Origin of the sequence: Paenibacillus puldeungensis, assembly GCF_042678945.1 — a bacterium.
Lineage (GTDB): Bacteria > Bacillota > Bacilli > Paenibacillales > Paenibacillaceae > Fontibacillus > Fontibacillus puldeungensis.
This window is the reverse complement of record NZ_JBHTLM010000002.1, coordinates 114,971-345,656: the sequence shown is the minus strand read 5'-3', so window position 1 is coordinate 345,656 and position 230,686 is coordinate 114,971. Positions and strand designations below refer to the sequence as shown.

Annotated in this window: 173 protein-coding genes, 3 pseudogenes and 3 riboswitches (2 of these 179 cut by a window edge); of the genes and pseudogenes, 75 read left to right on the top strand and 101 right to left on the bottom strand. The window is 47.0% G+C overall.

Annotated features, from left to right (window positions below):
- The 7 genes from ACFQ3W_RS04190 to ACFQ3W_RS04160 all read right to left on the bottom strand — a co-directional run.
- Nucleotides 1–2,675: the 5' portion of a GAP1-N2 domain-containing protein gene (locus ACFQ3W_RS04190; protein ID WP_379316921.1), read on the bottom strand. 397 nt of this gene lie to the left of the window's left edge; 2,675 of the gene's 3,072 nt are visible here — the first part of the coding sequence; the start codon lies at nt 2,673–2,675; the stop codon falls past the left edge of the window.
- 2 nt (nt 2,676–2,677) lie between these two features.
- Nucleotides 2,678–3,934: a hypothetical protein gene (locus ACFQ3W_RS04185; protein ID WP_379316919.1), complete on the bottom strand. Its 1,257-nt coding sequence runs from the start codon at nt 3,932–3,934 to the stop codon at nt 2,678–2,680.
- A gap of 307 nt (nt 3,935–4,241) precedes the next feature.
- Nucleotides 4,242–4,889: a beta-mannanase gene (locus tag ACFQ3W_RS04180; RefSeq protein WP_379316917.1), complete on the bottom strand. Its 648-nt coding sequence runs from the start codon at nt 4,887–4,889 to the stop codon at nt 4,242–4,244.
- A gap of 20 nt (nt 4,890–4,909) precedes the next feature.
- Nucleotides 4,910–6,199 (bottom strand): vWA domain-containing protein, encoded by a 1,290-nt coding sequence (locus ACFQ3W_RS04175; protein WP_379316915.1) that lies wholly within the window; start codon nt 6,197–6,199, stop codon nt 4,910–4,912.
- 225 nt (nt 6,200–6,424) lie between these two features.
- Nucleotides 6,425–8,794, bottom strand: coding sequence for a transcription initiation factor TFIID (locus ACFQ3W_RS04170; protein ID WP_379316913.1), 2,370 nt, complete (start codon nt 8,792–8,794; stop codon nt 6,425–6,427).
- Nucleotides 8,794–12,183: a tubulin-like doman-containing protein gene (locus tag ACFQ3W_RS04165; RefSeq protein WP_379316911.1), complete on the bottom strand. Its 3,390-nt coding sequence runs from the start codon at nt 12,181–12,183 to the stop codon at nt 8,794–8,796. Before ACFQ3W_RS04165 ends, ACFQ3W_RS04170 begins: the two co-directional genes overlap by 1 nt.
- 83 nt (nt 12,184–12,266) lie before the next feature.
- Nucleotides 12,267–14,084 carry a vWA domain-containing protein gene (locus ACFQ3W_RS04160; protein WP_379316909.1) on the bottom strand — a complete coding sequence of 606 codons (1,818 nt, stop codon included), beginning with the start codon at nt 14,082–14,084 and terminating at the stop codon, nt 12,267–12,269.
- A 345-nt stretch (nt 14,085–14,429) separates the two neighbouring features.
- Between ACFQ3W_RS04160 and ACFQ3W_RS04155 the strand changes: the two genes are divergently transcribed.
- Nucleotides 14,430–15,383 carry a hypothetical protein gene (locus ACFQ3W_RS04155; RefSeq protein WP_379316907.1) on the top strand — a complete coding sequence of 318 codons (954 nt, stop codon included), beginning with the start codon at nt 14,430–14,432 and terminating at the stop codon, nt 15,381–15,383.
- Nucleotides 15,373–17,184, top strand: coding sequence for a hypothetical protein (locus ACFQ3W_RS04150; protein ID WP_379316905.1), 1,812 nt, complete (start codon nt 15,373–15,375; stop codon nt 17,182–17,184). The genes ACFQ3W_RS04155 and ACFQ3W_RS04150 overlap by 11 nt, the downstream gene beginning before the upstream one ends.
- Before the next feature lie 29 nt (nt 17,185–17,213).
- On the opposite strand, the gene ACFQ3W_RS04145 is transcribed toward ACFQ3W_RS04150, so the two are convergent.
- The 4 genes from ACFQ3W_RS04145 to ACFQ3W_RS04130 all read right to left on the bottom strand — a co-directional run bounded on the left by ACFQ3W_RS04145 (nt 17,214) and on the right by ACFQ3W_RS04130 (nt 20,620).
- Entirely contained in the window at nt 17,214–17,399 is a 186-nt protein-coding gene (locus ACFQ3W_RS04145) for a Spo0E family sporulation regulatory protein-aspartic acid phosphatase (RefSeq protein ID WP_379316903.1), read from the bottom strand.
- Nucleotides 17,400–17,617: 218 nt separating this feature from the next.
- Complete coding sequence (locus tag ACFQ3W_RS04140) at nt 17,618–19,039, bottom strand: helix-turn-helix domain-containing protein (protein ID WP_379317211.1); 1,422 nt, start codon at nt 19,037–19,039, stop codon at nt 17,618–17,620.
- Between the two features lie 452 nt (nt 19,040–19,491).
- Nucleotides 19,492–19,806, bottom strand: coding sequence for a DUF3139 domain-containing protein (locus tag ACFQ3W_RS04135; protein ID WP_379316901.1), 315 nt, complete (start codon nt 19,804–19,806; stop codon nt 19,492–19,494).
- 118 nt (nt 19,807–19,924) lie between these two features.
- On the bottom strand, nt 19,925–20,620 hold the full coding sequence (locus ACFQ3W_RS04130) for a hypothetical protein (protein WP_379316899.1): 696 nt from the start codon (nt 20,618–20,620) through the stop codon (nt 19,925–19,927).
- A 349-nt stretch (nt 20,621–20,969) separates the two neighbouring features.
- Here ACFQ3W_RS04130 and ACFQ3W_RS04125 point away from each other — a divergent pair, with 349 nt between their 5' ends.
- Nucleotides 20,970–22,541, top strand: coding sequence for a PucR family transcriptional regulator (locus ACFQ3W_RS04125; RefSeq protein WP_379316897.1), 1,572 nt, complete (start codon nt 20,970–20,972; stop codon nt 22,539–22,541).
- Nucleotides 22,542–23,226: 685 nt separating this feature from the next.
- On the opposite strand, the gene ACFQ3W_RS04120 is transcribed toward ACFQ3W_RS04125, so the two are convergent.
- From ACFQ3W_RS04120 to ACFQ3W_RS04105, 4 genes are all read right to left on the bottom strand, one after another.
- Nucleotides 23,227–25,164 (bottom strand): FAD-dependent oxidoreductase, encoded by a 1,938-nt coding sequence (locus ACFQ3W_RS04120; protein WP_379316895.1) that lies wholly within the window; start codon nt 25,162–25,164, stop codon nt 23,227–23,229.
- A 251-nt stretch (nt 25,165–25,415) separates the two neighbouring features.
- The gene (locus ACFQ3W_RS04115) at nt 25,416–26,312 is read right to left on the bottom strand and encodes an aldo/keto reductase (protein ID WP_379316893.1); all 897 of its coding nucleotides are present in this window, start codon (nt 26,310–26,312) and stop codon (nt 25,416–25,418) included.
- 11 nt (nt 26,313–26,323) lie between these two features.
- Nucleotides 26,324–27,703: an aldehyde dehydrogenase gene (locus ACFQ3W_RS04110; protein WP_379317209.1), complete on the bottom strand. Its 1,380-nt coding sequence runs from the start codon at nt 27,701–27,703 to the stop codon at nt 26,324–26,326.
- Between the two features lie 75 nt (nt 27,704–27,778).
- The gene (locus tag ACFQ3W_RS04105; RefSeq protein WP_379316891.1) at nt 27,779–28,861 is read right to left on the bottom strand and encodes an NAD(P)/FAD-dependent oxidoreductase; all 1,083 of its coding nucleotides are present in this window, start codon (nt 28,859–28,861) and stop codon (nt 27,779–27,781) included.
- Nucleotides 28,862–29,071: 210 nt separating this feature from the next.
- Between ACFQ3W_RS04105 and ACFQ3W_RS04100 the strand changes: the two genes are divergently transcribed.
- Both ACFQ3W_RS04100 and ACFQ3W_RS04095 read left to right on the top strand, forming a co-directional pair.
- Complete coding sequence (locus tag ACFQ3W_RS04100) at nt 29,072–30,031, top strand: phosphodiester glycosidase family protein (RefSeq protein WP_379316888.1); 960 nt, start codon at nt 29,072–29,074, stop codon at nt 30,029–30,031.
- 1 nt (nt 30,032) lies between these two features.
- On the top strand, nt 30,033–31,049 hold the full coding sequence (locus ACFQ3W_RS04095; RefSeq protein ID WP_379316887.1) for a glycosyltransferase: 1,017 nt from the start codon (nt 30,033–30,035) through the stop codon (nt 31,047–31,049).
- A 474-nt stretch (nt 31,050–31,523) separates the two neighbouring features.
- Here ACFQ3W_RS04095 and ACFQ3W_RS04090 read toward each other — a convergent pair whose 3' ends face one another.
- A complete protein-coding gene (locus ACFQ3W_RS04090; protein ID WP_379316885.1) occupies nt 31,524–32,339 on the bottom strand; it encodes an alpha/beta fold hydrolase in 816 nt (271 codons plus the stop codon).
- 448 nt (nt 32,340–32,787) lie between these two features.
- On the opposite strand from ACFQ3W_RS04090, the gene ACFQ3W_RS04085 reads away from it, so the two are divergent.
- Both ACFQ3W_RS04085 and ACFQ3W_RS04080 read left to right on the top strand, forming a co-directional pair.
- Nucleotides 32,788–34,068, top strand: a complete 1,281-nt coding sequence (locus tag ACFQ3W_RS04085; RefSeq protein ID WP_379316883.1) for a nitrate/nitrite transporter — start codon at nt 32,788–32,790, stop codon at nt 34,066–34,068.
- Between the two features lie 77 nt (nt 34,069–34,145).
- Complete coding sequence (locus ACFQ3W_RS04080; protein ID WP_379316880.1) at nt 34,146–36,389, top strand: molybdopterin oxidoreductase family protein; 2,244 nt, start codon at nt 34,146–34,148, stop codon at nt 36,387–36,389.
- 94 nt (nt 36,390–36,483) lie between these two features.
- Here the strand turns inward: ACFQ3W_RS04080 and ACFQ3W_RS04075 are convergent, their stop codons facing one another.
- Nucleotides 36,484–36,924: an Hsp20/alpha crystallin family protein gene (locus ACFQ3W_RS04075; protein WP_379317207.1), complete on the bottom strand. Its 441-nt coding sequence runs from the start codon at nt 36,922–36,924 to the stop codon at nt 36,484–36,486.
- A gap of 665 nt (nt 36,925–37,589) precedes the next feature.
- Complete coding sequence (locus ACFQ3W_RS04070) at nt 37,590–38,669, bottom strand: copper amine oxidase N-terminal domain-containing protein (RefSeq protein WP_379316878.1); 1,080 nt, start codon at nt 38,667–38,669, stop codon at nt 37,590–37,592.
- A 265-nt stretch (nt 38,670–38,934) separates the two neighbouring features.
- Between ACFQ3W_RS04070 and ACFQ3W_RS04065 the strand changes: the two genes are divergently transcribed.
- Complete coding sequence (locus ACFQ3W_RS04065) at nt 38,935–40,296, top strand: M14 family metallopeptidase (RefSeq protein ID WP_379316876.1); 1,362 nt, start codon at nt 38,935–38,937, stop codon at nt 40,294–40,296.
- Between the two features lie 76 nt (nt 40,297–40,372).
- On the opposite strand, the gene ACFQ3W_RS04060 is transcribed toward ACFQ3W_RS04065, so the two are convergent.
- Nucleotides 40,373–41,122, bottom strand: coding sequence for a DsbA family protein (locus ACFQ3W_RS04060; RefSeq protein ID WP_379316874.1), 750 nt, complete (start codon nt 41,120–41,122; stop codon nt 40,373–40,375).
- Nucleotides 41,123–41,228: 106 nt separating this feature from the next.
- On the bottom strand, nt 41,229–41,933 hold the full coding sequence (locus ACFQ3W_RS04055; RefSeq protein WP_379316872.1) for an SDR family NAD(P)-dependent oxidoreductase: 705 nt from the start codon (nt 41,931–41,933) through the stop codon (nt 41,229–41,231).
- 255 nt (nt 41,934–42,188) lie between these two features.
- Here ACFQ3W_RS04055 and ACFQ3W_RS04050 point away from each other — a divergent pair, with 255 nt between their 5' ends.
- Nucleotides 42,189–42,674 carry a hypothetical protein gene (locus ACFQ3W_RS04050; RefSeq protein WP_379316870.1) on the top strand — a complete coding sequence of 162 codons (486 nt, stop codon included), beginning with the start codon at nt 42,189–42,191 and terminating at the stop codon, nt 42,672–42,674.
- 269 nt (nt 42,675–42,943) lie between these two features.
- Here ACFQ3W_RS04050 and ACFQ3W_RS04045 read toward each other — a convergent pair whose 3' ends face one another.
- The gene (locus ACFQ3W_RS04045; protein ID WP_379316868.1) at nt 42,944–43,732 is read right to left on the bottom strand and encodes a protein-glutamine gamma-glutamyltransferase; all 789 of its coding nucleotides are present in this window, start codon (nt 43,730–43,732) and stop codon (nt 42,944–42,946) included.
- A 186-nt stretch (nt 43,733–43,918) separates the two neighbouring features.
- Between ACFQ3W_RS04045 and ACFQ3W_RS04040 the strand changes: the two genes are divergently transcribed.
- A complete protein-coding gene (locus ACFQ3W_RS04040; protein ID WP_379316866.1) occupies nt 43,919–45,865 on the top strand; it encodes a BglG family transcription antiterminator in 1,947 nt (648 codons plus the stop codon).
- 111 nt (nt 45,866–45,976) lie between these two features.
- The gene (locus tag ACFQ3W_RS04035; protein WP_379316863.1) at nt 45,977–47,947 is read left to right on the top strand and encodes a fructose-specific PTS transporter subunit EIIC; all 1,971 of its coding nucleotides are present in this window, start codon (nt 45,977–45,979) and stop codon (nt 47,945–47,947) included.
- 116 nt (nt 47,948–48,063) lie between these two features.
- Here ACFQ3W_RS04035 and ACFQ3W_RS04030 read toward each other — a convergent pair whose 3' ends face one another.
- Together ACFQ3W_RS04030 and pyk are read right to left on the bottom strand one after the other, a co-directional pair.
- Nucleotides 48,064–48,855 carry a CPBP family glutamic-type intramembrane protease gene (locus tag ACFQ3W_RS04030; protein ID WP_379316861.1) on the bottom strand — a complete coding sequence of 264 codons (792 nt, stop codon included), beginning with the start codon at nt 48,853–48,855 and terminating at the stop codon, nt 48,064–48,066.
- Between the two features lie 605 nt (nt 48,856–49,460).
- Nucleotides 49,461–50,876, bottom strand: a complete 1,416-nt coding sequence (gene pyk, locus ACFQ3W_RS04025) for a pyruvate kinase (RefSeq protein ID WP_379316859.1) — start codon at nt 50,874–50,876, stop codon at nt 49,461–49,463.
- A 164-nt stretch (nt 50,877–51,040) separates the two neighbouring features.
- Between pyk and ACFQ3W_RS04020 the strand changes: the two genes are divergently transcribed.
- From ACFQ3W_RS04020 to yicI, 6 genes are all read left to right on the top strand, one after another.
- A complete protein-coding gene (locus ACFQ3W_RS04020) occupies nt 51,041–52,792 on the top strand; it encodes a cache domain-containing sensor histidine kinase (protein WP_379316857.1) in 1,752 nt (583 codons plus the stop codon).
- On the top strand, nt 52,789–54,378 hold the full coding sequence (locus ACFQ3W_RS04015) for a response regulator (RefSeq protein WP_379316855.1): 1,590 nt from the start codon (nt 52,789–52,791) through the stop codon (nt 54,376–54,378). Before ACFQ3W_RS04020 ends, ACFQ3W_RS04015 begins: the two co-directional genes overlap by 4 nt.
- Before the next feature lie 164 nt (nt 54,379–54,542).
- Entirely contained in the window at nt 54,543–55,886 is a 1,344-nt protein-coding gene (locus ACFQ3W_RS04010) for an extracellular solute-binding protein (protein ID WP_379316853.1), read from the top strand.
- A gap of 84 nt (nt 55,887–55,970) precedes the next feature.
- On the top strand, nt 55,971–56,855 hold the full coding sequence (locus tag ACFQ3W_RS04005; RefSeq protein ID WP_379316851.1) for a carbohydrate ABC transporter permease: 885 nt from the start codon (nt 55,971–55,973) through the stop codon (nt 56,853–56,855).
- The gene (locus tag ACFQ3W_RS04000; RefSeq protein ID WP_379316849.1) at nt 56,852–57,691 is read left to right on the top strand and encodes a carbohydrate ABC transporter permease; all 840 of its coding nucleotides are present in this window, start codon (nt 56,852–56,854) and stop codon (nt 57,689–57,691) included. Before ACFQ3W_RS04005 ends, ACFQ3W_RS04000 begins: the two co-directional genes overlap by 4 nt.
- A 36-nt stretch (nt 57,692–57,727) precedes the next feature.
- The gene (yicI, locus tag ACFQ3W_RS03995) at nt 57,728–60,046 is read left to right on the top strand and encodes an alpha-xylosidase (protein WP_379316847.1); all 2,319 of its coding nucleotides are present in this window, start codon (nt 57,728–57,730) and stop codon (nt 60,044–60,046) included.
- Nucleotides 60,047–60,155: 109 nt separating this feature from the next.
- Here the strand turns inward: yicI and ACFQ3W_RS03990 are convergent, their stop codons facing one another.
- Entirely contained in the window at nt 60,156–60,494 is a 339-nt protein-coding gene (locus ACFQ3W_RS03990; protein WP_379316845.1) for a DsrE family protein, read from the bottom strand.
- Between the two features lie 23 nt (nt 60,495–60,517).
- Complete coding sequence (locus ACFQ3W_RS03985; protein WP_379316843.1) at nt 60,518–61,633, bottom strand: threonine aldolase family protein; 1,116 nt, start codon at nt 61,631–61,633, stop codon at nt 60,518–60,520.
- Nucleotides 61,634–61,839: 206 nt separating this feature from the next.
- Between ACFQ3W_RS03985 and ACFQ3W_RS03980 the strand changes: the two genes are divergently transcribed.
- The gene (locus ACFQ3W_RS03980) at nt 61,840–63,786 is read left to right on the top strand and encodes a serine hydrolase (RefSeq protein WP_379316841.1); all 1,947 of its coding nucleotides are present in this window, start codon (nt 61,840–61,842) and stop codon (nt 63,784–63,786) included.
- Nucleotides 63,787–64,166: 380 nt separating this feature from the next.
- Here the strand turns inward: ACFQ3W_RS03980 and ACFQ3W_RS03975 are convergent, their stop codons facing one another.
- A complete protein-coding gene (locus ACFQ3W_RS03975; protein WP_379316839.1) occupies nt 64,167–65,885 on the bottom strand; it encodes a methyl-accepting chemotaxis protein in 1,719 nt (572 codons plus the stop codon).
- A gap of 135 nt (nt 65,886–66,020) precedes the next feature.
- Complete coding sequence (locus ACFQ3W_RS03970; protein ID WP_379316837.1) at nt 66,021–67,301, bottom strand: methyl-accepting chemotaxis protein; 1,281 nt, start codon at nt 67,299–67,301, stop codon at nt 66,021–66,023.
- Nucleotides 67,302–67,616: 315 nt separating this feature from the next.
- Between ACFQ3W_RS03970 and ACFQ3W_RS03965 the strand changes: the two genes are divergently transcribed.
- Complete coding sequence (locus tag ACFQ3W_RS03965; RefSeq protein ID WP_379316835.1) at nt 67,617–67,961, top strand: hypothetical protein; 345 nt, start codon at nt 67,617–67,619, stop codon at nt 67,959–67,961.
- A gap of 81 nt (nt 67,962–68,042) precedes the next feature.
- Here the strand turns inward: ACFQ3W_RS03965 and ACFQ3W_RS03960 are convergent, their stop codons facing one another.
- From ACFQ3W_RS03960 to ACFQ3W_RS03925, 8 genes are all read right to left on the bottom strand, one after another.
- Nucleotides 68,043–68,366, bottom strand: coding sequence for a hypothetical protein (locus tag ACFQ3W_RS03960; RefSeq protein WP_379316832.1), 324 nt, complete (start codon nt 68,364–68,366; stop codon nt 68,043–68,045).
- A gap of 30 nt (nt 68,367–68,396) precedes the next feature.
- Complete coding sequence (locus ACFQ3W_RS03955; protein WP_379316830.1) at nt 68,397–68,645, bottom strand: copper amine oxidase N-terminal domain-containing protein; 249 nt, start codon at nt 68,643–68,645, stop codon at nt 68,397–68,399.
- Between the two features lie 14 nt (nt 68,646–68,659).
- Entirely contained in the window at nt 68,660–68,869 is a 210-nt protein-coding gene (locus tag ACFQ3W_RS03950) for a hypothetical protein (RefSeq protein ID WP_379316828.1), read from the bottom strand.
- Nucleotides 68,862–69,239: a hypothetical protein gene (locus ACFQ3W_RS03945; protein ID WP_379316826.1), complete on the bottom strand. Its 378-nt coding sequence runs from the start codon at nt 69,237–69,239 to the stop codon at nt 68,862–68,864. Before ACFQ3W_RS03945 ends, ACFQ3W_RS03950 begins: the two co-directional genes overlap by 8 nt.
- 83 nt (nt 69,240–69,322) lie before the next feature.
- Nucleotides 69,323–71,953, bottom strand: a complete 2,631-nt coding sequence (locus ACFQ3W_RS03940) for a cation-translocating P-type ATPase (protein ID WP_379316824.1) — start codon at nt 71,951–71,953, stop codon at nt 69,323–69,325.
- Nucleotides 71,954–72,045: 92 nt separating this feature from the next.
- On the bottom strand, nt 72,046–72,882 hold the full coding sequence (locus ACFQ3W_RS03935) for an RnfABCDGE type electron transport complex subunit D (RefSeq protein ID WP_379316822.1): 837 nt from the start codon (nt 72,880–72,882) through the stop codon (nt 72,046–72,048).
- Entirely contained in the window at nt 72,883–73,773 is an 891-nt protein-coding gene (locus ACFQ3W_RS03930; RefSeq protein WP_379316820.1) for an FAD:protein FMN transferase, read from the bottom strand.
- Nucleotides 73,774–73,776: 3 nt separating this feature from the next.
- Nucleotides 73,777–74,370, bottom strand: a complete 594-nt coding sequence (locus ACFQ3W_RS03925; RefSeq protein WP_379316818.1) for an FMN-binding protein — start codon at nt 74,368–74,370, stop codon at nt 73,777–73,779.
- Between the two features lie 132 nt (nt 74,371–74,502).
- Here ACFQ3W_RS03925 and ACFQ3W_RS03920 point away from each other — a divergent pair, with 132 nt between their 5' ends.
- The 3 genes from ACFQ3W_RS03920 (at nt 74,503) to udk (ending at nt 77,606) form a co-directional block, all read left to right on the top strand.
- Complete coding sequence (locus ACFQ3W_RS03920; protein WP_379316816.1) at nt 74,503–75,195, top strand: response regulator transcription factor; 693 nt, start codon at nt 74,503–74,505, stop codon at nt 75,193–75,195.
- The gene (locus tag ACFQ3W_RS03915) at nt 75,185–76,444 is read left to right on the top strand and encodes a sensor histidine kinase (RefSeq protein ID WP_379316814.1); all 1,260 of its coding nucleotides are present in this window, start codon (nt 75,185–75,187) and stop codon (nt 76,442–76,444) included. The genes ACFQ3W_RS03920 and ACFQ3W_RS03915 overlap by 11 nt, the downstream gene beginning before the upstream one ends.
- 541 nt (nt 76,445–76,985) lie before the next feature.
- Entirely contained in the window at nt 76,986–77,606 is a 621-nt protein-coding gene (gene udk / locus ACFQ3W_RS03910) for a uridine kinase (protein WP_379316812.1), read from the top strand.
- Nucleotides 77,607–77,662: 56 nt separating this feature from the next.
- On the opposite strand, the gene ACFQ3W_RS03905 is transcribed toward udk, so the two are convergent.
- Both ACFQ3W_RS03905 and ACFQ3W_RS03900 read right to left on the bottom strand, forming a co-directional pair.
- Nucleotides 77,663–78,283 carry a DUF2812 domain-containing protein gene (locus ACFQ3W_RS03905; RefSeq protein WP_379316810.1) on the bottom strand — a complete coding sequence of 207 codons (621 nt, stop codon included), beginning with the start codon at nt 78,281–78,283 and terminating at the stop codon, nt 77,663–77,665.
- Between the two features lie 16 nt (nt 78,284–78,299).
- Entirely contained in the window at nt 78,300–78,617 is a 318-nt protein-coding gene (locus ACFQ3W_RS03900; RefSeq protein ID WP_379316808.1) for a PadR family transcriptional regulator, read from the bottom strand.
- Nucleotides 78,618–78,821: 204 nt separating this feature from the next.
- Here ACFQ3W_RS03900 and ACFQ3W_RS03895 point away from each other — a divergent pair, with 204 nt between their 5' ends.
- Together ACFQ3W_RS03895 and ACFQ3W_RS03890 are read left to right on the top strand one after the other, a co-directional pair.
- Entirely contained in the window at nt 78,822–79,403 is a 582-nt protein-coding gene (locus tag ACFQ3W_RS03895) for a CGNR zinc finger domain-containing protein (protein ID WP_379316806.1), read from the top strand.
- Nucleotides 79,404–79,538: 135 nt separating this feature from the next.
- Nucleotides 79,539–79,627, top strand: a riboswitch (cyclic di-GMP riboswitch).
- Nucleotides 79,628–79,708: 81 nt separating this feature from the next.
- A riboswitch (cyclic di-GMP riboswitch) is annotated at nt 79,709–79,795 on the top strand.
- 85 nt (nt 79,796–79,880) lie between these two features.
- Complete coding sequence (locus tag ACFQ3W_RS03890; protein ID WP_379316804.1) at nt 79,881–80,534, top strand: anthrax toxin lethal factor-related metalloendopeptidase; 654 nt, start codon at nt 79,881–79,883, stop codon at nt 80,532–80,534.
- Nucleotides 80,535–80,595: 61 nt separating this feature from the next.
- Here ACFQ3W_RS03890 and ACFQ3W_RS03885 read toward each other — a convergent pair whose 3' ends face one another.
- Nucleotides 80,596–85,944: a MucBP domain-containing protein gene (locus tag ACFQ3W_RS03885; RefSeq protein WP_379316802.1), complete on the bottom strand. Its 5,349-nt coding sequence runs from the start codon at nt 85,942–85,944 to the stop codon at nt 80,596–80,598.
- A gap of 148 nt (nt 85,945–86,092) precedes the next feature.
- Nucleotides 86,093–86,187, bottom strand: a riboswitch (cyclic di-GMP riboswitch).
- A gap of 411 nt (nt 86,188–86,598) precedes the next feature.
- On the opposite strand from ACFQ3W_RS03885, the gene ACFQ3W_RS03880 reads away from it, so the two are divergent.
- Nucleotides 86,599–87,087 (top strand): HPP family protein, encoded by a 489-nt coding sequence (locus ACFQ3W_RS03880; protein WP_379317205.1) that lies wholly within the window; start codon nt 86,599–86,601, stop codon nt 87,085–87,087.
- Nucleotides 87,088–87,434: 347 nt separating this feature from the next.
- On the opposite strand, the gene ACFQ3W_RS03875 is transcribed toward ACFQ3W_RS03880, so the two are convergent.
- Genes ACFQ3W_RS03875 through ACFQ3W_RS03865 form a run of 3 tightly spaced genes read right to left on the bottom strand, consistent with a single transcriptional unit; the run spans nt 87,435 to nt 92,951 of the window.
- Nucleotides 87,435–90,353, bottom strand: coding sequence for a methyl-accepting chemotaxis protein (locus ACFQ3W_RS03875; RefSeq protein WP_379316800.1), 2,919 nt, complete (start codon nt 90,351–90,353; stop codon nt 87,435–87,437).
- A gap of 31 nt (nt 90,354–90,384) precedes the next feature.
- Nucleotides 90,385–90,876, bottom strand: coding sequence for a chemotaxis protein CheW (locus ACFQ3W_RS03870; RefSeq protein ID WP_379316798.1), 492 nt, complete (start codon nt 90,874–90,876; stop codon nt 90,385–90,387).
- 44 nt (nt 90,877–90,920) lie between these two features.
- Nucleotides 90,921–92,951 (bottom strand): chemotaxis protein CheW, encoded by a 2,031-nt coding sequence (locus tag ACFQ3W_RS03865; RefSeq protein WP_379316796.1) that lies wholly within the window; start codon nt 92,949–92,951, stop codon nt 90,921–90,923.
- A 336-nt stretch (nt 92,952–93,287) separates the two neighbouring features.
- Here ACFQ3W_RS03865 and ACFQ3W_RS03860 point away from each other — a divergent pair, with 336 nt between their 5' ends.
- Nucleotides 93,288–94,196, top strand: coding sequence for an EamA family transporter (locus ACFQ3W_RS03860; RefSeq protein WP_379316794.1), 909 nt, complete (start codon nt 93,288–93,290; stop codon nt 94,194–94,196).
- Nucleotides 94,197–94,279: 83 nt separating this feature from the next.
- On the opposite strand, the gene ACFQ3W_RS03855 is transcribed toward ACFQ3W_RS03860, so the two are convergent.
- Nucleotides 94,280–94,669 (bottom strand): tautomerase family protein, encoded by a 390-nt coding sequence (locus ACFQ3W_RS03855; protein ID WP_379316792.1) that lies wholly within the window; start codon nt 94,667–94,669, stop codon nt 94,280–94,282.
- 29 nt (nt 94,670–94,698) lie between these two features.
- The gene (locus ACFQ3W_RS03850; RefSeq protein WP_379316790.1) at nt 94,699–95,460 is read right to left on the bottom strand and encodes a DeoR/GlpR family DNA-binding transcription regulator; all 762 of its coding nucleotides are present in this window, start codon (nt 95,458–95,460) and stop codon (nt 94,699–94,701) included.
- 251 nt (nt 95,461–95,711) lie between these two features.
- Between ACFQ3W_RS03850 and iolA the strand changes: the two genes are divergently transcribed.
- From iolA to fba, 4 genes are all read left to right on the top strand, one after another.
- Nucleotides 95,712–97,175, top strand: a complete 1,464-nt coding sequence (gene iolA / locus ACFQ3W_RS03845) for a methylmalonate-semialdehyde dehydrogenase (RefSeq protein WP_379316788.1) — start codon at nt 95,712–95,714, stop codon at nt 97,173–97,175.
- Nucleotides 97,176–97,196: 21 nt separating this feature from the next.
- On the top strand, nt 97,197–98,162 hold the full coding sequence (iolC, locus tag ACFQ3W_RS03840; protein WP_379316786.1) for a 5-dehydro-2-deoxygluconokinase: 966 nt from the start codon (nt 97,197–97,199) through the stop codon (nt 98,160–98,162).
- Between the two features lie 118 nt (nt 98,163–98,280).
- Nucleotides 98,281–99,615 carry a gluconate:H+ symporter gene (locus ACFQ3W_RS03835; RefSeq protein ID WP_379316784.1) on the top strand — a complete coding sequence of 445 codons (1,335 nt, stop codon included), beginning with the start codon at nt 98,281–98,283 and terminating at the stop codon, nt 99,613–99,615.
- Between the two features lie 67 nt (nt 99,616–99,682).
- The gene (gene fba, locus ACFQ3W_RS03830; RefSeq protein WP_379316782.1) at nt 99,683–100,543 is read left to right on the top strand and encodes a class II fructose-1,6-bisphosphate aldolase; all 861 of its coding nucleotides are present in this window, start codon (nt 99,683–99,685) and stop codon (nt 100,541–100,543) included.
- Nucleotides 100,544–100,637: 94 nt separating this feature from the next.
- On the opposite strand, the gene ACFQ3W_RS03825 is transcribed toward fba, so the two are convergent.
- The gene (locus ACFQ3W_RS03825) at nt 100,638–100,850 is read right to left on the bottom strand and encodes a DUF378 domain-containing protein (protein ID WP_379316780.1); all 213 of its coding nucleotides are present in this window, start codon (nt 100,848–100,850) and stop codon (nt 100,638–100,640) included.
- A gap of 150 nt (nt 100,851–101,000) precedes the next feature.
- Here ACFQ3W_RS03825 and ACFQ3W_RS03820 point away from each other — a divergent pair, with 150 nt between their 5' ends.
- Nucleotides 101,001–101,903, top strand: a complete 903-nt coding sequence (locus tag ACFQ3W_RS03820; RefSeq protein WP_379316778.1) for an AraC family transcriptional regulator — start codon at nt 101,001–101,003, stop codon at nt 101,901–101,903.
- A 384-nt stretch (nt 101,904–102,287) separates the two neighbouring features.
- On the opposite strand, the gene ACFQ3W_RS03815 is transcribed toward ACFQ3W_RS03820, so the two are convergent.
- The 3 genes from ACFQ3W_RS03815 to ACFQ3W_RS03805 form a co-directional block, all read right to left on the bottom strand.
- A complete protein-coding gene (locus tag ACFQ3W_RS03815; RefSeq protein WP_379316776.1) occupies nt 102,288–103,808 on the bottom strand; it encodes a flavocytochrome c in 1,521 nt (506 codons plus the stop codon).
- Nucleotides 103,809–104,070: 262 nt separating this feature from the next.
- Entirely contained in the window at nt 104,071–105,096 is a 1,026-nt protein-coding gene (gene splB, locus ACFQ3W_RS03810) for a spore photoproduct lyase (RefSeq protein WP_379316774.1), read from the bottom strand.
- A 139-nt stretch (nt 105,097–105,235) separates the two neighbouring features.
- On the bottom strand, nt 105,236–106,102 hold the full coding sequence (locus ACFQ3W_RS03805; protein ID WP_379316772.1) for a helix-turn-helix transcriptional regulator: 867 nt from the start codon (nt 106,100–106,102) through the stop codon (nt 105,236–105,238).
- A gap of 176 nt (nt 106,103–106,278) precedes the next feature.
- On the opposite strand from ACFQ3W_RS03805, the gene ACFQ3W_RS03800 reads away from it, so the two are divergent.
- The 6 genes from ACFQ3W_RS03800 to ACFQ3W_RS03775 all read left to right on the top strand — a co-directional run bounded on the left by ACFQ3W_RS03800 (nt 106,279) and on the right by ACFQ3W_RS03775 (nt 115,124).
- Nucleotides 106,279–108,345 (top strand): beta-galactosidase, encoded by a 2,067-nt coding sequence (locus ACFQ3W_RS03800; protein ID WP_379317203.1) that lies wholly within the window; start codon nt 106,279–106,281, stop codon nt 108,343–108,345.
- A 184-nt stretch (nt 108,346–108,529) separates the two neighbouring features.
- Nucleotides 108,530–110,074 carry a response regulator transcription factor gene (locus ACFQ3W_RS03795; RefSeq protein WP_379316770.1) on the top strand — a complete coding sequence of 515 codons (1,545 nt, stop codon included), beginning with the start codon at nt 108,530–108,532 and terminating at the stop codon, nt 110,072–110,074.
- Nucleotides 110,075–110,076: 2 nt separating this feature from the next.
- Nucleotides 110,077–111,810, top strand: a complete 1,734-nt coding sequence (locus ACFQ3W_RS03790) for a cache domain-containing sensor histidine kinase (RefSeq protein WP_379316768.1) — start codon at nt 110,077–110,079, stop codon at nt 111,808–111,810.
- Nucleotides 111,811–111,954: 144 nt separating this feature from the next.
- Nucleotides 111,955–113,310 (top strand): extracellular solute-binding protein, encoded by a 1,356-nt coding sequence (locus ACFQ3W_RS03785; RefSeq protein WP_379316766.1) that lies wholly within the window; start codon nt 111,955–111,957, stop codon nt 113,308–113,310.
- Between the two features lie 75 nt (nt 113,311–113,385).
- Nucleotides 113,386–114,315 (top strand): carbohydrate ABC transporter permease, encoded by a 930-nt coding sequence (locus tag ACFQ3W_RS03780; protein WP_379316764.1) that lies wholly within the window; start codon nt 113,386–113,388, stop codon nt 114,313–114,315.
- A complete protein-coding gene (locus ACFQ3W_RS03775) occupies nt 114,312–115,124 on the top strand; it encodes a carbohydrate ABC transporter permease (RefSeq protein WP_379316762.1) in 813 nt (270 codons plus the stop codon). The genes ACFQ3W_RS03780 and ACFQ3W_RS03775 overlap by 4 nt, the downstream gene beginning before the upstream one ends.
- A gap of 110 nt (nt 115,125–115,234) precedes the next feature.
- On the opposite strand, the gene metE is transcribed toward ACFQ3W_RS03775, so the two are convergent.
- The 8 genes from metE to argF form a co-directional block, all read right to left on the bottom strand.
- A complete protein-coding gene (gene metE, locus ACFQ3W_RS03770) occupies nt 115,235–117,505 on the bottom strand; it encodes a 5-methyltetrahydropteroyltriglutamate--homocysteine S-methyltransferase (protein ID WP_379316761.1) in 2,271 nt (756 codons plus the stop codon).
- Nucleotides 117,506–117,631: 126 nt separating this feature from the next.
- Nucleotides 117,632–118,555, bottom strand: a complete 924-nt coding sequence (locus tag ACFQ3W_RS03765; RefSeq protein ID WP_379316760.1) for a LysR family transcriptional regulator — start codon at nt 118,553–118,555, stop codon at nt 117,632–117,634.
- 14 nt (nt 118,556–118,569) lie between these two features.
- Nucleotides 118,570–119,964, bottom strand: a complete 1,395-nt coding sequence (locus ACFQ3W_RS03760) for a sodium:solute symporter (RefSeq protein WP_379316758.1) — start codon at nt 119,962–119,964, stop codon at nt 118,570–118,572.
- 144 nt (nt 119,965–120,108) lie between these two features.
- The gene (gene arcC / locus ACFQ3W_RS03755; RefSeq protein WP_379316756.1) at nt 120,109–121,059 is read right to left on the bottom strand and encodes a carbamate kinase; all 951 of its coding nucleotides are present in this window, start codon (nt 121,057–121,059) and stop codon (nt 120,109–120,111) included.
- Nucleotides 121,060–121,088: 29 nt separating this feature from the next.
- Entirely contained in the window at nt 121,089–122,042 is a 954-nt protein-coding gene (locus ACFQ3W_RS03750) for an NAD(P)-dependent oxidoreductase (protein WP_379316754.1), read from the bottom strand.
- A 35-nt stretch (nt 122,043–122,077) separates the two neighbouring features.
- Nucleotides 122,078–122,932 (bottom strand): dimethylarginine dimethylaminohydrolase family protein, encoded by an 855-nt coding sequence (locus ACFQ3W_RS03745; protein WP_379316752.1) that lies wholly within the window; start codon nt 122,930–122,932, stop codon nt 122,078–122,080.
- Nucleotides 122,933–122,998: 66 nt separating this feature from the next.
- Nucleotides 122,999–124,522: a YfcC family protein gene (locus tag ACFQ3W_RS03740; RefSeq protein ID WP_379316750.1), complete on the bottom strand. Its 1,524-nt coding sequence runs from the start codon at nt 124,520–124,522 to the stop codon at nt 122,999–123,001.
- A 39-nt stretch (nt 124,523–124,561) separates the two neighbouring features.
- On the bottom strand, nt 124,562–125,500 hold the full coding sequence (gene argF / locus ACFQ3W_RS03735; RefSeq protein WP_379316749.1) for an ornithine carbamoyltransferase: 939 nt from the start codon (nt 125,498–125,500) through the stop codon (nt 124,562–124,564).
- 274 nt (nt 125,501–125,774) lie between these two features.
- On the opposite strand from argF, the gene ACFQ3W_RS03730 reads away from it, so the two are divergent.
- The 5 genes from ACFQ3W_RS03730 to ACFQ3W_RS03710 all read left to right on the top strand — a co-directional run bounded on the left by ACFQ3W_RS03730 (nt 125,775) and on the right by ACFQ3W_RS03710 (nt 132,362).
- Entirely contained in the window at nt 125,775–127,424 is a 1,650-nt protein-coding gene (locus ACFQ3W_RS03730) for a PucR family transcriptional regulator (RefSeq protein ID WP_379316747.1), read from the top strand.
- Nucleotides 127,425–127,513: 89 nt separating this feature from the next.
- Nucleotides 127,514–128,143 carry a spore coat protein gene (locus ACFQ3W_RS03725; protein WP_379316745.1) on the top strand — a complete coding sequence of 210 codons (630 nt, stop codon included), beginning with the start codon at nt 127,514–127,516 and terminating at the stop codon, nt 128,141–128,143.
- A gap of 298 nt (nt 128,144–128,441) precedes the next feature.
- A complete protein-coding gene (locus tag ACFQ3W_RS03720) occupies nt 128,442–129,314 on the top strand; it encodes a stalk domain-containing protein (RefSeq protein WP_379316743.1) in 873 nt (290 codons plus the stop codon).
- A 147-nt stretch (nt 129,315–129,461) separates the two neighbouring features.
- Nucleotides 129,462–130,511 (top strand): ArsR/SmtB family transcription factor, encoded by a 1,050-nt coding sequence (locus ACFQ3W_RS03715; RefSeq protein WP_379316741.1) that lies wholly within the window; start codon nt 129,462–129,464, stop codon nt 130,509–130,511.
- 153 nt (nt 130,512–130,664) lie between these two features.
- A complete protein-coding gene (locus tag ACFQ3W_RS03710; protein WP_379316739.1) occupies nt 130,665–132,362 on the top strand; it encodes an ABC transporter ATP-binding protein in 1,698 nt (565 codons plus the stop codon).
- On the opposite strand, the gene ACFQ3W_RS03705 is transcribed toward ACFQ3W_RS03710, so the two are convergent.
- The 5 genes from ACFQ3W_RS03705 to ACFQ3W_RS03685 all read right to left on the bottom strand — a co-directional run bounded on the left by ACFQ3W_RS03705 (nt 132,334) and on the right by ACFQ3W_RS03685 (nt 139,925).
- On the bottom strand, nt 132,334–132,564 hold the full coding sequence (locus tag ACFQ3W_RS03705; RefSeq protein WP_379316737.1) for a hypothetical protein: 231 nt from the start codon (nt 132,562–132,564) through the stop codon (nt 132,334–132,336). The genes ACFQ3W_RS03710 and ACFQ3W_RS03705 overlap by 29 nt on opposite strands.
- Nucleotides 132,565–132,898: 334 nt before the next feature.
- Complete coding sequence (locus ACFQ3W_RS03700) at nt 132,899–133,810, bottom strand: helix-turn-helix domain-containing protein (protein ID WP_379316735.1); 912 nt, start codon at nt 133,808–133,810, stop codon at nt 132,899–132,901.
- Between the two features lie 337 nt (nt 133,811–134,147).
- Entirely contained in the window at nt 134,148–136,931 is a 2,784-nt protein-coding gene (locus ACFQ3W_RS03695; RefSeq protein ID WP_379316733.1) for a glycoside hydrolase family 3 C-terminal domain-containing protein, read from the bottom strand.
- Nucleotides 136,932–137,057: 126 nt separating this feature from the next.
- Nucleotides 137,058–139,448, bottom strand: coding sequence for a polyprenyl synthetase family protein (locus tag ACFQ3W_RS03690; RefSeq protein WP_379316731.1), 2,391 nt, complete (start codon nt 139,446–139,448; stop codon nt 137,058–137,060).
- Nucleotides 139,449–139,757: 309 nt separating this feature from the next.
- Nucleotides 139,758–139,925, bottom strand: coding sequence for a hypothetical protein (locus tag ACFQ3W_RS03685; RefSeq protein ID WP_379316729.1), 168 nt, complete (start codon nt 139,923–139,925; stop codon nt 139,758–139,760).
- Nucleotides 139,926–140,131: 206 nt separating this feature from the next.
- Between ACFQ3W_RS03685 and ACFQ3W_RS03680 the strand changes: the two genes are divergently transcribed.
- Nucleotides 140,132–141,433: an arsenic transporter gene (locus ACFQ3W_RS03680; protein WP_379316727.1), complete on the top strand. Its 1,302-nt coding sequence runs from the start codon at nt 140,132–140,134 to the stop codon at nt 141,431–141,433.
- Here ACFQ3W_RS03680 and ACFQ3W_RS03675 read toward each other — a convergent pair.
- The gene (locus ACFQ3W_RS03675; RefSeq protein ID WP_379316725.1) at nt 141,423–143,144 is read right to left on the bottom strand and encodes a methyl-accepting chemotaxis protein; all 1,722 of its coding nucleotides are present in this window, start codon (nt 143,142–143,144) and stop codon (nt 141,423–141,425) included. The two genes, ACFQ3W_RS03680 and ACFQ3W_RS03675, sit on opposite strands and share 11 nt — an antisense overlap.
- Nucleotides 143,145–143,401: 257 nt before the next feature.
- On the opposite strand from ACFQ3W_RS03675, the gene ACFQ3W_RS03670 reads away from it, so the two are divergent.
- Nucleotides 143,402–144,526 (top strand): DUF4261 domain-containing protein, encoded by a 1,125-nt coding sequence (locus ACFQ3W_RS03670; RefSeq protein ID WP_379316723.1) that lies wholly within the window; start codon nt 143,402–143,404, stop codon nt 144,524–144,526.
- Nucleotides 144,527–144,922: 396 nt separating this feature from the next.
- Here the strand turns inward: ACFQ3W_RS03670 and ACFQ3W_RS03665 are convergent, their stop codons facing one another.
- Complete coding sequence (locus ACFQ3W_RS03665; protein ID WP_379316721.1) at nt 144,923–146,158, bottom strand: hypothetical protein; 1,236 nt, start codon at nt 146,156–146,158, stop codon at nt 144,923–144,925.
- Between the two features lie 250 nt (nt 146,159–146,408).
- Here ACFQ3W_RS03665 and ACFQ3W_RS03660 point away from each other — a divergent pair, with 250 nt between their 5' ends.
- The gene (locus ACFQ3W_RS03660; RefSeq protein WP_379316719.1) at nt 146,409–148,604 is read left to right on the top strand and encodes an alkaline phosphatase PhoX; all 2,196 of its coding nucleotides are present in this window, start codon (nt 146,409–146,411) and stop codon (nt 148,602–148,604) included.
- A gap of 132 nt (nt 148,605–148,736) precedes the next feature.
- Nucleotides 148,737–150,221 carry a multicopper oxidase family protein gene (locus ACFQ3W_RS03655; protein ID WP_379316717.1) on the top strand — a complete coding sequence of 495 codons (1,485 nt, stop codon included), beginning with the start codon at nt 148,737–148,739 and terminating at the stop codon, nt 150,219–150,221.
- 684 nt (nt 150,222–150,905) lie between these two features.
- On the opposite strand, the gene ACFQ3W_RS03650 is transcribed toward ACFQ3W_RS03655, so the two are convergent.
- The 3 genes and pseudogenes from ACFQ3W_RS03650 to ACFQ3W_RS03640 all read right to left on the bottom strand — a co-directional run bounded on the left by ACFQ3W_RS03650 (nt 150,906) and on the right by ACFQ3W_RS03640 (nt 153,176).
- Complete coding sequence (locus tag ACFQ3W_RS03650; protein ID WP_379316715.1) at nt 150,906–151,790, bottom strand: ADP-ribosylglycohydrolase family protein; 885 nt, start codon at nt 151,788–151,790, stop codon at nt 150,906–150,908.
- Between the two features lie 19 nt (nt 151,791–151,809).
- Nucleotides 151,810–152,601, bottom strand: a pseudogene (locus tag ACFQ3W_RS03645) (TatD family hydrolase).
- A 20-nt stretch (nt 152,602–152,621) separates the two neighbouring features.
- The gene (locus tag ACFQ3W_RS03640; RefSeq protein ID WP_379316713.1) at nt 152,622–153,176 is read right to left on the bottom strand and encodes an RNA 2'-phosphotransferase; all 555 of its coding nucleotides are present in this window, start codon (nt 153,174–153,176) and stop codon (nt 152,622–152,624) included.
- 473 nt (nt 153,177–153,649) lie between these two features.
- Between ACFQ3W_RS03640 and mscL the strand changes: the two genes are divergently transcribed.
- Nucleotides 153,650–154,027, top strand: coding sequence for a large conductance mechanosensitive channel protein MscL (mscL, locus tag ACFQ3W_RS03635; protein ID WP_379316711.1), 378 nt, complete (start codon nt 153,650–153,652; stop codon nt 154,025–154,027).
- 628 nt (nt 154,028–154,655) lie between these two features.
- Nucleotides 154,656–154,847, top strand: a complete 192-nt coding sequence (locus ACFQ3W_RS03630) for a hypothetical protein (RefSeq protein ID WP_379316709.1) — start codon at nt 154,656–154,658, stop codon at nt 154,845–154,847.
- Here the strand turns inward: ACFQ3W_RS03630 and ACFQ3W_RS03625 are convergent.
- Nucleotides 154,844–155,656 carry a nucleotidyltransferase domain-containing protein gene (locus ACFQ3W_RS03625; RefSeq protein WP_379316707.1) on the bottom strand — a complete coding sequence of 271 codons (813 nt, stop codon included), beginning with the start codon at nt 155,654–155,656 and terminating at the stop codon, nt 154,844–154,846. The genes ACFQ3W_RS03630 and ACFQ3W_RS03625 overlap by 4 nt on opposite strands.
- Before the next feature lie 174 nt (nt 155,657–155,830).
- Between ACFQ3W_RS03625 and ACFQ3W_RS03620 the strand changes: the two genes are divergently transcribed.
- Together ACFQ3W_RS03620 and ACFQ3W_RS03615 are read left to right on the top strand one after the other, a co-directional pair.
- Nucleotides 155,831–157,141, top strand: coding sequence for a helix-turn-helix transcriptional regulator (locus tag ACFQ3W_RS03620; RefSeq protein WP_379316705.1), 1,311 nt, complete (start codon nt 155,831–155,833; stop codon nt 157,139–157,141).
- Nucleotides 157,128–157,952 carry a WYL domain-containing protein gene (locus ACFQ3W_RS03615; RefSeq protein WP_379316703.1) on the top strand — a complete coding sequence of 275 codons (825 nt, stop codon included), beginning with the start codon at nt 157,128–157,130 and terminating at the stop codon, nt 157,950–157,952. The genes ACFQ3W_RS03620 and ACFQ3W_RS03615 overlap by 14 nt, the downstream gene beginning before the upstream one ends.
- Nucleotides 157,953–158,467: 515 nt before the next feature.
- On the opposite strand, the gene pflA is transcribed toward ACFQ3W_RS03615, so the two are convergent.
- Both pflA and pflB read right to left on the bottom strand, forming a co-directional pair.
- Nucleotides 158,468–159,208, bottom strand: coding sequence for a pyruvate formate-lyase-activating protein (pflA, locus tag ACFQ3W_RS03610; protein WP_379317201.1), 741 nt, complete (start codon nt 159,206–159,208; stop codon nt 158,468–158,470).
- Between the two features lie 37 nt (nt 159,209–159,245).
- Nucleotides 159,246–161,474 carry a formate C-acetyltransferase gene (gene pflB, locus ACFQ3W_RS03605; protein ID WP_379316701.1) on the bottom strand — a complete coding sequence of 743 codons (2,229 nt, stop codon included), beginning with the start codon at nt 161,472–161,474 and terminating at the stop codon, nt 159,246–159,248.
- A 243-nt stretch (nt 161,475–161,717) separates the two neighbouring features.
- Here pflB and adhE point away from each other — a divergent pair, with 243 nt between their 5' ends.
- A complete protein-coding gene (gene adhE, locus ACFQ3W_RS03600) occupies nt 161,718–164,345 on the top strand; it encodes a bifunctional acetaldehyde-CoA/alcohol dehydrogenase (RefSeq protein WP_379316699.1) in 2,628 nt (875 codons plus the stop codon).
- A 91-nt stretch (nt 164,346–164,436) separates the two neighbouring features.
- On the opposite strand, the gene ACFQ3W_RS03595 is transcribed toward adhE, so the two are convergent.
- Complete coding sequence (locus ACFQ3W_RS03595) at nt 164,437–165,021, bottom strand: TetR/AcrR family transcriptional regulator (RefSeq protein ID WP_379316697.1); 585 nt, start codon at nt 165,019–165,021, stop codon at nt 164,437–164,439.
- Nucleotides 165,022–165,321: 300 nt separating this feature from the next.
- Between ACFQ3W_RS03595 and ACFQ3W_RS03590 the strand changes: the two genes are divergently transcribed.
- Nucleotides 165,322–165,834: an MMPL family transporter gene (locus ACFQ3W_RS03590; RefSeq protein ID WP_379316695.1), complete on the top strand. Its 513-nt coding sequence runs from the start codon at nt 165,322–165,324 to the stop codon at nt 165,832–165,834.
- Nucleotides 165,819–168,431, top strand: a complete 2,613-nt coding sequence (locus tag ACFQ3W_RS03585; RefSeq protein ID WP_379316693.1) for an MMPL family transporter — start codon at nt 165,819–165,821, stop codon at nt 168,429–168,431. The genes ACFQ3W_RS03590 and ACFQ3W_RS03585 overlap by 16 nt, the downstream gene beginning before the upstream one ends.
- A 126-nt stretch (nt 168,432–168,557) precedes the next feature.
- Here the strand turns inward: ACFQ3W_RS03585 and ACFQ3W_RS03580 are convergent, their stop codons facing one another.
- The 6 genes from ACFQ3W_RS03580 to ACFQ3W_RS03555 all read right to left on the bottom strand — a co-directional run bounded on the left by ACFQ3W_RS03580 (nt 168,558) and on the right by ACFQ3W_RS03555 (nt 173,420).
- Entirely contained in the window at nt 168,558–169,601 is a 1,044-nt protein-coding gene (locus ACFQ3W_RS03580) for an SPFH domain-containing protein (RefSeq protein ID WP_379316691.1), read from the bottom strand.
- 20 nt (nt 169,602–169,621) lie between these two features.
- Nucleotides 169,622–170,422, bottom strand: a complete 801-nt coding sequence (locus ACFQ3W_RS03575; protein WP_379316689.1) for a TPM domain-containing protein — start codon at nt 170,420–170,422, stop codon at nt 169,622–169,624.
- Nucleotides 170,419–171,450, bottom strand: a complete 1,032-nt coding sequence (locus tag ACFQ3W_RS03570) for a TFIIB-type zinc ribbon-containing protein (RefSeq protein WP_379316687.1) — start codon at nt 171,448–171,450, stop codon at nt 170,419–170,421. The genes ACFQ3W_RS03575 and ACFQ3W_RS03570 overlap by 4 nt, the downstream gene beginning before the upstream one ends.
- Before the next feature lie 26 nt (nt 171,451–171,476).
- Nucleotides 171,477–172,199, bottom strand: a complete 723-nt coding sequence (locus tag ACFQ3W_RS03565) for a PspA/IM30 family protein (protein ID WP_379316685.1) — start codon at nt 172,197–172,199, stop codon at nt 171,477–171,479.
- Nucleotides 172,200–172,745: 546 nt separating this feature from the next.
- The gene (locus tag ACFQ3W_RS03560) at nt 172,746–172,895 is read right to left on the bottom strand and encodes a hypothetical protein (protein WP_379316683.1); all 150 of its coding nucleotides are present in this window, start codon (nt 172,893–172,895) and stop codon (nt 172,746–172,748) included.
- 330 nt (nt 172,896–173,225) lie between these two features.
- Nucleotides 173,226–173,420, bottom strand: a complete 195-nt coding sequence (locus ACFQ3W_RS03555) for a hypothetical protein (RefSeq protein WP_379316681.1) — start codon at nt 173,418–173,420, stop codon at nt 173,226–173,228.
- A gap of 715 nt (nt 173,421–174,135) precedes the next feature.
- Here ACFQ3W_RS03555 and ACFQ3W_RS03550 point away from each other — a divergent pair.
- From ACFQ3W_RS03550 to ACFQ3W_RS03520, 7 genes are all read left to right on the top strand, one after another.
- Nucleotides 174,136–175,476, top strand: a complete 1,341-nt coding sequence (locus ACFQ3W_RS03550; RefSeq protein ID WP_379316679.1) for an ABC transporter substrate-binding protein — start codon at nt 174,136–174,138, stop codon at nt 175,474–175,476.
- A 149-nt stretch (nt 175,477–175,625) separates the two neighbouring features.
- Nucleotides 175,626–176,699: an SGNH/GDSL hydrolase family protein gene (locus ACFQ3W_RS03545; RefSeq protein WP_379316677.1), complete on the top strand. Its 1,074-nt coding sequence runs from the start codon at nt 175,626–175,628 to the stop codon at nt 176,697–176,699.
- 137 nt (nt 176,700–176,836) lie between these two features.
- Nucleotides 176,837–178,612: a sensor histidine kinase gene (locus tag ACFQ3W_RS03540; protein ID WP_379316675.1), complete on the top strand. Its 1,776-nt coding sequence runs from the start codon at nt 176,837–176,839 to the stop codon at nt 178,610–178,612.
- Between the two features lie 30 nt (nt 178,613–178,642).
- Complete coding sequence (locus tag ACFQ3W_RS03535; protein ID WP_379316673.1) at nt 178,643–179,539, top strand: response regulator; 897 nt, start codon at nt 178,643–178,645, stop codon at nt 179,537–179,539.
- A gap of 425 nt (nt 179,540–179,964) precedes the next feature.
- Nucleotides 179,965–180,846 carry a carbohydrate ABC transporter permease gene (locus ACFQ3W_RS03530; protein ID WP_379316671.1) on the top strand — a complete coding sequence of 294 codons (882 nt, stop codon included), beginning with the start codon at nt 179,965–179,967 and terminating at the stop codon, nt 180,844–180,846.
- A gap of 15 nt (nt 180,847–180,861) precedes the next feature.
- A complete protein-coding gene (locus tag ACFQ3W_RS03525) occupies nt 180,862–181,689 on the top strand; it encodes a carbohydrate ABC transporter permease (RefSeq protein WP_379316669.1) in 828 nt (275 codons plus the stop codon).
- Nucleotides 181,690–181,781: 92 nt separating this feature from the next.
- Entirely contained in the window at nt 181,782–184,037 is a 2,256-nt protein-coding gene (locus ACFQ3W_RS03520) for an FAD-dependent oxidoreductase (protein ID WP_379316667.1), read from the top strand.
- A gap of 77 nt (nt 184,038–184,114) precedes the next feature.
- Here ACFQ3W_RS03520 and ACFQ3W_RS03515 read toward each other — a convergent pair whose 3' ends face one another.
- A complete protein-coding gene (locus tag ACFQ3W_RS03515) occupies nt 184,115–184,390 on the bottom strand; it encodes a DUF6809 family protein (RefSeq protein ID WP_379316665.1) in 276 nt (91 codons plus the stop codon).
- A 107-nt stretch (nt 184,391–184,497) separates the two neighbouring features.
- On the opposite strand from ACFQ3W_RS03515, the gene ACFQ3W_RS03510 reads away from it, so the two are divergent.
- The 6 genes from ACFQ3W_RS03510 to ACFQ3W_RS03485 all read left to right on the top strand — a co-directional run bounded on the left by ACFQ3W_RS03510 (nt 184,498) and on the right by ACFQ3W_RS03485 (nt 191,258).
- Complete coding sequence (locus ACFQ3W_RS03510; RefSeq protein WP_379316663.1) at nt 184,498–184,716, top strand: helix-turn-helix domain-containing protein; 219 nt, start codon at nt 184,498–184,500, stop codon at nt 184,714–184,716.
- A 404-nt stretch (nt 184,717–185,120) separates the two neighbouring features.
- Nucleotides 185,121–186,215: a DNA sulfur modification protein DndB gene (dndB, locus tag ACFQ3W_RS03505; protein ID WP_379316661.1), complete on the top strand. Its 1,095-nt coding sequence runs from the start codon at nt 185,121–185,123 to the stop codon at nt 186,213–186,215.
- On the top strand, nt 186,205–187,710 hold the full coding sequence (dndC, locus tag ACFQ3W_RS03500; RefSeq protein WP_379316659.1) for a DNA phosphorothioation system sulfurtransferase DndC: 1,506 nt from the start codon (nt 186,205–186,207) through the stop codon (nt 187,708–187,710). The genes dndB and dndC overlap by 11 nt, the downstream gene beginning before the upstream one ends.
- Nucleotides 187,711–187,728: 18 nt before the next feature.
- Nucleotides 187,729–189,732, top strand: coding sequence for a DNA sulfur modification protein DndD (dndD, locus tag ACFQ3W_RS03495; protein WP_379316657.1), 2,004 nt, complete (start codon nt 187,729–187,731; stop codon nt 189,730–189,732).
- Nucleotides 189,729–190,109: a DNA sulfur modification protein DndE gene (gene dndE, locus ACFQ3W_RS03490; RefSeq protein ID WP_379316655.1), complete on the top strand. Its 381-nt coding sequence runs from the start codon at nt 189,729–189,731 to the stop codon at nt 190,107–190,109. The genes dndD (ACFQ3W_RS03495) and dndE overlap by 4 nt, the downstream gene beginning before the upstream one ends.
- Nucleotides 190,110–190,124: 15 nt before the next feature.
- A complete protein-coding gene (locus tag ACFQ3W_RS03485; RefSeq protein ID WP_379316653.1) occupies nt 190,125–191,258 on the top strand; it encodes a cysteine desulfurase family protein in 1,134 nt (377 codons plus the stop codon).
- A gap of 993 nt (nt 191,259–192,251) precedes the next feature.
- Here the strand turns inward: ACFQ3W_RS03485 and ACFQ3W_RS03480 are convergent.
- From ACFQ3W_RS03480 to ACFQ3W_RS03470, 3 genes are all read right to left on the bottom strand, one after another.
- Nucleotides 192,252–192,734, bottom strand: coding sequence for a sigma factor-like helix-turn-helix DNA-binding protein (locus tag ACFQ3W_RS03480; protein ID WP_379316651.1), 483 nt, complete (start codon nt 192,732–192,734; stop codon nt 192,252–192,254).
- Between the two features lie 591 nt (nt 192,735–193,325).
- Nucleotides 193,326–195,026, bottom strand: coding sequence for an ATP-binding protein (locus ACFQ3W_RS03475; protein ID WP_379316649.1), 1,701 nt, complete (start codon nt 195,024–195,026; stop codon nt 193,326–193,328).
- Nucleotides 195,027–195,201: 175 nt separating this feature from the next.
- Nucleotides 195,202–195,450, bottom strand: coding sequence for a hypothetical protein (locus ACFQ3W_RS03470; RefSeq protein WP_379316647.1), 249 nt, complete (start codon nt 195,448–195,450; stop codon nt 195,202–195,204).
- A gap of 247 nt (nt 195,451–195,697) precedes the next feature.
- Between ACFQ3W_RS03470 and ACFQ3W_RS03465 the strand changes: the two genes are divergently transcribed.
- Nucleotides 195,698–195,853 carry a CopG family ribbon-helix-helix protein gene (locus ACFQ3W_RS03465; RefSeq protein ID WP_379316646.1) on the top strand — a complete coding sequence of 52 codons (156 nt, stop codon included), beginning with the start codon at nt 195,698–195,700 and terminating at the stop codon, nt 195,851–195,853.
- Between the two features lie 184 nt (nt 195,854–196,037).
- Here the strand turns inward: ACFQ3W_RS03465 and ACFQ3W_RS03460 are convergent, their stop codons facing one another.
- The 3 genes from ACFQ3W_RS03460 to ACFQ3W_RS03450 are packed head-to-tail and all read right to left on the bottom strand — an operon-like array spanning nt 196,038 to nt 198,636.
- On the bottom strand, nt 196,038–196,421 hold the full coding sequence (locus ACFQ3W_RS03460; protein WP_379316644.1) for a hypothetical protein: 384 nt from the start codon (nt 196,419–196,421) through the stop codon (nt 196,038–196,040).
- 11 nt (nt 196,422–196,432) lie between these two features.
- Entirely contained in the window at nt 196,433–198,466 is a 2,034-nt protein-coding gene (gene dndD, locus ACFQ3W_RS03455) for a DNA sulfur modification protein DndD (protein WP_379316642.1), read from the bottom strand.
- Nucleotides 198,427–198,636, bottom strand: coding sequence for a DNA modification system-associated small protein (locus ACFQ3W_RS03450; RefSeq protein ID WP_379316640.1), 210 nt, complete (start codon nt 198,634–198,636; stop codon nt 198,427–198,429). Before ACFQ3W_RS03450 ends, dndD (ACFQ3W_RS03455) begins: the two co-directional genes overlap by 40 nt.
- A gap of 105 nt (nt 198,637–198,741) precedes the next feature.
- Here ACFQ3W_RS03450 and ACFQ3W_RS03445 point away from each other — a divergent pair, with 105 nt between their 5' ends.
- Nucleotides 198,742–201,657 (top strand): hypothetical protein, encoded by a 2,916-nt coding sequence (locus ACFQ3W_RS03445; protein ID WP_379316638.1) that lies wholly within the window; start codon nt 198,742–198,744, stop codon nt 201,655–201,657.
- Entirely contained in the window at nt 201,654–203,720 is a 2,067-nt protein-coding gene (locus tag ACFQ3W_RS03440) for a UvrD-helicase domain-containing protein (protein WP_379316636.1), read from the top strand. Before ACFQ3W_RS03445 ends, ACFQ3W_RS03440 begins: the two co-directional genes overlap by 4 nt.
- Here the strand turns inward: ACFQ3W_RS03440 and ACFQ3W_RS03435 are convergent.
- From ACFQ3W_RS03435 to ACFQ3W_RS03375, 13 genes and pseudogenes are all read right to left on the bottom strand, one after another.
- Complete coding sequence (locus ACFQ3W_RS03435) at nt 203,717–204,748, bottom strand: nuclease-related domain-containing protein (RefSeq protein ID WP_379316634.1); 1,032 nt, start codon at nt 204,746–204,748, stop codon at nt 203,717–203,719. The genes ACFQ3W_RS03440 and ACFQ3W_RS03435 overlap by 4 nt on opposite strands.
- A 303-nt stretch (nt 204,749–205,051) precedes the next feature.
- Nucleotides 205,052–205,610, bottom strand: a pseudogene (locus ACFQ3W_RS03430) (RtcB family protein); the annotation flags it as partial.
- An 80-nt stretch (nt 205,611–205,690) separates the two neighbouring features.
- Entirely contained in the window at nt 205,691–207,241 is a 1,551-nt protein-coding gene (locus ACFQ3W_RS03425; protein ID WP_379316632.1) for a limonene hydroxylase, read from the bottom strand.
- A gap of 457 nt (nt 207,242–207,698) precedes the next feature.
- Nucleotides 207,699–209,234 (bottom strand): alkyl hydroperoxide reductase subunit F, encoded by a 1,536-nt coding sequence (gene ahpF, locus ACFQ3W_RS03420; protein WP_379316630.1) that lies wholly within the window; start codon nt 209,232–209,234, stop codon nt 207,699–207,701.
- Nucleotides 209,235–209,245: 11 nt separating this feature from the next.
- Nucleotides 209,246–209,809 (bottom strand): alkyl hydroperoxide reductase subunit C, encoded by a 564-nt coding sequence (gene ahpC / locus ACFQ3W_RS03415; RefSeq protein WP_379316628.1) that lies wholly within the window; start codon nt 209,807–209,809, stop codon nt 209,246–209,248.
- A 249-nt stretch (nt 209,810–210,058) separates the two neighbouring features.
- A complete protein-coding gene (locus tag ACFQ3W_RS03410; protein WP_379316626.1) occupies nt 210,059–211,717 on the bottom strand; it encodes a hypothetical protein in 1,659 nt (552 codons plus the stop codon).
- A gap of 21 nt (nt 211,718–211,738) precedes the next feature.
- Nucleotides 211,739–212,005: a hypothetical protein gene (locus tag ACFQ3W_RS03405; RefSeq protein ID WP_379316624.1), complete on the bottom strand. Its 267-nt coding sequence runs from the start codon at nt 212,003–212,005 to the stop codon at nt 211,739–211,741.
- Nucleotides 212,006–212,442: 437 nt separating this feature from the next.
- Entirely contained in the window at nt 212,443–212,631 is a 189-nt protein-coding gene (locus ACFQ3W_RS03400) for a hypothetical protein (protein ID WP_379317199.1), read from the bottom strand.
- A 331-nt stretch (nt 212,632–212,962) separates the two neighbouring features.
- The gene (locus tag ACFQ3W_RS03395) at nt 212,963–213,790 is read right to left on the bottom strand and encodes a carbohydrate ABC transporter permease (RefSeq protein ID WP_379316622.1); all 828 of its coding nucleotides are present in this window, start codon (nt 213,788–213,790) and stop codon (nt 212,963–212,965) included.
- A gap of 12 nt (nt 213,791–213,802) precedes the next feature.
- Nucleotides 213,803–214,672, bottom strand: a complete 870-nt coding sequence (locus ACFQ3W_RS03390) for a carbohydrate ABC transporter permease (RefSeq protein WP_379316620.1) — start codon at nt 214,670–214,672, stop codon at nt 213,803–213,805.
- A gap of 62 nt (nt 214,673–214,734) precedes the next feature.
- Nucleotides 214,735–216,018 (bottom strand): extracellular solute-binding protein, encoded by a 1,284-nt coding sequence (locus tag ACFQ3W_RS03385; RefSeq protein ID WP_379316618.1) that lies wholly within the window; start codon nt 216,016–216,018, stop codon nt 214,735–214,737.
- Between the two features lie 12 nt (nt 216,019–216,030).
- Nucleotides 216,031–217,767 (bottom strand): glycoside hydrolase family 13 protein, encoded by a 1,737-nt coding sequence (locus ACFQ3W_RS03380; RefSeq protein ID WP_379316616.1) that lies wholly within the window; start codon nt 217,765–217,767, stop codon nt 216,031–216,033.
- Nucleotides 217,768–217,799: 32 nt separating this feature from the next.
- Complete coding sequence (locus ACFQ3W_RS03375) at nt 217,800–218,804, bottom strand: LacI family DNA-binding transcriptional regulator (RefSeq protein WP_379316614.1); 1,005 nt, start codon at nt 218,802–218,804, stop codon at nt 217,800–217,802.
- Nucleotides 218,805–218,997: 193 nt separating this feature from the next.
- Between ACFQ3W_RS03375 and ACFQ3W_RS03370 the strand changes: the two genes are divergently transcribed.
- The gene (locus ACFQ3W_RS03370) at nt 218,998–219,393 is read left to right on the top strand and encodes a VOC family protein (protein ID WP_379316612.1); all 396 of its coding nucleotides are present in this window, start codon (nt 218,998–219,000) and stop codon (nt 219,391–219,393) included.
- A 28-nt stretch (nt 219,394–219,421) separates the two neighbouring features.
- On the opposite strand, the gene ACFQ3W_RS03365 is transcribed toward ACFQ3W_RS03370, so the two are convergent.
- The 6 genes and pseudogenes from ACFQ3W_RS03365 to ACFQ3W_RS03340 all read right to left on the bottom strand — a co-directional run bounded on the left by ACFQ3W_RS03365 (nt 219,422) and on the right by ACFQ3W_RS03340 (nt 223,396).
- A complete protein-coding gene (locus ACFQ3W_RS03365) occupies nt 219,422–220,792 on the bottom strand; it encodes an MATE family efflux transporter (RefSeq protein ID WP_379316610.1) in 1,371 nt (456 codons plus the stop codon).
- 139 nt (nt 220,793–220,931) lie between these two features.
- The gene (locus ACFQ3W_RS03360; RefSeq protein WP_379316608.1) at nt 220,932–221,357 is read right to left on the bottom strand and encodes a MarR family winged helix-turn-helix transcriptional regulator; all 426 of its coding nucleotides are present in this window, start codon (nt 221,355–221,357) and stop codon (nt 220,932–220,934) included.
- 160 nt (nt 221,358–221,517) lie between these two features.
- Nucleotides 221,518–221,751, bottom strand: coding sequence for a cold-shock protein (locus ACFQ3W_RS03355; RefSeq protein WP_379316606.1), 234 nt, complete (start codon nt 221,749–221,751; stop codon nt 221,518–221,520).
- Nucleotides 221,752–221,811: 60 nt separating this feature from the next.
- Nucleotides 221,812–222,012, bottom strand: coding sequence for a cold-shock protein (locus ACFQ3W_RS03350; protein WP_379316604.1), 201 nt, complete (start codon nt 222,010–222,012; stop codon nt 221,812–221,814).
- Between the two features lie 242 nt (nt 222,013–222,254).
- Nucleotides 222,255–222,698: pseudogene (locus ACFQ3W_RS03345) on the bottom strand (aminotransferase class I/II-fold pyridoxal phosphate-dependent enzyme); the annotation flags it as partial.
- A gap of 242 nt (nt 222,699–222,940) precedes the next feature.
- Nucleotides 222,941–223,396, bottom strand: coding sequence for an IS1096 element passenger TnpR family protein (locus ACFQ3W_RS03340; protein ID WP_379316602.1), 456 nt, complete (start codon nt 223,394–223,396; stop codon nt 222,941–222,943).
- Nucleotides 223,397–223,725: 329 nt separating this feature from the next.
- Between ACFQ3W_RS03340 and ACFQ3W_RS03335 the strand changes: the two genes are divergently transcribed.
- The 5 genes from ACFQ3W_RS03335 to ACFQ3W_RS03315 form a co-directional block, all read left to right on the top strand.
- Nucleotides 223,726–224,694, top strand: a complete 969-nt coding sequence (locus ACFQ3W_RS03335; RefSeq protein ID WP_379316600.1) for an ABC transporter permease — start codon at nt 223,726–223,728, stop codon at nt 224,692–224,694.
- 17 nt (nt 224,695–224,711) lie between these two features.
- Nucleotides 224,712–225,602: a carbohydrate ABC transporter permease gene (locus ACFQ3W_RS03330; RefSeq protein WP_379316598.1), complete on the top strand. Its 891-nt coding sequence runs from the start codon at nt 224,712–224,714 to the stop codon at nt 225,600–225,602.
- A 115-nt stretch (nt 225,603–225,717) separates the two neighbouring features.
- Nucleotides 225,718–227,397 carry an ABC transporter substrate-binding protein gene (locus ACFQ3W_RS03325; protein ID WP_379316596.1) on the top strand — a complete coding sequence of 560 codons (1,680 nt, stop codon included), beginning with the start codon at nt 225,718–225,720 and terminating at the stop codon, nt 227,395–227,397.
- Between the two features lie 68 nt (nt 227,398–227,465).
- The gene (locus tag ACFQ3W_RS03320) at nt 227,466–229,382 is read left to right on the top strand and encodes a cache domain-containing sensor histidine kinase (RefSeq protein ID WP_379316594.1); all 1,917 of its coding nucleotides are present in this window, start codon (nt 227,466–227,468) and stop codon (nt 229,380–229,382) included.
- Nucleotides 229,357–230,686, top strand: partial view of a response regulator gene (locus ACFQ3W_RS03315; RefSeq protein WP_379316592.1) — the 5' portion only. Its footprint extends 269 nt past the window's final position; the window shows 1,330 of its 1,599 coding nt (coding positions 1–1,330); it begins with the start codon at nt 229,357–229,359; its stop codon lies off the right edge, out of view. The genes ACFQ3W_RS03320 and ACFQ3W_RS03315 overlap by 26 nt, the downstream gene beginning before the upstream one ends.

The following is a 230,686-nucleotide window of genomic DNA, read 5'->3' as shown; positions in this document are numbered from 1 at the left end:
ACCCCTTCGGGCGCCCCCGCATTACCGGTGCCATTACTCTCAACCGCACAGCTCGCCTTGTACTTCAAGTTCATAAACTGCTGTGCGGACTTGCCCGGTGACTCGATTGTCAATGCAGAGGGAACAAAAGCCTTACACTGATCTTCCCCGGAAAACAGAAAAACAAGCGAAGTCGTTTCCTTTCCGTCTCCACCTATGACTTTGTCGGCATAAACAAACACTTCAGGTTCCGGAGATGAAGCTGGAGCCTGCGGCGGAGTTGCTTCAACAGGCGCTTTTGGTTCAAAGACCCCTTGCTGCTGCAAGACAACTAAGACACCCGCAACTACAACAAGGCAAGAGGCTAAAATAAGCAGGGTCATTCTGACCTTTTTCCCATTTTGCGCTAGAAATCGTTTGAGCGGCGAGGATAACTCCATTTGTGCCCCGGCAAATACCTTCGCCAGCTGTGCTCCCGCTTTACCGAAGTAGCGGTTCCGGTAATCCTTACTCTTAAACGCGTCTCGGTCATGTTTTTCAAAATATGTCAAAATCGCCGAGGAGTATGCAGGAGCAATAGCTCGGGATTCCAAAAACCACGGCTGGCCTTGCGACCAAAGCATGAACTCGTAAATTGTCTCCTTTTCATGTGCATACCGCTGGAGATAGTCCAACACTTGATTATAAGTGGCTGGACCATGATCCGCCTCTTGCTGGAACGCCAGCACGATTCTCCCAAACTGCGCCACTTCGATACTGGACTGCAGCCATCTGCGACCAAGCTCCTGAACCCGCTTCTTGTCGCCTGGGGACAATTTCCGAAAAATATCTTCCTTCGGATCACGCTGAGTAAACCATTCGTACAGCACCTGCAGCATGGCAACCAGACTACGCTGACGCCCCTCAAGCTGCAGACCGGCAAACGCATCCGCTTTGCCTAAAAACGCCGCGGATACCACCTGATCCCGGGTTAGCTTGTCCAGCTCCAGTTGATCCAGAAGCAGACCCTTGGCTGTAAGCGAGAGCCGCTCCACCAGTTCCGAATCCGCCAACGTCATCCCACTATCAAGTAAATCCGTTTCCTTCCATTTTCCGATATTCTCCAGCACCATATGTACGGCCGGCAATAAACTCTGCTGCTTACGAAGCTTCTCTGTTAGTCCAGTAGCAGCACATTCCTTAAATGAAGCGTTCCGCATCAATTCGGAATGGGCCACTGCCCAGCCATGCACAATGTTCAGAACCTCTTTAGGCTCATGTGCTTCCGCAAGCTTATTCTGAATATATGGCTCAAACAACCGGGTAGACAGCTCGCCATGCTTCAGGACCGTGTCAAAAAAGGCCCTACTCAATTCAGGCTGGCTCTCGACTAGAGCGTACAACGAATAGGCAAGTTCCGTATTGCCTTCTGTCAACGTGTTGTTAATGGCAAGAATCAAATAGTTGACAAGCTTGGGGCCATAATTTCTGCGATCCAGCCGGTAATAATCCCGGAAGCATTCCACTACCTCAAGTTCAGCTATATTTTGCTGCTTGACCCTGTCAAATTCCCGGTCAAAGGCGGCAAGAAATATATCATTCAGCCGAATTATGGAATCCGCCGAGCCTACGGGCTCCAGATAACTGAGCAAGCCCCGCAGCACCGTTAGCTTATGATTTTCATATAAATCCCAACGATCCGCTTCAATCTGATAAAACACACATAGCTCGTGGTAGACAGATAACAATGCCCGACTCTGCATTTCTCTTCCCGAGAGCATATCATCCGCAAAACGGTGAAACTCCTTCAGGCTTTCAAGCTCGCCGAGCCTACTCCAAACGAAATCGAGATAGGGCTGTCTTCCTTCATCCACCTCGTCCTGTGGCATCCGTCCTGAAGCGAGATCGAATACATATTCCTTTTCAATTTCCCGGTCACCCGGGCGGAGGCTGCCGCGTTCCACAAATTGCAGATGGATAAACTTTCGACTCTGCGGCTCCTTGGCATATGTAATGAATCCTATGCGTCGACGCAGCTCGAACGGCAGGCAGGCGAACAGCACTTTAAGTAGCGCCAGGGCATATTGCGAAATCTGTTCCGGTGGAACATCCAGCGCCACATACACCTTTTTTCTTCCTTCTCCGACAGCCGTCATTACGGCAAACAGCAGCCGTTTAAAACCCTGCTCGCCGAGCTTCAGCTCATCCAGCAGTTTCCCCGCCGGAAGACCGAAGAGAGGGCTCGGCTGATACTGCGGTCTTTCCGACATCTGCGGAAGGTTCTCCAGCTCCGGCAATTCCCGGCCAATTTCCGGGTAGTATTTCTCGGCAAAATCCGCTTCAAGATAACGGCCATAATCGGTCACGATTTCATCCAGCCGGGCGGACGGAATGACGTAATTATGCGTAAGAAACGCGCTGCGCAGGCCAGTAAAGTCCACCGGCTGATATACGCTGCGCCCCAGTACCGTTTCCCCGCCTTCGGCATGAAATAAATGAATTGCAGGCGGGTAACTGGCAGCTTCCTTGATACCCCGAGAGGTCAATTCGGCAGGAGCATCATACCCGCAGAACGGATGAAGCTGTTTCTTAATGAATATGGGGTCAAGACCGTCCGAAGCTGCGACCGTATCAAAGCCTTCCGTTCCACGAAATATACCGCTCCGCTCGCGGGTATAAAGCTGCTGCTGAATCATTACGGGAGAGAATTGCCTCATGATCAATCTCTCCCCTCAATATAGTTCAATTTGTATAGCAGCCAAATAAACGGTTCGTCCACGCGAATCGGCTGCACGACATTTTGCAGTTTTTGGTCAATTGGATTACTACCGAGCGCAGATACCGCGAAATACCCGGTATTTTTGAAATAGACGTCCATCGTGCCTTTGAATGGGCGGTCCACCTTCTCAATAAAGCGGCGAATTTCACCATCGATATTTTCAAATTCGGTGATATTAAAATATTTACGATGCACCACATTATTGAAAATGTTGCTGTTCGATTTAATATACTCTCCTTCTTCATCCTTTAAGGAGTGAAGCATATCGCTCTTCGTCAACACAACCGCGGTCGGTATATCTGTCTTCCCTTTGTCTTCATAAGCGATAAAATCCCCGAACATCGTCAGTACCACATCACGTGGCTCGTCGTATTGCGACACCCATTCCCCCGGCTGATCTCCAACATTGATGCGGATTTTTTCCCGAATCGAACGGATTTGCAGCGGATCGACCATGAACAACAGGCCGGAGGAGTTCTTGATATGCTGCCCGTGCAAACCAAGATAATCTTGATCGACCATTCCTTCACCCGCAACATCGAAGAAAACAAGCGTTAGCGGAGGCTTCGATTCATCCTTGAATACGAACTGAAAAATAAACGGCTCCTGCATTTTCTCTTTCTGTGTTGATGCCAAGAGATCGCCGCGCTCAAACAGTGGCTCTTCATATAATGTGCGGAATTTTCGACTGATTTCGGCGTTTAGCGGCATGCAGGCCGCGTCAAAATGATCTGCCGTCATATTCTGCAGCGTGTGAATCAGTGAAGTCATATAAACGGATTTCCCCACCTGGGAAGCCCCGATAATAGATATAATATTGCTCGGCACCTTGCCAGCAGTTACCGGAAGCTCATTATGGCAATGCGGACATAATCTGCGCCGTGTTACTTCCCCGTATCGGTCATTCAGACCGACCAGAACATGATCCGAATAAATCAAATGCTCCTCAGGAACGTCTTGGGGACGCAAAATAGCCTCCATATCGTAGACGGTATCGAGACCAAATCTCTCCCTGTATTTGTTAAGAACTTCGTCCTCGCCAAGCGCGTAATCTTCATCATCTTCACGATGATGCGTCGCTCTAAATACGACTTCGTCCGGCTCGAATTTACTAAAGCAATAAGGGCAGACAATAGCATAAAATAGCGGCCGCTCTTCGGCGTGGGATTTCTTTTTAAACAAATCAAACAGACCCATCGTGTTACCTCCTCCTTGCTATATATGCTGAACTAAAAAAGGTACGGAATACAGGCAAGAGGGTTCAATATTCTAAACCATACACATTTTAGAATATTGAACCTGGGTGAAATGATTCTGAAGAAGCTAAAAGCTTTCTGTAAGAAAGCTACTTCGGAAGCATATGCCTTGGTCGCCTTTGTTCCCGGATTTCTACCATGATTTATTTAATCATAGAAATTCGGGAACAACAGCGATCGTAAGAAACATTTCACCCGTCTGCCTCTATCCGTCCAATCATTTATGTTCAGCTTATATAGCACTTCATTTATTCCGGAATCAGCTCATACAATTTTCCGTATTTGGGGCCATCGGTGAAGAACAGCCTTACGAAATCGTTCTTTCCCACCTCAATCGGAGGCAATGTACTTCTGCCCGGCGGGAAATCTCTCAGAAAAGGATATACTGTGCCGTCATCTAAACTTACCGGATAATTGCCCTGCTTTTTCACATAACAAAGCGCTTCTTTAGGAATCTCTACTTCTGCAAGCACCGATATTTGCACCGTCTTATATTTTCGCAGCAGGCCGCTCTTATGAGAAATAGAATAGCGGATTTTGGCCCGGCCCGTGCTGAATTCCACGTTGTTCTGTGCGTCAGGCTGATAGACCAGGCGTTTGTCGCCATCATCCATGATGCAGGCATAAACCGTGTAGGCGATCCATCCAATCGTGTCTATCCGGTCATAATAGCCTCCCGCCGCTTTGTATTCTTCACGGGTATACAGCTTCAATCCAGAGGTAGAGGGAGGGTAGCGATAGTCCCCCTGCTGCTCCCGACCTGTAGACCTTTTATCGATATAAACGGCCTGGATTCCTTCAGGCCACTGCCACTGAAGCTTGCAGCGATCCTCATCGATCTTGTAACTAAGCTGAGTTATGAACGGTAAGCCCTCTTCCGCCTCGACGAACCGCATCGCTCACCCTCCCTTCGTCTTTAGAATCCACTATTACGCCTATTTCTGACAGGCTCCTGATTTCCGGACGCGCCGTTCTGAATCGCAGCTCCTCTGCGACGCATGGCGGCCCGAGCACCATTCGTTTCAATCGGCACGACAAAGGTGAACATCGTCATCACAGCCGCAAGAAGTAGGCAGGCTAATAACCGGATCATAGCGTCCCCCACGGGCCAGCCGCCGAGGCTCTGCTCCAGCAGGATACCCGCCAGTAAACCCGATACGGCTCCGCCAATCGTAAAGCTTCTAGCTAAATGCCGGTTATCGAACATCATTCCCAGCGCTAAGCCAATGAGCGCCCCAAGTCCGAGTACAAACACGATTCGGAGTATCATATAGTACGGACTATTCTCCATCGTCCCAGTACGTTCCGTAACTAAAGTACGTTCATCCAGGTTGTCATAAATTTTCTGGAATACAAAAGTTAGATTAGACGCATCCGCTTCATCATAATATTGTCCACCTGTCTGAGAGGCGATTTCTTTGAGTAGTTCTGCCCCCTCCACATTGCCGCCAGGGGCGCTAAGACCAAGACCGATAGTATTTACGGCCACGCCTCGATCCTTGTAGTCCGGCAGCACTTTCGCCAGATTGACGTCGCTGACCCCGTCTGATAGCAGGATCGCCATAGCACCTCTTGAGCCGGACTGCCCTTTGATCTGCTCCATCGAGGCTTGCAGCGCCTCGCCGATATCTGTTCCCGCATCCGTAGGCTTAAGCTCATCAATTGCGGCGTATACCTTATCTTTGGCACCCTGATCGCGCACACGGACAAAAGGCTGGATGAGCTCAGGCTGATCATTGAACACAATGACCGCAACCTGCTTGCTGCTATCCATTTTTCCAATCAGGGATTTTGCCGCTTCATAACGGTGATCATCGGGATCGGTCTCATGCATGCTCCCGGAATTATCGATAATCAGGACAATATCTTTAACCGTTTTCGCCCGGTTTATATTCAGCTCATATAAAAATTCAAAGGCTGCACCCGCTAACAAAAGCATAACCAAAGTGACCGGAACGAGCAGCTTCCATGAAGTACCGACATACCGTTGCCTCCAAGATGCACCGTTCAGCCGCGGGGAGATCGTTTCCGCGATCAGACAGCAAATCCCGATGGATAAGGCTAGGATGCCAAAGTAGAGCCCAATCACAACAAACCCGGGCAGTCTGCCTGAAAGCTCCCCAAGCAGCAGTTCGCCGATCACAGCCCCAATAGCCCCGCCGATAAGGCTGAACAGCACCAGAAGCCAATTTATTTTACGCTGCATTTGTGCACTTCCTTCCAAAAAGAGGTAGTTCAAAAAGTCATCTTTCGATCACGAAGCAGGTCAAGAAGAGGGCTCGACATCGAATCTTGAATTCAGCCGGGCCTTCCGTTGCTCACGTAGATCTATCTACGCTCCGCTACTCAGTCCCTAGCTTCATCCAACCTTCTCGGTGCTCAAAACCTGACTTTTTGCACTTTTATTGAACCGGTAGTTCAAAAAGTCATCTCAAAGCTCAGGCAGCCCGGATTTGTCGATTCCGTGAAACTCATACCCGTTTTTGATATAAGTTTCATAGTATACTTTTCCATTCACGTAATACATCAGATCCTCAGGATGGAAGCCGCCCATCAGATTCAGCTTCTCCACCCCGCTGCTTCGCTTCTCATGCACACATCCAAGCTTGTAAATTCTGGACGACTCATCGGCCTGGAAAATGTACTGTACGAATTCGCTTGAATAGTCGCCGAATACGTACTTTTCCTCATAACGGTGCTCCTGGGTGTAATCGTACAGCCGAAGCTGGATCGCGGCATTGTCCTCCAAAATACGGTACAGCTTCTTAAACAACTCTTCCTTAGTGAGTACGGTCTTGTTGCCGTATTCAATCGTCACGTTAGCCCGCTGCAGCAATTCTTCCTCGAACGTACGCGAGAACATCGGTGACGTTAGAATCGTCATGCGGCACACTTCAATGAGCCGATCCGTCAGCCCCTCGATCCCATGCTCCAGCAAACGGCGGGAATCCCCCATCGCGCTATCAGCAAAAAACGCCTGTCTTCCCCGCTTGCTTTCCCACTGTTCCATAATGTCTGCGGTGACCCGCTCATAGTACTCCATAATGTTCTGTCCGATGTAATCATCTGCGGTCTTAATACTGCCGAGCGCCGTGTCATGCAGCATTTGTTCCATCGTTTCGAGCTGCCGGGTCACGGCTCGGTACCGATCGTGTAATTGCAGAATCGCTTCTTCAAGCTTAACGATCAGCATAAGCTTCGTTTCCAGCATCAGGATTTCCCGCTTTCTGGAATATACCTGGCTGAACAAATAACGAATCAAGGCTCGCAAATTGTGCCGATCCATAAGTGGGAGGCGCGGAATGCCCTGTTCCTCCACCCGGCCCTGCCGAAATTGTTCCAACTCGGCTTTGGCCGATGCCAGCAGCATCTCCACTTCTCTCCGGCTGTTTCTAAGCTGATCGACGATTCCTGTTGAACCATTTGTCGTCTCATCCGCCGTCCATGCAGCCAAGGCGAAAACACCAACATCAGGATAACGGGAAAGGGACTGCTTAATCGCTGCGTCGAGCCATTCAACAGCACGAAACTCTTGTAAGCGCCGTGCTGCTTCCTCCTGAAAATTGCTGCGGAAGAAGGCTTCACCACCGCCACCGAACAAAGCTTCCTCGGCTTCCTTCAGGGACAGCTTGCGAATAGCCCCATAGCTGATGTCATTCGTCATCAAGCCATGCATTTCTTCTAAGCGCTCCTCCAAGGGCATCATTTGCCCGGCAGCACGATCCAAGGCCGCTCCATCCACTCCGAAGAAAGTCAGCTTCTCCGCATTAGATAATGAGGGTTCCTGCTTCACTCTTGCAAGCAAGCCCCTGTAAAAGTGATATAACACGGCATGCGCGATCGACTGATTGGGCCGTTTCACCTTGGATAATCCGGCGGATACAAAGCCCTGCCGCCCGGATTCCGTCATAATGTTGTTTTTAAAAGAAGTGTTATTGTAAGCGGCATTGTTCGCGTGAAACGGTTGGTCCTTATCATGTCTGTTCTTAAGCAGGCTGATATGGGAAATCGCCTCGTAGCAGCTCTGCATTCCATCAGTTGAGGCGATTCCCCGCTCATCGCGATCCGACAAAATATAAACAAGGTCAAATAATGGCGAAGGCGGATGGGTAACCGCGATAGAAAGTCCATCTTCAGTCACATGCAGCGGGGCGGTGAATTGGAAATCCGGCTGCTGCATCAGGTTCAGCTCCCGCAGGAATGCCACCCCAAGGGAGCTGCTGTACCCAAAAGCTTCAGCCCCTTCCCGTTCGTTAATCAAGGCGTACAAATCCATTTGCACCGCCTTGAACGACTGGCGAAATATCGCTTCTGCGAGCAGCGATATTTCCGGAACAAACACATTAAGCGGATCATCGACCCGCGTAATGATCGAAAGACGAACCCGATCAAAAGACGGGTACAGTCTTCCATACTCCGCTAACGATCCGCTGGCCTCCCTCAATATTCGGTTAAGCTCCGGCAAGCCTTGCTTGTCGGCATAAAACTGCCGGTACATTTCAGGACGCAGCTTATGCGAGTCCGCATCCTTTTTGACCATCTCGGGAAAATGATACTCCAACAGACGAGCAGTAGCAGGCTCCCCGGCAGAGCCTGCGTACATATAAATCAATCCCTCGCTGTTTTCCCATCTCTTCTCATTCATCTGCATGATCGGCTGAGTGGCCTCGCGGCTTTTGTCCCCGATAAACAGAAACACGGCGGGATAATGAATGCTGCTCTGGTCATCGCCTCTGCCAGTAAGCCGCTCTTCAGCCCGGTCATATTCGGCAGCAAACTGCTCCAGCTTCTGCCTAACCATTATTTCAGCCTTCTGCGAATGTCGTTCAGCTTCGTAGTAACCTGCTTGTAAAACTGATACATATCTTCACCGTTCGCCAGCTCGACTTTTTCATATTCCAGCGAGTCCCGCCCCTCACGGAATCGTTCGGCCAACTCATCCAGCGTTTGCATGAGCGGCTCGATATTTTCGGAAGCCGTCAGCTCCGCCGCCCGTCTTGACGATTTACGCATGAGAGCGCTGTGGTTCTTCTCTTCAAGACCTCTGAAATGAGCGAACACTTCGTACTCTACATAGTTCTGGCTCTTCATCAGATTGGCAAAAGGCTCCCAGGCCTCTTCTTCCGGATCACGGTCGTATACATATAGCGCGCCTTTTTTCGTTACTGTTCCGGTATACATCGCCTCAATGAACTCTTCGAGCCACTTCTCTTCATCCTGATACTGCTCCAGCACCGCATCCAGCTTCGCCGCCATCGCCGCGATTTCGTCGTATTTGGCAATCTCCTGTCGCACAACAGTAATCAACTGCGGTGAGCGAATCAAATTCTCTTGGGCCAGGTCTTCATTAATGCTTCCGAAAATATCCTTCGCACTCTCCTGCGGAAGTCCCTCTGCAAGCAGCCGCTTCAATTCAACAGCACCCCGCTTCACCTCACCCAAATTCGGTTTAGGCGCTTCCAGACGCATATCGTACGCTGCCAGCTTATCTTGAAGGGAGAACGGCTTCGTGAGCACCACCGAATAGCGACTGCTCGTGTTTTGATCCTCATCCTTTTCAACAACTACTTTTAGCGCGAGAGCTTTTGTAAACTCTTCACGCACGCGTGCATTATAGCTTTGCACCCGTGAGTTGACGTAAGTATCGCCCCAGGACTTCTCGGGAATCGGAGATGGCAGGTAAGTCCAGTTATTCTTTTCAGTCTGTACCAGGTGGCGTCCAATTCCTTCTTTATCCAGGATCGTCCGTTCATAGCTTTCCTCATAAACCTTGAGCGGCGTGTAAACAAACAGCGGCACCCCGTTGCGTGTATTCAGCCAGAAAATACGGTTCTTCACTTCACTTTCCTTCACTGTGAAATGTGACTTGCCGATCGCATTATTCTGATAGTTGCGAATCCCTTTCAGGATGCTCGGCGCTTGCACAGGTACGGATACAAAACCCCAGGAAGGGAAATGCAGATTTCCCGTACTGTTCGACAAATGGAATACCGGCACGGCCTCTTCATCCAGCTTGCTGGCAATATGCCGTTCGACGAATTTCTCAATCGGCTCATCCTGTCCGTATTTGATAATCAGGAAATCTTCCATCGATTTCGTAATGAGGTCGCCAAATTTTTCAGAAAGAAAATCGGATATGGAGCTGACAATATCAATGTCCTGCTCCTTAATCCACTGATTCGAGTGGTCCAGAAGCTCAGACGCAAAATCGCGAATAAGATCATCGGAATCCTTTTGCTCCATAATCCCGCTGACCACCTTGGAAATATCGGGCACGCTGACAATGTTCCAATAGTATGTTTTATTGCCCTTGTGATCCACCTGCTCTTCGCCGCTCGTTAAAATCTCCCCGTTTTTGGAGAAAATCGAGCTGAGCGCGTTCAGGATTTCTGTGAACACACTATAAATGCGGTTATTTTCCCGATTCAGCAGGTCGTACAGATCCTCATAAAATTCAATCATTTGCTCAGTGCGCTCTACATCCGCATGGAGCCAATATTCATTGATTTTCGCTTCAATATAGGCGTTCTTCTTCTTCTCCTTGGATACAAATGCGCTCTTCGCGTCACCCAGCTTCTCTTGTGAAAGATCCTGCGCCGCCTCAATATCGCGGGGAATGCGCACAAGATTCTCACGTAGCGCCTCTACATAGGAGAGCAGCATCTTCATCAGGCAGAAGCCCTTCTCCGTATAAAGCAGCCGGGATACATAAAACGGTCCTTGTTCCGGATGCAAAAACAAACGGCGAATCTGATCGCTGAACTGCTCCAGCATCTCGCCGGGCAGCTGTTTCTTCGCCTTGATATACTCTTCTCTGGCCCGGGCCAGAAAGGTTTGCTCCAGCTCCGTATCCATGTTCACGACCTGGGTCTTCACGACGTTGGCATAGCTGAGCCGCTCGCTATTCTCGAAACCTGGAAGCGGCTCGGGCACGCGCGCTTCAAAGGCCTTGACGATGCTGTCCAAATCGACGCCCAGCTTGCGGGCAAACTTCTCTACTTCCTCCTGAGTCGGAGCTTGGTGGAACATTTTCTCCATCTTATCGAATAGACGATAGGCCAAGTAGGTCGTCATCTCTTCGATCGGCAGCACCGCCGAGGAGGCCCCGATAATGTTGTATTCATAGTTGGCCGGATAGACCTTGTTCATTTGCGCGATATTCGTGCGGATATTGCTGATATAGTCATGGATGGCAAATTCCTCGCCGGACTGCTTCTCTTCATTAGCCATAAAGTTCGTAATGTTCTCCGCGGTAACGTTCATGCAGTAGTCATAGGCATTTTCCAGCAGCTTGCCCTCCGTATTGGTAGCCGATATCAAATGACACAAATTAAACGGAGGCAATGGAGAATTTACGTTCAAAATATTGCCGTACTGCTGCTTGAATCTTTCGCCGCGATGATCCACGTTCATCCAGTAATCAAGCTCTTTGAGCGCAGCGTAACCATTTTTCTTAATGTACTCGCGCGTATGCTCGCTAAGGCTTTTGTTGGACAGGTTAATATCCGGCGTGAACAAATATCCCAGAATGTTCACCCGGTCAATCCCGGCCGAGCCATGGTCGCGCTCGATAATGCCCCGCACGATATAAGCGATGTCGAGGAAGCAGCCGCTGCCCGTACCGCCGGACAAGCCGGTAAGCAAGAACACCATCAGCTTCTTGTTTGTGCCTACGGACAAGGTTTTGATCTTCTTGTCGATCGCCTGCACGACCTGGTTAATCTTCGTAAACAAAAGCAGCCGTCCCGCCTGCCGGACACCTGCCGCGCCGTTCATCCCGTCGGTGATGCTAAGCTCAGGCGACAGCCAATCCGTGATGTACGGCTCCAAAATGCTGCGGTTTTGCAGCAGACCGCCGATTTCCGGATTGGACAGCAGCACGAATTCATTGATCGGATCAAGCCCGATGCCTTTGTACCTTTTACTGCGGTCCTGCTCGTTGGTCTCAAAAGCGAGAAATTCCACATTGTCCGGCTTATCGCGTTTTTTCTTGGACAATGGATCCTCCGGCAGTCTGAATCTGCGGTTGATTTGATATTTCAAACGAAGCAGGGCATCTATCCCTGTCCCGCCAAGACCGATAATGAGGATTGGGTTATCAATCGTATCTACTCGAATTTTATCGCTGACGATGCCTCCGCCAAGCGATACGTCCAATTGCTGAATATGCTCTCTAACGATCGGTTTCATGAATTTGTCCTCCTAAAAGTTTTGGGAGCGTTGCTTTGTCCGTATGTAACTTCGTACAAAACTCGCTTCGGAAGCATTGGCGATCAAACCAGATACTCTATAAAAATCGTCTTGTCGATATGCTGCAGCGACAAGGACACGCGATCACCGCTCTTAAGCTCAAGCCCGGCAGCTGCATCGATCACCCGGCCGGATTTTTCAATAGGCGCGTCCGAGGCGTTGCGCAGTGTAATGCGATCCCCTTTGGCCGGCGTAAACACGATTTTCTCCGTTTCCTTAAGTTCAGGTGCCAGCTGCAGGAGCTGATGGAGATTGAATTTGCCCTTGAACGCGGTTAACTTCTTATACTGCGGGAAGGATTTCTCGTTCGTATTCTCGTCCCGGATTTCGATGACGATTTGGCCCACAAATCCAAGGTTTGCTTTCTTGACCGCACTGGCTATAAAGTAAGCAACTGCGGCAATCACGGCCAAGGCAATCGCCGAACCGGCCACGACCAGCCAAGGAAACGGCTTCTCTTCCCCTGCCTTCGGACCGGTTGTCCCGGCGGCTTTCCCTCCGGCATTTCCTTTGGCGCTCAGCTTGACCGGGGCGGATTCCCGGTAGAAGCTTTTATCCTCCGCACGAACCTTCAATTCATAGTCATGGGCTTTGGAAAAGCTAAACTTCCCTTCGAATCTGTCGCCGGTACTGTTCAGTTTGATTTGTTTCGTATCACCGCTGTCGATATCCTTAACGATAAGCACAGCATTCATAGTCTTATACAGCTCATCGTTTGGCAGCTTCTGCCCGTTGCTTGTCAGATACGCTCCAATTTTCACCTCATCACCAGGGTTGTAGCTTTTCGAGGCAATCTGGTCCATCTCCAGCTTGAGATCGTAGTTAAAGATGAGGTTAATGTCGATTTTGTCCTTGGCCGCCCCCTTCACCCTCAGCTTCCAATCTCCTTCGACGGGAGTTAACAGCTTAATCAGGGAATAGCTCTTCGACTTTGACAAAAGAACAGCTTTCGACGGTATGCCCACTTTGCCACCGGAAGGGTTAACCAGCTCCGCCACAATCGGCTTCGATGACATTATGGAAATGTTGGCTTCAAGCACGCTGGCATTTGGAACGTTAACCGTCACTTCCTGGAAGCTGCCGGTTCCTGTCATGCTCTTAATAGGTACGATTTTAAGCTTCAAATGACTGGCGAAAATCTCGCTAAGAATTTGCGGAAGATCGTCGGCCGAACTGGTTGAGAACGATTTGGCTCCCGTCTGGTTGGCCAGGTCTTCAAGCGGCGCCTTATTCAGCTTGCCATCCGCATTCAGCCCGATCGTATAGATCGGAATGCCGGCTGTTTTGGCCTCTTTTACAGCTTCACCCAACTTCTGGTCCGACTCGCTTTGCGACTGTCCCGCTTTTTTATTAAGATCGTTGTTTCCATCGGCAAGCAGAACGATCATCGGCTCATGCCCCGGCTCTGCCCCGTTTTGCAGCACCTTCACCGCCTCTTCGACACCTACCGCAATATCGGTATAAGGCCCTCTGTCCAGCCCATCGATGAAGTCTTTCAAATCCTGCTTATCCTGCGGAGACTTGATTTCAAGGAGGGCCTTCTCCCGCTGCACCTTATCGGTATAGCCCACAATTCCTACCTTGTCACCCCTCGCGGACAGCATGTCAATAAACATCTTCATCGCTTCGTTTCCGACTTTATCCTTGTCGCTTGTATTCATCGAGTTGCTTATATCCGTAACAAGCACGGCGTCGATCAATGAACTTTGCTGAGTCTGGGCTCCTTTCGCCGCCGCTGCTGCGGTCCCGTAAATGGCGGCACCAGCGCCGGACACCAGTAACCAAAAGACCATCATAACCGTTAATATACGTAAAGATTGTCTATAACAATGCTGCTGCATAATATTGCCCCTTTATTTTGAAATAGAAAATAGCCTCATTCCAGATATATACTATACTAATGATAATAGATAATCCTTAAGAAAAGGTTAAGTAAAAACAAGATATCATTACCACATTTCACCAAAACCCGAGCTATTTTTAGAATATAGCCAAGATTCTATCATCATTCTCAACATTAAATACGAAAGGAAACGGTGTATGGTTACATACGGATGCCTCACCCTGTTATTTCTGTTTGTCATCATCAAATCTTTTATCTACTACTCTCGCCGAAACCAAATCGTTGCTCCTCCAGAGCTCGACAAGAGATTGCTGCAATTAATTAACAGTGAAGAGAGATAGCTATGAACAAGAAAAAGACGATCCTATTGCACCCTCCATTAAAAACGAAACATGCCTACGAAAAGTTAAAATGCTGCAAATATTGCCAGAGCTATACCGCACTGGATGAGGAAAAGTGCAGCGTCTGCGGCAAGCCTGGTCTTCAATCGATTTCGGAAAAGGCGCATCAAATAGCGGTGCGTACCCAGCATGCTGATCTGCTGCTAGGGTTATTTATTACGCTGCTGGCCGTTCTTTTCAGCCAAACCCTTCAGCTTATAGCTATTTCGGCCGCAGCGGGGGTTTTATTGCTCGGGCTGCTCTATTTTGTACACCGTAAAACCTCGGATAGCCGGACTTCGCTCAAGCTGAGCGAACTGTTTCAACGGGATCGCGACAAAATTGTCGCAGGCCTGGTTCGTAATCTCGAGGCCGCCGCTGCCCAAGAAGACGAGGGCCGTTCCTATGAAATGATGCGGGAAGTAGCCGCTCTGATTCGTAACGATCACATCCGAAAGCTGCAGCTTATCCTTTTGCAGTCGTTTGTACTGCGGAAAGATATGGATTTGGAATTGGAACCGCTCCTACTGGTGGATTTCGATCCCGACCTTGCCGCCTATATTGGCGAGCTTGCCAAAATCAAGCGTGAACTCATTAAAGACAGAACTTTTCAATATGTAATTAAGTACGAGCGGCAAATTTTGGATATGGAACGAGGAGAAGATATCCTCGTAGGTGTGGCCGGAGCTGCCACCAGGTTAAAACGCTATGTACTAAACTATTCGGCTTTCATTGCTCGTTATGCACGCAAGCTTCCCAAGGATCGGTTTCTCAGAATATTCCGAATGGTCTCTGAGTCGCCTGATCTGGATTGGGGAGAGCTGATGGCCGAGACCGCCCGAATCCATAAGGAGAAATACGAATGGGATGCCGACTTTCAACAAATAAAGCCGAGGTCTAGTGTATATGACGGTTAAAAGATGGTTTACCCTGCAAAATCTGCTCATTTTATTATGTTTAATGACGGTTCCTCTGCTCGTTTACAAGGGAATTGGGATCGCGCAGAAGCTCGAAGCCGTTAAGACCGCAGAACGTTTATTCCAGCAAAAGCAGCTTGTAGAAGCCGAGGAGTGGTACCGGAAAGCCCAAAACAACCGGACGATTCTGTACAAGGAGAACCTCATTTCCTCTCGGCTTGACGAGCTCGCCCCCATTACCGCCATGAAGAACGATTTGCGGGATGTTGCCGAGCAGGCTTCCAAAGCGGATCACGAGCATGATTTCGAGCTTCTTATGAAGGCATACACCAAGCTTGAGCAGGTACGAAGCCGTTACATGACGCCCGAAGGGCCTTACAGCAAGTATTATCGTCAGGTGTCAGAGAATTATGGCATTTCACCAAGCTTCACCAGCTATTTTAAAAATTTCAAAACGATGTTTCTACAGCAACTGGAACAAAATCTAGCCACTTCGAACTATGAGGATGAATCTTTTAAAAAGAATCTACTGAGCATCCCTGCTCATTTTTTCGGTACAGAGCAGAAATGGATGGATGAGCTAAAAGCAGCCTTCCATCGATATGACGATACTAAACTGACTCGCATCGCTGCCAAAGGGCTTGTCGAATCCATGCTGGACAACGCCACCTCCATGCTTGCTGAGTATCAATCGGATAACCTGGAAGCTCCATGGATTGTTGCCAAAGTAGATAGCTTGGTAGAATCACTCTTGAAACGGGACTGGGACACCGGCGACTATACCGCTTTCGCCACCCATTCCAAGCAGTTCACGACTTTCGCCAGCTCCGCCCATCCAAAATCCGACGTATTGACCCTGGTTAAAAGACGGATGGATGAGTTGATGCGCAAAGCCGGGAAAAATGCAGCAAACGGCCACTATCAGGAAGCGATCGAACTGTACACAGCCATCGGCCATTATCAGGACACGCAGGCGGAAATAAGCGCGACCGAGTTGGCCTGGACGATGGCCGAACCCGTTCGGATGCTTCCTACCCCGCAGGGTGGCAGCAGCTATGCGCATGTGGTGAGCGGACGTCACAAGTTCGGATCGAAGGTATATGTAGTGGCTATGGACCAGAACAATCAGTTATATTTTGGCCGGATGAATGAAGACGATAGTGTTCAGGTTTTAACCAGCCAGGACTTGTCGCCACAGGTGCAGATTCGTTCGGTTGCCATCGAGCCAAAGCTGAGCACGGCAGATCACCCTGCCATTGTCATTGAAGCGGCTTCTGAGACGAGAAATGCCCTTTATACCGCCTTTGAAGTACAAGAGAACAGCATCTCGCCGCTATACTCCATAGAAGCAGACAGCCTGACAATTCAGCCGGATGGAACGCTTCAGGCGGTCAATCCGGTAGGCGAAGGCGCCGGGCAAACGGCGATATTTGTTCGTTCAGGAGATCAATATCAGTTCGCAGGCATTCAAGAGGATATTCAGGATATTTCCGCTGATCAAGTCAGCCAGCATCCCGAATCTCTCGTTCGGTTTACCTGTACTGTCATCCAGTCCGGATCGGGTGAAGCGCTAGTTATGGGCAATAATAGCTTAGTGCTTCTAAGAGGGGATTTCACTCTTCCCGCTGATGCGGCAAATATAACCGTCACAGGACGCTTCAAACAATACGCTGAAATAAATGTTGATGAGCAATTGATGGGAAAAATCGGAGAAGTACTGAAAGGACAGCAAGGTGGGACAACAAGCGAATCAAATCAAATATCGATCCCCATTGTCGAGGTTGAAAAAATCCAGCAATAGATAATTGACCGCCGGACAAAGAAGCCAATCTACGCGATTGGCTTCCTTCTTTGTGCGCCTGTATACATAACCTTATTATACTTATTGATTAGCCCATCGAGAATGACCGACTGATGCATCACCCGCTTATGTCGCAGCCCGTACTTTTGCGCCAACCGATTGAGTTCTTGTCTTTCCAATTCTATACGAAGTCTGATTTGCTCAGAATTATTCATAGTAATCACCCTATGAATATATTAGAAGATGTTGCCAAATATTGCATAATGAAACATACTGCAATGAGATAGAAGATTTCCATTTTTTGAAATTTAGACAAATGAAAAGGATCAGCTAAAATAGCTGACCCCGAGGTTGTATTTGTTTTTACACCTAATTTTATCCCCAACCATGCATAAAAGTTGTAAAGATATTGCCGCTGGCCAAAAACGTGAAACTAAGCATAAGCATAGCCGAAACCGCCCAGGACATTTTCTTTTTCATTTTCCCACACCTCTCTACAAAGTTTAGTATATTTCTGATTTTGCTCTTCTGTAGCAAATTGCCGATAAAGCTCATAGATGGCCATACTAGTATTAGCATGTAAATCTCTGCTGCTCAATTTAAAGGACATTTCCATGCTTTGGAGAATATGGGTTAGCCCCTCTTCATATGAACCCTTCCTGAAATGGTAGATGGCATAATTTTGGAAAAACACAGCATATCGGAAAACGTAAGGAGGTTGATTAGAGTAATCAAGATCTATTTCGTTTACCGCCAGCCAATGGTCCCTCCCAAAATTCTTATAGCACTCAATTTGTTCGGTAAATTTGACAATAACCTCATCAATGTAAAAATTGTGCCTATTGGCCGATTCCATCAAAGTGATTAGACCCTCGACAACCTCTTGCGAATGAGCTTCCAGGAAAGCAACATATTCAGGTATTCGATTAAGGTTACCTGCCTTAATATCCAGACATAAGTAATTGGCTTTCGCGAACATTTTTAACTGTTCGACTTCCGCCTTCGCCTCGTCATCCAATCCCTCGAACCAACTTAAATCTGCATAGCAGGCAATCCATTTCCTGGCTTCTTCATACATACCACGGTATTCGTAGGTGCCGGATTTAAACAAAAAGGCCCTCCCATAATAAAATACTAGGGGATACTTAGGATGAAAATCCGGTTGCTTCCAAGTCTTCTTCTCATATAACGTCCAAGCCAGTTGACCTAGTTCATCCGCATAATTTTCAACTTCAGCCCAATTGAATCTGACCGCATAAACCCGAATAAGCATTGACAAACCGTCAAGAACAAGTGCCTCCGGTAATCGGTAACGATAAGGCAAAAATTGTAAAGCTGCCTTAAACCCCCGTCGCCCATCATTTTGATAAACCTGGAAGATTCGATAATAACTCATCGCCAGACGTTCCGAATGACTCGATCTCTCGCTTTCAATGACGCTTTCATACAGGATTACAGCCGCTTCTTTCAGGTCCTGCTCGTACAACAATTCAGCTGTCTCGAATATGGCTGGAACTTGCTTTAAATCTTCAAGGAGACGATTTAAAATTTCTTTGATGCAATCATGACGCTGCAGCTCGGCAGAGCGCAACAAGAACGGCCGAAGCCTCCGCCAGTGCGGGGCTTTAGAAACAAAACAGTCCTCTACGTACAGGTCATAGAAGTGACCTTCTGAGAAACCCATCGCAACCGTAATTCGATCGAGCTGACCGATGGAAATCGGTCGGTTCCCGTTAATAATGCCGCTTAACGTACCGACATTCACTCCTGATAATTCTGCAAAGTGATGAAGGGTTGTCCCATTCTTCTTGACGTAGTCTTCCAGTTCTGCGCGAATCGTGGTTGTGGATATCATCAAATAACGATCACCCCCCAAGCAAATCCGCTTACTACTGCAAGGAAACCTTTGTTTCGCCTGCAGCGTGGTGAAAAAGCAACATCCAACCGCAGAAGTAACATCCAATATATTGAAATTAATCAATATATATGTAATAGTAGCCCGATTATTGTCAATCTGTCAATCCAAAAATAGGCAAAATAGTACATTTACCCCTTATAAATGATGATCCCTTTTTAAGCTTCTTAAAGATTAAGCATACTGTTACACCAATATTTGGCTTAGTTCCGATTATTTTATTATATTAATATGTTTATACTTAGATAATCGAATATAATTAATGGAGGGGAGAGAAAAAATCTCTAAAATTAACTCTATTTCAACAGGGTGAACTAGCACATCTGAATGTAGCAATTGGTTATTTGGTAGTTATAAGGTGCTTTCTTTTTGATGGACAGTATTTCTCACATTTACTTATGATTCCCCTTATTTATGCGTTGAGGTGTTGAGGGGTCAACTTGGGTCCAATCAGAAATTCCTCTATCAGTAAAGATATAAACTGTATTAGGATCATCAGCAAATGTTACATATACTGGAAACTGTGGCATTTTGCTCAGTTTTGCTTTTATACTTAAGATGTCAGATTCTGAATAACCCTGCTTAGAAATAAGAAAATCTTTTAAGCTTTTTTCAAGCGAATTGTATTTGATTTGTAAACCAGTGTAAGCCCCCCCAAAAACTAGAAGCAAAGTAACTAGTCCAATAATTAGAACTCGTCTCTTCAACTTGCTCCCCCCTCTTATGTTCACCTTTTTATAATAAGCAACTATTTATACCTTAAATATTTGTGACACCTAATAGAATTCCATCAGGCGAATTCTATTAGGTGTAAATAATATAGAATTATGGCGTTACAAAGGTTGTATAGCGAACTACATAAGGAGAATAAGCTATATTTGACGGTGTAACAAACCCGCGAAGATCTGGTGTATTGTTAACACCCATTAAATCAATGCCTTCACCATAATAAAATGCTTGCCAAACAAATTTTGAACAATAATTTGGACTTATGGTTCCCATCTTTGCAAATGGCTCTATGGAATAATCAGTTACAGAAGAATAATTATAATTTGCCCATCTAGCTGCCCCTACCCCCATACCATCTCTAGGTCTATAAACCACAATGGTTTCACCAGACCCATGTCTATTCATGTAAGTAGTAAAATTATCAATAACTCCTCCGTTAACAGCGGGGGTTACATGGACTACTTTATAATTTGAATCAACAATTCCTACATGACCAACGATTTGTGTACTACCACCCAAGGTCTTTGTGGAGTACAAAATATCACCTATCCTCATTTGGACGTTTGTTCCAGGATATGTTGGGCCGATTTCAGCATTTGGCTGAATCAAACTGTCAGTAGAAATAAATCCCTCACTAGTATTGTTACTCAAGTCAACCATGCTGCTAGTTATTAAACCTATTTGGCTATCGATACTACTTGCACTAGCCGATGACTGACCTAGTGGCGAAATAACAAAAAATGCGAACAAAACACTTAAGACTAAAAAACTTTTAGCAAAAATTCTCTTCAATATTATTCCTCATCTGGATTTTATATACTAAAATTACACAAAAAATTAATATATTAACAGTTAAATAATGGTAATTAAAGATAATATTTATATATATACAAATCGCCTGCGATAAATATAGAAAAAGGGGAAAATGAAATATTAAATATGGTGATTAATTGTTAATTGTATTTGTGTATCTACTGACAGTTCCATAAACGTGCGTCAATTTTAATAATAAACAAAACAGCACATGTTTCCTCATAAAAAGAAGGTTCGTAAAATACGACATTCGGGTTAAATTCACACTGTTTAAGAGGGTTACTATGCTACAATACTAGGTATATCGATTCCGTAAGGGGTTATTTATATGCATATCGACCTTGCTGCTATTGCCGTAAAACTTGAGCAATATGATCCACAGGTACATAAGGGTTCTTCCTGGCAAACTCCACTGTATCACTGCAGCTTATGGGGTGAAGGAGACTGCCAAAACTGGGATCGGCATACACTCTATTTAACCGGTTCGCCGCAGGCTTACACCGCGATGCTTGAAGGCGGCTGTCCAAATATCCTGTATACCAGCAATATCGCCGTGAGCACTCCTGCCCCAGATCAAGCCACTAGTATCATACTTATCACGAAAAATGAGATTCAGGCCATTTATGATCAGATTTCCGCTATGCTGCAAATGCGCCAAAAGCTTACTTTTGATTGTGAAAAATTGTACAATTTGCTGTTTGAGGACCGCGGTCTTCAGGAGATCGTCAATGCGGCTTATGATATGCTGCGCAATCCGTTTGCGCTGTGCGACCTGTCCTTTGTGCGGATTGCCACACCGCAGCAGCTCCATCCCGATCCGGTTGTATCCGAATATCTTAACTCTTATACCGCAGGCTATGATTTTGGACGCTTCTATAATGTCTACCGGGACAAGAAATTTTTCGAGAAGGTGGCTCGCAACAACGGGCCTATGATCGTGAAAGAGCCGGATGTGGATGAATTTACGTACCTGATCAGCCACATCAATATTCAACGAATTCCCGTCGCTTTTGTCTCTGTGCTGGAGTACAACCATCCCTTCGAGGATTACGATATAGAGTTGCTGGACGTTCTCAGCAAAGTCATTTCACTCGAAATGCAAAAAAGCAGCTATTCGCAAAACATCCGGTCCCAAAATGAGTATTGGATCTACCATATGCTCGAAGATCATCCTATACCAGATCAATACGAGGAAGGAAAACACTTTATTCACGAGGCCGGGTGCCCTAATCATTTTTATATCTTTGTGATTTCTATTGAGGAATATGCGAAAGACAACACACTGCTGAAATTTGTGAAGAAGACGTTGGAGAAAAAACTTGGGTTTACCAACTCGCTGATTTACCAGGGCAGCATCGTCGTCGTAGCTTCCCGTTACCAAAACACCCCAATTACTAAGGAGGAGCTGCAGCAGCTTGCCCACCTTCTTGGCGACAATTCGCTGCTGTGCGGGGTAAGTCGGCGGTTCGAGCAGCTTAGAGAGATCAAGAGCCATTATCTTCAGGCCCTAAAAACTATTGAATTGGGGAGAAAGCTAAAACCTACCGGAGAGCAGATCATGTTCTACGAGGATTACGCCCTGTATGACCTGCTGGACCACTGCGCCTGTCCCGAGCAGCTACAGACCTTTTGCCATCCCGCTCTTATGAACCTGGTAAAATACGACGAAACCTATCGCACTTTCTTTACAGCTACGCTGCATCAGTATCTGATCTACAACTGCAATCAATCACGAACAGCAAGTGCCTTACATATTCAGCGCAGTACCCTTTTATATAGGCTGAAGAAAATCGAAGAGATCATGAATATCGAGTTGGAGCAGCCTTCTTTTATTTTGCATTTGAACATGTCCTTCAAAATTTTGGAGTTTACCGGGGCCATTCAGAAAATGTATCTATAAGAAAAACATCTATCGACGTACTCTCCAAGGAGACAGACCGCGTATAGCGGAAGTTTTTCTTGCGATATAAAGAAAGCTTCAGCTCCGCCGAAAACTTATACTTTCTTTAATCTATAAGAAAAGCCCAGCCTGCGGCTAGGTCTTTGTCTTAACTCATACGTTTGAGCATGGGGAGGAAATTGGGTATGTGGTTTCAACCGATCCGGTACTTATTACTCATGTCCACGAATCCCCATGTAATGGCTCCAAGTCACATCCATATAGGTTCTTGCCGCTCTCACCATCCACTACTAAATGTATTTAGTACATCTATTTCTGGGCAAAATGTGGTTTCTTGGATTTTAGCTGCAAAATATGCATCTAAATTAGATTAATCTGTACTATAAGGGTTATTTTGTTTATTTTAGATGTACTTTTTACATTTAAATACCCAATACTTCCAAATAAGGCGATGTTTAACTGTACTTAATACATTTAGTAAGTTTACGGAATCAGTAAGTCACATTTTTTTCTTCATTTTCATAAGCGTATGCTTTTATTTTCACACTACAAATTCTGTTAGTAGAGCTACTCCCGGGAATTTTAAAGATGTATATTCAAAAAAGCCAGACCGCAAAAAACCTGATAAACAGGCCCTGCGGTCCGGCTTTTTCATCAATAAATATGAGCTATAACGCTTACGGCTTTACTTGCTTTTAGCGTAAGCAGCAGCATTTACCCCGGCGATCCGTCCGGAAGTATAGGCAAACCCTAAGGTGCCGCCTTCAAACATCACGTAGCTGTTTCCATAAACACCGCCTGCATCGCTTCCGGCTGCCCACAGCCCTGGAATTGCCTTCGCATTAGCGTCGACAGCTTGTACGTTTTCGTTGACCTTCACACCGCCTAAAGTCGTCAAGGTTCTTGTTTGAATTTTCATCGCATAATAAGGACCTTGATTGAGTTTACTTAAGTATTTAGAATTCTTGAAAAATTCCGTGTCCTTGCCTTGTTCCCCCATGGAGGCATAACGTTTGGCTGTCGATTCAAAGGTTTGCTTGTCCATGCCTGATTTTTGCCCGAGCTCCGCAAAGCTGTCGGCTTTTACAACCTCACCCATCTTCACACCTTCCTCCAGGAATGGAGTCAAATCGTACGGAGAATCAGAGAATTTGTTAAGCGCGACCGTATCCACCGGCTCATTAAACTCAACATAGGATTGCGGATTGTTTCTCCACTTACCATAAATATCAGCGATGGAGCTGAAGCCTTTTTGCTTAATTTTATCGACCGTCCCTTGATCGAAAACGACCCAGGCCATCGCATCAGGTTGTTCATACAAAACATTTCCGGCTGCCGCAAACTCGAAAATGGCTTCTTCATTTACGAAGCGTTCTCCGTTTTTATTCACCCAAAGCAGCGGCATGGCGCCGAGATTCCAAACATCCCCGGCCGTCTTCATATTATCGCTTTCCTTACCTCCGCTAAAAAAGAAGAATTGTCCAACATTGGCACCATATTCGGCGGCACCAGCTTTCCAGGCCATTTGCAGTCCATCGCCGGTTGCTGAAGCAATCGCGCCTAATGGCGCTTTTTTGCCGAAATACTTCGCCATCATCTCAGCGTTTCCAGCAAATCCTCCGGTCGCTAAAACGACGGATTTGGCGCTGATCGCAAGCTTCGTGCCGTCGGTTTTTACAGCGTTGACTCCAACGACTTCCCCTTGTTTATTCGTAATTAGCGATTTTCCGGCGGTATCGAACAAGATCTGACCGCCTTTTTTCTTGATGGACTCGTGCAGCGCAGTGATGGCCTTAAAGCCGCCCTCTGCATAGCCAACGAATTCCTTTGGATCATTTTGGTGAACAGGTTGTCCGCCAACGCCAGGATCAGCCAGCTTTAACTTGGCTCCATTCTCCATCAACCAATCGACGGTTGGGCCGGACTCATCGATAACGTGCCGGACTAGCCGCCCGTTTGCCCGATAATTGCTGGCCTCCATATACTGATTGTAGAGCCATTCGGTAGCGTCCGGTATGCCTGCGTCCTTCTGCAATTTGCTGTTTGTGGCGAACATGCCTCCCGCCAGTGTTCCCGCGCCCGCAGGTACAGAGGTTTTTTCCAGCAAAATAACCTTGCTTCCCGCATCCACCGCAGACAGTGCGGCAGCGGTCCCGGAAGCGCCAGCTCCGACGACTACGACATCCGCGCTCATGTTTACGGTTTTCGCTTGAGTCGTCGTTTTAATCATCAGCTTTTGCGGATCTCCGCCCGCCTGCTTCACACAGCTCTTCACGGCTTCAATAATCGCGTTGCTGGCCTCCGTAGCTCCGGAAACAACATCCACCGCCAGGCTTTGCGCCTCAACGATCTTTCCTGGCATGCGTTCAACAGCAGCATCCCCAACTCCCACTGTCTCGGAAGTTTCCAGCACCTTGATCGAAACAATTTTATCCGCACTAAACTTGGTTTCAACTTTCACTGTGCCACCATGCCCTTTGGCCGTCCCGGTGTACGTTCCGGCTTTGAAGCTGGCCTTGCTCGCTTCACTGTATGACCCCGAAGTAAAGCCAACCAAGCCAATCACCATCAGGATGCACATCACTAAAGCCATTGACCTTTGAACTGCTTTCGTCCCTTTCATCTTTCTCCCTCCAAGTTGTGTCAGCACTATAGTTTGTGAAATTACTCACTTGAGCATCTCAACTAAATCCTAGCACATTACATCTGCGGAACGACTCAGACAAAGTGTGCAAAAAACGGAAGCAAAATTTGTACTTATTGCAGGTTGAAGCGGTGTAGGTGTGCCGAACCATACGCATAAAAGACAACCCCAGCACCTAAACGGTGACTGGGGTTGGTTTTACAAATACCGTATAACTTTCTCCAAACAAATTATCCTTCCACCAGCTCTGCCGCAGCTGCGTTCGACTCGACTTGGGCGGGGTTTTTACAGCCGGGAATGACCGCGCTCACCGCCGGATGCTTCAAGCACCAAGCCAGCGCCCACTCCGCCATATTGACACCTTCCGGCACTTCAGTTTGCCGAATATGCTCCACTTCCTCCAGCTTGCGGCGCGTGCTCTCCGGATCATGGCGATGCCGCACATCCGTGGTGTCGAACACCGCACCCGGCTTATATTTGCCGCTCAAATAACCGCTGGCTAGCGGAACGCGGGCAAGCACGCCCAAGTCCTGCCGTTCACAGGAAGGGAACACCCGGTTTTCGGGCACGCGGTCAAGCCGGTTGTACACGACTTGAATGACCTCGGAGTTCACCTTGGAAGCGGCATCCGTTTGGTGCACATTGTCGTTGCTGCCGATCGATGTCCCGAGATGACGAACTTTGCCGGCCTGCACCTGTTTATCCAGCAATGTCCAGAGCGCATCGTTATCGAATACTGCATCCGGTCCCGAATGGAATTGATACAGGTCGATGTAGTCCGTCTTTAATGCTTTCAAAGAAGCATCCAGCTGCTTAAGCACCTCATCGGCACCAAACACATCCGTACGGGTGAACCGCTCATGAAAATGATGGCCGAATTTGGTCGCAATGATCCAATCCTCTCGCTTGCGGCGGTTGATGTAGTCGCCGATAAACGATTCCGACAAATGATCGCCGTAGCATTCCGCTGTGTCGATCAGATTGATGCCGAGTTCCTGACCCTTGTCGAGGATGGCGTCTACTTCATTCTGCGTAAATTGCTGGCCCCATTCCCCTCCGAACTGCCATGTTCCGAGCCCAATTACGGAAACGTTCATTTCTGTTTTGCCCAGTCTTCTATATTTCACGAGTTGTCCCCCTATTTCATAAATTTCTTAATCACATTAAGCTTAGAAGCCGAATATGGCGGATACAAAAAGTCGAGTTTAACGCGTGTAGACTTCTTTAATACGCTTTTCTGATGTGAAAAGGTGTCGAAGCTGTGCCGCCCATGATAAGCTCCCATCCCCGAGGAACCGACGCCCCCAAAAGGTAAATAGGGACTAACCAAATGAAGCACCGTATCGTTTACACAGCCGCCGCCAAACGAGACGGAATCCATTACCTTCTGCTCCGTTCCTTTATTTTTCGTGAACAAATACAAAGCCAGCGGTTTGGGACGTTCGTTAATTTGCTGAAGCGCCGCATCCAAATCGCGGTATTCCATTACGGGAAGGATCGGTCCAAAGATTTCTTCGCCCATCACTTTGTCATTCCAGCTTACGTGGTCCATAATTGTCGGAGCCAGATAAAGATCGCTTCGGTCGCTAGCTCCACCGGCTACGATTTTGGAAGGCTCAAGCAGCCCGAGCAGTCGATCCCACTGCCGCTCGTTCACAATCCGCCCATAATCAAGGCTTTGCTGCGGATCGGAACCGAAGAAAGCGGTGATTTGCTGCTTCATTTTTGCAATCAGCTCCTGTTTGACCGCCTCATGAACGAGAATGTAGTCTGGCGCCACGCAGGTTTGCCCAGTATTCAAAAATTTGCCCCAAACAATCCGCTTCGCCGCAAGGTCCAGATCGACCTCCCGGTCAACGATGCACGGACTTTTTCCACCGAGCTCCAGCACAACCGGAGCCAAGTTTCCCGCCGCAGCCTCCATGACAATTTTGCCAACCTGAGTGCTTCCGGTAAAAAAAATACAGTCAAACGGAGCATGAATCAACGATGAGGTAGCTTCTTTACCGCCTTCGACGACGCGAACATAGGATTCATCATACAGTTCTCCCAGCAGGTCGCTGATCACCTTGGAGACGTGAGGCGTATATTCCGAAGGCTTGACGACGGCGGTGTTTCCGGCGGAAATCGCGCCGATGAGCGGATCGAGTACGAGCATAAATGGGTAATTGAAGGGACCGATGATGAGGACAGACCCATAGGGTTCCGGATGCACATAACTGCTGGAACCAATATGAACGATCGGCGTCCGTACCCGTTTTGGCTTGGCCCAGCTCTTAAGATGCTTCATCACGTAACCAATCGTATCGTAAACATACCCGATTTCCGTGGCATAAGCTTCAAATTCCGATTTGCGCAAATCCTTATAGAGCGCTTCTATAATCAAATGTTCTTTTTGCTTGATGGCTGTTTTAAGCTGCTCAAGCTGGCGGAGCCGGAATTCGACGGATCGCGTAGCACCAGACCGAACAAATTGCTTCTGTATACCCGTGAGACGCAGAGCGGCCTGGACATCCATTTCAACCAAGCTAATCCCTCCCATACATAACCAAATTTGCTGCTATCTCTATTGTAGCGTCTCTTTCACTAAAGTCTATTGCTTCACAAATGGACGCAGTAGCCGGGCAGCGAGATTAAGCACATCAACCTTCGTAGTCAGCAGCCTTTCTCCCAAACGACCGCTCAGGGAGCGTACCATAATGTCCTTAGCGGAATCACCCATGGATTGAAATGCTTTCCTTAATGTCATGGATCTATAGTAGCTCTGACGTAAAGGTTCCGTTGCCTCAATATACGCCATGCCCCCGACAAGATCCTCAGCCGCATAAATCCCCGTTAAAATGGCGGGAAGTTGTCCAAAACCGAACAAAGGCATTACGGATCCAAAACAGTTCCCGGTGAAAAAGGAGTTGCCTATCCGGGGCATGCTGCATTGGCCGATGACGTACCGGTTGATTTCAAACTCGTCGGTTATTTTCAAATTCTGATCCAGGTCAGTGCATACCTGCTCATAAAATCTGCTCCATTTTTCCTTCAAATTGTCCAAGCTACCCTCCTCGTGATCCGGGAAACCGATCGTGATATTCGCTTCTTTTTCTGAAAATGGGATAAGATAACCGTACCCCTTTGGCGCAAAGCGGTCATCAAGCCAGCACATCACTTGGTAGCGCGAGAAATCTCCTTCAACAGTGGCACCCTTCAAAGTTACAGTTAGGTCAGTTTGATAGTTTTGCACAGCCTCTGCGTACCCGGCATCCCCTGTCGCTACGATCACATGAGTAAACTCCTTCACCAGTTGCTCGTAAGTATATTCCGATTGAAACTGAATTTTCGTTTTCACCTGTTTTGCAAGCTGGCTTTCGAATGAATTTTCATGACGGCCCCGGATATTGGAAAATCCGAAGGGCCCGGTTAACGTTGCCTTCTCGTTAACGGAATGAACGATAAACTCACTGATATTGGCGGTCGGATGCAAATAGATTTGATGGCGATCAGCCAAAAACGTAATATCGTCCCGTACCGGACGAGAAAAGATCGAAAGTAAAATTTCTCCGTTGATAAATCGGTCCCCTACCCGGCTTCTTCGCTCCAAAATCATCGGGCTAATACCGTACTTTTCCAATTGAATGGCACAAGCCAAACCTGATAAACCTGCGCCCATAATCGCTATTTCCATCGTAATTCCTCCGTTTCACAAACTGATGCTGTTTATTGTTGCCGACAACGAACAGGGATAGACCCCGTTTCCCCCACCGCCGGAAGTCTTTAACCGAACATTCAACTTGCATTCAGTTCCAATTCAGTTATGGACTTTATCATGGGGGGGTGTCGGGGCTTTTGTTCCTTAGAAGGACAGCCTTAAGTCAGCATTCGGAGTGTGAAAAGTATGGGTATTAGAAAAAAAAGATGGCTAACGCCTCGTAAAAAGTGGCTCATTATCGTTTTAGTCATTTTAGTCGTGATCGGTTCGGTCCTGTATGGACTGGCAAACCGTTACTTGATTCGGCATGTTGAAGCCGTTGTGCCAAGCACTACGAACACTGAGCTGAGCAGCTCTAGCAGCGGAACCGCAGGCACGGTTCAGGCCAAATCTGACGATTGGGATTATGAGAGCGGTAATATAAAAATTCATATTGATCAGGTGCAAAAAGGATCCGGTTCAGATCAAATCACTTACTATGTCGCTGATGTTCAGCTAAAGGATGCCGGAAGCCTGCTGTCCGCTTTTGCCGATAACAGCTTCGGACGAAATATTACGGAGAATACGTCGGAGATCGCTTCCGCAAACAACGCGTTGTTCGCTATCAATGGCGATTACTACGGCTTCCGCAGCGATGGCGTTATTATTCGCAACGGGACTCTCTATCGGAACGAACCAGCCCGAACCGGGCTCGCCTTGTTTAGTGACGGGTCGATGGAATCTTATGATGAAACGAAGGTTTCAGCAGACGCTTTGCTCAAGCGCGGAGTTACCCAAACCTTATCGTTCGGACCGACACTGATCCAAAATGGAAAAGTAAATACTGACTTGGATCATGTAGAAATCGACACCAATTTCGGCAACCGGTCGATTCAAGATGCCAATCCCCGCACAGGACTCGGTCTGATTTCAAAAAATCATTATGTATTTGTCGTTGTGGATGGACGTAAAGAAGGCTACAGCCGAGGCATGACCTTAAATGAGTTTGCTCAGTTATTTCAGGAGTTAGGCGCCACAGAAGCCTACAATCTCGACGGGGGCGGCTCTTCGACGATGTACTTCATGGGCCGAGTCGTCAACAACCCGCAGGGAAGAAACCGCGAGCGCGGCGTCAGCGACATTCTCTACATCAAAGAGGTGAACTGACATGTGCACCATTCTCATCCCCGCCTACGAGCCGGACGAAAGATTGCTGAAGTTGATTGAGCAATTGAAAAAAATGTCGAATTACCGGATTCTCATCGTTGATGACGGTAGTGGAGAAGCGTATCGCCCGATTTTTGATACAGCGGCCGCGGTTGGCTGCACCGTGCTTCGTCATCCGGTCAATCGGGGCAAAGGACGTGCCTTAAAAACGGGCTTCCAGCATTTGATCGAAATCGGGGAGACCCGCGGTGTCGTTTGCGCCGACAGCGACGGACAGCACTTGCCCGTGGATATTCAGCGGATCGCGTCCGCTCTGCAGAAGTCGGGAAGCAGCCTTGTCATCGGGAGTCGCCACTTCACCGGCAAGGTTCCCTTCCGCAGCAAGTTCGGGAATACCGCGACTCGCCTGGTGTATTCATTCACGACCGGGACGAAAATTCATGATACCCAGACCGGGCTGCGTGGCTACTCCTCCGGCTTATTAAAATGGCTGTGCCAGATCCCGGGGGAACGGTTCGAATACGAGATGAACCTGCTGCTCGAAGCTGCACGGCAGGGGTGCCGGATCGAGGAGATTTTTATCGACACGGTATACCTTGACGACAATAAGTCGTCCCATTTCCGGCCGCTCGCCGATTCTGTCCGGGTTTATCTTCCGCTTATCTTGTTCAGCGCTTCGTCAATTCTTTCGGCGTTGCTGGATTTTGTACTGTTGCTGCTGCTCCGGGGTATAGGCGGCAGCCTCGCGGTGTCGGTCATTGGGGCAAGAGCGTGCAGCTCCATTTTCAACTACACAATGAACCGAAAATATGTATTTGGGAGCAGGCAGAACAAGGCGAAGGTGTACAGCTCGCTGCCGAAATATTTTGCCCTGGTCATCGCGGTGCTTGTACTGAACTTGGGGCTGATGTACCTGTATAATGAGTGGATCGGAATTCCGCTGATCGCTGCCAAGCTGCTGACCGAGGCTTCGCTTTTCCTGTTCAGCTATTGGGCCCAGCGCAAGTATGTATATTGAGATTGGAATCGAGGAAATTTACGTCCATCCTCCCCTTGGAACCGTAAATTCCCTCAACCCCAAAGGCGGCTCTCGCCTAAAAAATCCCATGTACCTCGAGTCCAGTGCAACCTCCCGCTAATTGAACGGATCGCCAATTGAAGAGAAATTTAGTGGGAAATTCTCCTGCTAAATGACCACGGATGACCAATTAGAAGAAATTAGAGGGAAATTCTCCCGCTAATATGATGCATTTCCCCCAAAACAGCCGATATTAGTAAAATTAGCGGGAGGTTTTCCTGTTAATTAAGTCCAATCTCCCTTTTTCACCAAAAATAACGAGAGGTTTTCCTGCTAAATTTATGAAGTGGTATTTCAACACCCCGAATACCTGCAGCTAAAATGGGCCAAACCGGCGAGAAGGAGCGATTCCCCTCCGTTTAACTGTATAAAATGCAATTACCACGTGCGAGAAGACTGGGAAAGAGACTCCCTTTAACCCTGCTCAATAAACTTCATCAATTCTTCGTTGAATTTATCCCGTTCCTCGTAAAACAGCGCATGCCCGCTGAATTTAAACCATACGAGCTTGGAGTTTTTGATTCCCTCATGCTGCGCTATGGCCAGCTCCGGAAAACAAACTTTGTCGTGAATGCCGTGCAAAATAAGGGTAGGAACCTTGATCTTCCCAAGGTCGGAAAATAGGCTCTCATCCCGGAACGACATCGCAACCTTCGCTGTGGAGTTCCCCGTAGCGGCAAATTCTAGATACATAATCCAGTCGCTGAACGGCTTTGTTATATGCCGGAAGAAGAACTGGTTCTCCAGGTTCCGCAGCATGTTCGGCCGGTCGCTATACGTTTCTTCAATCAACTGATTCACAGCCTCTTTGGTCTGCCCGTAGGGATAGCCTGGGCGACGGGTAAGACTTGGTGCAGCCGCGGCAAACAGCGCCAGCTTCGATACGCCATGCCCGTGGTGGCGTGCCATATAGCGCACAGCCGTGGCACCTCCGTAGGAATGTCCTGCTAACGTAAAATGGTGCAGCTTCAGCGCCTCCACTACGCCTCTTACGTCATCAGCCATCCGGTCCAGGTTATAAGGCCCCCAAGGTTTGTCGGATTTGCCAAATCCACGCGTATCTATACCGATACAGCGATATCCTTTTGCCGGAAGTACGTTGAACTGATACTCAAACGCCTCATGACTAAGCGGCCAGCCGTGCAAAAATAGGATCGTCTTGGCTCCTTGCGGATTAACATCTTCTACATAAACCTTTACATTCGGCTCTACGCGGACATAATACCCCATTTTTAGTTCCTCCTCATCCATTGCGAAAATCTCGTCAGAACAAAATACTCATGTGAGGCGAAATGGGTGAATACCTAGGAAGAATAAAAATGCAAGGTTCGGCCGATGATATGTCATGTTATATGACATAAAAGTAAAGGGTATTAGTTTGATTTTGCTGTCCGCACCCATAACAACGATGTTTGTAATGTTCTTTTGTGATTTTTGTGAACAATTTTTGTCATTATTATTGACATTGCATTCGCACTGCTCATATAATCAAACTAGTTCACAATGTTGTGACGTCATATATTCCGGCCTTGGCACAACGCGGTGCAGCCGGTGGCAACGGTGCCGTAGGAACAATCGAGAATGATTGTCCCTGCGGCTCTTTCTGTTTTGCGGAGCTTTTAGGTGAGCTTGAGCAAATCTTTGGCGGAATCATGAAATCAAGAGAGGGGAATGGACGATGGAACGGTCGGGATTTTGGAAAAGCGGGCATAAGCCCTCGCTGCTGAGTGCATTTATGTATTTTGACGTCAGCTTTATGATTTGGGTGCTAATCGGCCCCTTGTCGATCATTATGATGCAGGATTACCCCATGACCCCCTCGCAGAAGGCAAATCTGGTCGCGCTGCCGATTCTAGGTGGTTCAATTCTTCGCCTGGTGCTTGGTGTGCTGGCCGACCGGATCGGCCCGAAGCGCACCGGCCAATTTGGCATGATTATTACGATGATCCCGCTCATATGGGGATGGCAATTCGTCGATTCGCTCGGCGAACTCTACGGTGTCGCTTTGCTCCTTGGTGTAGCCGGAGCATCCTTCTCCGCCGCTTTGCCGTTAGCCAGCCGCTGGTACCCGCCGCAGTATCAGGGCCTTGCAATGGGGATCGCCGGAGCTGGCAACAGCGGAACGGTCTTCTCCACGCTGTTTGCGAATCGGCTCGCTCAGCATTTCGGCAGCTGGGAGATGGTTTTTGGCCTGGCATTGATCCCGATATGCCTTGTCTTTGTCGTGTTCACTTTGCTGGCCAAGGACAGCCCAACCCAGCCCGAACCGATGCGTCTCAGCAATTACGCGACTGTATTAAAGCAAAAGGACACCTGGCTGTTCAGCCTGTTTTACATGGTCACCTTCGGCGGATTTGTCGGGATGTCCAACTATTTAACCATATTTTTCAATACAGAATACGGGCTTAGCGCGGTCAAGGCGGCCGACTTCACGACACTTTGCGTCATTGCCGGCAGCTTCTTCCGTCCGGTGGGCGGGTGGTTGGCCGACCGCATCGGCGGCGTACGCATGCTGCTTGCGCTTTATGCCGGGGTTGCCGTCATGATGGCTCTAATTTCTTCTCTACCGCCACTTTATTTAGTCACGATTCTACTGTTTATCGCCATGATGTGTCTCGGGATGGGCAACGGCTCCGTCTTTCAGCTGGTTCCGCAGCGCTTCCAGAACGAAATCGGCGTCATTACAGGAATCGTCGGTGCGGCCGGCGGTCTTGGCGGTTATTTTCTACCGAATATCCTCGGTATCCTGAAGCAGACAACCGGCTCCTACACGCCCGGTTTCCTCATCTTAAGCGGCATTGCACTAGCCTGCATCGCTATGGTAGCCATCGTTCAAGGCCACTGGAAAAAAACGTTCCTTAGCAACGTCATCACGTCGCAGCAAGGCTTGGCCCCATCCAGTTCATCCAGCTCACCCAGCCCTCATGCTCGGCTTGATAACTCGCCCGCTTCGTCATGATTCCCTTAAGCAGAACATGAGCGAGACGACAAGCTGTAGATCTACTCGCTCTCTTGTTTATCCTCTAACGAAAGGAGATGCCTCATATGTCGCTTATACCTGGTGCCGCCCTGTCCGGGCAGGATGGGCGAGTGCGGACTCACTGCTGCTTCTGCAGCATGCAGTGTGGTATTGAACTGCAGGCGAGTCCAGGGGGATCGTCTGGTTACGAGGTAAAGCCGAGCCCAGATTTCCCTGTAGCTACCGGACGTCTATGCCAAAAAGGCTTCAACTCCATGAACCACACGCTGCACCCCGAGCGGGTGTTGACTGCTCGGCGGCGGCATCGCCTGCACCTGCTCAGCTGGGAAGACAATCTAATTCAGGCAGAACAGACTCAGGCCGGCGGCGCATGGGAGAAAAATGCGTGGGAGGAGGCTCCTTTGGAGAAGGCTCTGGACGAGATCGCCGAGCGTATTCAGAGCCTTCAAAAGCAGTATGGCCGAGACTGTATCTCCGTCTACGGTGGCGGATCACTCACCAATGAGTTGTGCTATCTCTTGGGCAAGTTTACTCGTGTTGCGCTGGGCTCTCGTTACGTGGATTACAATGGCCGATATTGCATGTCCTCTGCCGCAGCCGCCCAGCAGCTCGCCTTTGGAATCGACCGGGGGCTGAGCTTTCCTCTCGAAGATATTCCGAAGGCCAAATATATCATTCTGGCCGGGACGAATATCGCCGAATGCCAACCAACGCTTATGCCTTACCTTATGGAGGCCAAGAAGCAGAAGGCCGTGATTGTCACGATCGATCCCCGGCGGACGCTAACCTCAAAGATTGCGGATATTCATATGGAGCTGCAGCCGGGACATGATTCTCTGCTCGTAAGCGGCCTACTGCATGTCATTTTGCTGGAAGAGCTGTATGACAAAGCCTTTGTCGCGAGCCATACCGAAGGGCTAGAGGAGATCCAGAAAGCCGTCCTTCCTTTTTCACCGGAGCGTGTGTCCGAAATAACCGGCGTGTCCCCGGATATCATCCGTACTGTCGCTCGGGGGTTTGCCGGAACGGACGCCGGGATCGTCCTGACCGCCCGCGGATTGGAGCAGCAGGTGAACGGTGTCGAGCATACGCTTCAGTACATCAATCTCTGTCTGCTGACGGGCAACATCGGCAGGCCCGGGAGCGGCTTCGGCTCGGTAACGGGGCAAGCGAACGGGCAAGGCGGGCGCGAGCATGGCCTTAAAGCCGATCAGCTGCCTGGCTACCGTTCCATTGAAGACCCGGAGGCACGGGCTCACGTTTCCCGCGTTTGGGGAATCGATCCAGCCAAGCTGCCGGGAAAAGGGGTGTCCGCCTATGAGCTGTTCGGCAAGATTCTGGACGGGGATATCAAAGCCATGATCATTCTCGGCTCCAATCCCATCGTCTCCAGTCCGAACAGTTCCCGCGTCGCGGAGGCGCTCAGTAAGCTTGAGCTGCTCGTCGTTGTCGACCTGTTCGAGACAGAAACCGCCGCCTATGCGGATTGGCTTCTGCCGGGTTCATCCTTTCTGGAAGTCGAAGGCACGCTCACCAACCTGGAGGGGCGGGTATTCCACCGCCCTCAGGTGTTCCCGCCGCCCCCCGGCATCCTGCCGGATGACAAGCTTATCTGTGCGTTAGCCGAGCGGCTGGGTAAGGGACGCTACTTCAGCTATGCGTCAAGCGAGGACATCTTTGACGAATTGTGCCGCGCCTCTGCCGGCGGCAAGGCCGATTACAGCGGGATGAGCTACTCCCGCATCCGTGAATCGCACGGCCTGTTCTGGCCGTGCCCTTCCGGCGAACATCCCGGCACGCCGCAGATGTTCGAGGGCGGCAGCTTTGCGCGGCCCGGCGGGCGCGCCCGGCTGCATGCAATCATTCCCGAGCCTCCCGCGGAATCGCCTGACAGCGATTATCCATATATCTTAACGACCGGCCGGCTCGGGAACCATTATTTGAGCGGCTCCCAAACCCGCCGCACCCCCGCTCTCACCAAGAAAGCGCCCGTACCGGTGGCGGAAATCCACCCCACCCTGGCCGAGACGCTAGGGCTTGAGCCAGGCGATAAAATCCGGCTCACCTCCCGCCGGGGCTCACTCGCTTTTGACGTGAAACGGTCTCCCGCGATTCACCCCAAAACGATATTCGTCCCTTTTCATTGGGGCGGCGAGCTGTCCATTAACCGATTGACGAGCGATGCGCTGCATCCGATCAGTCGGATGCCCGAGTTTAAGATATGCGCCGTCCGCGCGGAGCGGATCGCACCTGCTATCACAGACGTGCCGGAGAAAGCAGTAAACGACCTACATGCGTAGGAGTAAGTAGCATTAATAAAGTGAATAAAATCTTTTCGCAAGAACAAATGGGCTAGACCGAGGGATTCCCTTGGCTAGCCCATTTGCGATATGCCTATTCCTGAATCTCGATGCGTCTTGTTTGGGTTTGCGGCCGTTTCGGGATTTCGAGTGACAGTACGCCGTCCTTCAAAGACGCGCGGATTCCATCTTCATTGATGTCCTCTACGTAGAATCTCCGCACATATTCGCCATACCGACGTTCTCTCCGTACCATGTGCTGGTCGTTATCCTCTACGCTATTATCCTCCTTGCGAACTGCCTTAATCGTCAGGTAAGGGTTTGCGTAGCCGATATCGATATCTTCTTTTTGAAAACCGGGCAGTTCAGCCTCAACCAGATACAATTGATCGGTTTCGCGAATATCCGTTTTGAACGACATCGTTGAATTTTTTAACGGCATGAAGAAATCGTCGTTAAAGAAATCGTTAAATGACTTCGCCAACTGACTAAACGCATCTTCTTTGTGTCTCCCAAAAGGAATCATATCAAACATCATCCATTACCCCTTTCTTTGACCTTATTTGACCTTACGCCTTTATTATAGGCAGTGAGGGTCGATATTACAAAGCCGATTTAAGGCCAAATCCTCCCATTTGGGGGCATTTTCGCTGGTTTTAGGGTGGTACTGTCGCTCGATCTGTTAGTTTGACCTTTTCTGACTTTTACTCTTATCACTATGATATCCTGACCAGAAATACCGTCAATCCTCTATATTTAAGTACACCTTGGCCATTCCGACCAATTCTTGTTTGTCGCTCTCTGATCCGCGGTAAGGAACAGCGGGCAAACACTCAGAACTCCTAAGTAAATGTAAAAAGCGCAGCTATTTCAGAAGAATCAACCGCATAATCACTAATAATTGCAGAATGTACATTTAATAGCTGGGGACAAGGCGGAGATGTGCTAAAAGGGCTCATTTAAATGTACTTAATGCAGCTAATTCCTCATTCCCTTAGGGTATAGCGAGATTTAGATGTATGAAATACAGCTATCCCCACTCTGGCAACCACTGGGTATGGGCGTAGGACGTGATCCGGCATAAGAAAACGACGTCTATCAATGTACTATCAACATAGCCAGGTCGCACCAAGCAGAGAGGCAATCCAAAAAGCCGACCCTTTCGGGCCGGCTTTCTTGCCTTATTTTACTATGATCTGCTTATTGCTGTGTTGTCGTTGTCGTCGTTGTTTGTGTTGTTGGTGTCGTTGGCTCTGTTGTAGTTTGAGTCGTTTGTTGTGTAGTCGTTGGTGTCGTTGGCTGGTCGTAAATGACTACCGATTGGGAAACCGGCTCCCATTTTACAATAGCATCAAACGCTTCGCTGACGAACCGCACTGGAACAACTGTAGTGCCGTTCACCACGGAGGCCGGAACATCAAGCGTTTGCTGCTGGCCGTTCACAACCGCCGTTTTGCTGTTAATAATAAGCTTCAAAGTAACTCCGTCTTTTGTTACCGTAATCGAGCGCTCCGTAGGATTCCAGGCTACCTCTGCCTGTAAGGCCTCAGAAATCGCACGGAACGGAACGAGTGTGCTTCCATCTTTGACGATCGGCGTTGCATTCGTAGTTGGTTGTTCGCCATTTACATAGAGCTTAACGCCCTTCTTGCCCAATTTGTCGAGCATTTTACCAAGCTGTTTATAGGATTCAAGATTCGTGACGTCCACCAAAACAGCTTCTTCCTGCAAATAAACCGCATCGGTCACACTGCCGCTTTTCTCCATCAATTCAGCAGCTTTTTTCAGCGCTTCGCCTTTTTCTCTAATGCCTTCCAAAACAACCTTCATTTCAGGCGACAGCTTTACTTCATATTTCGTCAATAGCAGATTGGCCAATACGGCACCAGCCGGCTTGTCCTTCACATTTTCGATCGCCTTCAACAAACCTTTATAGCCGTTGTGGCCAGGGCCATAAGTATCGGTCGTAACCGTAGCTTTCTTCTCGGCCTTATCTTTTGCTTTTTCTTGTTCTTTAGCGGTTTTTTCCTGTTCTTTTACAGCTTTTTCCTGTTCCTTGGCTGCCTTCTCCTTGGCTTTTTCCTGTGCTTTGGATGCTTCTACTACCTTCGTTTCAGTTTGAGCTCCGGTAACGGTAGCCTTCACTTCAATTTGGACATTTTCAGCCGCTTCGGCTTTCTTCTCGGCCCCCTGACCATTTCCAGGTTTTGCCAAGGCCGTTCCTGCCGTGAGGCTCATCGCCAATAGACAGGATAATGCAATCATCGAGCTTTTTTTCATTATTAATTCCCTCCTTGATTTGTGCATTTAATATTTAGTTCGCAGCCATGTCGAATTTTGTGAGGGTATGGGGCATTTTTAATTGACGGTCATCGTCTTTCCATTTTATACTGCCCTCTAGCTATTCATAGATTCGCATCTAAGAGGGATGAAAGAGAGATGAAGAACATTGGTGAAGTCAGCGGTCCGGAAGTTTGTTTTGCGAAGTGTTTTGCTATCATTAAGTGTTATGTTACTAGTTTCAGTTTGGGGAATATCTTCACATGTGCTAGCCGCTGAAAGTATCGTAAATCCCCACCAGATCTATTCGTACAAAGTGATGCAGAGGGACATGGAGAAGCTGGCGGAGACCTACCCAGATCTGATCTCCTACGAATCTTTGGGACAAACCAAATATGGTCGGCATCTATGGGCTATTAAAATAGGCCGGGGCCAATCCGTTCTATTCCTGAACGGTTCCCACCATGCGAGGGAATGGCTGACAACGCCACTACTGATGAAAATGCTTGATACCTATGCAGCGGCATATTACAGCAACACGAGCATCTCGAAATACTCGGTTCGCGATCTACTCGATAACGTTAGTATCTGGGTCGTTCCAATGGTTAACCCGGATGGCGTGACCTTGTCGCAGCAAGGGACCGCAGGATTGCCGCAAAGCCTAGCAAAGCTCCTTAAAAAATATAATGGCAACAGCAGCAACTTCAACCGCTGGAAAGCGAATATGGAGGGTATCGATCTTAACCGTCAGTACCCCGCCAGCTGGAATACGATCAGAAACTCGACATCTTACCCTTGGTATCAAAACTATAAGGGAAAGCAGCCAGCACAAGCCAAGGAAGTGCAAATGCTGATGGACTTCACTTACCGGATTGATCCGGAGGTAACCGTATCCTATCATAGTTCGGGGGAAATCTTGTTCTGGCACTTCAATACTTTAAGCAAAAATGTAGCCCGGGATAAGGCTATGGCGATCGATCTCGGGAACCTAACCGGGTATTCTCTGGTGAGGCCGGAAAAGAACCCGTCAGGCGGAGGCTATAAGGATTGGTTTGTTCAACAATTTGGCCGCCCTGGCTTTACGATTGAAATCGGAGATTATGCCGGTGAGGGAAGCCTCCCTCTTTCTCAGTTCAATACCATATGGAACGAAAATCGTGAAGTTGGACTATATACAGCCCAGCGAACCTATAACCTATGGTTAGGCAAACAAAAGGTACAGTCTGCCCAGCAGTCTCTAAGTCTTCTGGCAGGAACAAGCTTGTATTCGTATCCAGGGGCGAAAGGCGCCTTATCCTCCCTATCTCCGCAGGTTCTCGAGATTACTGCACAAAAGGGAGACTGGTATGAAGTAAGCGCAGATATCGGAACCGGCTGGATTCATCCTGCCCCGGGAATGCTGGCATCCGTGGAACAGTTGAATGGAACCGCGCTGCTTCAGGAGACGGTGACATCCTATCAATATCCGGACCCGTTTGCCCCGATAATTTCCACAGTGACACCTCAGAACGTTCAGGTTACCGGACGCTGGGAAAAGTGGCTGCGGATCCATACGGAGAGCGGCGACCAGTGGATTGACGGACACAATATTGAAGTGCAAGAAGGCACAGCACCAGCGACGCAATAATTTATGCTTTTTTCAAAAAAGAACGCTCCCGGCGCAACATACCGGAGAGCGTTCTTTTTAAAAACGAAACTTATTATTATTGGGCAGATCCCAACTTGGCATCGATTGCTGTCGCTAACTCTTCATAGTCGGAGCTTTCCAGCAGCTTACCATCGATCATAAATTGCGGTGTCCCGTTAACACCGTAGTAGGCAGCCGTCTTAAAATCTTCCTTAACGGGAAGCATATAGGCTTGATCCTTTAAGTCCTTAACAAACCGGTTGTAGTCGATTCCGTCGATATTTCTCTTGACGAAATCCATTAGAAATTCCTGAGTGGCCCAAATTTCCGTTTCATCGCCTTGATTCTCGAAAAGCTTGCTTTTAAACTCCCAAAACTTATCGTTGCTTTGAGCAGCAATAGCCTCGCCTGCACTAGCCGCCATGATGGAATCCCGGTCGATGAAGGCAAAGTTGATGAAATAGAGCTCTACTTTGCCGGTGTCGATGTATTCCTTCTTGAAGCGATCCATATTCGCAGCCTCCCAATCCTTGCAGGACGGGCATTTGAAATCAGCGAACTCTATGATCTTGATCTTTGCACTCGGACTGCCCAAATGAGGCTGCTTTTCGTACTTTAAGCCTTTGGCTTCATATTTCCCTCGAATTTCCGTATAGTTCGGAAGCTCGCCTATGTTAGGAGCCTGCTTTGAGTCCCCAAAGAAAATAGCTGCGAGTGTAATGGCTAATAAGCCTATAACAAGAGCCGCTAGAATGTAAATATAGCCTTTCTTCTTGGGACTGTCGTCTTTCGCTTTGCTCTGATTTTTTTTATTGCTATGGGCCATCCGCCATCCATCCTCCCTTGCTTCACAAGACCCCATTCTAACGTAGGTTTCAGGGTAAGGACGTAATCTTGGTCACATAGATAACGGCCTGGACCTTCTTTCTTCCTTAAAAAGGCATAGCCTGTCCCTTATAATCAATCATATAGGCTTCATCCATCGGCAGCTTAGTCTTCCGTTCGAGCAAATCAACAATGCCGCGTGCGGAATCCTCCGGATTTTCCGGAGCCTCCCATCCGCCCATCGACGTCCGAATCCAGCCCGGATGAACGGAGTAAACAGCAAAACCTTGGGGTGATAGCTCCTTACGAAGCTGAGCCGAGAAGAAATTTACCGCATTCTTGGACAGCGCGTAGGAATAATCACCACCATAAGCATGGGCAAAGCAGCCCGACTCCGAGCTTATGTTCAGAATACAAGGGTTGGAGCTTGCGCGAAGCATAGAAAGAAAATGCTTAACCATTTTCATAGGTCCATACAAATTAGTTCGAAAGGTGTTCTCTGCCGCCGCGAACTCCAGCTTCTCGATACTTTGCTCCCTGGCTAAGACGATTCCGGCATTGTTAACTAAAACGTCAAGCCCCTCCCATCTCCCCTGCATGGCTTCTTTGGCTTTCACGACCGACTCTTCGTCATCCACATCCAGCTCCAGAAGCGTAAGCCGTCCTGGCGCTTTCTTTTGCAGCCCTTCCAGTACCTCCAAATTAGTATCGAGCGAGCGAATTCCTGCCACAACTTCATGACCACGATTCAAAGCTTCTGTTACGATTTCGAGCCCGAGTCCCCGGCCGGCCCCAGTTACCAGTATTTTCATAAGAGATAAGTGCCCCCATTTCCAAATATTTGACGCTTACGGTACCTAACGTATCCCTTATCTTGGAAAAAATCAATATATTTCTGAATTCGCTTACATTAGTTAAAATCTTAAATTTTTTATATAAGTTGAACTAATGATTGTACGGATAGAGGAAGACGAGTGAAATGTGAGAGCATTTTGACAAAAGGGACGTTCACAAATGCCCAGATGTCGGAATAAGATGCATCATGAAAAAAAGGAGGAATTGATAAAATGTTACCTACACCAAATATGCATTCACCTTACGGCGGAACCGCCCCTATGAGTCAATCTAGCCCTATGCACCACACTGAAATGATGATGGATCCAACAGCCCACAAAAAACACATGATGGATATGTGTAAGAAGTACCACCATCACCTGATGCACATGGAAGGAACCGACGGCAGAACGTTCGAAGGGATTATCGACGGAATGGATGACGATCACGTGTATATTCTCATGCCTGTTGGCGATACCGATATGGATGACCGTCAATACCCGGTCGCCGGCAGTTATGGATATGGCGACGGCGGTTATCCCTACAGAGGCTTCGGTGGCTTCGGTGGCCCCGGTGGCTTTGGTGGCCCCGGTGGCTTTGGTGGCCCCGGTGGCTTCGGTGGCCCCTTTTTCGGCGCCCCCAGAAGATTTCGCCGGTTTAGACGTTTCCCCCTGCCATTCTTTTTTCTGAGAAGACTGTTTTTCCCGTTCTTCTTTTAATGAGCTGTTATTTGCAAGCAGGTCGTTCCTCTCGCCACAAACTTCCAGTTTCCTTGTTAGTCAGGCTTGCTTGAGTGGCTAGGCACCATCTAGATGTAAAAAGTGTATCTATTTTTTCTGGAATCCCTTTTTCTCCCGCATTAGTTGTAGAAAGTGCATTTAAAGGCAGCGCAAATCGTCTCCATCGGCCTATCTGGTTACGATACTTACAGTCATTTCGCCTAAAGAACCTAGCGGAAAATCCACCGCTAGGTTCTTGTTTGTATACCTCAGACGATTTCCTTAGGACGTTTGTAAACCTGCCCACCGATCCGGGCAAAAACACCTGCTAACCCGCGCAAATGTTCATAATTCGGATGTATCACCTGATTCATCAGATAGGCAGAAACCATACTCCCCGGTCTCCTTCTGGCATTTAAAGCAGCTATGATGCTTGCAGACGACTTAATACCGACTCCATGCCCGTAATAGAGGTCATCCTCCAGTTTAATAACATTTTCCCCCTGCCATTCCGGGGTTTCCGGGTTATGATCGGGATTTTTGAAATACAGGATATCCCCGGGACTGGCCTCCATAGGCCAACTGGTTTGCGTAAATCCTAAGTCGCTATCATAATGCCAGTCATATAGAAGCAAATCGTTAAAGTAAGTGTTGAAAGCTTGAGGCCCGATTTGATCCAGTACGGCTTTATACATCACAATCATGATAGCCATGGAGCATTCAAATCCATAGAGCGGACCGTTCTGATATATATCCTGAATTCCGTCCGATGGCATTACACCGTCTCGCAGCCGGAAGCCACCTTTATCCGTTCGGGACCAGAAGCGTTCGTTGCAATGAGATTTTCGATACGTAGCAAATTTAACACCGCTAAATTGCAGCGCCTTTGCTGATTCCACTGTCCTGCGCCTAAGACTTAGCTCAAACAGCAAATCGTCCAGGGAACTGTATACATAGGGAAGCGGACTTCTTTCCTTTTTCTGTACGATTTCGTTATAAAAAGGCGCTAGAGCAAGCTGGTTCAGTTGCATTTTTTCACCGGGCGGCATTATAATCATACTTTCCCTCCTGACTTCATGGGTTTTAGACCTAGTTTCTAGTTTATTGTACGTTCAGCTATCCGTTTTGGTGTAAGCCGGGGAGAATAGGCTCAAATTATGCATGACATAATAAGTGGGATATTGTTGAAGCAGGATCCGGTGGATGGGACACCAACATTTTGAATCAAGGTGTTGAAGGCTATCATGAATACCCGCCAGAAAGACATTTTGTATACGCTGATCACGGAACCTCGCCCCCATTTTGTGGTGCGGGATATCGCCTTGAAGCTGAATTGCTCGGAAAAAACGATCCGCAGCGATTTTGAAGAAATCGACCGCTATTTGAACGAAAGCTCACATGCTCGGCTTATCAGGAAACCGGGACTTGGCGTCACCCTGGAAATTGAAGAAAGCGAAAAGGCAAAAATACTGGATGAGCTGTACTGGTCTGCGGATCGACGGGAGCAGGACAATGACGATCATCGGATTGCCTTGATTGCGTACCAGCTGCTGATGAGCACCAAGCCTTTAACGATTCAAGAGCTTGCCGCCAAATACTACGTAAATAAAGCGGTCATTAAGAAAGAGTTGGACACCCTGCGCCAGTGGCTGGAAAAACGGGGGCTGGATATCGTATTTAGGCAAAAAGTTGGCATTACGATCGCCGGAAGGGAAAGAGACAGACGAGCGGCTTTATCCAAGCTATCCCAGCTCACCGGCCATTCCGGCACTCACTTCATTAAGGAGCAGTTTGCCTCCCATGAGGTGGAAATAGTTACTCGTGAACTTAGGCAGCTTGAAAAGGATGCTCAGCTCATTTTTACGGATGAGGCTTTTGACAATTTATTGGTGCACACGCTGCTAATGGTCCGTCGTACGAAGCTGAAACAGCTGATCTCTTTCTCCGACCAAGAGAAAACATTTATACGGGAAAGATCCGAGTTCACATGGACATCGGCATTTGTGCGGAAGCTTGAACCGTTATTTTCGGTTCGTTTCTCGGAGGACGAGGTATCGTACTTAACCGCCCATATATTGGGTGGAAAAATAAGGTCCCAAAGCAAATCGGAAACGAACGGAGAAGTTGATCATCCCGCAAGAAATAAAGAGCAGATTCACAATTTGGTGGAATCGCTCGTCAAAAAAATGTCCGCCCTGACTTGGGTCGAATTCGCCGAGGATGCTACGCTCATGGAAGGGCTGCATATTCATTTATATTCCACCATCAATCGGCTCAGCTACGGTCTTGCGGTATACAATCCGATGCTTCAGGACATAAAAAAGATGTATCCTTACATGTTTGACATGGTGATTTACGCCATTAAGGAAATTAGCAGCGATTATCCCTTCACAATCCCTGAAGAGGAAGCAGCCTACCTTACTCTGCATTTTCAAGCTGCGATCGAGCGGCTAAATAAACAAGCCGAACGGGTAAAGCATGTGATCACTGTATGTCATATGGGCGTTGGGATGTCGCAAATTTTACGTTCTAAATTGGAGCGCAAGTTCCAAGGACTTCATGTCGCCGACTCGGTTAGAAAGGTAGATTTGGCCGGCTATTTGAACCGGCATCCGGTTGATTTTATCGTCTCCACGATTCCTTTGGAGAATATCGCTGTTCCTTACATTTTAGTCTCTCCTTTACTGGAAACATCAGAGGTCAAAAAGCTGAATGATTTTATCGAACGGCTGGATGACGACGCGCATCACCCCGAGGCAGTGGAATCTACGCTGCACATGTATGCCCGCCCTTCGCTGGTGTTTCCAAAGCTTGAGATCAGCCACCGCTTTGAGCTCATTGAATTGCTCGCAAACGAGCTATACGAGCAAGGCTTCGCCCTGCAGGATTACGCCCACCAAGCGCTTCTTCGGGAACGTATCTCATCCACCGCTATCGGTGGAGGGATTGCTATACCGCATGGGGAACCTAAGTTGATTAAACAGTCGCAAATCGCGATTGCTACGCTTAAAGAGCCGCTGGATTGGGAGCAAGAAAAGGTATCCGTCGTGTTTATGCTTGCCCTGCAAGCTACGGAACAAGAAAACATGAAGAAGCTGTTTCAACGCCTTTCGCTTCTAAGCGAACAGCCTTCCACGATTGAACGGCTGATTCGGGCAGATCGCCCCGAACAATTACTGGATATACTCTGATTTAAAAAAACAGTTTTACCGGAACTTACGGTAATAATAAAAACTTTTCCGTCGGTTTTTTGCGGGTAATATGTTGTTTGTAAACGATTTCGAAAACAGGGGGACAGGATCATGAAAGGCAGCGATAAGAAATTACTAGCGATTACCTCATGTCCTAACGGTATTGCCCATACGTATATGGCAGCGGAGAATTTGCAAAAAGCCGCCGATAAGTTAGGAATTGGCATGAAGGTTGAGACGCAGGGCTCTATTGGCGTCGAAAATGAACTTACGGATGAGGAAATCCGTCAGGCGGACGGCATCATTATTGCCGCTGACAAAAATGTGGATAAGAGTCGGTTTGTCGGCAAAAAATTGCTCGTCGTAGGAGTTCAAGAAGGGATTCGTACCCCAGAGGCGTTGATTCAGAAGGTGTTAACAGGAGAAGTTCCGGTTTATGCAGGTAAAGGCGATGAGAACATCACCGCGAAAAAAGCGGGTGGGCAAAATCAATTTTATCGCCATTTGATGAGCGGCGTATCTTACATGATTCCGTTCATCGTCGTCGGCGGTTTGTTGATTGCGATTGCGCTCTCCATTGGCGGTGTACCAACTCCAGCCGGATTACAAATTCCAGAGGACTCCTTCTGGAAAACGATCGAAAAACTTGGAGCCGCATCCTTTACGTTCATGGTTCCAATCCTGGCCGGATTCATATCGTACAGCATTGCGGACCGTCCGGGCCTTGCACCGGGGATTATCGGCGGTTACATCGCCGCAAACGGAAGCTTCTACGGCAGCCAGGCCGGGGCCGGATTCCTTGGCGGAATTATCGCCGGTTTCCTGGCGGGTTATATCGCATTGTGGATCAAAAAGTGGAAAGTTCCTAAAGCGATCAGCGCGATTATGCCGATTATCATCATACCGGTGCTGGCTTCACTGGCAGTCGGGTTAATCTTCATCTACCTGCTCGGCGGGCCGATTGCAGCGATCTTCTCATCTCTGACCACTTGGCTTGCAGGAATGCAAGGGGCAAGCTCCATCGTACTCGCTTTAATTCTGGGCGCCATGATCGCCTTCGATATGGGCGGACCGGTCAACAAGGTTGCTTACATGTTCGGTTCGGCTATGATCGCCGAAGGCAACTACCAGATTATGGGTCCCGTTGCTGTAGCGATTGCAATCCCGCCGATTGGTCTGGGTTTGGCTACATTTATGTTTAGAAGAAAATTCCACGACGCGGAAAGAGAATCGGGAAAAGCGGCCTTTACGATGGGATTGTTCGGTATTACCGAAGGTGCCATTCCGTTTGCTTCACAAGATCCGCTGCGCGTCATTCCAAGCATTATGATCGGCTCGATGGCCGGTTCTGTCATTGCGATGTTGGGCGGAGTTGGCGACCGGGTAGCCCACGGTGGAGCCATTGTTGCCATACTCGGTGCGGTCGACAACGTCTTTATGTTCTTTATTGCATTAATCGTTGGATCACTTGTCACGGCGTTTATGATTAAGCTGCTTAAGAAAGACGTCGAGCAGCCGCAATTTGCCGGGGCCGCCGGAGTTGTAAATACGGCTCCACCCGCAGTAGAACGGACTTCGCCTTCGGTAAACAAAGCGACAGCAGTCGCTGCCGAGCACAAGCCTGTTACGAAGCTGACTGACATCATTAATGCCGGACTGATTGAACCGTCTCTGAAAGCTTCAACCCGTGACGGAGTCATCGACGAAATGATTGCGCTACTGGATGCACAAGACGTCGTTACTTCGCGGTCTGCGGTGAAAGAAGCCATTTTGAATCGCGAGCAAGAAAGCTCTACCGGGATTGGCATGAACATTGCGGTACCTCATGCGAAGTCGGATGCTGTTACAAAACCTCGGGTTGTCTTCGGGATAAAGCACGATGGTATCGATTGGAGCAGTGTGGACGGAACCCCTGCCAAGCTGATCTTTATGATCGTCGTTCCCGCCGAAAATAAAGGAAATGAACATCTGAAAATTTTGCAAATGCTGTCCCGTAAGCTGATGGACGATGGCTTCAGAGAGCGTCTGCTCCAAGTCACCTCCAAAGAGGAAGCCTTTAAGCTGTTGGACGAAATTAGATAAATCAATTGAATAAAAAACGTCCCTTTCCGGAATGGTCAGGCCAACAACCTAAAACGTTGCGCCTGCCAGCTTTGAAAGGGGCGTTTTATTTTTTAGATGAGTGGTTAAAAGTAAGCTCAGCCTTCGGGCGTGGTTTGAGCCATTTTTTTTGACAAAAAGATCCCATGAATAATAACCAGCATGCTGCACACCATGGCCATGACCAGAGCCGCTTGATCGCTTGCCGTAAGTAGATCGAAGCCTCCGTGCCAGATCACGACCGGTAGGATGCTCCAGCCGCTTCCCTTACACAACCAAGCTAACAGCACCGAACCGTAAGATAAGCTAATGGCCCAGCCGATGACGCCCCAGCCCATCGCCATGTAATTAGGATTAAAGGCAAACTCCGGAGCATGCCATAACATCCAGATCAGGGCTACAATAAGTGAGCTATACATTAGGGAATATCGCTTGTGAAGTTCAGGTAGCAAGTATCCGCGCCAACCGGATTCCTCGCCAATGCCGAACGTAAGCATCCAGACGACCGCCGTCATCCAGACATTGAGCTTTGGAAGCTTCTCGGTCAGCCCGAACTGGCTCCAATTTGGCCACGCCCCGGTGATCAAAGCGTGGGTGGATACCGCGATAATCCCATAAAGTATCGGCAGTCCGATGGCAATCAGCAGCCATTTTCCGCCAAATCGGAGCGAGAAGGCTCTTTTGACCCAAGCAACGAGCGCCTCCCTGCCTCCGCTTACCGCTGCGGTAACCGCTGCCCCAAACAATGGGCCGAAGGAGCCCAAGTAGAACTGGCCTGGAACAAAGGGGAGATGAAGCTCCCATTGACGGTTCATTAGTAAAGGCAACCACATCAGCCACGTAAATCCAAAGGCAGCGATGGTGAAGATCACTACTTTTTTACCCAACATAGGGTTCTCCCTTCAGGTACTCCTTAATGAAATAATCCATCGAAACAACAGGATAGAGATAACTTCGCTTTCCAATGCTATCTCTCCTATCAAAAGATTGGCTAAGTTTAGAATAATATGTTAATTAAATGCCATCACGGCGAAAAAAAGCGCCTGTTCCGGCGACTTCTTCGCTTTGCACGCTAACGAACTCAGGACACGCTATTCGCCTCATTTTGGCGGTTTTTTCGATCTAACGAACTCAGGACACCTTATTTAGCGCCAACTGCACACTTTTGCCACCTTTTGAGTCAAATAAGACTACTGGAGTTCGTTAGAATCTCAAATGCGGTTTTTTGCCCGTAATAGCGCTTATTCAGTTCGTTACAAATGTTCTCCGGTCGGACCGGCCAAAAGTGGCCAAGCAGAAACGCCAATTATAGCTGCACCAATTCGCGCCCTCCGTTAGAGAAAACCGTCTTGTCGTGTCGATGCAATATCTCAGGCGGCTGGACCGCGTTATTCTGCAGCTTTTCTGCCACTAAAAATTAAAACGCGAGATATAGGGATGCTTTTTGGGCCCTCCTACACTCGCGTTTTTTACAGTATATGATCAACCTCAGCGGTTATACCTGCTGGATTTGGATCAGGTTGGTTGTACCTGCTTGTCCGAGCGGCAAGCCTGCCGAGAGGACAACCGTATCCCCGGATTTTACATAACCGGAATGTACCGCACCCTGAATCGCAGAATAGAACATCTCATCGGTGGTGGTTACAGGATCGCCAAGGAACGGAAATACCCCGGATAACAAGCACAGCTTCGTTAATACATCCTGATGACGCGTTATCGCCAAAATAGGAGCCTCGGGGCGATATTTGGACACCATTCGGGCGGTAAAGCCGCTTTCGGTGGACGTAATGATCGCTTTGGCGTCCAGCTCCAGGGAGGCGCTGACCGCGCTTTGGCTGATGACTTCCGTGATGTTGGTCGCATGCAGCTTTCTTTTCCGGTTAAACTGGGCCCAATAATCGATCATCGACTCGGCTTTCCGGGCTACGGAAGCCATCGTCCTTACCGAGGCAACCGGATACTTCCCTGCGGCCGATTCACCGGACAGCATGACAACATCGGCACCCTGCAGCACAGCATTGTACACATCGCTTACCTCAGCCCGAGTCGGACGTGGATTCACCTGCATTGATTCCAGCATATGCGTGGCAACAATGACCGGCTTTCCTGCGAGATTACACTTATCGATCATTTCCTTCTGCATCATCGGTACATCCTCGACCGGAACCTCGACGCCCAAATCTCCGCGCGCAACCATAATGCCGTCGGAAGCTTCGATAATGTCATCCAGATTGTGCACGCCCTCTTCATTTTCAATCTTGGAAAAGATTTGCACGTGCTCCGCCTGATTTTCCCGCAAAATACGACGGACCTCCCGAATATCATCGCCTTTGCGAACGAACGAAACCGCAATCATCTCAATCCGCTGCTCAAGGCCAAAATGAATATGACGGATATCTCGCTCCGTCACACCGGGCAAGGTCGTTTTAATCCCGGGCAGGTTCACGCCTTTGCTCGGCTTGAGCCGACCGCCGTTCATGATTCGACAGTAGATTTCAGCGCTTTCCACACGGAGCACCCGCAGCTCAATAAGACCGTCATCAATCAGAATGCGATCATCCGGCCGCATTACGCTCGGCATGTCTGGATAGTTTACAGAAATACGCCCGGCGTCCCCCTCGATCGTCTCTGTTGTCAAAATAAGCTCTTCACCGGTTACCAAATCGCAGCTGGCTTCCTTCAACTTGCCAATTCGGACCTCCGGTCCTTTAATGTCCATCATGATCGGAACAAACGTATTCAATTCCTCAGCAGCCTGCCGCAATCGTTCAATCCGCTTTACATGGTCCTCTAGATCTCCGTGGGCCATGTTCAGTCTTCCTACCGTCATACCGGCTTGAATCATCTCTTTCAGAACGGGAATCGAATCACAGGCAGGACCTAATGTACAAATGATTTTTGTCCGTTGCAACACACGTACCCTCCTTATTTACTGTTGGATATAGTATGCTTTGTTTCCGCCTCGCCCATCCGGTATTTCATTCACAGAAGCCTGAGACATGTCTTATAGTTTTTTTATACCCACTTTCAATATGATTAACCTTAATTGATATATCGGAAGGAGTGAGACATAACATGAAGCATCGGCGATTTATTAGTATTCAGTACAAGATGATTATCTTCTCCTTTTCCTTAATCCTAATCGTTCTGCTCATCTTCGGGAGTATCGTTTATGAAAAATCCCGGAGTATCGTGCGCGACAAAGTCAGCTTGTCCAACCTGAATACGGTGAGTCAAATTGGATCAAGCATCGATATTATTATGCAGGATATTCACGATATTTCCTTGTTTCTCATTCAAAGCGAAGATGTTCGTAGATATTTGAAGCTGAAGAAAAGCGGAAATATTGATGAAGCCTACTCTCTTCAGTCCAACATCCAAGACGCCCTCCTCAATTTAACCAGTTCCAAAATGTATATCGACAACATCTATATCCAAGGATTCAATGGGATGAATTTCACCCTGCAAAGGTTCCGCTCTTCCGTTAGCGATGAAAGAGTTGCCCAAATTGTGAAGCTCAAAGGAAAAGATTACTGGTCGTTTAATCAAGTGTCCTCCAACAACGGAACCATTAAAAATTACATATCTATGGAGCGGGCAATCAATGATATCGACAACGTATCACATAGCTTGGGTGTGCTGAAAATTGAGGTGGGTGAAAATATCCTCTCCTCCATATTTCGAGAGCGCCTCAGCAATAGCCAAGGTCAGTATTACCTGCTGGATCGTTCGAACAAGATCATTTCCGCGCTGGACACTTCAAAAATCGGGGTACAGATCGACTCTGAGCTGATTAACAATTATTCGTTTAAAGATCAACGCGGCTCATTTACCGTCAGCGTTGGAGGTACTCGCTATTTGGCAACCTATTACCGGCTTCCACGGGAGGGCTGGCTGTTAATCGGTCTGGAGCCGCTGCATATTATGCTGCGGGAAAACAACGTCATCTTTAATGTCATACTGACTGCTGCTATCGTAAGCGTTGTCATCTGTGTATTTGCAATCAGTATCTTTTCGGTGCGGCTGCTGGGCCCCCTCGGCAAAATGCGCTTAATGATGAAGAAAATTGAGATTGAAGACTTTAATGTGCAGCTGCCCGTAAAGGGCAATGACGAGATCGCCTTGCTAGGCCAAAGCTTCAATAAGATGTCTGCCCGCCTCAGGGAGCTTGTTCATGAGGTCTACACCTTCCAGTTGCGTCAAAAAGAAGCGGAGCTCAAATCACTCCAGGCACAAATCAATCCGCACTTCCTATACAACACCATGGACATGATTTATTGGATGGCCCGCATGGAAAAAGCTTTTGAAACAAGCCGGCTGGTCGAGGCTACCTCCAAGCTGTTTAGACTCAGTCTTAATAGCGGCCAGGAAATCACCTCGGTCCGAAACGAAGTCGAGCATATCCGTAATTACATCGTAATCCAGCAAAAAAGATATGAGGATGCCATCGAGTTTTCTCTGGATGTGGACGACTCGATTCTTCATTTCATGACAATCAAGCTTATTTTACAGCCCTTAGTCGAAAATGCGATTTACCACGGCATTGAGAAGGCCGGAGGCAAGGGAACCGTCCAAATTCGTGTTTATGGAGACGGGGATGACTTGATCTATCAGGTCATAGATAATGGTGCCGGAATGGACCCTGAGGAAATAAACAAATTACTGGTTTCACCGGAGAAGGAGAACCGCGGATTCGGCATCAAAAATGTGAACGACCGAATACAGCTGTATTTTGGCGACGGCTATGGCTTATCTTTCGCATGGAGTCCTGAGTCAGGAACCGTCGTCACCGCGAAACAACCGAAGAAGGAGAATATTTCAAAATGATAAAAATGTTAATCGTCGATGACGAAGCCATGATTCGTAAAGGGATTACCACCTCTATTGATTGGTCTGAGCATCATATCCAAATCGTAGGAGAAGCCATTAACGGGAAGGACGCCCTGGAAAAAATCGCTCAGCTTCAGCCCCAAATTGTCTTAACGGATATTCGTATGCCTATTATCGATGGTCTGGAGCTCGCTGAGACAATCAAGCAGAATCACCCGGATGTTATGGTGGTCATTTTAACCGGGTATGAGGATTTCAATTATGCGCGTCAAGCCTTAAAAGCCGGTGTCACCGACTACTTGCTGAAGCCCGTTGGCGCTGAAGAGCTGATTCAGGTCGTCATCCGGCTGCGGAAGAAGATCGAACAGAATTTGTCCATCCAGCAGAAGGAAAAAGAAAATCTGCTCGTCCTCCAAACGAATTTCATTCACAGTATGGTCCATGGTGAAGCCTTTATCGTTGGCGAATCCGTCATCGACAAGGCCAAGCGTTTGGACATCCCCGTCGACGGACCGGAATACCGCATGCTCATGATTGCGATCGACGATTATGCCTGGGTAACAGAACACTATACCGAATGGGAAAAAAATGCGATCAAATACGCCGTAGCCAATGTGGCCGATGAGATCTTGCATGATTGGTATTCCACAATTGCGGTTACCGGAAATTTTAATCATATCTTGTCACTGATCAATATGCGCCAAGGTCATTCAGAGGATCGGCTTATACAGCAATGTCAGACGGTGATTGACAGCATCCGCAAATACCTGAAGCTCTCCGTCACGATTGGGATTGGAAAGCCGTGCAGTCATCTGAGAGAAATTCCGGATGGTTATCGCCAAGCCCTATCTGCCCTTCGGCAAAAGGTATATCTGGGCAAAGGTCGGGTGATTACATACGAAAGCATAAAAAAATGCGGCGAGCCTCTTCCTGTCGCGATTCCGGCCGGAGAAGAAAAGGACCTGATTCAGGCACTTCAATCTATGGATGAAAACTCTGTAAATGAAATTGTTGATCGCATCTTTCTGGGCGTTTCCAAGACGATGCTGTCCAAATCCGATCTTCAAAATTTCTGCTTTAAGCTGAGCTTGCTTGGAGCGATGCAGCTAGAGGAGAACGGTATTGTAACGGAGCAGCCTGGAGAGCCAAAACCGATCGAGGAGCTGGGAAAGCTTGATACGTTGGATGATTTTGTACGATGGATCAAGAAAGCTTACTGTGCGTACATAGATAAGCTCAAAGCCAGCAAATCCGATAAATACCGGGCCATCGTTCGCGCTGCAATCCAGTATATTCAGGCCCATTACACGGAGGATGTGAGGCTTGAGGAAGCGGCGAATCATATTTACATTACCGCCAATTATTTGGGCCGGGTGTTTAAGGAAGAAACCGGGGAGACATTTACCGAATGGCTGAATCGATATCGCGTGGATAAAGCGAGACCCCTGCTGCGAAACCCTTCGGCCAAAACCTATGAAGTTGCCGAAAGCGTCGGATTCAACAACTATAAGTATTTCACGCAGATTTTCAAAAAGTATACCGGCGTAACTCCAAAGGAATATAAAAACCATCCCGTCGGGTGACCCTTTCCCCCGATCGTTTTCAAATACCCATATATGTGGACATTTTAGCGGATTTGCTACCCTTCTATTAGACGGCATATGCACTATACTGGGATCAGAAACGCAAGGGGCCCTGCGTTAATGCAAACTTAACATGATTAAACAGTAAAGGGGTCAAGGGATGTATGAATAAAACAACCAAACGAATATTGGCGTCAATCCTGGGAATTTCCCTTGTAATGATGGCAGCCGGCTGCGGCGGCTCAAACAACAGCAACAGTGCCTCTTCCGGCAACGGGGATGCAGCCAAAACCAAAAAAGTTACCCTGACGATCACGCACTATTTTGACCCAAGCAATGCGGAACCGATGGAAGTATCCAATATCGAAGCATTTAAATTGTTCAAGCAAAATCACCCTGAAATCGAATTAAAAGAAGAAATGGTTGCCCATGATTCTTATGACACCAAGGTCAAAACATTGGCAGCCGCAAATGAGCTTCCCGACGTCTTCCTAATTTCCAGCTCCATGGTTAGCAACTTCGTCGATAACGGATTGCTCGCTCCGGTCAACGATATGCTCGATGCCGATAAAGAATGGAAAGACGGATACTTGGGCGGTACACTCGACAATTATACTGTGGATGGAAAAATTTACGGTTTACCGAACTCGGCAGGTCCTTCGAGTATTATTTATTACAACAAAGCCCTGTTTACGAAAGCTGGAATCACTGAGTTCCCTAAAGACTGGACCGGCTTCCTGGATGCTATCAATAAATTGAAAAGCGCTGGCATTACGCCAATCGCGCTCGGCAATAAAGGCAAATGGGTAGCGCAATCCTGTATTATCAGTACACTGGCTGACCGGGTTACCGGCACGGACTGGTTCTACAGCCTGAAAAACAAAAAAGGCGCAAAATTCACCGATCCTGAGTTTGTAGAAGCATTAACCAAATTGCAGGATCTGGCTAAGGCCGGCGCATTTAACAGTGACATGAACTCGATCGACAACATGCAGCAAAGAACGCTTTACTACAACGGAAAAGCCGCCATGTTCATCGAAGGTGGTTGGGCGATCAACGGCATTGATGCCGATGCTCCGCAAGAGATTAAAGACAACACAGAGCTCGCCTTGATTCCTGCAGTAGAAGGTGGAAAAGGCGCACCTACCGCAGTTTCCGGTGGTCCTGGCTACGCATATTCCGTAAATGCCAACCTCAGCGAGGATAAGAAGGAAGCGGTTGCTCTTCTGCTAAAAACAATGACCGGTAAAGAAGAAGCTAACATCGCAGCATCACACGGTGACGTTCCTACAACCAAGACGGATAACTATGACAAGTCGAAATTGACACCGCTTCTCTTAAAAGAGTTTGATATGGTCAACACCTCCCAGTATGTGCCGATTTATGATTCACATCTTTCTCCAGCTATTATCGAGTCCATTAACAGCGGGCTGCAAGAACTGTTGATTCAAGCAACAACGCCGCAAAAACTGGCCGAGAAGTTACAGAAAGACTATGATTCCATGTAACCTATCGTAATAAATAGAAATCGTCTGAGATTCTTCGGGACTCTAACACCCCGAAGAATCTCTTTCATCAAGGGGAGGATCGTGGTGAACAACAAACTGATTAGACCTAAAAACATTGTCATCTACGGTTTTTTGATGCCAGGTATCATCATATATGCATTTATTGTCGTCATTCCTATGATTTTAGCGATGCGCTTCAGCTTATTTAATTGGTCTGGCGGTCCGAAAATGCATTTTTCGGGATTTGGCAACTACTTAACATTGGTGCAGGACAAAACGTTCTGGATTTCACTGAAGAACAATCTGGTCATTATCTTTTTTAGCGTCATTGGACAGGTGGGGATCGGCTTTCTGCTCAGCGTATTCCTTTCATCCAAGCTGGTGAAATTTAAGGGGTTCCATCGGACGGTCATTTTTATCCCTGTTATTCTGTCCTCCGTTGTTATCGGTTTCCTTTGGACTATGATCTACAACAAGGATTATGGGCTCCTGAATTGGGCACTAAACTCCCTTCATCTCAGCTCGCTGATTCAGCCATGGCTGGATGATCCAAAGATCGTCATTTACATGGTCACCATTCCAATTGTTTGGCAATATATCGGTCTGTACATGGTTATTTTTATGTCTTCTTTGCAAAGCATTCCTAAAGAGATTCTAGAGGTTGCTGAGCTGGACGGAGCCACCGGCTGGAAGAAAACCCGTTACATTACGTTTCCTCTTCTTTACGACACAGTCAAAGTCGCCATCATGCTCTGTATCGCCGGGAACATGAAAGTGTTTGATCATATCTTCGTAATGACCGGGGGCGGCCCGGGTACGAGTTCAACGGTTATGGCTCAATACGCCTACAATAACTCCTTTGTCATGTTTAAGTTGGGTTATGGCAGCGCCGTTTCCATAGGTATTATGGTAATCAGCCTCTTATTAATACTCGTGAGCCGCAAGCTGATGGGGGGTAATGAAAAATGAACAAGAGTAGAGCACCTCACCTCATCGGCAAATGGGCTTTGAACATTTTGGTTACGTTGTTTTCCATTACATGCGTGTTCCCATTGATCTGGATGCTGTATTCATCGCTTAAAACCCAGAAGGAATTCAGCCTAAACATTATCTCCTTGCCGGCGAAGCCGCAGTTTCACAATTATTCGGACGCGTACCGAATCGGTAAAATGCAGACCTATTTCTGGAATAGCGCTTATGTTAGCATCATTTCCGTCGCTTTAATCATCGTCATTGGTTTTATCGTCGCTTATTTCCTATCCAGATACAAATTCCCGGGCGCAACCGCGATCTACTTGTTGTTTCTGTCAGGCATGCTCATTCCAATCCATGGGCTGCTGATCCCGGTATTCGTTGAATTTAAAGTGCTGCATCTGTTGAATCAACATTACACCTTAATTTTGCCTTATGTCGCGTTCGGCTTGCCAATGGTCATTTTCCTGATGGAGAGCTTTATCCGGTCCATCCCTATGGAAATGGAGGAAGCCGCCGTTGTGGATGGCAGCACCACTGTTCGAACGATGTTTACCATTATTTTGCCGATGTGTCTACCTGTACTGTCCACTGGCCTCATTTTGAGCTTCCTGAGCTCCTGGAACGAGTTCCCGTTTGCTCTCGTGCTTCTTAGCAGAGATAGCTTGAAGACCTTACCGGTCGGTCTCACGAATTTCAACGGCCAATTCAGCGTTAATTACACGCAAATGATGGCCGGTATGATGATTGTCGTGCTGCCTGTTCTCGTCACATATCTTGCGTTCTCCAAACGGATTATTCAAGGGATGACGGCTGGGGCGGTCAAAGGTTAATCAAATACTTCATAACTGAGGAGTGGAATCGCATTTATGAGATTTAGTGATGGAAACTGGCTCAATCGCAAAGGGGTTACTATCCATAGCCCTCATGAGATAAATGATATCCGGATTGAACCGCAGACGATCACCGTATTCGCTCCGGTTCAGCATTTGCGCGACCGTGGCGATACCCTGCAAGGGCCGCTGCTTACCCTGAAATTAACATCACCGATGCCGGACGTGGTTCGCGTACAAAGCTGCCACTTTGCCGGTGAACCTGAGCTTGGACCGAATTTTCAAGTACATGCCGATGCAGATCATCAAGCGCAGATTGTAGATAACGAGGAAGAGCTCGGATTAACGAGCGGAAATCTATCCGTTATGCTCCGTAAAACCGGCGAGTGGTCGATGGATTTTATCGGCGCAGGCAAAAGATTAACAAGCAGCAGCTTCCGCGGTCTCGGATATATCACGACGGACGATGGTGAAGTGTTCATGCGCGACCAGTTGGCGCTTGGCGTTGGCGAGTATGTGTATGGGTTAGGCGAACGGTTCACCCCCTTCGTCAAAAACGGACAGACGGTAGATATCTGGAACGAGGACGGCGGCACCAGCACAGAGCAAGCCTATAAGAACATCCCTTTTTACTTGACCAACAAAGGTTATGGCGTCTTCGTAAACCATCCCGAACGCGTTTCGTTCGAGGTGGGGTCTGAAAGAGTGTCTAAAGTCCAGTTCAGCGTCCCTGGAGAATCGTTGGATTACTACATCATTTACGGACCGACGCCGAAGGAAATCCTGGATAAGTATACTTCATTAACAGGTAAACCTGCCCTGCCTCCGACCTGGACGTTTGGATTGTGGCTGTCCACCTCGTTCCTGACCGATTATGACGAGAAAACTGTCAATTCGATCATTGAAGGAATGGCCCAGAGGGATCTTCCGGTCCACGTGTTCCACTTCGACTGCTTCTGGATGAAGGAGTATGAATGGAGCAATCTGGAGTGGGATAAACGGGTCTTCCCCGATCCGGAAGGCATGCTTGCCCGCCTCAAGGACAAAGGGCTTAAAGTCAGCGTATGGATCAACCCATACATCGCTCAGAAATCGCGTCTTTTTGAGGAAGCGAAAGCCGGCGGCTATTTGCTGAAAAAACCGAATGGCGGCGTTTGGCAGTGGGATATGTGGCAGCCCGGCATGGGGATCATGGATTTCACGAATCCAAAGGCCTGCGAATGGTTTGCAGGGCATCTGCGCAAGCTGCTCGACATGGGTGTAAGCGGCTTTAAAACCGATTTCGGCGAACGGATTCCTACAGATGTCGTTTACTATGACGGCTCCGATCCCGTCAAAATGCACAATTATTACACCTACCTATACAATCAGGTTGTGTTTAACGTCCTTAAGGAGCGGTTCGGAGAAGGCGAAGCCGTCGTCTTTGCCCGCTCGGCTACCGCCGGCAGCCAGCAGTTCCCGGTTCACTGGGGCGGCGACTGCTACGCAACCTACGACTCCATGGCGGAAAGTTTGCGCGGCGGCTTGTCGCTAGGCCTCTCGGGCTTTGGATTCTGGAGCCATGATATCGGCGGCTTTGAAAATACCGCCCCTGCCGACGTCTACAAACGCTGGGTTGCTTTCGGGTTATTGTCCAGCCACAGCCGCCTGCATGGCAGCAAATCGTACCGAGTGCCATGGCTCTTCGACGAGGAAGCCGTTGATGTGCTGCGTCATTTCACCAAGCTGAAAGCTCGGTTAATGCCTTATTTATATGATGCTGCACGCGAAGCCTCCCAGGGCGGCGTTCCTGTGATGCGAGCGATGGTGCTGGAATTCCCTCAAGATCCGGGATGCGCGACATTGGATCGGCAATATATGTTAGGCGATTCCATCCTGGTCGCTCCGATCTTCAACAAAGAAGGAGAAGTGGACTTCTACTTGCCATCAGGTGTATGGACGGATCTGCTGACCGGCATGCAAGTCAAAGGTGGCGGATGGAGACATGAAAAACATGGCTTCATGAGCCTACCGCTCTATGTTCGTCCCAACAGCCTGATCGCAATCGGCCATGAGGAGCAGCGGCCGGATTATGACTACGCCTTGGACGTAGAGCTTCATCTGTTCCATCTTGAGGAAGGACGCTCCGCCACCGCGGTCGTACCCGACCAGAAGGGAAATCAGGCTTTATGCATAAGTGCCCGGCGTGACAAAGGCAGCATTGAGGTACATGCAGAAGGAACAGGCGTATGGACGCTTGTTCTTCGGAGTGTGTGTAGCGTTGCCTCCGTTGAAGGAGGAAGCGTGGAGACGTCGCAAATGGGTGTACGGATTATACCGGACAATGGAGCTTCCAAGCTGACCATTCGGCTGTAAAAAGAACTTAATGAAACTCAACTAACACCCCCTTTAGAACAAAAAGTGCGAGACCGTAAAGGTACATTTCCCTTTGCAGCTCGCACTTTTTTTAGTATTTACGTCTTTATCAGGCGATTGTCATAACTTCATATTTCTCGGCCAGTTCCATAAAGTGCCCCATGCTGGATACCTCGCCGGCCACCAGTTGATCTTGAATGCCATAATAATTGACACAAGTACCACAAGCCAGCACCGGAACGCCGCGGTCTGCAAGTTCCTTCAAATGCAGCGATGAAAACGACTGCTCCGTAAGCGCCAAAACCCCGCGGTTTACGCAAAAAATGGCCGCAGGCAGCTGCTCCCGCTGCTTCAGCAGCGTGAAGAACGTTTCGAGCAGCTGTGTTCCCAGCTCCCGGTTGCTCTCTCCCATACTGTCCGTCGTCAGAAAAATCACTTTATTGTTCATCTATTTTCACCCTTTCTAGGTTGTTATCTAAGCTTGGTGTTCAGCGATGCGAAAGCGAGTTTAAGCTTCTCCGCCGGTACGCTGGCGTATCGGTCGCCGATGCTGACTTCGAAGTAGCTGCCGCCCTCTCCGTACTCCCTTACATAATGCGTGAGGCCGACGCCGGTCTCCTCGTAAACCTCCACCAGAACCGCTTCCAACTGCTCTTTCGGCAGACCGATGTGAACGTGAAACATGTTGGACACCGGTACTTCCGGCAAAGTCGTCACGCCGCGGCATCCATTGTACAATGCGGCCAGCTCTTTCGCCTGCTCGTAGTATAGCCCCATCTTATCCACCCTTTGCCGGAAATAATAATCCGAGCTGAGGATGTAAGGATACAGGCTGATCAGATCGCCGCCGTGGCGTCTTTTCCAGACCTTCGATTTCTGCGTAAAATCAGAGCTTCCCGCCAGGATGGCCCCCGCGATGCCGCCGATCCCTTTATAAAAGGAAATGTACACACTGTCGAAAAGCTGGCACACTTCCGCCGCTGTTTTCCCATAGTACGGGAGAACTTCAAACAGCCGGGCTCCGTCCATGTGTAGCTTGATTCCCTTTTCCCGGCAGTACGCCGAAATCGCTTCAAGCTCGTGGAAATCTGGCAACTGACCTCCGATTTCCCGCTGTGGCAGCTCCAACAGCAAGCAGGCGATATCCTCCTGCAGACCCTTCACATCATCCAAACGGATGAGTCTTTGCTTGTCCGCCAGCAAAACAGGCTCAATATGGTGCAGCTCCTTCAAGCCATCCTCCTCATGGATTTCCAAATGGCATAAAGGATGGTAGGCTACTCTCTTTAGAGCTTTCTGGTCACACCAAATCCGCAGAGCAATCTGCTGCGCCATCGTGCCACTGGGGAAAAATACAGCAGCTTCCTTGCCCAACAGTTCCGCCATCCTCGCCTGGAAATCCTCAATGACGGCCCCTTTGCCGTACATGTCACTCTCCAGCTCTCCGTCTACTTCGGCAAGTGCAGCTTTCAACTTTTCTACGTTTCTTTTCCCGTGACCCCCGACTCGATACTTTGTCCCGTCAAAAGCCTCCAGCAGGGATTTATGTTCCGTGTTATTGTTATGTACCATACCGCTACCGCTCATCTTGAAGCTGCTCCTCTCCGCATAAGCCTCATTTACGGATTTAATTATAGCTCGAATTCGTGAAGTTATCGAATCATTCCACCAGTAGACGGAGAGGGAACCCCGACCTGAGTCCGGTTTACGTCCCGACTATCTGCCGGGGCATACTGAGCGATAGTCCGATACAATTAATCTAATGAAAAAATAATCGAGGAGATTGAAAACTTATGCTGCTGCCTAACGCCATATCCAAACCACGGTCTGCCGGATCGGTTCTTCGAACTATACTCATCCTGTTTATGATTATCGCGATGGTTCCTATATCCATGCCTTACGCAGCTCATGCCGAAAATACTGCAGGGACGGCGGTACCTAAGGCAATAACTGGTTCTTCCACTGCGCCTTCTACTACTACTGCACCTGTTTCTACTACTGCACCTTCTTCTGCTACTGCACCTGCTTCTACAACATTACCTGGTACTACGGTGTCAACACCTGAAGCTCAGACTGCACCCAACAGCATGACCACAACCCCTGATGCTTCGACTATACCCGAAAATGCAGGTAAACCCGATGCAGTTACATCTGATACAACTACCACTCCGGAGGGCGCAACTGAAACTTCAAATCCTGGAGCTATAACAACTGAACCTTCAACACTCGGAACTGCAGCACCCGAAACAATAGCTGCTCCTCCTGCAGCTTCGGTCGACACCGAAAAAATCGATACTTACATCAAAGAATCGATGGAAAACCTGCACATTCCCGGCGTATCTATAGCAATCGTCAAGGGAGACCAGCTTCTTTATCAAAACGGCTACGGCCTTACCGGGATGGGTAAAGAGTCGGTTACAGCGCAAACTCCATTTGTGCTTGGCTCAGTTAGCAAATCCTTTACGGCGCTTGCTGTGATGCAATTGGTCGATCAGGGTAAAATCGATCTTGAAGCCCCGGTTCAGCAGTACCTGCCTTGGTTCCGGGTAGCCGACGAGCAGGCATCCAAACAGATCCTCGTTAAGCATTTGCTAAATCAAACAAGCGGACTGTCCACCTACGATGGCCGAGTCTCCTTGGCCGAGGGGAATCAGTCGCTTGAACAGCATATTCGTAGTCTCAGCCAAATCAAGCTCACCAAGTCGGTCGGAACGACGTATCAATATTCGAATTTGAACTACGACATTTTGGGCGGCATTATTGAAAAGGTATCTGGCGTTTCTTACGAAAAATACATTGAACAGCACATTTACGCTTCATTAGGAATGAATCATAGCTTCACTTCGCCGGATCAAGCCAAAAACAGCGGCCTGGCATCCGGGTACCAGCCGATCTTCGGGCTTATGCTTCCAACCCAACAAGCAAATCATGAAGCTACGATTCCTTCGGGATATTTGGTTTCAAGCGTTGAAGATATGTCCAAATATGTGATGGCTCAAATCAACAAAGGGAAATTCGGGACCAAACCGCTGGTTTCGGAGCAAAGCGCAGAGCTTATGCATGCGCCGTCTGCTCACATGTGGGGAAACAGTTACTATGGCATGGGGTGGACGATTAATAAAGAGAATGGGCGGATTTATCACGACGGATCAACGGAAAACACCTATTCCAAAATGATCATCGATGGTGATTACGGAATCATTTTGCTAGCCAACTCAGTCGATTATATCCATATGGATGCCTACGATCAGATCTCAGACGGAATTATCCGCATCGTACATGGTGAGGATGGCGTAGCACCCGTTCAAGTAGAATACAAAAGGGATTTCCTGATCATCGATGGCATTGCTCTGGCTATAGTCATTTATGTAATATGGTCGCTCGGCATACTCATCCGTTGGTTCGCTAAGTTTAAGCCGACCGTATTCCGGGTTACCTTTAATATATTATCCATTACGGTAATCAACGCGGTTCTTCCATTAGCCGTCCTGTACGTCATACCAAAATTTCTTGTTCCATGGCCGGTGATTTTCCTCTTCCATGTCGGACTAGGCCAATTCGTATATTACGCGTCTTATACGCTGCTCGGCATCGGTGCGATCAAAGCGCTGTTCCTCATCATCAGCATGTTGAAAAGCAAGTTTACGAGGAAAGCCCCGGAACAACCTGCCCCCAAGCCAGCAGACGGCGCAAAAAAAAGCGAAAGATCCGAGCGGATCAAGGAACTGCTGCAGCTATAATGTTGTGCAGCTCGCTCTCGCTTCGTCAGCTTGGGCTGAGACGAAATTAAATGTAAAAAGTACATCTATTTTGTGTGATATTTGCTAAATTTATGGATTAGTTGTAAAAAGTGCATTTAGAAGTGGTCTATATCGTACCTGGCTCCAAACTTGGCTTGTTTAGCTGCACATTTTACATCTATTTACCCCAACATGAGGATAACGTGATAGATTAAATGTACAAAATACATCTAACGCGGCGCACAAAGGGACTAGCACACGCTTCAAAAGAACGAGCAAGGGTATGGGAAGCCAACCCTTGCTCGTTTTTCCATTATGGTCGCTTGATGGTTGTTGGTAGCTACATGTCCGACTTTTCAACTGCATGCCCCTTCTCACTGCTACTCCAGCTTAAACCGGCTCATCGACTGGATCATTTCGCGGGCTAGCTGCTCCAGTTCCTGGATCGACTTGCCGATTTCACGGGTCGAGCCGGCCAGTTCGATCGTGGAGGCCGAAATTTCTTCGGCCGAGGCGGAGTTTTGCTGGGCTACGGCGGAGGCCGAGCTGGCCTTCAGAAGCACACTGTCCTTGTCTTGATTGAATTTGACGAGCAAAGCCGTGATTCTTTCAATTTCCGGAAGTATTCCACGAATCGACTGGATGATATCCCCGACGGCTTGCAGCGTGGTGATGACTACATTCGACTGTTTCGCGAGCACCTCGCCGGTTTTCTCCGAGGTCTCCGAGACGGCGTTCATTTCCCGTTCGATCTCACGCAGCAGATCATCAATGCTGGAGGAGGAATTTTGCGATTGCTCCGCCAACTTGCGAATTTCCCCAGCGACGACGGCGAATCCCCGCCCGGCATCACCGGCACGGGCCGCTTCGATAGAGGCGTTCAGTGACAGCAGATTCGTTTGATTGGATATTTCACCGATGAACTGGGTGATCTCCGTAATTCGACTAATACTGCCCATTAAATGGCCTACTTTACTTTGCGTCTCTCCAAAGGATTCAGCGATTCCATTAACGGAGGTCATCAATTCATTTAGCTCACCACTGCTGTTTTCGGCCTTGTCATTGATAACTTTCGCAGTATTGTCCACCGTTTTGAGCGTACCTGCAATGATCTCAAGCTGCTCGCCCAGCAGGTGAAAAGATTCGGTCATCGACGAAAGCTCCTCCGCCTGACTAACAGAACCGAGCGATACCTCGTGGATGGCCGTAGATACCTCGCTCACGCTCGTATTCATCGTATCGGCTGCTGCCGACAAGGATACGGTTTGGCCGGTCAGCCGCTCCGACTCCCGCCCAATCGTTTGCAGCATCGTTCGAATCGATAGGATCGTCTGATTCAAAGCCCGGTTCATCATACCGAACTCGTTTCTGAGCTGCCCATTGAATTCCACGGTAACATCGCCTTCCGCAACCCGTTCGACTTTGGAGATGAAATCTTTCATCGAGGTACGAATCATCATGATGACAAATAGAGAAGTCACACTAAGAATGACTAAGCTTACTACAAAAATTAGCACAAACACCCTCAGGCTGCTCTCGTAGAGCGACTTGGAGTAAATGCTTTTCTCATCGGCTATTCGCTTCTGGTATTGCACAGCGTTCAAAATATCCTGGGTCAGCGCATTGCCGACTTTCGTCATCTCCTCGTTGATCATTTGCGAGTTGATCGGATGGCCCTGTTTTCTCTGCTCAATGATGGTTGGGAGGTACGAGTAGTACTTGTCATAGCTGTCTGTTACTTTTTTCGCCAAATCCGCTTCTTCCGGAGTCCCTTTGGAGGCCTCAACATTACGCTTCATAATTGTTTGAACTTGATTATGTAGTTGGTTGAGCTGGGTGACCAGTCCTTCATCATAATCACGATCAACGATCTTCGTGACTGTATTCCGGATAAGCCCCATATTCCCATTAACATCCTCCCAATCTACCAATCTAGGGATGATGGTCGAGTTGATTTCCTTCGTCGTACTGTACTGCTTGGAAATATTCGTAAGACCGACAACACCGATCGTGATCGTTGCTAGTAATGATATGATCCAAACAATCACAACTCCTTGTACGATTTTGATGCCTTTTAACCTGCCTGCTAGTGTTTTCATAGCGTCCCCCTATTAATCCTCTAAAAAATTAACTAATATTTTAATCGGAAATATTTTAAGGATTATTTAGAAGAAGGGGACGGCTAAAAAAAAGAACGCCTGTTTCAGGCGCTCCCTCTCTCATTCTTATACCATTTACACTTTGAAAACATTTGTAAGACCGTTCAGGTTTTCCGATAAATCTACCAGCTTTGTCGACGTCTTTTCAATTTTGGCAAAAAGCTGTTCCTGAGTAGTCAGTTTTCCCTGAATCTCATTTGAAACGTGGAGCCCGGATTCAATCGTACTGTTGACATCCTCCATCGTTGCCGTCAATTCCTCAAGCGAAGCAGCTTGCGTAGTAACCCCGCCCGTAATCTCCGACAGCATTTGGAACGTATGCTCCATCCGGCCGATGATATGACTCATGCTTGCCTTAACGTTGCTCGATTGCTGTACCCCAATTTTGACCTTTTCTTCCGTCGCCGAAACGGCTTCCACGACATTGCTGGTTCGGGCACTCATATCCTGCACCAAATCGCTGATATCCTGCAGGGAGCTGCTGGTGTCGTCCGCCAGTTTTCTGATTTGATCGGCGACTACAGAGAAACCTCTGCCTTCTTCACCGGCCCGGGCAGCTTCGATTGCCGCATTCAGCGCAAGCAGGTTCGTTTGTTCGGAGATTTGCTTGATAATCGATACAATATCGGTAATCTTCTGGCTTTGTTCTTCCAGGCCAAGCACTTCTTTACTTACATGCTTCGTATTTGCGGCGAGGTCATTAATGGCACCGGTAATACGTTCCACCGAGCTTGTCCCTTCCTCCGCCGTTGCCTTAACGGCTTTGGTATACTCTGCAATCTGATTGGCCAACACAGCTGTATTTTGCGAAAAATTCGTAATTTCGGTAATCGCGATTGAGGTCTGCTTCATGCTCTCTGCATTCTGTGTGAAGTTAGTAAGCAATCTCTTAATGCCTTCATTTATTTCGTGTACGTGCGAATTCGCTTGCTCAATGATTTCATTCAAATCCTCGGAAGACACGGTCACGTTGTGGGACGATGCTTGCAGCGTTGAGATCAGATGCTTCAAATTGTCTCTGGCCTTCATCAGCGAAGAGATCATTTGTCCGGCTTCCCCTTGCTGAATGGCGTTGATTTCAAGCGACAAGTCGTTTTCAGCTATAGAATTCGCCAGCTTGATGCCCTTTTTCAAAGGCTTAATCAGCAATCCTTCGGAAATCAGAGCAGCTAGGCATTCAAAAATGATAAATATAACAAAGGCTTTCACCGCTAGCGGGACGGAGATCAGCTTGAGCAAATCGTGATTTTGAGAGTACGAAATAGTAGAAACAACGGCTAGATTTGAAGCGAGCATAGCTAAAAATACTAGCATCATAATACGCGTACGAAGAGAAACATTTTTAATTCTGTGCATTGAATATCACCTGTCCTGACTTTTTTGTGTGCAATCTAAGTAATCCATAATAATTCGATTTGATTATCACCTTCTATTAGAATGCAATAGGACTTATTCACTATATATTGTTTGATTATAAAATTACAAAGTCCTCCAGTCAAATCCTGGCTTTACCCTTGTAATAAAAGGGTTGCAGAAACCGAAAGAAATCAGCCCATTATCTCGCATCCATCAATAGTCCCAAACTTTGTTCCAATATATATCACACATTTTGCAAACAAATATTATTAGGTAGAATTGAAGTGGAAAATTAACTTTACTTCGTCTATTTATATGAAACTATATTTAGATGGGTGCGATGGTAAAGTGAGAACGGGGAAAATATCTAAAATGTTGAATGTTCTTTGGACGGTTATTTTGCTATGTGTATGGGGGAGCGTCTTTATCGTACACGGGTTAGCGAGTTCTGTGGCGTGGGCGGTGGCCAAAATGCACTTAGCCCCGGCTGGTGTGATCCTAGTATTGATCTATCTGATAGGGGCTACTGATGCTCGTAAATGTTTTGCCGGTGGCCTTTCCCGCCGATGTAAACAAAACATCCCCTGCTATTACGGTGAAATGGCCGCTCAAGGAAAAAACGCTTGTCGGATGGGGGGGCGACTCGGTTATAGACAATAAGCCTCACGCTGTCTGGGCATAAAAGAAAAAACAACAAATAGCAGATAAAGCCATACAGGGATTATCTGCTATCTTAAGCTGTTAAGAGAGCATAGCCTCAACTTTACGATACTGCTCTCCGGCATATTTTAGCGAGCGGGCTCTTCGCTCCAGTTCCTCCGCAACTTGCTTGCCACACTGACTAACTCGGCTGCAAGTCGTTTGCACCTGATGGATCTGCCTTTGCACATTAGGCTCGCTGTAGGATCGCCCTACACTTGATGTAATCCGCTGCACATCGCTGGTAACCTTTTGCACGGTAGAACCAAAGTCGTCCTCCAGTCTCTTTAGCCTCATCTGCAGATCAGACAAGCGGCTGAAGTCAATCGCCAATGGCTTTGATGATTTTCTTCGTTCCCTCCGCAATGCTGTGGAAGAAGCTCGTCACCGCTTTGGCTATCTTATCTTTAAAGAGCTCCATGGCAAGCCTTCACTGACAAAACGAAGCGGCACAAAGGTTCTGCCCCCTACTCTTTGGGCACTGGTGTCCATTTGTTTGGTTTGACCGTTGATGTCATACGGCTTTTTCCCGAGAATCAAAGTAATCACGTTACTATCTTGGTTAATCGTGACCGTCTTTGTCGGACCATCCCATTTAACCTCTGCCCCTAATGCCTCGCTGACAAAGCGAACAGGTACCTGCACTCTTTGGGCCTTATCTACAAACGGCTGTGCATCTGGAAAATATATACGATTCCCCTGATATTCCACCCGTAGCGGTAGCTTTGAAGAAGCCGCGGTGGCTGCTGTTTAAGAATCCGATTAAATAGTCCTTTTCCAATTTCACCGGTGCCTTTGGATACACTTTGTCGTACCATAACCCATCCGTCATGCCTAAGAAAATTCTCCAGATCACTCCAACTAGGCATGAAGCATTCCTGCAACCGATTCCAGATCATCTTCCAAAAGAATACGCAAGACATACGGGGCATGTTTATGGCGGTTAGGTGTATTGTAATACCGAGCATAGTTATTTTCATAATCGATCGCGTATTCAATTAATTGACGAGCCAATTCCAATCTGAGCTCGTCGAGAGTCTCACCGTCCGCAACAATGTCTTCAATCTGCTCTATAGAGCCCGCATATCTGCCATCTTCATCTTGTTCATATTCGAATGTCAATTCATAAATCGATAACAGTTCCTTCATCTGCGTTTTGGAAAAAGCCAAAATAACATCTCTGTTGCGCTTAATCGCTTGTGGCTTCTCTTGTAGTATATGCCGGCTAACACAGAACATACGTAAATCAAAAATAAGCCGTACTCATGGAAGTACAAAATCCATAAGTACGGCCCTGTTAACGGTGGTCAACTTCTCTTTATCTACGCCGCCTTCGCCCTCGACATCCTCCCGAATACCTTAATAATCTCATTTATCAGCAAAGGAATCAGCGATAAACCAATGACCACTCCCCAATCGGCAAAGCTCAGATTTTGCACCTTAAAGGCAGCCGCCAGAAACGGTACGCTGATGGAGACAAATTGCAGAAGCAGGCCGATAATGACCGCTCCGACCAAGATGCGATTGGAGAACAAGCCGATTTGAAAAATAGATTTCGTATCGCTGCGCTTCGCAAAGGAGTAGAACAGCTGGGAGGCGGCCAGCACGACAAAAGCCATCGTCCGCGCATAGATCATGACGTCTTCAGGGATATCGCTGGCGCGCAAGCCGTATCCGTGCTCACGTAGGCCCCAGTAGAAGGCAACCAGGGTCAGCGCTCCGATCAACAAGCCGCCCAGGATTGCCCCTGTCGCTGCCCCTCCCGAAAAGAAGCTTTCCTTCGGGTCTCGCGGCTTTTTCTTCATGACATCCTTTTCCCCAGGATCAACTCCAAGCGCAATCGCCGGCAGGGTATCCGTCACCAGGTTAATCCACAAAATCTGCGTCGCCAGCAAAGGCAGCGGCCAGAAAAACACAATCGAGGCCAGAATCGCCACGATCTCGCCGAAATTGCACGTCAGCAAAAAAATAACCGTCTTGCGGATATTCGCGTAAATATTACGCCCTTCCCGGATGGCTTGAACGATTGTTGTGAAGTTATCGTCGGTCAGGATCATGTCACTGGCGCCCTTGGATACGTCTGTACCGGTAATCCCCATCGCTACGCCGATGTCGGCAAACTTCAAAGAAGGTGCGTCATTCACCCCGTCTCCGGTCATCGAAACCGTGTTGCCTTGGGCCTTAAAGGCCTTCACGATTTTTACCTTATGCTCGGGAGATACGCGGGCAAACACGCGGATGTTCTTTATTTTTTGCGCAAAAGCCTCATCCGCTAATTCGTCAATTTCCGCCCCCGTCATGCTCTGCTCGATGGAAGCAGCGATTTCCAGCTCTTTAGCAATGGCGACCGCGGTATTTTTGTGGTCCCCGGTAATCATGACAGGCGTGATCCCAGCCATTTTCGCCTCGCGAATGGAATCCTTCACCTCTAGGCGAGGCGGATCGATCATCCCGACGAATCCGAGAATCGTCAGATCCTGCTCCATTTCCTCCGGCGATAACAAGCGATCCGTATCTTTAAACGCGGCACCAAGTACCCTTAGGGCATCATCCGACATTTTCTCGGCCGCGTCCAAATACTGCTGCTCCAGCTCCTCAGTAAGCGGAACAACCTCCCCGTCTACAACGGCTGAAGTACATATCCGCAGCAGCTGATCGATGGCCCCCTTAGTATGAACGCGGTAACCTTCTCGCGTTTGATTCAAGGTAGACATCAGCTTGCGGTCGGAATCGAAGGGCTTTTCAGAAACGCGCTTATATTCGGCTTCCAGCGATCTTTTCAAAATATCGTTTTGATGTCCGTAGGCAACCAAAGCAATTTCTGTAGGGTCGCCGGTTCCCTCCCCGTTCTCGTAGGTCGCGTCCGAACAGAGTACCAAGGTTTTGATTAGCTCCACCGGAAGCTCATCACCAAGAGGGGTCGCCGTATAGTATTTCACAACAGTCATTTTGTTTTGGGTAAGGGTGCCCGTTTTGTCAGAGCAAATGATGTTGACGGAGCCCAGCGTCTCAACCGCCGGCAGCTTCTTCACAATCGCATTGATGCGCGACATCCGGGTCACGCCAAGCGCCAGCACGATGGCCACAATGGCCGGAAGCCCTTCAGGAATGGCGGCGACGGCCAAGCTGATCGCTGTAAGAAACAGCTCGAATAGTTCTCTTTTCTGAATAAGGCCAATGACAAAAATAAGCACGCAAATCCCGATGGCGATATAGCCGAGTATTTTGCCTAGCTCCTCCAGCTTCTTCTGCAAAGGGGTTAGCTCACGGGCGTCCTCATCCAGGATTTTCGCGATTTTGCCCATTTCGGTATCCATCGCCGTCGCAACAGCAATTCCCTCGCCTCTTCCATAGGTGACGAGCGTTGACATAAAGGCCATGTTGACCATGTCGCCAAGCGGTGTTTTGGGATCCTCAAGCCGCGCGTCCGCCTCTTTATCCGAAGGCACGGATTCCCCGGTCAGCGCAGACTCCTCGATTTGCAGGTTCGCACTTTCCAAGAGCCTCAGGTCCGCCGGAATGTACCGCCCCGCATCCAAAATCACGATGTCGCCGGGGACGATTTCCTCGGAATTGATTTCGCGGACCTCACCGTCCCGTCTGACCAGCGTCCTCGGGGTCGTCATCTGCTGGAGCGCCTCGATTGCCTTCCCCGCCTTGTGTTCCTGAAATACACCGATTACTGCGTTCAGCAGCACAACCGCAAGGATGATGACGGCATCCATATACTCTCCGACAAATAAGGTGACCACTGCCGCAGCCAGCAGCACATAGATGAGCATATCCTTCAACTGAGCAAAAAAGAGAGCCGCCATGCTTTTCTTAGGTTTGCCTTTGAGCTTGTTGGCACCGTACTTATCCAGCCTGACCTTCGCTTCCTGCGAGGACAGTCCGGTTGCCTTGTTGACCTGGAGCTCCTGAAGCACCGCTTCCCGAGACTTTGCATGCCACATTAAGCACAACACCTCTTTTTAAAGAGTAATGTACTGTCTTTACTAATATTGTAAACCTAATGTGGGGGAATTAACCCGCCTAGATATTACCCCTAGGACACTTTATTTACTCTGCTCAATCTTGATCCGTTCTGCTTAGGGGCCTTTGAGGATAACCGGGCCTTGGCCCAATGATAGAGGTTCCCGGCCATAAGGCCGACAAACAAATACATCAATCCCCCGAATTGTTCGTATACCGTTGTCCCCACCAAAGCCACAAGTATGCCGAAAACTACCTGATCCTTCGGTTTGGCGGGTGAAGTTGGAGGATCGGTCAACATAAAGAAACCAAAGAACAGCATGGCGTTGATAAAAGGCGATCTCAACCCGTCGAAGGCATTTCCTGCGTTCTCGATGTGAAGCAAGCCCATCAGTAGCAGCAAGCCGAAGGACGTCCCGAAAAAGGCAAACACCTGAGCAAATTTATTGATCCGGCTCGTAATGACGTAACCCCCAATAAACAAAAGAACCACGGTCCATACAGGGAGGTCGCCAAAGGCCCCCCACCAGCTTTGCCGCGTTGCAAAGATGGGAATCGATAACATCAGACCGAAGGCGGCCGGGTTAAACACCGCTTTTTTACGATACGTAAACAAGTGCTTGGACAAGATGGCCATAGTCACTGTTGCAGCAACAACGTACCATGCGGTGGTTGTCCCGAGTATAAGGGCGATAATCAGCCCGGTGATGAGCGTTCCGTCAGGAAAAATCTTCTTTCTCCGCTCCACCAAGCAGCAAACTACGTCCACGATCAGCCCGACGCCCACGGCGAGTAGGCCGTTAATGAGACCGCCCAGATCATGCAGTAAATAGGATGCGGTAAGCCAATACAAAACCATGGCTATGGCGACATAGCCCTTGGGTGATTTAATCCATTGTTTTAACGTCATTCAAATCCCTCCGATCCGTTTTATTTCAAAATTCGATGTGATAATCATGCCTTGCAGCTCCATTTCCTTTAAAAACTCAATCCCTCGAGCAGCCCCCAAAATATAAGCCGTGGTCGAGCAGGCGTCCGCCATCATCGCAAACGGAGCAATGACGCTGCAGCTCAGCCACTCCTTCGGAGAAACGCCCGTTCTTGGGTCAATCAGGTGATGGATACCGGGCGTCCGCTCGCTGGGACGCTCATAGCTTCCCGACGTGCAGATCGCCGCATTGGTCAGTTGCAGAATATCGACTACTTCGTCCGGTTGCCCAGGATGCTGAATGCCGATTTCCCAAGGCTCCCCCGTTTCATTTAATCCGCCTGCATACAAATCCCCGCCCGCATTGATTAAAAAGCCTGAAAAACATTGCAGCTCACGGGCAGCCAGATCGATGGCAAACCCCTTCGCAACCGCGCCCAAGTCAATAACAAGCGGCTTGTTAAGGAGGAGTGTGCGTCCCCGTGCATCGAGTACCACATCGCGGTACGTGGCCGAAGCATCAGCCGATCGGGTGTCCATCTCCCACCCCGTCAAATAATCGCGGCTGAAGCCATGCATTTCCAGCTTTCTCCCCACGGTAGGATCAAACGCCCCGTCCGTGCCCTTGGCGACCTCCCAAGCAAACTTAAGTGGTTCAAACAGCTCCGGGCTAATTGGAACCGGGGTTCCGATCGTTTGAATCGCCTGCATCAGCTCGCTGTCCGGGTTAAATCGGCTGCAGGCCTGCTCCACCTTTTGGAACGCTGCAAAAGCCCGGTTCATCGCAGCTTCCACTTCCTCCAAACTTGCTATGGACCCAGGGATCACCTGGATATCGACTACTGTGTCCATGTATAGCTTTGTTCTTCTCATGGCTTAGGCGTTCCGGGCTTGAGACAGGGCATCCTGTACGGCTTCTTTAAAAGCACGGGTACTGTACGTAGCGCCGGAAACATTTCTGACCTTGGCGCTTTGTTTGCGGAGCGCTTCACCAGGAAGCCCCACAACATCGCTCTCGGGATAGCTCATGCCGAAGCGGCTGATCTCCACACCGGTGATTTTATCCTTTCGAATCGTGACGTTGACCTCAATCGAGCCGCGCCGATTTGAACCATAACCTGAGTAAGTACCATCATTGTATTTACTTGGCTTTTGAGAAACTATCTTCGTCTTCTGCAACGTCCCGCCGACTTCCTTCGGGGATGCAGGCAGCGTTGACGTCGCAGGTTTAGAGGGCCCCTTCACCGTCTTATCAAATGATAGTGCCTTGTCTGCCTTAACTGCTTTACTATCCTTATACCGGCCCGGCCCGTCTTGAATGGGAGCCGCAGCTAACGGTCGTCCCGCCTCCGCCATGCGTGGCGGCAGGTCTAAACTGGCTTGACTCTCCGTCGTGTAAAGTCCGGCCGCATACACCGCTGCTATCGCTGCCGAGCATAACGCCACCCATTTTTTACTCATCTTTGCCATATCTATTTCCTCCTATCGGATTTAAAACTCATAGATCATTTCCACGCCTCATGCAGTGAGTATAAATACCGATTATTTAAATTCTCTTAAAAATGTGTGCTGTGCTAAAATGAAGGCAAGAGAAAGGTAGGGATGGATATGCGGGTGCTTGTAGTAGAGGATGACTCCTCTTTGCTCAAAGTAATCCGGGACATCTTTGAAAGCGAAAACTTCACGACCGATGGTGCGGACCATGGGGAGGAAGGTTATTTTTTGGCCCAGCAGGGTGTGTATGATCTGCTCATCCTGGATGTCATGCTGCCCGGAATGAGCGGCGTAGAAATCATAAAAAGGTTAAGGGCCCAATCCTTGCTGGTTCCCATTATTCTGCTGACAGCGAAGGATGCCCCCCAGGATCTCGTATCCGGCCTGGATGCCGGAGCGGACGATTATATCACTAAACCGTTCGTGGTATCGGAACTGCTCGCCCGAACACGGGCCGTTCTCCGAAGAAGAGGGTCGCTCGGTCACGAGGGGGATTTAGCCTGCGGCTCTATTCGGCTTGTACCTGCTGCCAGGGACGCTTTCCATGAAGATACTCCGCTTCACCTGACCGCAACGGAATATAAGCTGTTGGAATATTTTCTGTGCAATAAAGACCAGATATTAACCCGCGAACAAATTTTTAACCGGGTATGGGGCTTTGATTCGGACTCTGCAATCTCGGCGATCGACGTATACATTCATCTGCTGCGCAAAAAACTGTCGGCTTACATGGATCCTTCGTTTCTGCAAACGGTGCGCGGGATCGGGTATATGTGCAAGGGCGATGCGCATGTTCAATAACACACGTAGAAAGCTCGCGCTGCTGAACACGCTCGTTTTCCTGCTGATTCTCGCGATTCTCGGCACCTTGCTGTATGTTCACATGCGGTACCGTCTGATCCACGAGGTCGACGAAAATTTGACCAGCGCGAAGCACCAGATCGAATCCAGCAGCGATACATCAGACTATCTACCCATGAATCAACAGCAAAGTGACGATCGCGATGAGAAAACTTGCTATCTTTTGTGGGATGCCGAGGGGCATTTGCTGGCTCAATTTCCGCAGAAGGCTTTTTCTCCCGCGCAAATCAAGCAGCTCTATGCCCATCTCGATACGACCGCGATGAGGACCGTGTCCCTGGAAGACCACAGCTTTCGTATGCTGCACTTTACTAGTGGGCCTATCCCGGGTTATGAAAAAACCGCCTCCATGAGCATTATGAGCAGCCTGGAGGATGTTAACCATACGCTGTTCGTACTGCTTAAGGACATTCTCATCGGACTTGCAGCCGGAGCCGTCATCTCCACAGCAGCAGGGCTGTTTCTGGCGGGCCGTGCACTTGTACCTATCCGAAACTCCTGGGACAAGCAGCAGCAATTTGTAGCTGATGCTTCCCATGAGCTCCGCACGCCTGCCGCCATCATCCAAGCGCAAACGGAAATGCTGCTTCGCCAGCCGTCTCATACTATAGAAGAAGAAAGCCCGCATATTGCTGAGATTTTAAAAGAAAGCCAGAGAATGAGCAAGCTGCTGGGCGATCTGCTGACATTGGCACGTTCCGATTCCAACCAGTTGGAAATCAGCCCCTCCTCTATAGCGCTGGACAAGCTGCTGGGCGAGTTAACTGATCATTTCCAGCTGCTGTCTATCACGAAAGAAATAGAAATTACTGCGGACATTCCATCCCCTCTCCAGCTATGGGGCGATGAAGGCCGAATCCGGCAGCTTCTGATCATCCTGTTGGACAATGCGTTGAAATTTACGCCAGAGAGCGGAAAAATTAAAATTGAAGGCCGCTATCAAGCCAACTCCGTCTATATAAAGATTACAGACAACGGGTGCGGCATCGCCAAAGAAGACCTGCCCCGGATTTTTGAGCGGTTCTATCGCGGGAACAAAGCCCGATCCCACTCGGCGGGCAGCTCCGGACTGGGGCTATCCATCGCCAAGTGGATCGTGGATGTGCACAGTGGAACCATTCGCGTAGACTCCGAGCTTGGTCAAGGGACCGAGGTCGCACTGACCTTCCCACAGAAAAAACCTGTTTAAACGCAGAAGAAGACCCGCAAGGATGGACACTTAGCACAGTGTCCGTCTAGCGAGTCTTCCGTTAGTTTTAAGCAAGTGCATTTCAGCTTAAAACGCCTCCAACTCCGGGTAACACCCTGCGGTTCGCAGCACGCCCCCCGGACAAGTTCAACCTAACGAACCGAGCCAACCTTATTTTGCAAAAAATTCAGTCCAACAATATCTAACGAATCCACGCAACGCTATTTAGACCATCCTGCCACAAATTTCGCTGAAACGGCCCAAATAAAGTGTTCTGAGTTCGTTAGCCTCGTAAAAAACGATAAATCGATGAAATAAGGCTTGCTCAGTTCGTTACCGTTCTCCGGGGGGACGCGAAGCGGGCGGTGGACATTATTCTTGCTGATCTGGCGCCTTGTGGAAAAACCACTCGAATTCCGCCATAAACCTGCCATATTTTAATACCCTTTGAAAAGCCCGGAACAAGGTGAAAAAAAACGCACGCTATGCTACAATACTGGAATGTTAATGGGAAACTGCTTAGGAGGGTAAATACATTACCATGCTTATAATGGGTATCGCCGGCGGCACCGGCTCCGGTAAAACGACTGTAGCCCGCTCTGTCATTGACCAGCTGGGAACGGATAAAGTCACTTTCATCTCGCAGGATAATTATTATAAAGATCAATCTAACCTGAGCATGACCGAACGCGAAATGACCAATTACGATCATCCCTTCGCCTTCGACAACGACCTTCTTGTGCAGCATCTGGAGCTTCTCAAGAAAGGACAAGCGGCCTATGCGCCAGTGTATGATTTTACGATTCACACCCGGTCCGAGAAAACGATTGAGCTGCGGCCGAACAATATTGTCATTGTAGAGGGCTTATTCGTACTATATGATGAGAAGCTGCGGAACCTGCTTAATATCAAAGTGTTTGTGGATACGGACTCCGACGTGCGCATCCTGCGCCGCGTGCTAAGAGACATGGAGGAGCGAGGTCGCTCCATTCATTCGATCCACCAGCAGTACCTGGCAACCGTTAAGCCAATGCACGAAGCGTTCATTGAGCCGTCCAAAAAATACGCCGATCTGATCATCCCTGAAGGAGGACATAATGAGGTCGGCATCCAAATGCTGACGACATTGACTGAGAAGTATCTCGTCAGCGGCAACAGATAAGCTATGGTTCCTGGCTTAAAACGGTCCTGGGGGATATCCCGCCAAGACCGTTTTTTTTATTTTATGGCACGACGGTACAGCAATTTCGCCTTGATCGAAAAGCCGATGTAGAGCAAAATCATGATCGGGAGAAGCATCCAAATGAAGCCCCTACCTATAGCAAACGGTGTCTCAAACAGGAACGAGAACCAAAAGGAGAACCCGGTTTTCTCCCATAACCCTGGAGTATAGTAAAGAGCCTTCGGATTAGTAAACGCCGATAAATCAATCGAATGATTCACTGCTAAAGCGACGAAAATCGGAAACATACAGAGTGCCATGGTAAGCCACATGTGAGAATATCTTTGGTATCGCCCCGCTTTGGAGCGGACATCTGAAAAAATATCATCACTTCCGCTAGCATCGATTTGTTTGAAATACTGAGCTCCCGAATTCTTCGTCCCCGCCACGTGTTTCCATCCGCTATCCTCGAACAGAGTACAGTAATCTATAAAATCCCTCTTCGTTTTGAACGTCCGGTAGTCAATCCGGATGATGGCATTTTCCGGCTCGGTCTCGATGAATCCATAACTAGTATCCTTACCTACTAGAGCAAAGCCTTTTTGGGCCATCTCATTCAGCCACTTTTCTTCCTTTTCAAAATTCATAAAACACTTCAGTACTCTCCGTATTTTCATGCCTAATCCCTCCCGTTCAATTTCCATACAAAAATGGTTTGGTTACTTGAAGCATGTGCTGCATCCGTTCATAATCATGGCGAAGTATGGCCCTTCCTTGTTCCGTAATTACGTACACCTTCCGGCGGCTGTCCTCACTTCTAACCGGCTGTATATACTTCAGCTTCATCAAGTTCTCAATCGCTCCATAAAGCGTACCCGCCGCCATTTTGACCTCGCCACCACTTAATTCCTCAACCTTCTGCATGATCAAATATCCATGGGCAGGCTCCATCAGAGCCAACAATATATAAAAGACCGTCTCCGTGAGCGGCAAATTTTTATCTCTGCTCATTTCTTCACTCCTCTTTATTCAGTTTCACTATATATCGTTTGACTGTATAGTTAAACTATATACAGTTTGACTGCATATTGCAATAGTAAACTCAATTTTCTTCTACTCTTTTCACAAGATAAGTTATAATAGTGACTACAAAAGCTAACCTCTTAGGTTCCATTTTACTGGTTAGGCCCAAATCATCTGTTAGGAGCCTTGCGCATGAATGATACGAACAAGTTTCCGCTGATCTCGGGGAATCCTTCCCTCGATTTAGTAAATACCGAGCTGGTAAGACGGGGTCAGCGTCATGATCTGTTGACCTCGCTTGATGATGTCATGGATTGGCTAAATGTCGAGGCGGAGTGCTTAGGCATTGACGATATGCTTTTAGGGGAAGTTGGCCCTAGGGAGAGGCAGCTTATTTCCTGCATTTTGGAGCTGCGCGCGATGTTAAGAAAGCAATTTGAGCAGATTGCAGACGGGCATCCGATATCCAATCATTTTATTGCGTATTTAGAGACTAAAATTGAACGCGCCCCGTTCACCTACAAGCTCAAAAACCAAACGCTGCTTCCAGTACCCGTTGGAAAAGTGGAAGATGCCATCGGCTCCCTGATCGCCTACGATGCATTAACCTTGATACAAAGCCAAAAGCTGGACTATCTCAAGCACTGCTCCAATCCGGATTGCGTGCTTCTCTTTATTGATGAGAGCGGGAGACGCAAATGGTGCTCCATGCAAATCTGCGGAAACCGCAAGAAGGCCGCCCGTTTTCAGCATCGCAAGGCAAGCGAAGAGTGACATTTTCATAGGAAAAGAGCACTATGCCACTTCGACATTTTTTTGCAAAAAAAGGCTTGACTATCTAGTCTATTAGACTTAATCTGAAACTAGATTTATATATTTATTGTTATGTTAAAATTTTATATTTCTTGTGTTGATCAAGGGCAAACCCATTGAAAAGTGGGGACGCAAAGCTATAGGGGTTAAGGCGATAATTCTCGCTAAGCCAGCCAGTTACCGAACAAGAGGCCAGCGTTTTATACGTTGTATGGTGACCTTCTTATTTCGGTAAGAAGGTTTTTTGTGTAAATCTACTTTTTTCATATTGATAAAGGCAAACCCACTCGAAAGATGGGGACGCAAAGCTACAGGGGCTACTACGTTAATCGTAACGCCAGCCAGTTGCCGATATGGAAGCGGAACGTAATCTTGGATTTCGTCTCTTCCTGAATCGGTTAGTATGCATCATTCGATGCCATTCGGGAGGACGCCGAGATGAAACGGATCTATTATTTGGTAATTGCACTTATTCTTTCTATGAATCTAGCAGTTGTTCCGGCATATGCTGAAGACAACCATTCCCTGGTGAACGACATTGTCGTACTGCCGCAGGCTGACTATAACAAGACTGAAGCAGGCAAAATGATTGACCATCTCTCCTTAATTCCCGCTTCCATGCTCAAGGGTCTGAAGGACAGCAGCGTAAAGATCAAACTGGTTAACGGCAAGATCACGGATGAGCCGGAGTTTTCACAGTATAAAGGCGTTACTCCAAGAGGCTGGGAAGGCACCGGACTTACTTGGGATGATGTGCCGGGCGTAAGCTCCAACATCGTTATCGTAAGAATCGGCTACAGTGACAAAGGCAAGGGCCACAACGGACAAAACCTGGAGCTTCATGAAGTTTTTCATGCGATCGACAGATTGGTACTGAACAATATCAGCTCGTCTTCGGCATTTACCGACATCTGGAAGAAAGAATCCGGCGTTGATTATAAAGGCGACGGTTATGTATCGGTATACTCGACTGAATATTTCGCCGAGACCGCAACTCTATATCTATATAGCGACAAAACACGGAGCCATCTAAAGAAGGACATGCCTCTGACCTATGAATTTTTGGACAAGCTGTTCTCAAATGCAAAATGATCGATAAACAACAGGCTCCCTTCCGGTTTTGATGTAACCGAAAGGGAGCCTGCTTCATTTTTTACGGATAGATCCGGTTCGACTTAACCTCTTTCCAAACCTCGATTCCAGATTCTTGTTTGGAATACTCGTGATGGTTGGTTGCCTCAAGCATGTCATAGTAGTACCAGCTACCGTAGACATTGTCTGGCCACATCTTGGCGTTCTTATGAATACCGTCTTTATCGACTTTTCTGTTCAGAACGCTGTTGATGAAGGCTGCGGCTTCCGCCCGAGTGATGTATTGGTTTGGCTTGAACGTTCCGTCCGTGTATCCTTTAATCCAGCCTTTGTTGGCTGCGGAGGCGATATATTTCTCTGCCCAGTGCCCTGTAATATCCGTGAACTTATCGTTCTTCCGCTCGTCAAGCTTATCAAAGCGGGAAGCGATCGCCGCGAACTCGGCTCTGGTAATATATTGTCCCGGTTTAAAGGCGCCGCCCGGATATCCTGTAATCACCTTGGCGTTCTCCATCGTTGAGATATGCTTGTTGGACCAACGCGTAGCTCCGACGTCAGAGAGGGAAGTGCCAGTTTTCAGGTATTGAGTACGGCTGCTGTCATCCAGCAATCGGTAGAAAATCGCTGCAACTTCTTCACGGGTAATGTTATTGAGCGGCTTCACAGAGCCGTCCGGGTACCCGTTAATGTAATCATAGTGGTTCTCTGTTTCAAGCTTCGGCGGAACGGCCGGAAGCGGTGGCAATGCAGGCAATGGAGCTACAGATGGCGTACTCGGTGAGCTGGAACCTCCCGAACCGCCCGGATTTCCTGGATTTGACGAATTTCTAGTGTAGTAGAAAATATACTCAGGGCTTTCCTGCTCTTTAAACGTGTAGGAATCGGTTGTTTTCACCGGAGTGTAGCCGGATACCGATACAGCCGTCAGAGTTTTCGTCTCCCCTGGTTTGCCGGTAACTACCGTTGGACTTGCAAGCTGCAGGTTTGTTCCGCTCTCCAAATATTTCACCGTTAATTTCCGATCAGCAGCCGGTGCATCCTTCTTGTAATAGAAGGTGTAGCTCTGCTCGCGGCCTTCGCCTAAAATGTAGTCTTCGCTGGCAACCTCAGGCGTATATCCCTTAACTGTTGCTGCCGTAAGAGTTAGCTTAGTGCCCGGTTTGCCGGTAATTACTTTTCGTTCAGCTATATCGGTATTGGTATCCCGATCAACATAGGTGACGTAGAGATTTACCAGATCGGCCGGTACTCCCTTGTTGTAGTAGATGGTGACATCCTGTTTCGGTTCGAATGATAATTCAAATCCGTACTCAGGTTGTTCCGGGATATATACCGCACCAGTGACCGTGATCGGCTCAGGGTAAACTACAAATGTTTTATTGGCTTTTCCCATCTTCGTCGTTGAATCAATGATTTCAGTATTCGATTCTCTGTCGACGTGATGGATCGTTACCACAACATCCAAACCTTCATCCTGAGTATACTCAAATACATATTCCTGCTCCGGAGCATCGGTGAACGTGTACGGCACTTTATAGGCATGTGGCTTGTAGACCGCTCCTGTTACTGTATCCGTGTGATCCACCGCTTCGAGTATAGTTTCTTCGCCCACTTTGCCTACGATCTTGGTTGGCTCCATCAGCTCTTTGCCTGTTACTTTATCGACATATTTTACGGTCAAAGTTCTGTTGTTATCCGGCGCGTTCTTGGTGTAGTAGAAGATGTATGGCGCATTGCTTACACCAAGTGTGTAGCTGTCGCTTGGTTTTTGCGGGGTGTAGCCCGCAATGTCCTTCGCTTCCAGCTTAACCTCTTGGCCGGTTAAGCCTGTAACCGTCGTCGGATCAGCTAGTTTCTCGTTAGTATCCAACTCCAAGTACTGTACTTCCAAGCTTTGCTCGTTCGCCGTGTAGTAGAAGGTGTACTCGTTGCCCTCGGCTTTCACTGTGTATTCCACCGAGTCCTTGTTTTCCGGGGTGTAGCCCGGAACGTCGGCAGCTTTCAGAGTTACCGTTTCGCCGGTAGTCCCTTTCACACTTTCCGCTGGGGCAATTTCCTTGCCAGTACTACGTTCAACGAACTTCACATTTACGGTCTGCTCGCTCGCTTTGTAGTAGAAGATGTACGGAACATTTTCTACATCAAACGTGTAGCTGTCACTTGGTTTTACCGGGGTGTAGCCAGCGATGTCCAAGGCCTTCAGCTCAACCGTTTCACCGGTTACACCTGTGACCGTTGTCGGCTTAGCAAGTTCTTTGTCAGTACCTTCCTCCAAATACTGTACTTCCAAGCTTTGCTTGTTCCCCGTGTAGTAGAAGGTGTATTCGTTGTTGCCTTCGGCTTTCACCGTGTAATCGAAGGTCGCGTTTTCCGGGGTGTAGCCCGGAACATCAGCGGCTTTCAGGGTAACGGATTTGCCCGTGATTCCTTTTACACTTTCCGCTTTAGCAATTTCTTTCCCTGAACTACGGTCTACGAACTTGACATTTATGGTCTGTTCGCTCGCTTTGTAGTAGAAGGTGTACGGAACATTTTCTACATCAAAAGTGTAGCTGTCACCTGGTTTTAACGGGGTGTAGCCCGCAATGTCCAAAGCCTTCAGCTGAACTGTTTCACCGGTTACACCAGTAACCGTCGTAGGATCAGCCAGCTTCTCCTTTGTACCTTCCTCCAAGTACTGTACTTCCAAGCTTTGCTTGTTCCCCGTGTAGTAGAAGGTGTATTCGTTGTTGCCTTCGGCTTTCACTGTGTAATCGAAGGTCGCGTTTTCCGGTGTGTAGCCCGGAACATTAGCGGCTTTCAGGATAACGGATTTGCCCGTGACTCCTTTTACCGTTTCCGCTTTGGCAATTTCTTTCCCTGAACTACGGTCTACGAACTTCACATTCACGGTCTGCTCATTTGCTTTGTAGTAGAAGACATACGGAATATTTTCTACGCCAAGCTTGTAGCTGTCGCTTGATTTCAGCGGAGTGTAGCCCGCGATGTCCTTCGCCTTCAGTTCGACCGTCTCACCGGTGACCCCAGTTACCGTGATTGGTTCGGCAAGGACTTCATCCGTCTCCTGCTCCCGATACTCCACTCGAACGCTTTGCTTGTTCGCGGTGTAGTAGAAGGTAAATTCATTGCCTGCGGCTTTAAATGTGTACTCAGCAGTCTTACTTTCCGGGGTGTAGCCCGGAACATCCTCTGCCTTCAGAGGTATCGTTTGACCGGTAACTCCAGGTACATTTTGAGCCGGTGCAATTTCATTTCCTGTCTTCCGATCCACGAACTTCACGTTTACGGTTTGCTTGCTCGCTGTGTAGTAAAAGATATACGGAGCATTCTCGGTGCCAAGCGTGTAGCTGTGTCCTTCTTCAAGCGGGGTGTAGCCCGCGATCTCAAGGGCCTTCAGCTCGACCGTTTCACCGGTTACGCCTTTCACCGTGGTTGGCTTAGCAAGTTCTTTGTCAGTACCTTGCTCCAGGTAGCGCACTTCTACGCTTTGCCCTTGAGCCGTGTAGTAGAAGGTGTACTCGTTGTTACCTTCGTCTTTAACCGTGTAATCGAAGGTCGCGTTTTCCGGTGTGTAGCCCGGAACTTTTGCTGCCTCCAAAGTTATTTTTTGACCGGTGGTCCCTTTTACCGTTTCCGCAGGGGCAATTTCCTTCCCTGACTTCTTATCCACAAACTTCACTTTCACTTCCTGCTCGCTGGCCTTGTACCAGAACGTATGCACTTGGTTCGGTTCAGATGTGAACGTGTACTCCAGCTTTTCAGGAGCTACTACGCTATACCCTGGAAGCTGTGGAGCTTCCAAAGCTACCTTGGAACCTGGCAGACCTTTTTTCTCTACAGGAGCTTGCAGTTCCTTACTTGAGCCTTGCTCGAGATATTTTACGGTTAGTTTCTGTTCAACTGCTTCCGTATAGCCGAACCAGATAACTGGCGTTGGATTCGTTGCAGTGAGTTTCACCGTTGTAGGATTTTGCCCTACTTTAAGCTGGTAGCCGGTTACCTCTTTGGCTGCTACGGAATAATCCTTAGAGCCGATTGGCAAAGCTTCGCTACCGTTTTGATCCTTGTAGTACTCGCTATAAAGCGCGGCTGCAAACTCCGGAGACTCGACTTCAACACCCTCGGCGTTGATCGGCTTGCCGTTCGCATTGACCTTATAGCCCTTCATGAGGATGGAACCATTGCCGATGCTTACCTTCGGCACCTCAAAATCCTTCGAAGTCTTCTGGTTGTTGACATTGGTATATTCCAAAGTCGTCTTGCCGTTCGTCGGATAGAGGACGTTAGAAACCGGGTTTTTGGATGAATCAATAATTACTTTGTAAGTAAATGTGGCAGGCTCTCCCTCAGCAATATTGCCGACGTTCCAAATAAATTTCTCAGTCGAGGCGTCCCAAGTGACCGTCCCTTGCGATACGGTATAATCCTGAGGGCTAATTTGTCCGCCCTTCAGTTTGAGGTTGAACATATCTCCCATCGGATCAATGACTCTGGCATCTTGAGCCGCATAAGCGATTTTTCCAGCCATTTCGCGGAAAATCTTGTTTAGATCGTCGCTGTTCGCCGGGAAATATCCTTCGCTCTGAACGTCTTTGAGCACATTTAGCGCATCACTATTGTCAGAAACGTCTAGACCAACCGAGAAAATTTTGAAGCCTGCGTCTTTAGCGATTTTTGCTTCGGAAATGGTACCAATCCCGTTATCTTGAACGGTAAAGCCGTTGATTTTGTATGATTTGATCCCGAAATCGCCACCGGATCCAAGCATGTTGCCATAATCGAAATCCGTGATAGCAAATCGATATTTACTATTAGGCCAAGTAAAGCCAACAGCCTTCTTTCCCTTGTAGCTGTATGTAGGCTCACCGTCACTTAATACGACGATTATTTTGTTCTCGGCCGAGCTGCTATTGAGCATCTCACGGGCGCTTTTTAAACCCGCCTGGATATTTGTTCCGCCATCCGGATTGATTTGATCGATAGCATTCTTTAGTTCACCCTTCTGTTCAGATCCCTTAAAATCAGAAACCTTTGAGGCTGAATCGCTAAAGGATACTACGGCAATCCGGTTAGATGAGCCGTTTAACAGCAAATTGTCCACGAATTTCTTCGCAGCTGCTTTAGCATTATCCATCTTGTAAGCCGGTTCCCACCATTTGCCGCCCATACTCCCCGACTTATCGATGACCAGCACCACGTCGGAACTAGTCCGAACGTTTTTCCCTTCGGCTTTCAGGGTAATCTCCCACTCGCCCGGGTTACCGGTGGCTTTAGCCGTTTTACTGAGCTGAATCGCGCCGGGATTAGGCCAGACCGGGTCGCTTGAGCTTGCGCCAAAGACGGACATTGGGCTTAAAAATAACGAAAATAAGCATAACCAAGAAATTGCAATTTTTAACCCGCGTTTCATAAGTTCCTCCTCATTTTTTCATAAAAATCCTCCCTTTCAGGCACTAAGTCTCTACCCTCCTTACTTTCAGGTATCTATATCTCTCGGATAAATCCGCTGAGATGCGAGGGAAAATAAAAAAACGGCTGCATAAACAACGTAAACATTGTTATGCAGCCGGACGGTCATTAATCCATAAAAAGTGGATCCTTAGACTCCAAGGCTTTGCGACCTAATCTTTCGATTAGTGTGCCCAATTATTCAATTACTGGCGGGTGGGTTCCTTGGGAGTCATAATATGCCATTAAAATTGTAGACATTTCCAAATATATTTCAAAAAAAAATAATTGTCAACACAGAAAAATGATAAATATTTCATAGGCAAAAAGAATCAGATTACGACAAGAATCACACCGGGAATTCAGCAAAATTCCGTATTATGCTGCAATTTTGGCGAAAATCCGAGAAGAGGGATTCCGGTTCTATTGCTGAGATTTACGCGTTCACAAAACTAACCATTAATTTAATGTTTGACAGGTTAGTTTATTTCGTGTAAATTTAATTGCAGGAAAAAGGAGGGAAATAGATTTGAATCGAACAACTGTAGTCGAGAGAGAGCTTGAGAAGAAAGAGGTAACATTAGGATCTACGCTTAGTTACCGTTATTTCAGTAAAATGAAGGGTCAAGGCAAAAGCCCACTTAAGGTCAATGTAAAGGATGCTGCAACCGGATTGATCGGAGGGTTTCTGACGATTTTCACTCTGTTTTTACTAACCATAGCTACCTCATCAGAGTGGTTAATGGCTCCCTTTGGAGCGAGCTGTGTTCTGGCCTTCGGAATTTGGAATGCCCCGTTCTCGCAGCCGCGGAATATTATCGGCGGTCACTTCGTGTCCTCGCTGATAGGGATATTGTCGTACCAGTGGTTTGGAACGACTTCATGGGCAATCGGCCTTGCCGTCGGGTTAGCCATTGCTGTGATGATGCTAACCAAAACGACCCACCCGCCGGCCGGTGCGGACCCGCTCGTTATCATGCTGGGCCATATGGGCTGGAGCTACCTTATTTCACCCGTACTCATCGGCTCTATTGTTATCGTAGTCTTCGCCTTGTTGATTAACAATTTTCGTCAGGATCGGGCATATCCGACATTTTGGAGATAGACGACACAATATTTAACTGTAAAAAATGCAGCTAATCAGGGCCAAAAATCGAAATCTTTCGAGATAGTTGTAAAAAGTGCATTTAAAACCCGCCCTCATCACTCTCAACAGCCCATATGGGCATTTTAACTGCACTTTTTGCATTTATTTCTCTTCACCCGCATGAAACCGGGAGATTAGCTGCACAAAATACAACTACTCCAAAGCTGAACCGGTACGGCAGCCGCAACCGGGCTGCAATGACCGAGTCGCAATGATATTTCTGATAAAAAAGGAGAGAGCCGCCAAGGCTCCCTCCTCTTTAAACATTCATCCCATTAATAACCCTATATATTCAAGTATTTGGGTTAGTATTTCCCAAAGTCCGGACCGGACAATGAGATCTTCGGTCTAGCAGACGATTCATATCTCATGCTCTCGCCAATTCCACTCCCGGACTTGCGTTCATTCATGCTTTGAAGCAGGCTGATGACTTCAGGCGGTAGTCCTTCCAATGCGCGATTGTACCCAAAGCTGACCTTTTTCAGCTTAAATTTACCCACCATTTCATTGAGCATTTCCGCCTGGCTGGACAGCTCCTCGCTCGCTGCCGCGCTTTCCTCTGAGGTAGCGGAGTTCGTCTGTACTACATTGGAAACCTGCTGAATGCCTTGGTTAATTTGGGCAATCCCCAGAGCCTGCTCGTTGGACGCCACCGCAATTTCACCGACAAGATCGGCCGCTTTCGCGACGACATCGACGATTGTATTGAGCGCACCCGCCGTTTCGCTGGCGATCTTCGTGCCGTCCTCTGCCTTCTTGATCGATCCCTCGATGAGGACCGTCGTCTCCTTGGCTGCATTCGCCGATCTGGCCGCCAGATTCCGGACTTCTTCAGCCACAACGGCAAAGCCTTTGCCGTGCTGACCTGCCCGCGCCGCTTCCACCGCGGCGTTCAAAGCGAGCAAGTTGGTCTGGAAAGCAATTTCGTCGATGACCTTGATAATTTTCGCGATATTGCTGGACGATTCATTGATTTCATTCATCGCTCCCAGCATTTCCTTCATGCGCTCGTTGCCGTTGATCGCATCTGTTTTGGCCGCCAAAGCCATTTCGTTGGCTTGGTTGGCATTATCCGCATTCTGGCGGGTTTGGGCCGAGATCTGCTCCAGCGATGCGGTCAGTTCCTGAACCGCACTAGCTTGCTCCGTCGAACCTTGGGACAAAGCCTGTGCAGAATCCGATACCTGTCTTGCTCCGGCGGACACTTGGGTAGCAGCGTTGTTGATATCGTTCAGAACCTCGTTGAAGGATTGAATAATATGATTCAAAGAGTTTTTGATTTCTTCAAAATCACCCTTGTATTCCGAATTGATCTCTACAACCATATTGCCGCTGGCCATTTCGGTCAAGGTGCTGCTGATTTCGCTTATGTTCGCCGCCAGGCTCGTGATCGTCTCGTTGAGCGCAAGCTTGATTTTAGCATGGTCGCCTTTGTAGTCGCCCTTCACCCGAACCTGAAAGTTGCCTTTGGCCATTTCCTCAAGCACAGCCGCCGATTCCTGAATCGGCTCGATCGCGGAATGAAGTGTTTGGTTAATGCCGTCGATGATTTTTTGAAACTCGCCGTCATGACTGGACCCATCGATTCTCACGTCCAGTTTGCCTTCAACAGCCGCATTGGAAAGCATAAGGATATCTTCGATCATCCGGCTGATGGCATCCTTCGCTTTTTCCAAATTACCGTCGATTGTAGCGAAGTTGTTATGGGTTTCCAGCGTATGCTCGTCCGCTTCTCCAAGACGGAAATCCATGTTGAGGTTACCTTGTGCCAGCAGCTCAAGATTGTGAGCAAGGCGCTGAATTTCGGTCTTCATGTACTGACTGTTCCGCAAAATAGGCGTCAGATCGCTAACGACCTCGACATAGCCGACTACGTCGCCCTTCTTGTTGCGCAGGAACGAGGTATCCTGTTTGCAGCTCATGCCGCACCAGTCGAAATAGCTCTCGCCCTTGCCTTTTTGCAGCTGCTTAATGCCGCAATTCGGCGTGTTGCAGATGTTGGCCCCGGCATGGCTGCACGCCATCCCATAGCCGTCCGCGCGTTCCTTGACGGTGCCCTGGTCGATCATCAGCTTCTCAAACTGCTTGTTCATGTAAGTCCAGTTCATATCTCTGTCCGTCACATGAATCGGGAACGGCACCGCATCAATAATCGCCTCGTACCACAGGTTCCGCTCATGCACCGTATCCAGCGTTTGATTGAAGCCTTCAACAATTTTACCATACTGTCCATCATGCAAAGATGCATCCGCCCGGGTATCCAGCTTGCCTTGAATCGCGGCTTCGGACAGCATGGACACGTCGGAAAGGAGTCCCCCGATGGCTCCCTTTGTTTTTGCTAGATTTTGATTGATTTTTACAAAATGGTCCCGCGCTTCCTCCGTGAAAGAATCTGCTTCGCCCACTTCCATGTGGAAATTCAAATCTCCTCTAGCCAGCAAATCGAGATTCTCCGCCAGACGATCAACTTCCGCCTTAATGTATTCATTCACCCGCAGTATCGAAGTCAGGTCCGTCACAACCTCCACGTAACCAACCACTTCGCCCTTTCTGTTGCGAAGGAAGGACGTATCTTGTTTGCAGCTCATTCCGCACCAGTCAAAATAGCTTTCCATATTGCCCTTTTGCAGCTGCTTAATGCCGCAGTTCGGCGTGCTGCAGATGGTTGCTCCTGCGTGGCTGCACTGTTTACCATAACCGCCCCCGCGGTTTTCCACAACGCCCTGATCGATCATCAGCTTTTCAAACGCTTTATTCATATGCGTCCAGTTCATTTCTTTATCCGTCACATGAATCGGAAATGGCACAGCATCGATAATCGCCTCATACCATGACATTTTGTCAAAAAAAGCGTCCAGAATGCCATTCACATTCTCTAGCGTGGTTTTGAAACCGCCCGTCAGGCGTGAAGACTCCGCTCGAACATCAAAATTGCCCTTTGCTGCCGATTCGGCAAGACGTTTCATATGGGTCAGAAACTCTGTGGTTCCTTCCTCCCGATCTCGTACCACCTTTTCCATTTGACCAAGCCGACCCTGAACGGTTCTAACAATATAGATTCCAGTCCCAATCAAGGCTACCGCCCCAAAGACAACTGCCAGCTTCGCCCCTGCCGTATCGACAGCAAGGTAACCCATTACTGTAAGGAAAACGCCAAACAATACCATTGCCGCCATACCGCTATAGAGCTTGGTACTGATACTTACACTCTGTGTCTCTTTCATTCTCCATCATGCCTCCTGGTACATTCGATTATTAACGTGTGATTTGGTCGATCTCGTCTTCATTCAACAGCTTGTCACAATCCAGAAGCAGCTTGACTTCATTGCCTACCTTGCCGATGCCTTTGATGTAACGGTTCCCCCCTTTTTGAAGTTCAGGAGGTGGGGTAATGTCTCCATCGGCAATATCAAGCACCTCAGAAACACGGTCAACAATCAGACCGACGGACACCTCAAGCAGCTCTACAACGATAATGCAGGTCCGATCATTGTAAGCTCTTGGACTTTTTTTGAAGCGGAGCCGCACGTCCATCACCGGAATAATCTTGCCTCTGAGGTTAATGATCCCTTTGATATAATCAGGAAGCTCCGGCACCTCGGTAATCGCCTGGATTCCAATAATTTCAGTGACATGCTTGATTTCGATTCCGTAGTATTCAGTATCCAAAGAGAAAGTCAGGTATTTCCCCTTCTGGGTATCCTCTTCCTCCTCAAACTGCTTCACATCTTCCGTGGGCTGTGACATAAGGTCTCCTTTCCGGCCGTGGCCTTGGAAGTATCATGGTTGTATTAATTAAGAAGTCCGGCGATATCCAAAATCAGGCTGACTCGTCCATCTCCAAGCAGCGTGCAGCCTGTTATCCCCCGAATTTTGCGCTTGCTTTTAATATAGGCGGGAAGCGATTTAACGACAGCTTGCTGTTCACCGATCAGCTCATCAGCAAATAAACAAACGGTTTTGTTGCCGCCCTCGACCATCAGCATAATTCCTTCTTCAATGCGGGTGATCCCGGCTCGAACTTTATAAAACTCATGGAGCCTAAGTATCGGGTAGCACTGCCCCCTGATCATCAGCATCTCATTGCCGTCAGGGTCGATAATTACCTCTTTGCCGCTGGCCCGGAAGGATTCCTTGACTGAAGTTGTAGGCACCGTATACGTTGCTTCTCCCACCCGAATGTTCATCCCGTTGACGATGGCGAGGGTTAGCGGGATTTTTAAAATAATGGTCGTTCCTTCGCCCGGCTTACTGTCCACATCAATGGTGCCGCCAATCGCCTCAATGTTCCGGGTGACTACGTCCATCCCTACACCGCGGCCGGAAAATTCGCTAACCCCCTCCTTGGTCGAGAAGCCCGGCAGGAAAACGAGGCTGTATATCTCCTTGTCGCTCATTTCCTCCTCTGGCTTATGTAAAAGGCCGTTTTTTCTTGCTTTTTCGACAATTTTTGCTTTATTCAGGCCTCTTCCATCATCTCGGACAAAAATCAACACCTCCCCGCCTTCGTTTCTTGCTTCTAGCGTCACCGTAGCGATCTCGGACTTTCCCTTAGTCTTTCGTTCGTCCGGCGGTTCCACGCCATGATCGAGCGAGTTGCGAATCAGGTGCATTAACGGATCAGAGATGTGCTCGATAATGTTTCGGTCCACCTCCGTCTCCTCGCCGATAATGACCAGCTCGGCTTCCTTGTTTAGCTTCTTCGTCATATCCCGTATGATCCGGTGCATCTTATGAAAGCTCTGGGCCAGGGGCACCATTCGGATCGACATAACCATGTCCTGCAGCTCATCGATGATTTTGCGATGCTGGCGTGCCGCCTTTTGAAAGTTCTCAAGCATATGCCCCTTCAGATCCGGGTTCTGCGTCACCATCGCTTCGGAAATGACCAGCTCGCCGACCATATCCATTAACAAATCCAGCTTGCGAACATTGACGCTGATTATGGTTTGCTGCGTTGCATTCTGGGATGGGGGCGTTGTCTTTTCCCCACCTGGGCCTTTGTCCGCCGGAGTATGCGGCGATTGCTCCAGCGACTCCGTCGGTCTAGCCTCATCTGCCTTCAATTGCGAGAACTCAAGCCTATGCAGGAACAACGTGCTTTCAAAAAACTCCTGGATTTCAGGCGCACTCCGGTCGGTTTGCAGAGTTACGATAAATCCTTTTTTACGAATAATGTCTGCGCTTTCATCTTCGGTTAAGTTTTCTGGCTCGTGCTGAAAATGATCCGTTAATTCTTTTAACTTATGAATGACACCAAAGGCACGGATGTTCTCCATCTCGCAGCCTTCTTCAAAATGGAGTATGGCCTGATACGTGTAAGCAGACGAGGGGATAATGCCTGGTTCGTCTTGAAAAGATGCGGATTGCTTCGTTTCCAGATTGTCAGCGTGTCCGACGACTGGAATTTCCTCTTGTTTGAGAAAGGACAGAAAGGCCGAGATTTGCTCCTTAAGGTCTGAGGCAAGACCATCGGCTTCATCGCGGTTTTTAATCTTTTCGATCTCTACCTTCATAAAATCGACGCAGGCTAGCAATAGATCGGAAAGCGTGGAATAATCGGCGACCTGCGGTTTGTTTTCCCGTAAAAAATAAAATAAATCTTCAATGCTGTGCGCGAGTGTCGAGATTTCATTAAACATCATCACCGCGGAAGAGCCTTTGATCGTGTGCATGATTCGAAATATTTCATTGATCGAGGCTGGTGGATAGTTGCGTTCCCTTTCGCAGTCCAACAAAGAGCTTTCGAGCTGCTCCAACAGTTGGGATGTTTCAAAAATGTACATCTCCATCATCGATTCTCGGTCAAACGGGGTAGACAAAGAAAAACCTCCTTTGCCCCCTTAAACAACGAGGGACTGTTGAATTTTGTCGACACAGGTCGATATAAGTCGAATTTTAATCCTATTGTACTACGTTTTTTTCGTTATGTGATTCTTTCCTCCCATGGTATTTGTGTCCATTCTGTAGCAATAACAGTTGTGGATTATTTTGGTACAGGCATAGTATAGCTCGGTAGATTTTTCAAAGTGAAAATAGGGGTTCAGTTAATTTCTTCCTTGGCAAGAACCACAAAATGGGCTACTGTTAAAAACAGCCTGACTATTTATAGAGGGCGTTTGTCAACTAATCTACAGCAAGGAGAGTAAGTGAACGTTATGTGGTTTTTATTCGCTTTATTAACGGCTTTTGCTTGGGGGGGTGCGGATCTCTTTTACAAAAAAGGCAGCGACAGCAATGACCGGTACAGCCATATCAAAATTATCATTATGGTTGGCCTGGTGATGGGGATCCACGGAACGATTTACATGCTTAGCAAAGGCATTGATTTTGATCCTATGGAAATGGTCCGCTACTTTCCGGTATCTGCTATGTACATCTTATCGATGGCCATCGGTTACATCGGGCTCCGCTACATCGAGCTGTCGATTTCATCTCCGGTACAAAACTCCTCCGGTGCCGTCACGACCATCCTGTTATTCCTGTTTTTCACCCACCATTTAGGTATCATTGAAATATTAGGGGTTGTCCTGGTTACACTGGGCGTCGTAGGACTGGCCATCCTGGAAAAAGTGTCGGAGCGTGAAGCACTGCAGGCGAGCTTGACTCCGGCAGATAAAAAATACCAGATCGGCTTTATGGCAATCATTTTCCCGATCTTGTACTGCATCATCGACGGACTCGGCACCTTTGCCGACGGTATTTACCTGGATGAGCTTAAGCTGATCAGCGAGGACTCGGCTCTGCTGGCCTACGAATATACCTTCTTCATCTGTGCGGTGCTTGCCTTTACATATCTTAGATTTATCAAAAAACAGCCGTTTCACTTCGTCAAAGAACGCGTGAAGGGATACGCCGCTGTGTTCGAAACGGCCGGTCAGTTCTTCTACGTATTCGCCATGTCCAGCAATGCGATTATTGCGGCACCTTTGATCGCCTCTTATAGTATTTTCTCGATTATCCTGTCCCGAATCTTCCTGAAGGAGCGGCTGAACAAGCAGCAGTATGCGGTCATAATAGTAGTTATCGTGGGGATTGCCCTGTTGGGGCTGGCGGATGAGATGTAGTGTGCGGCCGGACTACGGCAGTATAAAAAAGAGACCGACACCGGTCTCTTTTTTCTGCTATTCAAGATGATTGTTCGTTTCCTTTACAATTTGCCGGTGATGAACTGGGCTTCTCCCATGCCGAAGCTCCAATCGGCGTCGCTGTTTTCGGTAATCGACACCACTAAATTTTCCGGCGATAGGCCGCATTCGGATTCAAGCTTTGAGGCAAGCAGAGCGTACAGCTTCTCCTTCTGACTCGTTGTTCTGGCTTTGCTGACGATGCTGATCACGACCACCTCACGGGTGCGTGCAAATCCCAGGCCCGTATCCTCGATCACGAGCTCATTCGCCGGATGCTGATGTACAATCTGGTAACGGTCGCTTGGCGGTACATCAAAAGCTTCAACCACGGCACCGTGCGCCGTATCCAGCAGTTTTCTCAGAGCCTTGTCATCACGGCCCTCGATTAAATCAAATCGCAACAGTGGCATTTCAATCCATTCCCCCATCTTCTCTATAGTTACTCATCTTCCGCCTCATACAGCGTAATATCTTTTTCTTTGCAGTATTTTGCATATTCCTCCGGAACCCCCGGAGAGGTTACAATCGCTTCCACCGCATCAAGCGGCGAATAGGTCAGAAGCGTTGATTTTCCGAATTTGGACGAGTCCGCCAGCAAATAAATATGCTGGGCCTTTTCCGCAATCCTTTTCTTAATCTCATACTCCATTACGTCGGAGTTCGTTAAACCGCTCGCGATCGACACGCCGGTGGCCGCCATAAAGGCCTTGTTAATATTGTATTTGTCCAAAATGTCCAGGCCGTCATTGCCTACAAAAGACCGGGTGTCCCGTTTGTACATATTCCCGATCACCAGTAAAGAAATATGCTCCAGATTCGCTGCGGCATTAATAATGTCAAGATTGTTTGTCAAAATCGTCAGCTTGGGCAGGCGCGGCAAATACTCAAGCATGCTGCGGGTCGTGGTTCCCGAATCGATAAAGATTAACTCATTTCCTTCAACAAACTGCGCGGCTCGTTTTGCAATAGCCTTCTTATCCGTTTTGTGTGTAATATCTCTATTCTCAAAGGGGATAAGGTTCTGAGAAAGCGAGGTGACGCCTCCGTATACTTTCTGGATCGTCCCTTTCTCTAAAAGATTGTTGATGTCGCGGCGTATGGTATTTTTGGATACGTCAAAATAATCGCATAGCTCATCCAAAGATACAGTCCCATGAGCATGAATATAGTCCTCTAAATCCTGCAACCGTCGTTCCCTCATATGCTATACTCCTATCCTATTGATACTAGAAATATAACATATAACCAAAATGTAATCAACAGTTAACAAACATGATTGCATTAAATTAAAAATATTGACACGTCACCATAATCATATTACTATTTACCCAAAAGATGACCAACATAATACCAATCAAATGCCAGTTATTGACAATGAGTTGCCTAACTAATAACACAAACTTAGCATAAAGTTGGACATCTTTTGTACGAAACAGAGAAGGGATGGACGAAATGAGTGAGGTCAAAAAGCTGAAGAACTACATTAACGGGGAATGGGTAGACAGCCATGCAAGCCATTTTGAAAACGTTGTCAACCCGACGACTAAAGAGGTGATTGCCGCCGTTCCCCTATCCCCTAAGGAAGATGTTGCGCTTGCCGCTGCTGCCGCCGAGGCCGCCTTTGCTGCTTGGAAGAACGTTGCTGTGCCGCGCCGGGCAAGAATTTTGTTCAATTACCAGCAGCTTCTCATGAAAAACAAAGAAGAGCTGGCTCGTCTCATCACACTGGAAAACGGTAAAAATCTCAAGGAATCGCTCGGCGAGGTACAGCGCGGCATCGAAAATGTCGAATTTGCTGCTGGGGCTCCAACCCTGATGATGGGCGACTCCCTATCCTCCATCGCCACGGATGTGGAGGCCGTCAATTACCGCTACCCTGTCGGAATCGTCGGCGGGATTGCCCCGTTCAACTTTCCAATGATGGTGCCGTGCTGGATGTTCCCTATGGCGATCGCGCTGGGCAATACGTTTATTTTGAAGCCGTCGGAGAAAACGCCTCTTTTGACGCAAAAGCTTGTTGAGCTGTTTACGGAGGCCGGTTTGCCCAAGGGTGTGCTCAATGTCGTTTATGGTGCACACGATGTCGTCAATGGCATGCTGGAGCATCCTCGGATCAAAGCCATTTCCTTTGTCGGCTCCAAACCCGTCGGCGAATATGTGTACAAAAAGGGAAGTGAAAACCTGAAGCGTGTGCAGGCTTTGACCGGCGCGAAAAACCACACCATCGTGCTTAATGACGCCAACCTCGACGAAACGATCACCAACGTTATCTCCGCCGCCTTCGGCTCTGCCGGCGAAAGATGTATGGCCTGCTCGGTCGTTACCGTGGAGGAAGGCATTGCTGATGAATTCGTTAAACAGCTGAAAGAGCGGTCTATGGGGCTAAAAATCGGGAACGGCCTGGAAGACGGGGTTTTCCTGGGGCCAGTCATCCGGGAAGAAAACCTGAAGCGGACCCATCGATACATTGAGCTGGGCATTGCAGAAGGGGCCGAATTGGTTTGTGATGGCCGAACTAATGCTCCTGAGCAAGGGTACTTTGTCGGGCCTACCATTTTCGACCATGTCACGACTGACATGACCATTTGGAAGGATGAGATTTTTGCGCCAGTACTCTCGATTATTCGCGTGAAAAACCTGGAGGAAGGCGTGAGGGTGGCCAATCAGTCCGAATTTGCCAACGGGGCCTGCCTGTTTACGAATAATGCCTCGGCGATCCGATATTTCCGGGAAAACATCGATGCGGGCATGCTGGGCATCAACTTGGGCGTTCCGGCACCAATGGCCTTTTTCCCATTCTCAGGCTGGAAGTCTTCTTTTTACGGTACGCTGCACGCCAACGGCAAAGACAGCGTTGATTTTTATACAAGAAAGAAAGTCGTCACCGCCAGATATCCAAAACCTTCGTTTGATTAATCCAGAAAAGGAGCGCTTAACATGTCACAAAATGAGAAAAAGTACGACCTGATTGCCCTCGGCCGAGCCTGCATCGATTTAAATGCGGTGGAATATAACCGTCCTATGGAGGAAACGCACACCTTCTCCAAATATGTGGGCGGTTCCCCCGCCAACATTGCTATTGGCAGCGCTAAGCTGGGCCTCAAGGTAGGATTTATCGGCAAAATTCCCGACGACCAGCACGGCCGTTTTATTCAGAAGTTTATGGCGGATGCCGGTGTGGATACGTCGGGTATGGTCGTAGACCGGGAAGGACATATAGCGGGACTTGCGTTTACGGAGATCAAGAGCCCTGAGGAATGCAGCATTTTGATGTACCGTGAAGGCGTCGCCGACTTGTATTTGCAGCCTGAGGAAGTCAACGAAGATTATATCAAGCAGGCAAAGGCGCTGCTCATATCCGGAACGGCCCTGGCGCAAAGCCCGTCCCGGGAAGCCGTCTTCCAGGCAATTAAGTTTGCGAAGAAGCATCAGGTCGATGTCATTTTCGAACTGGATTACCGCTCCTACACCTGGAAATCGGTCTACGAAACCTCAGTATACTATTCCCTCGTTGCCGAGCAAGCCAACATCGTCATCGGAACGAGAGATGAATTCGATATGATGGAGAATCGTAAAGGCGATAACGCCAGTACGGTGGGTTACCTGTTCCGGCACCAAGCCAAGCTCATTGTCATCAAGCACGGCGTTGAAGGCTCATATGCCTATACCAAATCGGGCGAAATATATCATGGCACAGCATATAAGAGTAAGGTTTTGAAAACCTTTGGCGCAGGAGATTCCTACGCTGCGGCATTCCTCCACGCACTGATGTCCGGGAAGGACATTCAAACGGCCCTGCAATACGGCAGCGCCTCGGCCGCTATCGTCGTAAGCAAGCACAGTTGCTCGGAGGCAATGCCGACGATTGCTGAGATTGAGGCGTTGATCAAAGCGAATGCATAACCGATCTGCAGTTCAACGAGGTTAGGGCCCGCTTTTTGGATTAGTTTTCTTCTGTCAATGTAGAAAGCGCTTTAATTGTTCCGCACAATGTGACAACATTTGCTTAGGAGGCGACCACATGCCCATCTTAATCGTAGCTCTCGGCGTTATTATCCTGTTGTTCCTGATTATGAAGCTTAAGCTCAACACCTTTGTATCCCTCGTCATCGTTTCCGTGATCGTTGCGCTATGTCTCGGCATGGATATGACCAAGATCATCTCTACCATTGAAACAGGGATCGGCGGCCAATTAGGCCACTTGGCGCTCGTGTTCGGCTTTGGCGCAATGCTTGGTAAACTGGTTTCTGATGCAGGCGGCGGTTATCGCATCGCCACGACACTCATTGACAAGTTCGGCCGCAAGCATATTCAATTTGCCGTTGTTATTGCCTCGTTCATTATAGGTATCTGCTTGTTCTTTGAGGTCGGCGTTGTTCTGCTCATTCCGATTGTCTATGCGATAGCCAAAGAGTTGAAGATGCCTTTCCTGTACCTCGGCATTCCGATGGCTGCAGCGCTTAATGTCACCCACGCCTTCCTGCCTCCGCATCCGGGTCCGACCGCCATTTCCGTCGCATACGGCGCAAATATTGGACACGTACTGCTGCTTGGTATTCTTGTCGGTATTCCAACTACGATTATCGCCGGTCCTTTGTTTAATAAATTTGCGATGAAGTGTTTCCCGGGCGCTTATGAAAATAGCGGAAATATTAGCGCGCTTGGAGAGCGCAAGGTTTATAAGCTGGAGGAAACCCCTGGATTCGGAATCAGCGTATTAACGTCTCTCTTCCCGGTAATATTCATGGGAGCTTCCACGATTTATGCCCTGTTGTTCCCTGGCGATTCCAAGGTCAAAGAAATCATTGCTTTTATCGGTTCCCCTGGCGCAGCCATGCTGATCTCCCTTTTGCTTGCCGTTTATACGATGGGTATATCCCGTAAAATCCCGATGAAAGAAATCGGGAACACGCTGACGACATCGATTTCCCAAATCGCCATGATGCTGCTGATCATCGGTGGTGGTGGCGCCTTCAAGCAAGTGCTGGTAGACGGCGGCGTCGGCAAATATGTAGCTACCCTGTTCAGCAACTCGAGCCTATCACCGCTTCTGATCGCTTGGATCATCGCGGCTCTCCTGCGGCTGTGTCTAGGATCGGCAACCGTAGCCGCACTGACAACCGCCGGTCTGGTTGCCCCGATGATGGCGGCAGGTACGGTCGACCCGGCACTCATGGTGCTGGCCACCGGTGCAGGCAGCGTTATCGCCTGCCACGTCAACGACGCCGGATTCTGGATGATCAAGGAGTACTTCGGCTTGAGCATGAAGCAAACCTTCCAGACCTGGACACTACTCACTACCGTGCTCTCTGTTACTGGACTTGGTTGCGTCCTGTTGCTCGGTGTTATTATTTAAACAACAATCATCTGTTACCTTGTATATCTTTTTACGTAAACGATTTGGAGTAAAGGGGAGGGCAACCATGACTCTAATATCAATGACTGACATGCTGCAGCGCGCTCAAGCTGGCAAATACGCTGTGGGGCAATTCAACATCAACGGGCTTCTGTGGGTGCAGGCGATTTTGCAGGCGGCGGAGACCTCCAAATCACCGGTTATTTTAGCCGCCTCAGATCGGCTGATCGACTATCTCGGCGGCTTCAAGACGATCGTGGCGATGGTCAACTCCATCATGGAGGAGCAGCGGGTCACCGTTCCCGTTGCCCTCCACTTGGATCATAGCTCCACGGTATCCCACTGCAAGCTTGCCATCGATGCCGGCTTCAGCTCCGTCATGTATGACGGCTCTCATGAGCCTATCGAAGTGAATATCCAAAATACGAAGCAGGTTACCGCCTATGCTCATAAACACGGCGTCACCGTGGAAGCTGAGGTTGGAACCGTGGGGGGCATGGAGGATGGACTTGTCGGTGGAATCCGTTATGCGGATTTGAACGAGTGTGTAAGACTGGTGCATGAAACCGGCATTGATGCCTTGGCCGCCGCACTCGGCTCCGTCCACGGCAAATACCATGGTGAGCCTAAGCTTGGATTCCGAGAAATGAAGGAAATTGCGGAAGCGGTGCAAGTGCCGCTCGTACTTCATGGCGCTTCCGGGATTCCCGCACATCAGTTGCACCACGCGATCGAGCTCGGACATGCAAAAGTAAACTATAACACTGAGCTGCTTACTTCCTGGGCAGCCGCGGTTCAAACCTTTATGCAGTTTAATCCGACGGTTTATGAGCCCAGAGCGATGATGACACCCGGGAAAAATGCTCTAGTTACAAAAGTAACGGAACTGCTCCAGCTATTAGGTTCCACCGGGAAAGCTAAGTCGTAATCGGAAGCTGGTTCATTAAAAAAACTTAAATGGCCGCTCGTCCATGGTGGGTAACTGGACCGAGCGGCCTTACTCTGCTTAGAAGCAGCAATACCTATCTAGCGCGTTCCTCGCTGCTTACATTGTTGAAAAATTTAAACGAATAGATCGCGCAAATACCGACTATCACATAAATAAGCCGGGATAATGCGCTATTCGCCCCTCCAAAAATCGCAGCAACCAGATCATATCTAAAGAGACCTATCAACAGCCAGTTCAGTCCGCCAACAATCAGCAAAGACAGTGCCACCACATTTAACGTCTTCATTTACGCCAGCTCCTCATACATAATTTATTCATTAAGCAAAATTCCCAATATGAGCAAAAATTATGCATCGGCATTTTCATCCCTTGCTATAATGAAAACAGCAACACAGGACAGGTTAAATTCTCCTTCTGGATTTATAGTTGAGGTGTTATGAGAACCAATACAAGGATTGACTGGCATCGTAAAGTAGAGGAAGCCATACTTCGCATCATGGGCGCTTTGGACGAACCTCTGGACTTCCGGCAAATTTCCACTGAAGTATACTCATCTCCGTATCATTTTCATCGTAAGTTTCGCGAGCTTACCGGTGAGAACGTGCATGAGTGCTTAAGAAGATTGCGTATGGAAAGAGCCATGCACTTGCTCCGTACGACGAACAGAGAGATCACAGACATCGCGTTCGACTCAGGCTATGAAACGTTGGAGTCCTTCTCCAAAGCGTTTAAGCGTGTCTACGGGCTGTCCCCGACAGATGCCAGAAAACTTTCCGACTGGAGAGGCCGCATCTATTCCTCTGTCGGGCTCCACTACAGTGAGAGACAGCAGCTCCATTGGTTCTACTTAAACCCTGAAGGAGTGAATTCATTGGAAACGAAAATAACGTCCTTTGCACCAAAGCGCGTCGTAGCCGTGGAGAATGTCGGTGACTATTGGGGACTTCCCCATGCCTGGGAAAAGCTCATGCATACCGTAGAGCAGCATCAGCTTTTTCCCTATATTCGAGGCAGCATGTGCGTGTTTCCTGATCATGACCCGGCCATCCCGATGGAGAAGAAACACTCTTATGCCGCCGTGGTTGTAGATACCGATTTCGACAATACGTATGGCCTGCAAGATATCACCCTACCGGAGGGCCTTTATGCGGTAACCGTCCACTTCGGCTCCTCGGAAGAGATCGGCCCGACCTGGGATCGCTGGATGAACGAATGGCTGCCGGACAGCGGATGGAAGGTGGATACGTCCAGACCGAATTTTGAATGGTACCAGAACCAGTGCGTTCCCCCTGAGCTGCAGCTCACCTTCTTATGTACGGCAGTTGTGAAGATGGATTGAGGTTCCTGCCTTTATTAGGGGAGCCACAAGTGAACCACAAAAATTAAGGGTAAGAAATGGCCTTATTTAAGGGAAAGTGAGGTCTTTACCCTAAATAGGGGAATTTTATGGTCCTATTATTTGCCGTAAGCGTCAAAAAGGCTGTTTTCGTGGAAGCCGCGGTGGAATAGGGCCATTTTTTACCCCTAATATTATTGAAAAGAGGCCATTTGGTAAAAATAAGGCCATAAATTCCCCCTATTTTTCTGTTTGCCTAAGTTCGACCGAAGCCGCCTTTGGCTAGGTATGAAAAAAACTGCACCTCCAATGCTAGACAACATCTAACAATAGAGGTGCAGTTCATTTCAAACGATATTAAATTAGCGTTATGCACTAACGCATATCTTATTTTGCTGCTTTAACGAATTCAGCTGCTTTGTCGCCTGCTTGATATCCGAAGATTACGATATCAGCAACCGAGTTACCGCCGATCCGGTTTTGGCCGTGCAATCCGCCAGTTACTTCACCAGCTGCATACAAGCCTGGGATTGCTTTTCCTTCTTTAGTCAGAACTTCCGTGTTCGTGTTGATTTTCACGCCGCCCATGGTGTAGTGGATCCCTGGAGCGATCTTGGTAGCATAGAATGGGCCTTGGGACAAATCGTGGTCCATACCGGTTGATCTGCCAAATTTCCAGTCATTTTTTTGTTTAACAGCGATATTCCATGCTTTCATGGTGTAGTTAAGCTGCTTAGCAGGAACACCCATTTTCTTAGCCAATTCTTCAATCGTTTTGCCTTCTACAATCAAGCCCATTTTTTGATATTGGGCGATCGCTTTTACGCGGTCTTTCACGCCGGAATCAAATACAATCCAAGCATATTTCTTAGGAAGTGCATTGATGGCTGCAGTAACATTGTCTCGAGTATCCATTTCATTGTGGAAACGTTTAGCATCGCCGTATACAAGAATTCCACCCTCACCGCGAACAGCTTCGCCGATCAGGTACGATTTAGCTTGGTTGACTGTCGGGTGAACTTGGATTTGATCCATATCAACCGTGTAACCGCCAGCTTTTTCGATCATTGTGATGCCGTCGCCAGTGCTGCCTGGTTGGTTAGTAGTAACATAACCTTTCAGGTCTGGTCTATATTTGGTCATCATATCAAAGTTAGCGCCGAAACCGCCAGTTGCTACGATGACAGCATTTGCAGAGATTACTTTTTCATCTTTTTTGTCGAAAACGACTTTAACGCCGGTTACTTTACCGTCTTTTTGCGCAATTTCTTTAACATCCGCATTTACGAACAGCGGAATGTTATTTTTGTGCACATTTTCAACCAAACCTTTAACAAGGTATCCACCTACTGCGGAACCATCTGTAGGACGGTGCGTACGTTTCACACTCATACCGCCGGTAATCGTCAGGTTGTCCAAACGAATGCCGATGGAATCGAGCCAGTCGATGGCTGCTGCGGAATGGTCAACGAAATAACGAAGAAGATCTTTGTCGTTCGTGCCTTTACCGCCTTTAAGTGTTTCATCATAGAAAAGATCATTGCTGTCTTTAATGCCTTGCTCTTTTTGGAATTTCGATTCAGAAGCATTCATACCGGAAGAAGACTTGTTGGTATTCCCGCCGGCCGTTTCCATTTTTTCAAAAATAACTGGGTTCATGCCTTTTGCTTTGGCTTCGATCGCCGCAGTCATCCCTGCGCCGCCTGCACCAACGATGATGACGTCATATTTGTCCTTGAGTTGATCAAGTGGTGTGTACTCAGATTTCGATGCCCCGGAAACGGCTTCCGTTTTCGGTTGTTCTTTCGTCGTACTGCCCTCGCTCAAATATTTCCCGTTGCCGCAGCCCGAGATCACAAGCGCAAAGGACATGATGAGAATTAGTGCTGTTGCTACGTTCTTTTTCATGGTTTACCCCCCACTAATTAATTGATTCCCCTTCTTCTGAACTAAAAAAACCGACAAAAAAGCAGGGCGTAATTCAGGATACCCCCGACTTGTAATGTTTTTCTCTTTAGTTCTCGCATACTATTATATATAGTGCCTCTTTTATTTATTGTGAAGTTTTTCACATCAATAACTACAATTTCCCCTGGCAGATCATAACCTACGGTTTATTCCGTCTGCCAGAGGGAGATCGCTCGGGGTAAATTGTGAGGAGGCCTGTCACTTAAACAAAATACTCAATCCGGGCCTTGGGAAAATGCTCTTGAATCACCTGCTGAAAAAGCTTCTGAAACTCCTCGACCGTTTCCGCTTTGTATACGTATTTAAACCTGCCGTACCTTCCCCACTTCAGCTGCCGGTCCTCCTCTTCCATATCCAGCTTCGTTTTAGGATAGCGTTTTAGAATTGTACTTTTGGCGACTTTGGTGAAACGGTGCTGAATCAGTTCGAAAGTCAAATCCACGATATCGATATCCTTCAATCGGTCATGCAACTTCGTAATAAGCTCCATATATCCGTCCTGCCATCCTTCATATTTCATGATAGGAGCAATAATGAAACCTAACGGATATCCCGCTTCTGCTACCCGCCCTGCTGCCTCGATCCGCTCCTCGAAGCTAGAGGTAGCCGGTTCAAAGTTTCGAATGACATAGTCGGAATTAATCGAAAAACGAATTCGCGTATTCCCTCCGTGGTGAACATCCAACAAGGAGTCGATATTCGCAAATTTGGTCACAAACCGCAGATGTCCAAAATCCTGCTCGGCCATAAACTCGATATATTTCCGTAAAGCTCCGGTCAAATGCTCCAGCGATACCGGGTCTCCTGTACACGCCGCCTCGAAATGGGTGATGTCCGGTTTTCGCTCCTCAATGTACTGTGCAGCTCTGTCTAAAATCTCGTCCAGATTTACGTAAATTCGGATATACGGCTTGGAGCTCATCGTAGTTTGCAGGTAGCAATAATGGCAATGTCCCGCGCAGCCTGTTGCCAGGGGAATAGCAAACTCAGCTGATGGCTTGGACGTGTCGAAGTCAAGCGTTTTCCGTACCCCGACGACCAGCGTCCGTTTGGCGTTGCGATATTTTTCCGTTTCGGTTTCCCCTGGGATGCTGGTGACCCGGTTGTGCGAAGTTGTCATTTTGATTGGGGTCCCCACGCTTTCAAAATGGGTATAAAGGTTCGCTCCCAGCGGATAATTTAAAGCGTCCGGCTCAAAGAATACCAGGTCAGGATCAAATCGTTGCAAAGCATACGCCCCCCATTTTTAAAATAGATGGGCCTTATTATTTGTTGCAGGTTGCAGTTACTATTCCTATTAAAATGGAGGACCCTTGTGAGCAATACAGATGGGCTTGCCAGACGATCGCATAGTGTTTTTCCCTTTATCATTTAGCTGATTTATCCGCATCGGTCTGATGCAGCATGCGAAATCTCGAAGGCGTCATTCCCTCAGAGCGTTTAAAGCAAGTAATAAAGTAGCTGGACTGGGAAAATCCCGATTCCAGGGCAATATGCTTAATGGTCAAGCTCGTGGAGGATAAGAGTTGTTTGGCGTGAAGCAGGCGTGATTCCAACAAAAAATCGGAAAAAGACATGCTAAACATCCGGTTAAATTGGCGACTAAAATAGTGGGTGCTGTAACCCGCAGTTGCAGCAGCTTGTTCAAGGGTAATGGGTTCAAAGCTGTGTGACCGGATGTAATTAGCAACGGACCTGATTCGGTCTGCGCCTTGACCGGCGGAAACGTTTAATTGGGTGGAGGTCGACAGTATTCTGAGCAAAAGTTCGTAGAGGGTTGAAGCTATTGCATATTCGTCCTCGACTTGAAAGTTTCTGCCCAATTGCAGCATCCGATCCAATATAGCTTTGATCGAAGGAAGGTCGGACAAAGCAAACAGCCAGGGATCGCCAATTCCTTTGCCATTCAACAATTCCTCTAAACGAAGTCCATAGAAGTGAACCCAGCGAATGTTCCACGGTTCGTGGAAATCGGAGTAATAACGCTGTCTAAGTCCGGGGCCATAGAGAAAGCCTTGCCCAGCAGTCAGTTCGTAGGTTCTCCCTTCTGTATGGAGGTAACCTTTGCCGTTAAGTACAATGTGTAAATTATAATAAATGTCCAAATGATTTTCTTTGGTTTGGAATTCACGGTTTACGGCGTGCTCCGGAAAATCACTGTATCCACCGATAAAATCGGGAAAACAAAAGTGTCTTGGAAACAGGGGTTTGGGAAGAAAGATATGTTCTCGCATCGCACACCTCTAACGCAATAATTTTGAATTAAATGCTATATAGATTTGTATCTTTAAAGTTTTCACGACCAAGCAATGACAATATTTTAATACATATCGCACGGATTTGAAATTTAAATTCAATTTGGCAGCTAATAGAATGGTAATAAGATCAGGATCTAGGGAGGCAAAAAATGATGACTAAATCGATTCATATGGACAGATTGACTTTAGGGGTCTGTTATTACCCGGAACATTGGCCTGAGGAATTGTGGGAGGAAGATTTCCGCCGCATGCGTGAGATGAATATATCGGTCATTCGAATGGCGGAATTTGCATGGGCGATATTTGAGCCGGAAGAGGGAAAGTATGATTTTAGTTTTTTCCATCGTGTCATGGACTTGGCTCACAACTATGGCATTAAGGTCATCTTGGGAACGCCTACCGCAACACCGCCCGCTTGGCTTACGCATAAATACCCTGAGGTTCTAAACGCGAACGTGGAGGGAGTGCTGTACCGTCACGGCATGCGTCGTCATTACAATTACAGCAGTCCGAAATATAGAGCTTTATCCGAACGAATCGTTCGTAAGATGGTAGAGGCCTATAAGGATCATCCTGCGGTGATCGGCTGGCAAATTGACAACGAGCTGAACTGCGAGACCAACGTCTTCTATTCTGAAGCCGATCACGAAGCTTTTCGCGAATGGCTAAAGAATCGTTACCAAACTTTAGATAACTTGAATAAGGCTTGGGGAACTGTGTTTTGGAGTCAGACCTATACGGACTGGGAACAAGTTCATCTTTCACGTCCTACCATTAGCAATACCCCAAACCCGCATCTGGCTCTGGATGAGAAGAGGTTCTTTTCCGCCAATACAGTTTCATTTGCCAAGCTGCAAGCCGATATCATTCGAGAAATGGCGCCGAATCATTGGATTACGACCAACGGAACCTTCGGTCATTTGGACAGTCATGAGCTGACCGACGAGATTTTAGACTTCATTTCCTATGATTCATATCCGCAGTTTTCCACGATCTTCCCCGGAACCGATGAGAAACCGCTTTTGGATCGCGCCTGGAGCATGAAATTATCCAATGTGCGTTCGATGTCGCCGAACTTCTGCGTTATGGAGCAGCAATCCGGTCCGGGAGGTTGGGTAAACCGTATGGGGATGGGAACGCCCAGACCAGGACAAATTCGATTATGGTCCTATCAATCGGTGCTGCATGGAACGGACTTGCTTGTCTACTTCCGTTGGCGGACTGCCACGATGGGGACCGAAATTTATTGGCACGGCATCAATGATTATCACAACCAGCCGAACCGACGGGTTCGGGAAGTTGCCCAAGTCGGAGAGGAATTTGCAAAGATTGGCGGAGTTATCGCAGGGACAACCTACCGGGCTGAAGTGGCCATTATGCAAGACTACGATAATGAATGGGACGGAGAATTTGACAATTGGCATGGTCCGCTGCAGTGGCAAAGCACAAATGCCTGGTATAAACAGCTTCAATACGGTCATATTCCGGCAGATTTGATTACGCTACGTACGACAACTACACTTGAGGATTTAGCAAAATACAAAGTGATTGTTTATCCGCATCCGGCTATTATGACGGATGAGACGGCTGCACTTCTTACCCAATATGTTGAGCTGGGAGGTCGTCTGTTATTTGGTGCCCGAACTGGATATAAGGATTTAAACGGCCAATGCTATATGCGACCTTTCCCTGGTCCCGTTGCCGACCTGTGCGGCATTACGGTGGAAGACTTTACGTTGATTACGGGGACGGTTCCCCCGGCTGAGCTAGAATGGAAAGATAACAAGTTACCAATGGGAATGAAAGCCATGGGCTTTAACGAGGTCCTGCAAATCAATAATCCTGATGTTGAGGTAATTGCCTGGTATACCAGCGAATATTACGCGGGAAAACCTGCGTTAACCAGACGCCCGGTAGGCAGCGGCAGTGTCTGGTATTACGGCGCGGCTTACAGCGAACCCGTCGTCGATACGCTGATCAAGGAACTAGGATTAGAATCCACAGTTTCAGATTGGCTGGAGGCTCCGGCTGAGGTTGAGCTAGGCATACGTGCCTCTTCTTCCGGTGCACAATATGTTTTTTTGTTGAATTACTCGGATCAGTCCGCTTTGGTTAAGGTCAAGAAGCCGGTGAAAGAACTGCTCACAGATTCGACAGTCGCTAATGAAATTCAACTGCAGCCTTACGGCGTAATGATTCTGGAGACAGAGGAAAAGTAAGGATAGCAAGGAAGATGGGACCGTCTCCAATAATCTGGAAGCGGTCCTTTTTATTTAGGAGATACTGCCTCTTTCAGGGAACTGCGGGGGTTTTCCCCTTCGGGGATTTCCATTGACAGCGCCTTCAAGTTTCGCTATACCTGCATATATATTTGGATTACGACAGGAACGGGGGAATTCTGCAGTGAATTCATTAATTTCGGTCATGCTTGTCGATGATGAACCGCTTGCACTCGATAATGTATACCAGTTGGTTCCGTGGGAGGAGAACGGTTTTCAGGTAGTCGCAAAAGCAACCAGCGGGCGCATGGCGCTGCGAATGTTCGAAGAATTGCAGCCGCAAATCGTCATCACCGACATTTCCATGTCACCTATGGACGGCTTGGAGCTGGGACGGCTTGTGGTTCAGCTTGCTCCCAAAACCCGTTTGATCTTTCTGACTGCTTACCGTGATTTTGATTACGCCCGCGAGGCACTGGAAATGCGTGCGGCCCATTATCTGCTTAAGCACGAAATTAGCCGCAACCGCCTGCTGGAAAAGCTGAAGCTGCTTAAGGAAGACCTGGCAGCGGAAGCAGCCGAGGAAGAGGGGCACGGACACGCGCTGCATATTCTCCTTAAAGATATGCTTGCGGGCAAATACCAGGCACCCCCTGGGAACCAGGAATCCAGTCTGCACCGTCTTGTCACCGAACAGCAGCAGGGAAAACCTGCGCTGCTGTATTTCGAGCTGGATGCTGCGCTCCTGCTGGACGGCAGCCGCCAGAGCAAACGCTGGATGGTACCCGCTGTATGGAAGAGCATCGAAGGGGAAATTCGCCTCCAGACTACGGACATGGAGGATATTTATATTTTAGAGATGGATGAAGGCGGATATGCCGTACTGCTGAAGCTGTCCTCTTCAAGCAGTCTTCTGCTGCAGCAATATAATTTGCGGCAGATCGCCGCCCAACTGCTAGAGAGACTGAAAGCTAGTTGGAAGGGGGTCCTCCCCAGAATTATCATCTCTACAGGCAGCAACGCGGAATTGCCGGAGCACAGATATGCGGCGATGAGACAAGCATATGACTATTCGTTCTTCCTTCCGCCCGGGGCTATTTTCCTTCTGGATCAGGTTCCTTCAGCCGGGGCAGCGTCCGTTATTGCCGAAGAGGTTAGACAATACCTGCTGTCTCCCGAGATAAGCGTACTGGACCGGCTGAAAGACAATTTGGAAAAAGTGGCTGCCCAGGCCCGTCTGGCGGATCTTCGCGCAATCGTTAGCCAGATCAGTTACGAATGCCGCAAGGATGGGAGCTTCAGCTTCGATCACCCGCTGGGCACCGACGCGCGGCAGATCGCAGGCAGCCTGTGCAGGATTCTGGAGGACCGTTTGCAGCGACTACAGCTTAAGAAAAATTATTCCCGCTGGGTCAACAAAGCGATGGAATATGTCGCCAGCAATTATGCCGATCCCGACCTGTCTCTGGAGACGATCGCGAACCATCTGCAGATCAGCAGCATTCATCTGCGCACCACCTTCAAGCGGGAGACCGGCCAATCCCTGCTGGACTACACTACAGAATACCGGATCGCGCTGGCCAAACAGCTCCTACAGACCGGCCAATTTAAGATATACGAGATATCCGAGAAGGTTGGTTACAAAACCAGCCAATATTTCAGTCAGGTGTTCAAAAAGACCACCGGCATACAGCCAAAGGACTTCCTACAGCAGAAGGGCAGCGAGTAACCATGCGCAAAATTAAAAATAAAATTCTCGGCAGTGTCATTCTCATCGTCACTCTGTCAGTAACGGCCATCAGCGCACTGGCGTATGAGAAGTTTTCGACTATTCTCGAAGCCCAGGCGCTGCGCGAGGACACCATACATCTGGAGCAGACAACGAATCAGATGAATCACTTGATTGATGATGTGCAGAAATACGCCGCCAACATGGTCAACGACGAGTTGCTCCAGCAGTTCGCAGCGCGGCTGCAATATCCCTCGACATATGATGAGCTCAGTGCGTACCATGATGTGGTCACCCAACTGACCAAATTCAATGTGCTGCGCGATTACCTCGAAAGCTCGGCCATTGTCCGCTCTGATGGCAAGGTTTTCTGGTCCTCCCTGTATATTGATCCTTATTTTGAACAACTGCTTCAGCAGGATTGGTACCAAAAGATACTAAAAAGCAACGCCAAAAGCGGATTTTCAGCTCCTCACACTATAATGGAACCCCAAAGTAAAAAGGTCGTCAGCTTCTTTATCCGTTTCGATCCCCAGTACGGCGGTGTGCTGCTACTGAATATTGATTATTCGGCTTTTGAAAGTATATTTCAGTATTTGAGTAAGTCCTTTGATCAGGTGGCCTGGATAGGGCCAGACCGCACATTCCTGTATCAACAGGGCATCGAAGCGTACCCTCCCGAAGCTGAAGTACTGGCGGCTGACGGACCGGACATCAAAGTGACCAAACATAACAAAGGCTATTATCTGACCAGCACCTTTGATAAATCACAGTGGTCCGTCTTCACATTTACCTCCAAGGACCGGTTTTACGAATGGGTTGGAGATATTGTGCGCTACTGGGCCATCTTCCTCGCGCTCTGCCTGATGCTCTGCTTCCTGTTGTTCCTTCCGATCATCTCCAACATTATCCGCCCGATTCTGCAGATGACCAAGGCCATGAAGCAGGTATCCATGGGCAACTACAATGTTCAGCTGTCGTTCCACAGCAATGACGAGCTCTCTGTGCTGAAGAACGGCTTTGAAATGATGCTGGGCGATATTGAGCGGCAGATGAGCGAAAAAGTGGAGCAGGAGCGTTGGAAACGCAAAATGTCCGCCGAGCTGCTTTTCGCACAGATCAATCCCCATTTTATCTACAATACACTGAACACCGTTGTTTATCTGGCCCGCAAAAAAAATTACACTGCAATCGAGGAAATGATTGAGTCCTTCATTGGCATTCTGCATGATGCAGTCAATATCGGCGACGCCGGTCTGTATGTCACGATAAAGCAGGAGATGAACATTATCAATCACTTCGTGCGCATCCAGAAATATAGATATCCGGACCGGTTCGAGCTAGTCTGGAACGTGGAAGAACAGGCGATGGGCGACTATATTCCGAAAAGCCTGATTCAGCCACTGGTGGAAAATTCCATATTTCACGGCTTCTCAGAGAAGGAGTCTGTAGGCCATATAGAAATCATTATCCGCAAACGCAGCGGGCGGCTGCGAATCTCGGTCAAGGATGACGGCTGCGGTATGAGCCAGGAGAAGGCCCGGGCCATTATGAACGGCACCCTGCCACCGGCACGCCTTCCTTCGGGGGCCATGAAGCAGATTGGACTGTGGAATATCCGGGAACGAATCGAATATTTGTACGGGCAGGAAGGGCGTCTGATTATCACTTCACGCGAGCAGGAAGGCACAAAGGTATCCGTTCTCCTGCCCTCACGGCAGCATTCCGCCGATTGAAAGCACTATCATTATTTATACAAAACCATCGGATCGTCTCGTTGTTGGACGATGCCGTCAAGCTTATAGTACTACTATACAGACGGACGGAAGGGCATCACAGGAACCGCCGGCTGTCACAACAGATGCAAGGGGGACATTGATTTGCACAATCTATTTAGCAAGAAAACATCGGTCATCGCGCTTGTTCTGACTTTATGCCTCACCTTGGTGCTTGCCGGCTGCGGCAACGGAAACAATAGCGGCAACAGCGCTTCCAAGGGCACAAACAGCACAAACAGTGCGACTAACTCAAGCGATCCCGCAAAAGCTTCCGGTAAATTGACGGTATGGGGCTGGGATAAGGGCTGGTTCGAGAAGACTGCAGCGAAGTTTAACGAGAAGTTCCCGAACATCAAGCTTGATTTCGTCGAAGTATCGGCAGGGGATTACCTGAAAAAAATCCAGACCTCCATCGCCTCCGGCTCCGAACTACCCGATATTATTTGGGCGGAAGCGGCTTTCCGCGGCGCTCTGTATGAGCTGAACGTGCTGCAGAACTTGTCCGGAGAACCGTACAACTTTGATAAGTCCAATCTGCTCGACTTCGAACTGCCGCTGCTGTCGAACAGCAAGGGCGAACTTGTTGGTCTGGAGCAATCCGGCTCTCCTGGCGCACTGGCCTATAAGCGTGACCTGGCTAAAAAGTATTTTGGGACGGATGATCCCGATCAATTAACAGCCATGTTCACTGACTGGGATACCTTTATCGCCAAAGGCAAAGAGGTATATGACAAAAGCGGCGGTAAGACGTTCATGCTGGGCAGTCTAATGGATGCCTACACCATCTTCTCCAACCAGGGTAAAACCGCGATTGTTGACGGAACCAAAGTGAACACCAAAGAGGTACTGCGGATGTTTACTCAACTGCAGTCCATCCGCGATAATAACGGCGAGGGCAAGCTGGCAATGTGGTCGCCAACCTGGAATGCCTCATACTCGAAAGACAATGTTATCTTCTATCCTGCGGCGAACTGGTCGCCACAATTCGTTATTAAACCAAATGACAAGGCCAGCAATGGCCGCTGGGGCCTGATGGTGCCTCCGGAAGGCGGATACCCATATGGCGGTACGACCATCGGCATTTGGAAAGACAGCAAAAACAAGGATGCCGCTTGGACTTATCTCAGCTGGCTGTTAGGCTCTGACGAAGGCGCTGAAGCCAACTTTGCCGCCTCCGACTACATTTTGCCGCTGAAGTCCTTCTTCAAAGACACAGCCAAGCTCTCCTCCGGAGCCGATAAATATTTCGGCGGACAGGACCTCGGAAAGTTCTGGGTAGAGAAGGTATTCCCGAGCATGCAGTCCAAAGCTGTTACCAAGTACGACCAGGATATTTACAGCGCTTCAGAGCTGGTGCTGCAGACCATGGCGCAGGATAAAGGCTTTGACGCCAAGCAGGCACTGGAGAAATGGGAAGAACAGCTGAAGAAAAACCACCCAGAGCTGACCTTTGAATAAAAAAATACTATATAAAAAGCGGCGGCCCGCTCGAAAGAACAGGCTGCCGTTTTTACGGATAGGAAGTGAATGATCATGCAGAAAGCGAAGGGAATCAGCAGTAAAAATAAATGGCCGTATCTGTTTATTACCCCTTATTTCTTATCCTACGCAGTACTGAGCTTGTTTCCGATCCTCTTCACCCTCTACATCAGCCTTACTGACTGGGATTTGTACGGCAACCGGAATTTCATCGGACTCAGCAATTACACACAGCTGTTTTTCCATGACGCCTTCTTCTGGAGATCTCTACTCAATGTCATCATTTTTATGGCAGTATACCTTCCGGCTCTTGTTCTTGTGGGTATGTTGATGGCTAGTCTGATCGAGAGCAAGCTGATCCGCCGAAAAACCTTTTTCCGACTCAGCGTATTTAGTGCCTATATGACGACTCCGGTCGCTGTCGGGATTATCTTCTCGCTGCTGTTCGACTGGCAGGGCGGGTTTATCAATAATCTTCTGATGGAGCTGGGCATCATTCAGGAGAAGATCAATTGGCTGGGTTCAGCCAGTTCCTCCCGTTGGGTGGTCATCCTGATGGTATTTTGGAAAAACCTTGGATACTTCGTCATGTTCTACACCGCAGGGATGGCCAGCATTGACACCTCCATCTACGAGGCAGCAATGATCGACGGAGCATCATCCAAAAATGTGTTCCTGCGCATTACCATTCCGCTGCTGAAGCCGATCAACCTGTTTCTAATCATCACCTCTATTATCAGCGGCTTGCAGCTGGTGGAAGAACCGATGCTGCTGTTCAGCGGCTGGGCTTCCGGCTCCAGTATGATAGGCGGGCCTGACGGCTCCACCTTTACACCGATCTGGTATATGTTCGATGCTTCATTCAACGGCAGTGCGTTCAAATACGGCAAAGGGGCAGCGATCGCTTACGGCACCTTCCTGTTTATCGCCTTGTTCTCGGTGGTTGGCATGAAATGGATTAACAGGGACGGTGACGAAAAATGAGAGTAAAAAAGTTCTTTACCGTATTGCTGCTTAGCCTAATAGCTATCGCCTTCATGTTCCCTTTCTATATGATGATTGTGATGGGAACCTATTATTCCGAAGACCTGTTCAAGCAACTTCCCATTCTGCCCAGCAATTATTTATTAGAGAACCTAAAAACGATCATGTCCGGTAATTTCCTCCGGAATTATTGGAACAGCTTCTATGTTGCCGTTCTGTTCACTCTGGTAACGGTTGGCATCGCCTCGATTACTGGCTTTGCTTTTGCCAAGTATGAATTCAAGGGAAAAAATGCACTGTATAGCTTCATTCTGTTGACGATGATGATCCCCGGTCACTTGGGCCTGATTGCTTATGTCATGGAAATGAAATGGTTCCACCTTAACAACACCCATGCGCCGCTGATTCTGGCAGGACTGAACAATGCCTTCGGAGTATTTTTTATGACCCAGTTCATCCGCTCCTCCGTTCCAACGGAGGTCATTGAAAGCGCGCGGATCGACGGCTGCACAGAACCAACCATTCTCACAAGAATCGTTGTTCCATTTCTGCTGCCGGCCATCAGCACCCTGGGGCTGATCTCCTTCCTCGGCTCTTGGAACGGCTATCTGCTGCCGCTAGTAACGATCAACAAGCCGGAGCTGTACACGCTTCCGCTAGGGATTGCGAATCTGTCCACAGTCTTCCGCACGGACTATTCGGCAAGTATCCTTGGTCTTACCCTCGGCACGCTGCCACTGGTCATTCTCTTTCTAATGGGCTCCAAAACGCTGGTTAGAGGACTCACCGGCGGTGCCGTCAAAGGGTAATCTTCACGAACGCTGCAGCCTAGATTTAAGATGAATTACTCAGCTTATAGCTATCACGCTAAAACAAGAGCAGAACCCAGAAGAGGTTCTGCTCTTTGTTTTATATAGATTCACAGCTGCCCTCTAACCTGGGAAGCTGCCTCTACAAGATGTTTAAGGCTTGCGAGCGTCTCTGCTTCCCCGCGCGTTTTGAGACCGCAGTCCGGGTTAAGCCATAGCTTTTCCGGGCTGATTTTTTGCAGCATGGACTGGATGGAAGCGGCCATTTCTTCTTTTGCCGGAATCCTCGGCGAATGTATGTCATATACCCCCGGGCCAACGGCCGTTTTGAACCCGCTCTGTATAATGGCATCCACGATGGACAGGTTAGAGCGAGAAGCTTCAAAAGAGATTACATCTGCATCCATGGCATCGATATCTCCAAGAATCTCCTGGAACTCGCTATAGCACATATGGGTGTGAATCTGTGTGCTCGCCTTCACGCCGCTGTGAACTAGTCGAAACGCCGGAATCGCCCAGTCCAGATATTCGGTGTGCCAGTCAGACTTTCGCAAAGGGAGCTTCTCCTTGAGCGCCGCCTCGTCAACTTGGATGATCCGCAGCCCGGCGGCTTCCAAATCAAGAACTTCATCGCGGATGGCCAGCGCAATTTGCAGGGCCATTTCCTTGGAGCTAATATCTTCGCGAGGAAAAGACCAGTTTAAGATCGTAACCGGGCCGGTCAGCATCCCTTTAACAGGTTTGTCGGTCAGGCTCTGCGCATATTGGGAAATTTCCACCGAAATCGGGGAGCTTCTCTTCACATCTCCCCATATGATCGGAGGCTTGACGCAGCGGGTGCCATAGGATTGTACCCATGCCTGCTTGGTGAACAGGAAACCGGAAAGCTTTTCACCGAAATACTCCACCATGTCGTTACGCTCAAATTCACCATGCACAAGCACATCCAGCCCCAGCTTTTCCTGCAGAGAAATGCAATTTTTGATCATCGACCGCAAATTTTCTTCATACTGAGCGGCGGTGATTTCCCCTTTCTTATACTTGGAGCGATTGGACTTTACTGCTTGGGTTTGCGGGAAGGAACCGATCGTCGTCGTCGGCAGCAGCGGAAGCTGCAATGCTGCTTTCTGAAGTGCCGCCCTCTCTGCAAATGCAGGGCTTCTGGTAAAATCAGCATCCGTCAGACCATCAATTCGCTGCTGCACGCTTGGCTCCGATTTATGCCGGGCAGTTCCTTGAACCTGCGCATTGGTTATGATCTTCGGGCTGCGCTCAGAGGCGTTGTCGTCGACTAACGCTTTTAACTCGGAAAGCTCCTCAAGCTTTTCCTCCGCAAAGGCAAAAGCGCTGCGAATCGATTCATCTAGCTGCTCCTCCGACTGCACGGTATAAGGAACATGAAGCAGGGAACATGATGTGCTAATGACGATTTGCAGGGCAGATTTCTGGAGGTCCCGAAGCGTTTGTAGGGTTTTTCCGTAATCGTTGCGCCAAATATTTTTTCCGTTGACCACTCCTGCAAACAATAGTTTGTCCTTTGGGAAACCATATCGTTGAACCAGGGAGAACGATTCTCTTCCCTCGACGAAATCAAGACCAATGCCATCCAAGGCCAGCGCAGTGACATCTGTGTAGCAGTCGCGTATGTCTCCAAAATAGGTTTGCAGCAAAATTTTCAATTCGCCTTTTTGCTCCAACAGCGCGGTGTAAATCTGCGTAAACAGCGTAATATCCGCATGGGTGAGGTCCGTTACCAAAATCGGCTCATCCAACTGCAGCCAATCAGCCCCCAAATCGCCCAGCTGGCGAATCAGTTGAACATACGCACGGACGGTCACATCCACATAATCGTGAAGCTGTTTCTTCCCTTTATATTTCGCAAGCTTCAAAAAAGTGAACGGCCCTATAACAACGGGCTTGGTCTGAATTCCTTGTTCCTTTGCCTCCAAAAACTCATCGAACGGCTTGTTCCCGGACAGCCGAATTTCGATTTGGTCGTCAAGCTCCGGAACGATATAGTGATAGTTGGTGTTAAACCATTTACGCATAGATAAGGCCTTTACGTCACCGTTCCCCCCCTGATAGCCTCTCGCCATGGCGAAATAGGTATCGAGTTCATTAAGGTGCAAATCCCTGTAACGCCGAGGGATGGCCCCTAACAAAACGGCCGTATCCAGCATCCCATCGTAAAACGAAAAATCGTTCGAAGGAATCAGATCGATGCCGTAGCCGGATTGCACCTCCCACTGCTCACTACGCAGTTTTTTGGCATTTTCTTTTAGCTGATGCTCTGAAATCTTTCCATGAAAATAGTCCTCTGTCCAAAACTTCAACTCTCTGTATTTTCCGATCCGCGGGTAACCGATAACCGATGCTTGCATGCTGTTTCCTCCTTATCTCCGAGCTTCACTGCACTGGAGTCTGAAAGTTTTTACCAGCATAGCATGCGAAAAATCATATAGGGTAACATGTATTTTTTATGCGAGCTTATAGAGTGAGTCTATACCCTATTCCAGCAGAGCAAGTCCGGAGCTTCGAATCACAGTCTTTAATTCCTGCACATAAACTTGAGCCTGCTTGCTGATTTGCAGCTGATGATTGGCAATCCAGCCGACTTGGATATGATCATCGACCCGGAGCGGCACCGAAGTAATGTTATCCCCGTTGAGATCGGCGCTGACAATGCCCGTGGAGATCGTATAGCCGTTCAGTCCAATGAGTAAATTGAACAAGGTGGCTCTGTCGCTGACATGAATGCTTTTCTTACGGAACACCGTGCTCAATATTTCTTCTGAGAAATAAAAAGAGTTATATTCTCCTTGTTCAAAGGACAGGTACGGGTATTCCTCCAAGTCCTCGAGTGTAACGAACCTCCGGCCGGAGAGCGGGTTTTGCGTGCTGATAAAGATATGTGGCTCCGCTTCAAACAGCGGATGAAAATCAAGGCGGTTTTCCCGCAGCATCTTCTCAATGACCTTGCGATTAAACGGGTTCATATACAAAATGCCGATTTCGCTGCGCAAATTTTTCACATCTTCGATGATTTCATGAGTGCGTGTCTCGCGCAGCGTAAACTCGTATTCCTCCGCACCGCTCTGCTGGATCATATTGACGAAGGCATTGACGGCAAAAGCATAATGCTGCGTAGAGATGGAGCAAAGCTGACGCGAGGGCTTTTTGTTCAAATAACGCTGCTCGAGCAGCGCCGCCTGTTCTACCACCTGCCTGGCATAGCCGAGAAACTCCGCGCCGTCCACCGAAAGCGTAATCCCTTTAGGCGACCGGATAAACAGCTCCACTCCAACCTCCGCTTCCAGTTCCTTGATCGCGCTGGACAAACTGGGCTGCGTGATAAACAGCTTCTTGGCTGCCTCGTTGATTGAGCCGCAGTTCACCACTGCGATCATGTATTTTAGCTGCTGAAGTGTCATTTTCCACCTCCTTACTATTTTCCAAACTGAGAGTCTACTTTTTCTTTGCTTATTAGATTAACAGCAATATAAACTACTAAACCGGCTAACATACCATATAATATTGGAAAAATTGAGGAAGTTCCATATTTTATAAATAAAACTGTAACGATGATTGAGCTTGCGGCAAGCGAGTATACCCCGGATTTGGAACTGTATCTCTTAAGTACAAAGCTGGCCAACACCGGTACAAATACGCAGCCGGAAAGATACCCGTAACAAATATCGATACCTACAAGTACATCTCTAATCCAAAGTGCGCAGATCATTACGATGATGCCAATAGATACTGCAAAGCCTCGCGTAACCCAGATTGCTTTTTTCTCATCCGGATTTCTGTTAATAAACCTTTGATACAGGTCATTATAAAGAATTGTAGATGATGCAAGTATGGTTCCGCTGGATACCGACATGGTAGCAGCCACAGCAGCCGCCAGAACGATCCCCTTGATTCCGGCGGGAAGAAATGAAATAACACCGGAAACAAATGCTGTCTGCGGATCATCAAGATTTGGCAGCAGTATAAAAACACTCATTCCAATGATTGCGGTTGCAAATGCATAAAGAATACTGTAACAACCAGCCAGAATCGTGCCTGTTGAAGCAATTCTATCGTTTTGGGCTGTAAAAATTCTTTGCCAGATATCCTGACCGATTATCAGCCCGGGGACATATAAAATAATATATAAAAAGCTTCCATGAAACCCCATACTGGTTATAGTTAAGTGAGATGCGGGGATGCTGATTATAAATTTGTCCCATCCGCCTACGGCATGTATGCTGAATACTGGAGCCAGAATTAATATCCCTAACGTTTTGATGACAAATTGAATGATATCCGTCAACGTTACGGACCACATTCCGCCGATAAATGTATATAATATAACGATTCCACCGCCAATAACCATGGACAATACAGAGCTTATTCCAAATGTACCGCCAATGATTGTTCCTATGGCAATCACTTGCACGATACTTAGAGTTATCGTATAAATAAAGGTCAATAATGAGCTGAAAATTCTTGCATAGCTCCCGTAACTTGCTTCGACGACATCATTGATGCTCAATGCTTTCAATTTTGACAACTTCGATGAAACTAATAGTCCGGTAAGTATTAAGCCTATCCCTATACTCACATTGAGCCAGACGCCCCCGAACCCAAACAGATACCCTAACTTCACGCTTCCAACCGTAGAACCTCCGCCTAAGGCAAGGGCGGTCATACAACCAAAAAACATGGGGAAGGAGAGTCTTCTTCCGGCAACCAGAAAGTCCTCTTTCGATTTTGCCAACTTCATTGAAAAACAGCCTACTCCGATAATGACTATAAAATACAAAAGAATTAGTGAATAATCCAGCGCAGATAACATAGTCATTTGGTCTCCTTTGTATTCATAAGGCGATAAGTTATCATTCTTCCTCTGGCTAACGACCACAACAGGGAGCTCACATCAAGGTGGACTCCCTGTATGATCGTTCATTTGGTCTGACCCTTCGTCAATGTCCCGGTGCCGTCACGAAAAAGTAATTTCGGTACCGGTTTTGCCTTCTAACGCATCGATTGCCTTGTCAAGCGAGGTGATGATGGCCTTCTTCTCCGGGTTATAGCGTACAAATTTCATGGCGGCCTGAACCTTGGGAAGCATGCTGCCGACTGCAAAATGACCCTCATCGATATATTGGGAGGCCTCTGTCAGTGACATGTGAGAAAGGTTCTTCTGTTCAGGCGTATTGAAGCGGATAGCTACCTTTTCTACTTCGGTTAATATCATCAGGATGTCGGCATCTACCTGTTCAGCAAGAAGCTCAGCCGCAAAGTCCTTGTCGATCACAGCCGCCACACCTTCAAGGGTACCATCGGGATTTTCCGCGACCGGAATTCCTCCTCCTCCGCAGGTGATTACAATGGTGTCGTTCCACAGTTTTTTGACCGCACTGATTTCTACGATTCTGCGCGGCAGTGGAGATGCCACCAATCTACGCCATCCTCTGCCCGCATCTTCTTTCATTACATAGCCTTTTTTCACGGCAATATCGCTAGCTTCATCCTCCGTATAAAAGGGCCCGATAGGCTTTGTAGGAGCCTTAAATGCAGGGTCTGCTCTTTCCACAACCATCTGGGTGGCAAGGGTGACGACGGGCACATTACGGTTACGCTTACTAAGGGCATATCTTAGCGATTGCTGAAGATGGTAGCCAATATACCCCTGGGACATCGCCCCGCAGACATCAAATGGCATAGGTGGGACAACATCTCTTGCAGTCTCGCAGGCAAGAACGATACGTCCTACCTGTGGACCGTTGCCATGAACAATGGCCATTTCATAACCGCTATTGCTGATTTCCGCTATATGCTCGCACGTTTTCTTGACCACTTCAAGCTGTGCTTCAGCGGTAGGTTCATCGTTTTTGGACTGAAGGGCATTTCCTCCCAAGGCGATGACTATTTTTTGCTTGTTTGACACTTTAATTCCTCCGTTGTACATATTCCTGATTATACCTCGTTGACAAGCTTGAATACCTTTTCCTTGTTTCCAGACAGAAAATGAACAATATTCTCGCATGAAATACGCTGCATTTCTGTCATGGACTGAGAGGAATAAAAGGCCGCATGAGGTGTAATAATCACATTATCGCGGTTAGCAAGTATGTGATTTTTGAGCTTGGCCGTTTCGTCTTTCAGAACGTCCAATCCTGCAGCCCGAACCAGCTTCCTGTCCAGCGCATCAGCAAGGTCCTGCTCATTTATGCTCAGACCTCTGCCTAAATTCAGGAAAATCGGAGTGCGTTTCATTTTGTTAAACTCTTTTTCCGTAAAATACTCAATATTTGAACTTCCGAGATTCATATGGTTCGAGATCACGTCAGCGCCTTCAAATATATCGCCCGGCTCGACCATCTGAATGCCCAGTTGTGCCGCCGTTTCCTTTGTAACTAAAGGATCGGTTGCGATTACGGTCATCCCCAGACCTTGGGCAAGTTTTGCAACACGTTTGCCGATCTTTCCTAGGCCAAAAATGCCGAGCGTTTGATTCCCTATGCGGACAGGGGCCTGGGGAGTGTCATACTTCCACTGATTGTTTTTTTCAATATCATACGTGTAACTTTTAAGGTTTTTGTTGAGGGCCAACATAAGCGCAATGGTATGTTCCGCAACATCATCGGTACAGTATTCACCAACGGGGCAGACACCCACGCTATGTTTTGTCGCCTCCACCAAGTCCACATTATCGTATCCGGTGGCGTTAATGGATATCACCTGCAAATTGCGCGCATGATCGAGTACATCTTTATCAATCTTAATAAATGCCGTGAGCAGTGCAGTTGCGTCGCTGATCTTATCGAGGAATTCGCTTCTTTTCTCATCGGTATATTCATAGACGCAGATTTCTGCTTCGGGGAACCCCTTCTTCAATACTTGGATCTCATATTCATGAGAAGGCATCATCGAATCTTTGTAATCGCTTATAAGAACTTTCATGATTATGCCTCTCTGCGGATTGGGAAAGTCATGCAGTGAGGGCCGCCTCCTGCCTTCAAAATTTGGCGAAGGTCTACTTCAATAACATCAAGCCCAAGCGCCTTCATTTTGTCATTTACCGACTTGTTATTCTTTATGGCAAGAACCTTTCCGTTACCGAGAGCTTGTACATTGCAGCCATGCTTGAATACAAGTTCGCTTTCAACAGGGATGATTGTAAAATTGCGCCGTTTCAGCATCTGCATGAAGTTGTACGGAAGTTCGTTAACAGCAGCAAGGCAAACCTTTTCCGCGACGATATTGAACACCATGTCCAGATGTAGATTTGCCGGAGGACACGGAACGCCGACGACGGTGTAGCCGAACTTGGCAAGCTGCTCGCGGAGGTTCGCAACACCTGCCTCGTCGGTACGGTCTACTTGGCCGAAGGCAATGGTGTGTTCATCAATCATCCAGATGTCGCCACCCTCGAAACAGCCGACGTTACAGCGCGCAATAACCGGAACTCCCAGTTCCTCAAGCTTTGCTTCATAAGCCGCGGTTTCAACCTGACGGGCGGGGTGGCGAAATTTTCCAATAATCGCACCTTCTTTTACGCAGCCGCCGAAATCGCGGGCGAAAGTCTGAACTTGCATATTTTTGTCAGGAGTCATCTCAACGACCTCAACACCGTTTGCCCGGTATGCGTCCATGAGCTCGTTCCATTCTTTGACCATCAGGTCATTTTGCTCGGTCTCCCCTTTTTCCATCCAGCTTTTGGTGATTTCATTGATCGCGTTAAAAACATAATATTTAGGGGAGCATACCAAAACTTTTTTCAATACATTGGTTGCGTTTGAAACAAATACTTCAGCCATAACTCTAGCCTCCATCAATAGATTATTGATTGAAAAATCAGGATATCAAATACGGCATTCATACTTTTAAATCAGCACACCCGCAATCAGAAAAGCCGCGGAAACGGAAAATAGGACTATCATAAATTTCCAATTGCTCTTAACCCACTGACCATAGCCGATATGTGCAGCCTGTGTACAGGTCATAACTATAATCGATGTGGGCATTATCATCTTGGCCATACCAAGAGCCATCAAATAAATATCAACCATGATTTCTTCCTTCACTCCGGCAAAAACGGCTAACGGAGCCATAATCGACATGGTCGCGGCAGCCAGTCCGGTAGAACTGGGAATAAAGGATGCCATGATCAGATAGAAAACAAGACAAACCACGACAAACGCAATAGAAGGCAGACTGCTCAGGGTATTTTCGCCAAAGTGCAAAATCGTTGGAGTAATCGCACCGCCATTCATAATGACCTGGATGCCTCTGGCCAGGGGGACGATGAATGCGGTAGAAACCAGTCCGGCAGCTCCTTTAATAAGGATATTGAGCGTTTTGTCAATTTTGTAGTGCAGTACATACCCGGAAATAATGGTTGAAACGATGAGCATGGCGTTGATCTCATTGAAGAACCATTGACCAAGGGGTACCATATCTTTCCCCAGGACAGTGCCCAGGACAGGGGTGTCAGCAATCCATTTTGCAAGATCCTCGAAAAAGGTCCAATTGGAATTAAGCGAAGACCATGGAATCAGGGAAACGATCATGATAGCAAACGTCGCGCAAAAGATTCCAAGCACGATTTTTTGCTCTTTGGTCATGGAAGCGTCTTCATTATCAGCGGTAGGAAACTCATTCAGATCTTCAGCTCTTCTGAAGAATTGAGGGGAAGACTGAGGATTTTTCTTGACTTTGTCGGCATAACGACAAATGTAATAAGAAATAATCGCCATGAACACCACAAAAATGATAACGCGCATGATCATGCCATTTCCCGGGCTTATCCCGGCAATACTGGAGGCAATCCCGGTAGCAAAAGGGTTGACAATAGATGCAAGGCACCCACCTTGAGTGCCGAACACGACAATCATGACTGCAACCATCGTATCAAGGCCAAGGGCAAGTACTATGGGCAGGAACATCATCAAATAGACAAATCCTTCTTCATAAGAACCTTGGACTGTTCCGAAAATCCCCATGACCGTTACCAGAATAACGATAAGAGCATGGAAATTTTTTTGGTTCTTGATCGCAATACGTTTTAGGAAAAGTTTAATGGCTCCCGACTGATCCATCATTTCCAAAAAGCTGCCGAACAGCATAATGTTCAGCGAAATGGCAATGGCTCCTGAAACGGATTCATTACCGATCATCCCGATAATTGGCGCCATTAAAATATCCCACAATCCCTGAGGTTTGGCTGCCGATCCGGAATAGGTTCCGGCAATAGCCCGCCCTGCCTTATCGAGCTGGTATTGCCCGCCGGGCACGATCCAGGTCAGCACCGCCACAAGAACCAGAATGAAAAATATAATGACATAAGCATTAGGAGACTTAAACTGTCTTTCCTGAAGTATGTTGGTTTCTTTTTTTCGACCAAACATAGATTTTCTTCCTCTCCGCCTAGGCCTTGTTAAAACAGCTTAAAGTGCTACTGCCGCAATAATTCCTTTAATGGAGTGCATTCGGTTTTCGCCCTGATCCCAAACCACGGATTGGTCACATTCCATCACTTCATCGGTAACGTCAATGCCTCTGTATGCGGGCAGGCAGTGCATGAAGATAGCATCGGATTTGGCCTTTTTTAAAGCTTCCATGGTTACTTGATAAGGGTGGAAGGCCTTCTTCAGGGCTTCGATTTCTTCAGGAGACTGTCCCATGCTGTAATGCGACATTCCGTATACGATGTCTGCATCCTTAAGCGCTTCATCATAATTGTGAGTAAAAACGATCTTGGAACCGGAGACTGCGGCACGCTTCATTGATTCCTCGTAAATGCCCTGATCAGGCTGCATGCCATCCGGACAAGCTATATACATATCAATTCCCAGTGTTGCACAAGCGATCATCGTCGTGTAGCAAACATTGTAGAGATTGCCGGCATAGCAAAGCTTCAAGCCTTTGTAACCGCCTTTTTTCTCCTTAATCGTCATGAGGTCTGCAATCCCCTGCGTAGGATGTGCCAAAGTGGTCAGTCCGTTGATGACCGGATGGTCCATCCATTGTGCATACTCTTCAACGATTTCATGGCCAAAAGTACGGATGAACAAGCCGTCATAATAACGATCAAACATACGTGCCGTATCCTTAAGAGGCTCCCCACGCCCGCTTTGCAGTTCATCGGGACGAAGATAAACCGCCGTAATGCCCAAATCTGCTGCTGCTCTTTGAAATGCATTACGAGTACGTGTGGAATTCTTCTCAAAGAGAGCCGCCCACACCTGTCCTTTAAAATATTCATGAGGTTCACGCGCCACCCACTTGCTTTTTAGTTGAAGCGATAAATCTACAATGAATTCAATTTCTTCACGGTTCATGTCCTTAAAAGCCAAATAGTCTTTACCTCTGAATCTGTTTCTCATCGTCTTCCCTCCGCAAAAGTGATATAAAATGAGGTTATGGTGGTTGGCGTTTTTGGGCCCAAAATGCCGTTGCCATTGCTTGATACGCCTAAAGTGTACCGATTTGCTCATTATTTCACAATTGTACGAAGGTACATTTCTTTGAGCGATTTTTTATACTTTTGTACAGGGTTCATATCGTTGATTTCCAAATCTACCTATGCTATATTGTATGCGTTTACATTCACAAGCACAGCGTATTGTTTTGTTATGAAACATAGTAGGAGGGGGTTTTATGATTTCTGTACGAGACGCCCTTTCAATCGAACAGCTAAAAGAGGCACAGTTGAAGGCAGGCTCCTCAGGACTCGACCGTGAAATTACAACGGTAACGATTATGGATATTCCTGAGATCGTGGATTGGCTGAATGGCGGTGAACTTGTGATCGCAGGGGTCCTGTTTGAACAATGCTTCTCAAGAAAGCTTGTAGATGCATTGATGGGGAAGGGCATCGCAGGTATAGTGACGAAGGACAAGTTTACCCGCATGATTCCTCAGGAACTTTTTGAATATTGTGATGAAGTAGGCTTCCCGGTCATCCTGGCCCCGGCTTATTGCAACTGGGGTCAAATTATGAATCCTATTCTCAAGCACATTGTGCGCAAACCTTACCTAATGATTGAAGAAGGGCAAAAAATTCACTTTACGTTGATGCGTGCCATGCTCGATGGCGTATCATTATCGGAAATTTGTACAAAAATGCATGAATCCACCGGGCTTAGCCATGCCATCATGGATAACGACTTATATTTGATCGGCTTTTCCAGCAATTTTGATTGGAAAGAGTACACGCGCAACATCACTCAGGATCTGCTGCAGTACTCCGAGATTCATTTTCAGACATTAGACGATAACAGCATTATTCCCATCTATTCATATACGAGTAAATCGCTCCGCTCTCTGCATCTAAAGCTGCTGTTTTACCCAGTTTCATTGGAGCATACCAAATACGGTTATGTTGTGCTGGCATTGGATGAAAGTATCTCCGAGCTCCCACCAACCGAAATCGTCAAAATTCAACAATTGGGGCTGATTGTTGCTTTGCATTCCACGAAGTTGATTGAGATCAGCAATGCCACACGCCGTTTCAATGGACTGTTAATGGATCAGCTTCTGCAGGAGAGCAATCTTACTCAGGCGCGCGCAGAGGCACTTTTGGCCCCTACAGGCAAAAAAATACACCGCAAATATTATGTGGTGCAATTCCTGTATGAGGAGTTTGGAAATATCGACTCATTTGTACAGCAAAATAGCCGGCTGGGTCAGTTCCATGAGATGGCGGAGCGACAAATCAGCAACAGCAACCATATTCTCGTATTTGAAAAGTCCAATTCTCAAATTCTGCTTATCCCTTATCCTACCGAAAATTTAGCCGTATTATTGTCGCAACTGCGCAACATATTCCTCACAACCACAAATCTATCCCGAGTATACATTGGGGTCAGCGATTCCACGCCTTTACATGAAATTAAGAAGGCATTTGTTCAGGCCGAACGTACTGCAAATTATCTTCTATCCATAAAAAGCAACCAGCTATTTTGCTATTACAGCAGCCTGGGGGTACTGAAATTCTTTATGGACAATGAAGGGAAACTGGATGCACACTTTTTGCGCAGCTTTTATGGTACTTATATCACACCTTTGATGGAGCACGACCAAAAGTATCACACGCAGCTATTGGAGACTATAGAGCTGTACCTGGCTAATAATTGTTCAAAGACCACCACCGAAAAACAGCTGTTTATTCATAAAAACACTTTGCGTGCCCGTCTTACAGCCATAAGCAAAGTACTCCACTGCGACGTAAATTCTACAGAGGACCTTTTCAACATCAAGCTGGCGCTTAAGTTACGCCATTTTTTTGAATATACTGACAGACATTGATGTTAGTTCACACAAGATTCATGCATAGATTGGGATATGCTGGAGAAAAATGAATCTGTCTGTCAAAAACTAACTCTATGGAGGCTAACATGAATAAAACACTTGGCGCACATGAAGTATTGGATTTGCATGATATTTTGTCCGATTGCATTAACGGATTGAACACGATGCAGCTTTACCGCCCCTATGCGAAAGACCCTCAGCTGCAATCGATGATGAACAACCATATGCAAATGATGACGATGGAATATAACAACCTGGTTCAGACTGCGCATCAATTAGGCGGTTCCGAAGCAATGCCTGCCCGCGGTCAGAAGCACTTGACCCAAGGGGGCATGCAGATGACTCAGAGCGGAATGCAGATGAATCAAAACTTCCAGCCAATGTACGGTTTGCGTCAACCACCAACGCAAACTCCGAATACCAGCTATGAGCAGGTTGATGATTCCGATGTAGCTGGCTTCATGCTAAGCTGCCATAAGCATTCCGCTTCCATGAAGATGAAAGCCACTCTGGAAATGGCTAACCCCGTGCTTCGTCAAATGATGCAAACCGGAGCCAACCGGACAGCCGATATGGCTTATGAGTGTTTCCAGTATGCCAACCAAAAAGGCTACTACCAAATGCCTACCTTGAAGGATCAAACGATGAATACCTACCTCGATGCTTATGGCACCGCAACGCAAATGGGGAACCAAATGCCCCAGCAATATATGTAATGGAAAAAAAGCTGCCTGGAGAGTCAAACCTTTGACCTTTCTAGGCGGCTTTTTTTGTCTTCATGTATCTGTTAATAGTGTATAGTAACAAAGAATTAATCTAGTTAGTTCCTTTGGCTTATTCTATCCAAAATGATAATCCTACTAAAGAATTATATATTATATTGACCATGGCATAATTTTCCTGTATCGTGAAAGTTGCATAATCAAACAACGCATATTCCAAAAGCGCGGGTAATTCCCTATTACTAAGGAACTACTTTGTTTATGCACATTCTATAGTTAACGGGGTGTTATTATGAAAAAGCTATCTGCTAAAATCTTAATCTCTACCACTGCTTTATCTATGGTCATTGCTGTTGGAGCGGTTGCCTATGCAAGTTCTGCGCTAAAAAAAGTAACCGCTTACCAAAACTCGAATATTCAAATCGAGGTAAATGGAAAAGCAATCAATATTTATAGCGAAGGCTCACCTATGTATCCATTGGTTTATGATGGCCATAGTTATGTATCTGCTAAAGCCCTCGCCGAAGCCCTTGGCGCTACAGTAAAATGGAATAATGGTACACAAACTATCGAGATATCTACTGATAGTGCGGCATCTGATGCTGGAATTCCAAGCAAAGACAACTCCACTAACGTTCCAGCTCCTACGCCTTCTACAGAAACTCCAAAGACAGAGAGCAAAAACACTGAACATACAGTATCAGGCGGTTTTCCTTCCAAAATATCCTCTGATTTTAACAAGGACAAATTTGCCTCTCAAAATAAAGAATATGCCTTGGCCTTTTTCAAAGCTTTCGCGGATGCTGTTAAAACAGAAGATTATGCCAGCCTCGATAGCTTTGTAAATGCTTCTATCGGTAACCCTGGTACCTCTCATTTTTGGGATGGCCCTAAGGGTTCAATAGAAAATCTACATAAAAAAGTAGAAGGCATGCGAAATGCAAACAAAAAAGACATCCTTTCGAAGTGGGCGGATGCCATTAATTCCATGACTGTCTCTGATGTAGAAATCAGTTCTACTTATAAAAGTGATATTACAGGAAATGTCCAATATTCAGTTCGGCCTAAAGGTTTTGATGCCTTTTCTTCTTTAGATGTTCAAGTTTCCTACTCTATTCCATATAAACAAACAGACTACTGGCTGGAAAAAATCGCTATTTATTAATAACACCTAAGTTTCTATTAGCCCCTTTTCTTCTATATAGGAGGAAAGGGGCCTTTTTGCAGTTTGGCTACTTGAACCTTAAGTTTTATGCAAATATAATGAATTAGATAATGACCAAATGAGATGGAGCATGGAGGCGCCATAAACATGAAACTTAACATTCAAACCGAGCTGGACCCGGTCTTTGAAACGATGGGGCTGCTGTATGTAAGCTTGCGCGGGGACAAATACAAACGCGACATGATTACGGAGTTAGGCGAGTTTGGAATGGACGGGGAAGCCTTTTACAATAAGCACCTGAAGCTGGTGGACAAATATATTCATTCCTTCGTAAAAGGAAGACAGTGGGATGAACGAGCCGAGTTCTTTTTCAATGATGAAGACGACATGTTTTTCCACCTTCTCCATTCGATCCTCAGTGAGAACGCTAGATGGCTGGCTGCACCTGAGAAGATCAAGGGGGATACCGCCCGGTTGGAAATTCTAAAGATGCTCGCCAGAGATGAGGACATTCAAAAAGACCTTCCAAAGGAGCTTTCGCCCGAAAACATCCAAACTTTAGACCAAATCGTCGCTTTTTTAGACAAGTGCCCGTTTGAAGTAGGCATGAAATGGAAGCTGATGGCCGTGCTGCAGCACCCGCGCAGGTATATTCAGCAGCTGGTCGCCATTGTTCACAGCAACCTTCCGGCTTTTGAGCAAGCGAAACAGGACGTTCAGAAACCTCTGGACAAGCTGATTCATAAATATACGGAGTCGGTGCAAAAACAACAGGACGATCAGTTTTTCAAGCTGGTCGGTATGTTTACCGATGAACCTATCGTACATCCATCCTTAATTATGCCGCTAGCTCAGGTCGTGTTCATGAAACGCTGTTATTGCGGCCTCCTTGTAGATTTTTTGCCCATAACTCGGAAAACCGGCGCTCCCTCCCTCGATTTGCTGCTCATTAAATTAAAGGCGATGGGCGATAACAGCAAGCTGCAAATTCTGGCTTCGCTTAAGGTCAGTCCGAAATATAATCTGGAAATCGCCGAGCAGCTTGGTCTGACCGCCGCAACGATGTCCCACCATATGAATGTGCTGCTGGCTTGCGGATTGGTCACGATAGAGAAAAAGAACGGAAAAGTGTATTATCATCTGGACCAGGACAACATCAAACAATTCCTGCATGAGCTTGAGCAATTTTTGCTGTAGCTCGCAAGTATTCAACTTCCCGGCAAGCCTGCTTGCGGGAAGTTTTTTTATGAATAGAATTAGATTATTATCTTATACATTTGACATTTATTTTATTTATGTGATATATTCATCTCACAAATTAGAATACGATCTAATACTGGAGGGTGACTCATGAAACAGGCTCTAAGGAAAAATAGATGGCTGATCGCGGTGACAGTCCTATTCAGCATCATCGTTTCGGCCGCAAGTGTGCTCATCGCTATTCTTTTGCAACGGATTATCGATGCCGCTATTCAGGGTAATATGGAGCTTTTTTGGCAAACCCTATTCTTCTCGATTGGTTATGTTCTACTGCTAGGCCTCCTCAGCTATATTTATGCGATATCCAGCAAAGCATTAATTCGAAATTGGACGATTGTCATACGGGATCAGGTATTTCGCGGTGTATTCAGAAGGAATTTTGAAGCCTTCTCTACAACCAATACCGCAGATTATTTATCCGCGCTGTCCAACGATATCAAACTGATCGAAGAAAACTACATTAACCCCCTGCTGCTCACACTGCAAAACATAGTGATCTTTGTATTTTCCCTTGCCATCATGCTGTTTATTAGTCCTTTGGTTACCGGAATTCTGATTGTGTGCACGGTGCTCATGTTTGTTGTTCCCTCTTTGTTCGGTAGTGCGCTGCAAAATAAACAAAACGCCGTATCCGAACAAATGTCCGTCTTCACCTTGAAGCTAAAGGACTTATTGTCCGGCTATGAGGTCATCAAGTCATTCGCATTGGGCAAACACGCCGATCGCAAATTTGGTCAGGAAAATGCAGCAGCCGCAAATACCCGGTTTGCCGCCGATCGACTGCTGGCGATGAACGAAAGCGTCTCGGAGATCCTGGGTATTTTAACGCAGTTTTCCGTTATTTTTATCGCTGCTTATTTGATTATTACCGGTCATTTATCGGCAGGAAGCCTTGTCGCTCTAGTTCAACTGAGCAATGGCTTTGTCGGACCCGTGCTAATCATCATGCAGAGCCTGCCGAAAATCCAAGGCGTGAAGCCGGTGGTTGATCGGATCAATGCACTGGCGGATTATAAGGATCATTCGTTTCAAGGCGTGCTGGAGCCTACGTTTCAGGATAATTTGAAGGTCAGCCAGTTGAGCTTTGCCTACGATGACAAGAAGGATGTGCTGCTGGACATTGAGCTCACCTTGCATAAGGGTAAAAAATACGCGCTGGTCGGGCAAAGCGGGTGCGGAAAATCGACACTAGTGAAGCTGCTGACCGGCTGTTATGAAGGATATAACGGGATGATTTCCTATGATGATGTAGAGCTCAAACAGCTCGATGTGGAACGGCTGCAGCAGATGGTCTCGACGATCCATCAAAATGTGTATATGTTCGATACGGACATTTTGCAAAATATCTGCCTGGACGAGGACTTTTCCGAGGAGGCGATACAATCGGCGATCCAAAGGAGCGGAGTAAACAAGTTCCTGCTGCAAATGCCGCAGGGCCTGCACACCCCGGTCAGCGAAAATGGCTCCAGCCTGTCCGGAGGTCAACGGCAAAGAATTGCCGTCGCTCGGGCGCTGATCCGTAACAAGCCGATCCTGGTTCTGGATGAAGGAACATCGGCCATCGATATGCAGACCGCCTTTGAAATTGAAAGCAAGTTGCTCAGCCTTCCGGGACTGACCCTGATTACGATTACGCATAATATGAACCCGGATATATTGATGATGTACGATGAAATCATTTATATGGAGAACGGCCGGATCGCGGAAATGGGAAGCCTGGAGGATCTCCTCGCTTTGGGCGGGGGATTCAGCCGATTTATTACGCTGGAGAAGTCGGCGGCGGTGTGACAGTTTCAAGTGCGCGGTGCATTGGAACGATCCGTTCGGCCTCTGCACACGTACCGTACACGGCACCATTGTGCCCGTTGTGCTGCAGCGATCTGTACACGCACCATCGTCCCCATTGCGCTGCGGCGATCTGTACACGCACCATCGTCCCCATTGCGCTGCGGCGATCTGTACACGCACCATCTAAATGTAAAAAGTGCATCTAATTTGCTCAATTTTTCGGATTCTTCCGATTTAATTGCAGAAAGTGCATCTAAAAGTGCCATACCTCGTGTCGACCGACATACCAAGCCCGTTTAGATGTACTTTATGCATCTATTTTCTCTCTAACCTAGAAATAGCGAAAAATAGATGTACTAAATACAGTTAGACTCGGCCCCAAGCCGACTTATGACTTTATGCGCGCCTTCAGCTGCACCTTCTTCATCATCGCTAATATTCTATTCCGTCTCCACCATCAACCCACCAGTATAGCGCTTTACCTTCAAAAAAAGCACCAATACGGGTTTGTCCCTATCGGTGCTTTTCGTATTTCTCTATGACTGTGCTAACTTTTTCACAGGCCGGAGCACAGCGTATCCATACCCCTCGGGAAAATGTCGCTGATAATCCTGCTTGATCTCTTCGTCCCAGGCGTAGCCCATATGGCTCGGGTCAAAATCCCAGGCTACCTCCTCAACCGTAGCCATCACGGCTCCGTTATCCTTCAAATAGTCAAAGGGCGGATGATAGAACACGATATACTCGGATTCGGGGATTTCCCGACACTCCATACCCGCCGGAATTTCTCCATCATAATCGACCGGTACAGGAATCCCATACAAGTATCCCTTTTGTCCGTTCTGATAGAACCATCCTGCGGTCTGGTTAAGCTGCCCTGACAGTATAACGTTGGACATGCTCTCAAGCGTACCGCAAATATCATCGCAGTTGTGCCCGTGGTTCCAAAAGTCTCCATAGTTTTGCGAGGTGATATCCCAAATACCAATAAACTTATGTGCTGGAATAGTCTCGATCTTGATCTCCGCCGGCTGCATATGAACTTGACGCATCTGATCCCGCTCCTTCATCAAATAGTGATAAGGGGAGAATACCTCCGCATGAATAGCTAATCGAATGGGTCGCGGGTCTTTGCGGTAAGCGTTTGGAGTTACGTCAAAGGCCTTCACAAATGCCCGGGTAAAAGCCTCCTGTGAAGAAAATCCGTACTTCACCGCGATATCCAGCACGCGTTCACCCGTGTCGCGGAGCTCCAGAGCAGCACGGCTGATCCGGCGATTCCAGATATAGTCCCGCAAGGTCATCCCCGTCAGCGCGTTGAATTGCCTTGAGCAGTAATACGGCGAATACCCAAGCTGCTCAGACATCTTTAGCAGGGACGGGGCCTGAGTTAAATTATTGTCCACCCAATCGATCATCAGCTGAACCATGTGATTCCACTCATACATGAGGTCCTCCTCCTTTCGATTTGATCATAACAAGCGGGCCATTCCTATATTTGATCTGAGTTGCAAAAGCACAGTGCTAAGGCTTGGTCTTGTTCTTCCTTTACCATACAAAAAAAGCGAGAGAGGGGGAAAGATATTTCCCCCATCGTCTCGCGACTTTTTGTCTTGATTTCTGCTGCCAGAAAGAGAATAACGAAGCGGAGGGAGTTTACGTCCGCATTTGGGAGCCACTTGTCTTCCTTCTCATCCATTCCTAATGACAAATGGCGGACAAGCGCGGCCCGAGCTCGTTATTCACTTTCGATGTTCATGCTGAGCCGCAGGTTTACTTTCAAATTTATACCTGCTTAAACTCAACCCACTCGACCTGCAGCCCCGGCTTGATGAACTCAAGCCCCATCTCATACAGTCCGGCCTCCAGCTCGACCTTCACCAGCTTCCGCTTGATCCATTTCCCATCGGTTCCGTTCGTTTGAATCGTCGTCACCGTTTCCCCGTTCAGCAGCAAATTGCATGCGCTTTGGGCCAATTGGTCATCCGGAGACATCACGTGGGCGAAGATCCGATATTCGCCGGCCTGATCTACCTTCACCAGCGTCTTTTCAGCCGTCGCCGTCTTCACCTGCGCGTCCTCGGACAAGGATTGCGCCTTATCAGCCGATAGTGACGGTTTCGCAGCGAACTTGTTTACGGCTTCCAACACCAGTTCATCTCTGGAGAAGACCGGTGCACGCATGAGGAATTGGCAAATGTTCATCGCATTCCGCTGCAGTTCACCGCGGGTGAGCGTGCCATTTTCCAAAGAGTCCAGCGTATTGTCCCCCAGCACATTCACTTCCGCGCCGTAGTTGGCAATGACCATGTAAAGATCGTTTTGCGCCCGAACCATCCAGTTTGTAAACTTCGCATCCGCGGTTCCTCCATGAACGCAATCGTTCATGCGGGCCCACCAGTCCGTCATTACGATGCCCTTAAAGCCCCATTCCTTGCGTAGAATTGTCGTGTTCAAATCATAGTTAGAGGCCGCCCAATGCCCGTTGATCGGGTTGTAGGAGGTCATGACCGAGTTGGCCCCGCCCTCTTTTACGGCAATTTCAAAGCCTTTCAGGTAAATTTCCCGTAGGGCCCGTTCCGAAACGACCGCATCGACCTGACTCCGGTGCTTCTCCTGGTTGTTGCAGGCAAAATGCTTCAGCGTTCCGTTCGAGCCGCCCTTCATCATGCCGCGTACGCAGGCCGAAGCAAATGCCCCGGTAATCAGCGGATCCTCGGAAAAATACTCAAAGTTCCGCCCGTTGAGCGGACTGCGCCGAATGTTCAGCCCCGGTCCAAGCAGAGCGTCGATTTGGTTGCTCAGCAGCTCCTGGCCTTCCATTACATAAAGCTCTTCGACCAGCTCCGCGTTCCAGGTAGCGGCCAGCAAGGTGCCAATTGCAACCTGTGTCGCCTGATGTCCGCTGTCCATCCGAATACCGGACGGGCCGTCCGATGTACAAGCTACCGGAATGCCGTAGCTCAGCAATTGATCGCTAACTCCGCCAAAAGCCGAAGCCGTACCCGGGGTCGCGAGCGGACTGCTCATGCCCTCGCCTCTCACGATCGCCGCCAGATCCTGGTCGGATAATTGAGCGATAAAATCCTCCATGCTGACTTTTCCGTCATACACGTCACGCAGCTTATATCCACGATCACCGGTTTGCTTCAACATTTTCGGAAGACGACCCTCAATGCGCTCCGCCATCGATACCGTCTGTTTCGGCACCTCTACAAAGGTTTCCTCATAGGTGCCGTCGGACTTCCGGGCACCCGGCTTCAATCTCGTAAAGCTTTCCGTCGGCGCCATCGCCTCTTCCAGCTGCTGAACGACTTCAAGCTCCTTCACCACAAAGCCTTCCTGACCGTCAGCGCTGATTTTATCGAGCCGTTTGACGCTGGTTCCTGCATACAGATAATAAGTCCCGGCTTCCAAGACATAAGCCGAACGATGTCCTGTCACGCCGCCGTCATCATAAGAAGCCATCGCCTTCACGGGAAAGCTAATCGTTAAGCGTTCCGATTCCCCCGGTTGAAGAAGGCCGGTCTTACCGAAAGCCGCGAGCACTCTCGCCGGCTGCCCCAGCTTCCCTTGCGGCGCTTCAACATACACCTGAACGACCTCTTTGCCTGCATAGGTTGTTCCGATATTTTGCACCGTTACGCCGATTTCAAAATGCTTCTCCCCATCTTTGGCAACGAGCTTGGCTTCCTCCGGCTCAACCTTGAACTCGGTATAAGAGATCCCGTACCCAAACTCATACTGCACCTTGTCCGGGCAAAATGTCTCAAAGTACCGATACCCGACATATATGTCTTCCTGGTAAAAGTTTTTGAACTCATTGCCATAGTTGCGAGTCGATGGATAATCGTCGATCGAGTAAGCGATCGTGTCGGTCAACTTCCCGCTTGGAGTCACCTCGCCAACCAGCACGTCGGCAATCGCATTGCCGCCCTCCATGCCGCCATGCCATGAATAGATGATACATGGGATCGGATTTTTGTAGCCTTCGTCGTTGACCCAGCTCATATCGATAATATTCGAGACGTTTAGCACAACGACAGTCTGTTCAAAATGAGCCGTTACCTGCGTTATCATTGCTTTTTCATCATCGGTCAATAAATAGCTGCCCGGCTTAGCCGCATTGTCCTGATCTTCCCCAGCCGTGCGTCCGATCACAACGACTGCCTTGCTGGAATTGCTTCTGGCCGCAGCCACCAGCTCGTCCGTCAGCGGCATTTCCTTCTGATGCCAAGGTTCGGCAGCCCAGCCGCCCCCGCCGTTGTCAAACGGATTTTGCTCGATCCATTTCTCGTAAACCCCAGCCAGCTCTTCGTTGACGGAGATGTTCTTCTTGGCGCGCAGCCCGTCCAGCAAATTCGTCGTGTATGGAACGTGGACACTGCCGCCCGAGCCCGTACCACTGCGGTAGTAGTTGACTTGAGTTCTCCCGAAGACCGATACGGTTTCTCCAGATTGAAGAGGAAGCGCTTGTCCCTCATTTTTTAACAAAACAGCACCTTCCGATGCTACTTTTCTGCTCAGTTCAGCGAAGCCTTTCAGTGGAACACCAAATTGTGCGCTCAAACGGATTACCTCCAAATTGTCATGATCAACCAAAATTATACCAAATGTGTATCGGATAAAACATGCACGAATTTCACAAAAAGTAACATAATACTGCGGTTTTTATGCCTACGGGGTCAACCCGCTCTACCGATCCCGATGCACAATATAGTTCAACAAATGCTTCAGAAAAACGGGGCTACGCGGCATATCCTTCAGTGCTTCCATAGCCAGGCAGTAGTGTTCCCACATCTGTTTCTTGGCGTTTTCTTCACCCAGGATGGAAACAAACGTGGAGTTGTTGTTCTGCGCATCTTTGCCGACAGGCTTCCCGAGCAGCAGCACATCCCCCTCAAAATCAAGCAGGTCGTCCTTAATTTGAAAAGCAATTCCGGCGTGGTAGGCGAATTTCTTCAGCCCGCTAATTTCCCGCTCATTCGCCCGGGCGAGGATGGCCGGCATCACCAGAGAAGCTTCGAAAGCGATCCCAGTCTTATAAAAACAGATCGTGTTCAGCTGCTCCAAATTTAAAGCCTTCCCGCGGGATTGCAGGTCCATTGCCTGCCCCATACACATCTCCTCCGCCTTTTCAGCCGAATACTGCATGAGGTCGAGTACAACTCTAGCATCAAACCGGGCCAACGAAGTCTGCTCCTGAATCCCCTTTTGAATCAGGAACAGGCCAGTCAGCTCCGCAGTAGCGCTATTATGCACCTGATGCAGGGTGGGGCGTCCCCTCCGAGTGGACGCATTGTCCTGGGATGGCAAGTCGTCAAAAATAAGCGATGCAGTATGCAAATATTCCAGCGATTTCAAGAGCGGCATAACGGCGGACGGTTCCAGTCCGTATTCATGGACGCCCATCACCCAGGCAAGCACCGGTCGCAGCCGCTTCCCGTCTCCTTCGAGGCTGTAATTGGCCGCGTCGATCAGCGGCTCCTTCATGGGTAATATTCCGTCAGCCTTAGGGATAGGCAAGGCTCGGTTGATTTCGTGGCGCACCGCTTCGACCGTATCCAGAAAAGCATCCTTTTCCTTCCGATCATTCTTTAGAACGGTCAGCAGCTGATCACGCAGCAGTTTGTCGAAAAAATCAACATCGTCCGCCTTGTTCACCATTTGCTGCACAAGCCGGTTGAAATCGGGAACCTCGGCAGTAAAGGTAGCCATAATTTTCGCATACTGTTCCGAGCCTAGGCGCACCTTAGCCCGCTTTAATCCATTGATGGCCCGGTCCAGCATAACCTCCCGGGTCTTGGCATCCGAGCGGTACACGTCATGGATCAGGTGAGAAATCACCGCCCAATATAGTTCAAAGGGGTTGATCAGGTCGGGACGCTGCTCATGATATTTCAGGTAATACGTATAAGGCGTAACCGCGCCATCCAGGCTGTCGTCAAACATATCGGCAAAATCGTCGGCCAACTGATTATAAATGCCGTAATAGAACGTCCGATCGTCAAAGCCCTCATCCTCAGGGGCGCTAATGACAGAGCGGGCGATGAGCCGTGAACAGGAGGACTTTAAAATAATGGGGATGTAGAGCTCTTCATTGGTGTAGTGCGGATGGTCGATTTTCTTCACACGGTCCATATCCTGAGACTTGAAAAATACGTAAGACTGCTCGAAAAATGTCTGCTGCGTATCCGGCCGCTGGTGGTTCTTAATATACTCAAATGCTTCGCCCAGCTCCGCATGGATGTACCGAATCAGCTCCATGTTATCGCTTCTTACCCATGAACCCAAGTCAGGCACAACCCCTGTAACCAGCGCAGTGCGAATCAACTCCGAATACTGCTCCTTTTCCGAATCGGACAGCACCTTGGAATCGAGGAGATCGTCAATGTAGGGGTAGGTCAAGCCGTAGGAGTAGCCAAGACGGATTGCTTCATCGAGTTTTTGGGTACGTTCCGCAGGCGGTACGCGGCCATCCGTCTCCTCCGTGACATGGAGCACAACGCCGACGATGATTTTAAGCAGCTTGCGCTGGGCCTGCTCCGGGTTCATCGATTCGGGAATGTGGGTCGATACGCCCTTCAGCTTGTTCATCAGCCAAATGACGGTCGCTTCTATCCCCTCCTTCTGGGCCCAACGGTAAAGTCCTGCCAGGCTCAGAAAGTCGAGCGAGTCCGCTGATTTTTTGCCGGTGGTGGATTGGAGCAGATCCTTCTTTAAATCTGCAACCACCTGCCGAATCCGGGCCTGCGTATCCGGGGAGTCGAGGGCTTTGCCCAAATCCCGCATATATATGTAGGAAATGCTGCGATCCAAATAGTCGTCCAGCTTGCCGGCGTCGCTCATCCAGCCGATATATTTTGCATAATCCCGGGAATCCGGCTTTTTCTTGCCGCGCAGCAAAAAGGATAACCATGAATGAGCATAAACATGTTTGTCCTTCCACACCTGAAAATCGTTGCTTAACGTAGACACATACGTTTTTTCCTTAACCTGCTCGAAAAGCGCAGCAAAATACCGAGCCGCTTTCTGTTCGGCCAGCCTATAGCATGTATCGGGATGGGTGATAAGAGTCTCATTCATAAGGCGATTTTCCTCTGCTTTTTGTATGGTGTAACGCTGTGGTTCATATTCATATGTTATACGGAAAAGACTCGTTTAGGTTACGAAAAACATCATGCGAGAATAAAGAAAAACGTTCGATCAACATTTGTTTATAGTTCGGTGATTAGTTGTAAATTGTACATTTATTTTGATCAAGGTTTCCTGTCGCACGGGAATAGTTGTAAAAAGTACATTTAAAACCGTCCAAATCATGTCTATCTACCAAATGGGGCATATTTAGATGCACTTTTTACATTTACTCGTCTCCCACCGCAGAAAAGCGGAAAATTAGCTGCACAAAATACAATTAGCGCGGCCGATTTCCTCCATCATGTCCTCTTCCGTAAAGATCGGGATCTTGAAATAGTCGTAATGCAGTTCTATCGTCGGCTTCACATAGGCATCTTCGCCAAACAGGCCCAGGTAGCTAATTAACGGCTCATGATTTCTACTCACAAAAAAGTGAATATGGCGAATATTTTCTTGCTCCGTGGTGGTTTTTAGGAAGTTCGCTGTTTGTGGCATCCATTTGGTTATATTGTCAAAATTTTAATGGCCCTGTTCAATATACAAATCTCGCAATGCGTGAGACAATGATAGGCGGTTCATTAATTTCGCGATACGGCTTTACGAGATGTACAAGCTAGTTTGGAGGGTCAGCATTGCATTTTGACATCATTGCAGCATTTATCATTTTTACGGTGACATTGACATTCGTGATTTGGCAGCCGAGAGGACTCGGCATAGGCTGGTCTGCCTGCGGAGGGGCCATTCTTGCCCTGCTGGTAGGCGTTGTAGGATACAGCGATGTATTAGAAGTGGTCCATATTACGTGGAATGCCACTTTAACTTTTATCGCGATTATCATCATTTCTCTCATCCTAGATGAGATTGGTTTGTTCGAATGGGCGGCCTTGCATATGGCGCGGGCGGCGAAAACAAGCGGGATCCGGATGTTCGTCTATGTGAGCGTGCTTGGTGCGATTGTTTCGGCCTTTTTTGCCAACGACGGGGCTGCGTTGATTTTGACGCCGATTGTACTTGCCATGGTGCGTCATTTGAATTTCGAGGAAAAAATGATTTTCCCGTTCATAATAGCTAGCGGGTTTATCGCGGACACAACCTCTCTGCCGTTTGTAGTCAGCAATCTGGTAAACCTTGTTTCTGCAGATTATTTTCACATTGGATTTGTGAAATATGCCTCCAGGATGATCATTCCTAACCTCTTTTCACTAGTCGCCACGATTGTCGTCCTACTGATCTATTTCAGAAAGAGCATTCCTCGGACCTATGACTTGTCCAAGCTGAAGCGGCCCACTGAGGCGATTCGAGACCCTAAAATGTTCCGCCTGTCCTGGTGGATGATCGGAATTTTGCTCATCGGCTATTTTGTCAGTGAAATGCTCCACATCCCGGTTTCCCTGTTCGCGGATACGGTTGCACTGATCTTTGTCCTTATGGCGAGAAAAAGCAAAGCGGTCGATACGAATGCGGTGATCAAAGGAGCGCCGTGGAGCATCGTATTTTTCTCTGTCGGGATGTATGTCGTCGTCTATGGACTCGGGAACGCGGGGCTGACCCAGGTTTTAGCGGCACTAATTCAGGCGGCCTCCGAGCAGGGTCAATTTGTGGCTACCATGTTTATGGGCTACACCTCGGCATTCCTGTCTTCGATCATGAATAATCTGCCTGCAGTGATGACCGGCGTACTCGGTATCGCAGACACGGACACCTCCGGTGCAGTCCGGGAGGCGCTCATTTACGGGAACGTGATCGGGGCTGACCTTGGACCAAAAATTACCCCGATCGGTTCGCTGGCCACTCTAGTATGGCTGCACGTGTTATCCAAAAAAGACGTCCGTATTTCATGGGGAACTTATTTTAAAACAGGGATTGTCTTAACGATTCCTATCCTGTTTATGACGCTGCTTGGGCTCTACCTAACGCTGTTCATCACAAGCTAAACTTAGATATCAGGTGTTCCAGGCGCTCGGACATCCGGTTCAATTGCTCCATAGAACTTGATATTTGCTGCAAAGCAGCCAATTGCTCCTCCGATGCTTTCGAGATACCCTGGAACTGTTCCGATGTAAGCCTGGTCAAACGGTCCGTTTCATCCGCCGAGGCGAGCACCTGCTCCGCTCCGGCCGCGATTTGCTGAGACACCGCCGAAACCTCTTGTACCTGTCCCGCTACCTTTTGAACCTCGTTCACGATTTGGGCAAACGCCCCGCCTGCCTTCTCCACGATAGCCCGCCCCAGATCGATTTCCTTCGTTTCCGCCTCAACTCCCCGCACAACCCGATCTGTGCTGCCGAGGATCGACTCAATCAATTCGCTAATCCTTACTGCCGATTCCTCCGACTGCGCTGCCAGCTTTCTAATCTGGTCGGCTACAACCGCAAAGCCTTGGCCATGCTCGCCAGCTCTAGCCGCCTCAATAGCCGCATTGAGGGAGAGCAAATGGGTCTGCGCCGAAATTTCCCGGATGGCCAATGTAATTTGACTAACGCGGCTCGATTGATCAGCCAAATGCTGAATATCTTTAGCCATCTCCAGTCCGGATGCTTGGATAGAACTCATTTGGTGAACCGCCTGCTGTACGAACTCGTTTCCGTTTCTGGCCGCCACCGTAACCTCATTAGCTGCATCTGCCGCGATGGATAGAGAAGCCGCCACTCGCTGAATCTCGGTTTCGACCTCTCCTATCGTTCTTACGGTCTCTTCACTGCACTTTACCTGATTCTCCGCCGCCTCCGCTGCTTGCCCCAGGTACGCCGTAATCCTCTGACTCATAACGTTGGATGCCTCCGTACTTTCCGCATGCACACGAGCCGATTGGCGCAAATCCTGAACACTGCTTTGAACTTCCAGGATCATTTCCCGTAGAACAGCAACCATTTTGCGGAATGCCTCAGACAATCGGCCGATCTCATCCTTTCTCACCACGCCGTCCCATTGTCTCAATTCCCCCTCCTGTACCTTCTGAACTTCACGGGTTAAGCGCAAGACCGGAGACACAATCATTCGGGAAAAAATATACGTAATTATAACCGAGATCAGTAAAATGACCGCGATCATTAGAATTGTATTTCTTTTGTTTTCTTTCATCAGATCATATACAGATGAAGCGTCAAAATCTGCTCCAATAATTCCGATCTGTGCGCCGGAGGCGTTCTTAATCGGAACATAGGCGGATACTAGCGCCCCATAAGGGTCATCCTCGGTAAGCGCACCGATTTTGGTAACGCCTTCAGAAAATGCAGCGAGCTGCATGCTATCAACATTTTCCTCAACGGTCCCGATCGGGGAGAAATCCCCTTCTTTCGTTTCCAACGGCATACCGTCCACAATAAAGATATATTCAGAGCCATTGTCTTTCCTGCGTTCCTGCATGGTGTACAAATATTTTAAATTGTTGGCCTCACGAATTTGATTCAGCTTCTGACGAAGCTCCTTATAGTATTCGGTCTCTCCTTTCTCCGGAGTTATCTCTTGATATTTCTCGATTTCAATTTGTCTTAAAGCGGATTCAGCAATGCTTTTGGCTTGCTCACCAAGAGAAAGACTGATGAGATTTACTGAGGAGGTATAAACTCGATAGCTTAAGAATGTGCCGGATAATAATACGATGATAGAAAATACAAATGTAATGCGGAGTCGTAGACTCTTCAAAAGGGGGTTCACTCCTCTGTGTAATTCGTAGCTGGGGTATAGTTAATCACCACTATATCAAATAGGATGGTCAGCAGTCATTCTAAAAAGTACAAACGACATTATTTCGTAACGAACCTTGGACAAAAAAATGACAATATTGCCTCAAACCCAAAAACTGGTGTTCCGATGTTATCTATAATATTGAATTACACCTAGCAAATTGGTAGAATATTCTATTATAGTAACTAAACTTCTATATTTAAGGAGAGGACCGGATGACATCCCAACAGGAAGCGACTTTACAGTCCATGATCAACTGGCTGGAGGATGAACATGAGCTCGGCCGGAAGCCCAGCAGAATCGAAATCGCAGGACAGTTTGATTTGCACGGCATGCATTACTACATATTCAGGTACAAGAAAACACTGCTAGGAAAATGGCTGCTTGGCGTCTGCGGCGGCTATGAGAGTCCAACCGACACCGAGCACTGCGGCCATATATTTAGCGAAATGCAGCCGTATGATCCCGCTACCGCTGAGCAGGAAGCCATCGCTATGGTAGAAATGATTCGCGAGTACTGGATGCAGCAGGCGGCTGCTATAGAAGAAGCTGAAACCGATGAACAAGAGGACGATTCGAACGGATCTGGCGGTATTTTTAACGGATTCGTTCTGCTGAACACTCTGGAATGCGATATGGAACTGATAAAGAAACACCTTCTGCAGGACTGGAATATATCCACCGTGCCACCTGAGGGGAGCCAAGAAGCTCGCGAAGAAAAAGAAGGCATCCTTGTGTTTGATGTCGGCGGTTCCACATTGGCGGTCAGTTTCGTCGAAGCTCCCGTACCGGATGGCGAGGCCGAATACAATGCTCAATCGAATTATCTCTGGCCTGAGGCGGTGGAAGTGACCAAGACTCACGTCGCTCAAATTATTCTGGCCGTAATTACCCGCTCAGGATCCTCCCTGGACAGCGGCAGATTGTATACGAAGCTGGCGGCCAGCTGCTTGAAGCTCCCTAATGCGATAGGTATCTATACATCCGGCACCGTGTTTCAACCTCAGTTGTATCTGGAAATGGCCGATATTATGAAAACCGATAATACCTTACCTTTGATGAACCTCGTTTACTATGGACTTGTCAAAACGGAAGCCGGATTCAGCGGGTATACCTACGGTTTAAAATCATTTGGCAAGGATGAAATCGAAGTGCTGGACAGCCAGGTCTCTCCTGATGAGCTGCATGACTTTCTGCTTAACATCTCCTCCTACATCGTCGAGCAGAATGTCACGCTTAAAGATGGCGAAACGATCGGCTACTCAGCGGAACAGAAGCTGCCAATTACCCGCTCCGAGGGCGTGTATGTGGGCGGAGAGAGTTTGAAGATTAAGTTTTGACTTCAATCTATGTTTAATGAAAGACCTGGCGGAAAATCTTCGTCAGGTCTTTTGATGTGCAAATCGTTAATGTTATAGCCAAAATTCATTACTAAATGCATTTTATACAGCTATTTTCGGGCAAATTGTGGATTTCTGAATTTTAACTGCAAAACCTGCAGCTAAAATAGGCCAATTGGGCTTGAGTGAGCTGTTTTGCTCCATTTAGCTGCACTTTGTGCAGCTAAATGTCTAAGGCTGGCATCTTGGCGAGATTAACTGTACTAAATGCAGTTAGTGCGTTCGAGATTATGAGAAGGCCAGCCATTCTGGCCGATACTCACTTTTCATTCGTCATATGTGCATATAAGTACACTTTTGCTGACCACCTGCAAGGGCCGACAGCAAGGAGTAGTGTTATGCTTTTTTCATCTTTTCCAATTTCTTTTTGAGCTTGCCAAACTCGTCCAGCATGGCTGGCCGCCGCGGATACATCCCACATAGGCGGTCAATAAGCTGCAAACTGCTCTGATGAGCTCCGGCATCAAAGTAGTTTTTAAGAAGCTTGCATACCTCTTTATACTTTCTTCGTTCCGTCGCTTCCCCCGTCTGGCTAATAATATATTCCTCATATATCGAGTAAGTCTTCTCCGGGTACTTCCGGGCTACCTTTTTCCCATAGTATTCAATAAGATGTTTATTCTCACTCAACAGCTCCAACAATTTCTCTGTTTCGCCCGCCCGATCAAGCACCGAAGCATAGTCGTTAGAAAGTAATTTTTTTGACAGATCCAATAGCATCGGTTCTTTCTTTTGCTCCCAGACTCCCGCCGCTTCATATAAGCCTTGGAGTTTACTGTAGTAGCTTGGATGTCCCTGAACAAGAATGTAATAAACGATTTCAGTCAATTTCTCCTGGTTCGCGGTTTCCGTGTATATTCGCTCTAGATAATTTGCCCATTTCGATCTCCGTTGAAAACTGTACTCTTTGTGCAAAGCCTGAATACAGAGTTTTTCGGCCTTTTCGTAGCTTTCCTCTAAAAAAGCATCCTCCACCGCTATGACTCTGAGTCGGTCGACATCAATATGCTCCATAAGATAGTCGTCAGCTACCTCCCGGCCTTTCAATTGCTTCAGAAGTTTGTAGGTAATGACATGTTCTTCAGGATACTTGGATCCATCGTACAGCCTGCCAAGCGTCTCAAATACTTCAAAAACCCTTTGCACCTGCTTATCATGGTGAACTAGAAATACGACAGCCTCCATCAGTTGATAGCCGAAATCCGGCCAATCCTTCAGCGTTTTGAGCTTTGCCGTTTTGATAATCGTTTCAAAAAAATAGCTTTGGTTCGCCTCATCTTCCGATTGGCATAATTGTTGGATCACCGAGGTACAACTTCGAACGACTTCCCCAAGCGCTCCGGAGGAATCATCGGCATGACTAATCAGCTTCACAGCTTCTTTAAACACCATGATCAGAATATCAAAGGTCATCACAGGATCGGAAAGAGCTTCTGCTGACTCTATGATGGATGACATTTCTGTGCTCACGCGAAGGCAACCGCTGTAATGGACAAATCCCCGGTCTGAGTTATGTCGAATCGAAATCTTGAGTTGGCCTTTTATTTCATTTAAATATTGGGTATCCGGCATACCTTCACTTCACCATCCACTCTGAATTCATTTACTTATTAATGTTAATTGGATTGCTAACCATTATTCAATCCCCCTCAAAAGAGAAAGTCATTACATTTTAGAATTCCTTGCAACAATCTCTACTAAAATAAAATAGTTCCTATATGAAAATATTTACAAAGTTTAACGTGGAATTAACTGCATGTTAACAAAGTAGGAGTACGATGATTCATGTTCCATAACAATTATCGAAAGGCGATGTTATCAAATGCGATATAAACGTAAAATAAACAAAAAGTGGCTTGCCCCAATTCTTGGATTTACTCTGGCTTTTCCATCTGTCTTATCCGCTCAAGCTGCGGTACCCCCAGCACATGCTTCTGTGAAATCGGTAGAGTTTGTCGGCATGGCTGCTCCAACGGGTGCTGAGCAAATGGCAAAAGTGTACACAGGTGCCTCCGTGAAAGTTACATACAGCGACAACACTGTGAAGACGTTCCCGCTTACCTACAAAACGCTGTACAAATCCACGGACTCGATCGGCGGTACGGTTGCAGGCGTGTCCATTGATGCTAAAGGTAAACCGATTATGGACACCAGCGTACCGAACAATCCCGTTCCTGCTGTTTCCGATTCACCGGACTCCAACAGCTTGTTCCAAGTGCCTGGAATGACCCCGACAGATCTCGGCGGCAATCCGCTTTCCCTTGTTACTCATTATGAATACATTACTTCCAATAACGCAGGCAAATCAGCTTACGGTCTTGTTCCGGCGAGCATGAGCTTGACGACTCTTGACCAGAACAAACAAACTGGCGAATTAAAACCGGTTACCTTGAAAAAAGTAGACTTTTCCGGTGTAGACGGGCTGTGGATTCCGTGCAACGGTTCCCTGTCGCCTTGGAATACGCACCTGGGCAGTGAAGAGTACGATGCCGATGCGCGTGCTTATGAAGCCGATCATAAACAAACCTATGTGGATCCATTCGTGCAAACCTACTACCAAGACACCACGAAAAAAGGCAACCCTTACGCCTACAACTATATCGTGGAAGTTAGCGTAGACAGCAAAAATAATTCGACGGTGCAAAAGCACTACAGCCTCGGTCGCTTCTCCCACGAGCTCGCCAAAGTCGCTCCCGATAGCAAAACCGTATATTTTGGCGACGACGGCGGCAACACGATGCTGTTTATGTATGTAGCCGACCAAGCGAAGGATTTGTCCGCTGGTACGCTATATGCGGCAAAATGGGTTCAAACCAGCGCAGCTAACGGCGGCTCTGCGAACCTGCAGTGGATCAAGCTCGGACACGCTTCGGACAACGAAGTAAAGGCGTTTGTCGACAAAGGTCTGAAATTCAGCGACCTGTTCGAAACTTCTGACAAAGCCGCTGACGGCTTTAAAACGATCAAAACGTATCCTAGCGGCAAAGTGGAATACCTGAAAGTGAAGCCTGGCATGGAGAAAGCGGCTGCATTCCTGGAATCCCGTCGCTATGCCGCTATGCTGGGAGCCACTTCCGAGTTCAACAAGATGGAAGGCGTTACAGTAAACGCCAAGGACAAAAAAGCATATATCGCGATGTCCTATGTCGAGAAGTCCATGGAGAAAGACAAGAAAGGCACCGACCCTACGGATGACATCCAAGTCGATAAAATTTCCGCAGGCGTTACCTATGAGTTGGCTTTGACCGACGGGCAAAAAGATCAAAGTGGCGATTCGATCAACAGCGCGTATGTGCCGCAAACGATGCAAGGTTTGGTATGGGGCGAGGATCTCGCCACACCGGATGCCAAGGGCAACACGGCTGCTGACGACAAGGTAGCCAACCCGGACAACCTGTCCTATTCCGAAACACTGCGCACCCTGTTTATCGGTGAGGACAGCGGCAAGCACGCCAACAACTATCTCTGGGCTTACAATGTCGATACCCATCAGCTCTCCCGCATTTTGAGCACTCCGGCCGGCGCGGAAGCAACGGGCCTCCAAGTGGTTGATGATTTGAACGGCTTCAGCTATATCATGAGCAACCTGCAGCACCCAGGTGACGAAATGATCGTGCCTGAACCACTCAAGACCGATGTACTGAACAGCATCAACCAGAACTTCGACAACCGCAAAGCCGGTATGGTTGGCTATATTGCCGGACTGCCTAGCGCAAAGCAACTCGAGAAGGAAGCGCCAGCAGTTCCAGTGAAAGGCGGTAACAACCATCAATCTTCTACAGATTCGTCCTTAATTGTAATTAAAGATGAAGCTAAAAAAGCAGGCGCCGCGATTTCCTGGAAAGGTCCTAAGAAGCCGATTGTCGTTACCAAAGGCTCGCACAAGCTTGTGTTTACGCTTGGAAGTAAAACAGCTACGATGGACGGCGCGAAAGTACAGCTTCCAGCCACACCTGGGCAGGTAAAAGGCAAAATCATGTTCCCTTCAGGTACATGGAATCACTTTATCGGCATGTAGCCGTATGTGAAAGAAAGCAAGGAACAAGCAATAGAGTGTGAATAGAGCTTCAAAAACAGCTTCGTTAAGGAGAAACCGCCTAGTCCGCTGGGTGGTTTTCTCCGTTTATAACAGGAAAGGGGATTATTTCCAGTGAGTACAATCGAACAGACAAGATGGGCAAAGTTAAAACACCCTCGACACATGAAATGGGGGATCATGCTTAGTTCACTCCTGCTGGTAGCTTCGGTAGCGTTCTCCCCAAGAGCAGTTGCTATGGATATGGGCGGCTCAAGCTCAGGATCAGCCACAGGGGAAGCAGGAGAAGGCCCCGGAATTCAGGTCACGGTGGATGGACGAATGCTGCCTAATCCGGCCATGGAGAGCAGCGATCTGAGCGAAATCCGAGTACAGGTCCGCGATGTTGCCGAAGCGTTGAATCTTCCGGTCAAATGGGACCCGATTCACCATGCCGTCATCGTTGGCAATGGGATGTATCCAGCGATGGACCATACGATGCATGGAAGTGGTATGCATGATCATATGGGCGGCAGCGTAGTCTGGAACGGCCAGCTGTTGCCCGCGGAAACGGAGCCGATGATGATGAACCGGACGGTGTCGGTCATTGCCAGTGCATTGGCCGATGCGATCCATGTAGACTATAAGTTTGATACAGGCCTTCATCGAGTGATGTTTACGACACCGGAGGCGGTGGAGCAGTTCAAAACCGGAATCGCCAAGGTGACGGACGTGCTGAACGGTAAAGGTATGACTCCTGTAATCGCACCTGACGGAACGAAGGAATTTACGCTGACGGCCCAGCTGCATGACTGGTCTCCGGTCCAAGGTGTCGTCACAACGGCCTGGACGTACAATGGACAGGTGGCAGGACCTACATTTCGGGTAACGGAGGGCGACCGCGTTCGGATTCATTTTGTGAACAATCTGCCAGAGCCTTCGACGGTCCATTGGCACGGGATTTTGCTGCCTAATGCGATGGATGGCGTACCGGGTCTAACCCAGCAGGAGGTTCAGCCGGGAAAAACATTTGACTACGAGTTTACGGCAAGCCACGCCGGTACATTTATGTATCACTCCCACTATGACGATATGAAGCAAATCGGTGGCGGGATGTATGGGGCATTCATCATTGATCCGAAGGCACCGCTCGTTCCTGCCTCCGGGTCAGGCGATCTGACGGCGCAAACGAAATACGATCATGATTACACGATGCTGCTCGCCGGCCTCCACGTGAATACGACGATGGAAGAGGAGCAGGACTATTTCACAATCAACGGCGTCAGCTACCCGGATACCCCTCCACTAAACGTTAAAAAGGGAGAAACCGTCCGCATCCGGCTGATTAACATCGACACCATGGAGGTTCATACGATGCATTTGCATGGCATGGATTTTCAGCTTATCGCGAGAAACGGCAGCCCGGTTAAAACTGTTGAGACCATGAACACCGTGCTGATCGGTCCCGGCGAAACCGCCGACATCGCCCTGCGCGCAAGCTCCCTCGGCAAATGGATGTTCCACTGTCATATTCTCGACCATACGATGAATGGCGGGGAAATGAATACGGGGATGGGTGAAATGGGTGGCTTGATCACGGTTATGAATGTAACGGAGTAGAAATCAAACGATCAGCAAAAGAACAATATGCCGAGTGAAAAATGGGGGTCAGCCGAAATCGGCTGGCCTCCTCTTACGCTTACGCTAGGAACTACTGATACCGTAAAACTTGCTGTTGCCGCAGAACCTACTTTTACTGTAGAACTTGCTATTCTCGTAGAACCTACCGTTACCGTAGAACTTGCTGTTCTCGTGGAACCTACCTTTACCATCGAACTTGCTACTCTCGTGGAACCTACCTTTACCGTAGAACTTGCTGTTCTCGTGGAACCTACCTTTACGAATAGGGCTTACCCTTACCTTGCAACTTTCCGTTACCGTTGGGACTTACAAACTAAATGTATTTTCTGCAGTTAAATTCCGCCTATTTGGATCCTTTGGCCATTTAAATGCAGAAAGTGCAGCTAAAAGCAGCAAAATGAACCCGCCAAGGCAAATAGCTTCATTTTAAATGTACGAAATGCAACTAAAACTCCAAAAACTTCAGTTTGTGCGGAAATAGATGCATCAAATACATCTACTAGCGGATGGTCAGTGAGACAAGTACCAAATGGGTGTAAGCAACCTTCCATCACTCAAATGTAGAATAGACTAACTAACTCAAAGGACGGCATCATGCGGTTTTCTTAGATAAAAGTGTGCGTAGGAGAATACTGTGATGATAAAAGCGTGCCTAGGAGAATACTATGATGAAGTCTGCAGGGCGAACAACCTCGACGCTATCTGGCTCAGCCGGTCTTTGATCAAGATCGCCTCGGTGTATTTTGCCGGAATTCCCTCATATCCGTAGTAAATACCGGCTAACCCGCCGGATATCGCTCCGATCGTATCGGAGTCCCCGCCCAAATTCGCAGCCCGCTGGACAACCTCACTAAAGTTCGCTGCGTTGCTGAGAATATGTACTACCCACAGAAACGTATGGACGACAAAACCGCTCGGTTCGCAGTCCGGTTCAGCCTTGATGGAGTCTTCATACATTGTCCCAGCTACCTCGCTTTGGATCGCTGCCCTAAGTTCCTCACCGCCAAGAAGACGATGTGCTATCCGGTTATATATCCTGCAGGCTTCATCACAACGCGGGTCGTAATGCGTCATCCTCGACTGCATCGTAGTTACCCGCTCCATTTCACCGAGATCCGCATAAGCCAGCGCCACCGGCAGGCATCTCATCAAGGAGCCGTTCCCGCCGCTTTGCCCGAGTTCCAGGTCAGCAACAAAAGCCGTCTCAAACCAGTCTCCCTCATACCGTTCAAAAACATGGCGGATAATGTTGCCGATATCTTTGGGCCTCGTGTTATACCACTCCAGAAAAAGACGCCCGATCTTCTCCATCGGCTCCGCGGGGTTCTCCAGAATCCCCTCCGCCACGCATACGGTCATCGCCGTATCGTCGGTCACTTCGCCCGGTGCAAGCCTCCAAACTCCGCCACCGATAATGTCCTCCAGATGCCCGTACCGGGCCTGAATCTCCCTGGCGCTCATAAACTCCGTCGTCCCGCCAAGGGCATCCCCCACCGCCACGCCGAATAAGCAGCCTTTGATGCGGCTTTGCAATAATTGATTGTTCATGAGCTTCCCTCCTTTTGCATTACACTGTAATCCCAAAAAACTCCGCTGCCGTAGCAGTCGTGGCTTTGGCTACTTCCCCCGGGGATTTTCCGATGCTGCGGGCTATCGTTTGAGCGACATGCGGCAAAAAGCAAGGCTCGTTCCGCCCGTCCTTCGGCTTGTTTTTGAGGTCACGCGGCGTTTAAAATGGAGCATCCGTCTCAATCATGAGCCGATCCAGAGGAATTAGCGGCACTAGGTCTAGCAAATGCTTGCCTCGACGTTCGTCACAGATCCAGCCAGTAATGCCTATGTAAAGTCCCATCTCGAGGTAAGTTTCCAACTCGGGCCGGGTTCCGGTAAAGCAGTGGACGACGGCTTTTTTCACTCCGTGTTCATTGAGGATCGAAGCAAAGTCGGAAGAAGCGTCCCGTTCGTGCAAAAACAGCGGCATGTTCAACTCAAGCGCCAACTGGATCTGCTCCGCAAACCATTTTCGCTGCACGTCGCGCGGCGAGAAATCCCGGTTGTAGTCGAGACCACATTCTCCAATAGCTACGACCTGTGGCAGCGCCGCCAGCTTTTTCAGATCGGCAATGGTCCCCTCATTGCAGCTCTTCGCATCATGGGGATGAACTCCTGCCGTGGCGTACAGCTTCCCCCGAAAAAGACCGGCATAGCGGACCGCTTCGGTGCTGCTGCGGAGGCTGGTTCCCGTGATGATTAGTGGCGAGACGCTGCTTGCCTCCGCCCGTTCTATCACCTGCTCGCGATCCTGCTGAAACGAGCGATGCATTAAATTCACGCCGATATCAATCATAGGTTGATTCATGGGTTCAAATGCTCCTTTTTCTAAGAGTTGAAAATCATGAAACAGCCGACCGGGACCCTATCTGCGAGCCATACCTCGTTGCCGGCATAGTAGAAGGTTACGCCCAACTGCTTGGCTTTTAACGTATCGATCTTTAGGATGACCAACTCTCCCCTGCGGCTCCCCGCAAGTGCGGCGAAATGAGTGCCTTCGGACAAGTGAACATACTGCCGGCCCATGGGGCGAAGCCCCTCCTTCTCAATGGAGGGCAGCGCTTTACGGTTTGTGCCATGGTACAACACGGCTGGGGGTTCGCCCGGTGTATACTGAACTTTATCATGACTGTGTCCGTATCTTGTGCGGATGCGGCCGTCCTTGATCTCAAAACGCTGCTTGTCCGAGTTACGAACCACTTGCTCCACATCTTCTAGTGAAGTGGTGGGCCATTGGGGCTGAGCTTGTAGAGCCTCTAGTAAAGAGTCTATCGAACAAGATCCGTCCTCCGGATCCAGGATTAGATTGAACTCCTCCGGGGTATGTCGGAGCACCTTACTCATGAGTTTGCTTAAGCTTTTTTCCTGCGCTGGGTTTAACATGGGGCTTCCTACCTCCTAATTAACTGCTAGATATACATTAACTGTTAACTGTTGGATGTTAAAAATTCGCTGCTTTAGCCGCTCGTATTATGAGCGATTAACCTTCATTTGCTCCTCGCTGCCAACATTCGATTGCACCTATTTGCTGGTAATATCCGATTGCACCTATTAGCCAATGCACATTCCCGAGCTAACGAACTCAATAGCGCTTATTGGGCGATTTTGTGATTTTGCGAGATTCTAACGAATCCAGGAAGTCTTATTCCGGGAGTTCAGCTGCAAAAGTGGCTAATTTTAACTAAATAGCGTCACCGGAGTTCGTTAGACTAGAATACCGTACCCGTCCCATCTACTTCTACTACAGTTATGCCTTCGGGCATTATTGCAAAAGCTCTTAACAAATTCTGAGGTACAACAGCCGACATCTCATGCTATACTTCCTATATTATACGAAAGAGGGTGATCTTGTAGCGATGTGGAAAGAATTCAAAGCTTTCGCCTTGAAGGGCAACGTACTAGATTTAGCTATCGGGGTTATCATTGGTGCAGCCTTTGGAAAAATTGTCACCTCTCTAGTTAATGATCTTCTAATGCCCTTGATCGGCTTATTTATGGGCGGCGTTAACCTCACAGATTTGCAATTTAAGTATGGGGATACTGTCTTAAAGTATGGCGCTTTTCTTCAAACCGTCGTCGATTTCTTTATCGTCTCCTTCTCGATCTTCCTTTTTGTGAAAGGAATCAACAAATTTAAGCGTAAGGAAGATGATCCCAAGCCTGAAGCACCACCAGAACCGACTAAAGAAGAGATACTGCTGACGGAAATCAGAGATTTGTTGAAGCAGCGTTAGGTTGATGGGCATGGTGTGGAGGACGATAAGTTGTTGCACCGGGAATTGCGCTAAAACCGCTGGGTGATGAGTTGGCCCCCTCGGGTATGCGCCTGGTGATGAGTTTGGTGGACCACTAGATGAGCGCCTGGTGATTGCTTGGTAATACGTTGGTAAGAGCGCTTGTTGATGTGCTTGGTGTTGTGCTTGGTGTTGTGCTTGGTGTTGTGTCGGTACTATGCCTCGGATCGCCTAGTTATGGACGTTGGTAATGGATCAGGCAATTTGCTTGTGCCACTGCTTGAGCCATATAAAACTTGCCGTCACGTATCCGTTTGGCTAACGAATCTAATAGCGCTTATTTAGCCAAAGAAGGCGAAATTCAAATTCTAACGAATCCATACGGTCTTATCTGCCCCAAAAGGACCTGAAAATAGCGAATTAATGTAAAATAGCGTTTGCTAGATTCGTTAAAATCTCGTATCCCTCAATTTTGCCCAAATAGTGCTTATTAGGTTCGTTAGCGGGAAGGCACCAGTAGGCAGACGAGCGAGAGACGACAACCACCGAGAACGAGCAGCCTTGCGGAGAGTGAGTTGAACGACAACGGATGGCCGCAACCGAGCACATGAAAAGCCGACCATAAAAAGTGCCTGAACGACAAGGTTCAGGCACTTTTCTTTTACAGCCGCGGATCGATCTCCCGCTCCTGAGCTACCTCAAACAGCAGGTTGGCCGCGACCTCTTGGTACGCCTCATGCTGAGGGGAGATGTCGGCGAAGGGAACCGCCAGCATGTGCATACCGAGCTGGATGCATCCAGCAATGCACGCCGCCTTTAAAGGGCGGCCCCGGCCGCCGATCCCCACACCTCGTGCAGCGCCGACAGGAATAGCTCGTTCAGCCGCGCATCGATTCCGCCCTGCTGCTCCTTGAACCTCGCGGCGACCTCCTCGAAATAAAGGAGCCGCTCCTCCAGATAAGCATGGATCGGAAGCAGCTTCGCCTCGAGATCGAGTTCTTCCCCGGCCTTCTTGCGGGCTAGCAGCTGTATAACCGAGTCCATCAGCTCACTTCCCGCCGGGATCAGTTCCCGCACCAGTGTTTCAAAATCCATCGGCGGCATCGTATTGTGTTTCTCGATCCATGCGCAGGCCAATACCGGACGCAGCACGTAGAAGTATTTTTTGATCTTGACTTGCTCCCCTTGGAGATAACCCCGGTAGTTTCCTTTGGCCATATTGAGATAGTGGTACATACAAGACTTTGGCGAAAACGTGAGCGGAGAAATGCGGCGAATTTGCTCTGCAACGGAATACTTCTCCATGTACTGAATTGGCGATTGCAGCCACTCCAGCAGCGGTGGATTCGATTTGCGGAACAGCAACAGCGCTTTTTTCAAATCCCAGCCGTTGATATCTAGCTGGTCACTGATCGGCCGCTCGATTACATCCCGGCCCTCGAAGATCGATAAATACCACTCCTGCGGCCGGATGTATAAGAACCGGACGTCATAATCGCTGTCTTTTGAAGGAAAGCCCCATGCCCGGCTTCCCGATTCGCAGGCGTAAAGAATGCGAACCCCTTCCTCGCGTTCAATGGTATGCAGTTCGTTTAGGATATTTGCATGGAATTTGGAATCCGTGGTCATCGGGCTTCACTCCTTTGCGGTTTTTCTTGTAAACCTATCTTCGCTCATTTTAGAGTCTGCGAACATGGCGAAAGTATTACGAAGTTTGAAAAATTAGCCAGTCCGGACTACACCGTCCCCTGTTATTACCTGCTACAATAACAATTAGCATATTTAGAAGCGGGTGCATCTCATATGGCCAAGGAAAGCTTTGATAAAGAAATTCAATTTTTACGCATGCTCGTGCTGACAAGCGGTGCTTACAGCAGGCAGCAATTCGCCAAGCGGCTCGGCATTTCCGTACATACCTTTGATAAAACAATTCGCCGGCTAAAAGATATCGTTAGCGCCATGTATCAGCAACTCCCGCAAGAGCAGGGGAAGGAGTTCATGGAGGCAATCCGCTTCAACTATTACGAGTCTACCGACCCGATGCTGCTCTTTCTTTTTCGAGCCAAGTCCCTGAAAGATTCCGAGTCGCATAGAATATCGCTCCTGTTAGCCGCCCTGAATGAGCAATCGCTAACGGCCATGGAGCTGATGGATATGTGCTGCAAAAGCCTGCCGCTGGACGCTTCGCTCCCGGATGAAAAGACGATACGGTCAGATCTTAAATATCTAGAATCGGTCGGTGTCATTCGAAAAGACTCCCCTACTCGCCCTTACCGTTACCGGCTGGAGAACGATCTCGTTCAAGAGCTAACGGATGAGGAGCTATACGATTTATATGATTTTGTCGATGTCATGGCGAATACGCAGGTTCCTTCCGTGCAAGGCTATTTGCTCCGGGACGGGCTAAAAAAGCATTTGCAAAGGCGTATGCCCGAAGAACAAGCGATAGAGCCTTTTCTCTATAAATATCACTATTATTCGCGGATTTTGGATGAAGCGCATTTGTTTACGCTGCTGGATGCGATACGGGGGCGCCGGAAGCTGTGTTTCTTGTACTTTTCCCCAAAATCCGACAAAAGCTATGCCTCGCAAAATACGAATCCTTTGTTTGAACGAGAGACCGAAGGCAAAGCCGAGAAGACGCTCCCCTTGAAGGTCGTTTACGATCACCAATACGGCAGGTGGTACCTGTTGGCGCATGGCAGAGAGGGAATTCGCAAATACCGGATGGAGGGCATGACTCAGATTGAGGATGCAGAGACGGTGCCTGAAGCCTTTTTTGCGAAAAAAACAGCCGAGCTTGACCAGAAAATGCAGTACAGCTGGCTAATCGATACCGGGGCTCCGGTTAAGGTGCGGGCGCGGTTTTATAACCCGGGCAGATCCGAGCCTAACTTTATCAAGGAACGCGTTCTGCTGCAGGGACAATGGGGGACGATCGTGTCCGAGGACGAAGAAAGCTTCGTCTACGAAATCACGGTAAATGGAACGACGGAGATTAAGCCGTGGCTGCGAAGCTTCGGTTCGAGCTGCGAGATTCTGGAGCCCCATCAGTTCCGCCGGGAAATGATTGCTGAGTGGAAGGAGATCAGGTCGTACTATGAATCCGTTTGAAAAGATTTTTAACTACCAGGTCATCAACCGGTTGGAGGATTCCGGCACCTTCATGGTCACCGCACATGAGCGGGCCTGGCTCAAGAAGATGCTGGATCATCCCGCCTCGACCGATGCCTTCACGATGGACACAAAGCAAAAGCTGCTCTCGATCCTGGAAAAGGACCAGGCTATGGAAACGGCAGACTTGGTGCTTGAGAAAGGAAAAAGCGTGGAGAAACAAGTGTATCACCCGCTTCTTCGCTCTTTACGGCAATATATTTTGAACCGAAACGGGATCCAAATTTCCTACCAAGTGAAGGGAGATCGTGTGAACACGGACCACAACGGTCTCCCGTACAAATTGGAATACTCGATGATAAAGCGAGAGTGGTACTTGCTCTGGTATCATCTTCGCCATCAGGCCATTATGAGCACCCGGCTGAACAAGATCATTACGGTGTCGCCTGAACCGATAAGCCCACGCACCGTGGAACGCGCCTTTGCCAAAATCAGCGAGACTCTTGATTCTCGCAAGACGGAAGTCGTCGTTGAGGTGTGCCGTGGTTATCACAAGGAATTGTCGCGCATCCTCTACGCCTTCTCTTGCTTCGAAAAAACCGTAGAGTACGACGAACCAAGCAACACGTACCAGATTCGGATAAGCGTTTTTGCGGATGAGGCCGAATATCTGCTCTCCAAAATCCGCTTTCTGGGAAAACGTGTTCGGGTCCTTGAGGGAGATTACTTGAAACGAAGAATGCTGGAGGCCTCTACCAAAGCGCTTGAGCGGTACAATGCCCTTTCGGCCGAGGAAGAGCTGCCATTATGAGCATAAAGGTTCGCTTGAAGGTAATTTGAAGGTAAGCTTGGAGGCTATCTTAAGCACGCTACTGCTAACAAACTAGTTAAAGCATGGTGGTGCGAGGAAAGCGAGCGGCTCAAAGACAGGCTGCAGTTAGATTTCAGCCCATTTGTGACATTTAGATGTAAAAAGTACATTTATTTGCCCTGTTTTGGTCATTTTTCCCATTTTAGTTGCAGAAAGTGCATCTAAAACATCCCATATCGTGTCCTCTCGGACTAATGAGCTCATTTAAATGTACTTTTTGCATTTATTTTCCTCCTACCGGCTAAAAAGAAAAAAATAAATGTACAAAATACAACTAGCGGCCCGGGGGCTTCGGGCTTCGGAGCTTCGAGACTTCGAGACTTCGGGACTCACTGAATCCCTAACTCCCTACTTCCTGACTTCTTCCCAAACAACAATTTGTCAGTAGGCTTACCCACACACGAAAAAACCGCGGACACCGTTTAGGTGCCGCGGTTCTTTCGCATACATTGGTCTCACTGTGCGCCCAAAATCTCCTTCGCCCTACGGATCGTTTCCTCATCCGGCGGCTTGGTATGGAGGAGTGGGTATTCAATGCCAAGCTCCTCGTATTTGAATTTCCCCATTTCGTGATAGGGCAGGATTTCCACACGCTCCACATTGCGCAGCGTTTTGATGAAATCGGCCAGCTTCCGCAAGTCCGCTTCATCGTCCGAGATCCCGGGAACCAGCACATGCCTGATCCACACCGGTATTCCGGCATCCGACAAATAGCGGGCAAAATCAAGAATGTGCTCGTTCGGCTTGCCCGTTAGCGCGATATGCTTCTGCGGATCGATCTGCTTCAAATCGAGCAGCACAAGATCGGTGTATTTCATAAGCTCCTGCAAGGGTTCGAAAAAATGGCTGTGCCGGGTAAAGCAGCCGCCCGACGAATCGATAGCTGTGTGAATGCCAAGCTCGCGCTTTAAGGTCCGAAATAGCGTGAGCAGAAAATCAACCTGCAGCAAAGGCTCGCCGCCGCTGACCGTAATTCCGCCCCCGGAAAACTTCAGGAACGGGAGGTATCCCTGAATCTCATCGACCAATTCCCGGACGGTGACGATTCTCCCTTTTCCAAGGGTCCACGTGTCCGGATTGTGACAGTACTGACAGCGCAGCAAACACCCTTGCATAAAAACAACGTAGCGGATGCCCGGTCCATCGACCATCCCGGACGTTTCAATCGAGTGAATGCGACCTTCCTGCTGCTCCATCCGCGCCTCCCCTTTTTCGATGACTCCATCGCTGCGGTTAGATTTTTCCATGAAAGGTCCGGTTGATGACATCGAGCTGCTGCTCTCTCGTCAGCTTGATGAAGTTGACGGCATAGCCCGACACCCGGACCGTAAGCTGCGGATACTTCTCCGGACGTTCCATCGCATCCAGCAGTGTTTCTTTGTCGAACACGTTGATGTTGAGGTGATGGCCGTCTTTGACCATATACCCGTCAAGAATAGCGGTCAGATTGTGGACACGTTCATCCAGATTTTTGCCAAGGGCCCCCGGAATGATCGAGAACGTGTTTGAGATGCCGTCGAGCGAGTATTCATAAGGCAGCTTCGCCACGGAGGCCAAAGAAGCAATGGCGCCTTTATGGTCTCTGCCGTGCATCGGATTGGCCCCCGGTGCAAATGGCTCGCCCTGTTTTCTTCCGTCCGGCGTATTCCCGGTCAGCTTGCCGTATACAACGTTCGACGTAATGGTCAGTACGGACATGGTTGTTCTCGACTGCCGGTAGGTCTGGTGCTTTTTCAGCTTGCGCATGAACCGTTTAACCAGATCCACAGCAATCGCGTCGACACGATCATCGTTGTTGCCGTAAGCGGGATATTCGCCCTCGATGATGTAGTCAATGGCGATGCCATTCTCGTCCCGGACCGGACGAACATTAGCATACTTGATGGCGCTGAGCGAGTCAGTGGCGACAGACAGTCCGGCGATCCCGGTCGCCATCGTCCGCATTGTCTCCTGATCATGGAGCGCCATTTCGAGGCGTTCATAACAGTATTTATCGTGCATGAAGTGGATAACATTGAGCGTATTGATATACAGCTCCGCAAGCCATTCCATGACATGGTCGAATGCAGCCATCACTTCGTCATAGTCCAGCTTTTCCGACGAGATCGAGCGCAATGGTGGAGTGATTTGCACCTTCATTTTTTCATCGACACCGCCATTAATCGCATATAGAAGTGCTTTTGCCAAGTTAGCCCGAGCGCCGAAAAACTGCATCTGCTTCCCAATCCGCATGGCGGATACGCAGCAGGCAATACCATAATCATCTCCAAAATAAGTCCGCATTAAATCATCATTTTCGTATTGAATCGAGCTGGTCTCGATCGTCATCTTAGCGCAATAATCCTTAAAATTCTGCGGCAGGCGCGTGGACCACAGCACAGTTAAGTTAGGTTCAGGAGACGGGCCGAGCGTTTGAAGCGTGTGGAGAAAACGGAAAGAGTTTTTGGTGACGAGCGTACGCCCATCCAACCCGATCCCGCCCAGCGACTCGGTTACCCAGGTTGGATCCCCGCTAAACAGTTGGTTATACTCCGGTGTTCTCGCGAACTTCACCATCCGCAGCTTCATGACAAAATGGTCAACAAGTTCTTGAGCCTCTTGCTCGGTTATCCGATCTTCTTTAAGGTCACGCGTGACATAAATATCCAAAAATGAAGACGTACGCCCAAGGCTCATAGCGGCTCCATTCTGCTCCTTGATCGCAGCCAAATAGCCAAAATACAGCCACTGGAACGCTTCCTGCGCCGTCTTGGCGGGCTGCGAAATATCGTAGCCATAGCTGGCGCCCATTTCACGCAGTTCGCCCAAAGCGCGTATCTGCTCCGCGATTTCCTCCCTGGCCCGAATAATATCTTCGGTCATGGCGCGTTCGTCAAACAGGGTAAGCTCCTGCTTTTTACTATTTACCAAAAAATCGGTGCCATACAAAGCCACCCGTCGATAGTCGCCGATAATCCGTCCCCGGCCGTACGCATCCGGAAGCCCTGTGATAACGCCCGATTTACGGGCCAGCTTCATAGCGGGTGTATACGCATCAAAAACCCCTTGGTTATGGGTTTTTCGATAGGTGGAGAAAATTTTCTCTATCTCGGGATCCAGCTTGTAGCCGTAAGATTCGCAGGCATTTTCCGCCATTCGGACCCCGCCGTAGGGCTGAAGCGCCCGTTTGAACGGTTCATCGGTTTGCATGCCAACGACCCGTTCAAGCTCTTTGTTCAAATACCCGGGCCCATGCGAAACGATGCTGGATACGACCTTGGTGTCCATATTTAAGACACCACCGTTTTCGCGTTCTTTTTTGGCCAGATCCATAAACTGTTTCCATAGCTGCTGCGTCGCTTCCGTGGGACCCGCCAGAAAAGACGCATCCCCTTCATACGGTTCATAGTTGAGCTGGATAAACTGGCGGACATCAACCTCTTCTTGCCAGGTTCCTGATTTAAAGCTTTCCCATGCCTGCATAACGTGATTTCCTCCTTTATTACATTCATCATTGCTGTGGGATGCACATAGTATGGTTCAGTCTAAGCAAAACTAAAGAGGGTTCAAACATTGGTAATGACGGTGGATGAAGAGATGCTAACTAAAAGGTGGTAAAACCCCCATGTTTGCACGCTGCTGTTTAAGGGGTAAGCGCTAATAATTATGCGAAAGCAGGAAAAACTGAACATGATTTCTTAAGAGTATATTTCAGGGAGGGATCGAATGATGACTGCCCCAAACAACGAGGCAGAGGGCAAAGACAACACGGCCGAAAAAAACTCCGCACAGGAGGAAGTCAACCGTCTGGTGGCCCGTGCCTTGGCTGCGCAGGAGGCATTCCTGCAGATGGATCAGGAGCAAATTGACCGCATCGTCCAAGCGATGGCGTTAGCCGGGCTGGATAAGCATATGCTGCTCGCCAAAATGGCGGTAGAAGAAACCGGACGCGGGGTATATGAAGACAAGATTACGAAAAACCTTTTTGCCACAGAGTACATTTACCACAGTATCAAGCATGACAAAACCGTCGGAATTATTGAAGAAAATCCATACGAAAATTTTCAGCGTGTCGCCGAGCCGGTCGGTGTGATTGCCGGGGTAACTCCCGTAACGAACCCGACTTCCACGACAATGTTCAAAACGCTGATCGCTACGAAAACGCGAAATCCGATTATTTTTGCGTTTCATCCATCCGCTCAGAAATGTAGTGTGGAATCTGCCCGTACGCTGCTTAATGCAGCCGTAGCAGAAGGAGCACCGGCGTACTGCGTGCAGTGGATTGAGACCCCGTCACTTGAAGCGACCCAGCTATTGATGAATCATCCGGATGTTGCCCTTGTGCTCGCTACTGGCGGCTCAGCGATGGTTAAGGCAGCATACAGCACAGGCAAGCCTGCGCTGGGCGTTGGGCCGGGTAACGTGCCGTGCTTTATTGAAAAAACAGCCGATGTGCGCCAAGCCGTGACCGACCTGATCTTGTCCAAAACGTTCGATAACGGCATGATCTGTGCTTCCGAACAGTCGGTTATCATCGAGGAACCGATCTATGATCAGGTTCGCAAGATGATGACCGACAATGGCTGCTATTTCCTGAACAAAGAGGAAACCGACGCGGTTTCGGGTCTGGTCATCACCGGGGAACGCTGTGCCGTGAACGGCGTGATCGTCGGACAGCCCGCCTACAAAATCGCCGAAATGGCGGGCCTTCAGGTTCCGAAGCATACGAAAATTCTCGTCGCCGAGCTGGAAGGGGTCGGAACCAAGTACCCGCTTTCTGCTGAAAAATTAAGCCCTGTGTTGGCCTGCTACCGGGTACCATCGGCCGAAGCTGGCATTGAACGCGCTGCGGAAATCGTCGCTTTTGGCGGCCTCGGCCACTCTTCGGTCATTCATTCGAAGGACAACGACGTCATCGAGGCTTTTGCAGATAAATTGAAAACAGGCCGTGTCATCGTCAATTCACCATCCACGCATGGCGCCATCGGCGACATTTACAACACAAATCTGCCATCTCTGACACTAGGCTGCGGATCGTATGGCCGAAACTCGACCACCTCAAACGTATCCGCCGTTAACCTGTTGAACATCAAACGAGTGGCATATAGGACGGTAAATATGCAATGGTTTAAAATTCCACCTCGGATTTACTTTGAAAAAGGCGCGACGCAGTATCTTGAGAAAATGCCTAACATCTCCAAGGTGCTGATCGTCACTGACGAAATGATGGTTAAACTCGGGTATGTGGATCGAATCGAATACTACTTGAGAAAGCGTGAAAAACCGGTAATGGTCGAAATTTTCGCCCAGGTCGAGCCGGACCCGTCCGTAGAGACGGTGGAACGCGGCACGGCTATGATGCAGAACTTCCAGCCAGACTGCATCATTGCGCTGGGCGGCGGCTCCCCGATGGACGCAGCGAAGGCGATGTGGTTGTTCTATGAATACCCGGATACGAGCTTCCAATCGCTGAAGCAGAAGTTCCTGGATATCCGTAAACGGGTGTACAAATATCCACGGCTTGGTGTCAAAGCCCAATTCGTCGCTATCCCGACAACCTCGGGCACGGGCTCGGAGGTTACGTCTTTTGCCGTCATTACGGATAAAAAGCACGGCCACACCAAGTACCCGCTCGCGGACTACGAGCTGACGCCGGACGTGGCGATCGTCGATCCGGAGCTGGTCTTCACGCTTCCGAAGACTGCGGTTGCCGATACCGGAATGGACGTGCTCACACATGCCATCGAGGCTTATGTTTCTGTCATGGCGAGCGACTACACCGACGGCTTAGCGCTGCATGCCATCAAGCTGGTGTTCCAGTACCTGGAGAAATCGTTTCACGAGGCCGACCCGATCGCTCGCGAAAAAATGCATAATGCTTCGACGATTGCCGGCATGGCCTTTGCCAACGCCTTCCTGGGCATCAACCATAGCTTGGCCCACAAATGGGGCGGTGAATACCATACGGCGCATGGCCGGACGAACGCGATTCTGATGCCGCATGTCATTCGTTACAATGCAATGAAGCCGTCGAAATTCGCCTCTTTCCCGAAATACCACTATTTCATCGCCGATGAGCGCTATGCAGAGATCGCTCGCATCTTGGGAATGCCGGCCCGTACGACGGAAGAAGGGGTGAACAGCCTGATCGAGGCTGTCCGCAAGCTGAACAAATCGCTCGGCATCCCGGAGAAATTCCAGGATCTCGGCTTCGACCCATCCGACTTTGAATCCAAAGTCGACATGCTGGCCGACCTGGCCTTCGAGGACCAGTGCACCACCGCAAACCCTCGCATGCCGCTCGTCACAGAGCTGGCCGATGTTTACCGGAACGCATTCTACGGCAGGTTCTGAGGTTTTAACCATCACACGCATGTCAAAAAGCGCTTGTTGCTTTAGATGTAAAACATCTAAGCAGCTCGCGCTTTTTGCTTCACAGGATATTTTATTTCAAGACTTTAATTCCATATGTAATCATCTCTTCTGCAAGCTTCGCCATCTGTTCCGGTGTTTCAACTAATCCATTTTTTAACCACGTTTCAAATAAACCGATACATCCAGATAATATGAAACTGTAGAAATATTCAAAATTGTTAACTTTACCGTTATGGAACAATTCCCTCCAATCCTTTAAACATTTTTCACGTACAATTTCTTTTAAATGATTCGCAAATGCAATGTCACCATTGCTGCTGAGAAGAGCAGCACACATGGGGGCATTTTCTTTTAAGAACAAAAAAATATCTGTTAACAAGGGAAGAGGTTGTTCGTTTAATTTACTTGCCGTGTGTGATTCCATAACCTTTGTAAAATCCTTCAGCATTTCTGCTTCTAATTGTTCTACCATATCAAATACATCTTTATAGTGCAGATAAAATGTGCCGCGATTAATATCTACTTTTTCTGTCAGTTCTTTCACAGAGATATTTTTAATGCTTTTTTCGGACATGAGACTGGTTAACCCTTCTTTTAAGGCTTTCTTGGTTTTTCGGATTCTCCTGTCTGATTTTGTGTCAAGATTATTTTCCATAAATTAAGCTCCTCCTTTTATATAAATCCCGTATTCATAATCAACAATTTTAAAATGATGTGTTCATTAATTAACTCTTAAAATGATAGGTGTTTATTAAACAACTTATCTAGAAAACATTGATTATTGTTATTTACTTATGCATTTATTATTATCGAAATATATTTATTAATCAACACAATGTTCATTAAAAAACAAAATATTATTAGCAGAAAGGAATGAGACTTTCACGAACGAGAAAGGAAAGAATATCTGAAATATCTACAGGCATAAGGATGATATCGAAAGGTGTGGCCAGACATGAATAAACTGATTAATAAAAGCTGGATATCTATCATATTGTGGGGAGTCATTCTTACAGTTGTTTTAGTTACAATGCCGGATATGGGGAAGCTGGTAAGAGATAAAGGTCAGGCAGAAATTGATGCAAATTATTCCTACTCCATTGCGCAAAATATACTGAAAGAATTAGATCATGTGAGTAAAGATGATAACGTTCTGGATACTATCATGGTTTATCATAATAAAGAAAAGCTTTCACAAGAGAATTTCAATCTTATAAAAGAAAAGGTAAGCAATCTGGAAAGTAATAAAGAGAAATATGGAGTCAAAAAAGTTCTCAATGTATTTACAAATAAGGATCTTGAAGATCAAGTAATTTCAGAAGATAAAACTACATTACTGGTTCCGATAAGCATCGAGAAACAGGACAGAACGGTAGATGAAATAAGAGAGAAAATATCAAGCCTACTGAAAGTTGACGGAGTAGAATGTTATTCGAAAGCTCGGATTTTATTTTGGAGGACTTTGTAAAGACCGTAGAGGAAGGGGTAAAAAAGACAGAGCTGATTACAATTGTCTTAATTATATTTATCTTAATAGTAGTTTTTAAATCTCCTGCAGCCCCTTTTATCATCCTTATGAATGTAGGATTGTCATTTTTAGTTTCAAGAGGGATTGTATTACAGCTAGTAGATAATATGAATTTCACCATATCAAATTTTACAAATGTATTCCTCGTTTTGGTTCTTTTTGGAATTGGCACTGATTATTCCATGCTGCTATTGATGCGTTTCAAGGAAGAGCTGCATCATGGACTTGATAAAAATACAGCAATAATTAATACATATAAGACGGCAGGAAAAACGGTTGTTATTAGTTCGCTTACTATTTTTATTGGGTTTACCTGCCTTATGCTTTCGCAATTTAAAGTATACAGGTCGGCCTCGGCAGTGGCAGTGGGGGTTGCTGTTTTGATAGTAATGCTATTTACATTTTTACCTGCGATGATGAAATTATTTGGGAAGTACATTTTCTGGTCTCCGCTCAAAACCGCAGGACATTCTGACAGTAAAGCTTGGGAGAAGGTAGCCTCTCTTTCTACGAAACGACCTTATTTTGCATTATTGTTTGTTTTATTGGTATGTGGTCTCTCTTATTTCTATACAGAGAATCTTTCCTATAACAACCTGAAGGAAGTAGGCAGTGAATATTCCTCTGTTACGGGTTTTAATGTTGTAACGGATCACTTCAGCGTAGGCAAAGCACTGCCTGTAACAATAGCAATAAAGAACAATCAAACGATGGATAATCAAAATACCTTATCTACATTGGATGATATTACAGAAGCAATTAAATCGGTTCATGGAGTTAAAAAAGTATATAGTGTGACTCAGCCAAAAGGTCAAAGAATTGAAGAATTGTACATTAACGACCAGACTGCTGCGGTTAACGATGGACTGAATGATGCAACAGAAGGTGTAGACAAAGTCAATGATGGTCTTAAAGATGCCATAGATGAGATTCAATCGAAGGAGGTGGATACAGAGAAGATTGATAAACTTCAGAAGGGTGCCGAGGATTTAACTTCAAATATCGATTTGATTCATACTTCTGTTACCAAGCTTAAAAATGGGATGGGTGATGCATCGAAGGCTTCAAAGGATTTATCTGCAGGTATTGAAACGCTTGATAATTCAATGGCGGTGTTTGATACTTCCGTTGCGGAATTAACAAATGCATATACTGCATTAGGAAAAGGTTATCAGCAGATTGGAACAGGCTTGGGACAACTTCTTGAGCAAACAAAGAGCTTCCAAACGGCTTTTGGCGGGGTTGTTGCTATGCAGGGCAAACTCGAAGCGGAACATCCTGAATTGGCTCAGGATGCTACCTTTGTTACTATGAAACAGACCACAATTGCACTCAATTCAAAATTACAGGAACTGGTTGATGGTATTACTACATTAAAAGCATCAATATCTGCGGCAAATACTTCATTGGAAAAAGCAAATCAGGGTTTGGCTCAGGCAGAAAGTGGTATTAAGGCGATGAAAGATGGCACAAGTAAGCTAAAACAAGGCAGTTCAACTATGAGTTCAAAACTAGTGGAAGCAGCTGATGGGCAGGCAAAGATTGCAGATGCCCTTGGTAAGTTAGAAGAAGGATCAACACAGCTGGCGGATGGACAAAATCAAATGATAGATGGTATTAACAGTCTGCCAGAGGAATTAGGCCAATTAACGGATGGTCTTTCTGGGGCAAGGACAGGACTATCTAAAATATCAACAGGCTTAGTAGATGCGAGATCCTATATGGAAAAACTCAGTGAATCCCAAACGACAGCAACCTTTTTTATTCCGGAAGATAAAATTGATAGTGAAGATTTTGTAAAATCAATGGATATGTACATGTCCGAGGATAAAAATATTACTAAAATAAACGTTGAACTTAGCATAGATCCTTATTCTGAAAAGGCTATGAACATCGTCGAAGATATCCATAATACGGTATCTGCTAAAATTAAAACGTCTTCTCTAAAGGATTCAGAATGGGGAATGTACGGAACAACCCAGATGAATGTTGACTTAAAAGCCATGTCGGAAAAAGATTTCAGACTCTCCAGTATTATAATGCTTACTGGAATATTGATTGTGCTATTTGTTGTAACAAGAGATTTCTGGATGTCAGTATTTGTTATGGTTTCTTTAATTGGATCGTACTACATTGCAATGTCAATCTCAGGACTCATTTTTGACCATGTTTTAGGAAAAGGGGCTCTGACCTGGAATGTACCATTCTTTGCATTTATTATGATTATTGCTCTTGGAGTGGATTACAGCATTTTCCTTATCATGAGACATAGAGAAAATAAACATATGTCATTAACAGAATCAATTGTGCAGGCAGCGAAAAGTGTAGGAGGCATTATTTTCTCAGCAGGAATTATTTTGTCCGGAACGTTTGCAGCAATGTATCCGTCGGGTGTATTGACCTTAATGCAGTTATCAATCACGGTTATAGTAGGAATATTATTGCTGTGCCTGATATTTTTGCCGGTATTTATTCCAGCTACCATCTCGATAAAGGAAAAAGTAATACAGCGGTTTGGGGTTAATGAAGAAAACTAGTCAAGTAGATCAGAGTGGTAATATTCAGGGCTAAAAAAGCGCCGGTTGTCAGGTGAAAATCACCTATCCAACTCGGCGCTTTGTTTTTTGCATGCACTTTGTTTTAGCCAAAGCTACACTATATAGTTACCCCAGCTTCTGCCCGCAATTCGGGCAAAAGTTGGCTCCTTCGTTCTTCGTGCCACAGTTCGGGCAGAAGTTCGGCTTTTTACCGCCGCCCTCGGCACCTGTGCCTGAAGCAGGCGCAGCACCTGGTTGCGACGGAGTCGGGGCCGCCGCTGGTTGAGCACCTGAAGCCCCCGGTGCACCGCTGGCTTGATGCATGCTCTGATTCATGTTCTTCAGCATCTCACCCGCCATGTTCATGCCCATCATCATCCCGGCCATGTCCGCAGCGGCCCCGCCGCCTTGCACCTTGCCCGAAGCTATGCCGTCGGTCATGCTGATCTGCTGGTACTTGGAGACGTCCCCGACCATTTCATAAGAGGCCGCCTTCGTAATCATATCCTGGATTTCCTTCGGATAGTTGAAGCTCATTACCTGAAAGCCAGTGATCGTCATTCCGTCATCCATCACCTGCATATCCAGATCCTCACGAATGCCTCTGGCAATATCGACCGCATTGGCCTGCAGATTGAACATGTCCTTGCCTTTCCGGCTGATCCACTTCATCAGCAATTGGTCCAGCACGGAGGTAATCCGGATTTTCACATCGTCCACGAGGAAGGTCTCTTTGATGCCGGCAACCTTGTCAATGAGTGTAACGTAGTCGCTTACCTTGAAATTGAACGTCCCGTTGGCCCGGATCGGCATGCCGCCCGGAAGCTGAGGTGTCGGGATCAGAACCGGATTTTGCGTCCCCCATTTTACGGTAAATTCCTTCGTATTGACGAACAGCACCTCAACCCGCATTCCGCTGTTAAAGCCAAACTTAAAGCCTTTTAGCGTTGACAGGAAAGGAATGATATCCGATTCGATATTAAATTCCCCATCATCCTTGAAAATTCCCTCGATTTTTCCATTGTTCAGGAAGATGGCATCCTGGCCGGAGCGTATGATCAGTTTGCTTCCTTTTTTAATCTCCCGGTTGCTCCATTTCCAGAAAATCATATCATCCCGGAATTCTTCCCATTCCACTACATTTGCAAATTGGTTTCTAAACAGTCCCATACTTTACCTCATCCCTTTCCTTAAAAAGTTCCCCGGCTTCCGCTATGCGAATAACCGCCATCGGTGGTTCCCCCACCGCCTCCGGAGCTATTGTCGTTGTCTTTTTCAATTTTCCGTTTCGTAACGGTCGTCCGAATGTACCGGTCCTCATGCTCCAGTACGCCGGACCTGCTCACGTCCTCATAGGTATATCCATCTACCGTAACCCGGCCTCCGGAGCGAAATACCATCACACCTACGACTAGAGCGCCAATCACCAAGGCACCCCCTAGTTGGACCCAGATATTAAACAGCGGGTTATCAGGATTTACGCCTGGCTTGAACCCCAAGTACCGATTAGTTTCTTTAATATACTTTTCGAAGCCCCCCTTATAATCGCCATCGGATAAATAAGGGGTAATCTTCTCTCTGACCTTGGTAGCCCGGCTGTCATCCAAATAATCCTCGTCTTTGCCGAATCCGGCAATATAAACATCCCGATTGTTCATATCAAGGGTCAGGATGACGGCATTGCCATGCGCTTTATCGTACCCGGGACCCTGTTTATCGTAAAAATCCTCGACGATGTCTACCACGTCTTTATTTTCCTGATTTTCTGATGTCAAAATAATAATATCCGTTTGCCGCTCAGCCCCATACTTATTAGCCATAGCATTCAGTTCATCAACGTCCGCTTGGCTGAGCAGATGGGCGTCGTCATAGATTAATGTTTTGGATTGGCTTGATGCCGCGGCTGCTGTATCCGTCAGGAATGGAGCTGCTGCACCCATGTAGAAGAAGAGAACCAACAAAGCGGTTAGAACCGCAAATTTCTTTTTCACAGGAACCCGCCTCCCATCATCCATGAGACGATTTTTAACGACAGGAAGGCGACTGCGGAAATACCCGAAAACCACGCTGCAACCTTTGCTTTGCTGATTGGCGGCTTACCCACCACTTTACCTGTCTGTCCGTTCATCGCAAACGTATACTCAGCCTTATCGTAATCATAATAAACCATCCACACCGGCAGCAGCACATAATCCGCACGCTTCACCTCAGTATCGATCTGTTTGTCGGTGTAGCTGACTGTCGTATATTCAGCCACCGTGGAGGAGATAAAAGAATTTATGTAAGGTTCAATCTTCTCTTTGGCCCGCGGGACAAGCTCTTCGTCGGTGTAGCTGTATTTTTCGGCCATGTACCCGGCGAGATAAGGCGTTTTGAAATCTTTAAGCTCTTGATATGGAAAAGGCTCCAGCTTGTCCATCAGTTGATCGTTCATTTTCGCCGAGGCATCGACCGGCAGCTTCACATAGTCAAGCTGAATTTTGCGGTAAAAATCAAAGTAATCCGTTTCCGTGACTTCATAATCGCCGCTTGTATAGACCCTTACCTTGGTCCCCTGCCCCTGAACCTCCACATCATTATCCAAATCATAGAGATAAAAAGGGACATACATCCCGGTAATGCCCTTGATCCGATTGGCATTCATAAAGCCTTTTGGCGTTAACAGACCTTTTCTGCACCATTTTTTGAACGCCGCAGCGGCTTCTTCCTTGCTGATTGAAAAAGGAATCACCGCCACCGGGGCAAGGCTCCCGCTCAATCGGTCGCTCAGGACCACGGCGGAGCCGCAAAAGCTGCACGTTGTCGCGCTCGTTTCCGGTTCGGTTACGATGATGGCGCCACAGCTCTCACAATGATACTCTTTGACCTCATCCTCTGAAAAAACCGGCCGCTTCAGCGGATCGGCGATCTGCTCTATATTGTCCTTTCGTCCGCAGCTTGGACAGGACAGCGCACCCGTCGCACTATCAAACACCATGCCGCTGCCACAGCTCGGGCATTTGTATTCAATGACCGGCAATTTGCTCACCTCATGTCAGAAAGAATTCACGATTCTTTCGGGTCTAATTTTGCCTTGATCGCCGCAAGCTCGTCAGTAGGATTTTGAGGATCCGGTTTTGTTTCTGCTTGTGCGGCATTTGCGTCTGTGTTCCCCTTTTCCAACTGAGCGATCAGCTCGTCCAAATCATCTTCCTTGGTGGCCCCGGCCCTTAGCTCGGCAAGAGCCTGCGCTTCATTCATGGCTTGGTCGGCCTTCTCCTGCATCGCTTGAAAAGCAGCGCCTGCCCCGCCTCCGGAGGAGCCCCCGGCGTTCTTCTGCTGCAGTACCTTGGCCTCGGCCATTTTCGCTTTCAGCTCTGCGCGCCGAGCTTCCAGCCCGCTCATATCCGCCGCTAATTTATCCTGCATCTGCTTCATTTTGGCGGCGTTCGCCGCAGCCTCGTCGTAAGCCGCTTGCAGCCCGATGAGCTGCTCAGCCAGCTTCGCCTTCTGCTCCAGAAACTTGAGCGCACGCTCCTCGTCTCCCGACTCCACGGCCTTCTCCGCATACCGCTGCAGCTTGCGCACCTCGGCACTGCACTCGTCAAGCGCACGCTTCGCCCGGCTCTCTTCCGCGAGCACCGAAGCCGTCTCCGCCTTTACCTGGCCCAGATCACGGTTCATGCTGCGTATGTACTCATCAATCGTCTTCTCCGGATCTTCGGCTTGGCTGAGCAGGCTATGGATATTCACCTTCATGATATCAACAAATCTCGACACGATTCCCAAAACTTTTCCCTCCTTCGACAAAAGTTTATTTACTATATAATACATCAAAAGCTTGAGTGGGGTTTCATGGGAAAATCACACGCATAATTTTGCACCCTGCACCTAAATGTAAAAAGTGCAGTTATTTTGCCCCAAATTTATGGATTTTCGGATTTAGTTGTAAAATGTACATTTAAAACCAGCGCATCGCCCGCCTATCGGTCAAAATGGCTCTTTTAAATGTACTTTCTGCATCTATTTTTCACCGTATCCCAAAAAACGCCGATTTAACTGTACTAGATGCATCTAACTCACATGCTGCAGCATCTCCTTAACTAGAAAAGACCCTGCAAAGGTAAAAAACCAACCTCGAAAGGTTGGGTTACTTACTAGTATTTGTTATGCAGCTACTTGCCCGTCACTTGCGAAAAACGTTGAAATAGATGTACAAAATACATCTAACTCACATCCTGCAGGCCTCCCCTTAATCACAGAAAAGCCTACAAAAGCAAAAAACCCAACCTCGAAAGGTTGGGTCCCAGCACGAACACCAGTACAAGCAGCGAATTAGCTATCTGAATCCAATTTTTTCTCAGAGTAAGCAATGAGGTTTACCTTTTCGCCGAGGGTTTCCTCAATTTTTTCCTCTAATTTTTGAATCTCTTTGACGAGGGCTTCCTTATTTCCAAGATCGGTAAATTCGTAGTCTTGAAACATGTATCGCACGCTCCTAGCCGTTTTTATTAGTTATTTTGCGCAGAGGAGCGGGTAGATATACAATTACTCATTTTCAAATTTTTAAACTTTAGTCCAGCTTATAGCTAAATGCATCCCGATTAGAGTTTCCCAAATAGCCAATTTTTCGCAAATGCGTTCCGTCTGTTTGACGGAGTACAGAACAAGCCTTTTGGAAATCTATTTTCCTCCTCTATACCTCAACCTTCGATTAATGGGATGCTAACGAATTCGGATGGTTCAGATTCCAGAGTATTTTTTCATTTGTATGGCACAAAAAAAAGACCCCTAAGGTCTCTTCTTCGCACTATCCTATTTCCGTTTCCGCTGGTTTTTCGTATACCGCAGATAGACGATCACGGCTGCAATCATCATCGCCACAAATCCCACATTACCCGCTGCAGTTCGCGACATTCCAAATACCATACATAGGTTTGTAACCAAACCGTTCGTAAACAACGCAATAAGTATCATAAACAACGGACGCCATACATTATATCCTCTCATCCTTACACAACACTCCTGACCCATTTTTTCTTGCGAGGATGGAAAAGCGGCTGTGCCTCCATGCAATGTTAGTTGTATTTTATCATAAGTGGAGGTGGGAGCATAAATACGATTACTTATTGTAGAATTTTAATCCACGCACCCGCGTGGGGACTTCCAACATTCTCTTCCCATTGCTGCTCGATATATTTCAATCCACGCACCCGCATGGAGTGCGACTGCGATAATCAACAAATTTTGTGTAAATATTAGTATTATTCACCCACACATATGCTATAAAAGTATAATACCAATTTTTATGTATGGAAATATAGTACAAATTTCGTCCATCTCTCACCTATTACCTTATTATATTACGTGCCAGCTGTGAGATTGAAGTATTATAATCGATGGTTTGGATTTTTTTATCGAATCTATTGCTTAGCAGCTATCATCCAGCTTGGGTTATTCCCGTTTCCCGCGCACAAGCAGACCTAACCTCGCCATTAGCACATCCGTAGTTATGCCCCGGCGAAATCAAACTAGCGCTAAGGCGAAACTAACAAAACCTATTTGTCTCTCCCCCCGCCTGCTCAACCATAGAACATATCCCCCACCCCCTCGCCCCAAATTGCACAGGAATGTTCCATATACTCCGTTATTTTGTTACTTATGGCTGTTTTGCCTGTCTGCTATTCTGAAGGTGCAAAGATAAAAACGAGTTTTCTTAAGGAGGGTGTCGCTTTTGAAAAAGAAACGTTGGATCGCCGGGATCACGGTGCTCGTGCTCTTGACGGGCCTGATTGCGGGATGCGGTGGCAAGGACAACAATTCATCTGCTTCAAATAATGAAAGCGCTAGCAACGGAGGCAAGTCCGGAAAACCGGTCACGCTGAAAATGTGGGGCGGCGTCCCGCCGGAATCCGGGCCTCAACAGGTTATCGATAACTGGAACAAGGAGCATCCCGATATTCAAATCGAATATGTCCGCTTCGTCAACGATGACGACGGGAATCTGAAGCTCGATACGGCGATGATTACCGGACAGGACGTGGATTTATACGTCAACTATACGGTTTCGCAAGCGGCCAAGCGTGTGGATTCGAACCTGGCGCTTGATCTCAGCCAATTCACCGATTACAACATCGATGAGAAAATGGGGGCGGATGCCGCAGGCTGGAAGATTAAAGATAAATACTACGGCTTGCCGACCACCAAAAGTTCCTACTTCATCGCACTAAACAAGGATGCTCTGGATGCCGCAAAACTGCCGGTACCCAAGGAATGGACTTGGGATGAGCTGCGCGAATACGCCAAGAAGCTGAAGGGCAGCCACCAATACGGGTTCATTCAAAATATGGAGCCGTTCGTGGATCCGATCGATTCCGTGCTGTCCCAGGAGGGCTACACCAAAGCCGATGGAACCTCCAATCTGGATCATCCGCTCGTGAAAAAATGGCTCGAAACGCTGAACGCCATGATGAAGGAAGATAAAACTACGCCGCCGCTCGGCGAACAATTAACATCCAAAATGCCGGTGGAACAAGTATTCCTAAGCGGAGATGCCCCGATGCTTAACATCGGTGCCTGGCTGCTGCGGAGCTCGAATAACTTCACGGACTACCCGCGCAATTTCAAAATCGCCTTTGCCCCCGTGCCAAGACTGGTTGACGGCGCCGATAAATACGTGTCTCGGGGCGGTCTGGGCGACTACATCTCCATTAACGCCAAATCCAAGCACCAGAAGGAAGCGTGGGAGTTCCTGAAATGGTATGCGGATGGCGGCATGGCACCGATGGCTGCAGGCGGAAGATTGCCGGCATCCAAGGACGCCAATCAGGACGATGCCCTGAAAAACCTGCTCGCCGATAAACGCGACACCTACGACCTTGATTCGCTGATGTATGTGATGTTCGACAACAAAACGCCGACTTACGTGCGTAGTCTAGAACAGGAAGTCATGGACCTCCGGGCACAGGAATACGAAAAGTATTTCCTTGGCGCGCAAACGCTCGAGCAAACCATAGACGCTATGGTCACTCGGCACAATACATTCCTGAAACAAAACCAAAAGTAAACCAGGCTTTTTGTCTAAAATGTAGGAATGAACTGAAATCTTAGGTCATCAAGAGGAGGAACGTTGCCACCGAAAACACAGGCCGGCAGCCCCTCCTCTTTTTCTATGGTCCTTACATACGCACAAAAATGTCGAAGGAGGAGCAGACCATGATTTACGGTCAAGCCGAATTGCATAACGTTGAGGAGCTTATCAGCATAGAAGGCCGGCCCGGGCTGCTGATGCAGCGCGTTCCTGAGTCGGTCCGAGCAGGTCTCCTGGAAAAAGGGCAGGAACAGATTCGCAGAGCCTCCGCCATTGAAATCCGGTTCGGTACAACAAGAACCGAGGAAGTCCACATAACCCTGGCCAGCTATGGCGGAATCAGCAAGGTGCAGGTTTTTTTCGGCGATTATTGGGTGGAAGAAACGCTTGTCGGCGAAGCCCCGGCCACCATCGTTTTGCGGGAGCAGGAGCCGATGTTCCAATTTGCCCAGCCTTACAAAGAAAAGGTGCCGCGAACCTCTTTTGGCCCCATTTGGCGGATCGTGATCCAAGGATTTGAGGTTCATCTGATAGATCTCCCAAGCGTGGCGATTCGTCCCCCGTACGAGCATGAAAAGCCTGCCCTCAAGTATTTGGCTTACGGGACATCGATCACTTTCGGCATCTCCGCCTCTTCGCCCGACCTCTCCTATGTCAGTCAAACCGCTTGGCGGTTGAGACTTGACTCGATCAATCTGGGCATGCCGGGAGCAGCCTTCTGTGAACAAGCCATCGCCGACCATATCGCAGCAAGAGAAGACTGGGCCATCGCCTCGCTGTGCCTCTCCGTCAACATGCTGAACCAGGGCGTATCTGCTGAAAGCTTCGCAGAAAAAGCGAGTTACATGGTGCAAACGATCGCTTCCGCCCATCCGGACAAACCGCTCGTCTGCATCGGTCTGTTTCCCAGCTTTGCCGATCTGGGCTGGTCTTGGCCGGAGCGAGAGGTTCGCGCCACCAGCCAGGAGTATAGGGAAGCCTTGCAGAAGATCGTGCAAAGCTCCGGCTACTCCCACGTACACTACGTTGACGGCCGTGAGCTGCTGGACGATTGGCGCGGACTTTCTCACGATCTGCTTCATCCCGGAAACGCCGGCATGATCCGAATCGGCGAGCGGCTTGCGGAATTCATGCGTCCTTTGCTGCGTACTCCAGCACCTCAGACCGAACGCATAATGCCAAATCACAGTAGGGAATAGAACAAATCTTTGCATTTTTGATGAAATGAAGGCGGACTTGCAACAAAACCATGCAATTTCAGCGATGGCGGTTGCTGTATTTTTTATATGCTATAATTTGAAGTAACACTGCAGCAGCATTGGGAGGGCGTATCCGCGTGTCCAAAATCATGCGTTATCTGATTCCGCAGAAGCTGAAATACCGCCTGTTTATGGCCTTTGTTTGCTTGGTCCTCCTTCCTTTCTGCGTCCTGAATTTATATAACTACCAGCGCATTGAAACCCTCGTTCAGCAAAAGATCAGTCAGCAAAGCCATTCCCAGCTGGAGCAAATGTACCGAACCCTGGAAGATCAAATGAGCATCGCGTTCAAAACGCTAATCTTCCTGCAGCAGGACGACACGGTTAGATCCGTTCTTCGCCACCCCGAGCAGCACGATGCTCTTGAAAATAAGCGGCAAATCGAAAATATTTTTATGAACCTGAACAACAGCTTTTTCCTGTACAATCCATCGGTTTACTTTATGATTTTAGACCTAAATGAAAGCGTATACACCTCCTATCCGCCCAGGGACCCTCTCATGTACAGCGAGCTTAGGAATCTCCCCGGGTTCGATCCGAAGTCCATGAAGGCCGGCTCCTATCATTGGGTGCCCAATGACCCGAACTATGTACTGAGAGACCTGTCCACCAGCGCTTATCTGCTGTCTCTATACGCCTACTTGGAGGACAGCCAAAACAAACCCTACGGGCTCGCCAGAATCAGCATCGATTACTCCTTCTGGCTGCGCTCTGTTCACAAGCAGTCGGATCTGCAGCAGCAATATTTTTTGGTGACACATGCGGGGGAAGATATCTCCCAATCGGTGCCGGATACGGTACTGCCGGGGAAGGTCAAAGCCGAAATTGCGAAGCAGAAGGATAAGCAGTATTTCATCGACAAGGACTCCAACTCACTCATTAACTACATTTACGTGGAATCCTTGGACTGGTACATCGTCAACCGGATCCCGCTGTCCGTGCTATTTGTGGAAATCGAGGAGCTGAAGCATCAGTATTTCCTTACTTTTTTTGTGCTGATGGGGGGATTCCTGGCGATGAGCTTCATTATTGCAACGACCATCACCCGCCCGTTATCGCATTTGCAGAACAAAATGAAAGCCGCCGTGCAAAAAAACTTGAAAATCCGGCTGCCGGAGCACAAATTTCATGGTGAAATTCTTGAATTGACGCAAACCTTCAATACAATGCTCGATGACACCAATGTATTAATTCAGAAGCTGAAAGACGAGGAACGCCAGAAGGAAGTGGTGCATTTTCAAATGCTGTTGGCCCAGACGAACCCTCATTTTCTGCTGAACACGCTGAATACGATCAAATGGATTGCCATCCGGCACCATAACGAGGATATTACGAACATGACCCTTTCCCTGGGCAAGCTGCTGGAAGCCAGTCTGAATACCGACAAAGAGCTGATTTACTTGAAGGATGAACTCGAGCTGGTGCAGGCCTACGTACATATCCAGCAGGTCCGGTATGCCCACAAGTTCGAAGTAACGTATGAATATGAGGAAAATATTTTGTACGCGCTCGTGCCGAAGCTCAGCCTGCAGCCGTTGGTGGAGAACGCCATCATTCACGGCATTGCTCCGCTTCCGGGGCAAGGGTTGATTCAAATCCGCATGCTGCGCGAGGGACAGAGCAGGCTTGTCGTTGAGGTTCAAGATAACGGCGTAGGCATGGAACGGACGCAGAAAAATAAAGCCGAACGCAAACGCCCCGGCATCGGACTAAGCAACATCCAAGAAAGGCTGCGCCTCCTGTTCAAGACGGAGGGGACCATGGACATTGTTTCATCCGATCAAGGCGTCACGATTCGGTTCGTAATCCCGTTTTTGCTGTCCACCCCCTACGAATCCGAGCATCAGGCTTAAAAATCATTCTACATCGGGAGGTTATCAAACATGTGGAAAGTACTGCTGGTGGAAGACGAGGTCTTCGTACGGGAATCCGTGCGGGAGATCATCGCTTGGGAGGAGCTCGGGTTTTCGGTCAGCGGGGAAGCCGGGAACGGTGTGGAGGCTTTGGAGATGATGCGACGGGATACGCCAGACCTGGTCATCACGGACATTATCATGCCGGAAATGGATGGCGTGGAGCTGCTGAAGCAAGCCCGGGCCGAGGGGTACGAATCCCGGTTTGTCATGCTGACCTGTATGAGCGAATTCGAATATGTCAGACAGGCGATGGAATACGGGGCTTCGAATTACATTCTGAAGCTGTCCATGAGCGTCAATTCGCTGCGGGATACGCTGCGAAAAATCAGGCAGGAGCTGCTCAGCCGCGAACAGATGACCGGAGCCGGGAACGCCGCGGGACGGGAGGGAAGCGCAATGGAGGCGGGTAAGGCTGGGTCGCCTGCGGCGGCTGGATCGGCCCAGAGTCCCGGACCAAGCTCCCAGCGCCCTGCGGACAAGGGACCCCTCCCTCTTTTGCATGAGGCTGTCACCTCCCACCCGGAAATTCAGAAGATTCTTCACTACATCCACACCAATTATGCGGAGGACATTACCGTCAAATCGATGTCTCAATATGTTGTGATGGGCGAAAATTACGTCAGCACCCTGTTTAAGAAAAAAACCGGCTATACCCTGATTCATTACCTGCATCAAGTCCGCGTCAACCATGCAATTCAGTACCTCTGCGATTCCGATCTGCCCGTGTACGAAATCGGTAATCGTGTCGGCTTCGTCAACGACAACTACTTCATCAAAATTTTCAAACGCTTCACCACCCAAACCCCAAGCCAGTATCGGCAAACGGTCAAAGGAAAAGTGGAGGAGAAAAGGGCGCTGCTTTAGCGGGCTGCGATGCGAACTTTGGGAAGGGCTTCGGGCTGCGGACCGCGCTGCAGGCTTTGGGCTTTGGGCTTCGCGCTGTGAGCTGCGGGCTGCAGGCTGCGGCCGCGGAATTACGAGCGACAGGCCTTGGGCCACGAGCCAGCCGGAAACATTCCACAGCTCAGCATGAAACTCGGTTAGCAGACCGCCCCTTTTCTCCAAACACTCCCGCTCAGCACGTTCCCAGCAGCGGCACTCCTAAGAGAGAGTGTCGCTGTTTTTTTGCGTCCGCCGGAATAGAACAAAACTATGAATCTGGGTACGAGCTTAGGCCCGGCAATTGTATATTTCTGTAGCATGAACTCGGTGGTTTTGTTCCTTAACCGCTTTCATCCCGCTTGCTATGCTGGAGATGCATTCAAAAGACGTTAAGGAGTGAGCCTTTCGTGAAAACATCCTGGATGAAGCGGCAGCAGTATCTCGGCTATCTGTTTATCGGACCCAATATGCTCGGCGTATTGCTGTTTTTTATTATCCCTGCGATTTATTCCTTTTACCTCATGTTCACGGATTACAAATTCATGAGCCCGGAAACCAAGTTTGTCGGACTCGCCAACATTCGGAGGATGCTTGGCGACGAAGTATTTTATATCGCCATCAAAAACACCCTGCTGTTCCTCGCCTCCGTACCGATCTCGATCGCCCTCGCTTTTGTCGTAGCGGTCATTTTGAACCGTTCCGTTTATTTGAAAAAGCTGCTGCGCGCCCTGTATTTCATGCCCTACATTACCAGCGGCGTAGCTGTAGCGTTTGTGTGGATGCTGCTGTTCAGCCCGAACAACGGGCCTATCAACGGGATCCTGCGGTCGATCGGCATCGCTCACCCGCCAGGCTGGCTGTCCACGACGGATTCCTCCATGTATGCCATCGACATCATCTGGATTTGGTTCATGCTGGGCTATAACATGATCATCTACCTGGCCGCCCTGCAGGAAGTTTCCGGCGAGCTGCTGGAAGCGGCAAAAATCGACGGCGCCCGCACCTGGCAGACGATCCGCAGCATTTTGTGGCCGCTCGTCAGTCCAACCACGTTTCTGCTGCTCATCACCGGACTCATTATGTCGATCAAGCAGTTCGGGATTATTCAGGCGATTACACAGGGCGGTCCGGGTAACAGTACGACTGTGCTATCGCTGTTCATTTACCAGAACGCCTTCCGGTATTACGAAATGGGCTACGCGTCAACGATTTCCTGGGCTCTGTTTGTCATTATTCTGATCTTTACCGTCATCCAGTGGCTGGGCCAAAAACGCTGGGTCCATTATTAAGGAGGAGGAGCTCCCATGAACAAAGCCTTTTTAAAAAAGATGATCCTCACGCTGATCATGCTGTTTTTCAGTATCGTCATGATCGTTCCTTTCCTCTGGATGATCAGCACCTCGTTCAAAACGCCGGCGGAGGTGTTCGAGTATCCGATCAAGTGGATTCCCGCCCATTTTAACTGGAGCCACCATGTAAAGGTTTGGAGCGGTGAAAACAGCTTTGTGCATTACTATGCGAACTCACTGAAGGTTTCCGTGCTAAGCACGATCGGAGCCGTTTTTCTCTCATCCCTCGCGGCTTACGGCTTCGCCCGCATTGAGTTTAAAGGGCGGAATGCCTTGTTTCTACTGTATTTGTCCATGATGATGGTTCCGCCGCAGGTGCTGTTCGTACCGAAATTCATCATGTTCGATTGGGCTGGCATTTATAACACACACTGGGCGCTGATTCTACCCGGCATGTTCACCATTTTCGGCGTGTTTATGATGCGGCAGTTCTTCCTGTCCGTGCCTTACGAAATATCCGAAGCGGCATTTATCGACGGGGCGGGCCATTTCCGGATTTTCTCGCGCATCATCCTGCCGATGGCCAAGCCGTCGCTCGCGACGCTGGCGATTATCGATTTTTCCTGGCACTGGAATGATTATGAAAATGCCCTTGTGTTCCTGATCGACCACGATCTGTTTACCGTTCCGCTGGGCCTGCAAAATTTCATTCTGGAAAACAACGTGGACTACAACGGCATGATGGCTGCGGCAACAGCCGGTATTATCCCGATGATTGTCGTTTTCCTGATCGGCCAAAAGTACATTATCCAAGGCGTGGCCAGCTCGGCTGTGAAGGGCTAAGGGTTAAGGGCTAACCCTCCTCTGCCTCTTCAATGAATCAGAGTTGATCAGATAGCATTACCCAGCCCATATTGAAAGGAGTTTACTTACTCATGAGAAATGAAATCGTGCATAGCGATATTACGGTTGTCGGCGGAGGATTGGCTGGCGTTTGTGCCGCCGTAGCTGCGGCAAGACTCGGGCGGAAGGTTGCACTCATCCAAAACCGCCCGGTGCTCGGCGGCAATTCCAGCAGCGAGGTACGCGTGTGGGTATGCGGCGCCACGGCGCACGGTGTGAATCGGTACGCACGCGAGACCGGCATCATGGGCGAAATGTTCGTGGAGAACCAATACCGCAATCCCGACGGCAACCCTTATTTGTGGGACTTAGTCGTGCTGGAAACGGTGCTGGCTGAGCCGGGCATTACGCTGTATCTCAATACCGACGTGCATGAGGTGGAAGCCGAAGGCGAAGAGGATGCTCGGCAGATTCGCTCTATCACCGGCTGGATGATGGGCTCGGAGCGGCGAATCCGCTTTGAAAGCCCGGTGTTCCTCGACTGTACCGGGGACGGACTGGTTGGCTTCCTAGCAGGTGCCAAGTACCGGATTGGCCGGGAAGCCCGGCATGAATACGGAGAAGAATGGGCGCCCGAGGTAGCCGACGATATTACCCTCGGTAGCACCCTGCTGTTCTATACCAAAGACGCCGGTCACCCCGTCAAGTTTGTTCCGCCTTCCTTCGCCAAGGATATTACGCAGACGCCAATCCCGATGAAGCGGGTCATCCGCAGCGGAGACTCGGGCTGCCATTATTGGTGGATCGAATGGGGCGGCGAGCTGGACATCGTCCATGACAACGAACGTATCCGCGATGAGCTATCGGCCGTTATTTACGGCGTGTGGGACTATATCAAAAACTCCGGCAAGTTCGATGCCGAGAACATGACGCTGGAGTGGGTCGGCTCCCTGCCGGGCAAACGGGAATACCGCCGTTTTATCGGGGATTATACGCTGACCCAGAACGATATTATCGGCCAAAAACCGTTCGACGACCGCATCGCCTTCGGCGGCTGGTCCATCGACCTGCACCCGCCGCAAGGGATGTACGCTACCGTCAGCGGCTCCAAGCATATGCACGCCGACGGCAACTATCATATTCCTTTCCGCAGCTTGTACTCCGCTAACGTATCCAATCTGCTGTTTGCGGGCCGCAACATCAGCGCAACCCACGTCGCGTTCGGCACGACGCGAGTCATGGCGACCTGCGCCACCATCGGTGAAGCCGCAGGAACGGCCGCCGCGTTATGCGTGGATAAGGGCGTTACGCCCCGGGAGCTGTCGCAAAATGACACCCCTTTGCTGCTGCAAACCCTGCTGAAGCAGGACGCGTCCGTGCTGGAGTTGGTGAATGAAGATACCGAAGACCTGGCCCGTCAGGCTAAGGTGAGCGCCTCCTCCTTCCTATCCACGCTGGCGGTGGAATCGGCTGATGAAGCATATCTTTTGGAGCGCGACGTCGCCCTGCTGCTTCCGGCTGATCCGGCCATCCGTGGGAACATCGAATGGCTGCTGGATGCTTCCCAGGATACAGAGCTGACCGTCGAGGTCTGGAGCACCGGGCGCCCGGAAAATTATGTTCCGGCCGCTCTCGAATACCAGACTACCGTTCAAGTAGCCACGGGAGACGGGCAATGGGTGGCGATAGCGCTGGACTGGACGCCCGCTGAAGCCCAGAACGCTTTTATTATCGTCCGCCGCAACCCATTGATCCGGCTGTACTTGTCCCATACCCCGCTGACCGGATTGCTCGCCTTTGAGCGAGGCACGGCCGCAAGCGTCTCCAAGGATCTGGAGGATCATGACGACAGCCAGCCCGTGGTGGAATGGAGCATGAAAGGCCTAGTTCGCAAAATTTTCTGCTTACGCACAGATTTCGGAACCAACACCTATCGCCCCGAGCATATCCTGGACGGCTACAAGCGCCCCTATGGCGGGCCGCATACCTGGTTGTCTAAGCCGATGGCGCAGGACGCCCAGCCTTGGATCAAGCTGGAATGGGAGAATGAGCAGCCTATCCGCGAAATCCACCTGATCTTCAACGACGACGTCAATGAAGACCTGATCAATCTGCACCACCATCGCACACCGTTTGAGGTCATTCCCGAGCTGGTCAAAAACTACCGAATCGACATGCTCGACCCTGCCGGGAACTGGAGCACGCTAGTTACGGAGACCGACAACCGGCGGCGAAAACGGGTGCACTGCCTAGAGACCCCCGTTCAAGCGATAGCGATCCGCCTGGTCGTCGAGGAGACCAATGGTTCGGGGTATGCAGAAGTGATTGAGGTAAGGGTATATGGATAAAACCTGTTACCCCTAAACAATCCGCCATACCTGCGCGGGTTATGCCAAAAAAACGCCTAACGGTGTTTTTTTGTCGTCTATTTATCGATCCTCTCCGCATACACCTCAAACACCATCGCCGCCCCGAGCCTAAATCCCTGCGTAAAAGATGCCGCCAGCTCCATACCCTGAACCTGTTGGTATAAATCGAGCAACGCCTCAAGTTCTCGAAAATCCTCGTTGGAAAGCTTTCCTCTCCATGAATCCATAGACTCGGATATTTGCCTGCCCAATTGGCGATACTTCGGATCTTGGGGAACGGCCGTTTCATAGGGGATTAGGTTGCCGTAGTATAGGGATTCGAGGATTGGCATGGGAGCACCTCCATCGGTACGCAAATAGGTACCACTAATAATACTATTCTACGGTACGCTTATACGTATAGTCAAGTTCATAATGAACCGATACGAGGTGACTGAGTATGGGAAAAAAGGTTGTCGTAAAAATTGCGGATTTAGCGAAAGCACATAATATTTCCCTTAGAGAGTTGTCCAGACGTTCCGACGTAAGGCACGCAGCATTAAGTGAACTTTCTAACGGTAAGCGCGAGAGCATCAATTTTAATCATATTGAGAGAATTGCTGAAGCTTTGAATATAAGTGATATTCGGGAGATTATTGATTTGGTGGAGGAGAAATGATTGTAAAACATAGAAAATATCGGCCTGCATCAAAAGAAGCGATGTCTGTTCTGCAGTCAAAAAGGTAAATAGCCCGCTCTGAGTTTATGGATTTTGAACGTGTTCCCCTTTTCTAATGAACCACATGGGTGCCTTCTAGCAACTGCTTGTACTCGCTATGAATTGGGGCCAGCGCCCCTACTCTTCCACCCGAATCTCAACCACCAATCCCACCAAATTCAATCCTCATGATGAGCTACACTTTAACCTTACACACTCTGTGAGCTTCACACTCTCTTGTACTTCAGTCCTAATATTTTCATAATCTCTTCATTCAAAATTATTGAACATCCATTCGCATTAAAGTAAAATCAAATTACAAATACAATAATTACGTACGTAATCCGATGCAAAGGAAGGGTCTTATGAATTTTAGTTATAGTTTCCCTGCCCTTCGAGGCATTCAGGCGGGAAGAGAATTCTACACAGTCATGTGCCCACTTAGGTTAATTCCTAAAATATTTCTTTTCGATGAAGAAGAAATACCTGCCGAACATCGTGCTCAACGTGTAATGAACAAATCAAGAATTCCTGACATTACCAATTATATACTTGAAAACCCAAGAGACTACATATTCTCTTCCCTCACTGCATCGGTCGACGGAGAGATGATTTTCCAGGAACATTCAGAAGAACTTAAAGATGTTGGCTACCTAACCATTTCATTAGATTCCAAGTTTTTAATCAACGATGGTCAACATCGAAGAGCGGCAATTGAAGAAGCTCTGAAGGTTTCTCCCGAACTTGGTGATGAAACCATTTCTGTTGTATTTTTCCATGACTTAGGACTAGTCCGTTCCCAACAAATGTTTTCAGATTTGAATCGTCACGCAGTGAATACCACGTCTTCAATCGGTATTCTCTATGACCACAGAGATCAATTGTCTCTTATAACTAAGGGACTTATTTCCGATATCCCATTATTAAATAGATATACAGACCGCGAAAAAGTGAATCTTTCTAAAAATTCCCCAAAACTATTTTCCTTAAATCATATTTTCAACACAAATTGCCGTCTACTAGGCAAGCGAAAAGGCGAAATAGTTTCTGAACAAGAAAAAGAGTTCGTTAATGAATTCTGGATCCTACTATGCAATACTATAACGGAATGGCAAGAAGTCCTAAGTAAAAACACATCCCCTAGAGATTTGCGAGCGAACTCAATAGTAGCTCACGGGGTCTTTTTAGAAGCTATAGGTATTATTGGACATTACCTTTATTTTTATCATCCTGATGAGTGGCAGAAATATATCAAAAAACTAAAACATATTGACTGGCAGAGAGACAATAAAGAAGATTGGCAAGGCCGCGCCTACAGTCATACGGGACGCATTAACAAAAACAACGAGACCGTCCAGCTAACAGCTAACCTTATAAAAAGTAAAATTGGACTCCCTCTCACAGAACAAGAGCAGAAAATTGAGGATAAATTGAAGGAGGTCTCCCCTCTTGGAACTTAACATATTTAATACTGGCGGTAAGTTCACTGAAGCCAAAGAATTAGTAAAAGAAGTATATCAATCAGACAATCGACCTTGGGTTGTTGGATTTAGTGGCGGTAAAGATTCCACGGCTGTAGTTCAATTAGTATTTCAAGCATTATCAGAGCTGGACTCATCCGTTTTAAAGAAGAAGGTATATGTGATTTCCTCAGATACTCTGGTAGAGACACCTTTGATTATTGATAAAATTACTCGGACATTAGGAAGAATTGAAGAGAAGGCAATAGAGCTTGGTCTACCATTTGAAACGCAGAAAGTACGTCCTAAAGTAGAGCAAACCTTTTGGGCTTCAATTATCGGAAAAGGGTATCCTACGCCTCGGCAGAAATTCAGATGGTGTACAGATCGACTTAAAATCGACCCTGCAAACCGATTTATTTTGGATAAAGTCGATCAATTCGGCGAGGTTGTCATGTTGCTTGGCGTAAGAGATTCCGAAAGTTCAACGCGTGCAGCAGTTATGCAATCACATACCATTGAAGGCAAAACGTTAATGCGTCACTCTACCTTGAGTAATGCATTTGTATTTGCCCCTATTCGAACCTTTAACGTAGATGATGTTTGGGAATTCTTGCTGCAGTATGAATCCCCTTGGGGTGACGACAACAATGAGTTATTACAGTTATATCAAGATTCTAGTAGTGAGTGTCCACTTGTCGTTGATAAAGAGGTTAAAGAGAGTGCTGGTTCCTGCGGTAATAGTCGATTTGGTTGCTGGACATGCACTGTCGTCAATGAAGACAAGGCATTAAGCGGGTTTATCAATAACGGTGTAGACTGGCTGCGACCACTATATGATTTTAGAAACTTTTTAGTAGAGATAAGAGAGGATCGTACCAAAAGACAGAAACATCGCATGAATGGAGAGGTTTACCTTACTTCTAATTTAGGCGGTGTTACGAAAGAAGAAATCGAAGCTAGGAATTATCCTTACATTGAAAAAGCGAACATTAAGCAATTTATTGAAGAGAACAATATCAATCTTGCTACAATTGAGGATCTCGATATCTATGTAAAAGAAGATGACGGTAACTTCAAACGATTTGGTGTCGGACCTTTTACACTTAGCGCTCGCGAAGAAATCTTGAGAAAATTGCTTCGTACTCAAAAAGCGGTACGCGAACTATATGATCCCACCATTGAACTCATTACTTTTGAAGAATTGAAAGTGATCCGGAAGTACTGGCATGATGACCTTCAATGGGAAGATCGTTTACCACAGATTGTTGAGGAAGAAACGGGAGAAGTATATGATTGGTATCACGATGATCGCCCTGTGTTTAAAGAAGATCAAATAACCGATTTAGAAACACTTTGTCAAGAAGAAGGCATTAACCTTAATCTCCTCAAGCAACTCATTTCTGTCGAAAAGGATTACTCGGGGGTTAAAGTAAGAAGAGGTTTATTTCAAGCATTTGACAAAACGTTAAAACAAGATTTTTTACATCTATAGAAGGTGGATTTATAATCAATGCAAATAAATAAGCTGATTCTTCGCAATATTGGTGCTTATCATGGAGATATGAATAAGTTTGACTTTAGGACAAGTGGTAAGCAAAATGTAATCTTGCTCGGAGGAAAAAATGGGGCAGGTAAAACTACTATTTTAGAATCTTTACGAATTGTATTATTTGGTTCCATGGCATACGGATTTGTAACGGAAAATGAACCTTATTATCGCAGAATTCGTTCATTATTAAACCGGCAAGCTCTTCAAGAAAGCCAAAATAATTACCAAATTTCACTTGATTACACTTCCACTGAAGAACTTGAGCCAAACGAGTATTCGCTCGTCCGTAGTTGGACGATCAAAAATGACAAAATAAGAGAATACTTTTCGGTTAAAAAAAACGGCACACATCTTAGTGCTCAAGAAATATCCGACTACCAGAATAAATTACGGGAGGAAATGCCCCCTCGTTTATTTGAATTGTGCCTCTTCGACGGAGAAGATATTTCTCGAATAGTATCTGAGGAAAAGATTCCTGAGTACCTTAGTGAATCGGGAAAGATCCTTTTTAATTTAGATTTGTTTGTGAATTTAGAAAAGGATTTGCAGACCTACCGCCTTCAATATACCCAAAGAAATGTTGATGCAGTAAAAGAGATTGAAGAGCTTAATAAAGTAGATTCCGAAATTATAGCACTTAAACAAAATCTTAAAGAAATCGAACTACAAATATCCAACTGCGAAGAAGAAGCCATCAGCTTAGCTGACCTAATACGGAAAGATAAAAGGGATTTTGAAATTCATGGCGGCTTAATTCAAGAAAAACGGCAAGAACTGATAACCAATATAAACCGAATTGAAAATCAGCGGAAGATGAATACCGATAAGATTAGAAACTTTATCAATTCAATTCTGCCATTCTATATTGCTCGCAACCAATTAGAGGAAGTAGACCGTCAACTTCAAATTGAAAAACAATATGAGTCATTCGAGTTTGTCGCCTCAGCTTTAGAAAAAAACAAGCTTGACCAATTGGTAAACAACCTGCAATCAAACGTTGGTGCAATGGAGTCAAGGTTAGACATTAATCAATTATATGACGGAATTCTTGAGATGCTTCAACCTGAGGAAGCTCAATTAATCCACCGCGCTTCCTTCGAGCAACAAAGTGAAATCCATAGCTTATTCAAACAGGTTAAATCTCTGATGGCTTCAAATTACATTGCTCTATTCGATGAAAATGCAAAACTATTGGAAGAAACCCAAGAACTCAGAAAAGCAATCGAAAAAAATGACCAATCCAGTGAGTTTAAAGTCCTTCTTGAAAATATTGAAGTTAAAACCCAAAGGGTCGAACAGTTAAAGTTATTAACTGAGCAATACCAGAACGAAATCCAGACTTTAAGTGAACTTATTCAAACTAAGGAAGCCCTCGCTAACAAACTTAGAGAAAAGATTAACGAGTATCATAAAGGTGAGAATTCTTTCATAATGACTGAAAAACTGCTTAAAGTAAGCCAACGTTTCAGAGAACGTCAGTGGCGCAAGAAATTAGATGACGTTGCTAATGAAGCTACAAAAATGGTAAACATTATATTTCGAAAAAAAGCCTACATTGACCGTATTTATATCGATCATTCTTCATTTGAGCTACGCCTTTTTAATAAAAATAAGCAAGAGGTCGTTAAAGAACGACTTTCTGCAGGCGAAAAAGAAATGCTGATGTTAACGGTCATTTGGGCAATGTTCAAAGTATCCGGTTGGAAGCTTCCTTTTGTTTTCGATACTCTTTTTGGACGACTTGATTTGGACCATAAAAATGCGTTAATACAACACTTTATTCCCAAATGTGGTGATCAGGTCCTAATTTTCACAACGGACTCAGAAATTGGTTCAGAGCAGTATGAGCTCATTAGAGACATTACCTCACGCTTCTACACTCTTGAATTTATTGAAAGCCAAGAAAAAGCGGAAATTGTTAAAGGTCGCTATTTTAATATGGCCAGGGAGAACTGCTACCAATGAATTTCACTTTAAAAACATCTAAATACGCTAAAGATACTCTTTTGCAACTTCAAGCTTCTACTGGAATTACTCCTAACATTCTTATTCGTTATGCTGTGGTACTTTCATTACGAAATAACAACCAGGGGGCAGAAATAGTTCCAATCACAAAAGATTTCTCTGACGGGCTAGTACTAAACCGTAGTACAGTAACTGGTGAGTATGACTATGTATTTCGAGCATTAATTACCCAGGCAGCGGGAAGAGAACTTTCGGATGAGGAGTATTTCCCTGGATATTTCAATGCTCACTTAGAACGTGGAATTAGAACACTAGCTGGTGAATATAAAAGTACAGGTAACTATGAAAAATTTATACGCACCTTGCTACTTGGATAGAAAGAAGGAGACTTCATGCTCTATTTAGATAATAGTGCGACGACAAAGATTCATCCTGAAGTTCTTGATGCTATGCTTCCTTATCTTAAGGAGGAGTACGGTAATCCCTCCAGTAAATTTTATTCATTGGCCGAGAATGCAAAAAAAGCAGTGACCCATGCACGTGAGCAAGTGGCTGAATTATTAGGATGTGATTCTGACGAGGTTGTTTTTACAAGTGGAGCAACCGAAAGTAACAATATGATTATAAAAGGTGTAGCTGACTATTATAGTAAGCAAGCTTCGTACAACAAATTTTTGCTTACCTCTAAAGTAGAACACCCTTCCGTGATCGAGACATTTAAATATTTAGAAGGATGCGATTTCAGCGTCAATTTCTTGGATGTAGATCAATTTGCAAGAGTGACTTTGGATCAGGTAAAAGAAACAGTTACTCATAACAAACCACTGCTCACTTCGATCATGTGGGGCAACAACGAAATTGGTTCTTTAAATCCGATAAAAGAGATTGCAAATATATTTGAAAAAAATAGCCTCTTCTTTCATACGGATGCAACACAGGTTATAGGTAAAATTCCTGTAAATCTCAATAAACATAAAGGCATCCGGTTTTTATCTATGTCTGGCCACAAAATTGGTGGTCCCAAAGGTGTTGGAGCCGCAATCATACGAAAACAATCTAAGGAAATATATACGAGATTAACTCCTCTTCTCCATGGTGGTGGGCAAGAAAATAATTATCGTAGCGGCACTTTAGCGGTTCATAACATTGTTGGGTTAGGTAAAGCAGCTGAGCTAGCTCGTATGAATCTCGATAATAATGTTAAGAGACTCAATGAGCTGGAACAATACCTTACAAATATACTCAAAACCAATTTAGGGGACAAAATAAAGTTTAATAGCGATGAGAAGAATAAAATTCCGGGGTTAATTAGTGTTCAATTTGTTGGAGTCAATAATGAACTTCTTCTGAAGAAACTCTCAGCGTATGCGGCTCTTTCCTCCGGATCTGCTTGTAGTTCAAGTAAGCCTAGTCATGTATTATGTGCAGCTGGGAAGTCGTTAGAAGAAGTACGGCAGACGATTAGGATTACGATGAATTCTGAGATTAATGAGAAAGAACTGGAATTATTTAGATCAATACGATAGCAAGTTACTTTTTCCTGATCGGCAAGCTGTAAGATGTCAGCATGTTACTTCTCTATCCTGAAACATAAATAAGTAAACAGTAAAAGACATTTTTGAAGTAGTACTACTTTAAGTAGAGTATATAGCTTTGTTTAAAAGCAAGTAAGCCGAAGGCAGCCATAGCGCTGCCTTCTTTCTCTTATGTGAATAGCTCTCAAGCAATAATTCTGAAATGTAAAAAAATCCTTAACAGGTTATAGCCTGCGGAAAAATATCCTTCAATTCTTTGTTATACTTCGTTAATTATTTTTAGAAAACAACATTCGCATTTGGGATACCCGTTTAAATATTAATAGAAAATCCTACTCCTGCACTCAGAAGTGCTACCATTTCTTTCAACAAGCACTCCCTATCAAGTCAGAGAACTCATATCATCTCGTGACCGATTGACTTTCCTAAATCCAATTTGAAAAATGCTAGGTATCCACCTTAGTTTCTATCCGTTAGGTCGATACGCTACCGAGGGTAGATGGTGCTCCTTCAGTGTGAAACCTCTCGGGCATCCCACTATCCCATACCTCTTTTAATAAACAAAAAAGGACAAAGCCATTTTCCCCCCGTAGGTTGTGTAGTCCTAAGTTCGCCCCCCATACACCGAAGGATTCTTCGCTTCAGCTCAAAGTTTCCACCAGCTTCTAAGCTCATGTCCAACTTGAACCCTCCGCCGAACTGGAGGTTTTCTTATACAATAAAACCGACGACCCTACTGAGTCGTTCTCGTCTTACTACTTTTAAAATAGAAGGATTCCGCATGACGGCATACAAATCTAAGTACATAATACTCATTCTTTTCTCGAGTGTTTCTTCGTTAGCCCTAACGGCTTATACTAACAACAGGTGATGTCGGATAATTGACAAGTCACAAAAAATGATACAGGGTGGACTCAGAAATAAAAAGAACCATGACTCCCTAGGGAATCATGGTATAAACCCTATTAAACCAAGGAGAGAAACTCATACCGCAACTCCCTTGACTTTTAGATATTTAGTTCGTGCTCGACTTATTCTTGTTCTCATCGTAGCAACAGTAACATTCTCAGACTTAGCTAATTGCTCTGTACTATAATCAAAGAAGCAGGCTCTCAAAATAGCTGTGGACTTAGAATCCAACGAGGATCTATCTAGCTCATCAAGCAATTCAAGTCTAATTTGCTCCAACGAGTTGTCAACAACTAAATCTAATGAAATCGGTGAACTAAACCCTGCTTTAACAGATTCTGCTTTAAGTAAGTTTATACGATTTCGAATTTTTGATCCTGCACTTCCTAAAACATCACGAACAATGGTTTTTGGATCCCCTTCCTTTTGGGGAGAATTCAGAAGGTAATCTAAGGCTTGTTCGATTCTTTCCAATCTGTAACTACCAATGCTATAGCTTACCGCTTTATCACGCATTCGATTTAAAATTTGATACGCCTCAATTACAGATTGACTCATTCCACATTCGATGCTCATTATTTAAACCATCCCTTCTCAGTGTTGCTATAACACTGATCGCGTTTTTTGAGCACAAACCGTACGCAATTCCCCTACTCTCTGTATCCGTCATTGATCGGCTACAGATAGGAAAAATATACCATAGTTTTTCGTGGTGTTCAATTATTGTGTTTGTAGTATATGGGAAATTAATACTATCATGCCCTATGCCCTACAATCTATATGGGGCGTTAGACCAGAAATAAATTACATACGGGATAAAAAAAAGATGTGATCAGATTTTAATCTCAAGAACTGCCCCTAGCTGAACTGAACATATGTAAACGTCAGACTAAACCATTAATCTTACTTCTATCCCTTTTAATTTTTCGTACGTCCGGTTATTGTCCTAAAAACTAATTCTATTAGGTCAATTTCGTCAAGGTGTACGCTGACCGTTGCCGTAGCCATATTTTTTCAAACACACTACTTGTAGCGGCTATCTAATGGATGGAATCTATCCACTCAAGTTGCATTTAAGCGATAATAAATAAGCAGTCGCCGGATTAGTTTCCAACGACTGCCTAAATACATTGAGCAGCTCTTTCAGTTTTATAGGGTCTTAAGAGCTTCCCGTACATAAGCGGAAGTAAAGTAGCCCCATTGTGTTCTTAAATCTCCATATACTTCATCAGGATTGGAATGGAGATTTTCGGCTTTAGCATATGCCATAAACAATACATCAATTGCTGTTTCGATTTTTCTTGCTAATTCAATAATCTCACCGGACTCAATCTCGGTTTTGTTATTAGCAACCTCTTTTATCGGGTTATATATTTCTTTGATAAACGTGTGTCGATGGTTAATTTTCACAATGGCCCTTCCGTTGAAATGAGTTATATCAAACAACTCTTTTCCTGGCCATGAGGAATCTACCAACATTATAGGGCGTTCTTGAATTTGTTGCTTGATTGCATTCGCAAGCTCGTGATTATTGCTAACCCCAACATCCTCCAAAATATCAGCAATGAGAACTTGCTGCTCACTCTCAGTAACTCCCATCCCTGCTCTTCCCGGAAGTGAAGACTTTTCAGCTTCGGTTACTGCATCAATTGCTTTTGTATGATCTAGCTCTTTTTTTCGTTCCTCATGTTGTGTATTCGAAAAAGTAGCCTGAATTTGTTTCCGTGCAGCACGAATAGGCTTTTCTAGAATATTACGAATCTCGTCTTTAAGTTTTTTTACCGGTTCAGCACCTCTTTTTACATTGCGAACTTGAAAGTACTCATCGAGTACAGCAGGAAAACTAATTTCTACACCAATGAATCTGTCGATATTCTCAATACGTGTAGGAAAAAGTCTAGGGATAATATCATAATAAATCTCTCTACCATTTCTTAAGATTGAAACATAACCATCCCTATCTTTAAGGTACAAATCCTTATACTTTGCAGCAGACCGTTGGTAGCCACCTTCCCCTTTAACTCGTCTAACGCTTTCAGGAAGTAAGGTTACTGTAATGGTTACCTTTTCGCCATCTAATTCGATCTCTGAGCAATCCAATACTTCTGCCGGAAAGTTGTGCGCTCCTAGAATTTTAAGCGTCCGTTGGCTTTCAATTAAAAATAATGGATCGTAAAGATCTATAATTTTTTCATCAAGTTCAATAGTAAGTCCTTGATCGAGTTGAACACGATAAGCTCTGGCAAGGAATTTGGTTAGTTCTTGAGTTGCTTCCTTTGCAGAATTGCCATAAGTACTCTCGTTAACTAATCGATCAATTTTTGACCAAATAATTAATGTACCTGATTCAAACTCACTCCCGTCTTTCCATCTCATAAATCCCCTGTACTCTGTTGGTAAACTATCAACTTCTGTTGAATTTATGTGTGTCTGACTTCCATCAGCTATTAAGTCAAGATCCAAATAAGCGTGAAAATACCTTTTTTGTCCAGTGGCTTTAGAGAATATGTCAATTCTCCGGCCTTGGCTTAGTGCAGCAACTTTCATTCCTACACCGAAGCGGCCAAGCCCCTTCCTTTGATTGTATCTTGTAGAAAAACCAATTTTAAGCGTTTGCGCGAGAATTTCTGGAGTGATTCCCACTCCATCATCAGCAAAAGCAATTGTTTCTATATTTTTTTCCTGATTTTGAAATGTCTTAATTTTTATGATTTGGGATCTAGCCTCAATCGAATTATCTACAATCTCTCCTACAGCAGTGGATAAATCAAAGCCTGAGTCACGCCAACTCTCCAGTGCCTTGTCAACCTGAAAAATGTCAGATTCCATCAAATTTACACCATTAACCATAGTATTATCCCCTTTAGTTAGCTAGATTAGCCATCAGGTCTAACCCAACATCATATTTTAGGCAAATAATATTTGTTCTCAAGATATTCCTAGTGCTTATTGCCCTGATGCTTTTATTTGCCTTTACAAACTATATGGGGGCCGACTAAAGAAATAATTACATATTCATTTATTGTCAAGGTCTAGTATACCTACTAACCTTATTTGCTATCTTGTCACGGAAAGGTCCTACTATCTTTTCAACATGGTGTATGATCAGTTCACGTCGCTTTTCAGTAACCTTATAATTCCACTGTTCAAGTTGATAATTCATTTCGTCTAATTCCATGTACCACGGAGATTGCTGTGTACCATTTAGCCAATCTGCTAGTAAAATCAATGCTGCTCTTTTAGGGGTCAGTTTAATAATTTTAGCTTTTTCCAATGCGACTCACCTCCTTATAAGTTATTTAATTATTATTTTTATTATGTGAGTTTTGCTTAGAACTTATTAATTTACTGTATTTTGGATATAACAAAACCTGATTATATATATTATTCGGGATATATTCTCTATATAACTAATATAAGTTATATGAGTTATATTAGTTATATAACCTATACTAAACTTTTAGGTTCTCGTTGTCAATATAAGTTATACAACTTATACTGTTTAATGAGGTGATGTCCGTATGCCTATAAATAAAGAAAACAATACACAAGTTTTGGTGACATTTCCAAATGATTTACTTAAAGAAGTTGAGAAATATTGGCATGAAAAAAAACTAAAAAACAGAAATGAAGCAATACGGGAATTAATTAAAAGAGGACTTTTAGAACCAAGATAAAGTTAGTTAAAAAAGTTGTAATTACTATATGAAAGTTTTTAGATTTTACTAAATTTTTAAGACACACTAAAAGCCTTCGCTATTCCTTTACAGAATAAACGAAGGCTCCAGTAAGTTACTTACAAATAAACATTGCTCTTACATCTATCATCAAATACCCATATGAAACAATTACCTAAAATTTTTAACTATGCTTATTAATCAAATACAATAAGTAATTATCAAGATTAGACAAAGACTCGATTTCAGAAGCCATGATTTCTAGCCCTTCTTCAATATACCGTAACATATAATCATCGACAGCTTTTGCTTCAAGCGGCTGCCCCACTTTCTCGATAATCATGTGCTTGTACAAAATGTAATCATCGCCACGTGCTATGACTCCATCGGGGATAACAAATCTAGTTTTGCGCTCTTTCTTCTCAGGTGGTTTTTCAAGAGAAGCAATTCCTTTTACAAAGGCCAACCGAAGGGCCTCTGGTCTTTTATCGTTAAGCTCCAGTTCACTCATAATTGTTATTAATTTATCTTCGCCTTCTATTGATAAAGACATCCTGCCGTTTGCCATTTGCACTGCCCCTATTCAAATGTAAAATATCCTTCACTTACTTTGGTTGATTTTTCCATATCGTCATACTGCAACAAGTATGATTTCTGTACGAACGGTTCAATTTCTTCAGCAAAGTCTTTTGTGATCTCCGTATCTGTGGTCAGAATAATAACTTGATCGCTTAGATTAGTAAAGTAACGATTCACTAAATTGGCTCTATGAATGCTGTCCAGCCGTGCAAGAGGTGTATCAATTACGAACGGAAAGTTTGCTCCAGATACTTTAGTCAATGCCCAAATCATCGATAGAGCGATTAACTGCTTTTCCCCTTCTGAACGTGATGTTAGGTCAACTTGACGATCGAATTCATCGTAAATTTTTAGAGCAAATTCATTAGGATCAAATTCTACCCTGTGCAAATCTTTTTTTCTAAACAGTTTGAGTAAGATAGTTTCAATTTCAGTTTTTAATTGTTTTGCTTTTAGTATCGTTACCTGATCAATGAATTCTTTTGTTGCTCCAATCAAACGCGTCATAAGCTCCATTTTTTGTTCAACAGGTCCTAGTTCACTCTTCGCTTGTCTCTTTCTGGTAATTTCATTCAGCAACTGGTGATGACGATCTTGAAGTTTCCTAATCGATTCGCTTCGTGTCTTTCTTGCAGCGTAAAGAGCACCCAGTTCCTCGGATATTCTTGCAAGTTTCTCGTCCTCTTCTCTTGTATCAATAACATCAGGGGCGTCGTTGAGTTGCTCTAATAATTTCTGTAGCTCACCTTGGATTTGTATTCTTTTGCTTACCAAGCCTTTTACATCAACATTACTAGATAATGATGAATTCAGAATCTTCAGAACTTCATTCTGTGATAGGTCGTTTAGGTGTAATACATTAATTGGCTCCACTTTTACTTCGTGCACCTGGTTCACTTTTGCCCAGACGTTTTTGCCTTTTTCCTTCAGCTGTTCTTTCTGTTCTTTATTTAATGGAGGGTTAACCTCTACATTTAATATCTGATTGATAAAATGATCATACGGTGCAAACTTAGTTGCATTCTTTTTCATACTATCAAGATAGTTCTGTTCTTTTTTTATTCTTTTTTGAAGTTCTCTAATAACTGGTGCAGCAATTAGATTAGGAAGTGAGTTTCGACCAAATCTCTCCAACGTGGTGAAAATCAATTTCAACTCGTTTTCAAGTTCTCCGATTCTTCTATTAATTTGTCCTTTTGTTACACTACTGTTAGCAAGCTTCAAACGGCGCTTTTGATTCAAATAAATCTTATCTTCATTCAGAAACTCAATTTTTTTCTCCTCAGGCTTCTCTTCAGATTTCAAGAGTTCCAGTTCTGTTGCACATTTTTGAAGTTCATCAGATAGTTTTTGAAGATCCTCGTCTTTCACGGTTTTGGCGAGAGCTGCCTCATCTTGATTTCGTATTTTAAATAAGTCTTCGTAAAGTTGATTGTATAATTCTAAAGATACGATCTTTTGAATCGCTTTAATCGTTTCTTTAGTATCATGCTCCCCCACCAAATCCCTTATTTTTTCTGCGTCAAATATAAAAAATGGTGCAACATCGATTGGAATTCTCTGATCAATAAATTCATTAAATTCCTCTTCCGCTGTAGTTACTTCTCGTAATTCGTCGTTAGAAGTAACAAAAATCTTTCTTGTTTCAGCGATTTCATTCTTTTTATCCTGAATAAAAGTGACTTCAATAACATATGTTCCTGTCGGGTCAGTGAAGGAGAGTTGTATTTTGCTTTCCCTTCCTCCCTCCCTATAGTATCTACTATTTATTGCTTCATTTTTAATCACTTCATATTCATCTTTAGAGAATTTTCGTCTTCCATAAAAGCAAATAAAAAAAGCATTAATTAGTGAAGTTTTACCAGCTCCATTCAACCCACCAACCAATGTAATATTCTGATTATATGCAGTAAATTCATCTTTTTTCTTATAAAGTTCTAACTTTTGCTTCCCATAATAAGGTCTATAATTTTCGAAGGTAATGTAATTAAAAATCATAGAATGCTGCGCCTCTCTTCCTCTTGCTCCACCCAATCCATCAAAATATCGGATATTCTATCAAAGAGACCTCTTCTTTTAGACATATTTTTGTCAGCATATTCTTTTTCAATCCTAAATAACTCCTTTAAGTAAAGTGGCTCTATGTTATGCTTTCTGCATATTTCTTCTAAGAGTTCATCTTCTTCGCTAAGCAAAGATGTCATTATCGAGAAGCCTCCCCGTACTATTACCAAATATACATAATCTATTTGATACGCTATAATTTTCATTATAGTAAATTAGAACCAATTTTACTAGGAGGTAAACCCTTGAGAATACTTTGCTCGCCCAATACAGAAGATATTGAATCATATATAAAATCAAGATTTGAAATTGGTAGGAAGTCGCTTCATCTTGTTCCAACAATGATTTTATATCGGAGAAGATTGAAGTTTTACTTTTCACTTCTTAGGCCTTTATTTAACCAAGCCCAAGTAAGTTCTAATGAATTTGATGTAGAAGAAGCTGTTCGACAATATGTGGATTTATATGAAGTTGACAAATATATAAAGCATATGCTTATTTCCTCTTCCAATTCATCGACGCTGTCTAAATCCGAAGCTACAGTAATTTTGGAGCGAATCATGAATCAAGTTCCAGAAATCAACAATTTGAGCTGGAAATCAGTAATCTATGACTTAGCAAACACATTTTCGGATCTGAGTTTGACTGGACTTAGCTTAAGCACTTTACGAAGTTTTGATAATAGTAGAAAGTGGAAGATAGCTCTAGACATATATGAAATGTACCTTGAGGAGTTGAGACAAAAGCAATTAACTGATTACGGGATTTCAGCTAATTCAAAAATTAATGAATTAGATATTTCCATGTACGATGAATTAATCTTAGACGGGGCATTTCTCCCAATTAACTCTATACATCAACGAATTATTAATAAATTTATCGAACTAAATAAGCCAATCATAATTTATCTGCCTTATGACTTATCAACACCAGATCATCCGGCTTATAAGGTAATTGAAGATATTTATCAAAACTTTTTACCCAAAACAAAGTGGGAATCGATTCAAGATAAAACAAGATCTAATTCCTTCTTCATTGATCGGTTACCAAGACTCATTTTTAGAGATACGCCAGAAATAAAGCTTGATAATTCATTATCGATCTTAAGATTTGGTACCTTGGAAGAAGAACTGTCCTTCATTATGCGTCAGATTTACGTCCTGATTAAGTACAAAGAAGTAAGTCCGCGACAAGTGGTCATTGTGACGCCAAATGCAATGGAATTGAGACCTTTAATTAGAGAAATATCCGAACAAAACAATTTAAAAGTTAGGTTACCAAAGCGTCCTTTCATGCACCTAGCACAAGGAAAAGCCATTAAGTATTTATATGATATTCGCACTGATATTCGTAAATTAAGCGAGTATGATTCATATTTAAATAAAACAATGTTTAAAAATTTCATTAGTGGTACCCTAATAAAATGCGATGTCAGGTTATCCGAATCTTTCGAAAAAATCGAAAGTTTTTTTGAAGATTGTATCTCTATTGCAGATTGGAGAAGTGTTTTAACTTCGCTTGTTGCAACGAAAGCTCAGCTTATTCCAGAAAAGTATCCGCATCATCCTATAAACAGTGTTGAGCTAAACGACTTAAATGATATATTGGTGGTTATTCAAGCACTTGAGGACATAAGCTTTTTTCTAGTCACCATTTCATCAAGATCTATTAAGGAACATGTAGACGTGCTTATTCACCTTCTTCAAAAGGATGGTAGATTTATTAAACTTGAAGATCCTATTTTGCAGCGAATTACTAAGATAACAGAATCTTTAGGAGCACAAGTAAGGATTCCCATAACAGCCATCGAATTTGGTGAAAGAATATCTACATTATTTTCCGAACAGGAGTATTTTGAGGATGGCGAAAAAGCAAACGTAGAAGAGGAAGACGATATTTTTCTTGATCGTGAGATTCTAGTGACTGGCCCGAATAACGTTGAGTTTCAAAAATATGAATATGTGTATGTCTGTCGATTCACACAAGATGTCTATCCTGAACCGAAAAAATTCGATTGGCTTATAAACAAGGAGATCGAACAAAAAATTATTTGCAGTGCGACTTGTTTCAAACCCCAGTCCTCCAGGGAGCTTGAAAACTTTTATTTGAACCGTTCTCTGTACCATATTCATTTGATGTTTCGCGCCGCAAGAACACAAATAACCATATCATATTCTCAAATTGATAATGGTATCATCCTGACTCCAGCTCATTATTTACATGATATTGCTAAGGTCTTTGGCCTTGAAGAAGGTAATAAACTCGAAAATAAAAAAGCACCGGATCTTGAAGATTTATTAATTAGGTCACGTGTATTAAAATGCCCCAGTAGTATAAAGCCATTATTACAGAATGAAATTGAACCACAACTGCTAACAAAAACATTGGATAAACGTGATTTTACTGTAGAGGAAATCGCTATATATAGATATTGCCCTCGTCGGTTCTATTATCAGAATAAGTGCCCTAAAGAAAATGTATATTCACAACTTTTTCATTTGCAGTCTTATGCTTCATCTTGTTTATACGAGAAATCAGTTGAGTTGCTGGTTTTGGACCAACCTAACCCGATTCATGAAATGATTGATCAAGGGAAACAGCATAGGCTTCTTTTAGAGAAGACTAAAGATTATCGTTTGGGAGCTGAGAAGCTAATTCGCCCCCTCTTTCCATTAAGTAATCGCCTTTGGAGTAACGTAACATCCCAAACCGACTTTTTTTTAACAACCTTAATGAACTGGGTTTTTGACAACGCTTATATAAGGGAATATAGAAAAAGCGGGAACAATAATATTACCATTCAGTTTTACCTATCTAATCATGAAAAGCAAATCAAAATAGATGAATATACTTTTACTGCGACAAAAGAACTAGAGGTACAATATAATAACGGAGAAATACATCGATATTCTATCTCAAATCTAAAAGATATCCTTTCGTTTTCTTCAAACGACCATGAAGAAAGAGAACACATGAAAGAGATCAAAGAGTGGTATGAACGGTTTAAAAGAAGCTTTTATAATGATACTGCTACGGCCCAAGAACTCCTTAAGGAAATAACAAATAAATTATCACTAGGCGAGTTTTCTAAGAAAACAGGCGGACATTGTAAATATTGCACCTTTAATAAACTATGTCATGAACGTGAGGTTGACATATGATTACATCAGAGCAAAAAAGAGCTATTGAATCAAATGCTAAGTTTATTTTGGTAAAGGCCGGTGCAGGTACAGGAAAAACCGAGGTGTTGAGTCGACGTATTCTAAGGCTATTAGAAGATGATCCTCAACTCAGTATAAAAGATATGGCGGTTATTACGTTCACAAACAAAGCAACGGAGAATCTGTTATCACGTTTAAAACTTTATCTTTACCATCAATGGAAATCTACATCCCAAAAAGAGACTAAGCAACGTTACCGTTACGAACTGGAAAACCTGAATGCTTGCCAAATTTCTACGATTCATAAATTTTGCAAATCAATTCTTGATATAGCCGGGCCCATTCACTTTCATGATTTTGATTACTCACCAAATTTCAGTGTAACCGAAGCATCCATGATTCAAGCACTTGAACATACATTCGAAACTTGGCTAACTCAAAGGTTAGCAGAACATATGGAAGTATTTCATGAGCGATTCATGCCTTTTCATCAATTAAGGAAAACAATCCTGGATACTTACAAAATGATCCGCTCACAAGGTCTGGCAATCGATAAAGTATTAAAACTAACAAAGGAAAGTCTTATGCTTGAAACGGGAAATTCTAGATACATTAAACAGGAGATCGTAGCGCTACTAGAATTATTGTATCAAAACCATCAAGAATTTCGCCTACAGTCGCTAGATCCTGATAATCTGTTAGAATACTGCTTCAAATTGCTCACAAGAGACCCAGATATCGCGAACTCTATAAAAAGGAGCTATAAGTATATTTTTGTTGATGAATTCCAAGACACGTCCCTTTATCAAACTGGAATCATCCGAAAACTCTGTGATAACGATCCTAGTAGTCCAAAACTATTCGTAGTTGGAGATAGCAAACAATCCATTTATCAATTTCGAGGTGCGGATCTAGCCTCCTATGAATCAGTGGAGAAGTGGATTGGAAATAACGGTGATATCCTTACATTATCAACAAATTTCCGTTCAACAGGGGAACTTGTTATCTTAGTTAACACACTTTTCAAGAAAATTAAAGAGAACTATCCTGAGATTCAATTTAAGCCTGAGCCACTTCAATCAAATCATAAGCCACAAGAACCCATTTCTTTGACGGAAGCATATCATTGGATCTTAGCAAAAAAGGGAGAGTCTCAGCCTAAGTTGGTTGCTCAATATATTAAATCCGAAATTGAACGCGGCGCATCACCTGGTGAATTTGCAATTTTATTTAGAAAGAACTACCCTATGATAGAGTTTGCTGATGAACTTGCTCAATTACAAATTCCTTTTCAGTTAATCGGAGCCGGTAATTTCTTCAACCAAAGAGAGATCATTGACACTTATAAAATTATTAATTTTTTACTCCAACCTAACAAAAATATCAATATTGAAGAGGCGTTAGAAACAATATACTTTAATTTCAGCAAAAATGAGTTGGGTAGATTTTGGGCAGACATTAAGGATAGTATCAATAATCGTACTCCCGCTCAAATTCTAGATTCTATATATCAGTTAACAAAAATCAGGGAACGACTCATTGTTACATCGCCTCAGGCAGCAGCAAACTTAAATAAATTAAAAGAACTTACTAGAAATCTAAACGTAAAAGAGAATATACAACTATATGAATATCAAACATGGCTCCAAGCTATGATCGGAAGTCATAAGGAAGAACAATTGTCAGACATACCAACCGGAGAAAACTCAGATTCCGTAACTTTGATCACGATCCATAAGGCCAAAGGTCTTGAGTATCCAACAGTCATTCTCCCAAGGCTCGAAGAAACTTTAAGTAAGTCAGTTTTACAGCCCGCTGTAGTGTATAACAAAGCAACGGGGCTAGAATTCTGTTACACTCCCTATTACGGGGATAAAACAATTAGACTGCCCAGCCCTAATTATGATGTAACTGTTGAAAGCTACAAACAAGACTTATATTCTGAAGAGCTTCGTGTTCTTTATGTAGCCTTAACACGAGCAGAAAAGAAAATAGTGCTCGTTGGTAACGAACATTGTCCTAATAATTCAATCTGTTTCCAGAATTGGTTGAGACTAATTTAATTATGATAGGTACAAATAAATTTACCTTCAGGAGTTTTCTTAGATAGCTGGTCTAAGAAAGCTTCTTTTTTTGTATTCCATTGTATATGTTTAAAGTCGATAACAAAAACTTGAGCCCATTCATGATTGGCCTCCAAAGTACCTTCATTATCTAGGGATAATAGATCTATAAATCCGTCGCTTGAAACTAACAATAAACCCATATCCTCAAAAATCATCTTAATCTCTTCTGAGATTTTTCTCTTTTTTAGAAAACGGTCGGTATCATAAAACACTACGACTTTTTGGTTGGAATTATTTCTAAGCCACTCTCGAAGCTCCGTACAAATAAACAAGACTTCATCAACCAAACTAGGAAAAGCACTTAAATTATATCGGGTAAAGTTTTGTTGTGAATTATCTTGAACTTGATATTCCGGATACAGAAGCAGTTTAACTTTATTAGAAGCCTCCTTTGAAAGAGGATCAATTGTAAATAAATCAGTTATTACCCGGACTATTCTCTCAATAAGATAGCCTCCGTTTAAATCTTGCCTGTTGAGAAGAAATCTTTTAGGAATCACGGATGTTATTTTTATGCTATCCATTTCATCAGCTGACAATCTACTAAAGAAACATAAGTAACCAACAGGAAAAATAAGCTTTCCCTGATTATTTCCCCCAGAATGAACCAATTCCTTGTGAGTTGAAAAGTAATTAATTAATTTAAAACTATATTCGCTTACTTGTTTTAGTGGAGATGGGACTATTTTCTCCCCCATTTGTGTATTAATTACCCAGTGATCTGGAGCCAACGATTTTACCGTTTGACTTGTCCAATCCTTTACCTCAATAATAACTACTCCATGAAATTGAGAAAACAGAACAATATCTGGGCGAACGTCTCCAATTAATGGTTCATAAAATATATTCCACGTATCATCGAAAGAATTACATAGAAGGTCAATTAATTCCTGTTCACCAGAAGTCCTAGGGTCAGGAGTCCTAGGGAAAATTTTAGCCACTGTATAATCAGCTTCTTTCTTCATCAGAGAATCAAGGTTTAGCTAGAATTCCTATATTCGCAATCTTTTCCCTATAAGCATTTTACAGAGTTCATCATATAATGTTACACAACATCTAGTCAGATAATAAGGGTTTCTTAGTTGCATGATGATCAGCAAAGAACCAGCCCAAAGGGAAAGTTCAAACTACAATGGAGGTTTTTTTAGTAAGGGAAGACGGTGTCACAGGTTCATACGAATGTCCTAACTCCTTGGAAACCTAAAGTATATCATTTTTCTACGTGATTCAGAAGGAAGGATTATCCGTGGATGAAATTAAAAAACATGGTGCACCTCTTTCCAAGCATAGTTGTGATGGTTATGAACTTCAAGATCCGCTTCCGCTCCCAAAATGCCCAACACTTGCCCGATCACATAGTCCCTTCCCGCGTAAGCATACCGTCCGGCCAGCTTCATCGCCCGATAATACATATCGCCAACCTCACTGTTCAAGTCCAGCAGCAGCGGCGGCTGATCCATCTTCTCGCCCTGAGCGCTTGCAAGGAACTCTTTCCCGGCGGCCAGGTTGATAAAACCGCTTGCCGTTTTATGTCCGAACCCCCGGCTCCCGAAATGATTGGCGACCCACAACCGTCCGGTTCCCTTGTCCTCCAGCAAGTCTACAAAATGGTTGCCTCCGCCGACCGTGCCGAGCTGGCTTTGCGCCAGCGCCTTCAGCTTGTCGTGCTCCTGCTTGCCTATCGCCTTATACACCGCCCAATCAGGGTCATCAAAAGCGGATGATCCACCCTTCCCGAAAGAAATTCTTGCGGGCGATCTCAACCATGATCTTCGACAACGTCGGCTGGATGTCTTTGGCGAACAGATTCGTCCGCACCGCACCGCACGCTGTCGATCTCTAAATAAGCCATCCGCTCTTTCAACTCCTACGATAAAATGAAAATAATATGAGTGCATTTCCCGACTTTAGAGCCCTTTGGCCTCACGCAGCTGATGAAGGCGTTCCTTGACCGAGTCGTCAGGTTCCGTCTGGGATAAATGAATCACGGCCTCAACCAGCCGATCCCCCCAGGAAACCACGCTCCATCCCTCCAGCGCCTGGATCGCCATGTTCCGGTTTCGGACCACAGGGCTGTTCAACCCGGTAAGAATCAGTTCCCCGCCAAATCCTTCGTACTGGTGCAAACGCTGCAAAATGTGATCCAGACAGCTGTGGGCCACATATTTTTCATCAAGCCCCATCTCATCTGCCGGTCCCGTGGCTATTTGCTTGAGGGGGAGGTGTTGGACGGCGAACTCAATCATCTTCCGAATCCGATTCGGATCATCCGATTTCATCAGTTGATGGAAATGATAGTCCTGTAGCGGATTTGCGGCAAGCTGATCATAAAAAATATCCCAAACCTCGATGCCGAGTTTCTCCGCACAAGCGGCCCCATAATGACGTTCCGACGGTCCGCCAGAACGGACGGCATCGATAATTAGGCTCGCCCACTTGCTGTCGGCCGCAATGGATTGAGCCGCCTCCCGAAGGTCCGCCCGCAGCTGAGCGGTCCATCCCGCCGACATCCGCGCCTCCCACTTGTCCTCCTCCATCAAAAAGTCGCCAATCCCGAGCATGACGGACAGATGCCTTACGGTGGAACTCATTTCCCGGGCCAGTCTGACATAGTCGGACAGCACCTGCGGCGCATGCTCATAATCATCGATATCTTCCGCTGGCCCGCCGCTCAACAACGCTTCGATGATATCGGTCGCCCCGTCAAACAAGGCGGCATCGACCCGATCGGCCGCGATCGCCTCGCGCAATCCGCCGTTCCGGGCGCAAATGCAGGCCAAATATTCATTCATGACGCTGTTTTGGCAGCCCTGGCGCAGTAGCCAGTCCCGGATTTCCTTACTTGCCGGCTCCAGCCGCTCCACCAAATTGATTTTTCCCCAGCCATGAACCTGTCTAGCCAGTTCAAAAAGAACCTCGTTGCTGTCCTCCATGCCATTTTGGATCGCTACCGCCGCATATAGCGTAAATTCATCATGTCTCCCCAACGTCAAGAGCAGTTCCTTCACATCTTCATTCTGAAAAAGCCCCAACAAGGCAATGCCAAATTTAACGGCATTCCGATGCGCCCCATGCTCCGCCAGCCAGATTGCCTCATCATATACGGCACCCGGGCGGATCCCGGGCATCTTGCGCACTTCCGCCAAAATATCGTCGATCATGCTGCCAATATCCGTCTCCACCAGCTCCGCATACAGCAGCTTTCGAGTGGAGTTTTTCGGCTTTCGGAAATGCTTCGCCAGCCGTCGGGCCAGTTCCTGCGCCTTCTCCTTCTTTTCACTGGTCATGGCATGATGCCCCAAAGCTCCATCCAAACCACCCGCGACCCATCTGAATTTGCTGCCTGCCCAAAACTCTTCATCATCCGGCAAGGAACCATCCACGGCCTCCCCCTGCTCTCGAATGTACGAATAGATGGAAGTCTTGCCCTCCCACAGAGGACGAACTGCTTTATTCAAAAAAATAACCATGTTTCATCACCTTTTTCATAACCTGAATTTAGCATGGACCGAGGCCCGTCAGCTTGCCCGGGAATAAACAAAATCCCTGCCTCCCTACGAACCTCCGAAATTAAATCCATGTTTCTCACAGGTCCTATCATCGCTCAATCAAGCCGGAAGGAACATGGTAAAAGTATTACGACGTAAGCGTCAAACAACCCCCACCTTGTCTGTAAGTGAGGGCTGAAGGAAATCCGGGACTGAATGCAGTGTATCCAGCCATGCAAACCCGGCTTAAGCAGGTGATTTTTTTAACGGATTCTGACCAACTACAAGGAAAAACGATTCAAATTGGCGAAGGCGAATATGTTTTCTAAAAAATAAACAACTCCCCTTGCAGTAGCAGAGGTTAGTCCCTGCCTACTACAAGGGGAGTTTTCATTATTAGGAATATTAATTCAACCTAATATTCTTGTTATTGATTCCGAATCATATAATCAAATGCCCCTAGTGCCGCCGTGGCACCTGATCCCATCGAAATGATGATCTGCTTGTAAGGGGTATTGGTGCAGTCGCCTGCGGCGAATACGCCAGGGACGCTTGTGGCGCCGCGGCTGTCTACGACAATTTCGCCGGTGCGTGTGCGTTCGACGGTGTCGCCTAACCAGTCGGTGTTTGGCACGAGACCGATTTGGACGAATACGCCCTGCAGCTCAATATGCTTCACTTCGCCGCTCTCACGTTCGATGTAGCTGATGCCGTCGACCTTGCTCGTTCCGGTAATTTCCTTCACTTGCGCGTTTTTGATGACTGTGACATTCGGCAAGCTGTTGAGGCGATCCTGCAATACAGAATCGGCCTTCAGCTCAGGCATGAATTCCAGGACCGTGACATGTGACGCAACACCCGCGAGGTCAATCGCTGCCTCAATCCCGGAATTGCCGCCGCCAACGACCGCAACGTGTTTTCCTGCAAATAAAGGACCGTCACAATGCGGGCAGTAAGCCACGCCTTTGTTCTTGAATTCCGCCTCGCCAGGCACGCCCAGATTGCGCCAACGGGCACCTGTCGAGATGATCACGGTTTTGCTTTTCAGCACGGTGCCGTTTTCCAATTCAACTTCAACGAGTTCCTTCTTCTCCAGGCGTTTTGCACGCTGGGACTTCATGATATCAATACCATATTCCTTGGCATGCTCCTCAAGGCTTGCCGCGAGCTTAGGCCCTTCCGTGTATTTCACGCTGATAAAGTTCTCGATCCCCAGGGTATCGTTTACTTGACCGCCGAAGCGTTCAGCCACAATCCCTGTGCGAATCCCTTTACGTGCTGCGTAAATCGCTGCGCTCGCTCCGCCAGGTCCGCCTCCGACGACCAATACGTCGTAAGGCTCCTTTCTCGCGAACTCGGAAGCATCCGAAGTGCCCATTTTGCCAAGAATATCATCGATGGTCATCCGGCCGCTTTCAAAAAATTCTCCATTCAGATAAACCGTCGGTACAGCCATAATTTCTTTGCTTTCTACCTCTTCCTTATAAGCTGCACCGTCAATCATCGTATGAGTAATGCCAGGGTTCAGGATGCTCATCAAATTGAGGGCCTGCACCACGTCAGGACAGTTGTGGCAGGACAGGCTGACATACGTTTCAAAGTGGTATTCACCTTGAATGCTCTTGATCCGATCTATCACGCTCTGCTCAACTTTGGGAGGTCTTCCGCTGACTTGAAGCAAAGCCAATACGAGCGAAGTAAACTCATGGCCGAGTGGAACTCCAGCAAAGGTGACGCCAGTATCCGTGTCTTCACCTTTACGATTTACGCTAAAGCTTGGAGTTCTAGGCAGCTCGGTTTGCTCCACTGTAATTTTGTTCGACATGCTGGCTAGCTCTTCGACTAAATCCAACATGTCGGCTGATACCGAATCGGTACCGCTACTTACTTTCAGCAGAACATCGCCTTCCAGAAGCTGAAGGTATTGCTCCAGTTGTTGTTTTATGTCTGCATCCAGTTTCATATTTTATCTCCTTAGATTTTGCCTACAAGGTCAAGGCTTGGTTTCAAAGTTTCGGAGCCTTCTTTCCATTTTGCCGGGCAAACTTCACCTGGATGATTGCGAACGTATTGAGCTGCTTTGATCTTGTCAACCAAAACGCTTGCGTCACGACCGATGCCGTCTGCCGTAATTTCCACCGTTTGGATTACGCCGTCCGGATCGATGACGAAAGTAGCGCGGTTAGCTACGCCTTCTGCTTCGATCAGCACGTCAAAGTTGCGGGAGATCGTGTGGGAAGGGTCGCCAATCATAATATAAGTAACCTTGCCAATAGCTTCGGAGCTATCGTGCCAAGCTTTGTGTACGAAATGAGAGTCCGTAGAAACGGAGTATACTTCAACACCGAGTTCTTTCAATGTAGCATATTGATTTTGCAAATCTTCAAGCTCGGTAGGGCAAACGAAGGTGAAGTCCGCCGGGTAGAAGCAAACAACGCTCCATTTTCCTTTAAAGTCTGCTTCAGAAACCTCGATAAATTTGCCGTTATGAAATGCGGATGCTTTAAAAGGTAGTACTTCAGTTCCAATCAATGCCATGGTTAATCGTACCTCCTGAGATTTTGGATTCGCAATTTGTATAAGGTGATATACAAATTGTTATTTATAATAATTATTATATGGGAATCATTTTCAATGTCAAACCACTTCACGAAGTCTTCATAATTCAAATTATACTCTAGAAAAACTTGGGTTAGTATCAAACAGTTTGTGACAACTATTTTCTAAGTATTATTCTAATTAAAGTCCTTCTGAATTTTGCCCCCTTTCTTACGTTCGGACGGTCAATTAAGGAACTTCAGGATCCACAAGCTGTACCCTGAAACTATGGGGGCCTGGCATATCATGAAATCTTAATTTCTGAGTAGAAGTAATGTATGAGTATTCATTTTCATCTTCCATCACTGGCACTCCAAAAGCACCAAGACTTTGATCTAATATTTTCTCATTAAATTCGCCCAAATCGATATAATGAAAAGTATCAGTACTATATTCGGCGGTCAGTATTAAATGGTTGTCCAAATACCACTTGGCAACTTTTGAATCAACTTCAAAAGACTCATCAGGTTTACCTAGTATTTTAATCGCTTCGTTTATACTCATGCCTAATGTTATCCCATGAATATAAAAAGCATCTCCTTGTTTTGTGATATGCAATGGATTTTCCATACTTTTGGCCTCAACCATCTGAGTAATTTGTTTCTGATTAGCATCTGGAATAAACTTTCCTTTAGTCAAGTCCGTGGCCGCTTGTATTATCGCGGTAATTACCTGTTTTTCGGAATAGTTACTTATTCGTGCACTTTTTTTTCTTAATGATGGTATGTAAATATTTTTGTAGTAATCCGTGTATTTCCAGCTAGCAAGGACCAAATCTTCTTTGGTCATGTCGAAATCATATACATCATCCCAGCTTGTATTTAGTAAATAGCTGAGGTTTGATAAATAAATCGGATATGTAATTACTATTTCCTTAGTGCCATTATTATCTATATCTATCAGCTGTGGTTGATTGACATTCATGATTACTTTACTTTTAATTTGACCATCTTTGCGGTATTCAATTGTAAATCTACCATTTCCACTAGATACCCCGTAAGATTCAAATGAAGTGTCAATTACTCCATCGGGTTCTGATTCAGGTAACTGTGCAGTATTATTTTTTCTCTCAATTGGAACATGTTCTCCCAATGAAAAAGTAAATTTGCTTACTAATCCCCAGACAAACCCAATAACCAAGAGAACAACTGCCACACAAGAAAATAACATTATGGCTTTTTTTATCTTCTTTTTCTTGAGTGCTAGTTGTTGACTTTCTTTCTCTTGCTCTTTCTTGTTTTCCTCTTCCATTTGTTTTGAATAAACTTTAAAATTATGTTCTATTATTTCCTCACTACTATACTCAGCAAGCACATAATCTTTGATTCTGCGGCATCTTTTACACTCGGACTGTTCCTTATGATTTAATCTCCCGCAGACGCATATCCACCTTTCACCTATTTCCATAGAAAAGTTTCGCGCATCTAAGCCTTCACGGCTTTGAACAAACTCTAACAGATTCGGCTTCTTTATTTTCGTTAATTCATACTTATCTGATTTTGAAATGTCTACTGACCATAAAAATTTATCATCGAATAATACTTTCAATATATCAACTTCAATTTTCCTGGTATCTCTAAAGTTTCTTAGTATAATCTTTTTATCTGCAGGGCGTATGCAATTAGATGCCAAACCCTCTTTAAATTCAATTTTGCACTCCAGACTATTGTTCTCTTTACCGACAGGATCCCCAAATTGATCATAACAATGGATAAGTACCTTTAAACCCTTAACCAACTTTTCGGACAAGTTATTAAATGTTAACGCACAATAGATCTGATCATTGGTTTTACTCTCGTAAAGTTCATAATCGATCATTTCTACAGGACAATCAAGATTTACTAACATTTTGAATTCTGAGCCCCCAAATTAATCATTTAACAATTTCAAATCACTTTCATCGGGTTCTTGGCTTAATTTTAAATTCATCTTATATAGTTGCTCTATAATCTCAGCTAATGCAATAAAAAACGTTCCTGATACTAATCCCGAAACCCAAAAAGTGAGAGTTATTGGCCACGCTTGTTTATCGGTATAACCAAGATCTATCCTTCCTAAGAAAAAGCCAACAATTAGACCCGCAACAATAATAAAAACTCCCAACCTATGAATCCACTGAGCCTTTTGATTACGCATTACTCTGTCACCATCCTAATTTTTTCATGAGGATAATATAACATTTAATAATAGAAAATTTTGTTACTTAAACTAACACTATTTAACCCTATCTATAAGTCCTTGAACAGGTCACTATTTCCAAAAATGGGCCTGTAATATTACGTATTTCATTCTCATGAAAATAGAAAAACCCGCTCAATGAGCAGGTTTTAACAGATAAGCAAATTGGATGTCACCGATCCCATTTTCGACGAATTCGATTTCATCTCCTTGTGAAACCTTTAACCTTGCAGCAAGACTTTTACAGGCTTATACCTAAGCTGTTCCCCATCCGCCGTATTTTTTGGGTATATCGAGCCCCACTCCGTTCATTGTTTACCAGCTTGACCACACCATTCATTATGAATTCTCCTCTGATAGTATGATCTGCACTAAGCTACTATCGAGATGACAATTCAAGATCTTAACGCTTCTATACTTTCCTCACACCAGTCTATTAAAGCTTTGAACTGGCTTTTTCCATAGTTAATCGTGATCAACCAATACTTATAGTTATGATCCTTGTTCTCCGAGTTCTGAATCCACGCCCCAAGTTCTTCAAAAACGTGCAAACTCTCCAGCAACTTGCTTTTATGCTCTTGTATATGCTTGATTATGATTTCAGGCGAGGAATTGCTGCCAAAAAAACTCTCAATAACAGCTCATTCTTCTTAAGCATCACCATATGCTCCATTGGCTGGGACGGCCAATCCGACAACGTTTGCCTTCCCTGATCCGTAATGCTGTAGAGCTTTTTTTCTCGCGCTAACTAACGTAAAAAACGCGGGGTTCCCTTTGAGCATGTACGAGCAAAAAGCGACCTTATGGTCGCTTTTCTGTTAGGATCCGCATGCTTGCGGACCACCAAGTCCCGGAAGTTATTAAATATGCGGCAAAGCATCTTCCGTATATGTCCGCATACCACGGGCAGGAGCTCTATCCTTTGATAGCTCCTGCCGTAATCCCTGCAATAAAATAGCGTTGAAGCAGTAAAAACAACAGAATGATCGGGAGAATGGCGATTAGCGAGCCTGCAAAAACAATCCCCCATTGCGTCGTATATTGCCCTTGGAAATTGGCCAAAGCAATAGGGAGTGTTCTTTTTGCAGGATCATTGATAATCGTCAAAGCCCAAGGGAATTCCTCCCAGACAGTCAGTGCGTTGAATATCGTAGCTGGCACAAAAGCAGGCTTGGATAGAGGAATAATGATCGACACAAATAATGTCCACGCATTTCCCCCTTCCATTTCCACGGACTCATCAATATCACGGGATATGGAATCAAAAAAGCCTTTGAGTAAAAAGGTTGTAAATGGAATTGCTCCGGCTGCGTAAACGACGATCAGTCCCCATCTTGAATCGAACAAACCAAGCTGACGAATCAGAATAAACTGCGGAATCAACAATGTCAAACTCGGAATGACTAGCCCGCCCATCAGAATGGCGAAGCTTAATTTTGCACCTCGAAATTCAAATCTCGAATAAGCAAACGCCAGCATAGACGAAAAGAAAAAAATAAACGCAAAGCTAACCAATGTAACCATAATGCTATTAAACAAGTACTGTGCAAAATTTTGACTGACCCATGCATCCCTAAAATTGTTAAATGTCATTTCTGAAGGCAAAAGCTTAGGTGGAAACTCAAATAGCAGAGTCATCGGTTTAAGTGCCGTCAGTAGCATGTATATGATCGGATATATAGAGATGACAGCACCTAAAATGAGCAGGGTGTTCATCAATATTTTTTTCCAAAATGTGCCCATAGTCTCCCCCTCCTAATCCGCTTTGTTCAGACGGAACTGAATGAATGTCAGAATAGCGATAATAATCGCAAAAACATAGGACAGCGCCGAGGCATATCCGAGATCGTATTCGGTAAACGCTTTCTGATACATTCTCGTCAGCATAACCTCGGTCTGATGAAGAGGCCCGCCATCGGTAATCAAGTAAATGGAGGTGAACACGTTAAATGCACCGATAATCAGCATCATCTGAATAAAAAATGTTGTGCTTCGAATCGCCGGCAGTGTAATGTAGCGAATCTTGTTCCACGTATTGCAGCCATCCAGGGAAGCAGCTTCATATTGATCCACCGGCACACCCTGCAAGGCAGCCATGTAAATAACCATGACCCAGCCAACGCCTTTCCAAATCCCGAGAAATCCAACTACTATTAGCGCTTTGTTAGGATCGCTGAGCCAATTGATTGTAGTATCCGTAAGATGAAGTTTATCCATAATGAAATAATTGAGATAACCCTGATCCGTGAACACAAATTTAAAAATCAGCGACGCGACGACCCATGAGGTGATAACAGGTAAAAAGTACAGTACTCGGAAGGTCTTCGTACCGAACCCATTGCGGTGTAAAGCGTAGGCCACAAAAAAACCAATAATCATCTGTCCTGGAACCGAAATAAGTCCGTAAATGACTATATTTTTAAGGGAAATCCAGAATACAGGGTCCGAAAACACATTAACATAGTTGCCGAACCCGATAAATTCAAGATGATTAAGATCGCTTAACCGAAAATCATAGAAGCTATAAATGAAATTTCGGATTAACGGGTATAGGATAAATACGGCAAAAAACAAAAAACCGGGTAAGAAAAAAAGGTATCCTGCCACTCCGTTCTTCTTGCGCATAATATGACTCCTTCATGGAGAGAGCGCCCCCCATCTTCTGGATGACGCTCCTCCCGATGTAATTATTGTTTGAGCAATTCGTCAATTTTACTTACTGCAGCATCCAGCTCAGACTTAATGTCTTTATCCGTCATGAAAATACTGCTCATCGTGTCGCTAAGCACCCCATCAATTTGCGGCCATACATCTACGGCAGGACGTGCTTTGGCAGTTTTAAGCTGCTCCAGGAAAGGTCCATAATAGTCGATGGCCTTGATCTCAGCGTTGTTCATAGCTGCCAGGTTAACCGGAATTTGACCCACTTTACCCATTTCAACCTGAGCGGCTTCCGACACCATAAACTTCACAAATTTCCATGCTTCCTCCTGCTTGTCCTTGCTGAAAATGCCTAAATCCTCGCCGCCCAGCACCTGAATGGAGCCAGCCGAACCTTTAGGAAATTGTGCCATTTGCACTTTGTAATCTGCAAACTGTGATTTGAACTGAGCTACAGCCCAAGGGCCTTCCGCCATCATGGCATAGCTGCCGCTTGCATGACCTTCTGTTACGGCAACGTCGCCCGGTTTAAAGCCCGAGATTTGACCCGCTTTATATGCATCCCTTAGCTTGGTGATAATATCGATGGTCGCAGGGCTATTCAAATAGCCGTCTGCTGTAGTGTTATCCGGAGACAAAATGTCGCCGCCATTGCTCCAAATCCAAGGCAGTACATTCCAGCCCTGGAGCGCTGGCTCACCAAAGCCCCACACCTTGTCATATTTTGCTTTGATTTTGCCAAGATCCTGGAAGAACTCCTCTGTTGTTTCAGGAGCTTTATCAACTCCGCTTTGCGCCAGCATGTCCTTGTTCCAGAACAGAACCTTGGTATTGGTGTTGAGCGGAACGCCGTAGTAATGATCGCCTACTTTGCCTGTAGACAGAGGCCCCTCCAGCAAGCCTTTCGCAACATCACCAAAGTCGGAGAACTTTTCATCAAGTGAAATTAAAAGCTTACGCTTCTGAAATTCGGGAACCCAAATAATGTCCAGACGAGCTACGTCCGGCAGATCGCCGCCACTTCCTCCGATTTGCAATTTTTTGTGAAGCTCATCCCACGGAATGGCTACGGCCTTCACTTTAATACCTGGATTTTCGGACTCAAATTTAGGGATCAATACATCGGTCAATGTTTTTTCTTCTGGGGAAGCTGTGCTGTAATGATGCCAAAATGTCAGAGTTACCGTTTTATTGGATGTTTCTCCTTTCGAGCTTGATGAATTGTTTCCTTTGTTGCCAGAACTGCAAGCGGATAGTACGACCAGCATAGCAAGAAGAACAAGCGCTAATTTGCTCCATTTATTTGTCATGGGAAGAACTCCTTATTGTACAGTTTGGAATAAAATATATTGCCCCGGTTCGATCACTTCAGGCAATTGCCCCGCGTGCTCGCCGTATAAAGAATAGTTTCCACTTATTTCGAACTGCGCCATTACGTATGCCAAATCTTGCTGAGCTTCCGAGAAGTTCAGCAGCAGCACCACGGACTCACTTTCGTTATGACGCCGAATCATATAACATTCCGATCCTTGCATGTACTTCAATTCGAGCTTGCCCGATTGCAGCACAGGATCAGTTACTTTACGTGTAATCCATGTACGGTATTCACTGAACAATGCCGCTGCATGAGGCTCCTCAAGACGATCCCATGGCATGCTGCCACGACAGCCCGGGTCGTTCTCGCCGATCATACCCAGCTCGTCCCCATAATAAACAGTTGGATTGCCCGGGAACACATACTGAATCGCCATAAGCTGCAGCAGCTTGCTTGTGTCCTCTTTGCAGCGAGTCAATATACGTTCCGTATCATGACTTCCGAGCAAATTGAACATTTGATGAAGCTCCGCGTGAGAATATCGGTTAGCCAATCTAACTAGTCTTGCATGGAATTGTTCCAGCGTGATGCTGCGATCCAGCACATAGTCGAACAGAATAGTTCTTAGATCGTAGTTCATGGCGCTGTCGACTCCGCCCCACATCATGAGCCGCTTGGCATCGTCCCATATTTCTGCAATAATGATAGCGTTGGGATTTAATCTCTTAACAAAGGACTTCAGCTCCCGCAAAAAGCTGATTTCCACCTCATCTGCGACATCGATTCTCCAGCCATCAATACCCGTTTCTTTCTGCCAAAAGGAGACGATATGGTAAATGTACTGCTGTACTGCTGGGTTCGATGTCCGCAGCTTGGGCATCCACTGATAATACCCTACCGAATCGTAATCGTTTTCACTCCGCTCCACAGGGTAACGGTTCACATAGAACCAGTCGCTGTACTCCGATGCTTCGCCTTTCTGAACTACGTCCTGAAAGTATGGATGATAGAATCCGCAATGATTGAACACTAAATCTAAAACTACCTTGATATCCCGTTCGTGACATTTGGTGACCAGTTCCTTCAAATCCGTGATCGTCCCAAACGAAGGATCAATCTCGAAATAGCTGGTAGTATCGTATTTGTGATTAGAAGTAGCTGCAAAAATCGGATTCAAGTACAGCGCATTGATGCCAAGCTCGCTTAAATAATCCAACCGCTGAATAATCCCTTGAAGATCACCTCCAACATAATTGTCACGGGTTGGTACACTTCCCCACGGCTCTGTGTTAGCTGGGTCATTATTCTGATCTCCATTCCAGAAGCGTTCCGGGAAAATCTGATACCATACTCGGTTAGTGATCCAATCCGGAGAGCCTACAATATCGCGATCCCCCGCATAAGAGTAAGAGTAGCTCCCTTTGTTGGACCCGTTTGACTTATGAAGCCCCTCAGCATTTAGCCAGTACGACTCCCCCTTCATCTCAAATTCAAATGTATATTGAAGGTAACGGATACGTGACTCCATCCCTGTCAATATCGTACGGTAAAACTTGTAGTTGTCCGACTCTGCCCAGAGGGTCATTGGTTGATCGTGAACCCCGTATTGCTCGGTTTTGTATTTGTTCCAATACAATAGACGAACCGAGTCTGCCTCAGCCGGTAACCTTAGTCGTACTTCAAGCTCATTCAGTGACACTAATGTGGCATCTACCACAGGATCATGATACAAATTAGTCATCATCTAGTTTTCCCTCTTCATTCAGTATGGTATGTTTAATTTCCGATTCTCGTTTGAATGGAGATAGACTTGGGCACGCTTGGTTCTTTATTCATTAACGAGAACAGCATTTTCGCCGCTTGTTTCCCCATCATCTCCAAATCAATATCCACAAAATGAACCGGATGCGTCATATACTTGGACAGGGGGAAGTTATCAAACGTAGCCAGCGCCAGTTCTGACAACATCGGATTTCCTCGCTCCCAATCCAATATTTCAAAGAGTTGTTCATGTGTGCAACAGATCAGCGCGTCTGGATGCGCTATGCCCGAGATTTCGGATTTCACCGACCCTTCAGAAAAGTTAAACGTTTTCAACACATCTCCATGCTGTATGACCGAAATATCCAGTTGATTCCGCGTCATCGTTTCCGTATATCCCTTCAGACGATCAGCCAGGAACTTATCCCTTTTAACCGCTTCGCCACCGGCATAAATCATAATGTTCCGGCACCCCAGTTCAATCAGATGCTCCGTTAAAATTTGCCCCGCCTGAACATTATCAATGTCTACCCATGGCACTCCTCCTTTCGGCAGCATATTCTCCCCAGTCACTACATAGGGCATCTTATGTTTGACCAGCAAGTCATAATTTCGTTCCGTAAGCAGCGTATTCGGAATAATCAGCCCGTCAACCCGATGCTGGCTCACCACTTTTTCAAAAGTAGACTTGCTTTTCTTGTTGACATGGTCACTCATCATCAGAAACATGTGGTCATTGTTGTATACAATCTCTTCGATCCCCTGCAGCACCTTGTAGAAAAAAGGATTGGCATAGGCACGCTTATCGGTGTAGTCAGAGTAAAAACCAACCGTAAAGGTCTTATTGAAAGCAAGCCCGCGTGCGATGGAATTGGGAACGTAGTTCTGCTGCTTCATGATAGCTTCGACTTTCTCCCTCGTCTTCTCGGAAATTTTGCTATTCCCATTAATGACCCGGGATACCGTCGCTTTGTTCACACCCGCCAGATCGGCGATCTGTTGAATCGTAATTTTGGACATCTTTGATTTCTCTCCTTATAATGCAACCGGTTGCATTATCATTATATAAAACGCTTCCTTTTTTTGCAACAAGGATTATTGGGTCATTCAAAATCATTGTGCCGTAACCGAATCAAACAAATTTTAAAATACGCAAAAAAAGGGAAGTATAATAATAGAAAAATGCAGGAAGCCAAAACATTAGGAGGAAATCATGGGCCGACTAGTTCATTTCGAAATTCATGTAGATGACATGGAACGTGCTAAGAAGTTTTATGGCGAGGTATTTGGGTGGACATTTGAGGATTGGAGCGATTACGCCGGAATGCCTTATTGGGGAGCTGTGACAGGCGATGCAAATGAACTCGGAATCAACGGGGCTTTGATGCAGCGTCAAGGTGCTTCCCCACAGCCCGGCCAGGCTATGAATGGTTATGCATGTACTATGGGAGTGGCGGACTACGATTCTACGGAAACAAAAATTCTTAATCTTGGAGGCAAGCTCGCATTACCGAAGCATGCACTGCCCGGAATGGCGTGGCAAGGGTATTACATTGACACAGAAGGAAATGTTTTCGGTATTCATCAGCCAGATAAGCATGCAAAATAGAGATACAATCGCTACGGCGTGATGGTTCTCAGGCTGTTTGCGTCGGTAATGTGTGGTGCAATTTGTTCACCCTTTGATAGTGAAATCCAAAGAGGACTAACCCGATGGCGCTTGTAATCACTTCTGTAATGGTCATGGACCAGATTACGCCCTTTAAGCCAAAGATTACATGTAAAGCAACAATGACGGGGATAAAAAGAATCCCTTGGCAAATAGCCATAATGTTGGTTGGAATTCCCTCGCCGGAGGCTTTGAAGATTCCCGTAAATAGACCTGTAAACCCATTAAAAAGAGCGGAAACCAGCATAGCGACCAAAATCGTTGTGCCAACACTGAGTACGGACGGATCATTTGAGAACAGCCGGATTACCGTTCCTCTGAACAGGTAAACCAAAGTAGTGAAAACTACGGAAATACCGCCAATATAGAGTGCTGCTTGCCGATATACATTTTTGAGTCGGAGCATATTTTTGCTGGAGAAATTGTAGGCAATCAGGGGAATAACCCCCATAAAGATTCCCATAGACAAAAACTCAGGGAACTGAACGATGCGCAGCGCTACCCCAAAACTGGCCACCACATCGTCCCCGTATTCCATCGAGAAATTGTTCAGCAGCAGGGTCGAGACGATCAAAAACGAGGTTTGCAGCAGCTCGGATACGCCAATTTTGAAAACCTCAAGCTGTTCATCAAAATTGATTTTCATAAATCTCAAAAATCCCGTCAGATGTTCGCTTTTCTTTTCCAGATACCAGATGTAATAAAGCGATGAGCCAACATTGGCTAAAACCATGGACAAAGCCGCCCCAAACACATGCCAATTCAAAATCAAGATAAACAGCACATCGAAAATGATGCTCAACACAATGCTGATGATCATACCGTACATTGACTCTTTGGAAGCTCCCTCCGATCGAACCAGCTGCTCAAGCGTAAAATTCATTATGATCGCCACGCCGCCAGCCAACAAAGTCATGGAATACTGCTTCGTATAATCAAAGGTAGCCAGGTCTGCTCCCAGCAGATGGATAAGGGGCGTAATACTAAGGATGGTAACAACTGCTATCACCAGACTGACCACAATACTCCCGTAAAAAGAATACCCGGCGACTCTTCTGGCCCTTTCCTCTTCACCTACGGCAATTAGCCTCGTAATAAATGTCCCGCCGCCGACACCGAACATATTTCCGAAAGCCATGAGCACCGTAAAAATCGGTAAGCCCAGCGTAATCGCACTAAACATGGACGTATCGTGGACAAGTCCGATAAAGAAAGCATTAATCAGGTTGTAGATTGTTCCGGCCGACATCCCGAGCATCATCGGAATCGAAAGGTGCGCAATCGCCTTGCGTATCGGGGCTTTTTCAAGATAATACGTGTTAGTTTGTGTGGTTTCCATAGGAACCCTCCTTAATTAGATGTATAATAGTTATAATTCTAACTTTATGAGCATGGTTAGGTGTGTTAATGTTAGATATCTAACTATTTGCTCAGCAATAGCTTAAGCCATTGCCTTGTTTTCCAAACTCGCTACTCGCTTATAAATGTTGATTGATCTTCACCAATAGCTTCATTAACGTTTGTTTTTCTTCCTCCGTCAGGCTCAGGACAATTTCCTCCTCAACCTGCCCAAACATCCGGTCAAAATCTTGAATCAACTGCTCGCCTTTGGGAAGGACATAAATGTTCTTCTGACGCTCGTTATCGGCTGGGATCTTCCTCTCGATATACCCGTTTTTCTCCAGACCCTTCAGCATACTCGTAATCGTGGCATTGCGGCGATCAAAAATTTCCGCTAAGTCCTTTTGAATCAGTCCCTGATCCTGATGCTCATGAATGTAGCCGATAACCCGACCTTGCTGTGCATTCAGACCAAGCTCATTGATTTTCTCGTCCGCTTTGCGCTTGATTTTGAGCCCAATCGTCTGAAACATGTCCGAATACGGCGTGTCTTTTCTGATCATCTATTCAGAATGCCTCCTTTCGGGATTGATATTAATTAAACAGTTAGAGTTCTAATTATTTGTGATCTAAATTTAACTCTGTTTTGGGATATTGTCAAGATTCTTTGATAGTAAAAAAAGACACCTCAAAGGTGTCTTTTACTTGGAATCCTCGCTCTAATTAGTTCTTCTCCTGATTAGGACTTGTATTCGTTAAAATCGGCAGCATTTTCTCGACTTTCACCATAAAGGAATTGCATTGGGCACACACCGGTTGGGCCGAAAAAACGAAGTTATCCCTCATCCATCCATTGCACTTTTCATTGGTGCATGACCAAATCGTTGTCATTTCCTCTGGGAGATCGGTTATTGGTCTTTTGCGCGAATAGTACAAGCAGCATCCCTCTTTTCTCACCCTGGAATATATATCGAAAAAAAGCCCCAACTCTAAGTTTGGGGCTGTGCGACAGCAGTCTTACAATTTAACAACATTCTCGGCCTGTGGACCGCGATTGCCTTGTACTATGTTAAATTCGACGCGTTGACCTTCGTCCAACGATTTAAAACCGTCGCTAACAATTGCACTAAAGTGCACAAATACGTCATTCCCGCCTTCAACCTCGATGAAGCCAAACCCTTTTTCTGCATTAAACCATTTCACTGTTCCTGTTTCCATAATCAATTACCTCCACAAATTTTATTTACATGACTTTAAAGTTCCCAAAAAAAATCACATATTGCACAAGGTTATGCAATTAAAATCATAACCCTCTACAATATGTGATCTCAGGTCGAATTCCAATCAACTAACTATAACACATCTGAAGCGGATGTGCAAGTCTCCCTTTATTTTTGCCTGCATACCAACGTTTTGCTGATACCCCGCCATTTGAAATGTATAACTCTACAGCATAATTAGTATACGCCTTTAATATTGTCATTTTTACACGCATATTCTAAAGCCGCCGGACTCATCTCATTATTCTCTGATTTTATGGGCATATTTTGCACACTAAGCATCGCGGCTACCGTTTTTAGGCCGGGGTACGTATGATCGTCAACACCAATGCGATCTCCAGGTTTGCAAAGACTGGCCAGTATGGCGGCGATCGCATTTTGTCCCCCGTTTGCAAACAAAATGTGATCAACGGTCGTTTCAAACCTGCCTCTTCGGATCAGCTTTACAGCGGCATCCTTATGCCAAAGGCTTTCGCCGGCTCGACCATAGCCGAACCATTTTTCATAATCTGTCTCCTGCAGCATACTTTCCAATTGAAGCAGCAGGGGCTCGTAAGAGGCATTGTCCGGCAGCGTGGCTCCCATTTCAATTAAGTGACTCGGCTTTGTATCCTCAAGTAAAAATCATACATTGCCATTAAACATCGCCATTAAAAAACTATTAAGTGTATTTAGTGCATCTATTTTCGAGCTAATTGCGGATATAAATATTTTAATTGTAAAACCTACATCTAAAATGGGTGAATTGGGCTTGGCAGGGCTATTTCGCCCCTTTTAACTGTACTTTGTGCAACTAAATGCTCAAGGCTTCCATAGTGACGGTATTTAGCTGTACAAAATACAACTAGTAGTAAGCCAGCCCTCTTTTAATATTCGTATTCATCATCCTCATCGAACAAGCCACCATATTGATCAGGGGCCTCTCCTTTTGAATCAAGTAGAACCGGCAGTATCGCTACTTCCAGGTCCTCATCCTCCAGGTATTGGACGATAAATCTCCACTCATCACCGTAGTCGAATAAGAGCAGCATTTTTTGTTTGGGTGAATGGAACACCTTCCTAACTTCAGCTTTTTTCACACCGGGGAACTTCAACTTTTCTCCCATATCGGCAAAAAGCTCATATCCTTCCTCCGACCGGCTCCAGTTTTTCAGGTTGTCATAAAATCCGAACGAATGATCCAGGTCAAAGTCAAACACAGAAAGCGCAAATGCCGCCAGATCATACAAACTCGCGTTATCATTAACTGCAATTATGCGGGACGGCATGCCCCGAACAGCTCCATCCCAGTCCGTTAAAGTAATCTTAAATTTTTTTGCCATAAGTCCAGCCCCCATGCCGATCCATTGTTATTATTGTTGCTTCTTACCGCTGCCACTTTACACTACAGCATTCCGTCCAGTGGAGGGACACAACACCAACACCAACAAAGAAGGGTGTTTTCACCCCTAGCGTATCAAACGAATCGGGGCTTGGCCAACAAAAATATTGAAAAAAGAAATCAACCGATCATTTTTGCGGCATATCCGAAAAATGAAGACACCGATACGAAATCTGGAACGTTCCCCCATGAATAGAACATAAGTAAAATAAGATCAGGTAATGAAAGTGCTTACAAATTTAGATTAGAACAGCATGGAGGTCATAGGAGATGGATATGCAACCGTCAACACAGCCCACAGTCGGACTGCAGACAGAAACACCGCCCTCTGCAAGGCGGAGATGGCTAAAGAAACTTTACTCGCAGAGACATATTCAAATTATGGCACTGCTTGGTGTCGCGTGGATGATTATTTTCAACTATATTCCGATGTACGGCGTCATTATCGCGTTCAAAGACTATGACATTATCAGGACGATTGCCCAAGCCCCTTGGGCTGGACTGGAACACTTTAAGGAATTTCTGGCGGATGAAAATTTCGGCTATGTCATGAAGAATACGCTCGGCATCAGCTTGCTGAAGTTGCTGACCTTTCCGCTACCCATTATCTTCGCCCTCTTTTTGAACGAGGTGCGATCCCTGCGGTACAAGAAGGCGATCCAGACCATTTCGTACCTGCCTCACTTCCTATCCTGGGTTGTGCTCGGCGGAATTCTCGCTACCTGGCTGTCGGATGTGGGTATCATTAACGATATATTTATGGCGCTGCATATCATCGATAAACCGATTTCCTTTCTGGCCGATCCAAAATATTTCTGGACCATTGTCATCACTTCGGATATTTGGAAGGAACTCGGCTGGTCCGCCATCATCTACCTGGCGGCCATTACGAGCATTTCGCCCGAAATGTATGAGGCGGCAACCATTGACGGGGCTGGACGATTCCAGCAGATGTGGTATATCACCCTTCCGGCAATCAAAGCCACGATCAGCATTCTGTTTATTCTGGCGGTCAGCGGCGTGTTGAACTCCAACTTTGACCAGATCCTGGTGCTGCGCAACTCACTGAATGACAGCGCTAGTAACGTTATCGATTACTACGTCTACTATACGGGGATTTCCTCCGGCCGTTACTCGTACTCAGCGGCGATCGGATTGTTCAAGTCCGTGATTGCGCTCATATTACTGCTGATTGCGAACCAGGTATCCAAAAAACTCAACGACACTTCGTTGTTTTAGGCAAGGGGGACCCACACATGTTTTCAATAAGCCGCAGAACGAAAGGCGAAGTCGTCTTCGATACGGTTAACAATTTGGTCATGCTTCTAGTCTGCTTCTTAACACTGTACCCGATCTGGTATGTGCTCATCAACGCCTTCAACGACGGCAAGGACGCGATGCTCGGCGGCATTTACTGGTGGCCGCGGATATTCAGCCTAGAGAACTTTAAAGCGGTATTCGACAATCCTGGCATCATGACCGCGATGGGGCTTACCGTCGCCAAAACGGTCATCGGCGTGGTGGGGCATGTCTTTTTCACGGCGATGGTTGCCTACGCTTTCTCCCGTAGAGAGCTGATCGCAGGAAAGTTCTACATTATCCTGGGAACGATCACGATGATCTTCTCCGGGGGGCTCATTCCAACCTTCCTGCTAATCCGTGATTTGCAAATGCTCGATAAATTTATTGTCTATATTATTCCGGTCCTGTTCAGCTTTTTCGACCTCATCATCTTTATGACCTTCTTCCGGGATATTCCCGATGGACTGGAGGAGGCGGCCCGAATTGACGGAGCTAACGACTGGACGGTTTTTCTGAGAGTGGTGCTTCCGGTATCGATGCCTGTCCTTGCGACGATCGCTTTGTTCCACGGGGTATATCAATGGAATGATTACTTCACGGGGATTATTTACGTCAATAACGAGAACCTGCAGCCGATTCAGACCTTCCTTTACCGGGTGGTGGCTCAGTCCAGTTCCAATATTATGACCACAGCCGTGCAGGGCAGCGCAGTCACCAAAACGGTAACCTCGCAATCGATCAAGCTGGCGACGATGGTAGTTACGACACTGCCGATCGTATTCGCTTACCCGTTCCTGCAGCGTTATTTTGTCAAAGGGATGATGATCGGCTCCATCAAGGGTTAAACGGGTAGCGCTAAGCTGGCATCACTTGCTTGCAGTAACTCCTCCGGGCCGCTTTACAGCGGCTTTGGAGTTGCACATATTAAATTCATACAAATTGAGAAAAGGGGTAAAAAGCATGGGAGTAAAAAGTAAGACTAAAAAAATGATGATGCTTCTGATGGCCGTCATCATGGTTCTGTCTCTGGCTGCTTGCGGCGGCAATGGCAATAAGGAAAAAGCTAGTAATACCGCTGCCAACACAAATGCAGAAAAGACAAACAAGACGGCAAAGGCTCCATCGGCAGACGAACCGGGATGGAAGTCCGACACGTCCCCAATCACGTTTGACTGGTATCTGAACTTTGCTTGGTTCCCAAATAAATGGGGCGTTGACCCGACCTCCCAATACGTAACCAAGAAGACTGGCGTCAATGTCAACTTCATCGTTCCTGCCGGCAACGAGAACGAGAAGCTCAATACGCTGATCGCTTCCGGCAAACTGCCCGATTTCATTACACTCGGCTGGTATGAAGATGGCGTGAAGAAAATGATCGAAGGTGGCCTCGTACTGCCTCTGAACAAGCTGGCTGAAGAATATGACCCGTACTTCTTCAAAATATCCGACCCTGACAAACTGGGCTGGTATACGCAGCCTGACGGCAATGTGTACGGGTATCCGAACTCTTCTTCGTCTCCGAAGGACTATGAAAAATACGGAGATACTTATGTATCCAACCAAACGTTCGTCGTACGCAAGGATATCTATGAGGCCATCGGCAAACCTGACATGCGTACACCAGAAGGCTTCCTGGCCGCTCTGAAGGCTGCCAAGGAAAAATTCCCTGAAATCGACGGCCAGCCGATGATTCCGCTCGGTCTGCATGAGTTTACAGCAACCGGCAATGATTCCCTGGAAGGCTATCTGCAAAACTTTCTGGCTATCCCAAGACAAAAAGACGGCAAGCTATACAACCGCGAAACGGATCCGGAATATGTAACCTGGTTGAAGACGCTGCGCCAAGCGAATCAAGATGGCTTGCTGGCGAAGGATATCTTTATCGACAAACGCGCGCAAATGGAAGAGAAAATCGCACAAGGACGTTACTTCGCGATGCTGTACCAGCGCACAGACTTTGCAGCTCAACTCGGAACCTTATACCAACAAGATCCGAAAAAAATTTACATCGCGGTTGACGGTCCGGCGAACTCCAAACTGGATCCGCCTAAGCTGAACGGTCCTTCCATTTCCGGCTGGACAGTGACCCTGATCTCCAAGGATGTTAAAGACAAAGCACGCGCGATTAAATTCCTGAGCTACCTGATGAGTGAAGAAGGACAAAAAGACCTTTATCTTGGAGAGAAAGGCGTCAGCTATGATACAATTGACGGTAAAGATCAGTTCCTTCCGGAAGCCTTTGATCTCATGAATAAAGACCGTACCGCATTTGATAAAAAATATGGCTCTTCCTTCACCTTCTGGATGATGCAGGATACCAACATCACTCAAAAGTGGGCACCTAAATCGGTTGAGCCTTACAAGCAATTGGAGGACTGGACTCGCGGAAAAGCGGTGAGTGTCTCTGAATTTGACCTGCTCGATCCGCTGGCCAACTCAGAGGAAGGCATCATCCTTAGCAAAATCAAGGATTTGCGCAGCAAGACACTGCCTAAGCTGCTGATGGCTCCATCGGACGCTGAATTCGATAAGATCTGGACCGATTATATCAAGAAACAAGAAGACCTGGGCCTTGCAAAAGTGCAAGCGTTCCAACAAACGAAATACGAAGAGAACAAAAAGAAACTTGGCTTGAAGTAATAGCCTTGCCTAAATTGCCCGCTAACTGCGGGCTTTTGGGCTTTTCATAAAAAGGAGTCTATCGGCTTATGCAGAAAGACCAGTGCTGGGCAGCATGGTGGGATTCTTTCAAGTATTGGTTTGGGCGCCGCTCGCTTCAGAGCCGCCTGATCGCTTCCTACATTTTTATCATTTTGGGACCGAGTTCGATCGTGTCCTTTTATTCATATGAAGCTATTAATAACATGTATGTGCGCGATGCTGAAGACAAGAATGCCTCTTTGCTGGAAATGGAACAGCAGCATATCGAAACCCAGATTGAATCGATGGTTCGGGCGGTACAAGTCGCCTATGATGATATTGATGTGAGAGATTATCTGGCCAATACCAGCGAGCCTGACACCGAGAAACTGGTGGACTTCAACAACAACAGCTTTAAAAATTTGACCCGGATTCAATATTACAACCCGAATGTGGCGCATCTTCGCCTGTTCTCCAGCAGCAATGTTACTGAAATCTGGCCGATCTTCTTCCGGGAAAACCGTGTTAAAGATGAGCCGTGGTACCAAAAGGCGGAGCAGATGAAGGGCATGGAGTCCTGGTCTTTCCTGTACAATGACCCGGATGTGATCAAACGATTCAGGGGCCAAATCCCGGCGCCTACGCCCAAGGTGTCCCTGCTTCGCGAAATGAGTATCCCGGCCAATCATCATGTCGGTATGGTTCAAGTAGACATGCTGCTGGATAAATTCAGCCCGAGAACCTACACGATTGCTCAGGACGGCGAATCGCAAATGCTGCTTGCAGACAGTGAAGCACAGATCTTTACCCGGGAGGAGAACTCTTTTTTTAGGGCGAACCCGGAATTGGAAAAGGTGATCAAGGAGCGCCTTCAGCGCTATAAAGAAACGGGAGACTGGGATATTCATTACATGGAGAACGGAAAATCATTTCTTCTGCTGCATAAGCCGATTGAGCGGATCAATGCGGATCTGCTAAGTATCGTCTCTATGGACAGCGTTCTTAAGGAAATTTCACGTACTCGCAATATGCTGATTGGAGCTAATATCGGATTTGTTACGCTTGTTGCGGTTATTGCTTACATATCAAATGCGTTTATACTGAAAAATCTTCGCTTACTGACGGAAGAGATGAAGAAGGTGCGACGCGGAGAGGCTTACAGCAGAATTGCGATCCGCGGCGGAGGCGAGGTCGGAGAGCTGGCCCATCACTTCTCCAAGCTGATGAATACCATCAATACGCTGGTGGCACAGGCTGTACACAAGGAAGCTCTCAAGAAAGAAGCGGAATTGCGCACGCTTCACAACCAAATCGATGCGCATTTTCTGTATAATACATTGGAAAATATCAAAATGCTGGCCGAAATCGAAAATCAAAGACAAATTTCCGATGCGCTGACTTCCCTCGGGGGAATGATGAGATACAACTTCAAATGGTCCGGGGAATATGTGAAGCTGCACGATGAAATTCGGCATATCGAAAATTATGTAGAGATCATGAATATTCGTTTTGATGAGCCTATTGAGTTGCAACTTGATATTCCAACCGATGCTCTCGAAATGGAAGTGCTAAAGATGTCGCTTCAACCGATTGTCGAGAATGCGGTAAAGCATGCCTGGACCGGAGAAGAAACGGGGCTGCGGAGCATTTCAATTCAGGTTCAGGAATTGCAGCAGAATGTTGTGCAAATGGTGGTGTCGGATAATGGAAAAGGGATTGACGAAGCAGCTCTGCTTGCACTGAACCTGGAACTGGAAAAGGTGGGCCTGTCAGATCAGGTTCCCCGTGGTTTTGCACCGGAGTCGAGCCAACACGGCATAGGACTTCGCAATGTTCAGGAGCGCATTCGGCTTTACTATGGAAAGGAATACGGCTTGAAAATATTCAGCCAGCAAGGACAGTATACCCGAGTGGTCGTGAGATTGCCCAAGGTGCTGTTAACAGGGAGGGTTGGCTTGGATGATAAAGCTATTGATCGTGGATGATGAGAAAAATATTCGTTTTGGTCTGAAAACCATGATTGAACGAGAATTCCCGGACCAGTACGAATTGTTCACGGCCGCTCAAGGAGCCGAGGCGCTCAATCTGTATAGGGCCCAAGGCGCTGACATTATCATTACGGATATCCGTATGCCCGTGATGGACGGTATTGCCCTGATTGAAAATGTCTCGACGGAACCGCCCCCTCCCTTGCAGAGCGGGCAGCCGCTGATCATCATCTTAAGCGGATATGAGGATTTTCAATATGCACAGGCTGCAATTCGTTACCAGGCCGTCGACTATCTGCTTAAACCGATCCGTAGAGATGAACTGTTTGCTGCGCTGCGCAAATGCCTGGACAATCTGGCGAAGCAATCCCAGATGGCCGAGCAATTGGCCGTGACGGAGAGTTACCGGCGGCAGGTCCAATCGGCGCGTCTGCAGGAGTTCCTGTTGCAGCAGGATTTCACGGAGGAAGAAATCAGGAGATGGAGCGCTGAAATTGATTTCAACCAATATGTACTACCTTTTTCTGTCGCTGTACTGAATTATAAATATGAGGACGGCAGCCGCATGAAGAAGGAGGAATTCATGTCGCTCGCTCAGCACATGTTTGAAAGTGTGGACGGCGTGCTTAGCGCTTCCTTGCTGGATCGGGAGGGGCGAGTGGTGCTTGTCGGGGGACCGCAAAGAAAGTTTGCGGAAATGTCGCTCCTGGCGGCGGAACGAGAGCTTGACGGGATGTTAATCGGCGTTAGTGAAGAGGGAAGACGGCTGGAGGATCTGGTAGAAGGCTACCGCCAGGCCTGCGAATCGCTGAAGTATAACTTTATTTATCCGAAAACTCGATTGATCTGTTACCAAGAAATGCATATGAAACGGCTGTCTTACCCCATCCCGAAAGAAAAAATCCGCAAGCTCGGCAATATCCTGGGCACGAACCGGGAAAAGGAGATCGGGCCGCTGCTGCAAGAGATTTTTCGGATTGAACAGTTGCCCGAAATCGATATCTCGTATCTGAAGGCGGTTAGCCAGCATATCAATGAACAGGTGCTGGATGAAGTGTTCCGGGTCTACGGAGAAGCCTCCGTGGAAGTGCTTAAGCTTTCTCACAAAGTGGGGGATATGTCGAATTTCCGCCATTTTCATGATTATTTCAGATCGCTGGAGCAGTTGTTGATGGATCTCAATGAGTATATTCAAGAAATCCGTTCCGCTCACAGTGAGCATGGGGATATGAAAGAAGCGATAGCGTACATCGAGAACCATTACCATCGTCCGCTTAATATGGCAATGGTAAGCAACCATG

What these genes read in the sequence shown, in the direction of transcription:
- ACFQ3W_RS04040 (WP_379316866.1), top strand. Translation starts at nt 43,919, where the DNA reads ATGAATACCCGCCAGAAAGACATTTTGTATACGCTGATCACGGAACCT.
- ACFQ3W_RS03725 (WP_379316745.1), top strand. Translation starts at nt 127,514, where the DNA reads ATGAATAAAACACTTGGCGCACATGAAGTATTGGATTTGCATGATATT.
- ACFQ3W_RS03765 (WP_379316760.1), bottom strand. Translation starts at nt 118,555, where the DNA reads ATGACACTTCAGCAGCTAAAATACATGATCGCAGTGGTGAACTGCGGC.
- ACFQ3W_RS03520 (WP_379316667.1), top strand. Translation starts at nt 181,782, where the DNA reads ATGAGAAATGAAATCGTGCATAGCGATATTACGGTTGTCGGCGGAGGA.
- ACFQ3W_RS03705 (WP_379316737.1), bottom strand. Translation starts at nt 132,564, where the DNA reads ATGCACTTTTTACATTTAGATGGTGCGTGTACAGATCGCCGCAGCGCA.
- ACFQ3W_RS03805 (WP_379316772.1), bottom strand. Translation starts at nt 106,102, where the DNA reads ATGCGAGAACATATCTTTCTTCCCAAACCCCTGTTTCCAAGACACTTT.
- ACFQ3W_RS03855 (WP_379316792.1), bottom strand. Translation starts at nt 94,669, where the DNA reads ATGCCACTGTTGCGATTTGATTTAATCGAGGGCCGTGATGACAAGGCT.
- ACFQ3W_RS04170 (WP_379316913.1), bottom strand. Translation starts at nt 8,794, where the DNA reads ATGGTTAGGCAGAAGCTGGAGCAGTTTGCTGCCGAATATGACCGGGCT.
- ACFQ3W_RS03580 (WP_379316691.1), bottom strand. Translation starts at nt 169,601, where the DNA reads ATGGGACTGTTTAGAAACCAATTTGCAAATGTAGTGGAATGGGAAGAA.
- ACFQ3W_RS03410 (WP_379316626.1), bottom strand. Translation starts at nt 211,717, where the DNA reads ATGTTAGTAAATCTTGATTGTCCTGTAGAAATGATCGATTATGAACTT.
- ACFQ3W_RS03640 (WP_379316713.1), bottom strand. Translation starts at nt 153,176, where the DNA reads ATGTTAAACCCAGCGCAGGAAAAAAGCTTAAGCAAACTCATGAGTAAG.
- iolA (WP_379316788.1), top strand. Translation starts at nt 95,712, where the DNA reads ATGAGTGAGGTCAAAAAGCTGAAGAACTACATTAACGGGGAATGGGTA.
- ACFQ3W_RS03555 (WP_379316681.1), bottom strand. Translation starts at nt 173,420, where the DNA reads ATGAGAGGATATAATGTATGGCGTCCGTTGTTTATGATACTTATTGCG.
- ACFQ3W_RS04145 (WP_379316903.1), bottom strand. Translation starts at nt 17,399, where the DNA reads ATGAATAATTCTGAGCAAATCAGACTTCGTATAGAATTGGAAAGACAA.
- ACFQ3W_RS03825 (WP_379316780.1), bottom strand. Translation starts at nt 100,850, where the DNA reads ATGAAGACGTTAAATGTGGTGGCACTGTCTTTGCTGATTGTTGGCGGA.
- ACFQ3W_RS04095 (WP_379316887.1), top strand. Translation starts at nt 30,033, where the DNA reads ATGTGCACCATTCTCATCCCCGCCTACGAGCCGGACGAAAGATTGCTG.
- ACFQ3W_RS03475 (WP_379316649.1), bottom strand. Translation starts at nt 195,026, where the DNA reads ATGGTTAATGGTGTAAATTTGATGGAATCTGACATTTTTCAGGTTGAC.
- ACFQ3W_RS03945 (WP_379316826.1), bottom strand. Translation starts at nt 69,239, where the DNA reads ATGTTCTGTGTTAGCCGGCATATACTACAAGAGAAGCCACAAGCGATT.
- ACFQ3W_RS03700 (WP_379316735.1), bottom strand. Translation starts at nt 133,810, where the DNA reads ATGTATGAGTGGAATCACATGGTTCAGCTGATGATCGATTGGGTGGAC.
- ACFQ3W_RS03625 (WP_379316707.1), bottom strand. Translation starts at nt 155,656, where the DNA reads ATGACCACGGATTCCAAATTCCATGCAAATATCCTAAACGAACTGCAT.
- metE (WP_379316761.1), bottom strand. Translation starts at nt 117,505, where the DNA reads ATGCAAGCATCGGTTATCGGTTACCCGCGGATCGGAAAATACAGAGAG.
- ACFQ3W_RS03935 (WP_379316822.1), bottom strand. Translation starts at nt 72,882, where the DNA reads ATGACGTTAAAACAATGGATTAAATCACCCAAGGGCTATGTCGCCATA.
- ACFQ3W_RS04080 (WP_379316880.1), top strand. Translation starts at nt 34,146, where the DNA reads ATGCCTCATATGTCGCTTATACCTGGTGCCGCCCTGTCCGGGCAGGAT.
- udk (WP_379316812.1), top strand. Translation starts at nt 76,986, where the DNA reads ATGCTTATAATGGGTATCGCCGGCGGCACCGGCTCCGGTAAAACGACT.
- ACFQ3W_RS03380 (WP_379316616.1), bottom strand. Translation starts at nt 217,767, where the DNA reads ATGATGACTAATTTGTATCATGATCCTGTGGTAGATGCCACATTAGTG.
- ACFQ3W_RS03895 (WP_379316806.1), top strand. Translation starts at nt 78,822, where the DNA reads ATGAATGATACGAACAAGTTTCCGCTGATCTCGGGGAATCCTTCCCTC.
- ACFQ3W_RS03980 (WP_379316841.1), top strand. Translation starts at nt 61,840, where the DNA reads ATGCTGCTGCCTAACGCCATATCCAAACCACGGTCTGCCGGATCGGTT.
- ACFQ3W_RS03710 (WP_379316739.1), top strand. Translation starts at nt 130,665, where the DNA reads ATGAAACAGGCTCTAAGGAAAAATAGATGGCTGATCGCGGTGACAGTC.
- ACFQ3W_RS03360 (WP_379316608.1), bottom strand. Translation starts at nt 221,357, where the DNA reads ATGATCAGAAAAGACACGCCGTATTCGGACATGTTTCAGACGATTGGG.
- ACFQ3W_RS03885 (WP_379316802.1), bottom strand. Translation starts at nt 85,944, where the DNA reads ATGAAACGCGGGTTAAAAATTGCAATTTCTTGGTTATGCTTATTTTCG.
- ACFQ3W_RS03560 (WP_379316683.1), bottom strand. Translation starts at nt 172,895, where the DNA reads ATGTTTCAAGACTACGAATTTACCGATCTTGGAAATAAGGAAGCCCTC.
- ACFQ3W_RS03595 (WP_379316697.1), bottom strand. Translation starts at nt 165,021, where the DNA reads ATGGAAAATAATCTTGACACAAAATCAGACAGGAGAATCCGAAAAACC.
- ACFQ3W_RS03775 (WP_379316762.1), top strand. Translation starts at nt 114,312, where the DNA reads ATGAGAGTAAAAAAGTTCTTTACCGTATTGCTGCTTAGCCTAATAGCT.
- ACFQ3W_RS04165 (WP_379316911.1), bottom strand. Translation starts at nt 12,183, where the DNA reads ATGAAACCGATCGTTAGAGAGCATATTCAGCAATTGGACGTATCGCTT.
- ACFQ3W_RS03515 (WP_379316665.1), bottom strand. Translation starts at nt 184,390, where the DNA reads ATGCCAATCCTCGAATCCCTATACTACGGCAACCTAATCCCCTATGAA.
- ACFQ3W_RS03985 (WP_379316843.1), bottom strand. Translation starts at nt 61,633, where the DNA reads ATGAGCGGTAGCGGTATGGTACATAACAATAACACGGAACATAAATCC.
- ACFQ3W_RS04070 (WP_379316878.1), bottom strand. Translation starts at nt 38,669, where the DNA reads ATGAAAAAAAGCTCGATGATTGCATTATCCTGTCTATTGGCGATGAGC.
- ACFQ3W_RS03850 (WP_379316790.1), bottom strand. Translation starts at nt 95,460, where the DNA reads ATGAGGGAACGACGGTTGCAGGATTTAGAGGACTATATTCATGCTCAT.
- ACFQ3W_RS03665 (WP_379316721.1), bottom strand. Translation starts at nt 146,158, where the DNA reads ATGCCGGATACCCAATATTTAAATGAAATAAAAGGCCAACTCAAGATT.
- ACFQ3W_RS03375 (WP_379316614.1), bottom strand. Translation starts at nt 218,804, where the DNA reads ATGTCCAAAATTACGATTCAACAGATCGCCGATCTGGCGGGTGTGAAC.
- ACFQ3W_RS03990 (WP_379316845.1), bottom strand. Translation starts at nt 60,494, where the DNA reads ATGAACAATAAAGTGATTTTTCTGACGACGGACAGTATGGGAGAGAGC.
- ACFQ3W_RS04110 (WP_379317209.1), bottom strand. Translation starts at nt 27,703, where the DNA reads ATGGATGTCCAGGCCGCTCTGCGTCTCACGGGTATACAGAAGCAATTT.
- ACFQ3W_RS04090 (WP_379316885.1), bottom strand. Translation starts at nt 32,339, where the DNA reads ATGGGGTATTATGTCCGCGTAGAGCCGAATGTAAAGGTTTATGTAGAA.
- ACFQ3W_RS04085 (WP_379316883.1), top strand. Translation starts at nt 32,788, where the DNA reads ATGGAACGGTCGGGATTTTGGAAAAGCGGGCATAAGCCCTCGCTGCTG.
- ACFQ3W_RS03915 (WP_379316814.1), top strand. Translation starts at nt 75,185, where the DNA reads ATGTTCAATAACACACGTAGAAAGCTCGCGCTGCTGAACACGCTCGTT.
- ACFQ3W_RS03720 (WP_379316743.1), top strand. Translation starts at nt 128,442, where the DNA reads ATGAAAAAGCTATCTGCTAAAATCTTAATCTCTACCACTGCTTTATCT.
- ACFQ3W_RS03450 (WP_379316640.1), bottom strand. Translation starts at nt 198,636, where the DNA reads ATGACATCTTTGCTTAGCGAAGAAGATGAACTCTTAGAAGAAATATGC.
- ACFQ3W_RS04155 (WP_379316907.1), top strand. Translation starts at nt 14,430, where the DNA reads ATGAACAAGAAAAAGACGATCCTATTGCACCCTCCATTAAAAACGAAA.
- ACFQ3W_RS04020 (WP_379316857.1), top strand. Translation starts at nt 51,041, where the DNA reads ATGAAGCATCGGCGATTTATTAGTATTCAGTACAAGATGATTATCTTC.
- ACFQ3W_RS04055 (WP_379316872.1), bottom strand. Translation starts at nt 41,933, where the DNA reads ATGAAAATACTGGTAACTGGGGCCGGCCGGGGACTCGGGCTCGAAATC.
- ACFQ3W_RS03660 (WP_379316719.1), top strand. Translation starts at nt 146,409, where the DNA reads ATGCGATATAAACGTAAAATAAACAAAAAGTGGCTTGCCCCAATTCTT.
- iolC (WP_379316786.1), top strand. Translation starts at nt 97,197, where the DNA reads ATGTCACAAAATGAGAAAAAGTACGACCTGATTGCCCTCGGCCGAGCC.
- ACFQ3W_RS03330 (WP_379316598.1), top strand. Translation starts at nt 224,712, where the DNA reads ATGTTTTCAATAAGCCGCAGAACGAAAGGCGAAGTCGTCTTCGATACG.
- ACFQ3W_RS04185 (WP_379316919.1), bottom strand. Translation starts at nt 3,934, where the DNA reads ATGGGTCTGTTTGATTTGTTTAAAAAGAAATCCCACGCCGAAGAGCGG.
- ACFQ3W_RS03835 (WP_379316784.1), top strand. Translation starts at nt 98,281, where the DNA reads ATGCCCATCTTAATCGTAGCTCTCGGCGTTATTATCCTGTTGTTCCTG.
- ACFQ3W_RS03320 (WP_379316594.1), top strand. Translation starts at nt 227,466, where the DNA reads ATGCAGAAAGACCAGTGCTGGGCAGCATGGTGGGATTCTTTCAAGTAT.
- ahpC (WP_379316628.1), bottom strand. Translation starts at nt 209,809, where the DNA reads ATGGCATTGATTGGAACTGAAGTACTACCTTTTAAAGCATCCGCATTT.
- ACFQ3W_RS03815 (WP_379316776.1), bottom strand. Translation starts at nt 103,808, where the DNA reads ATGAAAAAGAACGTAGCAACAGCACTAATTCTCATCATGTCCTTTGCG.
- ACFQ3W_RS03715 (WP_379316741.1), top strand. Translation starts at nt 129,462, where the DNA reads ATGAAACTTAACATTCAAACCGAGCTGGACCCGGTCTTTGAAACGATG.
- ACFQ3W_RS03620 (WP_379316705.1), top strand. Translation starts at nt 155,831, where the DNA reads ATGGCCAAGGAAAGCTTTGATAAAGAAATTCAATTTTTACGCATGCTC.
- ACFQ3W_RS03690 (WP_379316731.1), bottom strand. Translation starts at nt 139,448, where the DNA reads ATGAATGAGACTCTTATCACCCATCCCGATACATGCTATAGGCTGGCC.
- ACFQ3W_RS04175 (WP_379316915.1), bottom strand. Translation starts at nt 6,199, where the DNA reads ATGCAGCGTAAAATAAATTGGCTTCTGGTGCTGTTCAGCCTTATCGGC.
- ACFQ3W_RS04045 (WP_379316868.1), bottom strand. Translation starts at nt 43,732, where the DNA reads ATGATTATAATGCCGCCCGGTGAAAAAATGCAACTGAACCAGCTTGCT.
- ACFQ3W_RS03385 (WP_379316618.1), bottom strand. Translation starts at nt 216,018, where the DNA reads ATGACAAATAAATGGAGCAAATTAGCGCTTGTTCTTCTTGCTATGCTG.
- ACFQ3W_RS03925 (WP_379316818.1), bottom strand. Translation starts at nt 74,370, where the DNA reads ATGGCAAAGATGAGTAAAAAATGGGTGGCGTTATGCTCGGCAGCGATA.
- ACFQ3W_RS03730 (WP_379316747.1), top strand. Translation starts at nt 125,775, where the DNA reads ATGATTTCTGTACGAGACGCCCTTTCAATCGAACAGCTAAAAGAGGCA.
- mscL (WP_379316711.1), top strand. Translation starts at nt 153,650, where the DNA reads ATGTGGAAAGAATTCAAAGCTTTCGCCTTGAAGGGCAACGTACTAGAT.
- ACFQ3W_RS03940 (WP_379316824.1), bottom strand. Translation starts at nt 71,953, where the DNA reads ATGTGGCATGCAAAGTCTCGGGAAGCGGTGCTTCAGGAGCTCCAGGTC.
- ACFQ3W_RS04140 (WP_379317211.1), bottom strand. Translation starts at nt 19,039, where the DNA reads ATGATATCCACAACCACGATTCGCGCAGAACTGGAAGACTACGTCAAG.
- ACFQ3W_RS03480 (WP_379316651.1), bottom strand. Translation starts at nt 192,734, where the DNA reads ATGAGTCAATCTGTAATTGAGGCGTATCAAATTTTAAATCGAATGCGT.
- ACFQ3W_RS04015 (WP_379316855.1), top strand. Translation starts at nt 52,789, where the DNA reads ATGATAAAAATGTTAATCGTCGATGACGAAGCCATGATTCGTAAAGGG.
- ACFQ3W_RS03860 (WP_379316794.1), top strand. Translation starts at nt 93,288, where the DNA reads ATGTGGTTTTTATTCGCTTTATTAACGGCTTTTGCTTGGGGGGGTGCG.
- ACFQ3W_RS04035 (WP_379316863.1), top strand. Translation starts at nt 45,977, where the DNA reads ATGAAAGGCAGCGATAAGAAATTACTAGCGATTACCTCATGTCCTAAC.
- ACFQ3W_RS03760 (WP_379316758.1), bottom strand. Translation starts at nt 119,964, where the DNA reads ATGTTATCTGCGCTGGATTATTCACTAATTCTTTTGTATTTTATAGTC.
- ACFQ3W_RS03440 (WP_379316636.1), top strand. Translation starts at nt 201,654, where the DNA reads ATGATTACATCAGAGCAAAAAAGAGCTATTGAATCAAATGCTAAGTTT.
- ACFQ3W_RS04125 (WP_379316897.1), top strand. Translation starts at nt 20,970, where the DNA reads ATGCATATCGACCTTGCTGCTATTGCCGTAAAACTTGAGCAATATGAT.
- ACFQ3W_RS03590 (WP_379316695.1), top strand. Translation starts at nt 165,322, where the DNA reads ATGAATAAACTGATTAATAAAAGCTGGATATCTATCATATTGTGGGGA.
- ACFQ3W_RS03510 (WP_379316663.1), top strand. Translation starts at nt 184,498, where the DNA reads ATGGGAAAAAAGGTTGTCGTAAAAATTGCGGATTTAGCGAAAGCACAT.
- ACFQ3W_RS03335 (WP_379316600.1), top strand. Translation starts at nt 223,726, where the DNA reads ATGGATATGCAACCGTCAACACAGCCCACAGTCGGACTGCAGACAGAA.
- ACFQ3W_RS04000 (WP_379316849.1), top strand. Translation starts at nt 56,852, where the DNA reads ATGAACAAGAGTAGAGCACCTCACCTCATCGGCAAATGGGCTTTGAAC.
- argF (WP_379316749.1), bottom strand. Translation starts at nt 125,500, where the DNA reads ATGAGAAACAGATTCAGAGGTAAAGACTATTTGGCTTTTAAGGACATG.
- ACFQ3W_RS03370 (WP_379316612.1), top strand. Translation starts at nt 218,998, where the DNA reads ATGGGCCGACTAGTTCATTTCGAAATTCATGTAGATGACATGGAACGT.
- ACFQ3W_RS03650 (WP_379316715.1), bottom strand. Translation starts at nt 151,790, where the DNA reads ATGAACAATCAATTATTGCAAAGCCGCATCAAAGGCTGCTTATTCGGC.
- ACFQ3W_RS03950 (WP_379316828.1), bottom strand. Translation starts at nt 68,869, where the DNA reads ATGCCTAGTTGGAGTGATCTGGAGAATTTTCTTAGGCATGACGGATGG.
- ACFQ3W_RS04180 (WP_379316917.1), bottom strand. Translation starts at nt 4,889, where the DNA reads ATGCGGTTCGTCGAGGCGGAAGAGGGCTTACCGTTCATAACTCAGCTT.
- ACFQ3W_RS03545 (WP_379316677.1), top strand. Translation starts at nt 175,626, where the DNA reads ATGATTTACGGTCAAGCCGAATTGCATAACGTTGAGGAGCTTATCAGC.
- ACFQ3W_RS03870 (WP_379316798.1), bottom strand. Translation starts at nt 90,876, where the DNA reads ATGTCACAGCCCACGGAAGATGTGAAGCAGTTTGAGGAGGAAGAGGAT.
- ACFQ3W_RS03900 (WP_379316808.1), bottom strand. Translation starts at nt 78,617, where the DNA reads ATGAGCAGAGATAAAAATTTGCCGCTCACGGAGACGGTCTTTTATATA.
- ACFQ3W_RS03325 (WP_379316596.1), top strand. Translation starts at nt 225,718, where the DNA reads ATGGGAGTAAAAAGTAAGACTAAAAAAATGATGATGCTTCTGATGGCC.
- ACFQ3W_RS03970 (WP_379316837.1), bottom strand. Translation starts at nt 67,301, where the DNA reads ATGCACAGAATTAAAAATGTTTCTCTTCGTACGCGTATTATGATGCTA.
- ACFQ3W_RS03880 (WP_379317205.1), top strand. Translation starts at nt 86,599, where the DNA reads ATGAAGGGTCAAGGCAAAAGCCCACTTAAGGTCAATGTAAAGGATGCT.
- ACFQ3W_RS03975 (WP_379316839.1), bottom strand. Translation starts at nt 65,885, where the DNA reads ATGAAAACACTAGCAGGCAGGTTAAAAGGCATCAAAATCGTACAAGGA.
- ACFQ3W_RS04150 (WP_379316905.1), top strand. Translation starts at nt 15,373, where the DNA reads ATGACGGTTAAAAGATGGTTTACCCTGCAAAATCTGCTCATTTTATTA.
- pflA (WP_379317201.1), bottom strand. Translation starts at nt 159,208, where the DNA reads ATGGAGCAGCAGGAAGGTCGCATTCACTCGATTGAAACGTCCGGGATG.
- ACFQ3W_RS03780 (WP_379316764.1), top strand. Translation starts at nt 113,386, where the DNA reads ATGCAGAAAGCGAAGGGAATCAGCAGTAAAAATAAATGGCCGTATCTG.
- ACFQ3W_RS03930 (WP_379316820.1), bottom strand. Translation starts at nt 73,773, where the DNA reads ATGAGAAGAACAAAGCTATACATGGACACAGTAGTCGATATCCAGGTG.
- ACFQ3W_RS04120 (WP_379316895.1), bottom strand. Translation starts at nt 25,164, where the DNA reads ATGAAAGGGACGAAAGCAGTTCAAAGGTCAATGGCTTTAGTGATGTGC.
- ACFQ3W_RS03740 (WP_379316750.1), bottom strand. Translation starts at nt 124,522, where the DNA reads ATGTTTGGTCGAAAAAAAGAAACCAACATACTTCAGGAAAGACAGTTT.
- dndB (WP_379316661.1), top strand. Translation starts at nt 185,121, where the DNA reads ATGAATTTTAGTTATAGTTTCCCTGCCCTTCGAGGCATTCAGGCGGGA.
- ACFQ3W_RS03460 (WP_379316644.1), bottom strand. Translation starts at nt 196,421, where the DNA reads ATGGCAAACGGCAGGATGTCTTTATCAATAGAAGGCGAAGATAAATTA.
- ACFQ3W_RS03920 (WP_379316816.1), top strand. Translation starts at nt 74,503, where the DNA reads ATGGATATGCGGGTGCTTGTAGTAGAGGATGACTCCTCTTTGCTCAAA.
- ACFQ3W_RS03965 (WP_379316835.1), top strand. Translation starts at nt 67,617, where the DNA reads ATGAAACTATATTTAGATGGGTGCGATGGTAAAGTGAGAACGGGGAAA.
- ACFQ3W_RS03615 (WP_379316703.1), top strand. Translation starts at nt 157,128, where the DNA reads ATGAATCCGTTTGAAAAGATTTTTAACTACCAGGTCATCAACCGGTTG.
- ACFQ3W_RS04030 (WP_379316861.1), bottom strand. Translation starts at nt 48,855, where the DNA reads ATGTTGGGTAAAAAAGTAGTGATCTTCACCATCGCTGCCTTTGGATTT.
- dndE (WP_379316655.1), top strand. Translation starts at nt 189,729, where the DNA reads ATGAATTTCACTTTAAAAACATCTAAATACGCTAAAGATACTCTTTTG.
- ACFQ3W_RS03875 (WP_379316800.1), bottom strand. Translation starts at nt 90,353, where the DNA reads ATGAAAGAGACACAGAGTGTAAGTATCAGTACCAAGCTCTATAGCGGT.
- ACFQ3W_RS03465 (WP_379316646.1), top strand. Translation starts at nt 195,698, where the DNA reads ATGCCTATAAATAAAGAAAACAATACACAAGTTTTGGTGACATTTCCA.
- ACFQ3W_RS03905 (WP_379316810.1), bottom strand. Translation starts at nt 78,283, where the DNA reads ATGAAAATACGGAGAGTACTGAAGTGTTTTATGAATTTTGAAAAGGAA.
- ACFQ3W_RS03670 (WP_379316723.1), top strand. Translation starts at nt 143,402, where the DNA reads ATGACATCCCAACAGGAAGCGACTTTACAGTCCATGATCAACTGGCTG.
- ACFQ3W_RS03745 (WP_379316752.1), bottom strand. Translation starts at nt 122,932, where the DNA reads ATGGCTGAAGTATTTGTTTCAAACGCAACCAATGTATTGAAAAAAGTT.
- ACFQ3W_RS03535 (WP_379316673.1), top strand. Translation starts at nt 178,643, where the DNA reads ATGTGGAAAGTACTGCTGGTGGAAGACGAGGTCTTCGTACGGGAATCC.
- dndD (WP_379316657.1), top strand. Translation starts at nt 187,729, where the DNA reads ATGCAAATAAATAAGCTGATTCTTCGCAATATTGGTGCTTATCATGGA.
- ACFQ3W_RS03890 (WP_379316804.1), top strand. Translation starts at nt 79,881, where the DNA reads ATGAAACGGATCTATTATTTGGTAATTGCACTTATTCTTTCTATGAAT.
- ACFQ3W_RS03800 (WP_379317203.1), top strand. Translation starts at nt 106,279, where the DNA reads ATGACTAAATCGATTCATATGGACAGATTGACTTTAGGGGTCTGTTAT.
- fba (WP_379316782.1), top strand. Translation starts at nt 99,683, where the DNA reads ATGACTCTAATATCAATGACTGACATGCTGCAGCGCGCTCAAGCTGGC.
- yicI (WP_379316847.1), top strand. Translation starts at nt 57,728, where the DNA reads ATGAGATTTAGTGATGGAAACTGGCTCAATCGCAAAGGGGTTACTATC.
- adhE (WP_379316699.1), top strand. Translation starts at nt 161,718, where the DNA reads ATGATGACTGCCCCAAACAACGAGGCAGAGGGCAAAGACAACACGGCC.
- ACFQ3W_RS03390 (WP_379316620.1), bottom strand. Translation starts at nt 214,672, where the DNA reads ATGCGCAAGAAGAACGGAGTGGCAGGATACCTTTTTTTCTTACCCGGT.
- pflB (WP_379316701.1), bottom strand. Translation starts at nt 161,474, where the DNA reads ATGCAGGCATGGGAAAGCTTTAAATCAGGAACCTGGCAAGAAGAGGTT.
- ACFQ3W_RS03340 (WP_379316602.1), bottom strand. Translation starts at nt 223,396, where the DNA reads ATGGCAAAAAAATTTAAGATTACTTTAACGGACTGGGATGGAGCTGTT.
- ACFQ3W_RS03350 (WP_379316604.1), bottom strand. Translation starts at nt 222,012, where the DNA reads ATGGAAACAGGAACAGTGAAATGGTTTAATGCAGAAAAAGGGTTTGGC.
- ACFQ3W_RS03485 (WP_379316653.1), top strand. Translation starts at nt 190,125, where the DNA reads ATGCTCTATTTAGATAATAGTGCGACGACAAAGATTCATCCTGAAGTT.
- ACFQ3W_RS03405 (WP_379316624.1), bottom strand. Translation starts at nt 212,005, where the DNA reads ATGCGTAATCAAAAGGCTCAGTGGATTCATAGGTTGGGAGTTTTTATT.
- ACFQ3W_RS04160 (WP_379316909.1), bottom strand. Translation starts at nt 14,084, where the DNA reads ATGCAGCAGCATTGTTATAGACAATCTTTACGTATATTAACGGTTATG.
- ACFQ3W_RS03820 (WP_379316778.1), top strand. Translation starts at nt 101,001, where the DNA reads ATGAGAACCAATACAAGGATTGACTGGCATCGTAAAGTAGAGGAAGCC.
- ACFQ3W_RS04010 (WP_379316853.1), top strand. Translation starts at nt 54,543, where the DNA reads ATGAATAAAACAACCAAACGAATATTGGCGTCAATCCTGGGAATTTCC.
- ACFQ3W_RS04100 (WP_379316888.1), top strand. Translation starts at nt 29,072, where the DNA reads ATGGGTATTAGAAAAAAAAGATGGCTAACGCCTCGTAAAAAGTGGCTC.
- ACFQ3W_RS03435 (WP_379316634.1), bottom strand. Translation starts at nt 204,748, where the DNA reads ATGAAGAAAGAAGCTGATTATACAGTGGCTAAAATTTTCCCTAGGACT.
- ACFQ3W_RS03750 (WP_379316754.1), bottom strand. Translation starts at nt 122,042, where the DNA reads ATGATGCCTTCTCATGAATATGAGATCCAAGTATTGAAGAAGGGGTTC.
- ACFQ3W_RS03365 (WP_379316610.1), bottom strand. Translation starts at nt 220,792, where the DNA reads ATGGAAACCACACAAACTAACACGTATTATCTTGAAAAAGCCCCGATA.
- ACFQ3W_RS04105 (WP_379316891.1), bottom strand. Translation starts at nt 28,861, where the DNA reads ATGGAAATAGCGATTATGGGCGCAGGTTTATCAGGTTTGGCTTGTGCC.
- ACFQ3W_RS03790 (WP_379316768.1), top strand. Translation starts at nt 110,077, where the DNA reads ATGCGCAAAATTAAAAATAAAATTCTCGGCAGTGTCATTCTCATCGTC.
- ACFQ3W_RS04060 (WP_379316874.1), bottom strand. Translation starts at nt 41,122, where the DNA reads ATGGCCCATAGCAATAAAAAAAATCAGAGCAAAGCGAAAGACGACAGT.
- ACFQ3W_RS04075 (WP_379317207.1), bottom strand. Translation starts at nt 36,924, where the DNA reads ATGTTTGATATGATTCCTTTTGGGAGACACAAAGAAGATGCGTTTAGT.
- ahpF (WP_379316630.1), bottom strand. Translation starts at nt 209,234, where the DNA reads ATGAAACTGGATGCAGACATAAAACAACAACTGGAGCAATACCTTCAG.
- ACFQ3W_RS03525 (WP_379316669.1), top strand. Translation starts at nt 180,862, where the DNA reads ATGAACAAAGCCTTTTTAAAAAAGATGATCCTCACGCTGATCATGCTG.
- ACFQ3W_RS03395 (WP_379316622.1), bottom strand. Translation starts at nt 213,790, where the DNA reads ATGGGCACATTTTGGAAAAAAATATTGATGAACACCCTGCTCATTTTA.
- ACFQ3W_RS04050 (WP_379316870.1), top strand. Translation starts at nt 42,189, where the DNA reads ATGTTACCTACACCAAATATGCATTCACCTTACGGCGGAACCGCCCCT.